This is a genomic window from Burkholderia sp. AU39826 (assembly GCF_020419965.1).
Lineage (GTDB): Bacteria > Pseudomonadota > Gammaproteobacteria > Burkholderiales > Burkholderiaceae > Burkholderia > Burkholderia semiarida.
Genome location: NZ_JAIZQG010000001.1, coordinates 909,654 through 1,107,376, shown reverse-complemented (window position 1 = coordinate 1,107,376; position 197,723 = coordinate 909,654). Strand labels below are relative to the sequence as shown.

Genomic DNA, 197,723 nt, shown 5'->3' with positions numbered 1-197,723 from the left:
ATCAGTTCCGGGTCCAGGTTCAAGCCCTTGCCCGGTTCTACGGTCGCTTCTTCCTTACGTTTGCGTGGCATAACGTGGCTCCTTGGCCATCAGTTTATGCCTCACACACAAAGGTTCGGATAGGCTCAAGCAGCAGGCAACCCCCGCGCTCCGGCTACGCGCTACGAAGGTAAATCAGACCATCCTTTGCCCCCCATTCGAACATTGTTCGCATGAAGGCAAACATTTCGTAGAAGTCGTGGTCTGCAAACGACTTCGCTCGCTCGTCCCACTCCGCGAATTCCACCGCCAGTTTCGCCGATGCTTTGGGGCCAACCGTTCCCTCTTGTTTCCACATGAAGAAATCTCTGAAGGCGACAGCACTGCCTGCCTTCAAAAGTTCGTCAGTGCAGCCGACCATGTCTGCCAACTTTATGACCCAGTCGCGGCAGGCGCGCCAGTGAGGAAAGGAGAAAAAAGTCAGTTCCGCGCACCGGTAGGTGGCACCAACCTCAACGCCGTCGGCGATTTGTGGGGCATCAGGGTTCTCGTCCACAGTTATGGTCTCTTCCGCCCAATCATCAAGTTCCTTCAGTTCAGCCTCATCTAGCTTCGTCAACCCCCTGCCTGCAAAAAAGATAACGCTCATAACATACTCCTTCGATGTGGTTGAAGGTCGTGCTATGCCTTGCGGCCGTTCGCACGTGCCCGACTCCTCTGCAATGTGCACAGGAGTGTTTCGTCTGATTCGTTGAATCAGTCGCACGTACGTATAGACGCATGCGAGGAGGATGAACGATGTTATTTGCAGGGAAGATCGTTCCGTTAGCAAAATTAATCAGTGATTTCAGTGTGTTTCTTGGGAAGATTTTTTTGAAGTTGTACTGCTTCAAAGTGCGAGCGAGGCATGACGGCTGAGGCACCGCGGGCCACGCCTTTCGGTGATGAGGTCAACTCGCTTCGCTCTTACCCTTAGCCTCCTGCAGCAGTCCAATAACGTCTCTTAAACTACCGAGGACTCCTTTAGGAATACGTCCGTTCAATTCACGGAGATGGGGCACTTTCCCACTCGCCACAATATATCGGCATGCCACCTCAATGGCTGCGCGTGCGGTTTCCCGGTGTTGCGCCATGCTTTGCTGCATGTGCTGCCTCCGTCGTTCAGCGAGGAGGCGGGCTTCGCCGTTAGCATTGCTGTAGAGCTGACGATTGGTGACGCCGAGGCGCCGCGCGGCCTCCATGACGCTGATGGGGACCGGCAATTCGCTGAGCGCAGTCAATTCCGCGCGAATGTTGTCCCATTCCAGGACTCTTGGCGATGCACGCTTCTTGTGGTTAGGAAACAGCGATGTCAACGGATGGATTTCGAGTGAGATTGACGGCCACTCAGTTAAGTCGCCTGTCAGCAATTTCGAAAGCGCCAATCCGGTTTGCGATGCGATACGCAGATGGGCGGATAGACTGGGAGTGCCATCCTGTTTTAGCCAGTAATGCACGGTGACCTTGCTAAGGCCGATGCGTCGAGCGAATATCGCGGCCTTCCCATTGTCCATGCGCGTGACCAATTCGCGAATGGTGTCATGTAGTACCTGGCGCACCGGCAATTTGTCCAACGTCGCTTGTACTGTCAGCATTGCACCGACTTGTGTCGCTATCCATGTCGCCTCCGGCGTGGCCGGTGCGGGATTTTCGACGTTGCCTAGGAATGCTCCGCAGCCTGAGTGGGCGCACCATCCGGGAATGACGTAGGCGGAATTGTGCCGCGCATCTGTGCGACCGCAATCTGGGCAGATGTGAACGAGCTTTGTCATATGTCGAGGGCAGGCGGTGACGTCATTAATGTCCCACGCCAGGCGGAAGTAGGGTATGCGGCCCGCGGCTCGGTCCTCAGCCAGGCACTGAGGGCACCAGCGAGGCGATGAGGCGGGCAGACTTTGCTGGGCGATGACATTGCGCCATGTCAGTAGGGTCAGTTTGTCCAGGCGCTCAACGCTCGTCAAAGCAGACAGGGCACTCGACCAGTTCGCCGCCACATCGGCGATTCCGCTGAGATTGACGCCGCTCCAGTCATATCTTCCTGCAATTTCCCAACCCATAGTGGTTGCAACTTTGCGCGACAGTTCGGCCGCAGATATGCTGTGAGACATTGCCAGGCGACAGAAGTAGCTGAACAGGCTTTCGATTTCGGGAGTGCCTATCCCGATCGGAGCGAGAGGGTTCAGCATCGACCGGGTGGCCGACAGTTGCATGCTCATTTGCTGCCGCTCCTCGGATTTGCCGCCGTACGCTGCGGCTGCGGCATGACGCGGGTGAGACTTGGACCGATGGCGGTTTCTCCGTCGAGGATTTCCTCCAATATCCGCTTGCGTTGTGCTTCATTGAGCAGCGCGCGCTTCAATGCCTCGACCGACCACGCACCGTCTGCGTCGGCCAACTTGACGGCGCGGACCAGAACGCTGCTCAATGTGCCCACGCACCCCAACGTATTGTCGAGGAGTGCCATGGTGTGTCGCGAGAGCTCGTTTCCCCAAAGGTCGGGCAACGTTTTCTCGAACGCCTGGATGCAGCGTTGGAAGGCTCGCACGTCTTCTGGCTTATCTTCTCGATAGCGCTCGAAATGAAGCACGTGTGTACGCCGCGCGAGTTGCCCGGACAACGTGACCAATTGGTAGAGGTCGTACGAGCCAATCAGGACCATTTGCGTACCGCATTGATTTGCCAGCGACTTCAGCGTGTCGAGCTGGATTTCCAGCCGATGTTGACCTCGTGTCTGGCGAATGATGTGAGCAGCCTCGTCGATGACGAGGAACTGCACCTGTCGCTCGCGCAGTCCGCGCTCCACCGCAGTACGCAAGGCGGCGAGGCTGTTTCCGTTGTTGCTGCCGCCGCGAGGGCGCAACATCCGCCCAGTCTGTGAATCGATTCCGTATGTCACTTTCGGTGAATCGAGGTCGTCACCGAGTTGCGCCAGAATGCGCCGGTAGAAGAGTCGCCAGGAAAAGTTGCTCTCGCCAGATGCGGGCGCTTCGACGTAGACGGCTGGAATCACGCCCCCGTTCGATTCCATCTGATGACGAGCATGCTCGAGTGCGGTGTCGACCATATGTCTGGCAAGCGTCGTTTTGCCGGCGCCGGTGGGGCCACACACCAGCAGAATGCTGTCCTGGCTCCCCGGGTAAATCAGCGTACCGAGTTCGGCCATGACTTCGGTGACGCGGGTATGCTTGATGCGCTTGGCCGAAAGCGCGTGGGCATAGTCATTTTGTGCCGGCTGGGTCGTATGGTTTTGATGCATGGGTTCACCTTAAAACTCTTCGAAATCGGGAAGATCGTCGTCCTCGGCAGCCGGTTGCTGGGATGTTGGCGAATGGGACGTCATCGGCACCTGCACTACTGGGACATTGGTTGTATCCGATGACTCATCGATGAGGAGGAATCGACGAGGGGCAGCGACCGGTTCGATATTTCCGAATCGGAGGCTGTTGTAGAGAGCCTTGTTTTCCGACTGGCGCTCGAACTCCATGGCTAACGCACCTTCCGGTGTGAACGTCGACACGAACTCTCGAAGTCGTTGCGCGGCCCGTTCGTCACCAGCAGACGTGCCGCTGCGGCGGTTGTATTCAGCAGTGATGGCTCGTTGCTCCACGTCGGTCAGTTGTCCTAGGCCATGCAGGTTTCGGCAAATGGCCCGAACCCATTCGTCCTTTACGCGCACATAGACCGACGAGGCATCCCAGGGGTCGTAACGGACCGGCAAGCTTTGGCCGCCGAGATGGGCGGATTTAAACGTGTCGTTCCAATAGAGTCGACCGCTTACCTTGACGCCGCGTTGGCGATCAACCTCGCGCACGCCAGAGCGGTCAACGGGCGGGCAGGTGGCAATCAGGAAGTCCCGGTTGAAGAGAATTTGTCGCTGCGGGCGTGTGCCGCTTTCGCGCAGGCCGCGTACAAACGCGTCTTTCGGTGATTCATCGAGCGCTGGATGAATATTTTCGTCGTAGTATTCGCATGCCCAGTGTCCAATCCCATAATAGAGTTGCTCGAGCGTCCACTCCGCTAGCTTTTGCGGCAGGTGGGAGCCAGTGACCATTCGCACGTTCTTCGTCGCTTTGGTATTGCCGGCCAGGTTGTGGACATATTCGGTGTGCAACCGACCGAACATACGCTCAAGGACGGCGCCGTGTCGAGGCTGGCCCGCCGGACGGAAACGCAGATGCGTGCCCATTACGCGGAGAAATGACTCGAACGCTTGGGACATGAAGTCGCGGCCGTTATCGACAACAATGAATTCAGGGAGACGTTTGAAGCGGCGCACTATGTCGCGGACGACCATCATGACCGAGTGATAAGACGGCGGGTCGAACGTTAGGTAGAACGCAACAATGCGCCGCGACCAGGCATCCACCGCCAGCGACAGCCAGGGACGGCCGAGCGGCTTACCAGTTCGACTGGAAATCAGTTCGATATCGAGCAGGGTATGGTCGATATGAACGTACTGGAACGGCCGACTACCATGCGCCGGCGTGTCGTAATACAGCACATCCACGAAGGTGTTCTGCTGATAGGCCATGCGTTTCCCGTGGCGCGTACGGACGTCCTCGTTCGTCTCCAGTGCCTTGATTCGCGCAATCAACGTTGGATATGACGGGGCCGTTACGCCGGCTTCGTCGCATGCCACTTTCAATAGCAGGTGGCATGCCTTGTAGTTGATGGCATTGCTGTCGCGCCACGAAGTATCGATAGCGCGGTCCATCAATGCGAGCTGGTCCACGCTCAAGCGGGGGGTGCGGTTGCCCTTGGCGCTGGTTCGCGGCACCAGTGCCACGACCTCATTGTCGCCATTGGCGAGAGCGGCCAGTCGGCGCGATTCCCAGCGCCGGAGTGTGCGAGAGGTGACGACCTTCTGGACCTCTCGGGATTCGAGAAGTGATTGCCGCTGAAGAGCAACTTCGAGGTCTTCCTTGGAGTAGCGGCTCAAATCCGCATGCGGTTTCTGCTCGCTTCGGACAACCTTGATTTGATGCTTCTCATGAGCGTCCTCGAGCCATGCCCGGGACAATTGGATGCTGGAGCCGTCTTGTCGATTGCAGACGACGTTTTCTTCGCCAACCATTACGATGGTCAGTTCTTGGCCTTCGAACTGGAATTTCGATCCTTCGGCGACATCGAAGGCGAACCGGTCGACGCCAGGCAATTGGCCGGCTTGGGTATCCGCATGCATGAAATCACGCAGCACCTCGTCACGATAGAGGCGAAACCGCCGCTTTTCGCTGAAAGACTCCCGGTCGATGTCGGTCGCCACGTGATTGCCGGCGATGGCTTGGTTCAGCGAGTCGGCGTCGAATTTGTATGGGGCAGCGAGTAGTTCCCAGAAGGACAGGGAGCCGTGCTCGCGAAGCACTTCATGGAGCCGTGCCACCACATCCGCCGGGCACGGCTCTGCGCCCGGATGAAGGTAATCGGCCAGATACAGAAGGTTTTCGACGCGGCGGCGAGGGATGGACTCGTCGCTGCAAACGCGATAACGAATACCGAGTCTGGCAAGCTGCTTTTCAATTTGCGGGGCGTACCATTGGCCGTCACTGCCCTTGGCATAGCGATAGGGATACCGCTCAGCCAATCGTGCGAGTTTGGCCTCGGATTTCCACTCCTCAAGCGTGAAGCCATCGTCGCGAATGGTGAGGAAGTCCGGGACGTGTGTGATGGACCGGAATTCACCAGTCGACTCATCAATCAGTGAGAGCTTCAGCTCACACGGCTGCGCATAGTATTCGAGCACATCGGCCGCATGCTCCTTGGTCACCGCGGCAGCAAATTCGATATGGCGGCTCTCCGTCCGGATGTCACGCCGCATCTTTTGGCTGGCCAGGATGGTGATGACATTGCCGACGTCGGACTTCACCTGACGAACCGGTGCCTGAATGCGGGCGTCGATAATAAGCTTTTGGCCGGCGGGCGGCGTGCCCAGTCGGTCGAAGAGGTCGGTCAGTTGAGCCTTGTCCAGCATCACGTCGTCCAGAAAAATGGTGGATATGGACGTGTAGGAACCCCGGCTACCCATGAATGCCAAATCGGTCGTATACGACCGATTTCAGTCTGAGAGAATGTTGCAGAGTTGGCCGTGGAGCGTCGGCACAAACTGGAGAAAAACGGATGGGAGCGATGTCGCCGGAGGATCGCCTGCAGAACGAGCCCCCGTACGCCCAATGGGAGGACCGGGCGAGGGATTTGGCCGTTTCGGCAATGGTGCAGCGGGACTTGAGCTACAAAGACCTGGCCAGGCTGCTGGAGCCGTATGGAATAGAGGAGTCCGCTGACCAGATAAACCGCAAGATCAACCGGAAGCGGTTTTCGGCGGCGTTCCTGTTGGCCTGCATGGTCGCGATGAAGATTGAGTTTGTCCCCATTTTCTAGCGAAAGCAAGGGTGCGGCGACAGCTTGCCTCATTGGAACCAGAGCGCCTTCCGTTCCTGCGTGTCGCATCGTGTCCCCCGCCATCGTACCCTTTCATAAAAAGGGGCCTGGCGGAATCCGGCGGTCCGCGGCGGAGGCTACTGTGCGACGTCGGTTGGCGTTGCGCCTTTAAACAAACTAGTAGATTTATGGGGCTCGTTCAAGGATGCAGCAGACATAATTTCGACGACGTCTTTTGCGTAAGTCCTTATCGAGTAATGGAGTTTTGAGCCGTGTACATTCGGAGGCCGAACTTTCCATCGAAATTGCGTTGACGCGACGCTTTTGGACGCTATACCCCTCTGTCACGCGTCGGCCGCGCACGAGCCGCCCGACGGTAGGGCCGCCCCTTCCAGTGAAGGGCTTCGGTGGTGACCGCCAGCGCGGACGGGCATGACCGGTGGCGCGCAGGGGAAATCCGGACGACCACGGGGGTAGGGTTGAGACAGTCCGGCGCGGTGGCGAAGACAGAGCCGCGACCCGAACGTCTGTCGGAACCATCCGGTTACGGAATGGCGGAAGGGCGGCGAGCGACAGCTGGCAGGGGCTTCGGCCATTCCGGTTCTGCTCACGTGAGGGTATCCTCACAAACAATTCTCAAGGGAACATATCCTCACTCGCGGATACGCTCGGCTTTCAGAAGGATATGTTTATGGAAGCATGACCTCTCCTTCGCATGTATCAGGTTTGGCGGCCGCTGCGCGGCTGCTGGCCAGAGGAGCGGTGTATCGCAGGCTCTGCGTCGCTCAGTTGGCTTCGCGCTGCCGCGTAGATGGCAGTAATCTCATCGGCGTGCTGCGTCGGCACGGTCAGAATGTTCGGAGGGGCGAGACTGAAGCCCGTGTCCGCGAAGGCCCAAATTGGACAATTGGTGGCGAACACACAGGAAGCCTGCCGGCTCCCGCATATATAGCGCCGGCAGCGCGTCGAACCGGCAACTGGCGCCTGGTTTACAAGAACTCATCATCGCCGAGCGTGACCTTCGCCTGCGAGAAAATCCGCCGGCGCACGCTACGAGTTAGTGCATCGGAAGCTTGCCGCGGCCTTTACATCGCCGCCGATATACCGTGGCCACAGTGGATAGCGGCACAACGGGCGCGTCCTCCCGAGCGTAGCGGCGTTGAGGTCGCTCATCGTCAGTGTTTCAGGCGCCTTGCCGCTTTCTACCCATTCGTCGAGCGCGGATAGCGAATCAATGGCGGGATGAAACGGTCCCGTGCCATGTCCGACCCCCGGCATCAGATAAAACCGCACGAAGCCGTCGACCGTTCCTTGTCCGAAACGCTGCACCAGACCGGTGTAATAGTCGGTGCTCGAGTCGGTGCTCACGATTTCGTCGGCAAGGCCGTGCGTCATGATGAGCTTGCCGCCTTTCGCGACATAGGCGCTCAGGTCGGTGCTCGTTGCATCGGTGAGTGCCGAGAGCGCTTGGACGCGCGACTCATACGTACCGGGATTGACCGGATCGAACATCAACGAATCGAATGTGGGTACGCGCGTGACGAAGTACTTGACCCATTGATCGCCTGTCACCCACTGGTTCGCATCTTTCTTTCCTGCAGGATTGGCGGGTACTTTCGATTCGCCGAGATCGCGCGTCGTGTACGGCCCCGCGAACACCGAACCCGCGAGGATGTTGTAGCCAGCGTATTGCGTCACGCCGTCCGCAAGTGGATACGGCAATTGTAACGGCGCGGCGATGGTCTGAACGGTCGCGATTTGCGCATCCGACAGACAGGTGTCGCCCGAATCCACGCCGTTCGGACAGCGCACGGACGCCAGCACCGTCGCCGATTGCGCCTTGCACGCCGCCACGTTGGACACGATGCCGTCGGCGACGCCGTCGAGCGCATCGCACGCGCTCATAACGGCATTTTGCAGCAGCACCGTCTTGGCGACATCGAGCCAGCCTGCGCCGTTGTTCAAGTAGAGTGCGCGGCCCAGCACGACGTTGCTCAAACGCAGCCCGGTATAGTTGAGCGCCGGTCGATTCACGACGATACCATCATAGTCCGCGGGCCAGCGTTGCGCTTCGCTCAACCCGTCCCGACCACCTGTCGAACTGCCGAAGAAGTAGGTTTTGCCGGGCGCGCTCGCGTAGCGCTTTCTGATGAGCGCCATCGCGACGTCGTGTGTCTTCTTCAGACTCAGGCCGCCGTAGTTCGCAAGCGATTCGTCATTCGCGGCGAACTTGCCGTCAGTGATGCTGGAACTCTGATGCCCGGAATCGTCACCGAACGTCGCGTAGCCGTTGGCAAGCGGCGTCGGCGTGCCCGTTGGCGCCATGTCGAGTGCGTCGACGCCGGTAATCAGCGTACCGTCGAAGCCGCCGCCGCCATAATGCAGCGCCTTGCGGTTCCAGTTGGTCGGCAGATTGACCTGAAACCGGATCGACGGCGCCACGGGATCGACGGGAGCGATGGCACCATTCACCTGGCAATATTCCCCGGCGGCTTCCACCAGCGTCGCGCTCGTGACCGTCGCACCGCCGGTCGGCTCTGCAATGGAAGAGGCCGGAATCGCCAGGCCGTTCAATGCCGCGCATTGCGTCGCGGCCGAGGGTGGTGGCGGTGGCGGCGAGCTTGCCGAAGCGCCGCCGCTCGATTCATTGCCGCCGCACGCGCTGATGCAAAGGCTAAGGGCGAGCGCCCACCACAACGGTCTGTTGTCCATCGTCGTCTCCAGATGAATGGATTGCTATTCGAGAGCCCCGCCTTCCTGCTCGACGCGAGATCCGGCGAGCCGAACGGAGGGGCCGAACAACGCGCACACGCCGGCCTGCGATACGAACATCGCGTCGCCGCTGTGCCCCGCGCGTTGAACTTCATGCAGCTCATGCCGCAATTCCGGATGCCGGGCGCGCAGATAGGCGAAGTACGCGCGGCCGCGAGCGAGGCGGTGCGGGCCTTGCATCATCGCCTCGCATGAGCGGTCGAGAGCCGGGTGCGCCGGATCGTCGTCGTGCGTACCGAGCAGATAGGTGACGTCGTGATCGACGTAACGACGTTCGAGCGATTGCGCGTCGAGTCCGTCCGCATAGCGGGGAAGTCGTGACGTGCCGTATTTCCATTCATTGAATCCGGCACATGCGGTTTGATCGATGCCTTCGCCATGCGGACGCCAAGCGTCGAAGTACACATAGGACGAAGGATTCGCAATGACGTACCGTACCGTCACACCGCGTGCGAGACAACATGCCGGCGCGTTGCTGAGTATCGCGTGCCGATGCGCGACCTGCGCCCCACCGGAATGCCCTGCGATCACGATCTCGCGCAGCCTCGGGTAGCGGCCGCCCTGCATGCCTCGAACGTAATGTTCGATGAGCGCATCCAGCACATCGAATGAGCTGAGCGGCGCTGGACCGATTGCGTCGAGTCCGCCCATCCACGAGGTCCACTCCCAATGCAGACAGTCGTCCGCCAACGGGTGATACTCGACGTCGGCCGTCGCGAGAAATTGCGGCACGGCGAGCATCACGCTGTTCGAAACGGCCGTGGACGAGTCGAGCGCGCGCTGCGTCGATCGAAGGTATGCGTCGGCGTCGCGCAATCGGCCGTGCAGCATGACGACGACCTGCGTCGCGGTGGCCGGCGCGGCGCTGCCGCCGGTGAACAGCGGCACTTTCGCTTCGCCGCGCGACGTCGAAACGGTCAACCGTTCACTGGCGACGACTTTGACGGGTACTTCGTTACGTGGGCGCACTTCATGGTTCCGGGGAAGGCACATCGCGACGCTCACGCCGTGTCACCCGGCCACAGGTCCGGCTCGCGGCGCAAGCGTCGCCCGGATGCCGTGAACCCGACCAGCAGCAACGAGACGATGCCGGCGAACATCAGATACCACGCCGGCACGATGCGCGAGCCGGTGACGTCGATCAAGGTCGAAACGGTGAGCGGCGCGAGTCCGCCAAACAGCGTGACGGCCACGTTGTACGACAGCGCCACGCCGGTCGAACGCATGGCCGTCGGAAACAACTGCGTCAGCATGCCGGGGTGCGCGCCCGACATGACGCTGAGCACGACCGTCGCGATGATCTGCGCGCTGAAGACGCGTTCGGGCGAAGGCCCTGCGAGCACCCATGCGAAAAGCGGATAGGCAGCACATACCCAGACGATCGTCACCGGAAAGAACAGCCGATATGCGCCGAGGCGGTCGGCGAGCATCCCTGCCAACGGATAGCCGACGATGCCGATCAATCCGGAGATCGCCGTGCCGAACAGTGCATTCTTGAGCGGCAGATGCAACTGGTGTTCGACATAGAGCGGCATATAGGAATGCCACAGATAATTGGTTGCCGCTCCAACGATGATGACGCCCATCGCGCAGAGCGCCGCATCGCCACGCTCGCGAATGAATGTCCGCAGCGACTGGCGTGGCGCATGTCCAAGCCGTTCTCGCAACTGCACGAATTCCGGCGACTCGCCGACCTTGTGCCGAATGTAGAAGCCCACTGGCCCGACCAGCGCGCCGAGCAGAAACGGCACGCGCCAACCCCACGTCACGAGCGACTGGTGCGACAGATGCGTGGTGAGCAAGAACGCACATAGCGACGACAGTAGCAGTGCGACGGCCTGTGACGTCATCTGAAAACTGCCGAAGAACATCTTGCGTCCTGGCGGTGCGTATTCCGTCAGCATCGCGGCCGCTGTTGCGAACTCGCCGCCCACGGAGAGACCTTGCAGAATACGGGCGAGGATCACGACGAGCGGCGCGGCCATGCCGATAGCCGCGTAGCTGGGTGTCAGGCCCATCATGAGCGTGCTGGCGGCCATCAGCAGAATCAGCAGCGACAACGTTTTGCGCCGCCCGTAGCGATCCGCGCATGCGCCTATCACGATGCCGCCCAGCGGCCTGACCACGAAGCCGACGGCAAACGTCGCAAGCGTCAGCGTGATGGACACCAATCCGTTGCTGATAGGAAAAAACACCTGCGCGATGATCTTCGCGAAGTAGCCGTAGATGAGAAAGTCGAACCACTCGAGGCCATTGCCGATGACCGATGCGAGCACCGCGCGGCGAGTTTGCGAACGGCTGAGCGCCGTTGCGGCGGAGGCGGGCACGTCCGCTTGCAAGGTGGATTGCATGTGTCTCCTTTGATCCTCTTCCAGCTTTTGAAGCAAGCGTACGTGTCGATGTCCTGAATGTAAAATACCTATGAGACACGGTTGCCATATCCAACGCATATATCAGACAAACGATGGAACTCAGACAGCTGCGCTATTTCCTCGCCGTCGCCGAAGAAGGGCAGTTCACGCGGGCCGCCGCGCGCCTTCATATCCAGCAGCCGCCGTTGTCGCAGCAGATTCAGGAGCTCGAACACGAACTAGGCTTCGAGCTTTTCGTGCGGCGGCCGCGCGGCGTCGTGTTGACGGCGCCCGGCGAGATCTTCGCCGCACGCGCACGTACGGTACTGCTCGAATTGAACAACGCGGTCGTCCATGCGCGCCGAGTGGCGCAAGGCCGGATCGGCACCGTGCGCGTCGCGCTCACCAGTTCGGCGGCATTTCACCCGCTTACGCCTACCGCTATTCGCAATTTTCGGGACATGTACCCCGAGATTTCGATAGAGATGAGCGAGGTGAATGCGGCGGGGATCATCGAAATGATGTTGAACGGTCGCGCGGATGCAGCCATTCTCCGCAAACCGGTCGAAACGCCCGCCGACTTACGCTTCGAACTGCTCGCCGAAGAACGCATGTTGCTGGTGCTGCCGGTGGGGCACAGGCTGATCGGCAGTCGTTCCGTGTCGCTCAAACAGCTGGCGAACGAGTCGTTCATCTTCGTGCGTCGGCCCGGTGCGCCCGGCATGTACGCGGACTTCATTCGGGCGTGTCAGGCCAAGGGCTTCGAGCCGCACGTCGTGGAAGAGGTGCCGCGCATGGTGACGGCAATCAATCTCGTGGCGGCGGGCGGCGGCGTATCGCTCGTGCCCGCGTCGATGCAACGTTACCATCAGGAAAGCGTGCACTACTGCCGCGTGGCCGGCGATCATGCGTTTCGCGCGCCGTTGCATCTCGTCACCCGGCACGATTTGCAAAATCCCGCGGCGTCGCACTTCCGTGACGCGTTGTTGATGTTTGTCCACCATCACCCACATCGCGAATAATTGTGAGAAGGGCAAGCACCTGACGGATTCGCAGTCTTCAGAGTCGCTTTGTGCGACGTCGAAAAATTCCCGGTCATTCCGGCCCGTTCTCGGACGCTCCGTCGCACTGCGTGATCGTGGAGAGCGATCCGTTATTACTGTCGGTCTGCAGTCCCACGAGGCAAAACGGGTGGCCTGCAGTCAAGCTGGAGGATGGTAGAAAGCACGGTCTGTGGAGCCGATGGCGGGTTTGTAGGCCAGCCCGTTCGAAAGACCGGTTGACGGCCGTCGACAGTCTTCGAGACGACCGGTCATCGCCGGGCTCACTATCAGCGACACGCTGATAGCCAGACGCGTCCCTTCATTCAATGAGATCGGCAACTTCTTCGATGCTATTCGTCACGGACATGCAACCGATTCGCGCCCATGACTCGCTCGTCAAGCTGCCCGTAATTGCACCGATGAAACGAGTGCCAGCAGCACGTGCTGCTTCGGCGTCGATGAGGTGATCGCCGACGTAGATCGCCTTGTTCGCAGCGGTATTCATATCCGCGAGAGCCTTGAGGATACCTTCCGGATCTGGCTTGTGACACAGAACGTCTTCGCCGCCGATAATCGTACGGACGCAATGCGCCAGGTCGGCCTTCAACAATATACGTTCGATGCGATGGCGAAATTTGGTCGATACGATTCCGACGGAAACCTTTCGATCGTATAGTTCTCTCAGCAGGCGCTCCGCGGGCGGATAGAAGTTGGTCATGTCTACCATCACTCGGTCGGCATGCCAAACATACCGAGTCGCGTAAGTGTCCGCGAGCGTCGGGTCGTCAATGTCTGTAAGAAAACGAAACGTGTCATGCAAGGTCAGTCCGATAGACTCGCGGACTTTGGCGGAGCTTGGAGCAACAAGTTTCATGTCGGCCATGGCCGATTGCGCACAGAACTGGATCGCCTCTGTCGAATCGACAAGAGTGAGGTCAAAATCGAACAAGACTGCGGTATCGGAATGCGTCATCTTGCGTTTATCAATTGAGTTCAGCTGCCTGTTCTTCTCGCCATTCGAACGAAGCCAGCCGGATCCTGTCGAGCGCCGCCGGCTTTTGACCGTTTCGCGGATCTTCTCGCTGGTTTTCTCTTTCTCGGCCGCCGAGATCTGTCGAATTGTCGACGCGCAAGGTTCCCTGTCGCACCGTAAATCGGACCACCTTTTATAGTTGCATCGTATGCCAGACCGGGTCTGGTATGTTTGTGACCAGGCCGTCTCCGGGTGTACCAGACGGCACTGGACGCGTCATGCAGGCTCCACCTCGCGTGCCCGGCGTGGAAAACGTCGCGGAATACTGGCCCGATTGGGGTAACGAGGTCCCGGCTCGAGCGACGGTCAGGTGACCCTCGTGAGTGTGTTGCCACCCCAGTTGTGCCTTTATCTGTACGCTCGCATAGGAATTGCGTCCGATAAAGCATGGACGGGCTTGCCCGCGGCTGTGAGGATTGACGTGCCGACAAAGATAACGGCGAGCATCGTCATCGTTCACGACAGGAGCAAGCATGCCGTCACAACAAGTCCCCCTTCATAGTGGCTTTGGTCGCACGAGCACGGCGTCGGATGTTATCAACGGGATCGACCTGCATGGCCAAGTGGCTATCGTGACTGGCGGCTACTCCGGTATCGGTCTTGAAACGACCCGCGTGTTGTCCCGCGCCGGCGCGACGATAACCGTTCCTGCTCGAAATGCCGGGAAAGCCCGCGAAGCAATCGCCGGGATTCCAAGGGTCGAGGTCGCTGAGCTCGACCTTGGCGACCCGGCCTCAATCGACAACTTCGCGATGGACTTTGTTGCCAGCGGTAGTCCACTGCATCTGCTCGTCAACAATGCCGGAATTATGGCCGTACCGCTCGGGCGCGATCGGCGCGGTCACGAACTCCACTTTGCGACCAACCATCTCGGGCCGTTCCAGTTGACGGTTCGACTATGGCCTGCGCTATTGCGCGCGGGTGCGGCACGTGTCGTGATTTTGTCGTCCGGTGCTCATCGGCGCGCGGCGTTCGATTTCGACGACCCCGATTTCGAACGTCGAGAATACGACAAATGGAAGGCCTACGCGGAGTCAAAGACGGCGAGCTCGCTGTTCGCGGTCGCGCTCGACAGCCGAGGGGAAACCAGAGGCATTCGCGCATTTGCCGTGCATCCGGGGCGGATTGAGACAGGGCTGCAACGTGCGATTTCGATGCCGGAACTGCAGGCGCTGGGGCTGCGCGATGGCAATGGACAAATCCCTGCCTCGCACCGCTCGTTGTACAAGACGGTGGAGCAGGGGGCAGCAACCACGCTGTGGTGCGCGACGAGCCCGGCGCTCGATGGCATGGGCGGCGTTTATTGTGAGGATGCGGATATAGCGCCGGCGGTTCCTGTCACGCACGAACCACTCGACGGGGTTCTTCCCTGGGCGATCGACCCAGCCGCGGCCGAGCGGCTATGGCAGCTCAGCGAAAGACTGACAGGCGTTAGTCTGCCCGCGTAATCGAGATGGCGCGGCCCTATCGGCGTGTGCCGAGCGATTCTCTTGCCTGCCCGGGGACAGCTTGTGTGAGCGCGGCGCGTCATACTCATGCGGACGCCGTGTTCTCTCTCTTTGCACTCCGATAGCGCCCAGGGCTCAACCCCGTGCTGCGCTTGAACGCTATGCTAAACGCGGTATCGGACAAATAGCCAACACGCTCCGCGATTCGAGCGAGCGATTCGTCCGAACCGGACAACGCCGTCATCGCCAGCGACATCCTCCAGGACTGAAGATACTCCAGCGGCGCGCAGCCGACGCGCGCACGGAACCGTTGCGCAAACGCAGTACGGGACATGCCCACTGCCGCTGCCAGTTCCTCGATGGTCCAGCGTTGCGCCGGCGACGCGTGCATCAGTGAAAGCGCAGTTCCTATCCGTCTGTCCGAAAGCGCGCCGAGCCAGCCCGCCGGTGCATCGTTGCCCGCAAGGTACGCGCGCAACGCCTGAACGAGGACGAGCGTGGCAAGGCTTCCCTTGACCACATCGGAACCTGGCATTTGCCCATCGGTTTCCGCTCGCAGCAGCGCAAGCACGTGAGACAACGCGTGAGCGGCGACGTCCGCGGCGCGAAGATGGATGAGTGGTGGCAGATTCGCCAGCAGCAAAGCCGAGAGGTCGCTGTCGAACTCGAAGCGCCCACTCGCAAGGCTCACCGGTTGCACAGTGCCGGGGCCGTCGAAACGTACCACCCCGTCCGCCGAGCGGATGGAGCGGTAGGTTTGTGGCCCGTCGAGCGGCAAACACGCAGGGTCGCTTGCAGAAAAGAACGGTCGCCCCGAGGTGAGCAGATAAAAGTCGCCTTCGTCCATTTCGTGCCGTTCCCCTTCGCCTTCCATCCATAGCCATAGGCGTCCACGCAGCACTGAGCCGAACTTCACGTGGCGGTAACTCGGAAAGCGGAAGGCCCAAGCACCGCGCCCCTCGAAGCGCGACGACAGTGCGCTCGATACTCGCAACATCGACAGAACGTCCGACAGTGCATCCATAAATGTACGATCTATTAGAAAAGGCGGCAGATTGATTATACAAACATCGTCCGTGATCGCCGATGATTCTCCGTACGCATCGTAGCGTCATCCTTTTCCGACAGACCGGAGGTCGATCGTGAATCCAACCATTACGGAGAATCAGGGCGGCCGGCGTATTCCCGGGCGATTTCGGCAATGGGTCGTCCGGCGGGCGCCGGTAGATGGCAGCCTGACGCCGGAGAATTTCGAGCAGCGAACTGTGGAGACGCCGACCCTTGCACCGGGCGAGGCGCTTGTACGTATCAAGCTGCTGAACATCCATTCGGCTACCCGGCTTCGCATGATCCGGGGCACGATTCGCGAGGGCGACACCGACCCGCACAACTATGCATGCGCGGAAGTCATCGACTCCAGGGATCCGGCGTTTGCCGTCGGGGACATCGTCGCATGCCAGGCCGGGTGGCAGGAGTACCAGGTTATTCGCAGCAGCGATCCGCCAGTTGGTTTCCCGGAGCCCAGCGAACTCGTGAAGGCGCTCAATGGAACATCCTCGCCGTGGACTTATGTGTTCCGTCCGGCGCTTGCGAGGCAATGGTCGCCATCGGTCTTGATGGAGATCTTCGGCACCTCCGGCATGACTGCGTGGTTTGGTCTACGCGAGTATGGCCCGCTCACGCCGCGCGACACGGTCGCCGTGGCCGCTACAACAGGCGCTGTCGGGTCGATCGTCGCTCAATTGGCGAAAGCTGCCGGGGCGCGGGTGATCGGTTTCGCCGGCGGGCCGGAGCGATGCCGTTGGGTCATGGACACGCTTCGCATCGACGGCTGCATCGATTACAGCGCGCCGAAGATCGAGGATGAACTCGCCGCTGCCTTTCCGGAAGGCATCGACGTCTTTTCCGATGGCGTGGGCGGCGAGTTGACAGGCCGCGTAGTTGCACGAATGAACCGGCATGGCCGATTGTTTTCCTATGGCTCGGCCGCGGCCTCGTATGCACCACAACCGGCAGGCACGCACACGGCGCGTCCAACAATGCGTGAGACCTTCGGTATTTCACCGGAGATCGAACGGATATTGGATGAGCGCCGTATCAAATCTGGAGCGTGGACAGTCGACACCTTTTATCACGAGCGTTTGCAGGCCGAAAACGATCTCGCCCGGCTTCTTTGGATGCAGCGGCTTCGGCCGAATGCGCGCGTGATACGCGGTTTCGAGGAACTGCCACGTGCAGTGGCCGACATGTACCGGGGTCCGCGAGCGGGCAAATTGCAGATATCACTTGAATAAGGAAAGCGAAATGAGAGCATGGCAGCTGGAAAAGCTGGGAGGCGCACTCAAGTTGGTCGACCGGCCGGTTCCCGAAGCGCGCCCGGGCAGTGTGGTGGTACGTATGCAGTCGTCTGCCCTGATGTCCTACATGCGCGATTATGTGGATGGCAAGTTGCCGGTCTATCACGTACCCTCGCGACCGTTTGTACCGGGCGGAAATGGCGTGGGCATTGTGGAGTCCGTGGGGCGTGACGTATGGCAACTGAAGCGTGGGCAGCGCGTGGTGATTTCCTCGCACTTCGTTGCACAGGAAAATGTTGCTAACCCGGGTCAGATGCTCATCGGCGTCACAGCCGGCGGCGAGGCGGGCTTCAGGATGCAGGACGACTGGTCCGACGGCACGCTGGCCGAATACGCTTTGCTGCCTGCGTCGACGGTCACGCCAGCGGATGACGTGGGCGACCTGGACGCCCGCACGCTTGTGACCACGATGCGTTACGTGGTTCCGTACGGCGGTCTGCTGCGCGGTCGGCTGGCGGCGGGCGAGACGGTTATCGTCTCGGGCGCGACAGGCGCCTATGGATCCGCTGCTGTCCGCTTGGCTGTCGCGATGGGTGCTGCGCGTGTTGTGGCCGTGGGGCGCAACACGGCGGCGCTCGCGTCATTGGCATCCAGCGTAGCCGCGCGCGTCGTGCCGGTTACTGCGACCGGCGACATCGCTGCAGATGCAGAAGCGGTGCGCGAGGCCGCCGGCGGTCCGACACAACTGGCTTTCGACATGGTCGGGAATGCTGGCGATCCCAACATGACACTGGCCGCTTTGCGGTCGCTGGCGTTCGGTGGTCGGCTCGTGCTGATGGGCAGCATGGCGGTACCGTTGCCGATTCCTTACACCGAAGTCATGCTGAACGGCTGGGAGATTCTCGGCCAGTTCATGTATCCGCGTTCGGCATACGCGCGGTTGCTGACATTGATCAAAAGTGGCCTCCTGGCGTCCGACGCGATTCAGACGCTCGAATTCCCGTTCTCCGACGTTCCCGACGCGATCGATGCCGCCGCGCGCGCTTCGAGCGCCGAGTGCGTCGTCATCAATCACGAGGTTTGAGATGCAGATTCTGAAATCGATGTTCCGTCACTACGTTACGCTTGCGCAGCTTGATGCCTCAATTGAGTTTTACGAGGGCTTACAGAAGGTGGAGTGCGAGCGTCGTCTTTCGTTTCCCGAAGTGGGTATCGAGGTCGCAGTGGTCGGAGCGTTCGTTTTGCTCGCGGGCGACGACGTAGCGCTCGCGCCGATCCGACACATTCAAGCGGCGTTCGTTGTCGACTCGGTAGATGCATTTCGCGAGTGGTTGAAAACGCAGGGCGCCGATGTGCCGGACGAAGTGCATGATAGTCCGGTCGGGCGCAACGTTACTGTGCGGCACACAGATGGTTTCGTTGCCGAATACTTCGAGCCCGCACCAGTCTGATAGGAGATGGACCCTGCCCCTCGTCACGTGGTAGGGCTTCGTGGCTCCGGAGGCAAGTCTTTCAATTTATCGATACCGAAGACTCTGGGCACGCCGTGCCTGACGGCGTCGTAGACTGTAAGTCGTTTGTCACATTGGCGGACGCCAGCGGTTATTCGATTCTCGCTCACCCCGAACCCATCTTCGGAGATCTTCGTGGGCGTTCTCCGCCATGAGCTTGGCAATATTTTGCGCATCCGGGTGATCGACCGTAAACTCGAGCGTCAGGCCATTCGGATCCTTTACGTACAGCGATTCACAGAAGCCGTGGTTCATTCGGAAACTATCCAGTCCAGCTTCGGAGAGCCGCGTCTCGATTTGTCGTTGCGTTTCCGGTTCAACGAGTAGGGAAAGGTGAACGAAGAGCGACTGCTCGCGCGCTTTCCACTGGGCCTGCTTTAGCGGGTCAGCGAAATGAAAGAACGCGAGCGCGCTGCCGTCTTCGAGCCCATAGAACGCGTGGCCGAGGTCGACATGCTCGCCGTCGATGACCTCGTGTTCGATCCACATCGCAACAAGCGGCAACCCGAGAATATCTTCATAGAACCTGCGATTTCTTTCGTGATCGTCGGTAGTGAAGGCGTGGTGATGAAGGCGCAGCGGAAGACGGTCAAGACGGCTCATAACACTCCTCGTAAACGGTCAGCATGTAACCGGAGAGCATGAATTGCGCTCTGGATGGAAACCAGCTTAAATGTCGGCGACGTCTGCGGCAACCTCCCTTGCCGCATGCCCCAGTGCGGAAATCAGGACAATGAAGACCACCGGAATTCTCGAACTCAATGCTGCCGTGGCGCTAGCAACACATCGGAACTTTCGGATGGCTGCACAAGAGCTTGGCCTGTCGCGCTCGACACTCAGTCATCTCATTGCATCTCTCGAAAAGCGCATTGGCGTGCGGCTGTTCAATCGAACAACTCGTAGTGTCGCGCTCACCGAAGCAGGCGAAGCGTTCCTCGAACGGGTGGGCCCGGCACTGAGCGAAATTGATTTGGCAATCGAGGCGGCAACAGGGTTTCGTGCTTCACCGAAAGGCACGCTTCGCATCAGCACCTGCGAGTCCGGCGCGCGTTCAGTGCTTGACGCTATCGTCGTACCGTTTGTCCAGATGTATCCGGATATGACCGTGGATTTAGTCGCCGATGGCCGGTTGATCGATATCGTCGCTGAAGGTTTCGACGCGGGTATCCAGGCGCCGGAAAATGTGCCGCTGGATATGATCGCGTTGCCTTGCGGGCAACCGAGGCGCCAAATTGTAGTCGCGTCACCGCGCTACCTACGAGGTCGAAGCACGCCTGCTCATCCGCGCGATTTGCACGAGCACAGATGTATTCGTAGGCGCGTGTCCGGGGCGCAAGTGCAGCGGTGGTTGTTCGAGCGGCTAGGGCAGCGCCTGGCGCTCGAAGTGGAAGGTCCGCTCATTCTCGATAACCGTAACGTGATCATCGAGGCCGCACTTTCCGGCGCCGGACTCGCGTATGTTAGCGAGGAACTGGCCGTTCCTTATCTTGCAACGGGGCGCCTCGTCGCGCTGCTTCCAGATTGGGTACCGGCGCTGGCGCCGTTGTCGTTTTTCTACTCAGGCAGACGGCATCTTCCCGCTGGACTCTCGGCTTTCATTGAGCTTGTTCGGGCGTTGGGAAACGGTAGCGAATCGGACCACTGCAATGCCGCAGCACTGCCGACGGATGAGCGACACGGCGCGATCACAGGCGCTGACGTATGAACCCTACTGCAAGATCAGTCTCCGACGGCGGCTTTCGCTTCTAACATTTTTACCAGCGTATAGAGCATTCGATTTGCAGGGGTCGGAATGCCATACTCGGTTCCTCGACGCAGGATGGTGCCATTGAGGTACTCGATCTCACTCGTCTTGCCGCGGCCAAGATCTTGGGCCGTTGAAGACAATTGTCCGGAGGGGATTGTGTGTTCGATGTGTTGAACGAAGTCCTCGACGTCATCTCCAACAATCACGTTTTCTGCTGCCGCCACTGCGAAGCATTCCGCGACCACATCGCGCATAGTGTCTCGAAGCGCGTCGCGTTCAGGCATGAGATCGAGCGACTGCATCGTGATTGCGGAGATTGCGTTGTATGCACAGTTGAGCGTGAGTTTCTGCCAAAGCGCCCGTTGCACGTCCAAGGAAAGCTCGACGGGAATATCAGCTTGGCGCAGCGTTGCGGCAAGTGATCGGGCGCCGGGACAATCTTCCAGGACGAGGTCGCCTCGACCGTGGTGCAGTACATGGCCGTCGTTGGCCATTTCCGCAGCGACATAGACCGCTGCCGCGATCACCGGTTGCGAGAGTTGCTGCCTTAAGCGCGAAGCGTTCTCTATTCCGTTCTGGAGGCTAACCACGCGAGCATCGCACGACAGTACCTGGCTCAGTGCTTTGGCGGCTTCTGCGGTACCGGTGGATTTGGTGCAGACGAACACTACGTCTGCCAACGCGGCGGCCGCTATATCAGTGGACGCCTGAGCGTGGACGATCTCGTCGAAAGTCGCTGCTTGAAAACGCAGGCCACGTCGCGAGATGGCCGCAGCGTGGCGAGAACGGCCAATCAATACGACGTCGTGACCCGCCCGTGCAAGCATCCCGCCAAAATAGCATCCAACAGCGCCTGCCCCATAAACTGCAAATCGCATGTCACATCTCTCCATAGACTGGGCTCGCGATTGGGTAGTTGGCCATTGCCGATACGCAAGCCGGTCCGCACACATTAGCAGTGTCTATTACCGTGACCTATGTCTATGCTTGGACGGCCTGATGCAGATTTCCGAACAATCTCGCACCATCGACACGGCAGCGCTTGCCCCGAGGCAAGCTGCTGAGGGCGCGGAGGGGCACAGACCGGTATGAAGTATCGGCCTGTGTCCGCAGGCGCAGAGGGCAGTGAGCATTCAGTGGCGCTCCGTGATGCCAGTGGGCGCCAAGATGCACGTTGATGGTATGGATCCGCTGTTGCCGCCGAGGGCGATGATCGAACAGGGCGTGGCGCAACAGCGAGCCGCAACAATAAATTGGGATAACGAGTGCCAGGACCATCAGATGGCTGACGCACCGGATTGCCACCGAAAATGAGGCGCTAGTGTGACCGCCGGCGCTGGGCCGACCGAACATTGGAGGTGCGAAACGCTTGTCACCGATCCCGGTTTTTGAGAGCGCCGTTTATACGAATTTCACGGTTTTTTCCACGACGACGGAATGGATGCCGGTTGGCGTACTTCCCATATATCTCCGCCGCATTTCTTGCGCCTGCTTATAGCTACCCGATTGCAAGGCGTCATGCATTTCCTCACGAGATTGGAAACTGATTCTCACTATGGCGTCTATTTGCTGATTTTCCAGGCCGAGAGTCCGATCGGAAACATAGTAATGGATATACTCTTGGATTTGAGGCAGTTCTGCGTAAATGGGTCCGTAGACGAGTTCCATAAATTCGCGAAAATCTTCTGTGGAAACATCCGGATTTTTTCGTACTGTTGTTATCAGTGTAAACATGGGATTTCTCCTTCGCTTCGCCGCAAAGTAGCAAACTTTGTTCGGCGCGCAACAGCACCTCGGTGGTTGCTCGGCGGGGTCAAACGTCCGGTGCGAGCAACAACCACACTATCCTGACCGCGAAGCCCGCATTATTCCCTTCCACATCGGCTTCGCCGAACTGGGCGGTGTCGGCGGCTGTCGCGCTTTCTACACTAGCCGTGTCTTGCACATCGAGTTACGTGGCCAAAAGGTTAGGCATGGCTTCAAATGCGGTCTCACCTGCTGGCGTATGAATCGCCGCGACGACGTTTCGTCCATGGCGTGCAAACTCGATCGCAGTGGCTTTTCCGAAACTGAGGAATACCCCGTAACGAGGGCCGTGTTCGTCATCAGCCATCCTCGACAGTGCGATCAAGCTCCAATGTAAGCCAGTTTCGTTGATGCTAGTATTGGCCTAATCTTGCATGGGGTGTTCAATTGAACCGTACAATCAGCGGCTTCAGTCTTGATGACCTGGCCGCCGTGAGCGCAGTAGCAGATCATCGAAGCTTCCGCGGCGCAGCTCGTGCACTCCATCTTCCGCCATCGTCCCTCAGCCATATTGTAAGCGGCGTCGAGCGTCGGCTCGGCATCCGTATATTCCATCGCACAACACGGAGCGTTTCGCCCACTGAGGCGGGTTTGGCGTTTATCGAACGTATGCGTCCCGCGCTCATGGATATGGCAGCTGCAATTGAAAGTGTGAACCGCTTTCGCGATTCGCCTGCCGGACAGATTCGTATCAACACATCTGATTGGGCTGCCCAGAGGGTCTTCCCCATCGTTTTGAGCTTCTTATCGGCCTATCCCGAGGTCAATGTCGACTTCGTTTCTGAAGGACGGTTGATCGACATCGTGGCTGAAGGGTTCGATGCGGGTCTCCGAATCGCGGAAGCTGTTCCACAAGACATGATCGCGCTGCCGCTCGGTATCGATGAAGCAATCATCATCGTCGCTTCACCGGGTTACCTCGCAAGTCGCGGAACGCCAAACAGTCCTGCGGAATTACTGGCCCATGAGTGTATCCGGCTGCGTTTGCCTAGCGGTGGGTTGATGAGATGGGAGGTGAGAATGGCGGGCGAGCAAAGTTGGGTCGATGTCCGCGGCAGATTGATTGTCGGCTCGTCGGAACTTGCCTTGAAAGCGGCAGTAGCGGATGTCGGAATCGCCTATGTCGGGGCCAGACAGGCGCGGCATTACATTGATAGCGGCACTTTAGTGCAGATCATGCCCGAATGGACGCCACCCTTTGAAGGCGTGTGCCTCTATTATCCCCGTCAGCGCTTGCCGTCTGCTGCATTTCGGGCGTTTATTGACCACTTCAAGGCTCATCAGGTGAAGACGGCGCTGGGGCCTCGGGCTAACGGCTAGCCAGGAATGCCGAACATGGGACTAGGTACCATCGACACCACGGCATGACTGCTTCGCACGTAGTGTATTTTCCTCATCGGACTGGCGGCGCAGGGGCAGGCTTACGTCTTTCGTTGGACGGCCCACGTCTGCAGTGCCTGCAAGACCGGCAGTAAGTCCCCGCCTCGGGGGGTGAGGCCGTACTCGACTCTCGGTGGCACTTCCGCATGTATTGTTCTGAAGACAACTCCTTCTTTCTCCAGTTCGCGAAGTTGCTGGGTGAGCATCTTTTGTGACACCCCGGGCAAGGCGCGCCGAAGTTCCGAGAAACGCATTATCCCGTTACTGAACAGGTGGAACAGGACCAATATTTTCCAACGACCTTCGAGGACGCTGAGAGCTTCCTCCAGGTCCGATGGTGAACAAGGTTGTTGTGACCGGGCGTCGTTGTCGACCATGGTTACCAAAAAGTACGTAGGGAGGGAAAAAGTGCGTTCTTGTGCCTTTATCACCGTTTGTATACCTTGGCTTTTTCGCACGATGGTCATCCACACGGAGATGAAGCATGTCAGATACTGTACGACTGCCGAACGCGTCGGTCGTTCGCGACGACGAGGTGAAGTGGCTGATGGATCGAATAGAGATTCAGGACGTGATTGCGCGGTATTCGTTGGGACAGGACAGTCACCAAGGGGAGGACTCGAGCATACTGCAGCAGTGGGACGAAACGTTCATCGACGACGGTATGGTGGACTATAGCGTCGCAGGTGGGCCTGTAGGCACATATCGAGAGCTTGCTCGATGGATGCGTGGCGACGGAACGACGCCCGGGAGCATGGGTGCCTTCTCGAACTGGCAACATATGCTCAGTCTGCCCAACGTCGTTATCGATGGCGATCGCGCGACCGCGCGCACCGACTTCTACGCGACACATCGCAGTAAATCCGGCCAAGCCGTCGCAACCCACTTCAATGCAGCAGGCGCGTTCGTGGACGATTTGGTCAGAACGGGCAGAGGATGGCGGATCAAGTTTCGACGCCTCGAACTCTATTTTGCGGATCCCCTGCAGGTCGTGTCCGCTGCGGCGTGAACGAGCGTATCGTCTGCGGAGCTCTTGCCAATACTTCGATGTTCAGGCGGCTCGGCCAGCTTTGGTGAGGTCGGTCGTTGTTGACAGATTGGTCAATAATGACTTACCTTGCCTGTATGGCCAGACCGACACAATTCGACCGCGATCTCGTACTTCAACGTGCCATCGAGATTTTTGCGCAGCATGGATACGAAGGTACATCGACAGAGGCTTTGCTGAAGGCAATGGGCGTGGGTCGCCAGAGCCTTTATAACGCCTTCGGGGACAAGTGGCAGCTGTATCTGGAAGCACTCCGCCGATATACGAGCGAGAGCGTGAGTGCTCAGCTTCGTGTGCTGAACAGCAGTTCCTCGCCCGTCGACGGAATTACGGCGTTGCTTATGCGAATGGTGGACGAGGCTGCTTCCGATCCAGCGCCTTCGTGTCTCGGTATCAGCGCCGTTTGCGAATTCGGACGGGCGAATGCCGAAGTGGCCTTGATGTCTGACGTTGCCTCGCAAACACTGGCGACTGCGATTTCCGCACGTGTGACCGAAGCAAAGCGCATGGGAATGGTCTCGACTTCCACTCGAACGAACGAATTGGCCAGCTTCATATTGGCTACTCTGTCCGGCATCAAGGTCTCGGCGCGGGCTGGAGCGCCCCGCGCGACACTCGAAGCGATCGCGCGGACAGCGCTTCGCTGTATCGCCTAGTTTTTTTGGCCAATTTTTGACTAAATAGTCAACAACGCGATTTTTTCCAAGAGGTATGCAATGAACGCAATCCAGCTATATCGACATGGTGCGCCTGAGCAGCTCGAATGGCGTACCGTACCCATGCGCGCGCCCGGCGCGGGAGAGGTACTGGTGCGGACGACGGCCATCGGTGTGAACTTCATGGACATAGGCGTGCGAACCGGGCAGCTTTGGCGAAATGAGCCGTTACCTCTTGTTCCCGGCGTGGAAGGTGTGGGCGAAGTGATTGCACTTGGCGAGGGCGTGAGTTCGCTGGCGTGTGGCGAACGGGTCGCGTGGGTCTATGCGCAGGGAAGTTACGCTGAACAGGTTATTGTCCCGGCTGATTCGCTTGTCCCAGTGCCCGCGACGATTCCTGACGATATCGCGGCTGGCTTGATGATGCAGGGAGTCACTGCCCATCACTTCGCGACCAGCTTCTATGCGGTGAAGCCAGGCGATGTTGCGCTCGTCCATGCAGCAGCCGGCGGCGTAGGCCTTCTTCTGACGCAGATGATCAAACTGCGCGGGGGGCATGTAATCGCTCGCGTCTCATCCGCGGATAAGGAGGGCGTGGTGCGATCTGCGGGTGCCGATGAAGTTATCGTGTCGTCAGATGGTCGCTTTGTCGAACAGGTGAAGCAGCTGACGATGGGCGAAGGCGTCCAGGTTGTCTACGACGGCTCTGGGGCAGCCACGTTTCACGATTCCATGGAATCGCTTCGTCGTCATGGCGTGCTTGCCTATTACGGGCCTGTCCTGGGGAGTCCGCCGCCGATTAACATCGCGACACTTCCACGCAGCATCCTGATTGGATTCCCCAAGTTCAACGACCACATCGCGACACGAGATATGTTGACGGCATGCGTTAGCGAGCTGTTTGACTGGGTGAGCAGCGGAAAGCTCAAAGTTGCGATCGGGAAACGCTATCCACTGAAGGAAGCGGCCCGGGCGCACACCGATCTCGAATCACGTCGCAGTACCGGAAAACTGCTGCTGATCCCATGAAACTGCATTGATATGGCCGACCCTCATGTCGGTGAATGTATCTCCCACTTTTTTGCCGTGACAGTCCTGCGTCTTGTTGGAAGAATTTCGCCACACGCTGCTCGTCGGGGTTGAAGGCGCAGGGTCGAATGTCCGGGAGCGTTGTGCTATCCAACGTCGTGATGGGGGACCCGATGTACCGCGAAGGATAGCTGTGTTAACGAATCGTTATTACAGAAGAGGCGGCCGAAAAGCATGGATTCTCCGGAAGCGGCAAAGCGGACTCACAAAGCTCCGGAGCGATCGAACTTATGCGACCTCTTGCTCAGGGAAGCCGTGCGCAATTGAATCGATAGGCGGCAATGCTAGCGGACGGCGATTGTCATCGGTCGCGACGTAGGTCAGCACCGCCTCGGTTACCTTTACTACTTCCGTAGCATAGCGCATGCGCTGTGCGTAGACCTCTACTGATACGGTTACCGAAGTATTCCCTGTTTTTACGATGTTGGCGTAGAAGGTGAGCAGATCGCCAACGAACACTGGCTGTTTGAATACAAATGAATTGACGGCGACGGTTACCACACGCCCGTTGGCGCGGCGGCATGCTGGCACCGAGCCCGCGATGTCCACCTGCGACATGATCCAGCCGCCGAAGACATCCCCGTAAAAGTTCGCGTCTGCTGGAAGCGGCACTACTCGCAGAACGCATGAGTCAGGGGAAAGATGGAGCGGTTCTTTCATCGTGCACCTTTCAGTAATTTGACAAGGAAGTGCAGAGCGGTGACGCGGCTCACCAGGTTGTCCGGAATTGGCAAGTTCCATCAGGATGGGAGCCGCCGCCAGTTGCACCGCTCAATATTGACGATCTGACCACGTTGCCGGACTCGCACCGTATGGTTCGAGCATCTCGGCTGCGGGGAGCCTTAGCGCGCTGAATTGCAAAGGAGGCTGAAGGCTGGAAACTGCCCCGTATGGCGTTTGAATGGTAACGAGCTTGGCAGGATAGTTGTCCTTGGAAGGGAGGCCCGCTTGAGCCGATACATCCAGCAGCCCCATTTCCTGCACCCACATGGCACTTCTCGCCAGCGATAGCTTGACGTGGTAAGAGCCGCCTTCGATGGACCGCCTCAGCAGTGCCGCCATCATGCCCGCCGCTGCCAGATACCCGGTAATGAGGTCAGCGAGATAGAAAACGGGAGAAAAACGTGGCTTTCCAGGTAGACCTTCGCGCACTGCGAATCCGGTGGCCACTTGGCCATTCTGGTCAAACCCCGGTCTTTCGGCCCACGGACCGGAGTGCCCATACGCATTGACCGTCAAACAGACAATGCCGCGGGAATTGTGCTCGACCAGTTGCTCGGGCAGCAGGCCGAAGCGAGCATTCACGCTGCGCCGATAGCTTGTCGTGAAGACGTCGGCATGTGCGCACAGCTGAAGCATCTCGGCGAGGTCTGCAGAGTTGCGCAAATCCAGATATGCGCATCGTTTACCGACGTCCACGCCCAAATGTTGGGCGTGGGTATCGGGATACGACGGCGAACTGATATGCAGCACATCTGCTCCATATTCAGCAAGCGTACGAGCGCTGCGGGGGCCAGCCAGTACGTGGGTGAAGTCCAGGACGCGGACGCCCTGTAGTGGTGAGTTCGCGCCTGTGAAAGGAGCAAACGGCACCGCGGGCCCATCTGCAATTTTTTCGATTTCTATGACAGGCGTCGCCTGGAGTTCGCGGCCTTGTGGATGGGCAAGCCATTCCTCTCGCGAAAACGCCCGGCAAGCGGGGAGTCCGGCTTCCGCCAGGGCGACTTCGAGTGCCTCCGAATCCCATTTGGCGACTTCACGTGCGATCGACTTCTTGTTGTTGCCGCAGTCGAAAAAATTGAGGTATCCATCGAGCAGCTTCGGATACGGCGGCCCCGCTTCCAGCATCACGTATCGGCCGTCTCGACATAAAAACACGTCGTTGACGGCGACATGCTCGGCACCGACGTTGATGGGACGTCCTTGTTGCGCTACGTAATGCGTTGGATGCAGGAAGTGCAGAGCATCGACGATATCGATAGACAGATCGGTGCTGACGCCGGTGCGCATGTTCCAGATTGCAGCACCGGCCATGCCGATGAGCAACTGCGCAATGCCGGACGCTTCCCCTAAACGATGCGGAGACTGGATGATCGGGTCGCTGCCGTACAGCGTGGCATCACCGTTGAAGTATTCGTTCAGCTCCAGCGACTCGGCCATCCTTGCAAGGATCGGCAGCTCGCCTTGCGAAAGCCGACGCGGGCTTGACTCGGGATGTGAATGTGTCATTTGTCGATTCTCCGAAGACTTAGCGACGCAAGTGATTTGCCGCCAAGTCGATGACTTCGTCAGCACGACCGTTGAGTACTGCTTTGAGCATGTACAAAGTGAAACCTTTGGCCATTGCGGACGTCACCTTGGGCGGCATGGCGAGTTCCATGCGGGTGACGGCCGCATCGATGACGACGGGGCCGGGGTATGCCAGTGCCTTACCGAGCACATCGTCCACCTCCGCAGGATCGTCCAGGCGGAAGCCCTTGATGCCGACGCTCTCGGCCATGGCTGCGAAGTCCGGATTGTCCAGGCGGGTGCCAGTGTCCAGAAAGCCGCTCGACTTTTGTTCCAGTTCGATGAAGCCGAGCGAGCCGTTGTTGAAAATAATCACCTTAACGGGGAGATTCAGTTGCTTCAGGCTGAGCAGGTCACCCATCAGCATGGTGAAGCCGCCATCGCCGCAGAGTGCGATGACTTGTCTGTCGGGTGCCGCCGCCTGTGCTCCGATGGCTTGGGCGAGTGCGTTGGCCATCGATCCGTGCCAGAAGGAGCCGAGCAGGCGTCGCCCGTCTCCCATGCGGAGATAGCGCGCAGCCCAAACGGTGGGCAGACCGACGTCGGCCGTGAATATCGCATCCTTGGTCGCTTGTTCGCTCGCTACGCGCACGACGTGCTGTGGATGAAGCGGTCCGCCGGGGCGTCCGTTAGCAAGTTCGTCCAGAGCTGCGCGTGCCGCGCGATAGTTTCCGAGGGCCTTCTCAAGGTGTTCCCGATTGCCTTTCCTGCGAAGACGGGGCAGCAAGGCTGTGAGCGTGGCGCGCACCTGGCCAAGCACCCCAAGCTCGACAGGCGCTCGCCGTCCGATAGCCTCGGCTCGGATATCGACCTGAATGATCCGTGCGCCGGCGGGATAGAATTGTCGATAGGGGAAGTCGGTGCCCAGCATTAACAGGACATCGCACTGCTCCATTGCGTGGTACCCGGATGCAAAGCCGATCAGGCCAGTCATGCCGACGTCGTAAGGGTTGTCGGCTTCGACGTACTCCTTGCCGCGCAGCGCATGCACGATGGGCGAGGCGAGCGTATCTGCCAGCGGTAACAACGCGTCCAGCGCGCCTGCACATCCGCCGCCGCATAGGAGCGTAATCCGCTCTCCGGAATTGAGAATGTCCGCCATGGCGTCAAGCACGTCGGGCTGCGGCACGATCTCGGGTTCGGCGAGACACAAGGCCTTCGTGCGTGGAGCGGGAGCCGAGGTTGCCGGCTGCAGCGCGACGTCCCCTGGTATGACGATCACGGACACGCAACGCTCGGCCGATGCTCGACGGAGGGCGGTCTCGAACGCGCGTGGCATTTGTTCTGGCGTAGCGACGAGTTCGCAGTAGTTGCTGCATTCGCGAAACAGCTGCTCGGGGTGTGTTTCCTGGAAATAGCCAGAGCCGATCTCCGCCGACGGGATATGTGCTGCAATGGCTACGACAGGCACGCGCGAGCGATGGCAGTCGAACAGGCCATTGATAAGGTGCAGGTTCCCGGGACCGCAACTGCCGGCACAAACGGCTACTTCTCCGGTAATTGCGGCGTCGGCCCCGGCCGCGAATGCTGCTACCTCTTCGTGCCGCGTATGCAGCCATTCGATACCGCCGTGGCGGCGTAGCGCATCGGTGAATCCGTTAAGACTGTCACCTACGATGCCGTATACGCGCTTAACGCCGGCGGTTGAAAGAGTGTCGACCATTTGGTCGGCGACGGTGCGTGCCATGGAAGCCTCCAATAAGATCGAACAGTCAGACCAGATGTAGATCGCGAGCCGCCTGAAGCAGCTCGTCGCGGAACCGCGGATCGGCAATGGCGATCAGGCTCAGCGCTCTCTCGGTAGACGATTTGCCCTTGAGGTCTGTCCAGCCGTACTCGGTGACCACGATGTGGGTATCGATGCGAGGTGTGGTGACCGGGCCGTCCAACCGGGGAACGATGCGCGAAATCTGACCTTTTGCAGCAGTGGCGCGGCACGCGATAATGGACTTGCCGCCCTTGGAGGCATAGGCGCCGCGCACGAAGTCCAACTGGCCACCCGAGGCGCTGTATTGGTGGCCGAGCACGTGCTCCGAGTTACATGCACCCGTCAGGTCAACCTGCAGCGTCGCATTGACCGAGATGACGCGGTCGTTTTGGGCGATGATGTGCGGATCATTCACGTAGTCCACCGGCTGACTGTAGATCGACGGATTTTCATCGATGAACTCGTACATCGCCTTCTGTCCCATCGCGAAGGTAAACACCGTCTTGCCGGTATCCAGTGCCTTGTGTCGGTTGTTAACCACGCCGCTTCGGATCAAATCAATCATTCCGGGGCACAGAGCCTCCGTATGAATGCCCAGGTCGTTGCGTGTGGCGAGCTGTGCGCAAACGAAGTTGGGCAATGCACCCACGCCCATCTGCAAGCATGCGCCGTCCGGAACCATTTCAGCGATCGTACGGCCGATGGCTTCGTCCTCGGGGGCCGCCTGGCGGACCGGCAACTCAAACAGAGGGGCTCTATGCTCGACGATGGCGCTGACCTGCGAAACGTGAATTTGCGCGCCGTTTCCCTGGACGCGAGGCATATTCTCATTGACTTCGACGATCACGCGGCGCGCGGTCTGTGCGAGCCGGCTCGAGTAATCGTTGCCAGTGCCGAGGCTGAAGTATCCGTGGCGATCCATCGGCGACACAATCATCAGTAAGGTGTCGATGCCGATATGCTCGCTGAGCAGCCGTGGTGCCTGATGGAACGTGCTCGGTACGTAGCTGACCACCTTGCGCCCGTCTTCCAGTCCGCGCTTGATGAGCGCACGCTCGGCCGAGGTGATGAACATGCTGAACGGGGCGATCCGCTCGTTGAGTTCGTAACGAAGGATCGTTTCATTGAGCAGCGGCGTCGACTCGTAGTAGTAGGCCCGAATGCCTTCGACCTTGCCGGCCGCTGCGCGGTCGGCCAGTGCGGCGAGCAACGCCGGTGGCTCGGCGGCCGCCATTCCGATCGAGATCCGGCTACCCGAGTCGATAAGCGAGACAGCGGCCTCCGGGGTCGTCAGTTTCGACTGGTAGAGAGTAGCGATATTCATGGTGATATTCCCGCGGGATAAAGTTCAGTAGTTCGATGCTTCTTCGGGAGAATGGCCCCGGCGGTAGACAAGCATCGTACGTTCGAAGCTCATGACTTCGTCGCCGTTCTGGTTGATGCCACGCGTCAGTACGGTGACGATGCCTTGTGTGGGGCGGCTCTTGGATTCGCGCTTGCGCAGCACGGTGCTCTCTGCATAAAGCGTGTCGCCTGCGAATACCGGATGACTCGCTTTGACCTTGTCCCAACCCAGATTGGCCACTACCTTTGCGCTCACCGTGCGCACGCTCATTCCGGTGAGCAGGGCCAAGGTGAACGTGGAATCGACCAGCAACTTCTTCCATTCGGTCTTGGCCGCATATGCCGCGTCGAAATGCACCTGCTGGATGTTGAGCGTCAACAATGTGAACCACACGTTGTCGGTGTCCAGAACGGTGCGTCCGGGACGATGTTCGAACGTGTCACCGGGATTGAAGTCCTCGTAGTACAACCCGGACGTTTCGCGATAGCGCTGATCGCCAACGCGCTTGTAGGCGGGCAGGATGTTATCCATGGTGTGCTCCTTCAGGGGAAGTGGAAAGATCAGCCGCGGCGAGCACGCGGCGTGCTTTGCGCGCCACGGCCTCGTCGATCATCGCGCCGTCTAGCAGGCCGACTCCGGCGGCGTTGACGGCGAGAACCGAGCGTGCGTATTCGATTTGCTTTGCCGTTGGCGTGAACGCCGAGTTGATGGCGGCAACCTGGCGCGGGTGGATCGCGGCTTTGCCGACGAAGCCCATCTCGACAGCCTGTTCCACATCACGTTGAAAACCGGCGTCATCGTGCAGATCGAACCACGGTGAATCGATGGCATCGATACCAGCTCGGGCGGCGGCCGAAATCAGCCGCGCGCGAGCGATGAGGAGGTTCGGCGCGTGGCCGTCACATCCATAGTCCGCAGCCAGATCGGCGGCACCCAGCATTGCGGCACGAAGCCGCGGTGTAGCGGATAGCGATTCATGGGCTGCATCGACACCACGGGCACTCTCAATCAGTGCAACCAGCGCGGTGGACGCGCCGGCTTCCGTCAGTAGCCGGTCAATGATCTGGAGTTGCACGGGTGATTCGACCTTCGGCAGCAAAAGCAGGTCGGGGGGGACTTCGCTTTCCAGGATGTCGGTCAGGTCTGCGAGTCCAGTGCGCGTTCCAAGCGCATTGACGCGGATCACGCGAGCTGGGCCGTCGCTCGCCGCGCTCAATGTCTGCAGTGCTATGGATCTTGCTCGGTCCTTATCGGCGAGAGCCACCGAGTCCTCAAGATCCATGATGAGCATGTCAGCAGCCACTGAAGCGGCTTTCGCAAATCGCTCGGGGCGGGTGGCCGGGGTAAACAGCCAGCTTCTGAGACGGGTGGGCATGACCATGACCTCCTTGATGATGTTGATCGTTCGGAAGTCATGCTAAAGAGACGTGGTGGAAATCGCGATACGGCACTGGTGGCGATTTCCATATATATAATGTATAGCCATGGACCTTCGACATATTCGCTACTTCCTGGCTGTTGCAGAGGAAAGGAACTTTTCCCGTGCAGCGGAGCGGGTAGGGATCGGCCAGCCGCCGCTGAGCATGCAGATCCGCGATCTGGAACGGGAAGTTGGCGCGCGCCTGTTCCATCGCGTTCCGAAGGGTGCGGAACTTACTGCTGCCGGGCAAGCGTTTTACCGTGTCGTGGAAAAGATGCCGGCGATGGTGGAGGAAGCGTGTCATGCGGCGCGGCGGGCAGAACGTGGAGAGCTCGGTATCTTGCGTGTTGGCTTTACCGCATCGTCTGGCTTCAATCCTGTGGTTGCAACTACGATCCGGTCTTTTCGACGAGGCTATCCAGGAGTGGATGTACAGCTCGAGGAGTCCAATACCGCGCGCCTGTTTGAAGCCCTCAGCGGAGACGAGCTCGACGCGGCGTTCATGCGGCCAGGTGAGCACCTGGCCAAGGGTCTCCAGGTACGGGTCCTTTCGGAAGAGCCATTGTTGGCGGTCTTGCCGTCCAAGCATGCATTCGCCAAGAAGCAGCGCTTGAAGCTCGCAGATCTGGCCGGCGACGAATTGATTACCTTTCCGCGGCAATACGGTTCTGTTATGTACGACGCCATCATGACCGCCTGCCGCGATGCGGGCTTCGAGCCGCAGTTAGGACAGGTTGCCCCGCAGATGGCTTCCATCATTCATTTCGTGGCCGCCGAACTCGGGTTCGCGTTGGTGCCTGCTTCGATGCGGGAGATACAGGCCAAAGGTGTGATATTTCGCGAATTGCACGACACCGCGGCGTCGGTTCAATTGTCTCTGGCATGGCGTCGGGGGGATCGTTCGCCGTTCTTGAAGAACTTCATCGATTGCGCTTTGCGCGCTTGATGTTCTTGTCCAGAACCGGAGGTGGCGAAAACCCCGGCGCAATTCGTTATCAAGCAGACGTGGTCGTTTTGCGCGTTTGAACGTTGCAGAGGATCTCGACCAGCTTGTCGCGGAAGATGTTTTTGTCGGTGGGATGCCGCGGAAAGCAGACGCGCAAATCGCGCTGCGACCAAGGTTCTTCCAGTTCGATAACTGAAAGTTTCCCCTGATCGGTCGCCTCGATGGCCGTCCGTGGCACTACTCCGACGCCGGCGCCGGATGCCACTAATCGAGCGATAGCGCGATACCCGGATACCTGCACGCGTACATCGAGGCGGCCGCCGAGTGCAGCGGCATGGTTCATCAGGAACGTATGCAGTGCGGCGCCGGACTGAAGGCTGATGAACGGGTGGCCGAGGCAGTGACGGAAACTGATCGACGACTGCGCGGCAAGCGGGTGTTGAGTGGGCGTGAGCAGCACCAACTGGTCCTTCCGATAGGGGAGGAATTCGAGGGCGGGATGCTCGGTTTCGAGTGCCACTACGCCGACTTCGGCACGGCCGGCAACGACCGCCGTCACGATTTCGTGACTCGTGCGCTCTTCCAGCGTAATGCGGACATTCGGATACTCGGTGAAGAACCGCGCCAAGTCCTCCGGAAGGTAAGTGCTGATCGCGTTGTTGTTCGCGAAGACGGTCACATGTCCCGTCATGCCTAGCGAATAGGGCCGCAGGTCAGCATGCATTTGTTCAAGTTGGGCGAGGCATCGCCCGGCATGTTCCCGAAATACTCGCCCGGCTGGCGTCAACGTAACGCCTCTTGCCTGGCGAGTCAGCAGCGTGACACCGAGTGTTTCTTCCAGGTTCTTCATCCTCAGGCTCGCGGACGATGCCGCCAGATGACATCGCTCGGCTCCTCGCGACACGTTTTCCTCTTCGGCGATCGCGAGAAATACTTTCATGTCGGTCAGGTCATACGTCATACCGTTCGAGACAGCCGAAAATTCAGATGCCGAAAGCATAGCACCCCATCGATATAGGGGCTCGCCTTGCGTGGCTCTGCCTGAGGTTTCGTGTAATTCGAACGGAGCGTTTGAAAAAGCTCGCTGTATCTGCTGCATCCATTCATCGATACTCGACCTTGCAAACACAAGGAGGAGGCACGAATGACCGGGATCAAGGAGTCGGCATCGGCGAGCCGGCCGCTCGAGGGGCTTGTCGTCATCTCGATTGAACAAGCCTTGGCGGCTCCGCTGTGTACGGGCCGGCTGGCGGAAATGGGCGCGCGCGTTATCAAGGTGGAGCGCGCGGAGGGCGATTTCGCGCGCGGCTACGACGATGCGGCCAACGGGCAGGCATCGTATTTCGTGTGGACCAATCGCGGCAAGGAATCCATTGTGCTGGATTTCAAGGATGCCGAAGACGCCGAGCTGCTTCATCGAATGCTCGCAGGTGCTGACGTGTTCGTGCAGAACCTTGCGCCGGGAGCACTCGCTCGAGCCGGCTTTGGTAGCGAGCTTCTTCGCGAACGATACCCGCGCCTTGTAACGTGCGATATCAGCGGCTACGGCACCGATAACGCCGCAAGCAACCTGAAAGCGTACGACCTGCTCGTGCAGTGCGAAAGTGGCCTTGCAGGCATCACGGGCGCGCCTGAGGCTTGCGGGCGAATCGGCGTGTCGATATGCGACATCGGCGCAGGTATGAACGCGACAATTGCGGTCCTTTCGGCGCTAGCGCTGCGCGAGCGGACCGGCCGCGGGTCGGGCGTGTCGGTGTCGCTGTTCGACGGTGCGGCAGACTGGATGTCCATTCCGTATGTCCACGAGGTGTATGGAGAGGGTGCGCCGAAGCGCCTGGGCCTCAAACATCCATCGATCGCACCGTACGGCGCGTTCACGACGCGCGATGCGAACGACATCGTGATTAGCATCCAGAACGAGCGCGAGTGGCAACAATTTTGCGCGCGCTTCATGCGGCAGCCGGAGCTTGGCAGGGATCCGCGCTTCGCATCCAACACGGAACGTGTGCGTAATCGCGAGGCGCTCGAGCGGATCATCGCGACCGCGTTTGCGGCGCTCGACATCGACGAGGCACTCGCGCGTCTGTCGGATTCCAACACCGCGTTTGGTCAGGTGCGTTCCGTCGGGCAGATGGCGCGGCATCCGGCACTGCGGACCTGGCCAATGACGGTCGACGGCAAGACATTGCAGATGATTGCTCCTGCGGTGCGAGCTCCCTGGGATGTAGGGCGTTTCGCGCCGGCGCCCGGACTCGGCGAGCATAGTGAGTCGCTTCGGGAGGAGTTTTCGGTATCGCGCTCGGGAGTGGCCGCATGACTACCGTCGATATCGCACATCTGCGCGAATGGGTTGGCAATTCCCATACCGATCACGACATCCTATCGTCTCGCCATGCCCGTCTAATGGCGGCAACGCTGGGGCGGCGGCAGTCCGATCTTGTTGAGGGTGCCCCTTTGCCTCCACTGTGGCATTGGTTGTATTTCCTCAGCGGCGAGCCGCCGGCCGCGCTTGGCCGCGATGGCCATCCCGCTCGTGGCGGTTTTCTACCGCCGGTGACGTTGCCCAACCGAATGTGGGCTGGCGGGCAGCTGGAGTTCCACGGCCCCGTGCCTCTCGATGCTCGAGTCGAGAAGCGATCTACCGTGGTTTCAGTGGACCACAAGCACGGACGTAGCGGTGAGCTGGTATTCGTCAAGGTGCTTCACGAGCTGCTGCATGAGGGTGACAAGGTCCTCACCGAATATCACGACATCGTCTATAAGGAGGCGACGGCAGGGGGCTCGGTTGTAGCCAGCGCCGAGATGCCGATCGCGCAGCACAGTCGCCCAATCAAACCGGATTCGACGATGCTATTCCGCTATTCGGCATTGACCTTCAACGGACACCGCATTCATTACGATGCCGACTATTGCCGCGAAGTCGAGGGCTACTCGAACCTCGTAATCCACGGACCACTGAACGCGACCTTGCTGGCCGCATTCGCGCAAGAGGTGGGCGGAAGGCCGCCGAGGACATTTCGCTATCGTGGCTTGAAACCTTCGATTCTCGGTAGCGAGCTGACCCTCAGTGCCGTGAGTGACGGCGATCAGACCGTGCTGTGGGTTGCGTTACCGGACGGCACCGTATCGATGCGCGCCGAAGCGACATTTTGAGTCGTACTTGAGTGCTGACGCGATTCGATTCAATTTAAAAATCAGGAGACAGACGATGCAACCTCATTCCATGCTATATGCGGAAAAGCCGGCCGACGTGGGAGCAGCGCGCCGTATTGAGCGCAGGGCGGCGCTGGCAAGCGTCATAGGAACCACGATCGAATGGTACGACTTCTTCATCTACGGTACTGCGGCAGCGCTCGTGTTCCCGAAACTGTTCTTCGCACATGGCAATGCGGACGGCTTGATGGCATCGTTTGCGACGATTTTCGTGGGATTCGTTTCGCGTCCGCTTGGCGGCGCATTGTTCGGTCACATGGGGGATAGAGTAGGGCGAAAGTCCACGCTCGTCGCCACTCTGAGCCTGATGGGCTTCGCGACACTCCTCGTCGGTTTGTTGCCGACCACCGATACACTCGGCCCGCTAGCGGCCTGGCTGCTCGTCGCGTTGCGCTTCCTGCAGGGCATCGGCGTAGGCGGAGAGTGGGGCGGAGCGGTTCTTCTTTCAATGGAGTCGCATACGGGCAAGCGCCGTGGCTTCATGGCGTCGCTACCCAATATTGGTGTGCCGCTCGGTCTCGTGGTGTCGGTGATCGTATGGAGCGCATGTAGTCGTTGGTCGGGCGACGCACTGCTCGACTATGGTTGGCGGATTCCCTTTCTCGCGAGCGGCGTGCTGCTGATCGTCGGCCTGCTCATCCGGTTCGGCGTGCCGGAAACGCCGGATTTCATCGCTGCGAGTAAGGTCGTGGATCGCTCGAAAGGGCCGATTGGTGAGGCAATCCGGACGCAGTGGCGCGCTATTCTGTTATCGGCGCTGATCCGGCCGAGTGAGCAGACCGCCTTCTACATGCTGACCACGTTCGCGGTGTTGTATGGCTCGAAGAACCTGGGGCTTGGGAAGGAGTTTATTCTGAATGCGGTGCTGATCGCCGCAGTCGTAGCTTGTTTTGCACTACCGTTCTTCGGACACATCGCAGACCGTTTCGGTCGGGCGAAAACCTACATGGCTGGTGCCATCTGCATGACGCTTTTTGCGTTTCCATACTTCGCGATGCTCAACACACGGCTCCCAACAATGGTGATCGCGGGTACAATCATCATCATGGTGATCCATGCATCAATGTACGGGTCGCAAGCGTCGTTCATTGCCGAATCGTTTCCCGCTCATATTCGCTACAGCGGAGCATCGTTGGGTTACCAAGGTGCGTCGATCATCGCAGGCGGTCCTGCACCGATGATTTCACTCTGGCTTTTCGAGACCTTCCACACTGTCTACGCCGTCGCAGGATATCTCGCCTTCATGTCGTTCGTGAGTGCGATAGCCGCGCTTTACCTCGGACGTAGTAAGACCCCCAGCGGATATGAAGGCTCGTCACCACTCTGATAATGGGATACGGGCGCACGTGCGTTCAGTCGAAGGCTTTTGCGCGCCCACTGTTCACAAGAGGGTGTGCGAAGCCGGCTTCTCCAGCGTGCTCCTGCGCCGCTCGAGATCGCGCAGCCAAATCCCGCGCTGCGCAGCGGGAGCACAAAAACCTTGTCATGACGAACGCCGTCAGCTAGCCAGTGGCTACACGCAATTACGAGCACGCGGCAAACGGTGTTCAGTGACTCTCAGTGCGGATGTGCGGAAAGTTAGTCGATCCTTGGAACGAGTAAAGAGTCCAAGGTCAACCGAGCTCGATAGGGACGCGCAACATATGGAGCCTTCACGCTTGCTTCTGCGGTAATCCGACCGTCGGCGCCCCCATTTCATTCACCTTCGTTTAGTCGCTTCAAAGTGATGTGTCGAGCTGAGCCGCGGCCGCGGCCGCCGATGCACCCTTGATGTTGGCATGAGCGTTTGCCTGATCGACTTGAGCCTGGATCTTCTCCTTCAAGGTCTCGCGGATTTTTTCCGCCACTTTTTCCTTCTCAGATCCCGACATATGCTCGTATTGTTCGCGCGTTAGGCCCATCGATGCGAGGATGGAGTCTTCCATCCGCTGCTCGGGTGTTTCATGCAGCCAGTCGTTCAGCTGATTGACGGTGGACCCGTATGACGCCGCTATGCTGCTGCCGTCATTCGATTGCGTAACTGATGAGACCGTGGAACTCGAGTACGTGACGCCACCCGTCGTGTTGTGGATTTGCACGATGTTTTTTCCTTTTGCGATAGCTCGGCTACGACCGCGCGCTTCTTTACCAAGGAAGCGGAGGGTATTGGTTTCTCGGTAGCAGGAGGGGCCAGGCGTTGATGTTCCTCCTGTACCAAGGCTGGGCAGGCGGACTGACTGTGCATGGTGCGCATAGCGCTAACCGATGCGGCAGGGACGCCCGCTATGGAAAAGCGTCGCACTACCGAAAAGCCTTGTCTGGTACGTTTGTGATCTCGCTATGCGCGGGCATACTGGACGGGTGAAGTGCCGAAAGTCTTGACGAAGTGCCTGCCCATATGGCTCTGGTCGGTAAAGCCGCATTCGAATGCGGCGAGCGCCGCAGGACACCCGTTTCGCAGGAGTGCTCTGGCGTGGTTAAGTCGAACGAGTAGAGAAAACTCCGCTGGCCCGACTCCGGTTTCTTTCGAGAACTTGCGGGTGAATCCTTCGCGACTGTATCCATATGTTGCGGCCAAGGCCGAGACATCGTAAAGCTGGCCGGCAGGATCGGATAGTGCGGCAAGCGCTCTGCGGACGAGATCGGACAAGTCACGGCTCTCGGCCTCGGCCGCCGGTCGGATCCGCAGCGCCTCGCACAACGATGCAACACGCGATTCGGGGACGTACAGATTCAGGCACTGCGTTGGTGTGTTACTGATCGGAATGGATCGGTGTAGTTTGCCCGCCGGTATAAGCAGGCACTGTCCAGCTTCGACGGCATACGACCTTGATTGAACGATGAATTCGCGGCGTCCGGAGATCACAAAAACCAGTTGCGTTTCGTCGTGAAAATGCAATTTTCCATCAGGCGCCGCAGGGGCATTCCAATACGCGGTGTCGACAGCGTATGGTGTTGTTGTTCGCTGGTAAGTCCAACCTGCCGCCGGGCTGGATTTCATGCTTGCATTGAACGCGGCCGGGCAAGTCAGCTCGAAGACGTAGGCTTCCGTCAAGTTCCACTCCTTCAAAATACCTGCAGAATGTTTACGTGCCTTTCAGACGTAGCGCGGGAGACCGCTGGTCGCAAACAATGGCGACACCACGACTGAATTGATTCGGGGCGTTTCGCGATTCTCCGAACGATCGACAGCATCATAGGGTGCGCCGGCAAAGTCAAATCTCTCAGCGCCCGGACTGGCGATAGCGCCAGTCGGCGGCGACCAGATTGGCGAGGTACTCCAGCGACGCTGGTCACGCACCCAGCACTTGTTGTATGCGGCGCGCGCGAATCCGTTGAGGCATCGGCACCTCAAGCTGACGGGCTAAGCGCTCAGACGTGCCATCACATCACAGAAGTCCCAGACCCGACGCAAGCTTCGCCTCAGAATCAGGCGTTTCACGAGAGGCAATGATGGGCTGGACAACGGTTTTCTTTCTTTTTCTCGCGGGTACAGCAGGTGGCCTCATTAACGCCATGGCGGGCGGCGCTACGCTCATAACTTTCCCGGCAATGCTCATGGCGGGCCTTCCTGCCGTTACAGCGAACGCGTCGAACGCGGTTGCTATCTCGCCCGGGCATCTCATCGCCGCATTCGCAGACCGCTCGAAACTTCCGACAGATTCGAGACGTTTTCGCGCCCTCTGCCTTGTGTCCATTGTTTGCGGGACTGTCGGCGCGTGCACGGTGCTTATCTTGCCGCCGCGGCTGTTTACGTTGCCAGTCCCTGCGATGATTGCGTTCGCGACGCTGTTGTTTGCGTACGCCCCGAGCATCCAGGCATGGGCACTGAGGCATAGGCTCATCGAAGATCGCGCGCCACTTTATGTGGAGGCGTCGGCGGTAGGCGCCGCCAGTCTGTATGGTGGATTCTTCGGCGCAGGGCTCGGGGTTATGCTGACCGCGGTGCTATCCGTTGTGGAAGTCGACGATATTCGCACTATCAAGTCGCTGAAAAACGTTCTTGCCAGTTGTGTTTCGATTGCGGCAGTGGTCACTTTCGTGGGGCAACATGCAGTCGCATGGCCGCCGACCATTGTCATGTTGGGCGGTGCATTAATCGGCGGCTACGTTGGCGGTCATTTGATTCGGGTCTTACCAGCCGCATGGGTCAAAAAGTTCGTGGTAGCGGCGGGGGCCATCATGACGGTGATCTACGCGCGGCAGTACTGGCTTTAGCAACTAGATCCAGATGGGCATCATCATCGGCGGTTCGCTAGCACGGATGTACCTGCTTGAATTCGTGGCCAACTGCGTTTACGAATGATATGGGACGGCGAGTACCGCAATGGTGTCATCCCGACGCACGAGCGCCTGACCGTTGAGGCAAAGTAGTACACCAGTGTGCGGCGAATGCACGGGGGAGGGTGGGCGGTTGCGATCGATGTAGTGATAGAACCCGATAACCTCATCCTCCTTCACCTGCTTTCCCAATTCAATCAATGGTTCGAACAGTGCGGTGTCTTCGGCCAGCACCACGTATTGCGAATTAGGCACATGAAGAACAGGCGATTCTGGAGCAGGAGCGACCTCGGTTCGTGGTATGCGGATGTGGCCGAGATGCCGCAACAGCCGGTGCAATCCGTCATAGGTCAGGCCGATCGTGTCTGGCGTTACCAGGGCGCTTCCGCCTAGTTCACTTGCGAGCATCAGCTTCCCGGCTTTTGCTACGACGTCGTCGATCATGACGTCGGCATGGTCCTCGCGCAGGACTACCGTGAAAGGAGCCGCGAAACTTTGGGCCGCGGCAATAACATCTGCCGTTTTGGACGGCTCGTGCTGCTCGTGAACGAACATGCAGGGGTGAAAGTGGAGGGAGCGCCCTCCCGAATGCAAGTCCACCACGTTGTCTACGCGTGGGATGAGGCTATGCGAAATGAAGTGTGCTAGACGTTGCGTCACGGATCCACGGGCGTTTCCGGGGAATTCGCGATTGAGGTTGCAGTTGTCGATCGGGGACAGGCGCGCGCCCGCTATCGCCGCGGGAAGGTTCAACGATGGAACGACAATTAGAGAACCTCTTATCTCCAACGAGTCGAGCGAGTGCGCAAGTTTCGAGAGTGCAATCTGTCCTTCGTACTCGTCCCCGTGGCATCCGCCCAGCAGCAAGGTCCGCGGTCCTGGTCCTCGTCGGAAATAGAAGACGGGGATGCGTACGGTCTGCCATGCACTCAGATTCGTAGAACTAGGTAACTCCAGGTAGCCGGTTTGCCTTCCATTGACATCCCAGTTGATCTCGAGCCGAGCCATCGTGCAACTCCTTAAGATGTGCTGATTCTGCGGGCCATGGGGCGGCGCTGACGCCAGGCGTCTTCGCCATACGGTGTTGCTACGTGCACTATTTATTCTTGTTGTTGTACTGTGGAGTCTAGTTTAGACTGGTCGGTATGGCGCTGGCAAGTGCGTCAAAAATCCGATCCGAGGCATCTGGACGGCCACGGCCTCTCGGAACTCAACCGGCAACAGGAGAGTGCAATGACGAAGTACGCAATGCGAGCAGTTTTGTTTGCGGCAACGTTACTCGCGACCGTGCCGTTCGGCGGGCGCGCGTGTGCAGCGGACCTCAAAGTCATTCGAATGGGCGTCGAAGCTGCCTACCCTCCATTTGAGTCGAAGAGTGTTTCGGGGTTGCTTCAGGGCTTCGACATCGATCTCGGCAATGCGCTCTGCGCTCAACTCAGGGCAAAGTGCCAGTGGGTAGAAAATGCCTTCGATGGACTCATTCCTGCGCTACAGGCCCGTAAGTTCGACGTCATCGACTCGGCGATGAACATCAATGCCAAGCGTGCGCAACAGGTTGATTTCACGCGCCCGATGTATCTCACGCCAGCGCAACTCGTCGCTCGTAAGGGCAGTAAGCTGCTTCCCACGGCGGATGCGCTGGCCGGCCATAGTGTCGGTGTCCTTCAAGGGTCGATTCAGGAGCAATACGCGAAGCAGATGTGGGCGGCGAAGAATGTGAACGTGGTGAGCTATCAGACGCAGGACGCAGTCTATGCTGATTTAACCGCCGGCCGCGTCGATGCGACGTTTGTCGACGCAACGGCAGCGAGTCTCGGATTTTTGAACCAACCGAACGGGAAGGGCTTTGCATTTGCGGGCGGCCCAGTCGTAGATGCGAAAATTATCGGCTCGGGTGTTGGACTTGCAGTACGAAAGGGCGATAACGAACTCCGCGAGGCGCTCAATAGCGCATTCGACGAACTGCAGCGGAACGGCACCTACCAGAAACTCCTTAATAAGTACTTTACCGTGGATCTGGCGGTGCATTGAGCGGTGTTATGCACGGAGACCGGTCCGCATAGAGTCAGACGACAAATGAGCAAAACACGCGTATCAACGGCTGATGTTACGGGCAAGGCGGCCACGCGGGTACCCGCGATATCACGACAACGGCAGCGTGGATCTGGGCCGAGCCAACTTGACCCACATCGGGCGGTCGCAGACGCCATTGCGCAACTTTTCCAGCCCTACACGGAAGTAGTGCTGCATGACTTGACGACACAAACCGTTGCCTATGTCGCAAACAACCTGTCCAGGCGGGAAATTGGAGACGACTCGGCTCTTGACGAAATTGGTTTCGATGAGCAGGAGAACGTTATTGGGCCCTACGAGAAGATTGGGTGGGACGGGCGCAAGATTCGCTCCATCACTGCCATTCTCCGGACCGAGGCCGGCCACCCTATGGGAGTCATGTGTATCAACTTCCATCTAGCGCCCCTGGATCAAGCAAAACAGGCGCTCGAGCTACTGCTTTCGAGTGCAATCGTTCAGCCACAGCCGAAGGCATTGTTCAGAGATGATTGGCAAGATCGCGTCAATGTATTTCTCAACCATTGGCTGCAGGAGAGAAAGCTGACCTTATCCATGCTCACGCGTGAGCATAAGCGCGAGTTGGTCGCTGCGCTGTATGCAGAAGGGGCATTCGCCGGGAAAAGCGCCGCGAACTACGTCGCGAAGCTGCTCGCTTTGGGGCGAGCGACAATTTTCAATTATTTGAAAGAGCTGAGGGGAGAAGGGTGACAAAGGATTTGTTCGAGCGAATTATCGAAGCGCATCGCGCGATTCGTCCGCAAGTTGCGGTGACGCCACTTTCGTTCAGCCCCATGCTGTCGGAAATGACCGGCTGCCAGGTGTATCTAAAGGGCGAGCATCTTCAACACACGGGTTCATTCAAGTTCCGCGGAGCTACGAACAAGATTCGCCTGCTCGATACGCAGACGCGCGGAAATGGCGTCCTCACTGTGTCGAGTGGGAACCACGGACAGGGTGTGGCCCTCGCGGGCAAGCTGGCTGGCGTGCCTGTAACCGTATATGCGAGCAGTAGCGCCTCGGCCATCAAACTCGATGCGATTCGCGCATGGGGGGCCGAAGTTGTCACCATTGACGACACGACGCTCGCAGTCGAGCTGGAGGCGGCCCGCCAGGCCAGGCTACGGGGCATGGCCTTCATTTCCCCCTACAACGACATCGATGTTATCGCCGGGCAGGGTACGGTGGGCGTGGAGATCTGCGAGCAAGGTCGCGCCGACGGTGTAGAGCTGGCTGCTGTTTTCGCCTCGGTGGGCGGTGGCGGCCTTATCTGCGGCGTTGGGACGGCCATGAAGCAGCTTAGTCCGGATACGAACATCGTTGCGTGCTGGCCGAAGAACTCGACGGCGCTGTACAACTCATTGCAAGCTGGTGAGATTGTCGAGAGCCCGGAATTTGACACGATTTCTGATGGTACGGCCGGCGGTATCGAGCCCGGTTCCATCACGTTCGATATTGCCCAGCGCATTATCGACAGGTCGGAGCTGGTTAGCGAAGAGGAAATCAAGGCGGCCATGAAGCTGCTTGCGCAAACGGACCGCTGGATGGTGGAAGGTGCGGCGGGCGTTGCCCTTGCTTCGATGCTGAAGCTCGCCCCCATGTATCAAGGACGAGCAGTAGCCGTTGTCCTGTGTGGACGCAACATCATGCTGGACAAATTCATTGAGGCGGTGAAATGAAAGTCTGGAGCAAGGAAGAAATTCTTGCGCGCTTCAACGTTGATCGCGCAGTTCGCATGATTGAAGAAGGCCTGATCGCCTATTCACAGAAGGCGGCGCTTGTGCCGCCTGTGCAGAACTTTTACTTTGCAGCCGCCAACGGCGACTGTTGCATCAAATCCGCCTACGTTGACGGTGCCGAAACCTTCGCCGTCAAGGTCTCTTCCGGCTTTTACAATAACCCGGCGGCCGGACTACCCAGCAATAGCGGGCTTGTGATGCTTTTGTCCGCGAAGACCGGCCACCCCGTTGCACTGTTGCAAGACGGTGGCTGGCTAACCGCTGTCCGCACCGCGATTGCAGGACAGCTAGCGGCCCGTCTTCTTGCGCCCCGCAACGTCCGCGGTATCGGCATCCTTGGCACAGGTCAGCAGGCGCGCTTGCAACTGGAGTATCTGAAGCCCATCACCGCCTGCCGTGAAGTTCACGTCTGGGGACGAGATGCGGAGCAGGGTGAGTGCTTCGCATCGGATATGTCTGCGCAGGGATTCAGCGTTCATGTGCATCGGACGCCCGAACCGGTCGCGCGAAATGCAAACCTGATTGTGACGGCGACGCCCTCGCGGGCGGCACTCGTAAAGTCCGAGTGGGTCGGTGCGGGTACGCACATCACGGCGGTCGGAGCTGACAGCGCCGGCAAACAGGAACTCGACCCGGAAATTATCGCCCGGGCGGGCATGATTGTCGTGGACTCGAGAGAACAGTGCAGTAGCTATGGCGAGATTTCACATGCCCTTTCCGCAGGTCTCATCAAATCGACCGCATTACATGAGCTTGGAACATTGCTCGCGACAAATGATAGGGCCCGCGATGACTCCGACGCAGCACAAATTACCATCGCGGACTTGACGGGTGTCGCGGTGCAGGATGCACAGGTCGCAAACAGCATTGTGGCTAGCGCGTGAGCCGCATCCTGGCAGCGAAACCATTCCAGAGGGCAGGCGGTCGGCAGCCACTCTGCGTTGCCGATTTTCGTGGAAGCGATTACGCGAAAGCGCCGTTTTCGGTATTGGGTGCCGCCTCTGCGTAGTATCGGCGAGGTGACGCCACCTCGGCGCAGATTAACCGCCTCGTAGCAATCGCAGCGTTGTGCTATCTGGTACGCATCCAAGCCGGTCAATACCGGTCGGGCATGGTGGCAGCGGTCCTATACTCTCCGGTGGTGGTTCGATTTTGGTGACCGGCTGAGCGACCGGTGGTCCCGAAGCAATTGGAATTGCGGGCGCTTTCGCTGCTGTGACCGAGCGTCGATCATGGTGGCGCGGCTGCGTTCCATGTTTAATGAAGCTCCGCGTGGTTTGAGCGCTCTGCGCGGTTGCGGGGCGATGTAGGCGTGACCAGCACCACGGGCCGATAACGCTCACCGCAAGCAGGGACGCAACTGTCAGGGTAAAGCGTCGGTGCGGTCGGCGCTCCGGTCGTGCCTGGATAATCAACGTGGCCGGTGCCGGCTGGATAGATGGCGTCAGCTCGACCACGACCGGTTGAACCTCGCGTAGGGGAGGCGAGTGCGGCAGCGGCCCGCCGACAGGAACCATGCCACGGTCCGTAGCCCAAGCCCGTAACAGCGCGAGGGGCCATCGGCGGGTGTCACCCCGCTCGATAAGTGGCCAAGCTAGCAAATCCTCAAGACCGGAATCGTCGGCGATCGCGATACGGTCCGTACCGCGCGGCACCTGTGAATCGTGCGGAATGCCGCCGTCGAACAGCACTGCGCAACGCGGGTAACCGGGATCCTGACCGGCATAGCGGCGCAACGCGTCTTTCAACGCATGCATCGTATGACGTACCTGAAGGCAAGGATTTTTCCAGCGCTCGCCGGTGCGTCGTGCAGTCCAGTGTGCGTCGGTCAGGCCGCCCGCCACGGGCTGCAAGTAGTGTTTCACTTCAATGACGAGCGTCGTAACCGGCGAGCTGACGAGAATGTCGCATTCGCGCTCCTCACATCGGGCGTTGAATAGCACGATGGCGGATTCTCCACGCCGCTGCAGAATGTCGACAATCTTGGCAAGTACGCGCTGCTCGGCCGCGTTGTACGGTGCCTCTGGGTCGCCGCAGTAAACCTCGATGGTCATGCGCGATGATTTATCAGATGAAACCGCAATTGGACCATGTTGGGCAAAATGCGACAAGGCCACGTTCTAAACGGGCCGCCAGCAGAACCAGTTCGTCGCTACACGCTTCGCTGGCGGCTTCTGATTGCGCTTCCGCCTTGATGCGCTGAGGCGCATCTCGGCTCCTCTTCGGGTAAGTCGAAACTTCCGGTTTTTCTACCGCGTTATGTGGTAGGATTTCCGGAAGTTCACGGCCCTTGGAGGCGCCCTTGTCGCAAGCTCTACCTGGCATTCCCGCTCTGCCCAGTAACGCCGACAGTTTGGTCATTTCCGAGCCTGATTTGGTCGCTAAGCGCCTTTCGGAATTGCAGCCGCGCCTCGACGAAGCGTTGTTGAGGGAAGCAAACGAGCACGGCTACCGTGAGCGCGTTGAAGCGACCGAACTTCATGCGCCGACGGCGGCCGGTACGTATCACTGGAACGGCACCGTTTACGCATTGCGGTCGGCCTTGGCCGACCGCGGCTGGGTGCCCGAAAATCTCCGGAATTGCCCGTTCATTGTGTCGCCTGACAGAACGGTCGCAATTGCTGTGATGACCGGGGACCCGGATACGGGGCTCACGAAGGGCAATCCAACCAATCAGGCGCAGAAGGGCGCCGTGATCAAGCAAGCGGTCACCAACAATCAGCAGCTTGAATTGTTTAACCCGCGGTTGGTAACGGAGGATCTCGCGAATTCGAAGGAAGCAACCCAGCTTTGGGTCCTGCTCTATCACGTCGCGCTGGGCATCGACGGGAAGACGGAGCTTCGGGCGGAGCTGTCTCTGCCGTCTCGCTTTGAGCGAAAGCAGATCATCGGCTGGAAGGAGCGAATTGTTCTTGCAGCTATACGTCCGGATAGTGAACCGGTTGTCGATCAAGACGCGCCGACCGGACCGATTGATGTCCCTGTGGAGCGTCGTACCGGCACTTCATGATTCGAGAGCATGATGTTTTTTAATCCGTCGAGACTGGAATTTGCCCGCACGCGTCGTGGCTGGACGAAAGCTCGCCTTGCGAAGGAGCTTGGCCTGCAGGTGCGGTCGATTCAGGGATATGAGTCCGGCGAGTACGCACCGGAACCGGAGAAGCTCGCAATGATTTGCGACATGCTTCGGTTCCCGGCTGAGTTCTTTTCTGGAGACGATCTGCCGTCTATTGCGCCGGAATCTGCTAGTTTTCGCTCGATGTCAAAGATGTCCGCTACCTTGAGGAACACGGCACTGGGAGCGGGGGTGACGGCGCTCGTTCTGAACGATTGGATTGAGGAGCGCTTTCGTCTTCCCGAGGCAGACATCCCGGACCTGAGTGACCTGTCGCCTGAAGACGCAGCGGCGACGCTGCGCAGGATGTGGGGACTTGGAGAGGCGCCTATTGGCAATCTCATTCACCTGCTGGAATCGAAGGGAATCCGCGTCTACTCCCTTGCGATTGAGGCTCGTGAGGTCGACGCGTTCAGTGTATGGCATCGTGAGCGCCCCTTCGTGTTCTTGAACACAATTAAGTCCGCGGAGCACAGCCGATTTGACGGCGCCCATGAACTGGCCCATCTCGTTCGAGACCGCCATAGCATGCTACACGGAGAGGTGCATAGCCCTACCATGGAGCGGGAGGCGAACGCATTCGCGTCAGCGTTTCTGATGCCGAAGGCGAGTGTTCTCGCACGCAAAGCCGGGGTGCTGACAATAGATAAGCTGATTCAGCTGAAGCAGATTTGGGGCGTATCCCTGGCAGCATTGGCTTTCCGCATGAACCAGCTCGGATTGTTTTCCGAATGGGCTTATCGCAATCTCTGCATTCAGATTGCGAAGAGCGGTTACCGAGTCTCGGAACCGAATCCTATGCGTCCAGAGGTTTCGCAGGTGCTGCGTAAAGTATTTGATGCTCTGCGAGGCGATGGCATAACCCGGAGCACACTGGCGCGCGAGCTTTGCATGGCGAAAGAGGACATCGACAATCTCACTTTTGGTTTGACGTTGTCGAGTGTTTCGTCCGCGTTGGGAGGGCAAGCGCGTCGAGACAATCGTTATGCATAGTGCTTGGGTCTGTCGCTGTTTGGGCCGTGGGGAGACAGTATCGCTTGCCTTCCCGGCTTATCTGAACCTCAAGCGGTGTACGACACAGGAGCTTACTGAAGCTGAATCAGGACAAGTCGTTGGGGACGCTCGAGGCCCAGCGTTCGTCGCGACAAGACCAACAAGCACCACACCGTTTTCGGAAGAACGCATGAAAGCTACGAACGAAGCCGTTTTTCGCATCAAGATCGACGCGCCGTGTATCTTTGAGGAAGCCGTCATATGACTGGCAGCCCGGCGGACATCACTTTCCATTACCCGCCAGAGCTGTTCAGCCTCCTGGTGGACGTCATACCGCTTCTCAATCGATCGAAGCCAGATGTGTTGACGTTTTTTCGCGGCGCGGGCGTGTCCAACGACATGACCTCAGATATTGCCGCTCGCTTGAAAGCTGCGCCGAAGGACATCAACAAATATGAGATGGCTCGCGCTGTGCTTGAGCGCCTCAACACCAAGGGCGAGGCAGTTCTCCGCGAGCGCCGTGAAGTGCTCCGGCGCGTAGTTGAATTCTCCAACTTCGACGCATGCTGGGCAGGCGACCAGCTCAAGGCCAAAGGTCTCGTTGCCAGTATCCGCGAGGTTGTGAATCAGAAAGATGCCGTCACGCGCATGAACAACGCGCGCGAGGAAGAGCGTCGCGCGCGTCTCGCCGAGGCGCAACGGACTGCTGCAGAAAAGCGTGCACGCACCGAAAAGATCGAGGCCGCGAAGCAGGAGCTGTACGCGCTCTTTGGCATGTTGACCACGGCACAGGATCGCGGCAGGAAGCTTGAGGCGGCGATGAACAACCTCTTCCAGGCTTACGGGGTTCTTGTCCGCAAGGCCTTCCGTTTGGTCGGCGACGCTTGGGGAAGGAATCGTAGAGCAGATCGATGGGATTATTGAACTCGGCGGCGTGCTGTACTTCGCCGAAATGAAGTGGTACCGCCATCCGGTCGGTAAGCCCGAGATTTCGGAGCACCTGGTCCGCCTCATGTCGCGTGCTGAGGTCCGAGGAATCTTCATTTCCGCCAGTGATTACACGGAACCCGCGATTCACACCGTGCGCGAGTTCCTGCAACACAAGGTCTTGGTCCTTTCGACGCTTCAGGAGATCGTGCGACTTCTCGAACGACAGGATGACCTCGAGGAGTTCTTGTCGAAGAAAGTTCAAGTCGCCCAGATACACAAGAATCCCTACTTCCAACCGTATGGCGGGTAGCCGCGAGGCACATCATCGCAACGAACCCGGGCATTACATCGATGAACCGAGGAGACCTGCAGGCCAGATAACTGCAGGTTTCGGCGGGGTTGCTGACCGCATCGGGCCTGTTCTGAGCTGCGGTGGACTAGACTAAACCTGACAGTGGTCGGGCTTTTCGCCTGGCCGCTCACTGCACGCGTGCTGCCTCATGACGGCGTCGCGATACACGAAGGTCACGACCTTGTTCCGTCCGGTTTCCTGCAGCGTCGAAGCCGAGACGATGATGTCTACCGTCAGTGGTTACTGTGCCAGGAGGCGTTCTCACGAACGCTTGCTATCACATTCTGGTTGCAGGATCGTGGGTGGAGAATTCTGGCGCAGGACCGCAACGTAAAGACGAGTGATTCCGACGATAACGCCGAGCATGGCGGCATTGTTCGCGTTACGCGATGGGAGCTGACTCCATTGATTAATATCGACGAGTGACGGGGAAGGCACGGTTTCTGGATGTGTATGCCATTCTCCGATATACCCAACTGTACCGTGACTGCTCTTCCATAATTCAACGGCCTTTTCCTGGTGGCCGTGGTTTTCGCGAACGAATGAAACACGAGTGCGATGATCCGTTAATACCGGCTCAGTAGCGTGCGTAATTTCGAAGTGGTTTCCGCGCCGGTGTCCGAGGAGAATCCCTCCGGCCTCTGGTTGATATCGGTCCTGGCGAAAAGCGAAGAGAGTGTCGGTCACGGTATCGGAGAATAGGACCAGGATTCGCTTATCAGGTGTCGCCCACGAACTCATGATTTGCATGCAGGACAAGATGACCTGCGTTCAGGATCTGTATCGTCGTGTCCTTTCTTATATTGACTGTCAAGGACGCATGTTCGCAGGCGAGAGGCCGGTGTGCCACGTACCCAATCGAGCATCATTTCAGTTCCAAGGCAGGCCGCGTGCATCGATGCCGTGGCGGGGAAAGGGACATAGAGGCTTTCGCACCCATGGCCGGCGAGGCGCAGTGGGACTTCGCCTTCAACAACCGGATACAGAGCAGTTCTATCATCGGCCTTGAGACATCGGACGCAGGCTGCGCTATCGGAGTCACGTAACAGCCCGCGAATGGCCGTGCCTGGTCCTTCGATCCACACAGTAAGTGATGGCCTGAAATGCTGGCCCGATAGCCGTTGAACGAGCAGGTGTCCCAGTGCTTCTTCGCCCGTTGCATCGATGACGAATTCCGCATTAAGCAGGTTGACTTGAAGTACGTCTGCGGGCAGCGGTCGGAAATTGGCACCAGGAGCGCCACGCTTCAATTCGTCAGCCAGAGCTGTCGCCTTGTTGTGAAGAACATGATTCATCCCGAGGCGGTGACGACCAATGTTTTGAGGGAAGAGAACGTCGTAGTCGACAAGTGCGAGTTCACCTCCTCCGGTACCGGCGCCGGCCTTGACCAGGCACTCCGCGAGATAACCACCAATGGTTCCGCAGCCGACCAGCATGATGCGCTTGCCGGCAAGCGTCTGTTGTTCTGGAATGTTGCGCTGGGCGATATATGCATCGTCCATTCGCAAGCAATATAGCGAGATGATCTTGCTCGCGTAAACAACTTCGAGCGAAGATGAGCGAGTCCGTTTGTCCCGCGCCTGGCGATCATACACCACGATGAAGGCGTACTTGAACTTCGGAGACTCAACTACGCATAAAACGCTGTTCGCGCGCGTCCTGGCTTCGGCATGAATCGCTTGCTCAAGCTTTTTGCGCGTCTTTGTGTGGAGCGCCGATTGCCAACGCAGCAATTCTGCGACTGTCCGCGGAGGCCACTGATCTTGGAGTGGGCGAGGGTGGGCGGGGGTGATGACGCGACGGACGGCTACAGTATGCTTGTCGTCGATAGATGCACCGATGGTCTTGAGCTTTTCGACTGTTGCGGTGGGATCGTCAGTCACAGCAACGAACGGACGGGTGCTGTCAGGGGAATTGAGCAGAATGGCGTGCAAAGGTCGAGTCGGATTGGCCCCGAAATCGAGCAGGCAGTGGCCTGCCACAGGCCAGTATGCAAAAAACTCTTCTTCAAGATCCGTTGTCGGCTCGCCGCGAAGGATCTGCCCGAGCACATGCTCGGCCCGTTCGATGCACGCCAGCACCTGACCATCTGGGTCAAAAACGTCAAGCGTAATCGAACCCGCTGCGGCATAGCAAAGGAACCCGCCGCCGATAATGTGCGGTGAGACAGGTTTCAGCCGTTGCGGAACCGGTGTCAGGTGAATCTGCGGTAACCGTTGACAGAGCGGGTCGACAGACAGTTTCACCGGATATGCGACGCCGTCTACATGTAGCGCCCCCTCGAACAGGTACCACCTGTCCGGCGTACGCCCTTTGTAGAGAAAGCCGCGTTGTGCGAGCGCGCGGGATATGCGCGCACCACTCGTGTCATCGGCGTTCATCCGGCCTGGCTCCTGCCCACAAGCGGCGACGCCACCGCGCTGACGGGTGTCGCAAGCACGGTTGCCGCGACAGAGGCAACCTTAACCCGCGACGGTGCGTTCGGGAATCTTGGGCCGAATTGTTGAGTCATCCAGGCGCATGCCTGGTTGGAACTGCTGGAACCCAGTGCACCGCGAAGGAACGTCTCGAAGAGTTCGATTTTACCGGCGGCTTCTTCGACTCCGTCGCGACCCAGGCGGTCCGTCAGCGACTCGCCCGCGTCGACAGGATTCGATACGCCGTCGCGCAGCACGGAAGGGAGCTTCTCGACCAGGTCCAGCAGCGCGAGATCATCCCGGCGATCGCGCGAGTCGAACACCGGGGCCGAAGCAGCCATCAATAGGATGGACGATGGTCCGCCGGATACCCACTGCCAGTCGCGGAACGCCTTGAGATACCGGACGGTTCGTCGGAACTGTTCGCCGTGTCGTTCCACTTCATCAAGAAACCAGTCCTTCACCGGGCGGGGGTCAGACTTCGCCCAGTTGTCTTCGCGGTGAGCCAGGATCACGTGATCACGAGGCAACGCGGTCCACGCGTCGCGCTCGGCTGCCGAAACGGCTGAGTCGAGGGCGATGTATCCATACTGGCTGAGCGCGGCCTTTTGAAGTTTATCGAACTCGTCGTCCGGAATCGCATACAGCGGGATGTCGACGTGTGCGAAAGCCGAGATTTCGATCCGGATGCAGGTTGGTTTGTCGGTGATGAGTTTCCAGCCACGTGCCCAAACGAGCGGGCGCAAGGCTTCTTCTGCTGCAGCGAAGAAGATCGCGCTGGCGACACTCGGCTTGTCCGTTTGCGAAACGAAACTGAGGGGTAGATACGCTCCGTCGTCAACGTCGGCTTGCTGCGGGTGCTGGGCGGGTGCGTTGAGCGTCTTGTATGCCCAAGAGCCCTGCGTGAAGAAGCGCGGCCGCACCGTCGGGCCGGCGTAGCCATGCTTGCGCAGTACCTGCATCAAATTTTCCCGCAGGCAAATCCGCACTGCGGACTTCGCTTCCGCGATGAAGGATCGCTCCTGAAGCGTCAGATCGATGTTCGACAGGAGCGTCGAATCCTCGACGGTCGAATGGAACAGTGAACTTAGATTCAACACGATACGGCTCCTGCGGTTTTGTTAGCCCCGTGGTAGAACATGGGTGGTGTTGCCAAGTGATTTCGGAACGCTTCGAGTGCCGGGTCGCCGAGTGCACGTTGGGCGGCATGCGCCCCTCGTTCCCGGAGAACATGAGTTGCCCCCGCTGTAACGACATCAAGTTTTTCGATGTCCCGGCTCTGGTCTGGCGTGGCGTTATCGTCTATCCGGAAGTAGTTGCTTCCGAGAACATGGGTCAACATGTCGTGGACTGCGATTTCCTGAGCCGAAATGACAAGATCGAAAATCCTGGCACCCCACAGGAATATCCCTCGATCGAGGCGCGCAGAACCGCGCACTGTGGCGCCGCGCGTCATCGTTCCGATGGAGAGAACCCTGACCGGAACGTTGTCGTCGACGCGAAGTAGCTGTCGCGCCTCGTGCAGTCCGACGAAGCCAGGCGAGTTGGCGACGAGGCCGCCATCCGCGAATACCCCAACGCCGTCGATTCGGTGCAGCGGAAAGTATGTCGGGGCCGCCGCGGTTGCCAGCCCGACGTCGACGAGGCTGCGTTGGTGATCGGCTTCGTACTTGGGTAGATGCGGTGTCTTGAAGAACTGACCGCCCCCCTTGCTGTAGTTGACCGCAGGGATCAACACCCGGTGTCGAAGGTCGCCGATCGTCTTCGTTCCAAGTTTTTCGGTGAGGACGTCTCGAAGTCCAGCCGGGGAGTGCCGGGCTATCACCCATTTTCCGATGCTGCGGCGCAGCAGACCTCGGGAATCGAAGATTCGTTTGCCGTCTCGCAGGAACATCGTCTCCAATTCTTCGGCCGGAATTTCTGCAGCCAAGCCTACCGCGAGCAATCCCCCGGCAGAAGTCCCGCAAATGAGGTCGAAGTGTCTGGCAAGCGGTAGTCCAAACGACTGTTCGAGTCGTCGCAGGATCGTAGCTGTATACAGGCCGCGGTAGCCCCCGCCTGACAGGGCTAGGATGTGGAACGGCGTCGGGTTCTGCTGATCGTCCATGCGCAGCCTACAATGGATATGTGCGTAGCTTTATTATACGCATAATTTTTAGATTCGTATAATTTCTATATTTGTGGCACACTCGGGACATGAACAGGAAACCGGAAACGAACGCCACGCCTGGCAGTGGTGAGCCAAAAACAGGGTCACGTTGGGGACAGGAGCGCAGGCTCGAGTTCATCGACTTTCGGCTGCAATGGGAAGGGCGTCTGAATCGCGGCGATCTCACCGACTTTTTTGGCATATCCATCCCTCAGGCATCACTGGACATTTCGAGGTATCAGTCGATATGTCCCCAAAATATGGAGTACGATCGCAGCACAAAGATGTATGTGGCGATGCCGGACTTCAAACCGGTCTTTCCGGTGAGCCACCCATCGCGTTATCTGAATGAACTGCTGGCGACTGCCACAGGGGTGCTGCCGAGGGATGCGACTTTTGTCGGATGGTGGCCGTCCGTAGCGGTCGTGCCAGTACCAACCCGGATTCTTGACGTCAATGTGCTGACTGCCGTGCTCAGGGCAATTCGGGAACGCCAGGGTCTGCGAATTCAATATCAGTCGATGTCGCGCCCCGACGCTATCAGTAGAGTCATTACGCCCCATGCGATTGCCTTCGACGGCTTCCGTTGGCACGTGAGGGCATATTGCCATATCCGGGAGTTATTCCTCGACTTTGTGATCGCTCGCATTTTGCGCGTTGAAACTACGGAGCAGCCTGGTCCTGGGCAGGAAGAGGACCACGAATGGAATACGGTCGTCACGTTGGAAATTATTGCTAACCCCGAGCTTGGCGAGCAGCGTCGGCGTGTTGTCGAACTGGACTATGGTATGGAAGACGGTCAAATCGATCTGCGTTGCAGGCAATCACTCCTTTTCTATACTCTGAGGCAGCTCGGATTGGATGACGCCAACGGAAGGCGCCCAGAAGTGCAGCAGATAACTCTCAAGAATCGTGCTGCGGTCGACGGGTTTCGGAAGCCACGAGCAAGCGAATAGGCGTAGCCGCCACCTTCCCGGCAACAGTTTGATGGATCTGTATGACGTCACCAATGGCGACAAAGATCCGTTTGCCAGCAGGCCGATGGAAGTTTGCGCCGCTCGCTGGAGGAGCGATGAACTGAGGCTGGCGGGGGCTTCGTTTCGACATACGTGGCGTGACAGGTCCGCCGCAGTCATCATCGCTGTTGACGGAGCAACGAATAAATGACGGGGAAATTCACCTATAGATGAAGGAGCTGTTCTGCGCGGCCCGGAACGATAGCCGGAGTATTGACCTGAGAAGGTTGAGCTGAAGACGAGAGCGACATGAAAACAGCACTAGCGCTGCATGAACTGAAGGCAATGCGAGAGAAACCGATGTGGATGCTGCTCGGCTCCCATCAGGCGCCTTTAACCATGGCGTTATTGCAATCGCTGTTTTCCGAAAGCTCGACGCAGTTGGGTTCGGCGAGTCTAATGGAGAAGCTCTCGATCGAGTTGGACGGATTGCGTGCACGCGGGGAGGATATTGATAAGACGCCGCAGATTCTGGTTGCCGAGTGGGTGCAGGCCAAATGGCTGGCTCGCAGTTTTCCAGAAGGGGCCAGCGAAGAGCTATACGAGCTGTCGGCTGACGTAGTGCCGGCACTGCAGCTGGTCAGGGGACAGCTTGAGCCGAGACAGACGGCCACGGAAAGCGGTCTGGCGGTCGTTATCGATTCTGTGCTTCGCCTGGCTTCCGACACCGACCCGGATCCGGCGTCTCGCCTGACGGCTCTCCATGAGGAGTCCAGACGTATTACCGAGGAAATCCGGCATGTCATGAAGCATGGTGTGTCGCCTCTGGATCCCGCTCGTGCCAGCGAACGCGGGCGTCATATCGTTGCGATGACTGAGGCGATTGCAGTCGATTTCAGGCGGGTGCGTGAAGCATTTGAGCGCCTCAATCGCGATTTGCGCCGTCAACTGGTGGAGCATGATGGATCGCGCGGGGAGGTATTGGAGAAGGTCTTCCTCGGGAGCGACGTGATTGCGGAAAGCGACGAAGGTAAATCTTTTCTCGCGTTTTGGCGTTTGCTGACCGACCCTTCGCAATTTGAAGGGCTAAAGGCAGCGCTGGAAGCGCTGGAGTCGCGACCATTTATCCGCTCACTGGGCCTCGATGAACGTCGGCGGCTTTTCCGCGTGACGGAGACGCTGCTGGTCGAAGGTGGGATGGTTCAGGACGTCATGGCGACGCTGAGCCGTAGTCTGAAAATCTTTGTGCAAAGTCGGGAGTTCCAGGAGCAGCGCAGGATTCAGCGTCTGATCCGCAGCGCGATTGCGGAGTCACTGGCACTGAAGGACCAACTGACCAATGGGCGGACTCTCGATTTCACCCTGACGTTATCGACCAGCAGCTTGCGTTCGGTAGCGCAACTGGTACTCGCCGACCCACAGGAGCGCCCCGGAGAAACTTCGGTTGGCGAGGCCGAGGCGCCGGAAATCGACCTCGAGGTCATGCGTGAGATGATCGACAACGCGGATATCGACATTCCGCTGCTCAAGCAGAACGTCCGGTCCGCACTAGGCGAGCGCAATCAGGTGAGCGTTGGAGAGTTGACCCGTATGTTCAAGGTCACCCAGGGACTTGCATCGATAGTTGGCTATATGTCGCTCGGTCAGAGATACGGTATCGTGCTCCAGAACAGCGAGCGCGAATTCCATCCATGGGAAAGGGTGTCGTGGGCAGGGCAAGATGACGTCGTGCGCCACGCGCGGATTGCACAAATACTGTTTACGAGGGACTGCCTGAATGACCTCGATTAGCAAACGCCATAGCCGTCAACCCGCCTTCCGGCGGATGGGCGGCGGGACCGAATTTCGGACAGATATCGCGGACGTGATAGACGACGCGCCGGAAGTGAGTGACCTCGACGGGCGCGAGGAGTTGCTTGATGAAAGGGACGACGAGCCCAATCGTCCAGTTGACGGCGGCCAGGAGAAGGCGCTCTTCGAAGGCGACTCGTCGACGTTACCGTATGACGTGCGCCGGGCGTACGCGCTGTTGCTTCGTGGCCCCTCAATAGACGAACGTCACAGCAGACTCTGGCCGGTCCTGATCGACCACGAGCTGCGATTGCGACAGTTGCTGCATGCGGCTTTCCTCGATCTCGTCATCGATCGGGAGCAAAAAATCGCATTTGCACGCCCGGTCTATGCGCCGGAACTCGACGTGCCGCAGCTTCTACGGGAAGTCCGGCTTACCTTCGTCGATTCCGCTCTGGTGCTTTTCCTGAGGATGGAGCTGACACTGGCTGAAGCCGAAGGCCGCCGTGCAACGATTTCCCGGTCCGAAATGGTCGATCACCTGAAAGCATACGAAGCTAGCGATAATGTTGACCGGGCCCGCTTTAGCCGGCAGGTCGAGGCAGCGATTGAAAAGGCCAAGAAGTACAACTTCCTTCGCCTGATTCGCAATAGTGGAGACCGCTTCGAGGTGTCGCCAGCGCTCAAGTTGGTGTTCTCACATGAGCAGATAAGTGAACTGTCGCTAACCTATCGACGTATCAGGGAACAGGCGGACGGGACACTTACAGTAGATGACGATGCGGGGAGCTTGTCGAGCGTCGATGAGCCGGATGAATTTGACGAAGACAGTGTGATGGACCGGGAGTGACCGAACGTGGAGACAGCCCAGCTATTCGAGGATTCGGAATTGTCGTCGGCAGCGGCAGACGGAGCAGTACGTAGGGAAGATGAGCCTCGCCCGACATGGAGCGATCGTGATCTCGAAGAAGCGGAGCAACAGCAGTTCAGGCTGCGGCAAATGCAGGTCATGAACTGGGGGACGTTCAGCAAGCTCCACGTATTCGATATCTCACCGCGCGGACACTTGCTCGTTGGGCCGTCTGGATCTGGCAAGTCGACCATTCTCGACGCGCATTCGGCGTTGATGGCGCCACCGAATTCGGAATTCAATGCTGCCGCTCGGGGGAACGATAAAGTCACCCGCGATCGGACCATGGTCACTTATGTGCGTGGGGCTTGGGCTACGCAGGAATCGGAGGAAGGGACCATCGCGGCGCAGTACCTGCGGCCCGATACCACCCTTAGCGCGGTCGCTGAAATGTATGCAAATGCGCAGGGACAGATGCTGACGCTGGTTGGCATGTGGTGGATCAAGGGTAAATCGACACTCGCAAAGGACGTGCGACACTGTTTCTTCGTGATTGAACGGGCTTTCAGTCTCAAGGAGCTGTCGTTCTTCATGCAGGCAGACTACAACCTGCGCTCGTTTGCCAAGCATCTTCCTGAAGTCAAACCTTTCGATACGCACGCGTCCTTCCGTGAACGTTTCAAGGCGCGCCTCGGTATCGATCACGACCTGGCGTTGCGACTGCTTCACAGGACGCAGTCGTCGAAGAATCTGGGCGATATCAATGCGTTTATGCGTGACAATATGCTGGACGAGCCTCAGACGTTCGGTCTCGCCAAAGCGCTCTGCGACGACTTCAACACGCTGGCAGCTGCCCACCAGGACGTCGTGGAGGCTCGTAAGCAGCGGGATCTGCTGAATCTCGCACGTTCGCATCATGAGCTGTATCGGGCGCACCACGCGGAGGTCGCCAGGGTCGACGAACTGCTGACGCAACTTGACCATCACCGAGAATATCTGCAATACACGTTGCGTGGCAGGCGCGTGGACGAGTTGAAGATCGTGCTCGAAGGGCTGCGTCAGAGCGTCGATGCATTGGCCCGGAAGGCGAATGACGAGCAGACCGAACTCCAGCGATTGATGACGCAGCGTGCCGGCATGAACGACGGAAATGTCGCAGGGCTACAGTCCCAACTGCTCACGAAGGAAACGCAACTGAAGCAGGTTCGCCGAGCGCGTGCACGGGTGTCAGTCTGGCTCCAGACGCTCGGGTGGCCTGAGCCGCAAGATGCAGGTCATCTTGGCGAATGTGTCGGCCGCGCTGGAGTGCTGCGGGATCGTGGTCCTCGCGAAGAAGCCGAGGTGAAGGCCGAGGAACTTCGCCAGAAGAGATTTGAGGCGGAACGACAGCTTAAGGAACTGCTTGCTGATGCGGCATCGCTTGAACAGAGAAAATCGAACTTGCCACGTGAACTGGTCAATGTCCGCGACCAGATTGCACTCGCCCTGAATCTGGATCCCGCCTCACTTCCGTTCGGCGGTGAACTGCTCGACATACCCGAGAAATTCAGGCAGTGGCAAGGTGCTCTGGAGCGTTTGCTGGCTCCGCTTACCCGCTCGTTTCTCGTGCCAGAGGAACACTATCCGGGAGTTGTGAACTGGCTCGAGTCGAATCACACGGGACAGCATGTGCTTTACCTGCGTATGCGCCCGCATCAGAAACGTTTCAATAATGGCCCGAAGGCCCCCGGCAGGATGCTGGATTCGTCTGCGGACGAATACGGCGGTTGGCTGCGCAACGAGATAGCAGCACATTACGGCGAGTTTGTGTGCGCAGAAGCGACTGAAGAGTTTCGTAATTCGCCACGCGCCATTAGCCTGCACGGCCAGATCAAGCGGGGCGGTGCGCGGCACGAAAAAAATGACCGTAACCGCCTTGATGAACGCCGGCACTGGGTTATCGGTTTCTCCAACGAGCAGAAAAAACTTGAGCTCCTCGATGAAATCCACGCACAGCAGAAGATTGAACGAGAAGCCAGTCGGGAGCTAGCCGAACTCCAGGCGACGCAGAACAAGGAACGGGAGAAGCTGAACGCAGCGGCGGAATTGACGCAGGTGGTCTGGGAGGACATCGACGACGTCTCCGTGGCCGACGAGGTGCAGCGTTTGCTGAACCAGATAGAGGAGGCGCAACGTTCACACCCTGAGATCCAGGAACTCGATGGGCGAATCAAGGTGCAGGGGACAAGGGCCTCCCAGGCGGGTGGCGCGCATGAAACCGAAAAGGAAAAATGCGCTGACACTGAACAGCAGATCAGCGGATTGATCCGAGATCTGGAGAACACACGCGACGATGTGCGTAGACCGCCCGTAGATGGGGATGAGCTCCAGTCATTGTTTGGGCACCTGGACGACCTGACGCTGGAAAATCTGGAGCCGCGACGCGTGTCTGCGCGCAGTGAACTGAAGGATAGAAGGAGCGACGCCGATAAGGCTCAAGCGAACGACCGGAGCCTGCTTGAGGAAGTTCTCCGTGCGTTTCAGCGTGAACACAGGATGGCGGCAGCGGATATGGGAGCTTCACTGGACGATTGGCCCGACTATGCCAGGCTGCTAGCCAGGATCGAGGAGGACGATCTGCCCCGCTTCGAGGAACGGTTTTTCAGGCTGCTCAACGAGCAGAGCGATCGCCATCTGGCCAGACTGCGGCAGCGCCTCATTACCGAGAAGGATGAGATACGTGGGCGCATGAATATTGTAAACGACGCCCTGTCACAGTCGGAGTTCAACGCTGGCACATATCTGGTTCTGGAGAACCGGCCTCGAACGCTGCCGGATGTGACCGCGTTTCTGGCCGAGCTCAAGAGCTGCCTCGAGCGCAATATCAGGCCGGAGGCGACCCGCGAAGAGCGCGAGGAGCAGTTTAAGGCGCTCAATACAATCGTCCAGCGGTTGCATAGCGACAAGCCGGAGGACGAACGCTGGAAAGCACTCGTGCTCGATGTACGGCAGCACGTCGAATTTGTGGCGAAAGAATTCGGTGCTGATGGCCGTGTGCGCGACATTTTTCAGTCCGGCGCCGGCAAGTCTGGTGGACAGCGACAAAAGCTGGCTGCGACATGCCTCGCGGCGGCATTGCGCTATCAGCTCGCGGGAACGCAGAGACCGCTGCCGCAGTTTTGCACGGTGTTGATGGACGAGGCGTTCGACAAAGCCGATAGCGAGTTCACGGCAATGACGCTGAATATCTTCAATACATTCGGATTCCAGATGCTGATGGCTACGCCGATGAAGGCAGTAAGAACTCTCGAGCCATTCATCGGTGGTGCGCACGTTTTTAGCAACAAGTTGCGCAACAGTTCTGGAGCGGTGGCGATCGAGTACGACATGGCGCATCGGAGACTGGTCGGTCTCGGCCACCAACGGCCCGAAGAAAAAGGTAACGTCGATGATGAAATACCTCAGAGCGACGACTAATGCCACTGAATGAACTCGGCGGCGCATTGCTGCCTGACGATCTCGCAGTTGCATGCCGGCGCCAGATGGAGCGTAATCAGGCCGACTGGCTGGCGCAGCCATCGGAGGGCTCGTGGCCGTTATCGGTTGCACTGCGAGGCCCGTCGGACAGGCACGCGGCCAACGCGCCAGGGGCCATGCGAGCTTGGCTTGGTGCTTGGAATGATTTCGACAGGATTTCCAGGGATAAGGGGCGAAGGGCTGCAGCAGTGTGGCGATCCGTGAACTGGCGGACCATGGGTAACGTCACCATACCGGAAAAGGTGTTGTTCGAAGATGCGCAGGCTGTGGCGGATTGTGCAGGACTGCGCCGGCATTGGGATACCCTTCATGCGCGATGGCAGAGGATAGGCGGGCGATATCCGGTCTTGGCCGGTCAGCGCGATTGCACGACTGCCATCATAAGAACCGCGGACTGGCCTGACGATGATTTCCGGCGACTGATGGAATTGCTGGCCTGGTGCAGGCAAAACCCGGCGAGCGGACTCTATCTGCGTCAATTGCCACTGGTAGACATAGATACAAAATGGGTTGAGGGACGGCGTGGCGTTGTGGAACCGCTGCTTCGAATCCTTATGGGCAAGGAAGGTGATATTCGTGAAGTCATGGGGCTGAGGCGTTCACCCAATACGGTACGGATGAGACTGCTCGATGCCGACCTCCGCGAGCAACTGCTGGGCATGGAAGATCTTCAGATCTCCGTAGGCCAGTGGAACTACGTGTTTCGGTACCCGCCAAGGCGACTACTGATTGTCGAGAACCTCGAGAGCGGGCTGGCGCTTCCGGATATCGACGGGGTGGCGGTTGTGATGGCGCTTGGGAACAACGTGACTGCTCTACGAGGAATAGAATGGGTGCCCGCTGCGGATATTCTCTACTGGGGCGACGTCGATACATGGGGATTGCATATTCTGTCCCGAGCTCGCGGCATCTTCCCACATCTGAGGTCGGTTCTCATGACGGAGGAGGTCGTCGAGTCGCATCGACATCTCCTGACCGACGAGCCGACTCAGGACAAGCGGCCTGCCGTGAATCTCACGGAGGATGAGGCGCAACTACTGTCCGATCTTCAAACCGGACGATGGGGCGAACGCCGTCGTCTGGAACAGGAGCGAATACACTGGCCAATGGTAACTGAGGAGATTCGCCGTCAATGGGCTTATTCTGGATGAACGCGCGCGAAGTCGGTCGTTTCGGCAGTGATTCCGCTGATGTGGGTACCCCTATCCGCATCTGGGAATCTCGCAGTCATCTGGCTGGAGACGATTTCGCTCCTCATATTTGTAGGCCATGCAGCTCAAGTACTGCGTGCGCGCCGCATATTTGTAAGCCACGAGTGGATCGGACTTGCCGTGCGATGGGACCCTTTTAGTCTGACCTCAAGCGCGGTGGGAGCGCACGAGGTTACTTACATCCATTGGTTCTGATGGGGCTGAGGCCGAGAACAGGCTTATTTGGCGGCTAGTTATTTTTATACCAAAAACGTCCTTAGTTTATCGCTTGTTTTTTCCATTCGAGGAAACTCCATCTATTTAGGGGGCGTTTTTTATCGCGTTATTCGCCTCAGTCAACACTATACGTCCTATGCCCGATTTGACAAATCGAGGCGATAACTCTGCGCGATCTCCCTTCGCAGCAGCGAGACTGGACTATGCGGATGAACAATTGGCGATTGAGCGGAATCCGCACATTAATGGAGTGCATCATGGGTGTTTTGTTTTGGGCTGGCAGAGGGCTGACGAAGCTTGATGAAGCCGCGTTAAAGGAGTTTAAGGGCCGTGATTACGTGTCGGAGGACCTGATGGTCGTGGAAGGCAATCCGGAAGTCCCGCAACTGGCTGAAGGCGTTGAGGTTGGTGCCACCTACCGGCTTGCTGAAGTCTTCTTCTTCTCATTTCCTCACTGGCGCGTTTGCCGTGACTGGGTCATAAAATTGGCAGCCATGGTCGGCTGCACTAACGAACTCCTGAATACAGGTGGTACCGTCGCTTTCAGAGATTTCTTCATGTGGATGCAAGAGGGAACGGTTGGCCCGAAGGCTTCGGCGAAGCTGGCGGCGGAGTTTGTGGAATGGGATGAGCGCGCGAAGACGTTCGCGGACCAGGAATTCTATGAAATCTTCACGGACATGGCGGCAATGTTCGCCTGGGGGGCGGAGGATGGTTTGATTTCCCTTCATAGCGCGTGACGATCGCGCGAACAGCATATCGCTTCGCAAGGGAAGAGCACGGGCCAGGTAGGCACCTTACGAGCGGCAACCCAGACAAACTCGCACGCCCTCAATAGCGAAGTTGAAAACTGTCGAGCGCGGCACGATGCCACGCTCGCTTTTTTCGATCTAGAGTTCAGAAGCGAACCAGACTCCCGGCAACGCCGCAGCCGAAACAGCGAGGTCAACGTCCAGCGGGTAGTGCCTGAGCAGGCGTTCCGCGACTGATTGAACGTTGCCGTGGCAATCTACATGGTTGGCGGAAGCAAGCATCTGCAGGAACTCGCGCGTGTCAGTGACCGCCTTCGTGCGTTCATATGGAGTTGTCATCCTCGGCCCCGGTAAGCAGTTGCCCGGTGACGTCAGCGTATACCGTCACAGAATTAAGCTCGCACCAGCGCTTCCATACGTAATCCGCGTTCGCTGACCGGCCGGGCGCCCCGATGAGCTGATAGATGCGGCCGGAGCGCGTCTCGCCACGTAAGCTTTGAGGGTCGAACGTAACGACCTCGGAGCTGACGCGTCCTGTGCGGTCTCGATTGTCGGCGCCGACAAAATGTCGAGTCCCGCCTGCTGTCTCCAAGATTCTCCAGCGCGATAGCGAGACCCCCGGCTCGTCAATTACGGGAGCGATTCTCCAAATAGGCATGAGCATCTCCTGTTCGCTGCTGAGGGCGTGCCGGGAAACCGTCGTCTCCAAAATTGGCGGCACGTCATTCATGGTATTCGAATTCGCGTCGCATTAAAGTTAAAAACTAGATTATTTTATCGGTAACTTTTTCGGACTGGATATGCTTTATATTTAACCGATTGGTCGATTTATGGTTTTTTGAGGAAAAGGTGATTGCAGGTGGTGACATAATGCGCGGACCGCTTATTCTTAATCTCGAGGACGAGTTATGCTTAACGGCACACGCGGTATGCCGAAAACCCGCGATCGCGTCATGCGCCGCGGGTTTTTCTTTGGGCGCACGCGCGGCAGCAACGCAGGCCTGCCGCGCCGATGGCAATCGAAGTATGCTGTGGCGCGGCCGGCCTCGGCGCGATACTCGCGCACGTCGGGACCGCCGATCGATGCCGCCTCCATCCGGCGGCCAGAACAAACGGATTTCACCCGGGAGCGGGGACGGCGATCATGATCAGGCTGCGTTGGTGGGGTGCGATTCTGTCGTTGCTGATGCTTGCCGCGTGCGCAAGCCTGCCGCCGCAGGCCGATCGCGCGCCGACGCATGCGTACACCGATACCGACGATACGCGGCTGGGCGCCGCGTTTCAGCAGCAGGCCCGCACGCACCCGGGGCAGGACGCGTTTCATTTGCTGACCGATCCGGTCGATGCGCTGGACGCACGCGTGCTGCTTGCCGACCGCGCCGACCGCTCGCTGGACCTTCAATACTACATCTGGCACGACGACCTGACCGGCCACGAACTGGCCGACGCGGTCATTCGTGCGGCGGACCGCGGCGTGCGCGTGCGCGCGCTGCTCGACGATCTCGGCACCAACGCGGACGACCGCAAGCTGCTCGAGATCAGCGCGCATCCGAACATCGAGATCCGGCTGTTCAATCCGGTGGCTACGCGCCGGTTCAAGAAGATCGGCACCGTGTTCGAGTTCTCGCGCGTCAACCGGCGCATGCACAACAAGGCGATGATCGCGGACAACCAGGCGGCGATCGTCGGCGGGCGCAATATCGGCGATGAATACTTCGGCGCATCGTCGATGCTGGAGTTCGGCGATCTCGACGTCGTCGTTCACGGCCCGGTCGTGAAGGACATCTCGACCGAATTCGATACGTTCTGGAATTCGCCGTATGCGTATCCGATCGATACGCTCGTCGGACACGATGCGGCGCCGGGCGGCCTCGACCGCGAGCGCGAACGGTTGCGCGACTACCTGCGGGCCATGGAGGACAATCCGTACGTGCTCGAGGCACGGCAGCGGCTAGACCGGATCGTTCACGGAGAGGGCACGGCGCTGTCGTGGGGGCATGCGACGGTGCTGTACGACGATCCGTCGAAGATCGCGCACCCGCCGAAGGACAGCGACGGGCACCTGATGCCGCAACTGCGTGCGCTCGCGTTGCAGCCCAGGCACGACCTGCTGATCGTGTCGCCGTATTTCGTGCCGGGCAAGGAGGGGGTCGAGCGGCTGCGCGCGCTCACGGCACGCGGCGTACGCGTGACGGTGCTGACCAATTCGCTCGCGTCGACCGACGTGGCGGCCGTGCATGCCGGCTACCGGCGCTATCGAAGCGATCTGGTGAACGCCGGCGTGCGGCTCTACGAGCGCCGGCCATCGGGCGACAAGAGCATTTCGAAGCAGGTCATCATCGGCTCGTCGCGCGCGTCGCTGCATGCGAAGACCTACGTGTTCGATCACACGAGCATCTTCATCGGGTCGATGAATCTCGATCCGCGTTCGCTGAACCTCAATACGGAGATCGGCGTTTACTGCGAGAGCCCCGCGATTGCGTCGCAGGTGGCCAACGATCTGGAAGCGCGGCTCGACCAGATCGCGTGGCGTGTCGAGGCGAGCACCGACGCGGCCGGCAACGGGCGGCTCAAGTGGATTCAGACCGATGCGGACGGGAAGGTCACCGAGATCGATCGCGAGCCGGAGGTATCTGCCGGGCGGCGGATGGAAGTCTGGTTCCTCGGGCTGTTTCCGATCGAATCGCAACTGTGAGCGACGCTCAGCGTCGCGCGCGGCGGTGCGGCTCGATGACGTTCGCGAACTGTGTCGCGGCTGTCTCGATCGTCGCGTCGTTCAGCCCCGAATAGCCGAGCACGAAGCCGTCGTAGCGGCGGCCGTCGCCGCGAGATCCGCGCAGAGAGGCATGCTGCCCGGGCTCTCCCGCACGCTCAGCGACGTACCGATCGGCAGAGGCGAGATGACGCGGCATGCAGACAACCCGCGCAGGCTTGGCAGCCTTCGCGGGTCGTCAGACGCGGTTGCGTACGATACGTCGCGCTTGCGCAACCGCAACGGTCAGCAGCGCGTCAACGCGCGAAATCCGACGTGCTCTGGATGAACGCGTTCAGCTTCGAGATGTTCACGCTGCCGAAGCCCGTCGTCGCATCCCAGCCGGCCTTTGCCTTGTAGCCGTAAGTGCCGCTGCCGTTGTTCCCGGACGTGACGTCGTGCAACAGCGCGGCGTTGGTCGGGAAGTACTTGTAGATGCTCGACGCGGGGAACCCGAGCGCATTGTTGTTGGCCGATTGCAGCCGCGCCCAGATGCCCGTGAAGATCGGCGCGGCGAGGCTCGTGCCGCCTTCGTTGTTCAGGTAGCCCGAACCCCACAGCGTGTCGGACGTCTGCCCGTTCACGACGAGAATCGCACCCGTGCGCAGGTCGGCGTCGAAGCCGACGTCGGGCAGCGCACGCTTGGTCGAGCCGGTGAGCGTCGACGACTGCCACGCCGGCGCGGCCTCGTACTTGCTGTACCCGCCGCCGGTCGACCACACGGTGCCCGACTGCCAGCTCGGATCGTTCCAGACGATTTCGCTGTTGTACGCATTGGTCGACGTATTCGTGAACAGCGTCGTGCCGCCGACCGCGATCACGTACGGCGACGTGGCCGGCTCGCTCACCGTGTAGGTCGAGCGCGACGGCTTGCCGCTCGCGCATTCGTACGCGCCGTGGTCGCCGGCGGAAACCGAGAAGGTTTGCCCTTGCGCGACCGCCTGCTTGAAGATGGTGTCGTCGGTCGCCTGCGAGCCCGTGCTGTACGCGGACGATTCGCACACGCCGAGCGACACGTTGATCACCTTCGCGACGTTGTCGGTCACGGCCTTGTTGTACGCGGCCGTGATCGCGGTGAGCGTCATCGACGGCGCGGTGTAGAACACGACCTGCTTCACGCTGCCGCCGGCCGTGCCGACGATCGACTGGCTGTCGAGGTTCCACTCGACGGTGCCGTCGGTGTCGGTGTACGAACTGCCGGCCGGGCCCGTCTTCACGATGCTGCTGCTGATCGTGCCGAGGCCGTTGTTCGCGGCGAACGTATTGAGGTCGCTCACCGTCTGCGATAGGTCGCCTTCGGAGATGATGCCGACGGTGGTCTGCGAGGCCGTCGGCGTGCCGTCGCCGCCGTAGATCGACGAGAATTCGGTCGGGTTGTGCGGGACCGCCGACGCGCCGGCCGGGATCGTCAGGTTGCTGGTGTTGCCTTGCGGCTTGCCGCCCGCACCCGTATGCATCAGCTCGACGTTCTGCAGGCCGAGTACCGCGCCGACGATGTTGCCGATCGCGTTCGGCACTTGCGCGGCGTCGGTGTTCGCATAGACGCTGCGGCCGTTGCGGGTGAAGCGCTTGAGCGTCGTGCGGAACGCGGACTGGACGGTTCCCGCGGTGCCGGATGCGGAGACGAGCAGCCGGTTGGGTGCGACCACGATGTTCACGAAGCCTGCCTTGCGCAGGTGGGCGACGACGGAGGCGACCTGCTGATCGGTCGGCGCATATTGCGCGGCGAATTGCGCAGGCGTGAGGAACTGCCGGTAGTGCGGCGAGCCGGGCGTATGCAGGTCGCGCAGGTACTGGTCGAGTTGAGCTTCGTTGCGCAGGTTCAGCCCGAGCACGATGTCCACCGATTCGCCGGGCGCCATGTCGATGGCAGAGGCGGCAGCGGCCGCCGTGCTCGCGGCGGGCGCGCCGGCCGTACCGGCTTCGTTCTGCTGCACGAGCGGCAGGAATCCCTTGGTGCGTGTTTCCGTCCAGCCGGCCGCGGGCGCGGCATGGGCGGTCGCCATGCCGAACGAAGCGGCTGCTGCGGCGGCGAACGCGAGTTTGACGATGCGAATGTGCTTGTGTTTCTTGTTTGCAACCTGATTCATTTGAATTACCCCTCCGGTTGAACATCGAACGGCACGAACAACGACGGTCGACAGCGGTGCGGGTCATGCACCGCCGCTTTCTGTCGCATGCGGGCGGATGGCACGGACGCGACAGGGCCTTTCACCCGATCCGGAAAGCGGTTTTTCTCCGGGGGCGAAATACGGAAAACGCGATGACGGGAAGGCTGCGCCGCGGGGCGGAGCAGTCGCGCCGGATTCGGCGCGGGTGGATTGCTAGAGCAACAGCTTCGTTGTCCTGCTCATTTGATTCGATCCTTCGGCCCGCTGCCGAATGGCAGCCGTCCAGTGAAATGCATCGGGATGCCGCGCGCGCCGGCGTGCGAACGAATCGTTCGGCGGCGCGTACTTCGGTGCAGCGGAAGCAGAAAAAAGTGGAGCGGAATCGATTGCGTGGCGGGCAAACCGTCGGATTGCTTGCATCGGACGGTATCAAGAACGAAAGCGCGGTGTCAAACTTTTTTTGATTATATGAAATAAAATTAAACTGAATTAACCGCAATGGTTTTGAAAAGATCGGCGGCATTTTGTAATGTTCGAAACCCGCAACGCAGGTAATGCCGATAGCGATTCGCCGATCATTTCCGATGCGTGTTGAAACGGCCCAGGGTTAGACGGCCAATCGTCATCGAGGAAATGCTCGAATCGTCGCGGCCTGTCGTTCGGCCGCCTGAAGGTCGTCGACGAACCGGAACAGCGCGTCGACATGCTGAAGCAGCGCGTCGCGCGAGGGCGCATTCGTATCGGCGGCAAGCGCCTTGATCGTGTCGAGCCGGGTTGCGAGTTCGGCGAGCTGGGTGCGCGTGACGTGACTGCTGGTGGTGACGGTGGCCGTCGCATCGGATGGATTTGCCGGTTTCATTGAATGAGTGATCGCGTTGAAGTGCTCGATGAAGCGGGACAGGTCGGCCGGGCAGCCGTCGACGGAAACCGCGCGCGCCGACGAATCGCCGGCCACGATCCGGCCAACGGTGTCCGCCATCGCGTCGAGCGTCGCGAGCATGCGGCGGATCAGCCTGATCAGGTCGAACGCGGCGGCCAGCAGGCAGACGGACAGCGCCGCCGCGAGCACCACGTAAGTACACGCATTGCGGAGCATCGCGTCGGCCGTCGCGTCGTGCGGCAACGCGGCCGGCGCGTGCAATGCATGGACGAAGAACGCGACGGTGCAGGCGAGCAGCACGACGACGATCGCGGCGACGCCGATCGCCCGCCCGATTTGCCGGCCGGGCCGTGCCGGCAGCGTCACTGCACGCCCCGCAGCCGGTAGCCGACGCCGCGCATCACTTCGGGCATGCCTGGCGCGCCGGCCCGTTCGAGTTTCTTGCGCAGCCGGCAGATGTGGCTGTCGACCGTGCGCTCCAGCGCGCTCACGTCGGCCATGCACGCATCGAGCAACTCGCCGCGCGTGAACACGCGGCTTGGCGATCTCGCCATGTGCGCGAGCAACCGGAACTCCGTCAGCGTCAGTGGGATCGGCACGTCGGCGCCCGCCGTGCGCACGCGGGCCAGATAGCTGTCGGTATCGATCTCCAGGTCGCCGACGCGCAGCATGCGCGTGGTGGCCGGCGTGGCCGACCGGCGCAGGATCGCGCGCAATCGCGCGACGACCTCGGCCGGGTTGAACGGCTTGACGATGTAGTCGTCGGCGCCGGCGTGCAGCGCCTGCAGCCGGTCGAGGTCGCGATCGAACGCGGTGACGACGACGACGGGCGTATTGTCGCGCCGTCGCAGCTCGGCGAGCACGTCCCAGCCGTTTTTCCGCGGCATCTTCACGTCGAGCAGGATCAGGTCGGGCTTCAGGCGCGGTTGCATGTCGAGCGCCGCTTGCCCGTCGGCGACGCGGTAGGTGCGAAAGCCGTCGTGCTTCAGGTACGCATCGAGGATGTCCGAGATGTCGGGCTCGTCTTCTGCAATGAGTATCAGGGAATTCGTCATGGAGTGTGCCGTGCGATGGCGAGCAGTCGGGGCGGCCCGTCGCCGGGCCGGGGCGCGCCGTTCCGCCACGCTGCCGCGCGGGCGGAACGGCGCCGTTCGTTCAGTTCTGCGCCACGCGCTTCGACGGTGCGACGTCCTGGTCCGTCAGGCCGCCGCCGAGCGCCTTGTACAGCGCAACGGCATTGCTCAGTTCGCTGCGGCGCAGGTCGAGCAGCGCTTGCCGTGCCGCATAGAGTTGCCGCTGCGAATCGAGCAACTCCAGCCGTCCCTCGACGCCCGCGCGATAGCGCAGGGTCGACAGGTCGGTGCGGCGTTCGGCCGAACCGACCACGCGGGTCTGCGCTTCGATCTGGCGGCCGAAGGTTTCGCGTCCGGCGATGCCGTCGGCCACTTCGCGGAACGCGGCCTGAATCGCGCGTTCGTACTCGGCGACCGCACCGGACTTGCGCACTTCGGCAAGACGCAGCTCGGCACGCAGCCGGCCGCCCTGGAAGATCGGCACCGTGACCTGCGGCGCGAAGCTCCACACGCGCTGGCCGCCGTCGAACAGGCTGTCCATCGCGGGGCTGAGGAAGCCGATCGACGACGTCAGCGACAGGCGCGGGAAAAACGCGGCGCGCGCGGCGCCGATGTCCGCATTCGCGGCGACGAGGTTTTGTTCGGCCTGCTGGATATCCGGGCGACGAAACAGCAGCTCCGACGGCAGGCCGGCCGGCAGTTGCGTCATCACCGGTTGCTGCTGAAGCGGCAGCGGTTCGGGCAGATCCTTCGGCAGCTCGGCGCCCACCAGCAGGCGCAGCGCATTGCGCGCCTGCTCGACGGCGCGCGTGCGCGCCTCGAGATCGGCCGTCGCGCTCGCGACCTGGCCTTCGGCCTGCGCGATGTCGACGCCGCTCGCCTGATGCGCATCCTTCAGGCGGCGCGCGAGATCGAGCGACTGCCGCCAGTCGGCGAGCGTGCGCTCGGACAACTGGCGTTGCTCGTGCGCGAGGCGTTCCGCGAAGTACGCGTCGGCCACGCCGCCGACGAGCGAGATCTGCACCGCACGGCGGCCGTGATCGGTCGCGACGTAGCGCGCGAACGCGGCATCCGACTGCGACTTCACGCGGCCGAACAGGTCGATCTCGAACGCGCTGATGCCGACGTTCACGCCGTACTGGTTCTGCGTCGTGCCGAACAGCGGCGGATTCGACTGCGTGTCGTCCGACGTACGCTGACGCGTGAAGTTCGCGCCCGCGCCGATCGACGGCAGGCGCGCGGCGCGCTGGATGCCGTACTGCGCTTCGGCGGCCTCGACGTTCAGCGCGGCCACGCGCAGGTCGCGGTTGTTGTCGAGCGCGAGCTCGATCAGGCGCTGCAGGCGGCGATCGCCGAACATCGTGCGCCAGCCCAGATCGGCGGCGTTCGCGTCGAGATCGGCGGCAGCGGCGGCGGTGTAGGCCGTCGGCACCGGCATCGCGGGTTTGACCAGCGTCGGCGCGAGCGAGCAGGCCGACAGCGCGAGGATGAGGGGAAGAACAAGCAATCGCATGGCATCAACCTTCCTGTTCGCGAGTCGGGGTAGCCGGCTGCTTGCGGGACGCCCGCCATGCGCCGATGCGCTCCTGGATGCTCATCACGAACACAAAGAAAACAGGGACGAAGAAAATGGCCAGCACCGTGGCGGTCACCATGCCGCCGAACACGCCGGTGCCGATCGCGTGCTGCGTTTCGGCGCTGGCGCCGGTCGCGATCATCAGCGGCACGACGCCGAGGCCGAACGCGAGCGAGGTCATCAGGATCGGGCGCAGGCGCAGCTTCGACGCCTGCACGGCCGCCTCGATCAAGCCCTTGCCTTCCTCGCGCAACTGCTTCGCGAACTCGACGATCAGGATCGCGTTCTTCGCGGACAAACCGATCACGGTGATCATCCCCACCTTGAAGAACACGTCGTTCGGCAAGCCGCGCAGCAGCACCGCGCCGATCGCGCCGATCAGGCCGAGCGGCACCACGAGCATCACCGACAGCGGAATCGACCAGCTTTCGTACAGCGCGGCGAGCACCAGGAACACGACGATCATCGACAGCACCATCAGCATCGGCGCTTGCGACGCCGACTGGCGTTCCTGCAGCGACTGGCCGGTCCACTCGACCGCGAAGCCCGGCGGCAGTTGAGCGGCAAGCCACTCCATCTCGGCCATCGCCGCGCCGCTCGATTGGCCCGGGGCGGCGTTGCCCGAAATCCGCGCGGACGGGTAGCCCTTGAAGCGCACCATCTGCAGCGGCGTGTCGGTCCACACCGGGCGCACCACTTCCGACAGCGGCACCATGCCGCCGGCCGCGTTGCGCACGTACAGCTTCATCACGTTGTCGATCTGCATGCGTGCCGGCGCGTCGGCCTGGATGATCACCTGCTGCATGCGGCCCGCGTTCGGGAAATCGTTCACGTAGGTCGAACCCATCGCGGTCGACAGCGTGTCGCTGAGCGTCGTGAACGACACGCCGAGCGCCTGCGCCTTCGCGCGGTCGATCTCGAGGCGGATGCTCGTGCCGGCCGGCAGGCTGTCCGGGTACACGCCGGTCACGACCTTGCTTTGCGCGGCGAGTTCGAGCAGCTTCGCTTCGGCCGCCTTGAGCGCCGCCGTGCCCTGGTTGGCGCGGTCTTCCAGGCGCATCGAGAAGCCCGAGCTGTTGCCGAGTTCGTCGATCGCGGGCGGCAGCAGGCTCATCACCGTGCCTTCGGTCACGCCGGCCATCGCCTGTTGCGCGAGCATGCCTTCCTCGAGGGTCGATGCGCCGCCGCGGTTTTTCCAGTCCTTCATCACGGACCAGTTGATCGCCGCGTTCGGCCCTTGTCCCGAGAAACCGTAGCCGATCACGGAAATGCTCGACTGGATTGCCGGACGCGAGCCAAGATGTTTTTCCAGCGTGTTGACCACGTCATGCGTGCGTTCGGCGGTAGCGTCCGCGGGCAGCAGGAAGCTGGTGATGAAGTAGCCCTGATCCTCGTCCGGCAGGAACGACGACGGCAGGCTGCGAAAGCCGAACACCAGCGCGCCCGCGATCGCGACGAACACCAGCATCACGCGGCCGGTGCGGCCGACCAGGCGGCCGACGCGCGTCTCGTACCATTTCGTCAGGCGATCGAAGCGACGGTTGAACCAGCCGAAGAAGCCGCGCTTCTCGTGATGGCCCGGTGCGAGCGGCTTGAGCATCGTCGCGCACAGGGCCGGCGTGAGCGTCAGCGCGAGCAGCGCGGAGAACAGGATCGACACGGCCATCGACAGCGTGAACTGCTTGTAGATCACGCCGACCGAGCCGCTCGCCATCGCCATCGGCAGGAACACCGCGGTCAGCACCAGCGTGATGCCGACGATCGCGCCGGTGATTTCCTTCATCGCCTTCGACGTCGCGTCCTTCGGCGACAGCCCTTCCTCGGCCATCAGGCGCTCGACGTTCTCGACGACGACGATCGCATCGTCGACGATGATGCCGATCGCGAGCACCATGCCGAACATCGTCAGCACGTTGATCGAGAAGCCGGTCAGCAGCATCACCGCAAAGGTGCCGAGCATCGCGACGGGCGCGACGATGGCCGGGATCAGCGTATAGCGCACGTTCTGCAGGAACAGGTACATCACGAGGAACACGAGCACCATCGCCTCGAACAGCGTGGCCAGCACTTTCTCGATCGAGATCTTCACGAACGGCGACGTGTCGAGCGGGATCGAGTAGCGCATGCCCGACGGCATCGACTTGCTCAGTTCGGCCATGCGCGTGCGGATCGCGTCAGCCGTCTTCACGGCATTGGCGCCCGGTGCGAGCTGCACGCCGGCGAGGGTGGCCGGCTTGTTGTTCTCGCGGCTCACGAACATGTAGTTCTGCGAGCCGAGTTCGACGCGCGCGACGTCGCCGAGCACGACCTTAGAGCCGTCCGCGTTCGCGCGCAGCACGACCTTCGCGAATTCGTCCGGCGTCGTGAGCTGACCCTGCGCGGTGAGCGGCACGGTCACGCGCTGGCCCGGCAGCGCGGGCAGCGCGCCGAGGCTGCCCGGCGCGATCTGCACGTTCTGCTGGCCGATCGCGGTCGTCAGGTCGTTCATCGACAGGCCGAAATTGATCAGCTTCTGCGGATCGACCCAGATGCGCATCGCGCGCTCGGAGCCGAACTGCAGCACGCGCCCGACGCCGTCGATGCGCCGCAGCTCCTCGGACACGCTGCGCGCCATGTAGTCGGCGAGCGCGCCTTCGTCGAAGCGGCCGTTGTCGGAGCGCAGGCCGATCAGCATCAGGAAGCCGGACGACGCGGATTCGACGATCAGCCCGTTCTGGCGCACGGCGGCAGGCAGGCGCGGCTCGATCGACTTGATCTTGTTCTGCACGTCGACCTGCGCCAGCGCCGGATCGGTGCCGGGCTTGAACGTCACGGTGATCTGCGCCGAGCCGGACGTATCGGCCGACGATTCGAAATACAGCAGGTTCTTGACGCCGGACAGTTCGCGCTCGATGAGGCTCAGTACGCCGTCGTTCATCGTCTGCGGCGTGGCGCCCGGGTAGTTCGCGGTGATCGTGACGGACGGCGGCGCGACCGACGGGTAGCGCGCGACCGGCAGTTGCGGGATCGCGATCACCCCCATCAGGATGACGAAGAGGGCGATCACCCACGCAAACACCGGGCGGCGGATGAAGAATTCAGCCATGGCTGGAGGCTCCTCGTGACTCAGTGCGCGGACGCGGCGGCGGCCGCGTCAGGCGACTTCCAGTCGGTCGCGGCGGCCGGCGCGCCATCGGTCAGGCGTTCCATGCCCTCGACGACGATCTTCTGGCCGGCCTGCAGGCCCGACTTGATGCGGTAGTGGCGGTTCGCGAGCTCGCCGATTTCGATGGCCTTCAGATGCGCGTGCCCTTTCGCGTCGAGCACCCACACCTGCGGCTTGCCGCCGGCGCGCACGACGGCCTGTTGCGGCACCATCACCGCGTTGGCGTAGTGCGCGCGCGGGATGCGGGCACGCACGTACATGCCCGGCAGCAGTTGGCGTTTCGGGTTGTCGACCAGCACGCGCAGCAGCACGTCGCCGGTGCCCGGATCGACGTTGACGCCCGAGAACAGCATGCGGCCCTTTACGTCGTAACGCGTGTCGTCGTCGCGCAGTACGTCGACCGGCAGGCCGTTGCCGTCCGACGCTTGCGGCTGCGACGCGAGCGCGCCGCGCAGCGCTTCGAGCGACGCGGCCGGCTGGCGCACGTCCACATAGACCTGGTCGATTTGCTGGATGCGCGCCATCGGCTGGCTGTCGCCGCTCGACACCAGCGCGCCTTCCGTCACGAGCGCCTGATCGATGCGGCCGGCGATCGGCGCTTCCACGGTCGCGAATTTCAGATCGAGCTGGCGGCGCGCGAGCGTCGCGCGGGCCTGCGCGACGTCGGCCGCGGCCTGGTCGCGTTGCGATACGGCGTCGTCGTACACCTGGCGGCTGATCGCATCGGCTTCGACGAGCGGCTTGAAGCGCGCGGTCTGGACCTTCGCGCGTTCGAGCGCGGCCTGCGCCCGCAGCAGCGAGGCGGCGGCCGTATCCATCTCGGCCTTGAACGGCGCCGGATTGATCTGGAACAGCGGCTGGCCCTGGCGTACTTCGGTGCCCTGCTCGAACAGCCGGCGTTGCACGATGCCGCTCACCTGCGGCCGGATCTCGGCCACCCGCACGGCCGCGACGCGGCCGGGCAGATCTTCGGTCACGTCGACGCGCGTGGCGGCCACCGTCATGGCCGCCACCGGGGTGGCCGGCGCGGCGGCCTGCTGTTCGGACGGCCCGCAACCGGCCAGCATCGCCGCCACCAGCGCATATACGGCGCCGTGGCAGCATCGGTTCTGATTGTTCATAACGACTCCGGGAAGCGCAGGCAGCCCACTGCCTGCTTTGACGGGGCGGAGTGTGCTTGGAGTAGTTGGCGGCTTTTATGCGGAAAGATGGAGATTCGATGGAGGCGCCGAAAAGCGCCGAAAAGCAGGGAGTGAGCCGAAGCGGAATGCTCGGACGAACGGGATGCCGCGCGGTGTCATGCGCGCGATGTTTCGACTCGATGCGGGCGTCGGCTCGCGCCGGTATTTAAAGATCGAGCCGGCAGGGCCGCCGGGCGAACCGCCCGACGACGCGGCGCGTGCGCGCTGGCGAGCGATGACGCGGCCGCTGGGCGCGCACGTGCGCGACGCGGCGCCGGCGTCGCGCGATGGCGAAGCGGGCGGGGGGCAGAGAATGGGGCGCGCCATTTGACGCGCCGTCGCGCTACGGTCTGGCGCCGGCTTCCCGCAGCGCGTCCGCGGCGTACGTGTTGTCGTGCGTCAGCGCGAGCTGAAGCAGCGACTGGCCGCGCCGGTCGACATGGTTCGGATTCGCGCCGCGCGCGACGAGCAGCGGAATCAGCTCGAAGCGGTTGAACAGCGTCGCGAAGCCCAACGCGGTTTCGCCGGCGCCGTTGGTCTGGTCGATCGGGCAGCGTGTGTCGATCAGGCGCCGTGCGATGTCGCGCTCGTTCCTGAAGAGCGCGCCCATCAGTGCGGTGTTGCCGTGACGATCGCCGACGCACGCGTCGGCGCCGGCCGACAACAGGTAGTCGAGCGCCGCGGGCTGGCCGTCGTACGACGCGAGGATCACGGCCGTATAGCCGTGGCTGTCGGTCGCGTCGACCGGATAGCCGGCCTCGTGCAACGCGCGCAGGATATCGACGCGGCCGACGCGCGCGGCGTCGAACCAGTCGTCGTCATAGCGACGCAGCGCGGCGGGATCGGCCTTGCCGTACGCCGGCTGGTCGGGCAGGTGCGCGCAGCCGGCGAGTGCGGCGAGCGCGAGCGCCGCCGCGGCCGCGCGGATCGCATGGGGGAAGCGTTCGGATCGCATGGGGAAGTCCTGATGAGGTGGCCGGGCCGACGTGCGCGGCGCAATCGCGCATGTCGGCAGCGACCGGCGTCGCGGGATCAGTTGTCGCTCAGCTTCGCCGCGAGCGACTGCACCTGCTGGACGTTCGCGTGAACGGCCTGGGCGAGGCGCGTACCGTAGTCGGCGTCGGCCTTGTAGAAGTACGAGAGCATCGCGTACTGGTTCTGCGCGTTCTTCACCTGGCCGAGGTCGCCGGACAGCGCGGTGACGAGGTCGTCCTTGTCCTGCTGCGACAGGCTGCGGTAGTACTCGCCGGCCTGACGGAACGGCAGCCTCTTGCGGATCGCTTCCTGCTGCGTCGTGCCGCTGAGCGCCATGCGGACCGACTTGTACTGCGGATCCTGCGCGAGCTCGTTCAGCGTCGACGGCTCGTAGTTCACCTCGCCCTTGCGGTCGCCGGCATTCATCTTGCCGTCCTGGTTGTTGTTGACCACCGGCACGACGGGGCGGTTGATCGGCAGATCCATGTAGTTCGCGCCGAGCCGGTACAGCTGCGTGTCGGCGTACGCGAACAGGCGATCCTGCAGCATCCGGTCCTCGGACGGCTCGATGCCCGGCACGAGCCGCGACGGCGCGAACGCGGATTCCTCGGTCGACTGGAAGTAGTTGTCGGGCACGCGGTTGAGCGTCATCGTGCCGATCTTGCGTTCAGGCACGCCGGTCCACACCTTCGTGTCGTCGAGCGCGTCGAAATCGAAGCGGTTCAGGTCCTTCGGCGTGAGCACCTGGACGTACAGGTCCCACTTCGGGAAATCGCCCTGTTTCAGCGCGCCGTACAGATCGTTCGTCATCATGTTCCAGTCGCGGCCGATCGACGCGGCGATTTCTTGCGGGCGCAGGCCGTGCACGCCTTGCTGGCTCTTCCAGTGGAACTTCACGTAGTGCACGTCGCCTTGCGCATTGACGAACTTGAACGCATGCACCGCGAAGCCGTCCATGCGGCGATACGAATCGGGCATGCCCTCGTCCGTGTACAGCCGCGTCAGCATGTGGGTCGCTTCGGGCGTGTGCGCGAAGAAGTCGAACGCGAGGTTCGGATCCTGCACGCCGGTCACGGCGCTCGGTTTGTTCGCGTGCACGAAGTCGGGGAACTTGATGCCGTCGCGAATGAAGAACACCGGCCAGTTGATGCCGACCATGTCCCAGTTGCCCTGCTGCGTATAGAACTTCACCGCGAAGCCGCGCGGGTCGCGCGCCTGCTCGGGCGAGCCGCGATAGCCCATCACGGTGGAGAAGCGCACGAACACCGGCGTGCGGGTGCCCGGCGTGAAGACTTTCGCTTTCGTCAGGTCGGAGATGTCGGCGCTCGGCACGAACTCGCCGAATGCGCCGGTGCCGCGCGCATGCACGACGCGTTCCGGAATGCGTTCGCGATCGAAGCGCTGCAGTTTCTCGATGAGCGCGGAGTCCTGCAGCAGCACCGGGCCGGCGGGGCCGGCCGTCTGCGAATTCTGGTTGTCGCCGACGGGTGCGCCGGTGTCGCGCGTGAGTTCGGCGGCGTATGGGGAAGCGGAGAGTGCCACGCAGATTGCGGCGACTGCGTGCCGCAGCACGCGATGGGAAGACGAGGACATGACGATGGAACTCCTTGATCCGATCGGTGGTGGGGAAGTCGACTGAATTAGAAGAGATCGTCAGACGATTGGCTAATTGATATTCGATATGTCATCGATAGCCGTGGGCACGATGCGGCGCGAACCGTTCGTTGCGCACGAAACGAAGCAGTATTGTTGCGCGCGCAATGAGTTGTTGCCGAATTGTTTCGACGAGCACGATGCATCGGTCGTGCATGATTTGCGGCGGCGCCGTCAACCGGCGCCTGTTTGCCATCCGAGCCCGAGGCTCTTCTGCACCGACACGTAGTCCTTGATCAGTTCGGCTTGCCCGGCGATCACGTTCTGCTGCGCGGCTAGCGCTTCGCGTTGCGTATCGAGCAGGTCGATCATCGACGCGACGCCCGCGCGATAGCGCTGGTCCATCAGCGCGCGCGAATGCACGGCCGACGTCTGCACCTTCGTCAACGCGACCACATGTTCGCGCTGATGCCCGTAACGCTGCAACGCGGTGTTGGCATCCTGTAATGCATCGAGCACGGCTTTCTGATAATTCGCTTCCGCTTCGTCGCGCGATGCTTCGGCCGCACGTACCGCGCCGCGCGTGCGTCCGAAGTCGAGAATGTTCCATTGCAGGTACGGCGCGCCGACCCACGTGAAATTCTGCTTGCGCAACAGGTGGCCGGGGTCGGTCGCGCTGAAGCCGAGATCGCCGAGCAGCGTTACCTTCGGGAAATAGTCGGCCACATGCTCGCCGATCTGCGCGTTGCTCGACGCGAGCCGGCGTTCGGCCGCGCGAATGTCGGGGCGCTGTTTCAGCAGCGTGGCCGGATCGCCGATCGCGACGCTGCCGGGCAGCGTCGGCAATGCCGCATCCGGCGTCGACAGCGCGGCGTCGAGCGCGCCCGGCGCGCGGCCCGTCAGGATCGCGAGCCGGTCGAGCGATTCGGTCACCTGGGCATCGAGCGGGATCAGCGAGGCGCGCGTGTTCTCGACCTGCGTCGTCAGGCGCTCGATGTCCGCATCGGCCGCGACGCCGCGCGCGCGGCGCTGCTGCGTGAGTTCGAGCATCTGCTGCTGCAATTGCGCGGTGCGCTGCGACAACGCAAGCCGTTGCTGCTGGTCGCGCAGGTCGACGTACGCATTCGCGACTTCCGCCGCGATCGACACCTGCGTGTCGGCAAGATCGGCGTCGACCGCTTCGGCCTGTGCGGATGCGGCTTCGATCGCGCGGCGCGTGCCGCCGAACAGATCGATTTCCCAGGTCGCGTCGAAGCCCGCCGAATAGAGTTGCAGCGGCCCCGAGCCGCCGAGCGACGGCGACGTGCCGGCCGACTGGCCCGAGTCGTTCGACGGCAGCAGCGCGCCGAGCGCGCCGACGTCCGGTTCGCGCATGCGGATGGCCGCGACGGTGGCCGACGATTTCGGCATCCGTGCGGCGCGCTGTTGCGAGAGCTGAGCGCGTGCCGCGCGCAAGCGCGCCTGCGCCGCATGCAGATCGGGGTTGTAGACGAGTGCGGCGACGATCAGCTCGTCGAGCTGGCGGTCGTTCAGCGCGTGCCACCACGCGCTCGGCGCGGGCGCGGCGGTGTCGACGCCGGTGGCTGGTGCGCGCACGAAGGTCGGCGCATCCGGTGCGGCGGGCGCGCCGTGGTAGTCGGGGCCGACCGTGCAGCCGGCGAGCAGGCACGCGGCCGCGCACAGGGTGAGCGCGGGGCGGCGGGGCAGGGTGAAGGGTTTCATCGCGTAAGACGGGTCAATGGCCGGACGACATCGGTTGCGGGCCGCGCGGCGTGCGCAGCAGCAGCGCGAGCGGCACGCAGGCGAGCAGCGCGAGGCCGAGCAGATAGAAGGTTTCGGAATAGGTCATCACGACGGCCTGGATCTGGATCTGTTGCGCCAGTTGGCCGAGCGCGCGCATGTTCGAATACGCGAGATCGCCGGTGTGCGCGAACCAGTTGGCCGCATAGGCAGACAGGCGATCCTGCCCGATCAGCGAGTTCGCGCTCACCGATTCGCGCAGCGCGGCCGTATGGAAGGTCGTGCGCCGGTCGATCACGGTGCCGATGATCGCGAGCCCGATCGAGCCGCCGAGGTTGCGCGCCATGTTGTAGAGCCCGGCCGCATCGCCTGAATCCTCGCGCGCGACGGCCGCCATCGACGCCTGGTTGAGCGGCATCATCGCGAGCATCTGCGCGAGGCCGCGGATCAGTTGCGACCACACGAAATCGTGGCCGACGCTCTGCGCGGTCAGGCTGATGTCGAGCATGCAGCTCAGGCAGAACAGCAGCAGCCCCGCGATCACGAGGATGCGGAAATCGACCTTGCCGAGCAGGCGCGGCAGGATCGGCATCACGAGAAAGGCCGGCAGCCCCGACAGCAGCATGATCGCGCCGGCCTGTTCCGCGTTGTAGCCGGCGACGATCGCGAGGAACTGCGGCAGCAGGTAGGACACGCCGTACAGCCCGGCGCCGACCGCGGACACGATCACGATCACGCTCGCGTAGCGCGGGTTGCGCATCAGCGACAGCCGCATGATCGGCCGCTTCGCGAAGCGTTGCGACAGCGCGATCAGGATCATCCCGACGAACGACACGACGCTCAGCGTGACGATCATCTGCGATTCGAACCAGCGCTCGCGCTGGCCTTCCTCGAGCACGACGGTCAGCGAGCTCAGGCCGATCGCGAGGCCGAAGATGCCCAGCCAGTCCGCGTTGAAGAATGCGCTCCATTGCGGGCGGTCCGACGGCAGCCCGAACACCAGCAGCGCCATCAGCAGCAGGCATACGGGCAGGTTCAGGAAGAAACACCAGCTCCAGTTCACGTTTTCCGCGAGCCAGCCGCCGAGCACCGGGCCGAACAGCGGCCCGAGCAGCACGATCAGGCCGAACAGCGTCATCCCGACCGGCAACTGCGACAGCGGCAATCGCGTGCGGATGATCGTCTGCGCGGTCGGGATCAGCGCGCCGCCGGTGAAGCCCTGGCCGATCCGGCCGGCGATCATCATCGGCAGCGAATGCGACCAGCCGCACATCATCGAGAACGCGATGAACAGCGCGGAGTTCGTCAGCAGGAAATTGCGCAGCCCGAACACGCGCGTGAGCCACGCGGCGAGCGGGATCATCACGATTTCCGACATCAGGTAGCCGGTCGAGATCCACGTGCCTTCGGTGCCGGTCGCGCCGATTTCGCCCTGGATCTGCGGCAGCGCGGAGTTCGTGATCGAGATGTCGAGCGTCGCCATCAGCGCGCCGAGCGCGCCGGCCGCAACCGCGATCCAGTCGGTCACGCTCGCGCGGCCCTCGTGCGGCGGCATGGGTATCGTGGCGGACGTATCAGCCATGATGCGTCTCGTCGCGGCCCGAGCGCGTATCGACGTCGACCGTCACCGACAGCCCGGGCAACAGCATGCGCTGCGCGCGGGCATCCGCGGCGAGACGGATGCGCACCGGCACGCGCTGGACGATCTTCGTGAAGTTGCCGGTCGCGTTCTCGGGCGGCAGCAGCGCGAACTGCGCGCCGGTGCCGGGCGCGAAGCTGTCGACGACGCCGGACAGCGGGCCGTCCGGCAGCGCGTCGACATGCAGCTCGACGGGCTGGCCGATGCGCATGTTGCCGATCTGCGTTTCCTTGAAGTTCGCGACGAGATAGATCGAGTCGACCGGCACGACGGTCAGCAGACGCGTGCCGGGCTGCACGTATTGACCGACGCGCACCGTGCGATCGCCGACGCGGCCCGCGAGCGTGCTGCGCACGATCGTGTTGTCGAGGTCGAGTTGCGCCTGTGCGGCGCTGGCCTGCGCGGCCTCGAGCTGCGCGCGCGCCTGCTGGAGCTGTGCGGTGAACGACGCGATCTGCGTGCGGGCGGCGGCGATCGACGCGTTGTTCGCGGCGAGCGTCGCCGCCGCCTGGTCGCGCGTGCTTTTCAGGTCGGCCACGCGTTCGTGCGTCTCGGCGCCCGTCGCCGCGAGCGGCGCGTAGCGCGTGTACTCGTCGCTTGCGTGCTGCGCGTTGATGCGCGATACCTTCGCCTGCGCTTCGGCCTGCTCGAGATTCGCGCGCTGCTGGCTGATGTCGGCTTCGGCGCGCGCGATATCGGCGCGGCGGGCGTCGACGGTAGCGAGCGCCTGCGCGAGCGCGACCTGATACTGGCGCACGTCGAGCCGCACGAGCGGATCGCCGGCCTTCACGGGCTGGTTGTCGCGTACATAGACGTCGGTCACGTAGCCGGCGACCTTCGGCGCGGCGGTCATGCTGTCCGCTTGCAGATACGCGTCGTTGGTGCTCTCGATGAAGCGGCCGACCGTCCACCAGCGGCCGAGCCAGACCGCGCCGCCGACGGCCGCCAGCACGGCGACCGCGAGCAGGATGCGCCGCCTTCTCCCGCCGTTTCCGTTGCGGGGCGTTGTTCCGTTTTCCTGACGATCTGCTTTCTGTGGCGGGTCTTGTGGCGTCGACATGCTGGGTCCAATTTATTCCAAGTGGAAGAATTATTCCAGTTGATAAAATTGTGTCAAGTAGAATGTCGATCGATCGAATGACGAGGAAGGCATGAACGAAGCGAAGAAGCTGCGCCGCACGTCGGCGGGCGGCTACGCGCGCGGCGACGAAACGCGCCAGCGGATCATCGAGGCGGCGCTCGAACTGTTCGGCGAACGCGGGTTCGCGGGCGCGTCGACGCGCGAGATCGCCGCGAGGGCGGGCGTGAACGCGCCGGCGCTCCAGTACTACTTCGAGAACAAGGAAGGCGTGTACCGCGCGTGCGTCGAGACGATCGCCGAGCACGGCTGGGCGGTGTTCGCGCCTGCGGTCGGCCATGCGCGGGAGATGCTTGACACGGACGCGAGCGTCGACGAGCTGATCGAAGCGTTCGTCGGGCTGCTGCGCGCGCTGTCGGACCGGATGTTCACCGCACCAAAGACGATGAACCAGCGGATGTTCTTCGCGCGCGAGCAGGGCGGCCAGGAGCCGGAGAGCGCGAGCGAAATCCTGATGAAGCGCTTGCGCAAGCCGCTCAACGACGTGAGCGCCGAGCTGATCGGCCGCATCTCCGGCCGGCCTGTCGACGATCCCGTCACGCGATTGCGCGCGCTCAGCCTGTTCGGGCAGATCACGGTGTTTCACATCGCGCAGCGTTCGGCGCTGCAGTTGCTCGAATGGGACGCATTCGAGGGCGAGCGTGCGGCGCTGGTAACCGACACGATTGCCGAGCAGACGCGCGTGCTGCTCGAGCAATGGCATGCGCAGCGCGATGCGGGTGCCGCTGCCCCGGCAACCGCTGCGAAGCGCGGGCAGCGTGCCGCGGCGAAACCACGTGCCGCGAAGCCGGGGGCGGTACCCCCCGCCGCGAAAAGCACGGCGCGCGTGAAGAAGCCTGCCGCGCGTTGAGCGCGGCCGGTCGCCGGCCCCGGGCGAGCGCGATCAGCCCGGCTTGCGCTCCGCTCCGTCGGGCGACGGCGGCCGGGCTGCCGGTTCGGCGGCATTCCGCGTATCGGGGCGCGCGTCGTTCTCATCGTTGCCGACAGGCCGCGATCCATCCGCATAGGCTACGACGCTGCGCTGCGGATTGGCGATCCGGATCCCGCGTTCGCGGAACGTTTCCGCGATCCGCCGGTTGAATTCGCGCTGCACGCTCCAGCGCGCCGAGTCCGTGCACTGGATCTGCCCGGCCAGCGCGAGCGCCGCGCCATCGACCTGATCGATACCCCAGTAGCTGAAATCCGACAGGATGCCGTCGTGGTATTTCGGATCGTCGCGCAACGCGGCGCCGATTTCCTTCAGCGTCGCGATCGCGCGGTCGATGTCCTCGCCGTACGCGATGCTGACCTTGACGGCCGCGTTGCCGAGCCCGCGATTCGTGTTGTTGACGGTCGTCACCGAGCTGAACGGGATCGTGTACAGCGACCCGTCGCCGGCGCGCAGCCGCACGGTGCGGATCGATAGGTATTCGACCGTGCCCGATACGCCGGCGAGCGTGACCCAGTCGCCGACCTGCATCGCGTTTTCCATCAGCAGGAAGATCCCGGTGATGAAATCCTGCACGAGCTTTTGCGAGCCGAACCCGAGCGCGACGCCGAAGATGCTGGCGCCGGCCAGCAGCGGGCCGACGTTTACGCCGAGTTCACTGAGGCCCGTCAGCACGACGACGAGCGCGATCATCACGAACAGCAGCGAGCGCAGCATCGGCAGCAGCGTGCGCAGCCGCGCCGCGCGCACCAGGTTGCCTTCGCGCGTCCAGCGTTGCAGGCGGCGCTCGATCGCGATGTTGGCCGCTTCCCACACGACGAGCGCGACGATCGCCGCGATCGCGATCGTCACCAGCGCGGACGCGAGGCGGTGTCCGATCGTGCCCGTCTCGAACGCGCGGAAGATCGGCACGCCCCAGATCTGCAGCAGCAGTACGACGGTCACGATGCCGATCGCGCCCGACACGATCTGGCGCAGCAGCGGGTAGTAGCGGTACGCGTGCAGATGAACGAGCGTGCGGTCGTCCTCGCGGCGCTGGAACAGCCGCGCGAGCGCGCCGAACACGACGATCGACACCATTCGCATCGCGATCATCACGGCGATCGAGCGGCCCCCGAGCGCGATCAGCACGCGGTAGCCGTTGTGGACGTCGAGCGCCCACACGAACCACAGCGCCATCACGATGAAGACCGAGACGGGCGCCCACGCGTCCGCGAGCGCGTTGCCGACGACGGTGAAGGTCGGCCGATCCGCGCCGGCGGCGCGGATGCGCGCCGCCACCGGCCGGCGGCACCGCAGGATCAGTACCGAGATCATCACGTGCCCGACGAGCGCGACGGCCTTCAGCAGCGCGACATGGCCGGCTTCGGTCAGGCCGAAGTTGGCGGCGATCTCGACGGCCGCCGTGCACGCGCCGACCACGATCACGATCCGCGCGATCGAGCGTTGCGCGAAATCGGCCCATGCGTCGCTGATATGCAGCAGCCGCAACTGCCGCGCATCGGGCTGGAAGAACAGCCGGCTGACGATGGTGACGAGCCGGCAGATCACGTAGATGTCGATCAATGCTTCGAGCGCGGATTCGATCGGCGTGTCCGCTTCATCGAGCAACGACATCGTCAGGCTCGCGACGCCGACGAACACGAGCAGCGGCACCGCGCGCAGCGCGAGACTCACGAGCGCGCGCGGCATCCGGTGCAGCAGCGTGGTGTGTCGGCGTGCGTGGCCTCGGCTTTGCGAGGATGGAGGGGCGGTGTCTGCCGTGCCTGCGGTTGCGGTGTCGGGCGCGGTGGACGTATCGGGCGGCGGCGTGTTGCCCTCGTCCGAGGCGGCGGAATCGGACGCCGCGCGGCGCGCGGCCAATGCAGCCAGCGCGCGTCGCAGCAGCCGCTTCGCGAGCCATTCGACGAAGAGCGCGGGCACGAGCACCGCGAGGAGGATCACGAGCGTGTGAGTGAGGTCCGCACGCTGGTCGGCGCGCACGAGCCTGTCGTGCCACCAGCTTCCCACCGACCCGATATCGAGCAGCGAGCGCAGCGATTCCTGCAGTGCATTGCCGATCTGGGCGGCCCAGCGCGATCCCTGGCGAACGAGCATCGATGCGAGCCCGTTCGACGTGAGCGCCGCCGGCGCCGCGGCAGCCGATGCGCCGCTGGCAGGTGCGGCGCTTGCCGGCACGGCGGGCGCGCTCAACGCGCCGACGGCCGCGATGGCGCGCAGCGTCGTTTCGACCTGTGCGCGCTCGCGCGGGTTCTCGAGCACATTCAATGCCTGCCGCGCCTGCTGCGGCGTCAGTGCGGGCTCGGCGCCGGAGGCGGCCGACGCGGCGGCCGGAGCGGGCGCGGCCGCGTGGGCGGCCGAGACGACGGCGGCGAGCAGCCAGCCGAGGAGAAGATGTCGCATGGAGTGGGAAGGCGGTGCGTATCGTCACGCGGCCCGCCGGGCTGAACGATGGACGGAAGTTAACATGATTGCGACCGGGAGCGAATAGTTCCGTCGCAGACGATTCGGATCGGGTATGAACGGGGCTGTGCGGGCGCTGGCCGTGCATGTCCGCCAGTCATGTATCTGATACCTGATGCAGGCTGCCGCCGTCCGGCATCGGCGGGAACGTCCCGCTTTCCCGATCGCAGGGGAGCCGCCTGTAACGCGTGTCTTTCGATGCCGACTCGCGATGCGTTGCCCGGCGAGCGTTCGTCCGGCCGCGACCCGCGCTCGCATCACGTCATCTGGATTTGGATTCCTGATGAATCACGCTTGCTCGTCGTGAAATACCGGCAGGACATGTTCGGCGATTTCTTCGATGACATCGCGCACGGGCCGGTCCGATCCTAGGTTCAGCGTGACATGGTGCGTACCTTCCGCACGCATGTCCCGCAGGATATCGACCAATGCGCGGCGCCCGGTTGCATAACCGAGCGGCAGCGCGGTGGCGGGCGTATCCGGACTGGCGGCGAGGTCGAGCCGCATCGCGACGCCGAACGCGCGAAATGCCGGCGAGGCGAGCCGGTCGACCGCTGCGCGCCACATCGAATAGCGGGCGCGCTGCGTATCCGGATCGCGGTGATACGTCATCCAGCCGATCGAATGCCGTGCGATCCAGTCCACGCTCTGCCCGCCCGAGCCGACCGCAAGCATCGGCACCGCGTCGGCGCCGCGCGGCAGCAGCGTGAATTCGGGCGCATCGGGCGGCGCTTCGTCCGGCCGCACGCGCGACGGTACGCCGAGTGCGGCCGCGACGACGTCCCAGTGCGCGCGATAGCGGTCGCGCCGCGTTTCCGCGTCGACGCCGAACGCCGCATATTCGGGCGGCCGGTCGCCGGAGCCGAGCCCGAGGATGAAGCGCCCGCCCGACAGCGTCGCGACCGACAGCGCGCCTTTGGCGATATGCAGCGGATGACGCAGCGGCAGCACGATCGCGCCGCTGGCGAGTGCGATCCGGCGGGTGCGCGCCGCGAGCGCGCCGAGCAGCACCCACGGGTCGAGGTGGCCGACCGGGTCGGGATAATCCGCGCTGTTCAGCGGCACGTCGCGAATCCACAGCGCGCGAAAGCCGAGCGAATCGGCCCGCGCCGCGAGTTCGAGCTGTTCGTTGAAGTCCGCGACGACGTGGCCGCTGCGCAGGAGCGGAAGCGTGAGGCCGATCGACAGCCGCCCGGCCGAAAACACGGGATGCGCGACGTCGGGGTGGGCGGCAGCGACTGAGGTCATGGCGGTTCCTTGGAGGCGAGGCGGCGGGAACGCGCGGCGTTCCCTATGTAAAGAGACTCTAGCGTGTTTGCGCGATGGACGAGCGGGACGGCCAAGCTCGCGCTATCCGGCCCGCGGGGACGTGCCGCGCGGCGCCAAACGTAGGGCGATCTCAAGGCGATCGTAAGGTGATCGACCGCCCGGCTCGGGGGCCGCACGACGACGCCCGGCGGGCCCGGCGATACGTTTCAGTTTCGAAACGTTCGCGCTTTCTGGCGGGGTGCGATGCTTGTTCGCGGTCTTGCAGGTGCCCGCGAGGCCTTGCGGCATGAAGCATGGTGCGCTCCTTGCATGGTTGTATGTGCCGTGAGCGCGATCGCGGGCGAAGTCGATCCCGGCAATCGCTTCAGTGGGTCGGATGTATCGGAGACGGGGACAAGAGAATGAAAAAAGACCGAAACGCAACGAATCGTGTTGCAAACATGAATCGCCGACCTGCCAGGGTAGTCGCTTCGCCGTTGATGACGGCGACGTGAACGAGCGGCTTTCCGTTCCATCCGGGCAATCGGGTTCGTTCTGAACGACGGCGTGTATGCGTGACGCACGAGGCCGACCAGTGCCGATCGGCCGTCGACGATGAACCGCGAACGCAGGCGGATGGTCGCGGCCTGGATCCCGGAATCGTCATGCCATGGCGCCACGCACGTCGTCGCGCGGCGAATCCATTTGCACGCCGTGCATCGTGTCGGCGTGACGAGCCAGCCGAACAGGATCGAATCGGGAAAGCCGGTGACGCGCCGATGTGCGCGGCAGCGCGGAACACGAAGTCCGGGGAACGTCCGTCGATCGCGGTACGACGGGCGTCGCAACATTGTGCTGTCAGTTGATCCACTACCCCGATGGATCAATTGTTGAAGCGCCCGTCGCCGAGCGGCGATGGGCGTCTTTTTGCGGGTTTTTCGTGCCCCGGCTTGCCGCGGCGGCGGCCCACCCGATCGCGCGGCGTTCTGTATCATGTGCTGGCATGCGTGGCCAGCCCGTGCGGGCGCACGGCCTGCCGGCACGACCGATCACGTTGCCAACATGAACGATAAAGCCTTGCCCGATTCCTCCCTCGCCGACGTCGATCCGGCCGCGCTCGATGCGCTGCACTCGTTCGTCGAGCGTCATCCGCGCCTGCTCGTGCTGACCGGCGCGGGCATCAGCACCGATTCCGGCATTCCCGGCTACCGCGACCGCAACGGCCAATGGATGCGCTCGCCGCCGATCCAACTCCAGGAATTCCTCGGCTCCGATGCCGCGCGGCGCCGCTACTGGGCGCGCAGCATGATCGGCTGGCCGGTCGTCGGGCGCGCGCGGCCGAACAGGTCGCATGTCGCGCTGGCGCGGCTCGGCGGCGCGGGCCGGATCGAGCGCCTCGTCACGCAGAACGTCGACGGCCTGCATCAGCGCGCAGGCAGCGACGACGTGATCGAGCTGCACGGCGGCATCAACGGCGTGACCTGCCTCGACTGCGGCGCGCATCACGCGCGCGCGACGATCCAGGCCGTGCTCGAAGCCGACAATCCGGATCTGCTGGGCGCGCAGGCCGAGCCGGCCGCGGACGGCGACGCGCATCTCGAATGGGCCGCGCTCGATACGTTCCACATCCCGGCGTGCCCCGCGTGCGGCGGGCTGCTGAAGCCGGCGGTGGTGTTCTTCGGCGAGAACGTGCCGCGCGAGCGCGTGGCGCTGGCGTCGCAGGCGCTCGACGCGGCCGACGCGCTGCTCGTCGTCGGCTCGTCGCTGATGGTGTATTCCGGCTACCGCTTCTGCGTGTGGGCGCAGGCGCAGCACAAGCCGGTTGCCGCCCTCAATCTCGGCCGTACGCGCGCCGACCCGATGCTGACGTTGAAGGTCGAGGCGCACTGCGCCCCCGCGCTCGACGCGCTCGTGGCGCGGCTGGGGCTCGGAAGCAACAGCCACACGACGGAGCATGCATCGTGACCGGCGCCGCTTCCTCGCCCGATCCGTCCGCGCGGCTGTCGGCGCCGGCGGCCGAACGCAATCGCGGGCCGATCCTCGACGTGCTGCGCCGCGTGCTGCCGGCGAGCGGCAGCGTGCTCGAAATCGCGAGCGGCACCGGGCAGCACGTCGTTCACTTCGCGCAGGCGTTGCCGGGCCTGCACTGGCAGCCGAGCGATCCCGACGCGCAGGCGCGGCGCTCGATCGCGGCGTGGATCGCGCACATGGGCCTCGCGAACGTCGCCGGCCCGCTGGCGTTCGACGTGCGCGACACGCCGTGGCCGGTCGCGGCGCTCGACGCGATCGTCTGCATCAACATGATCCACATCTCGCCGTGGGCCTGTACGGAAGCGCTGTTCGCGGGCGCGTCGCGCGTGCTGAGGCCGGACGGCGTGCTGTTCCTGTACGGCCCGTACCGTCGCGAAGGCCGCCATACGGCGCCGTCGAACGCGGCCTTCGACCAGCAGTTGCGCGACCGCGACCCGTCGTGGGGCGTGCGCGATCTCGAGACGGTGGTCGCGCTCGGGCTCGATCGCGGGCTCGACTGCCGCGAGGTCGTCGAGATGCCGGCGAACAACCTGAGCGTCGTGTTCCGGCGCCTGCCGCACGCGGAGCAATGACACGCAAGCGCGCAGCGCCGCCGGGTTTCCTCTATCCTTTCGCCTGTGCGCGCGGCCCGGCTCGGGTCGCGCCCCGTTTTTTCCGGAGAATTGACTAATGGGCAAACAAGCAATCGGTGTGATCGGGCTCGCGGTGATGGGCCGCAATCTCGCACTCAATATCGAGAGCCGCGGTTACGCGGTATCGGTGTACAACCGCAGCCGCGAGAAAACCGACGAACTGATCGCCGAATTCCCCGGCCGCAATCTGGTGCCGACCTATACGCTCGAAGAGTTCGTCGCGTCGCTCGAAACGCCGCGCCGGATCCTGATGATGGTGAAGGCCGGGGAAGCGACCGATGCGACGATCGCATCGCTCAAGCCGCTGCTCGAGAAGGGCGACGTGCTGATCGATGGCGGCAACACGCACTTCACCGACACGATCCGCCGCAACCAGGAACTCGCGCAGTCGGGCCTGCATTTCATCGGCACCGGCGTGTCGGGCGGCGAAGAGGGCGCGCTGCGCGGCCCGTCGATCATGCCCGGCGGCCAGCGCGACGCGTACGACCTCGTCGAGCCGATCCTCAAGCAGATCGCCGCGAAGGCGCCGTCGGACGGCGAGCCGTGCGTCGCGTACATGGGCCCGGACGGCGCGGGCCACTATGTGAAGATGGTGCACAACGGCATCGAATACGGCGACATGCAACTGATCGCCGAGAGCTACTCGGTGCTGAAGGACGTCGCGGGCCTGACCAACGACGAACTCGGCGCCGTGTACACCGAATGGAACCAGGGCGAGCTCGACAGCTACCTGATCGAGATCACGTCGAAGATCTTCGGGAAGAAGGACGAAGAGACCGGCAAGCATCTGGTCGACGTGATCCTCGATCGCGCCGCGCAGAAGGGCACGGGCAAGTGGACGAGCCAGAACGCGCTGGATCTCGGCGTGCCGCTGCCGCTCATCACCGAGTCGGTGTTCGCGCGCGTGCTGTCGTCGCTGAAGACCGAGCGCGTCGCGGCCAGCAAGATCCTGTCGGGCCCGGCCGCCGCGCCGTTCGACGGCGATCGTGCCGCGTTCGTCGAAGCGGTGCGCCGCGCGCTGTATCTGAGCAAGGTGATCTCGTACGCGCAGGGCTTCGCGCAGTTGCGCACGGCGTCGGAAGAATACGGCTGGAACCTCGACCTCGGGACGATCGCGAAGATCTTCCGCGCGGGCTGCATCATCCGCGCGCGCTTCCTGCAGAAGATCACCGACGCCTATGCGAAGGATCCGGCGCTCGCGAACCTGCTGCTCGACCCGTATTTCAAGGACATCGCCGCGAACTACCAGACGGCGCTGCGCGACGTCGTGGTGGCCGCGGTGAAGGCCGGCGTGCCGGTTCCCGCCTTCGCATCGGCGGTCGCGTATTTCGACAGCTATCGTTCCGAGCGGCTGCCGGCGAACCTCGTGCAGGCGCAGCGCGACTTCTTCGGCGCGCACACGTTCGAGCGCACCGACAAGCCGGGCAGCTTCCACGCGAACTGGTCGTAACCGGCTTGCGGCGACATTGTTGCGAAAATCTATTCTTTGAATAGGGTTTTTCTATCCCGGATGCTGACATTGTTGGCTCCGGGGAAACAGTGTTTTCGCTCTTTCATGGTTTTCCCTAGGTGCTGTCGGGACTAAACTCTGTTCCATCGCTGCAGACATGGTGTGTGCGGCGGAGCAAAAAAATCCCGGAGGTAATCATGAAATCGCTGATCGCAACGTTCGCTGCTGCTGCTGTCCTCGCCGTTCCCGCCGTCTCGTTCGCCCAACAAAACGCGCCCGTCACCCGTGCCCAGGTGAAGGCCGAGCTGGTCCAACTGCAACAGGCCGGCTACAAGCTGGGCAGCGACCGGACGAACTACCCGGAAGGCATCCAGGCTGCTGAAGCCCGCGTGAACCCGCAACAGAACGTCGCCGCGGCCGACACGACCGGCTACGGTGCGCAACCGGCCGCTGGCCAGGAATCGGGCGCGCCGGCTCCGGCCAAGACCGGCTGGCAAGTCAAGCGCGTCTCGGACGGCGCACCGGTCTACAAGGGTCGTTAATGGTTCGGCCGCGCTGGCGACCGCATCCGACCCTCTGTCGTACAAAAGCCCGTCGTACCGCATAGCGGTACGGCGGGCTTTTTCATTGGCGGCGCGCGATGCGCGGCCGTTCAGTGCAGCGGGCGCCTGCCGCGCCCGATATCGCGGAACAGCGCTTCGGCCGGCTCCAGTACCTGCAGCCACGTTTCGTCGTAACCGCTCAGCGTATCGAGCGCGTCGCGCAGCCGCTCGATCGCGAGGACCGGCAGCTCGACGCTGTGGCGCGTGGCGCCGGTCAAATGCGTGACGCTCGCCAACTGGACGAGCGCATCGGCCGCTTCGGCGACGTCGGTCGCGAACAACAGGTGCCGGTTGAGCAATTCGACCAGACCGCTGGAACCGGCGAAATCGTCGGCGTCGAGCTGCACGGAGAGAAACGTCGCGTTGTTCATTGTCATCCTCGTCGTTGTCGTTGGATTCGCGCTGCGCATCACCGAGTATAGGCGGGGATCGAAGCGGACAATATGACGGCGCCGAGACGGCGGGCAAGGGCGGCCGCGCCAGCGGAAAACCCCCAAACCGCCCGCCGGCACGGCCCGCAGGCGACCGGCGCCCTCCGTGCGACGCCGCAGGATTGTTTCCGGGTCGGGCAACTGCCGGGGCGTTGACCGCGACAAATGGTATCTTTGCCGATCGGGACGACGCGAAAAAGGGGCCGGTGAGCTCATTCGCGTCGACGTTCCGCTGTGGAAACTGACGGCCGCGCAAGCGGTCGGATACTGATTGATCCGGCCGTTCGGCCGGACATCGTGCGTCGCGCGCCGGAGGGCGGTGCGCGGCGCAACGACGCAAATCCGGGAGGACCCTTGAGAGAAACTATTCCCATCCACGACGCGCTCACGCGCTGGCTGCCGCAGGCGGCGCTCGTTGCCGCGGCCATCGCGCTGACGGGCTGCACGATGACGCCGTGGACCGACAACTGGCAGCCCGCCCGCCAGCCGGCGTCCACGTCGGCGGCGACGCCGGGCGTGATCGCCGGCTATTACCGCGTGAACCCGGGCGATACGCTGGCGGGCATCGCGAGCGCCTACGGGCAGCGCGTGCAGGACGTCGCCAGCTGGAACCACATGGCGCCCACCGATGCCGTGTCGCCCGGCCAGGTGCTGCGGGTCGCGCCGCCGCCGGCTGCGACCTCGTATGGGCAGCCGCCCGCGTCGGCCGCCCAGCCGGGCTCGCTCGCATGGCCGGCCACGGGTGTCGTCGCGACGCCGTTCTCGGCCGGCAAGACGCGCGGCGTCGTGATCGCCGCATCCGGGCCCGACCGTTCGGTGCGGGCCGCGGCGAACGGGCGCGTGGTGTACGCCGGCTCCGGCGTCCAGGCGTACGGTCCGCTCGTGATCCTGAAGCACGACAACGGGCTCATCACGGCCTACGGGCACAACGGCAAGCTGCTCGTCAACGAAGGCGACGCGGTGCGCCAGGGTCAGCCGGTCGCTGAAATGGGCACCGACGCGAGCGGTCGTTCGACGTTCGAGTTCGAAGTCCGCCAGAACGGCAAGGTCGTCGATCCGATGAACTTCCTGCCGCGCAACGGCCGCTGATCGCCCGCATCGCCACGTGTGCGCCGGGCGGCGCACACGTTCCCGCTTCTTTCCTCTTTTCCGTCTTCATCCTTCCTTAAGCGTCGCGCTGCCAGACTGTCTCGCATGATTCCCGAGCCAGCAAATGCCCAGCGCGAGCGCCGCCGCGCCGAGCGCGATCATCGAACACTGGATCGCGACCGGCAGGTAGCCGTGCGGCCGCGGATCGACGAACGGATACGGATACCAGTTCTCCACCGCGCCGCGCACGAGCGTATAGCCGAGATAGACGACCGGAAAGCCGAGCCACGCGAACGCACTGCGGCGCGGAATCGGCGAGCGCGGTTCGACATACAGCCAGTCGCACAGCACCACGAGCGGCACGATCCGGTGCAGCACCCAGTTGTTGAACGCCGGCGTGACGTGGCGCAGCGCATCGAGCCGCGCGAGCAGCAGCTCGTAGACGATCGCGGTGATCAGCACGTACAGTACCGCCGCGCCGCGCATCGATTCGTAGCGGGCGGAGCCGGGGCGCGCGATGCGCGACAGCCCCGCGGCCAGCATCGCGGCCGCGTAGAGGCTGCTCAGTTGCGTGAAGTAGCTGAGGTAGTTGCCGAGATGAAAGTCCGGCAGGCGCCAGTAGTCGGCGACGCTGTGCAGCGTGGTGGACACCGCGAGCAACGCGGCGATCAGCCGGTAGGCCGCAACGAAGAACGCCTTGCTCATGATGCCCGCGCGCCGTCGCACCAAAGCTTCATCGTGCCACAGCCGCCCGGGCGCGCGATGCGGATTTTCCATAGGGCGGCCATTGTGCGGCGCGCGTCGACGATGGATCGGATATTTGACCGCGTCGTGCAAAGCCGGACGCCCGTGCGGCTACAATCGTCACAGCTTTGCCGGGCGCAGGCCGGTGGCCCGCACCTCTCCCCGAATACGACACGAGACGAAGCATGAAAAACATCCTCGCGAAACAGACGCGCTACAGCTCGCCCGCGATCTTCTTCCACTGGGCCGTCTTCCTGCTGGTCGCGCTCGCCTATCTGGCCATCGAGATCCGCGGACCGAAGGGCAGCGACAGCCGCGCGTTCTGGATGAACGTGCATGTGACGGCCGGTACGTGCGTCCTCGTGCTGTCGGTGCTGCGCGTGCTGTGGCGCGTCGTCAGCCGCGTGCCGGAACCGGTTGCGCAGGCGGCGCTGCTGCGCTGGCTGTCGAAGCTCGCGCATTTCGCGCTTTATGCGTTCATCATCGCGCAGCCGCTGCTCGGCATCATGACGATCAACATGGGCGGCAAGCCGGTGTCGCTCGACTGGCTCGGCGTGTCGTTTACGCTGTTCGGCCCCGACAAGGCACTGCGGCCGACGATCAAGGAAGCGCACGAGCTGATCGGCAACGCGTTCTACTTCGTGATCGGTCTGCATGCGCTGGCCGCGCTCTATCATCACTTCATCCGGCGCGACGACGTGTTGCGGCGCATGGCGCCCTGATCATCCGCCGCCGGCGCGCATCGCATGCGGGGGGGCGCATGGTTGTGTTGACAACCATGCGCCCCCGGTTCGTTTACCGTCGTCCGCACTGGTCATCACGTTGAACATTCTGTAACATCTCGGCTGTTTTTACGTTCCGCTTACGCGTCGCCGTCCATGCTGTACCGACATCGTCACCTGACTGCCTGGCTTGGCCTGCTCGCGATCTGGATCGCGATCGCGGCGCCGCTGGTGTCGCAGTGGCGTATCGCGCAGGCGGCCACGCCCGAGGCGATCGTCTGCAGTACCGAGCATGGTGCGCATCATTCATCCGATGCGGGCGGCGTGCACGATCATGCGCTGCATCTCGACGCGTGCGGCTACTGCGCTTTCTTCGCGCATAGCCCGGCGATCGGCGCGCCTGCCGCCGCGTCGGTCGAATCCATTCCCGTCGTTTCCATTGCCGCCGCCGCGTCGCCTGCCGTAGCGGCGCGCAGCGACCGCTATCCGCGCGCCTATCCGCGCGCACCGCCCGAGCGCGCCTGACGCGTTTCTTTCCGTTCCTATCACCGCCGATATCCGTGCGGCCCGCCAAGGGCGCGTGGAGGGCGTCACTCGGGCTTTCGATCATGATCCATTCCCAGTTGCGTGCGCCGCGGGCGCCCCGCAATGCCTGTGCGCGGCCTCTGCCGCGCATGCTGAAACTCACCGTTCCGGCGCTGGCCGCCGGCGCGCTCGCCGCGAGCACCGCCGCGGCCGAAACCGTGCCTGCTGCCGGCGCGGCGACGGCCGACGCGGCCGCGCTGTTGCCGCCCGTCGAAGTCGTCGCGTCGCCGCTGTCGACGCCGCTCGTCGTCGTCACGGATCCGAAGGCGCCGCGCCAGCCGCTGCCCGCCAGCGACGGCGCCGATTACCTGAAGACGATCCCCGGCTTCACGTCGATCCGCAGCGGCGGCACGAACGGCGACCCCGTGCTGCGCGGGATGTTCGGGTCGCGGCTGAACATCCTGGCGAACGGGATGCCGACGCTCGGCGCGTGCCCGAACCGGATGGATGCGCCGACGTCGTACATCGCACCGGAAAGCTATGACAAGGTCACCGTCGTGAAGGGGCCGCAGACCGTGCTGTACGGTCCGGGCGCGTCGGCCGGCACCGTGCTGTTCGAACGTGTGACACCGCGTTTCGAGCGCCCCGGCATGCGCTTCGACGGCAGCCTCGTCGGCGGGTCGTTCGGCCGCAACGACCAGAACGTCGACCTGAGCGCCGGCACGCCGGACGTCTATGGCCGCGTGACCGCGAACCACGCGCATTCGCAGGACTACCACGACGGCAACGGCAACACCGTGCCGTCGCAGTGGGACAAGTGGAACGCCGATGCGGCGCTCGGCTGGACGCCCGACGACCATACGCGCGTCGAGCTGACCGCCGGCACCGGCGACGGCTATGCGCGCTACGCCGGCCGCGGGATGGACGGTGCGCATTTCCGCCGCGAGACGTTCGGCCTGTCGTTCGACAAGCGGCATCTCGGCGACGTGCTCGACCGGATCGAGGCGCGCGTGTACTACAACGAAGCCGATCACGTGATGGACAACTACACGTTGCGGCAGCCTGACCCGACGAGCAGCATGCCGATGCGGATGGCCGCGGACGTGCGGCGCCGCACGGTCGGCGCGCGCGCGGCCGCGACGTTCCGCTTCGGCGACGACGTCAAGCTCGTCACGGGCGTCGATGCGCAATCGAACCGGCTCGATTCGCGTTCGTCGATGGGGCGGCAGAACTACCGCGACCAGCCGTGGAATGCGCAGGCGACGATGTGGAACGCGGGCGTGTTCGGCGAGCTGACCTGGTATGCGAGCGACGTGTCGCGCGTGATCGGCGGCGCGCGCGCCGACTATGCGAGCGCACGCGACAAGCGCGCGACGACGAGCGGCATGATGAAGAGCAAGCCGAACCCGACTTTCGACGACGACCGGTCGAGGGTGCTGCCGAGCGGCTTCGTGCGCTACGAGCGCGATCTCGCGTCGCTGCCCGTCACGTGGTACGCCGGGATCGGCCACGCGGAGCGTTATCCGGACTACTGGGAACTGTTTTCCGCGACGCGCGGGCCGGCCGGCTCGGTCAACGCATTCTCGGCGGTGCAGCCGGAGAAGACCACGCAGCTCGATATCGGCGCGCAATACAAGAGCGACCGGTTCGATGCGTGGGTGTCCGCGTATGCGGGTTACGTACAGGACTTCATCCTGTTCAACTATGCAGCCGGCATGATGGGCGCGACCACGCAGGCCACTAACGTCAACGCGCAGATCATGGGCGGCGAAGCCGGCTTGTCGTGGCGGCCGGTCGCCCCGCTGCGCGTCGAGACGTCGCTCGCGTATGCGTGGGGGCGCAACGTGGCGAGCGGCGATCCGCTGCCGCAGATGCCGCCGCTCGAGGCGCGCATCGGGCTCGAATACACGCGCGGCGCATGGTCGGCGGGCGGCCTGTGGCGCATCGTTGCGCCGCAGCATCGCTATGCGCTGAACGCGGGCAACGTGGTCGGCAAGGACTTCGGTCCGAGCGCCGGATTCGCCGTGCTGTCGCTGCATACGCAGTACAACGTCAGCAAGACCGTGCAGATCTCGGTCGGCGTCGACAACGTGCTGAACAAGGCCTACACCGAGCATTTGAACCTCGCCGGCAACGCCGGCTTCGGCTATCCGGCGAATGCGCCGGTGATGGAGCCGGGGCGTACCGCGTGGGTGCGCGTGAGCGCGAAGCTGTAGCGAGCCACGCGTGTGTGCGTCGCAGCATGCGCGTGCCTGGGCGCCGCACCGCCCGAACGGGCGGCGCGCGTCAACCGATTAGAGAACCGTATCTAGTCGGGGCGCAAACGTTCGCGAGTCGTGCTTCACTCCCGCATTCGACACACGCGGCGCGCGCGATGCGGCGTGCGTGTCGATCCGGTGTCATTCGCACCGGCAGCACAATAACCAGGAGAACATGCATGGCCAAATCGATGCGTTCCAGGGTAATGGCAGGGGCAGTGGCATGCGCGATGAGCGTCGCGCCGTTCGCGGGGACGACCGCACTGACGACGCTCGCGACGACGCATACGGCGATGGCGGCAACCGCGCCCGCCGACGACTATGCGACGACGCGCTATCCGATCATTCTCGTGCACGGGCTGACCGGCACCGACAAGTATGCGGGCGTACTCGACTACTGGTACGGTATCCAGGAAGACCTGCAGCAGCATGGCGCGACCGTCTACGTCGCGAACGTGTCGGGCTTCCAGAGCGACGACGGCCCGAACGGGCGCGGCGAGCAGCTGCTGGCCTACGTGAAGACGGTGCTCGCCGCGACCGGCGCGACCAAGGTCAATCTCGTCGGTCACAGCCAGGGCGGGCTGACGTCGCGCTATGTCGCGGCCGTCGCGCCCGATCTCGTCGCGTCGGTGACGACGATCGGCACGCCGCATCGCGGCTCCGAGTTCGCCGACTTCGTGCAGGGCGTGCTCGCGTACGATCCGACCGGGTTGTCGTCGACGGTGATCGCCGCGTTCGTCAATGTGTTCGGGATCCTGACGAGCAGCAGCCACAACACGAACCAGGACGCCCTCGCCGCACTGAAGACGCTGACGACCGCGCAGGCGGCCACCTACAATCAGAACTATCCGAGCGCGGGCCTCGGCGCGCCCGGCAGTTGCCAGACCGGCGCGCCGACGGAAACCGTCGGCGGCAACACGCATCTGCTGTATTCGTGGGCCGGCACGGCGATCCAGCCGACGCTTTCCGTACTCGGCGTGACGGGGGCGACGGACACGAGCACCATTCCGGTCGTCGATCCGGCGAACGCGCTCGACGTGTCGACGCCCGCGCTGTACGGCACGGGCACGGTGATGATCAACCGCGGCTCGGGCCCGAACGACGGGCTCGTGTCGAAGTGCAGCGCGCTGTATGGCCAGGTGCTGAGCACGAGCTACAAGTGGAACCATGTCGACGAGATCAACCAGCTGCTCGGCGTGCGCGGCGCGTATGCGGAAGATCCGGTCGCGGTGATCCGCACGCATGCGAACCGATTGAAGCTCGCGGGCGTGTGATCGATGGCGGCACGTGAAGGGCGCGCGCCGCTCGCGCGGCGCGCTGCAATCTATGGTGTCGTGGGGCTGGCGGCGATTGCCGGCGTCGCGATGTGGAGCGGTGCGGGATCGCATCGAGGCACGGGCGCGACGAGTGATGCGCAGGATGCGGCCGCGGTCGGGGGCGTAGCCACCGCCGCACCGCAGGCCGCCGCGCCGGCGAGGGCGGGCCTGCCGCCGTCGCTCGCCGGCTCCAGCGCGCCGCGGTTGCCGCTCGATGCAGGCGGCCATCTCGCGAAATCGCGCGCGGTGCGCGATTTCTTCGACTATTGCCTGACCGCGCAGAGCGACCTGAGCGCGGCCGCGCTCGACGCGTTCGTCGTCCGCGAAATCGCCGCGCAGCTCGACGGCACGGTCGCGCAGGCCGAGGCGCTCGACGTGTGGCACCGGTATCGCGCGTATCTCGACGCGCTCGCCCAATTGCCCGATGCCGGCGCGGTCGACAAGTCCGACCCGGGTGCGTTGCAGCTCGCGCTCGACCAGCGCGCGTCGCTTGCGTACCGCACGCTCGGCGACTGGAGCCAGCCGTTTTTCGGCGCGGAGCAGTGGCGGCAGCGCTACGACCTCGCACGATTGAAGATCGTTCAGGATCGCTCACTGACGGACGCGCAGAAGGCCGAACGGCTCGCGGCGCTCGAACAGCAGATGCCGGCCGACGAACGCGCGGCGCGGCAGCGGGTGGAGCGGCAGCGCGCCGCGATCGACCAGATCGCGCAATTGCAGAAGAGCGGCGCGACGCCCGACGCGATGCGCGCGCAACTGACGCAGACCCTCGGCCCCGAGGCGGCCGCACGCGTCGCGCGGATGCAGCAGGACGACGCGTCGTGGCAGAGCCGTTACGCGGACTACGCGGCGCAGCGTGCGCAGATCGAGTCGGCCGGCCTGTCGCCGCAGGACCGCGACGCGCAGATCGCCGCGCTGCGGCAGCGCGTGTTTACGAAGCCCGGCGAAGCCGTGCGCGCGGCATCGCTCGATCGTGGAGCGGGAAGCGCGCATTGATCCGCGCGCCGCCGCGCGCGGCGGGCGTCATGCCGCGCGCGAGATGTTGCGTGGCAGATGTTGCTCGATGGCACGGGCGAGCGTGTCGAACGCGGGCCGGATGCCTTCGTGCGGGACGCATGCATAGCCGAGCAGCAAACCCTGCCGCGCGGTGTCGGCATTGCTGTAGTAGCTGGTGAGCGGGCGCACGATCACGCCGGCGTCGAATGCACTCTGCGTGACCGTGCGATCGTCGCACGCATCGGGCAGGCCGAGCACCAGGTGCAGGCCAGCCTCGTCGCCCATCACGGGCAGCGCGTCGCCGAAGCGCGCGCGGATCGCGTCGATCATCAGTTGCCGGCGCTCGCCGTACAGCGTGCGCATGCGTCTGACGTGCGACGTGAGGTGGCCGTCCATGATGAATTCGGCGAGCACGGCCTGCTGCATCAGCTGGCCTTCGCGGTACAACTCCGACAGCCCCGTGCGGAAGGTGTCGACCAGATGCTCGGGCACGACCATGTAGCCCATCCGCAGCCCCGGGAACAGCATCTTGCCGAGACTGCCGACGTAGATCACGCGGCCGCCGTCGTCGAGCCCCTGCAGCGACGCGAGCGGGCGGCTGCCGTAGCGGAATTCGCTGTCGTAGTCGTCCTCGATGATCCAGCAGCGGTGCTGGCGCGCATATTCGAGCAGCATGCGGCGCCGCGCGAGGCTCATCACCATCCCGAGCGGGTACTGGTGCGACGGCGTGACGAGCACGAGCCGCGGCGGATGCTGCATGTCGCTCGCGCGCGGGTCGAGCCCTTCCTGGTCGACCGGCACCGGCGCGAGCGTGAGGCCGGCCGCCTGCAGGACGCTGCGCACGCCCCAGTAGCACGGCTCCTCGACCCACGCGCGATCGCCGATGTCGGACAGCAGCCGCACCGCGAGATCGATCGACTGATGGATGCCCGTCGTGATGATCACCTGGTCCGGCGAGCATTTGACCGAGCGCGCGACGCGCAGGTAATCGGCGAGCGCGCGCCGCAGCGGGCGGTAGCCGCCGCCCGGCGCATAGGTCAGCAGCTCCGGATTGGCCTCCTTCCACAGCCGTGCCTGCAGGCGGCTCCACGTGCGGCTCGGGAATTCCGACACGTCCGGCACGCCCGGCATGAAGGCGCCCCACTGGCGCCGCGAGACGCCCGCATGCTCGACCAGTTGCCGCCCGCGCATCGACAGGCTGCCCTGCGCGTCGGGCGGCGGGAGTTCGCCGGCCGTTGACGGCGGCGCGGCGCCCGGTACGCGGATCGCGGCGGCGTCCGGCCGCGTGTCGGCCACGTAGGTGCCGCTGCCGGTGGTCGTCAGCACGTAGCCTTCGGCGGTCAGCTGGTCGTACACGTGCAGCACGGTATTGCGTGCGATCGACAGGTCGCCCGCGAGCGTGCGCGAACTCGGGAGCTTCGTCCCTGGCCCCAATTCCCCGGTCAGGATGGCCTGCTGCATCAGTTGCAGCAGTTGCCGGTACATCGGCTCGGACGAGTTGCGGTCCAGACGGGCGGACAGCCAGTCGGCGAGGATCACGGTATCCAAAGTGGTCCTACTAGGAATATTGAAATGGTTCCCTAGTATAGAACCGTGCGGGCCGTATAGTGGCTCGCATCTCAAAATCAATTGGCGCGGAACCAGGGGACAGCACGATGAAGTCCGATGATGTAATCGTCAGCTTTCGCGGCGTGCGGAAGACCTACGACGGCGAGACGCTGGTCGTCAAATCGCTCGACCTCGACATCCACCGAGGGGAATTCCTGACGCTGCTCGGGCCGTCCGGCTCGGGCAAGACCACCTGCCTGATGATGCTGGCGGGCTTCGAGTTCCCGACGGGCGGCGAGATCCGCCTCGACGGCGAGCTGCTGAACAACGTGCCGCCGCACAAGCGCAACATCGGCATGGTGTTCCAGAACTACGCGCTGTTTCCGCACCTGACGGTCGAGCAGAACGTCGCGTATCCGCTGACGGTGCGCAAGCTGCCGGCCGGCGAGCGTGCGGAGCGCGTCGCGCATGCGCTGAAGATGGTGCAGATGGAGCGCTTCGCGAAACGCTATCCGGCGCAACTGTCGGGCGGCCAGCAGCAGCGCATCGCGCTGGCGCGCGCGCTCGTGTTCGAGCCGAAGCTGGTGCTGATGGACGAGCCGCTCGGCGCGCTCGACAAGCAGTTGCGCGAACACATGCAGTACGAACTGAAGGCACTGCACGAAAAGCTCGGCGTGACCTTCGTGTACGTGACGCACGACCAGGGCGAGGCGCTGACGATGTCCGATCGCGTCGCCGTGTTCGACAAGGGCATCGTGCAGCAGCTCGACACCGTCGACCGCCTGTACGAATCGCCGTGCAACGAATTCGTCGCGAACTTCATCGGCGACAGCAACCGGCTGCGCGGCACCATCGCGCGCGTCGACGGCGAATTCTGCGAGTTCCGGCTCGACGACGGCACGAAGCTCGTCGGCCGCCATATCGGCGAAGCCGCCGAGGGCGCGGCGGCCGTCGCGTGCATCCGCCCCGAACGCATGAGCCTCGCCAACGGCCTCGCGAACGGTCACCAGAACGGCGCCGCCGCCAACCGCGTGACCGGCGAGGCGCGCAGCCTCATCTATTTCGGCGATCACGTGCGCATGCGCTGCGCGCTGCCGGGCCAGGACGAATGCTTCGTGAAGGTGCCGCTCGGCACCGGCGCGCTCGACGCGTTCTCGCCCGGCGCACCCGTCTCGCTTGCGTTCTCGCCCGAACACCTGCGCGTGTTCGCGTGAGCATGGCTCACCCGGTTTCCCGTAGCACGTCGTCAACAACAAAGCCCACTTCCACCACGAGAGGAGAGGAACCATCATGAAACGAGCAAGCTTTACCGCGCGCCGCACGGCGCTCGCGCTGGCGCTGGTCGCGTTCGGCGCATCGGCCGCCGCTGCCGAACTCACGGTCGTCAACTTCGGCGGCGCGAACGGCGACGCGCAGAAGGTCGCGTTCAATCAGCCGTTCGAGAAGGCGACCGGCAACAAGGTCACGGCCGTCGAATACAACGGCGAGCAGGCGAAGGTGAAGGCGATGGTCGAGGCCAAGCACGTCAACTGGGACGTGGTCGAAGTCGAATCGGGCGACCTGAACCGCGGCTGCGACGAAGGGTTGTACGAGAAGCTCGACTGGTCGAAGATCGCGAAGAAATCCGACCTGATTCCGGAAGCGCCGCAGGTGTGCGGCGTCGGCTTCTTCGTATGGTCGACCGCGCTGTCGTACAACGCGGACAAGCTGAAGTCCGCGCCGACCGGCTGGGCCGATTTCTGGAACGTGAAGAAATTCCCCGGCAAGCGCGGGATGCGCAAGGGCGCGCGCTACAACCTCGAATTCGCGCTGATGGCCGACGGCGTCGCGACGAAGGACGTCTACAAGGTGCTCGGCACGAAGGCCGGCCAGGATCGCGCGTTCAAGAAGCTCGACGAGCTGAAGCCGTACATCCAGTGGTGGGAAGCGGGCGCGCAGCCGCCGCAGTTCCTCGTCGCCGGCGACGTCGTGATGTCGACCGCGTACAACGGCCGCATCGACGCCGCGCAGAAGGAAGGCAAGAACCTGAAGGTCGTGTGGAACGGCAGCATCTACGACCTCGACTACTGGGCGATTCCGAAGGGTTCGCCGAACAAGGCGCTCGCCGAGCAGTACATCGCGTACACGCTGACGCCGAAGCCGCAGCAGGCGTATGCACAGCACATCGCGTACGGCCCGACGAACGTCGCGGCGATCAAGTCGCTCGACGCGAAGACGCTCGCGAACCTGCCGAACTCGCCGGCCAACGGCAAGAACGCGGTACTGGAGGACATCGGCTTCTGGACCGACCACAGCGACGAGCTCGAACAGCGCTTCGCCGCGTGGGCAACGAAGTAACCGGTCGGGCATCCTGAAGGATGCCGTGATGCAACCGGCCGCGCGACGCGTCGAACCCGTCGCGCGGCCTTCCGCCGGAACGTGCCCGGCCGGAGAGAACCGTTGAATACGATCACGATCGCGCCTTCCTCGCCGTCGACCGCCGCGCTCAAGCGCGAGCTGAAGGCCGCCGAGGCGCGCAAGCGCACGATGGCGCTGCTGCTGGTCGCGCCGCTCGCGATTTTCCTGCTGCTGATCTTCGTCGTGCCGATCGGCACGCTGCTCACGCGCGCGGTGCAGAACCCGGAAATCGCGACCGCGTTGCCGAACACGGTCGCCGCGTTGTCGGGCTGGGACCGCAAGACGCCGCCGGCGGACGCCGCGTATGTCGCGCTCGCGGCCGACATGACGAAGGTGGCCGACAGCGAGGCGATGGGCGCGCTCGCGCGGCGCCTGAACACCGAGATCCCCGGTTATCGCTCGCTCGTCGCGAAGACGGCACGCGCGATGCCGTTCAAGGGCGACGGTAACGCGGGCGACGCGGCGCTGACGCCCGCGCAGACGCGCGCGAAATTCATCGATCTCGACGCGCGCTGGGGCGAGCCCGCGTACTGGCAGGCGATCGCGAAGAACGGCAGCCAGGTGTCGCCGTTCTATCTGCTCGCCGCGCTCGACCACAAGCAGGACGGCTTCGGCCATATCGTGCAGGCCGATCCCGATCAGTCGATCTACCTCGCGATCTTCGGGCGCACGTTCGTGATCGGCATCGCCGTCACGCTGTTCGCGCTGCTGCTCGGCTATCCGCTCGCGTACTGGATCTCGACGCTGTCGGAACGGCGCGCGAACCTCGTGATGATCCTCGTGCTGATTCCGTTCTGGACGTCGGTGCTCGTGCGCGTCGCCGCATGGATCGTGCTGCTGCAGAGCGAAGGGCTCATCAACACGGCGCTGATCGGCAGCGGGCTGATCTCGCATCCGCTCACGCTGCTGTTCAACCGCGTCGGCGTGTACATCTCGATGACGCACATCCTGCTGCCGTTCATGATCCTGCCGCTCTACAGCGTGATGAAGTCGATTCCGCCGACCTACCAGCGTGCGGCCGTGTCGCTCGGCAGCCATCCGTTCGCCGCGTTCTGGCGCGTGTACGTGCCGCAGACGTATCCGGGCGTCGGCGCGGGCGCGCTGCTCGTGTTCATCCTCGCGATCGGCTACTACATCACGCCCGCGCTGCTCGGCGGGCCGAACGACCAGATGGTCAGCTACTACGTCGCGTACTTCACGAACGTGACGATCAACTGGGGCATGGCGTGTGCGCTCGGCGGGCTGCTGCTCGCGGCGACGCTCGTGCTGTATGCGGTGTACGGGCGCTTCACGCGCTCGAACGTGAGCCTCGGCTGAGCGCCGGGCACAGGAAAACGGGAAGGGGATGCCGACCATGAAACTCGCCAGGCCGCTGTTCGCGCCGCACATGTCGTTCGTCGAGCGCGCGTGGTACGCCGCGTTGCGCGTGCTCGTCGTGCTGACGCTGCTGTACCTGATCCTGCCGGTGCTCGCGATCGTGCCGCTGTCGTTCTCGTCGAGCACGTTTCTCGTGTATCCGATTCCAGGCTTTTCCACGCGCTGGTACGAGAACCTGATCGCGTCGGACGAGTGGCGGATGGCCGCGAAGAACAGCTTCATCGTCGCGCCGTCGGCGACCGTCGTCGCGACCGTGCTCGGCACGCTCGCGGCCATCGGCCTGACGAAGGCCGACTTCCGCGGCAAGGCGCTGCTGATGGCCGTGCTGCTGTCGCCGATGATCGTGCCTGTCGTCGTGGTCGGCGTCGGCATGTACCTGTTCTTCGCGCCGCTCGGGCTCGCGAATACCTACACGGGGCTGATCGCCGCGCACGCGGCGCTCGGCGTGCCGTTCGTCGTGACGACGGTGGCCGCGACGCTGCAGGGCTTCAACCAGAACCTCGTGCGCGCGAGCCTGTCGCTCGGCGCGAATCCGGTGTCGACCTTCTTCCGCGTGACGCTGCCGGTGATCGCGCCGGGCGTGATGTCGGGCGCGCTGTTCGCGTTCGCGACGTCGTTCGACGAAGTGGTCGTCACGCTGTTTCTCGCGGGCGCGGACCAGACGACGCTGCCGCGCCAGATGTTCACGGGCATTCGCGAGAACATCAGCCCGACGATCGCCGCGCTCGCGACGATCCTGATCATCTTCTCGACGAGTTTGCTGCTCGCGCTCGAATGGCTGCGCGGCCGCAATGCGCGGCGTGCGGTGTCGTAAATAGCGGCGACCGGCCGCGTGCCGTTCGGCGGGCCGCGAGTGCGCGGGTCGTTGCGTCTGCATCGATGCCGCGCGCCCGCCGCGGCGCGCCGAATCTTTCGTTTCGCTGACTGACGAAGCGGCCGCCTGCACGATCGATGCGGCTCTGCAACAATACGGCTCGCGGTGCCGCGCGTTCCCGTGCTGCTGCACGGAGCGTCCGGCGCCGCGCCGCTCAATCCGCGACGCCGCGCGTCGCTCGTCAGCCGAGCCCATCTTGTCCGAATTCGCTTCCCCCGCCGGCGCGCACGAGCCGGCCGTCAACTGGCGCGCGATGTCCGCCGTGCTGCTGGCCGTCGCGCTCGCGACGCTCGACACCGCGATCGCGAACACCGCGCTGCCCGCGATCGCCGCCGACCTGCACGCGTCGCCGGCCGCGTCCGTGTGGATCATCAACGCGTACCAGCTCGCGATGGTCGCGACGCTGCTGCCGTTCGCGTCGCTCGGCGACATCGTCGGCCACAAGCGCGTGTATGTCGCCGGGCTGGCGGTGTTCACGCTGGCGTCGCTCGGTTGTTCGCTCGCGGCGACGCTGCCGATGCTGACGGCCGCGCGCATCGTGCAAGGCTTCGGCGCGAGCGCGATCATGAGCGTGAACGTCGCGCTGATCCGCGGCCTGTTCCCCGCGCACCGGCTCGGGCGCGGCGTCGGCTTCAACGCGCTCGTCGTCGGCGTGTCGTTCGCGGTGGGGCCGACGATCGCGTCGCTGATTCTCTCGGTGGCCGCATGGCCGTGGCTGTTCGCGGTGAACGTGCCGCTCGGCGTGTTCGCGCTCGCCGTGGCGATTCCGTCGCTGCCGCGGACGGCGCGCGGCAAGCATGTATTCGATCCGGTCGCCGCGCTGTTCAACGTGATCACGTTCGCATCGCTGATCTTCGCGCTCGGCGAATTCGCGCAGCGCGGGCCGCGCTCCGTCGTGTTCGCGGCGGCCGCGGTGGCGTTCGCGTTCGGCTGGCTGCTGATCCGCCGCCAGGCCGGGCACCCGGCGCCGATGCTGCCGGTCGACCTGTTCCGCCGGCCCGTGTTCACGCTGTCCGCGCTGACCGCCGTGTGCGCGTTCGCCGCGCAGGGGCTCGCGTTCGTGTCGCTGCCGTTCTATTTCGAAACCGTCCTGCATCGCAGCGCGGTCGAAACGGGCTTCCTGATGACGCCGTGGTCGGCGGTCGTCGCGCTCGCCGCGCCGATCGCGGGGCGGCTGTCGGATCGTTATCCGCCCGGGCTGCTCGGCGCGATCGGCCTCGCGCTGCTGAGTGCGGGGATGGTGTCGCTCGCCGCGCTGCCGGTGTCGCCCGGCGTCGTCGACATCGGCTGGCGGATGATGCTGTGCGGCGCGGGCTTCGGCTTCTTTCAGTCGCCGAACCTGAAGGCGCTGATGTCGAGCGCGCCGCCCGAACGCAGCGGCGGCGCGAGCGGGATCATCGCGACCGCGCGGCTGATCGGGCAGGCGACGGGCGCGGCGCTGGTTGCATTGTCGTTCGGGATCGCGGGCCGCCACGGGCCGACGCTTGCGTTGATGCTCGGTGCGGGGTTCGCGGGCGCGGCGAGCGTCGCGAGCGGGCTGCGGCTGTTCGCGCCGTCGCATCGGGCCGGCGCGCCGGTCGTGTCGGAGCGCGTGAAGGAGCCGGCGGCGGAGTAGCGCGCGGCACGGCCACAACCGGCGCGCGGCAAGCCATCGCCGCGCGCCGGCTTTCATGCATCGCTCAGAACCCGCCCGACTTGATCAGCTGGTTGAGGTTCGCGATGTTCAGGCTGCCGAAGCCGGTCGTCAGATCCCAGCCGGTGCCGGCCTTGTAGCCATACCCCTGATAGCCGTTGTTGCCCGACACGACGTCATAGCGCACGAGCGACGGATGCGACGGAATGTCCGCATAGAAGTTGCCGGCCGGGAAGCCGAGGCCCGTGCCGTTCGCCGCGAGCAGCCGCGCCCAGAAGCCCGTGAAGATCGGTGCGGCGAGACTCGTGCCGCCGATCTGCTGCAACTGGCCGTAGTTGTAGATGTACGCGCCCGTGCTTTGCGCGGCATCGAACGCGACGTCCGGCAACCGGCGATTGCTGCCCGATTGCCACGACGGCGCGGGCAGGATCGAGCTGACGCCGCCGCCCGTTGCCCACAGCTTGCCGTTCGAATCGAGCCCTTCGTTCCACACGGTCTCGTTCGAGAACGCACCGGCCGACGTCGTGTACAGCGTCGTGCCGCCGATCGCGAGCACGTGCGGCGACGAAGCCGGCCACGACACCGTGTAGTTCGAGCCGTCCGGATAGCCGCGGTTGTTGCACTCGTACACGCCTTCGTCGCCCGACGATACCGAGAACGTCTGGCCTTGCGCGGCTGCCGTCGTGAAGATCTGTTCCTCGGCGTCGAGCGTGCCGTCCGCGTCCGCATCGGTTTCGCACCAGCCGAGCGAGACGTTGATCACCTTCGCGGTGTTGTCCGACACCGCGCGGTTGAACGCCTGCGTGAGGCCGGTGTTGCCGGCGGCGTTCAGATCGGCCATGTAGAACACCAGCTTGCCGACCTGGCCGCCGGCCGAGCCGACGATCGACTGGCTGTCGAGATCCCATTCGCCCTGGCCGTCCTGGTCGTCGGCGTAGCTGCCGCCCGTGCCGTTGGTCTTGACGGTCTGCGTGGAGACCGTGCCGTAGCCGTTGCTCGACGTGAACTGCTTCAGGTCCTGCAGCGTCTGCGACACGCCGCCGATCGTGATGATGCCGACGGTCACGCCGGCGGCGGTCGGCACGCCGGTCGCGTTGTAGAGGCCCGGGAATTCCTTCGGATAGTGGCCCGTCGCCGTGCCGGCCGCGAGCGCCTGCGGCTTCGCCACGTTGCCGATGCGCAGCATCGGCCGCGCACGCGCGACACTTTGCAGCCCGAGCACCGAGCCGACGACGTCGCCGAGTGCGCGCGGCACCTGCGCGGTCGACGTGTTCGCGAAACCCGAGCGGCCCGCGTACTGGAAGTGCACGAGCGACGTGTTGAAGGCCGTCTTCACCGTGCCGGCCGTGCCGCTGGCGGAGACCAGCAGGCGGTTCGGCGCGACCTCGACATTCGTGAAGCCGCTCTTGTGCAGATAGTCGACGACCGACTTCACCTGCGCATCGGTCGGCGCGTAGTTCGCGAGGAACTGCTCGTGCGTCAGGTACTGGCGGTAATGCGCGCTGCCAGGCCGGTTCACGTCGCGCGCCAGTTGCTTGAGCTGCGCGGCGTTGCGCAGCTTCAGGCTGACGACGACGTTGGTCGTCTCGCCGGCCGCGAGTTCGAGCGACGGCGCCGCACTGCGCGCCATCAACTGCGGGCCGGTCAGAAAGGCTTTCGTATGGGTATCGACCCAATCCGTCGCCGCATGCGCCGCAGCGGCGGCGAACACGAGCGGTGCCACGCACGCCAGGCGGCGGGGCGACGGAAGGGGAAGGGCAAACCAGGCGTTCCTTTTCATCGGGAGTCCTTTTTTTGGAGAGGCGACGTTACTGGAACCCCCGGCCCTTGTGGGGCCGCGAGCGGTGACGAGCGTAGGGCGTCGATGCCGTTCGGGTAGCTGCCAGTTTCCATAGCTGTCAGTTCTGACAACCGGGCGCATGGCGGGCACGCGCGGCGTCGTACGCGACGGCGATGGTGGGCCGGGTGAGCGAACCGGTTTGCGGTACGACGGCGCGGCAACGCGCGTCGCACGCACGCACGAGCCGTTCGTTGCAGCATCGGAATGTGCGCGGTCTCGGAAGGGCATGCCGCATGGATGCATGGCGTGTGCGTGTCAATGGCTGCGCGCCGTATCGCACTATGTGGTCATTGGAAGCGACTCGTCAGGAACGGATTCGCGCATGCACAACGACGGGGCCGGTGGAGCCCGGATGTTTCCCGAACTGTGGAACAGCGCGCCGGGCAGTCTTGCAGGCGGCTTTCGGATCGCGTGGCGCGACTGCGGATTAGAGGAGAGTCTCGAATTCGACGAAGGCCGCGCGCTGGCGCGACCGAGCGATGCGTGCGCCGAATCGAACGGCGCCGTTCGCGAAATCCCGCCTTGACTCGAGCCGATCAGCGGATATTCTTGAATCCATAACCACAGAGTTATGAATTGTGACCGATATGCAGAATGCACACGACACGCTTTTCCGGACACTCGCCGATCCGACGCGCCGCGCGCTTTTCGAGCGGCTGTGCGCGGAGGGCGAGCTGACGGTTGCCGCGCTCACGGCCGATGCGGGCGTGTCGCAGCCGGCCGTGTCGAAGCACCTTGGCGTACTGAAGCAGGCCGGGCTCGTGAACGACCGTCACGAAGGCCGGCAGACGCACTACAGCGCGCAGCCGCAGGCGCTGGCCCCGTTGATCGACTGGACGAGCCAGATGGCGGGCTTCTGGCGGAGCCGGTTCGATGCCCTTGAAGATCTGCTCAAAAGGATGGATCAGTAATGAACCAAGCCACTACCGAAACACGCTCCGTCGTCGTCGACCGGGAGCTGCCCCATCCGCCGGAGAAGATCTGGCGCGCGCTCACCCAACCGCACCTGATCGAGGCGTGGCTGATGAAGAGCGACTTCGAGCCCGTCGCGGGCCGGGCGTTCAGCTTCCGGGCGGACTGGGGCTCGGTCGACTGCACGGTCCTCACGATCGAGCCGCACCGCGCGCTGTCCTATACGTGGGCGGCCCACGGCCTCGAAAGCGTCGTGACGTGGACGCTCACGCCGACGCCGGCCGGCACGCGCCTGCGCATGGAGCAGGTCGGCTTCCGGCCCGATCAGGAGCAGGCGTATCGCGGCGCGCAGTACGGCTGGGTACGATTCCTCGACGCGCTCGAACAGGTGCTGGCGCGCCCCGACGCGCAAACGGAGGCCCGCGCATGAGTACGCGTGCCAACGAGCTGCAACCGTCCGAGCGCATCGACGCGCTGATCGCCGGCATCGCCGACTGGCGCGGCGAGACGCTCGCCGACCTGCGCCAGACGATCCTCGATGCGCAAGCGGGCATCGTCGAGGAATGGAAGTGGATGGGCAGCCCCGTGTGGTCGTGCGACGGGATGATCGCGGTCGCGAACGCGCACAAGGGCAAGGTGAAGCTCACGTTCATGCACGGCGCGCACCTGCCCGATCCCGACGGGCTGTTCAATGCGGGCCTCGAAGGGAACGCGCGTCGCGCGATCGATTTTGTCGAAGGCGACGAGATCGACAGGCGGGCCTTGAAGCACCTCGTGCGTGCGGCAATCGAATACAACCGCATGCATTTGAAGAAGAACGCGCGAGGGGCGGCCGCGAAGGCGCGCGGCGACAAGGCGGCGTAAGGCCGCATCGAGCACCGGCGAAAAAAAGCCCGACACGAGGTCGGGCATCCAAATCGGCCGCAACCGCCCGCGAGGCGGCTGCGGCACCTGCAACAGGCAGCGCTTACGCTGCGAGCAGCGAGCGCAGCACGAACGGCAGGATCCCGCCGTGCTTGTAGTAGTCGACTTCGATCGGCGTATCGATGCGCAGCAGCACCGGCACGCGCTGCGTTTCGCCGTTCTTGCGATGGATCACGAGCGTGACGTCCTGCTGCGGCTTGAAGTCGTCGCCGAGGCCTTCGATGTCGTACGTCTCTTCGCCGGTGATGCCGAGCGACTGGACGCTGTCCGCGCCCTTGAACTGCAGCGGCAGCACGCCCATGCCGACCAGGTTCGAGCGGTGGATGCGCTCGAAGCTGCGTGCGATCACGGCCTTCACGCCGAGCAACTGCGTGCCCTTCGCGGCCCAGTCGCGCGACGAGCCCGTGCCGTACTCCTCGCCCGCGAACACGACGGTGGGCGTGCCGGCGGCGACGTACTGCATCGCCGCGTCGTAGATCGACTGCTGTTCGCCGCTCGGCTGGTGGATCGTCAGGCCGCCTTCGACGCGCGTGCCGTCCGGCTTCGCCGGGATCATCAGGTTCTTGATCCGGACGTTCGCGAACGTGCCGCGCATCATCACGTCGTGGTTGCCGCGGCGCGAGCCGTAGCTGTTGAAGTCGGCCTTCTGCACGCCGTTTTCCTTCAGCCACTTGCCGGCCGGCGAATCTTCCTTGATCGAGCCTGCCGGGCTGATGTGGTCGGTCGTGACCGAATCGCCGAAGATGCCCAGCGCGCGCGCGCCCTTGACGGTCGGGATCGACGCGGCCGGCTCCATCGAGAAGTCGTTGCCGAAGAACGGCGGCTCGGCGATGTACGTCGATTTCGGCCAGTCGTAGACCTCGCCCGTTTCGCCCTCGATCTTGCTCCAGAGGTCGCCCTTCTTGGTCAGCTTCGAGTAGTTGTCCTCGAACTTCTTCGGATCGAGCGCGAACTTGAGCAGCGCGTGGATCTCGTCGCTCGTCGGCCAGATGTCGCCGAGGTAGATGTCGCGGCCGCCCTTGCCCTTGCCGACCGGCTCGGTCATCAGGTCGCGCGTGATGTTGCCGGCGATCGCGTACGCGACGACGAGCGGCGGCGACGCGAGGAAGTTCGCGCGGATGTTCGGGTGGATGCGTGCTTCGAAGTTACGGTTGCCCGACAGCACGGCCGCCGCGACGATGTCGTTCTTCGTGATCGCTTCGTTCAGCTCCGGCGTCAGGTCGCCCGCGTTGCCGATACAGGTCGTGCAGCCGTACGCCGCGACTTCGAAGCCGAGCTTCGACAGGTAGGGCAGCAGGCCCGTCTTCGTCAGGTATTCGGTGACGATGCGCGATCCCGGCGCGAGCGAGGTCTTGATCTTCGGATCGACCGTGAGGCCGGCCTCGACCGCCTTCTTCGCGAGCAGGCCGGCCGCCAGCAGCACGCTCGGGTTCGACGTGTTCGTGCACGACGTGATCGCGGCGATCAGCACGTCGCCGTTCTTCACGTCGACGCCGTTGCTCGTCGTGTACTGCGTGTTCAGGTCTTCCGCCTTCTTCGCGAAGCCGTTTTCCGCGACCGGCTTCGAGAACAGGTCGGTGAACGTCGACTTGACGTGGCCGATCTCGATGCGGTCCTGCGGGCGCTTCGGGCCCGCCAGCGACGGCGCGACCGTCGCGAGGTCGAGCGTCACCGTCTTCGTGTAGTCGATGTCGCCGGCCTTCGGAATGCCGAACAGATTCTGCGCCTTGAAGTAGTTTTCGAACGCGGCGATTTCGGCCTTCGTGCGGCCCGTGCCTTCGAAGTACTCGATCGTCTTTTCGTCGACCGGGAAGAAGCCCATCGTCGCGCCATATTCCGGCGCCATGTTGCCGATCGTCGCGCGGTCCGGCAGCGACAGCGAGCGCGTGCCTTCGCCGAAGAATTCGACGAACTTGCCGACGACCTTCTCCTTGCGCAGCATTTCCGTGATCGTCAGCACGAGGTCGGTGGCCGTCACGCCTTCGCGCAGCTTGCCCTTCAGCTCGACGCCGACGACGTCCGGCGTCAGGAAGTACACCGGCTGGCCGAGCATGCCGGCTTCCGCCTCGATGCCGCCCACGCCCCAGCCGACCACGCCGATGCCGTTGATCATCGTCGTGTGGCTGTCCGTGCCGACGAGGGTGTCCGGGTAGTACACGGTGTCGGCGCCGTCCGTCTTCTTGTGGACGCCGCGCGCGAGGTATTCGAGGTTCACCTGGTGGACGATGCCCACGCCCGGCGGCACGACCTTGAACGTGTCGAACGCCTGCATGCCCCACTTCATGAACTGGTAGCGCTCGTTGTTGCGCTGGAATTCCAGCTTCATGTTCAGGTCGAGCGCGTCCTTCTGGCGGAAGTAGTCGATCTGGACCGAGTGGTCGACGACGAGATCGACCGGGACCAGCGGCTCGATCTTCTTCGGGTTCTTGCCCGTGCGCTCGGCGACGCCGCGCATGGCCGCGATGTCGGCGAGCAGCGGCACGCCCGTGAAATCCTGCAGCACGACGCGCGACACGACGAACGGAATCTCGTCGACGCGCTTCGCGGTCGGCTTCCAGTTCGCGAGCTGCTCGATGTGCTCTTCGGTGATTTTCTTGCCGTCGTAGTTGCGCAGCACGGACTCGAGCACGATGCGGATCGACACCGGCAGGCGTTCGATCTTCGTCTTCAGTTCCTTGCCGAGCTGCGGCAGCGAGTAGAACTTGCCTTTGCCGGAACCGCTGTCGAATTCCTTGAGGGTCTTGTGGAGATTGTGGGCCATGGTGATTTTCCTGGGTTTGAGGCTAGGAAACAAAGAGTCCTGTATCTGACAAGGGGGCTGTTTGCGGATGAAACGGACATGCGTTGCCCCGAGAAAGGCCGCTCGCAAGGACTGCGACGCAGCGAATACTGGACGTATTCGCAAGGAGCGTGACGCAGCGAGCGGCCTTTCTCGGGGCAACCCCAAACTTGAATTTCATTTCACGGGAATGCCCCAAATCGGCCACATGACGGCGTCGTTCGTCTCTTGTTTGGCACGGCCAAACGGCGCTCCTCACTCCTTGTCCTGCGACCGATTTGGGGCATTCGCATGTCCGTTTCATCCGCAAACAGCCCCCTAGATCATATACAGATCGACGTACTCATCGACCGGCATCGCTTCGAGCTTTGCCTGGTCCAGCGACACGTCGAGAATCGCTTGTTGCTGCTTGGCCGGAAAGCGGCGGGCGAGGTTGGTCCTGAACTTCTCGACCAGCAGCGGGATGCCGTCCGCACGGCGCCGCCGATGGCCGAGCGGATACTCGACCGCCACTTCGGCAAGCTTCGATCCGTCCGTGAACTCGATCGTCAGCGCATTCGCGATCGATCGCTTGTCCGGATCGTGATAATCCTTCGTGAATTGCGGATCCTCGACGCACACGGTCTTCGCGCGCAGCGCGTCGATGCGCGGGTCCGCCGCGGCCGAGTCTTCGTAGTCGGCCGCCGTCAGCCGGCCGAACAGCAGCGGCACGGCGACCATGTACTGGATGCAGTGGTCGCGGTCGGCCGGATTGGCGAGCGGGCCCTGCTTGTCGATGATGCGGATCGCGGCCGCGTGTGTGCGGATCGTGATCCGGCCGATCTCGTCGGTCGTGCGGCCCGCCGCGGCGAGCCGCGCGTGCAGCAGCAGCGCGGCCTCGGCGGCCGTCTGCGCATGGAATTCGGCGGGGAACGCGATCTTGAACAGCACGTTTTCCATCACGTACGTGCCGTACGGCCGCTGGAAGCGGAACGGCTTGCCGTCGAACAGCACGTCGTAGAAGCCCCAGGTCTTCGCGGTGAGCGCCGACGGATAGCCCATTTCACCCGTTTTCGCGATCAGCGCGAGGCGCACCGCGCGGGACGTGGCGTCGCCGGCCGCCCAGGATTTGCGCGAACCGGTGTTCGGCGCATGGCGGTAGGTCCGCAGCGCGTGGCCGTCGACGAACGCGTTGGAGACCGCGTTGATCAGCTCGTCGCGCGTGAGCCCGATGAGGCGCCCGACGACGGCCGTCGACGCGACCTTCACGAGCAGCACATGGTCGAGCCCGACCGCGTTGAACGAATTCTCGAGGGCGAGGCAGCCCTGGATCTCGTGGGCCTGGATCATCGCGACCAGCACGTCACGCATCGCGAGCGGCTTGCGGCCGGCCGCGCGGGCCGTGCGGGAGAGCCAGTCGGCCGTTGCCAGGATCCCGCCGAGGTTGTCGGACGGATGACCCCATTCGGCGGCGAGCCAGGTGTCGTTGAAGTCCAGCCAGCGGATCATCGCGCCGATGCCGAACGCGGCCTGGACGGGATCGAGCTGGAAGGACGTGCCGGGCACCTTCGCGCCGTTCGGCACGATCGTGCCGGGCACGACGGGGCCGAGCAGCTTGGTGCAGGCAGGATAGGACAGCGCCTCGAGTCCGCATCCGAGCGTGTCGATCAGGCAATGACGCGCCGTCTCCAGCGCGAGCGCGCTGTCGATGCCGGTGTTCAGCACGTAGTCGACGATGTCGACGAGTACCGTATCCGGAGCAGGGCGGACGTTGGAGACCGGGGCGGACATCGAGGGGCCGAGAGCGGAAAAACGCGCGCGCTTAGTTCGTTGCCGGCTTCAGTTCGTTCGCCTGCGTCGGCGCTGCGCCGCCTTGCGCCATTTCCGGCGTCACGCACTCGTCCGCGAGGCGCTCGCCGCCGTTCGCGTCGGAGAACAGCATCGCCTTGGTCGGGATCACGACCAGCTTGAAGCCTGCTGCCGGATCGTAGAACGTGTCGGCGCCCGTCGTCGTGGTCTGGCGCGGCAGCTTGTAGTTCTTCTTCGCCCAGTGAACCGTGACGACCTGGTCGCGCTTCATGTCGCCGGCGAGGTCGAACGACAGACCTTCCTTGCAGGACCACTTGACCGCGCCGTCCGGTACCGGATCGACCTTGGCCGCTGCGCGCGCCTGCGCCTTCTTGCTGCGCGGGATGATGCGCTTGGCCGGCGCCGGGCGCTTGGCCGTGGCCTTCTTCGCGGTCGTGGTGGCCGTACCCTGGGCAAACGCGCTCGGAGCCGACACCAGCATCGTGGCGGACAAGGCGCCGATGGCGGTAGCGATCAGGAGTTTCTTCATGGAGTCAGAACCTTTCGATAATCAGTTGACAAGGGCCGGCAATCGACACTGCCGGCCGGTTTGAAACTGCACGCGCCCCGAAAGCGCGCAGCGGCCGCTATTTTCACCTATTTGGCCGCGCATATATCAGGTTTTCGGGCTCCGTTACGTTTTTTGTCGTTTCGCAAACGTCTGCCGGCTCGCGTGCCGGCGGATGCATGCAACGCGTGACTCGGCCGGCGGCGCGCACTCAATGCGCGACGCCCGCGGCGGCCGGGCCGAACAGCGGCGCGGCCTCGGACGGTACGGGCTGGCCGGTGGCCCGCGCACGGCGCAGCACCGACCAGTAATAACGATAACTCGCGCGATCGTGCAGCGTATCGCCGTGGCGCGTCGGGCCCCAGTCGGCGGCCTGCGCGGCCAGCAGGATCTCGGCGGCCAGCGCGACTTCGTCGGTGCGCGGGGCGAACGCGTCGACGATCGGGCGGATCTGCGCGGGGTGAATGCTCCACATCCGCGTGAAGGCGAATTCGTCGCGCGCGCGGCGCGCATCGCCGGCGACGACAGCCATGTCGCGCACCTCGGTCGTCACATTGTGTGACGATGTTTTGCCGTGTGCGTGACAGGCCGCGGCGATTTCCAGCTTCGCGCGGCGCACGAGCGGGTGATCGAACTGGCCGGGCGAGCGCATCGCGGAGTCGGGGATCGCGCCGTGATGCGCGGAGACGAAATCCATCAGCCCGAAGCTCAGCGTGCCGACCGTCGGCAGCGCGGCGAGGGCGGCTGCCTGCGCGAGCGCGCCGTGCGTCTCGACCAGCACGTCGACTGGGATCGGTTGCGCGATGCCGAGCTCGCGGCGCGTGCCTTCGATGAACGCGGTCATTTCGGCCGCGTCGGCGGCGTTCGCGATCTTCGGCAGCGTGATGTAGGCCGGTACGCGCGCTGCGCGCAGCACGATGCGCACGTCGTCGCGCCAGTGCGGGTGGGAAAAGTCGTGGATGCGCACGCCGACGCGGCCGAAGCGGTTCTCGGCGCTGCCGAGCAGGTCGGCCACGAGCGCCGCGTGCGCGGCTTCCTGACCGACGGCCGCGCCGTCCTCGCAGTCGAGCGTGAGGTCGAAGACGGGACCCAGCTCGGCCTGCAGCGCGAGCGACTTGCGCATCAGCTTCTCGCTGCCCGCGTAGTGATCGCAGCAGGGCAGGATCGCGGGCGGGGACGCCCCGTCGTAGAGCACTTGTGCAGGAGTGAGCGCGGCCATCTCTTCTACGTCAGGGAAGCGGGTCAACGTGGAGAAAATCGGATTCGGGCAGGTTCTGGGCCGGCGAGAGGTGGCGCGAGGCGGTAAAACGTGCGCGAATCGGATCGCTCGGCGCGGGCCGGCGGCATGCCGGCCCGCGCCGAAGCCGGGCGCCCGAAGGCCGCCCGCCCCGATGCGTGATGCTTAGTTCTTCAGCAGGTGGGCGACGCCGTCGCGCTCTTCGAGCAGCTCGGCCAGCGTGCCGTCCATCTTCTCGCGCGAGAACGCGTCGATTTCCAGGCCCTCGACGCGCTTGTATTCGCCGTTTTCGCAGGTGACCGGCACGCCGTAGATGATGTCTTCGGGGATGCCGTACGAGCCGTCCGACGGGATGCCCATCGTGACCCACTTGCCGTTCGTGCCGAGCACCCAGTCACGCACGTGGTCGATCGCCGCGTTCGCCGCCGACGCTGCCGACGACAGGCCGCGCGCTTCGATGATCGCCGCGCCGCGCTTGCCGACGGTCGGGATGAACGTGTCGCGGTTCCACACGTCGTCGTTGATCAGCTTCAGCAGCGATTCGCCTTCGGCGGTCGCGAAGCGGAAGTCCGGGTACATCGTCGGCGAGTGGTTGCCCCACACGGCGAGCTTCTCGATCGACGCGACCGGCTTGCCCGACTTGGCGGCGAGCTGCGACAGCGCGCGGTTGTGGTCGAGGCGCAGCATGGCCGTGAAGTTCTTCTTCGGCAGATCCGGCGCCGACTTCATCGCGATGTACGCGTTCGTGTTCGCCGGGTTGCCGACGACCAGCACCTTCACGTCGCGGCTCGCGACTTCGTTCAGCGCGGCGCCCTGGACCGTGAAGATTTCGGCGTTCGCCGACAGCAGGTCCTTGCGCTCCATGCCCTTCGAGCGCGGACGTGCGCCGACCAGCAGCGCGACGTCGGCATCCTTGAACGCGACCTTCGGATCGTCGGTGATCACGACGCCCGCGAGCAGCGGGAACGCGCAATCGTCGAGTTCCATCACGACGCCTTTGACGGCGGCTTGGGCTTGCGGGAGGTCGAGCAGTTGCAGGATGACCGGCTGGTCCTTGCCGAGCAGGTCGCCGTTCGCGATGCGGAACAGCAGGGAGTAAGCGATTTGACCTGCGGCGCCGGTGACGGCAACGCGCTTTGCGGGCTTAGCCATTGAAAATCTCCAGGACGGGTGAAGCGTTGGACGCGAGCGAAAACGCCATTCTATGCGCGTTGTGCGTAGCGTTGCATTGAAGCAGGGCGGAGGACTCGCGATGGCGGACGCGGTGAACCTGGAGACGGCCGTGGCACGTAGCCGGGGACGCGCTGTTGCACCCGCGAACCCTTGCTCGACCGGGAGTGTAGGAGCCGTCACGCGCAAAGTCAAACGGTATCATATGTCTTATATAAGACAGATGTTTTGCGGAAATTGAGTGGACGAAAAAGTGCGGTTTGTGATGAAATGCGCGCCATGACATCGAACCAGGCGAACACCGCGAATCAGACCGGCGCAGGCGGCCCAGGGCAGCCGGGCGCGGGCGATCCCGCGGCTTCGCCCGCGGCGGCCGCGTCGCCGACGTTCAGCCCGTTATACCAGCAGATCAAGTCGTTGATCACGCAAAGTCTCGAATCCGGCGAATGGAAGCCGGGCGAGATCATCCCAAGCGAAGTCGAGCTCGCGGCCCGTTACAAGGTCAGCCAGGGCACCGTTCGCAAGGCGATCGACGAGCTGGCCGCCGAAAACCTGGTGGTCAGGCGGCAGGGCAAGGGTACTTTTGTTGCAACGCACAACGAGGATCGCGCGCAATTCCGCTTTCTGCGTCTGCTGGCCGACGACGGCGCCGAGCACCCGCACGTGAGCCGTCTGCTCGAATGCCGGCGCCTGCGCGCGCCGGCCGAGATCGCGCGGCAGCTCGACCTGAAGCCCGCCGACCCCGTCGTGCAGGTGCGCCGCCTGCTGGAGTTCGACGGCGAAGTGACGGTACTCGACGAGATCTGGCTGCCGGGCGCGATGTTCCGCGGGCTGACGTTCGAGCGGTTGAGCGAATACAAGGGGCCGCTCTACGCGATGTTCGAGACGGAGTTCGGTACGCGGATGATCCGCGCGACGGAGAAGATCCGCGCGGTCGCGGCGGATCCGGCGGTGGCCGACCTGCTGCACGTGCCGGCCGGTTTCCCGCTGCTGTCGGTCGAGCGCGTGTCCTATACGTACGGGGACCGGCCGGTGGAAGTGCGCCGCGGCTGGTATGTCACAACCGGGTACTACTATCAGAATGACTTGAGCTGACGACGTTCGGTTCAGCCGCGTGCATTCGCGTTTCCCACGCTCGCGAAGCACGTTTCGGGCCGCCTTTGTTCGTGTTCGCGCAATTATCCAGAGCAGACTTTCGCTGCAGCGCGATATGAAAAGGCGCTAAAATCGCGGATTAGTGTGACAACATAGTAGGGGTCTAGCATGACTGACGCAGTAAGAAAGCCGAGGCCGGAATACCGGAACATCGGAATCGGCGACATCACGTTGAAGTATCGCATGCCGCTGGCGGCGATACTGTCGATTCTCCACCGAGTCAGCGGCGCGCTGCTGTTCCTGTTCCTGCCGTTCTTGCTGTTCCTCTTCGACCAGAGCCTCACCTCCGAGCTCAGCTTCGAGGTCTTCAAGCAGTTCCTCTCCAACATCGTCGTCAAGCTGATCGTCCTCGCGTTGTCGTGGGCCTTCTTCCACCATTTCTGCGCCGGCATTCGCCACCTGCTGATGGACGTCAACCACGACGCCGTCTCGAAGGAAGGCGGCAAGCGGACGGCCGTCGTCGTCTTTGTCGTCTCGATCGCGCTGACGATCGCCATGGCACTCAAACTGTTCGGAGCATTCTAAGAAAATGGCAGCCAACAACCGAATCGGCTCGAAGCGCCTCGTCGTCGGCGCACACTACGGCCTGCGCGACTGGCTCGCGCAGCGCGTCACCGCCACGATCATGGCGGTCTACACGGTCATTCTGCTCGTCCTGTTCTTCGGCGCGCACGATTTTTCGTACGAAGGCTGGGCATCGATCTTCGCCGCGCAATGGATGAAGCTCGCGACCTTCGTGATGCTGCTTTCCCTCTTCTACCACGCATGGGTCGGCGTGCGCGACATCTGGATGGACTACGTGAAGCCCGTCGGTGTGCGCCTGCTGCTGCAATCGCTGACCATCGTCTGGCTGCTCGCATGTGCGGGCTACGCCGCGCAGATTCTCTGGAGAGTGTAAAGAATGGCTGCAATCAAAACTTCCCTCCCGCGCCGCAAGTTTGACGTCGTGATCGTCGGCGCGGGCGGCTCCGGCTTGCGCGCGGCGCTGCAACTGTCGCGCGCGGGCCTGTCGGTCGGCGTGCTGTCGAAGGTGTTCCCGACCCGTTCGCACACGGTGGCCGCGCAAGGCGGGATCGGCGCGTCGCTCGGCAACATGAGCGAAGACAACTGGCACTACCACTTTTACGACACGATCAAGGGTTCCGACTGGCTCGGCGACCAGGACGCGATCGAGTTCATGTGCCGCGAAGCGCCGAACGTCGTGTACGAACTCGAGCACTTCGGCATGCCGTTCGACCGTAACGCGGACGGCACGATCTACCAGCGTCCGTTCGGCGGCCATACCGCGAACTACGGCGAGAAGCCGGTCCAGCGCGCTTGCGCGGCCGCCGACCGTACCGGTCACGCGCTGCTGCACACGCTGTACCAGCAGAACGTCGAGGCGAAGACGCAGTTCTTCGTCGAATGGATGGCGCTCGACCTGATCCGCGACGCGGACGGCGACGTACTCGGCGTGACGGCCCTCGAGATGGAGACGGGCGACGTCTACATCATGGAAGGCAAGACGACGCTGTTCGCGACGGGCGGCGCAGGCCGGATCTTCGCGGCATCGACGAACGCGTTCATCAACACCGGCGACGGCCTCGGCATGGCGGCCCGCTCGGGCATCGCGCTGCAGGACATGGAGTTCTGGCAGTTCCACCCGACCGGCGTGGCCGGCGCGGGCGTGCTGATCACCGAAGGCGTGCGCGGCGAAGGCGGCATCCTGCGCAACGCGAACGGCGAGCGCTTCATGGAACGCTACGCACCGACGCTGAAGGATCTGGCGCCGCGTGACTTCGTGTCGCGTTCGATGGACCAGGAAATCAAGGAAGGCCGCGGCGTCGGTCCGAACAAGGATCACGTGCTGCTCGACCTGTCGCACATCGGCGCCGAGACGATCATGAAGCGTCTGCCGTCGATCCGCGAAATCGCGCTGAAGTTCGCGAACGTCGACGCGATCAAGGAGCCGATCCCGGTCGTCCCGACGATCCACTACCAGATGGGCGGCATCCCGACCAACATCCACGGTCAGGTCGTCGGCACGTCGCGCGATCACAAGGAACCGGTCAACGGCTTCTACGCAGTGGGCGAATGCTCGTGCGTGTCGGTGCACGGCGCGAACCGTCTCGGCACGAACTCGCTGCTGGACCTCGTGGTGTTCGGCCGCGCGGCCGGCAACCACATCGTCCAGCACGTGAAGAACCAGAAGGAACACAAGCCGCTGCCGGCGGATGCGGGCGAATTCTCGCTCGCGCGCCTGAACAAGCTCGACAAGTCGAGCTCGGGCGAGTACACGCAGGACGTCGCGAACGACATCCGCGCGACGATGCAGAAGCACGCAGGCGTGTTCCGCACGTCGGCGCTGCTGAAGGAAGGCGTCGACCAGATGGCCGGCCTGAAGGCGCGCGTGGAAAACATCCACCTGAAGGACAAGTCGAAGGTGTTCAACACCGCGCGCGTCGAAGCGCTCGAGCTGGAGAACCTGATCGAAGTGGCCCGCGCAACGATGGTGTCGGCGGAAGCGCGCAAGGAAAGCCGCGGCGCGCACGCGCACAGCGACTACGAACACCGCGACGACGAGAACTGGCTGCGCCACACGCTGTGGTACAGCGAAGGCGATCGCCTCGACTACAAGCCGGTTCAAATGAAGCCGCTGACGGTCGATTCCGTGCCGCCGAAGCCGCGCACGTTCTAAGCCGAGTCAAAGGAATCCGAAATGGCAAAACGCATTTTTGAAGTCTACCGCTACGATCCGGACAAGGACGCAGCGCCGCGCATGCAGACGTACGAGCTCGAGATCCAGCATGAGCGCATGCTGCTCGACGCACTGGTCAAGCTGAAGGCACTGGACGAGACGCTGTCGTTCCGCCGTTCGTGCCGCGAAGGCGTGTGCGGTTCGGACGCGATGAACATCAACGGCAAGAACGGCCTCGCGTGCCTGACGAACCTGAACGACCTGCCGCAGAAGATCGTGCTGCGCCCGCTGCCGGGCCTGCCCGTCGTGCGCGACCTGATCGTCGACATGACGCACTTCTTCAACCAGTACCACTCGATCAAGCCGTACCTGATCAACGACGCGCCGCCGCCGGAGAAGGAACGCCTCCAGTCGCCGGAAGAGCGCGACGAGCTCGACGGCGTGTACGAGTGCATTCTGTGCGCGAGCTGCTCGACGTCGTGCCCGAGCTTCTGGTGGAACCCGGACAAGTTCGTCGGCCCGGCCGGCCTGCTGCAGGCTTACCGCTTCATCGCGGACAGCCGCGACACCGCCACCGGCGAGCGTCTCGACAACCTGGAAGACCCGTACCGTCTGTTCCGTTGCCATACGATCATGAACTGCGTCGACGTTTGCCCGAAGGGCTTGAACCCGACGAAGGCGATCGGCAAGATCAAGGAACTGATGGTTCGGCGCGCGGTATAAAGTTTGATGAGCGACGAATCGCATCAATCCGACCCGCACCGCCGCGCGCGCCTGCGCTGGCGCGCGCGGCGGGGTCTGCTGGAAAACGACATCGTATTCGAGCGTTTCTTCAGCCGATACGAGCATGACCTCACCGATGCAGACGTAGGCGCGTTGTCGCGCCTGCTCGATCTGAGCGACAACGACCTGATGGACTTGCTCCTCGCGCGCAAGGAACCAGAAGGCGACCTAGACAGCGCGGACATTCACCGGCTGTTGGAGATGCTGCGCAACGTGTGACGCCAAGGTGTAACGCGCTGCGCCCGTTATCGAATCCCGTTTCTTTATTTCGATTGAGGATGTGCCATGACTCCGTCTGATGTTAAAGCCACGCTATCGTTCAGCGACAACTCGCCGAGCGTCGAAATGCCGATCTACAAGGGCACGATGGGCCCGGACGTGATCGACATCCGCAAGCTGTACGGCCAGACCGGCAAGTTCACTTACGACCCGGGCTTCATGTCGACGGCTTCGTGTAATTCGGCGATCACGTACATCGACGGCGACAAGGGCGAGCTGCTGTACCGCGGCTACCCGATCGACAACCTCGCACAAAACGCCGACTTCCTGGAAAGCTGCTACCTGCTGCTGAAGGGCGAACTGCCGAACGCCGCGCAGAAGAAGGAATTCGTCGACACCGTCACGAAGCACACGATGGTGCACGAGCAGATGCACTTCTTCTTCCGTGGCTTCCGTCGCGACGCGCACCCGATGGCGATCCTGGTCGCCGCAGTCGGCGCGCTGTCCGCGTTCTACCACGACTCGCTCGACATCAACGACCCGCGTCACCGCGAAGTGTCGGCGATCCGCATGATCGCGAAGCTGCCGACGCTCGTCGCGATGGCGTACAAGTACAGCATCGGCCAGCCGTTCGTGTATCCGAAGAACTCGCTGTCGTACAGCGCGAACTTCATGCACATGATGTTCTCGAACCCGTGCGAAGAGTACAAGGTCAACGACGTGCTCGTCCGCGCGCTCGACCGCATCCTGATCCTGCACGCCGATCACGAGCAGAACGCATCGACGTCGACGGTCCGTCTGGCCGGCTCGTCGGGCGCGAACCCGTTCGCGTGTATCGCGGCCGGTATCGCGTGTCTGTGGGGCCCGGCGCACGGCGGTGCGAACGAAGCCGCGCTGAACATGCTCGAGCAGATCGGTTCGCCGGACAATATCCCCGAATTCATCAAGCAGGTGAAGGACAAGAATTCGGGCGTGAAGCTGATGGGCTTCGGCCACCGCGTGTACAAGAACTACGACCCGCGTGCGAAGCTGATGCGCGAGACGTGCTACGAAGTGCTGAACGAACTGGGCCTGCACGACGACCCGCTGTTCAAGCTCGCGATGCAGCTCGAGAAGATCGCGCTGGAAGACGAATACTTCGTGTCGCGCAAGCTGTACCCGAACGTCGACTTCTACTCGGGTATCGTCCAGCGCGCGCTGGGCATCCCGACGTCGATGTTCACGTGTATCTTCGCGATGGCACGTACGGTCGGCTGGATCGCACAGTGGAACGAAATGATCGCCGATCCGGAACAGAAGATCGGCCGTCCGCGCCAGCTGTTCATCGGCGATACGCCGCGCGAAGCGAAGCCGCTCAACGCACGTTAAACCGTGTGCGGCGCGAACGGCCGGCAGGCCGTTCGCGTCGGGCAACCGCAACGCCACGACACCCCGACGGGGCAGCCCGTCGGGGTGTTTTCATTTGCGCGGCCGGCGTTGGCCCGAGCCGGCGCGGCGCTCCAGCGACGGCGGCCGCGTGTCGAGCGCGGGCGCGTCGTCGTCCGGTGCATGGCCGTGCTGCTTGAAGAACTGCCGGTACGCGCCGGGCGTCGTGCCGCGCGCGGCGAGGAACTGGCGATTGAAGTTCGCGGCATTCGGAATGCCGCAGCGCGCGGCGACCGTCGCGATCGGCCAGTCGGTGCCGACGAGATGGCGGCATGCATGCGCGAGGCGCAGCCGCTGCACGTAACGGCCGACGCTTTCGCCGAGATGCCGGACGAACAACCGTTGCAGCGTGCGTTCGGACAGGTGCGCGGCGGCGGCGAGTGCGTCGATGCGCAGCGGTTCGTGGAAATGCCGGTCGATCGCGTCGAGCACGCGGTCGAGGCGTTCGGCTTCGGGCGCGCCCAACCCGCCGGGCGACGGCGCGCCGTCGGGCCGGTCGTACGCATGCGCGGTGGCGAGCGGTTCGCCGCCGGCTTCCGCGAGATCGGCAAGCGTGTCGAGCGTGGCTGCAAGCCGTACGCGCGGCGACGGATCGAGCAACCGCGGCAGCCGCGCGCGCATCGCGCGGGCCGTCTCCACGTCGAAGCGCAGGCCCGGCGCCGCGCGCCGCAGCAGCGAGCGCAGCGGCGCGTATTCGGGGCAGCAGTCGGCCAGCCGCCGCGCCCAGTCTCCGTCGAACCAGACGACGAGCGCGACTTCGGGCGCGTCGCGATCGATGCGCGCGTTCGACGACCACGTATGCGGCAGGTTCGGCGGCACGAGCACGAGATCGTCGTCCGCGTAGCGCGCGACGTGATCGCCGATGAAGCGCTGGCCGCGGCTGTTGAGCGTCAGCGTCAGTTCGTACTCGGGATGGCGATGCCATTCGAACGGAATGCGCGCGAGCTGGCGGTGATAGACGCGGATCGAACAGCCGGACGCGAACGTCACGTGCTCGTATTGCGGTTTCATCGCGGCCTCCGGTAGGGGCGGGCAGTGCGCCGTGGCATGATCGTGAGCGATTCTCACCAAGGAGCGATGCCATGTTTTCACATGTGTGCGTGGGCGTCGGTGATACGGCGCGCGCCTACGATTTCTATGCGCCGCTGTTCGCGGCACTCGGGCTGCGCCTGAAATTCCGCGAGCCGGACGGCTGGTCGGGCTGGATGCCGGCCGACGCCGAGCGGCCGCTGTTCTTCTTCGGCAAGCCGCTCGACGGCCGCCCACCGGAGCCGGGCAACGGCCACACGATCGCGTTCGATGCGCCGACCCGCGCGCACGTCGATCGCTGCCACGCACTCGCGCTGCGGCATGGCGGCACCTGCGAAGGGCCGCCGGGCCTGCGGCCGCACTATCACCGCGACTATTACGGCGCGTATTTCCGCGACCCGGACGGCAACAAGCTCTGCGTGGTCTGCCATCGTCCCGAATGACGCACGATTGTCACGATTGTATCGATCATTGGCCGGATAGTGGTGATGGCGGCCGTGTGCCGGCCGTACGCTGACAGCACATCACGACACGCTTTCAGCGAGGAGACGACGATGCAACTGACGATTGACGACCTGCCTGCCGCGATCCGTGCGGCGAAACGGGCGCTGCGCGCCGACTTGCCCGGTTATGCGGCCACGTTCCGCGAAGTGGAGGGCGACGTCGCCCGGCAGGTCGATGCGATCCGCCGCGCGCACGCGCACGGCCACGACGTGATTCCGGTCGTGCCGTTCACGGATATCGCGGGCGGCCGGGTCGATCCGCATGCGGTTGCGGCGATCCGCACGCATGGCGCGGTCGTGATCCGCGGCGTGTTCGATGCGCGGCAAGCGCGCGACTGGAACGACGAGATCGGCGCGTATCTGGATGCGAACCGTTTCGCCGACCGGCTGCACGCGCGCGCGGAAGACCGCTATTTCGGCAATCTGGCGTCGGGCAAGCCGCAGATCTACGGCGTCTACTGGTCGAAGCCGCAGGTGGCCGCGCGCCAGTCGCCGGCGCTCACGCAGGCACGGGTGTTCCTGAACCGCCTGTGGCGACATGCGGACGGCGCACGTGCGCATTTCGATCCCGATCGGGTGCCCGCGTATGCGGACCGGATCCGCCGCCGGCCGCCCGGTTCGACGTCGCTCGGGCTGTCGCCGCATGTCGACGGCGGCTCGGTCGAGCGCTGGCTCGGCGCGAATTTTCGGCAGGTCTATCGCCATGTGCTGGCCGGCCGCTGGCGCGAGTACGATCCGTTCGATGCGGCGTTCCGGCCCGACGTCGAAGAGATTCCGTCGCCGGCCGTGTGTTCGATGTTCCGCACGTTCCAGGGCTGGACCGCGCTGACACCGCAGGGGCCCGGCGACGGCACGCTGCAGCTGATCCCGGTTGCGAACGCGATGGCCTATGTCGTGCTGCGCGCGCTGCAGGACGACGTCGCCGACGACGACCTGTGCGGCGCGCGTCCCGGCCGCGCGCTGTCGATTCGCCCGGAATGGCACGCGCTGCTGCTCGATGCGCTGGTGCCGATCTCGCATATGGAACCGGGCGACGCGGTGTTCTGGCACGGCGACGTCGTGCATGCGGTCGAGGATGCGCATCGCGGCGGCGGCGACAGCAACGTGATGTACATCGCGGCCGCGCCCGGCTGCGCGAAGAACGACGCGTACCTGCAACGCCAGCGTTGCGCGTTCCTGCGCGGCGACAGCCCGCCCGATTTCCCGGCCGACCATTTCGAAGTCGATTTCGACGGGCGCGCGGGGGAGGCCGAACTCACGGCGCTCGGCCGCGCGCAGATGGGATTCGAGCCCGGCGCATGACGCGCGGGCGGCCCGTTCGCCGAATCGGCTGCGTGGTGCGCGCAATTCGACGCAATCGGCTGTCGGCGCCGCCGAATTCGACGCGAATTGCGCAATTTGGCTTCCGATAATGGTCCGGTCACGACGCCGCCGGCCCGTGCACGGCACGGGGGCGGCGCAGATCATGGAGGAGTCGATGCAATTCACGCAAGCGATCGTTCGCCGTCCCGCGCCGTCCTGCGGCGCGGGCCTGACCACCGCCGAACTCGGCGCACCCGACTACGACAATACGCTCGCGCAGTTCCACGCTTACTGCGACGCGCTGCGCATGCTCGCGGTCGAGCTGACCGAACTGCCGCCGCTCGATGCGTTTCCCGATTCGCACTTCGTCGAGGACGTCGCCGTCGTCACGCCGGAATTCGCGGTGATCACGCGCCCCGGCGCGCCCGCCCGGCGCGGCGAGACCGCGCACATCGAAGCGGCGCTGCGCGTGCATCGCGAGCTGCTGCCGATGCAACAGGGCCGCCTCGACGGCGGCGACGTGATGCTGGTCGGCAAGCGCTTCTTCATCGGGCTGACGAGCCGCACCGACGCGCAAGGCATCGCCGCGTTCGAGTCGCTGGTGTCGCGCCATGGCTATTCGGTCGTCGCGGTGCCGGTCGGCGCCGGCCTGCACCTGAAATCGGTCGTCAATGCGCTCGGCGACGACACGCTGCTCGTGACCGACGCACTGGCCGCGCATCCGGCGTTCGCCGACTATCGAAGGATCGCGATTTCCGCCGCCGACGAATATGCGGCCAACACGCTGCGCGTGAACGGCACGCTGATCACGCCGGCCGGCTATCCGCGCGTGCATGACGCGATCGCGTCGCTCGGCATGCCGCTGCACGTGATCGACACGAGCGAGTTCCGCAAGATGGACGGCGGCCTGACGTGCCTGTCGCTGCGGTTCTAGTCGATTGGCGCGCGGCGGCTTCGGCCGGATAATGGGGCCCGCGTGTGGAACGGCAGACGTTCCGCGCATGAGCCACGACCCGACCGGAGCGAACGCGGATGACCGACAAGAAGATGCAGTTGGACAAGATCGATCTCCGGATTCTCGACATCCTGCGCACCGACGGACGGATTTCCTACCGGAAGCTGTCGGAACGCGTGAATCTCACGCCGCGACCGTGCCAGGCGCGCGTGGAGCGGCTCGAGGCGCTCGGCGTGATCGAAGGGTACCGCGCGGTGATCAACGCGCCGCGCACGACCAAGCCGATCGTCGTGATCGCGCAGATCGTGCTGGCCGACCACGGGCGTTCGCAGGCGCCGTTCGAGGAGGAAATGCGCGCGAATCCGGCCGTGCTCGATTGCTGGCTGGTGAGCGGCACGTTCGATTTTCTCGTGCGGCTCGCGTGCGAGGATCTCGACGAGTACCGGCGGATCGCCAACGTGTGGCTGGAAAGCCCGCGATTCCGGATCGAGAAGATCGTGACGACGGCCGAACTGCAGACGATCAAGCGCAGCGTCGTGTGAGGCGACCGGCCAGCGAGGGCCGGTTTCGATGCGAATGACCGGCGCGATCGATTTGCATTCCAAATTGAATCGGCTGGCCCGGATCACGATCGGGGTGAACATTACGGATGCCGCGCAAGCGGCAGCGCGGACGGCCGCGCCGTCCGGAGCGACGCTGAAACGTCGTCTGCAGGGCCGTCGCATCGCGATGATCGCGATCCCGCTCGCCGCCGGCGCGATGAATCCGTTGATCCTGGCGGCCGTGCTGTCGGCCGGCAATTCGGGTGCCTACGCGGCGGCACGGACGTTGTACAACCTCGCATCGGAAGGGCACGCGCCGATGTTCGCGACGCTGTCGCCGCGCGCGCAAGAGCCGGCTCGTGCGCTACGAGGAAATGGACGTCGGGCCGTGGCTCACGCGCTCGGTCGAGGCCGTCGACGCGGCCGCCGCGCGGCACGGGCCACCGCGCTGATCGGCTGCTGCCGCGATGGGGTAACGGCAGCCGGCCGTTACTTGTCCAGTTCCGGATAGTGCCGGAAGATCCCCATGTCGTTGAACGGGATGCGGCGTTCCGACTCGAGGTAGTGCGCGACGGGCGGATGCCGTGCGACGCGATCGTGCAGCGCGACGAGCCCCGCGATCTTGCGTTCCGCGCGCTTCATCGCTTTCGGAAACGCATAGCGCAGGCCCTCGATCAACTGGAACATCGTCAGGTCCGCGTAGGTGAGCGTGTTGCCGGCGATATAACCGCTCTTGTGCGGATTCCGTTCGAGCACGCGATCGAAGTAGCCGAGGAATTTCGGCAGCCGGTTCTCGAGGAAATCGGCCGCGCGCTCGGCCGCTTCCGCCTTCTGGTCCTCGTAGTACAGGCCGCTACCGATCGGATGGTGCGTGTCGTGGATCTCGGTGATGAAATCGGCGGCGGTCAGCTGGAGCTGGTGCACCCACAGCCGGCCGGCTTCGTCGTCGGGCGTGAGTCCGAGCCGCGCGCCGAGAAACAGCAGGATGTTCGCGGTCTGTCCGACGACCACGTCGCCCGCCTTCAGGAACGGCGGTGCGAACGGCACGCATTCCGCTTTCGTGTCGTCCATCATGCGCATCATCGCCGCCACGCCCATTCCGCGTCCCGATTCGCGCGCGACGTCGACGTAGTCGGCCTCGGCTGCTTCCAGCGCGAGGCGCACGTACTCGCCGCGGCCCTGGATTTCAGGCCAGTAATAGAGTTCATATCGCATGCAGTGCTCCTGTCCGGTCGATGCGCCTGGATGCACGCACCGCGATGGCGGGGAGGGCGGCCGTGCGCCGCCCGTTGCGAATAGACAGTTTACGAGATCGAGTGCGAAATGCCAGCGGCGCCGCGTGTCATGCGCGGCGTTCGTCGCGCCCACACGCCTTCGTGGCTGCGTTCGACCAGTTCACCGCCGATCATGCCAGGGTGCGTGTCGCCGCTGGCGAAGCGGGTCAGCGCCAGCGCAAGCCCGTCACCTATGGGCGCGAACAGGCCTTGACCTTCCCCGTCGGTCGGAAGCTGCCCCGATGCGGAACCCGCGAGGACGAACCCTGCAAGAAACGGAAGGAAAGGCGCGTTTTCGGCCGGTCGTTTAATCGTATGCCTCGTTGCGCGGTTCCGGATCGCTTGATTTGGAAATGATCATTTCCTATAATGCCGCATGGCGACGAAAAATGCACCGAACGTTGGCAGGCCGCGAGAATTCGACATGGAGCAAGCGCTGGACGGCTTCATCCGCGTCTTTCGCGAGCGTGGCTATCATGCGACTTCCATCGGCGATCTGTCCCGGGAGACAGGGCTCACCACCGGCAGTCTTTACAAGGCTTTTGCGGACAAGAACGCCATATTCGTTGCCGCGTTGAACCGGTACGTCGATCGGCGCGCGAGCGAACTCAACACGATCCTTGCCGATGAAAGGAACGGACGGGACAAGGTGCGCGCGCTGTTGCGTTTTTATGCGGACGTCTCGCATGGAGACGAGGGCCGAAAGGGCTGTCTGGTCGTGGGCGGCGCTATTGTTCTCGGTACGTTGGATAGCGAGATCGCCGACATCGTTCACAAATCGATGCAGCGGGTCGAGCGTCTCCTTCGCGATTTGATCAGGCAGGGGCAGGCCGATGGGTCCGTCGATGCCGCGCTGAACGCACAAGCCACGTCGAGCTGTCTGTTCGCCATGGTGCAGGGGCTTCGAGTGGTGGGTAAGCTCGGCCAACGCCGCAGCGATATGTCGATGCTGGTCGACGAGGCCATGCGGCTGCTCAACTAGGGTAGAGCGTCATCCCTTGGGTAACTCGATGTGAAGTAACACGCGAAACCACGCGTGCGCGCGATCTGGTTCTGTCGAATTGGGAAACGACTATTTCCCAATGCCATTGCTCGCGCTGCGCGTGGTGAACCATCATCCAGGAAAGTCGATTCCATAGAGAGGACGAACTTATGCACCAGCATCAATCGACCGCGGATTCTTTGCCGCTTGCGACCACACCCTATTTTCGCGAAGACCCGCGGCTCAGCGGCTTTCGTCATCGGTTCGATACGGTGGACGGGGTGCGCCTTCATTATGTCGAAGGCGGCCGCACCGACGGCGAGACCATTGTGTTGCTCGCGGGGTTTCCGGAAAGCTGGTACGCGTGGCGCAGAATCATGTCCCTGCTCGCGGACGAATTCAGGATCGTGGCGCCGGATCTTCCCGGGCAAGGCGACTCGGACCGGCCGCTCACCGGGTATGACACGCAGACCGTCGCGACAACGCTTGCGCGCCTGCTGGAGCGGCAAAATATCTCGCGCTTTTACCTGGCCGCTCACGACGTCGGCGCATGGGTCGCCTATCCGTTTGCGGCGATGTATCCCGATTCAGTGAAGCGCGTGGCGTTGCTCGACGCCGGGATACCCGGCATCACGCTGCCCGACGCACTGCCGATCGAGCCTCGTAGCGCATGGCGCACGTGGCACTTTGCATTCCATGCGGTAGCCGACCTGCCGGAGACGTTGATCGCCGGCAGGGAGCGCGCGTATCTCGATTGGTTCTTGCGTCGCAAGGCGGCAAATCCCGAATCGTTCTCCGACGCGGATATCGACGAGTACGTCCGGGTGTTCACCAGGGACGGCGGGTTGCGAGCGGGCCTGGCATTTTATCGGGCCGTGTCGGAATCGTCGGCCCAGAACCGCAAGCTGCAGGCGCGAGGAAAGCTGAAGATGCCCGTGCTCGCTGTCAGTGCCGACCAGGGATCCATACCCGACATGGCAGGGCCGCTCGGACATGTCGCGGAAGACGTGACGGCTGCGACGATCGCATATAGCGGGCATTTCATCCCTGAGGAACAACCGCAGGCGCTGGCGCGCGCGTTGCGCAATTTCTTCCGGTAGCACGTCGCCGCGAGTCGATTGCAAGGGCTGGAGCGGCCCACGACGGCCGACATGGTGCGCGGAGGCAAGCCCCGTCGTGCGGCACGCGCCTGTGCCGCACGCGCTGCCGCGCTTGCCGGGTAATGCTTATCCGGGTATCGCGTGTACCACCCAACTCACTGTTTTTATTCGCTTTTTTCGTTATCGTGGTACTCCAATGGCCGATTTTGCGTGGCATAATCGATCGCATCCGCAAGGCTTGTAGTCACAACGACCCCGCATACCCATGGCACAGACTCTCTACGACAAACTGTGGAACACCCACGTGGTCCACACCGAGGAAGACGGCACGACCCTGCTCTACATCGACCGTCAACTGCTGCATGAAGTCACGAGCCCGCAGGCATTCGAAGGGCTGAAGATCGCGCAGCGCCCGGTGTGGCGCATCAGCGCGAACCTGGCCGTGTCGGACCACAACGTGCCGACGACGGACCGCAGCCACGGCATCGCCGATCCCGTCTCGAAGCTGCAGGTCGACACGCTCGACGCGAACTGCGATGCATTCGGCATCACGCAGTTCAAGATGAACGACGTGCGCCAGGGCATCGTCCACATCATCGGGCCGGAACAGGGCGCGACGCTGCCGGGCATGACGATCGTGTGCGGCGATTCGCATACGTCGACGCACGGCGCGTTCGGCGCGCTCGCGCACGGCATCGGCACGTCCGAAGTCGAGCACGTGCTCGCGACGCAGACCCTGCTGCAGAAGAAGAGCAAGAACATGCTCGTGAAGGTCGAGGGCGCGCTGCCGCGCGGCTGTACCGCGAAGGACATCGTGCTCGCGATCATCGGCAAGATCGGCACGGCAGGCGGCACGGGCTACGCGATCGAATTCGGCGGCTCGACCATTCGCGCGCTGACGATGGAAGGCCGCATGACCGTCTGCAACATGGCGATCGAGGCCGGCGCGCGCGCGGGCATGGTCGCGGTGGACGACACGACGATCGACTACCTGAAGGGCCGTCCGTTCGTGCCGACCGGCGCGGAATGGGATCAGGCCGTCGAGTACTGGCGCCAGTTCAAGTCGGACGACGGCGCGCAGTTCGACCGCGTGGTCGAGCTGAACGCGGCCGAGATCGTCCCGCAGGTCACGTGGGGCACGTCGCCGGAAATGGTCACGTCGATCGACGGTCGCGTGCCCGATCCCGAGCGCGAGAAGGATCCGGTCAAGCGCGACGCGATGGAGCGCGCGCTGGCGTACATGGCGCTCGAGCCGAACACGCCGATCGAATCGATCAAGGTCGACAAGATCTTCATCGGTTCGTGCACGAACGCCCGGATCGAGGACATCCGCGCGGCCGCGTACGTCGTGAAGAAGCTGAACCGCCGCATCGCGTCGAACGTGCGGCTCGCGATGGTCGTGCCGGGCTCGGGCCTCGTGAAGGCGCAGGCCGAGCGCGAAGGGCTCGACAAGGTGTTCACCGATGCGGGCTTCGAATGGCGCGAGCCGGGCTGCTCGATGTGCCTCGCGATGAACGCCGACCGGCTCGAGCCGGGCGAGCGCTGCGCGTCGACGTCGAACCGCAACTTCGAAGGCCGGCAAGGCGCGGGCGGTCGCACGCACCTCGTGAGCCCCGCGATGGCGGCGGCCGCGGCGATCGAAGGCCACTTCGTCGACATTCGCCAGCTGGGGTGACGCGTGACGGCATCGAAAGTCATCGCGCGGCTGGTTGCCGCGCTGGCGCTGGCGGGGCTGGGTTTCGGCCTGGCCGGCTGCAATACCGTCCGCGGCTTCGGTGAAGACGTCAACGCCGCCGGCAGCGCGCTGAAGCGCGCCGCGGAGTGACGGTTCCCGCCGAGAATTTGTCGATGTGCGCCGGCTGACTGCCGGCCCTTCAACCGGATAGACGGATCATGGAAAAATTCACTGTACATACCGGCGTCGTGGCGCCGCTCGATCGCGAGAACGTCGACACCGACGCGATCATCCCGAAGCAGTTCCTGAAGTCGATCAAGCGCACGGGCTTCGGTCCGAACGCGTTCGACGAATGGCGTTACCTCGATCACGGCGAGCCGGGCCAGGACAACTCGAAGCGTCCGCTGAACCCGGACTTCGTGCTGAACCAGCCGCGCTACCAGGGTGCATCGGTGCTGCTCGCCCGCAAGAACTTCGGTTGCGGGAGCTCGCGCGAACACGCGCCGTGGGCGCTGCAGCAGTACGGCTTCCGCGCGATCATCGCGCCGAGCTTCGCGGATATCTTCTTCAACAACTGCTACAAGAATGGCCTGCTGCCGATCGTGCTGACCGAGCAGCAGGTCGATCACCTGTTCAGCGACACGTACGCGTTCAACGGCTACCAGCTGACGATCGACCTCGACGCGCAGGTCGTGCGCGCGGGCGACGGCCGCGAGTATCCGTTCGAGATCGCCGCGTTCCGCAAGTACTGCCTGCTGAACGGCTTCGACGACATCGGCCTCACGCTGCGCCACGCGGACAAGATCCGCCAGTTCGAAGCGGAGCGGCTCGTGAAGCAGCCGTGGCTCAGCACCAAGCTGGTCGGCTGAGCGCGCGTTGCAGGCGGGCGCGCCGTGCGTGCGCTCGCCGGCCTGCCTCCATAACACCCTACCCAGTCAGGAATTTCGCATGAAGATTGCAGTGCTGCCCGGCGACGGCATCGGTCCGGAAATCGTCAATGAAGCGGTGAAGGTGCTGAACGCACTCGACGAGAAGTTCGAACTCGAACAGGCGCCGGTCGGCGGCGCGGGCTACGAGGCGAGCGGCCATCCGCTGCCCGACGCGACGCTGGCGCTCGCGAAGCAGGCCGACGCGATCCTGTTCGGCGCGGTCGGCGACTGGAAGTACGACTCGCTCGAGCGCGCGCTGCGCCCCGAGCAGGCGATCCTCGGGCTGCGCAAGCACCTCGAGCTGTTCGCGAATTTCCGCCCGGCGATCTGCTATCCGCAGCTCGTCGATGCGTCGCCGCTGAAGCCGGAGCTCGTCGCGGGCCTCGACATCCTGATCGTGCGCGAACTGAACGGCGACATCTACTTCGGCCAGCCGCGCGGCGTGCGGGCGGCGCCGGACGGCCCGTTCGCCGGCGAGCGCGAAGGCTTCGACACGATGCGCTATTCGGAACCGGAAGTGCGCCGTATCGCGCACGTCGCGTTCCAGGCCGCGCAAAAGCGCGCGAAGAAGCTGCTGTCGGTCGACAAGTCGAACGTGCTGGAGACGTCGCAGTTCTGGCGCGACATCATGATCGACGTGTCGAAGGAGTACGCGGACGTCGAGCTGTCGCACATGTACGTCGACAACGCGGCGATGCAGCTCGCGAAGGCGCCGAAGCAGTTCGACGTGATCGTCACCGGCAACATGTTCGGCGACATCCTGTCGGATGAGGCGTCGATGCTGACGGGCTCGATCGGCATGCTGCCGTCCGCGTCGCTCGACAAGCACAACAAGGGGCTGTACGAGCCGTCGCACGGTTCGGCGCCGGACATCGCGGGCAAGGGCATCGCGAACCCGCTCGCGACGATCCTGTCGGCCGCGATGCTGCTGCGCTATTCGCTGAATCGCGCGGAGCAGGCCGATCGTATCGAGCGCGCGGTGAAAACGGTGCTCGAACAAGGCTACCGCACGGGCGACATCGCGACGCCGGGCTGCAAGCAGGTCGGCACGGCGGCGATGGGCGATGCGGTGGTCGCCGCGCTGTAAGCGTGGGAAATGAAGTGCGGTAACTAATGTGGAAAAGGGCGCGAACGGGCCGTGAAAATCGGCCGGTTCGCGCGCGGTTGGCCGTTGTGCGGGCCACCGGCTTTGTGTAGACTCGAACGATGGCGCTGATTTCCCTGATCTCCCCGGTCCTGAAACTCCACGGCAACACTGCCCGTGCGGGTGCGCGCGCCATCGTCATCACGAAAACCATTACCACGAAAACGATCATTAAACGCTGATCGCCGTCGTGCCCGCCTGTTTCCCCGCGCGGTCACGCGGGGACGGAAATGGCGGGGAAGCTCCATTCAAAGCAAAGGGTTAGTCATGAACGTAGGTCTCGTAGGTTGGCGCGGCATGGTCGGCAGCGTCCTGATGCAGCGCATGCAGGAAGAGGGCGATTTCGACCTGATCGAACCGGTGTTTTTCAGCACCAGCAACACGGGCGGCAAGGCGCCGTCGTTCGCGAAAAACGAGACCACGCTCAAGGACGCGACCAGCGTCGACGAGCTGAAGAAGTGCGACGTGATCATCACGTGCCAGGGCGGCGACTACACGAACGACGTGTTCCCGAAGCTGCGCGCGGCCGGCTGGAACGGCTACTGGATCGATGCGGCATCGTCGCTGCGGATGAACGACGACGCGGTCATCATCCTCGATCCGGTCAACCTCGACGTGATCAAGGACGCGCTCGTCAAGGGCACGAAGAACTTCATCGGCGGCAACTGCACGGTCAGCCTGATGCTGATGGCGCTCGGCGGCCTGTTCCGCGAGAATCTCGTCGACTGGATGACGGCGATGACCTACCAGGCCGCATCGGGCGCGGGCGCGCAGAACATGCGTGAGCTGCTGTCGCAGATGGGCACGCTGAACGGCGCGGTACAGGAACAGCTCGCCGATCCGGCCTCCGCGATCCTCGACATCGACCGCCGCGTGCTGGCGGCGATGAACAGCGACGCGATGCCGACGAGCCAGTTCGGCGTGCCGCTCGCCGGTTCGCTGATCCCGTGGATCGACAAGGATCTCGGCAACGGGATGTCGAAGGAAGAGTGGAAGGGCGGCGCGGAAACCAACAAGATCCTCGGCAAGCCGGCGATGGGCGAACCGGGCTCGATCCCGGTCGACGGGCTGTGCGTGCGGATCGGTGCGATGCGCTGCCACTCGCAGGCGCTGACGATCAAGCTGAAGAAGGACGTGCCGCTCGACGAGATCAACGGCATCCTCGCATCGGCGAACGACTGGGTGAAGGTCGTGCCGAACGAGCGTGAAGCGTCGATGCGCGACCTGTCGCCGGCGAAGATCACCGGCACGCTGTCGGTGCCGGTCGGCCGCCTGCGCAAGCTCGCGATGGGCGGCGAATACCTGTCGGCGTTCACGGTCGGCGATCAGCTGCTGTGGGGCGCGGCCGAGCCGCTGCGCCGCATGCTGCGCATCCTGCTCGACAAGTAAGCACGCTGGCTGCCCGGCTAGCGGGCCGGGCTGCACGATACGACGCGCCGCGTCGGCCTCGAGATTCGGGGCCGGCGCGGCGCGTTTTTCATGGGCGGTTCAGCGCAGGTTCAGCAACGTCTGGTCGACGGCCTGCTGGGTCTTGATCGTCTGCGCATTCGCCTGGTAATTGCGTTGCGCGGTGATCAGGTTCACGAGCTCGGTGGTCAGGTTGACGTTCGCGTTTTCGAGCGCGCTGCCCTGCAGCGTGCCGTGGTTCGTGCTGCCCGGCGCGGAGATCTGCGGCACGCCCGACGCAGCCGTTTCCGCATACTGGTTGCCGCCGATGTTCACGAGCCCGTTCGGGTTGTTGAAGTTCGCGAGCGCGATCAGGCCGAGCACCGTGCTCTGTCCGTTCGAATAGTTGCCGGTCAGCTTGCCGTCGCTGCCGATCGAGAACGTCGTCAGCGTGCCGCTCGCGAAGCCGTCCTGCGCGAGATTGTTCACGCCGTCCTTGCCGCCGTATTGCGTCGTGCCGCCCAGGTCGAGCGTCAGGTTCTGCGGATTGGCGCCGCCCGTCGTGTTCGGGATCGAGAACGCGAACTGGCCGAGGCTCGGCGTCGGCTGCCCGGTCGCTGCCGACGTCGTCGAGCTGATCCGACCCGATGCGTCGAACGTGACGGTGCCGAGATGCGTCGGCGTCTGCCCCTGCACGCCCGCGTAGGCCTGCCACGTGCCGGCCGCGCTCTTTGCGAAGTACATCGTGATCTGCTGCGAGCCGCCGAGCGTGTCGTAGACCTGGATCGACGAGTTGTAGTTGAACGTCGTGTTGTCGGTCGCGTTGAACGGCGTCTTGGCCGGCACCTTGTCCTGCGCGTTCAGGTTGAACTGGCCGGTGATCTTGTTCGTCGCGCGCGGCGCGATGTTGCTGGTCGGCGCCTGCAGCGGCACGGTCTGCGCGGTGTTGATCGCGCCGCCGGCGCTTGCCGCATAGCCCATCAGGTTGCGGCCTTGCGCGTCGACGATCGCGCCGTTCTTGTCGCGGTGGAACGTGCCGTCGCGCGAGTACGTGGTCACGCCGTTGCTCGACATCTGGAAGAAGCCGTTGCCGTTGATCGCGACGTCGAGCGACGACTTCGTCGTATTGATGGTGCCCTGGCCGAAATTCTGTTGCACCGACGCGAGCCGCGTACCGATGCCGATCTGCGTGTTGACCGACGTCGCGACCGAATTCGCGTACATGTCCGCGAAGTTCGCGCGCCCCTGCTTGAAGCCGACCGTGTTTGCGTTCGCGATGTTGTTGCCGATCACGTCGAGGTTGCTCGACGCGCCGGCCAACCCGCTCAAACCCTGCTGATAGCCCATGTTCGTCCCCGTAACGAGCTGGTAGTGAATGCAGTCGTGCGACTGCGCGATGGCCCTCTGGTCCTTCACGGCATCGGTCCGACCGCGAAGTCGAAATATGCCGATTCCCGGTTGAAGGCGATCGTATCGACGGCAACGGTTGGGTCTGTGTAATTTTGTGTAATGAAATTGAATTAATGCGGAAAAGATCGCTTTTGTATGACAAGCGGGTGGGCGCAAGGCGATGAAAGCCTTATGGGGCGAGGCTTTGGTGATGTGGATTTTCATTTCGCCGATAAGGGGGATGAACTGCCTTCTTATCGACGAATTGAAATTTGTTGGTTCCGGATTGATTGCCGGCTGGGATTATTTGGATTTCCTGCGGCTAATTCTTTAACGGCTGGCGGGGCGGGTCATTGAGGGAGTGCTTGCGATGCTGTCGCCGTGATCCTGCGGTGGACGCGCAGTGAGCACCGAAAGGCCGCGTCATTCGAGCAGGGGGCGATGCTGTTGCGAGACGGTTTTCGACAGCGCGCGTGGGGGTGTTCTGGTCGATCGAATGCACGGGTTGCGGCAGGCGGACCCGCCCGACGCGCGCGCCGGCTGGCGACGAATTCGGCCGGAACTCGAGCGCGTGAAGTAAACTACGCGGTTACGACGCACAGACCCGCCGAAAGCGTCGCGTTTCGCGCGGCGCTTTTGCATTTCTGCAGCAACTTTATTGACGCTTCCAACCGCGAATCCGAGCCGCGCCCGCGCGCGGCGATAGAGCCAACGATGTCCCGAATTTCCTTGTTTCCGCGTCAGTCCCGTCTGTCGCGCGCCGTGCGTGGGGCGCTGACGATCCTGGCGCTCGGCGCAGCCGCATCGGCGTGGGCAGTCGGCACCGGCGAACTGCCGGCGTCCGCCGCCGGCGCCGCCGCACCGCTTACCGTGACGGTCCAGCCGGGCCAGTCGCTGAACGACATCGCGAAAGCGGCCACGCAATCGCACGACCCGGCCGTGCTCGCGCGCGCCGCCCGTGCGCTGTTCGACGCCAATCCGCAGGCGTTCATGAAGCGCGACGCGAGCCGGCTGAAAGTCGGCGCGACGCTGACCGTGCCCGCGCTCGACGCCACCGGCGCGGCGCTCGTGCCGGCCGGCGCGTCCGCTGCCTCCGGTGCGACGGCCGCTTCCGCGCCCGCCGCCGCATCGGGTGGGGCGGCGATCGCGCAGCACGGCGCATCCGCGCCGCATCCTGGCTCGGCGGTGCAATCCGCGCCGGTGGCGTCGGCCGTGCATGCGGCTCCGGTGAGCGGTGCGAGTGCGCCGGCGGCGGGGGCGGCGGTTTCGATCGGTGCTTCGGCTTCGACCGGTGCTTCGGCTTCGACCGGGGCGGCGGCCGCACAGGGCGCGTCGGGTATCGACAGCACGCAGCCGGCGGCGCCCACGGGCGGTGCCAGCGGCCCGCATGTATGGAGCGGGGCGATCCAGTCGGCGCCGCCGTCCGCGAGCGAGGCGGCGGGGCAGGCGGTGCCGGGCAGCCCGGTTTCCGGCGTGCGCGAACCGGCCGGCGCGGCGCCTGCCGTGGGAGCGTCGCAGCCCCGGCCGTCGAGCTTGCAGCAATTGCTGGCGTTGAAGAATCGCGTGCTGATGGAGTTGCAGAAGCACGGCATCGGCAAACCGGCGACGACGACCGGCGTCGCGCCTGCGCCGGCTCCGGCGCCCGCCGCGCCGCGTCCGGCCGCGAATGACGCGAGTGCGTCGGCCGCTGCATCGACGGCGGACGAAGCCGCGTCGGGTGTGGCAGCCAGTGCGCCGCGCCCGGCATCGGCTTCCGTGCAACCGATCGCGCCCGTCGCGACACCGGCACGTCGTACGGAACAGATGGACTGGCGCCCGGCCGCCGCGGCCGGTGCAGCCGTGATCGTGCTCGCGGCCGGCTTCGTATGGCGCAAGCGCCGGAAGGGTCGCCGCGCGGACGACGCGGGTGCCGATACGACTGCTGCCGCAGCAGGCGGCGCCGCGGCTGCGGAAGCGGAAGCCGCGCCGTCCGTCGAACGTGAACTGCCGATCACGCCCGAAATGCCGATCGCACGCGATGCGGCGTCCGACATGAATCTTGCCGCGGCGACTGCCGCGGCGGCCGAGACGGTCGAGTCGCCCGTAGCGGACACATCGACTGCGCCTGAAGTGGCGGCACCGCGCGACGAGTCGCCCGAATTGCCGGCTGCCGACGCTGCCGTGTCGCCCGCGAACGACGCGACTCCGGTTCCGGATGAGGCTCCGCCCGACGCAGAACCGGCGGAAAAAAACACTGGCGCCGACAAGAAGGCCGAGCCGACCGAGCCGACCGCCGCATCCGTCGCCCCTTCGACGACCGAAGCACAGCACGCGACGCTGATGCAGAACGCGATCAGTGCGCTCAACAGTCTCGACATGCCGTTGCCGCCGCGGGCGGCGGACGAGCCGTCGTTGACGCCGGAGGCGCTCTCCGCGCGGGCAGCACAGCCCGACACCGACAAAATCGCAACTAACGGTCAATCCGCCCAGCACCCGCCGATGGGTTCGGATGAAACGACACCGGAACATCCGGTCGACCACGACGACGAGTTCGACTGGGATCCGGACGCGGCGACGCCCGCCGGCCAAGCGGGCGGCCCGCCTGCGGCGACATCGCTGCCGCCGCTCGGCGGCGCGCAGTTCGGCGCGCTGAAGCTCGATTTCGATCTCGACCTGCCGTCCACCCCGGGCGCCGCACTGCCCGCGCTCACCGCGGACGAGCTCGCGCGCATCGCGCGCAACAAGCTCGACCTCGCGGCCGAATACGTCGAGCTGGGCGATCTGGCCGGCGCGCGGACGCTGCTGCAGGAAGTGGTCGACGCGAACGACGCCGCGACGCGCGACGATGCACGCGCGCTGCTCGCGAAACTGGCGGACGAGGCGTGATGCGGATCGCGCTGGGCATCCAGTACGACGGCGCGGCGTTCTGCGGCTGGCAGGCGCAGCCGCACGGCAAGACCGTGCAGGACCGGCTCGAGCATGCGCTCGCCGAGTTCGCGCGGGTGCCGCTGCACACGACGGTGGCCGGGCGCACCGATACCGGCGTGCACGGGCTCGGGCAGGTCGTGCATTTCGACACGGATCTCGAGCGCGAGGTGTTCTCGTGGGTGCGCGGCACCAACGCGTTCCTGCCGCCGACCGTGTCGGTGCAATGGGCGAAGCCGATGCCGGACACGTTCCATGCGCGCTTCTCGGCGTTCGAGCGCACCTATTACTACGCGCTGTACGTGCATCCCGTGCGTTCGCCGATGCTGGCCGGGCGCGCGGGCTGGATCCACACGCCGCTCGACGACGACGCGATGCGCGCCGCCGCCGCGCACCTGATCGGCGAGCATGATTTTTCGTCGTTCCGGTCGTCGGAATGCCAATCGAAGACGCCGGTCAAACACCTGTATCAGATCGACGTGCGGCGCGCCGGGCATTTCATCCATTTCCGCTTTCGCGCGAACGCGTTCCTGCATCACATGGTGCGCAACCTGATGGGCTGCCTCGTCGCGGTCGGGCGCGGCCGCTATCCGGCCGACTGGCTCGCCGACGTGCTGGCCGGGCGCGACCGCAACCTCGCCGCACCCACGTTCATGGCCGACGGGCTGTACCTCGCCCACGTCGGCTACCCGGCGGAATTCGCCGTCCCGCCCGCGCAGCTCGGCAGCGTGCCGTGGAGCAGCGTCTGGGCCGATCTGGACCCACAATCATGACGGATCACGTCGTGTCCCCTTCGAGTTCCGCCGTGGCGGCGAGCGTGCCGCCGCGCACGCGCATCAAGCTGTGCGGGCTGTCGCGGCCCGAGGACGTGCTGCACGCGGCAGCCCTCGGCGCCGATGCGATCGGCCTCGTGTTCTATCCGAAGAGCCCGCGCGCGGTGACGATCGCGCAGGCGGCCGAGCTGGCGAGTCTGGCGCCGCCGTTCGTCTCGGTGGTCGGACTGTTCGTGAATGCGACCGAGGCCGAGATCGAAGCCGTCGTGCGCGACGTGCCGCTCACGATGCTGCAGCTCCACGGCGACGAGACGCCGGCGCAGTGCGACGCGCTCGGCCGCGCGGCGCGCCTGCCGTGGTTGCGCGCGGTGCGCGTCGGCCCCTCGACGCAGCGTGCCGATTTGGTAGAATCGGCTCTTCATTATTCGAAAGCGCGCGGCCTCCTGTTCGACACCCTGGTGCCGGATTACGGCGGTAGCGGCAAGGTCTTCGATTGGTCTCTTATTCCCGCAGAGCTCGCGCGTCGGGCCGTTTTGAGTGGTGGCTTGAACGCGCAAAACGTCGGTGATGCGATCCGCCAGCTGCGTCCGTTTGCTGTCGATGTCTCCAGTGGCATCGAAGTGGAGGGCGCGAAGGGCGTGAAGGATCACGCCCGGATGGCGGCGTTCGTACGCGCGGTGCGCGAAGCGGACGCCGGGTGATGCAAGCCGGTGCGGCCCCGCAGGCGGGGCGCACCGACCGATCGAGAGAGACACCATGTACAACCTTCCTGATGATCGTGGCCATTTCGGCCCGTATGGCGGCGTGTTCGTCGCCGAGACGCTGATTCACGCGCTGGACGAACTGCGCGCGGCGTATGAAAAGTTCCAGAACGATCCCGATTTCGTCGCCGAATTCGAGCGCGAGCTGAAGCATTTCGTCGGCCGTCCGTCGCCGATCTACCACGCGCAGCGCTGGAGCGAGACGCTCGGCGGCGCGCAGATCTACCTGAAGCGTGAAGACCTGAACCACACGGGCGCGCACAAGATCAACAACGTGATCGGCCAGGCGCTGCTCGCGAAGCGCATGGGCAAGAAGCGCGTGATTGCGGAAACGGGCGCCGGTCAGCACGGCGTCGCGACCGCGACCATCTGCGCGCGCTTCGGGATGGAGTGCGTCGTCTACATGGGCGCCGAGGACGTGCGTCGGCAGGCCGCGAACGTGTACCGGATGAAGCTGCTGGGCGCGACGGTCGTGCCGGTCGAATCGGGTTCGCGCACGCTGAAGGACGCGCTGAACGAAGCGATGCGCGACTGGGTCACGAACATCGAAAGCACGTTCTACATCATCGGCACGGTCGCGGGCCCGCACCCGTACCCGATGATGGTGCGCGACTTCCAGCGCGTGATCGGCGACGAGTGCAAGGTGCAGATGCCCGAGCTCGCGGGCCGGCAGCCCGACGCGGTGATCGCCTGCGTCGGCGGCGGGTCGAACGCGATGGGCATTTTCTATCCGTACATCGACGATACGTCGGTGCAGCTGATCGGCGTCGAAGCGGCCGGCGACGGCCTCGACACGGGCCATCACGCGGCGTCGCTGATCGCCGGCAGCCCGGGCGTGCTGCACGGCAATCGCACGTACCTGCTGCAGGACGACAACGGCCAGATCATCGAGACGCATTCGGTGTCGGCGGGCCTCGACTATCCGGGCGTCGGCCCCGAGCACGCATGGCTGAAGGACAGCGGCCGCGCGCAGTACGTGCCGATCACCGACGCGGAAGCGTTGAAGGCGTTCCACGACTGCTGCCGGATCGAGGGGATCATTCCCGCGCTCGAGTCGAGCCACGCGATCGCGTATGGCGTGAAGCTCGCGCCGACGTTGCCGAAGGACAAGATCCTGCTCGTCAACCTGTCGGGCCGCGGCGACAAGGACATGCACACGGTCGCCGAGCGATCGGGCATCGCGCTCTGACCCCGACCGATGCGTGACCTGATCGAAGAGCCGGGCGGCGGCGCCGCGAGCGAGGCGGAGGCGGTTCAGCCGGCCGCCGCCGTGCCGCGCGCGCTGCCGCCCGGTATCGAACTGCACAACCGCGATTTCCTGACCGATGCCGCGCACTTGCCGGATGCGTCGATCGACCTGATCGTCGCCGATCCGCCGTACGGGCTCGGCAAGGACTACGGCAACGATTCGGACAAGCGTTCGGGCGACGATTTCCTCGCGTGGACGCGCGAGTGGCTCGAACTCGCGATTCCGAAGCTGAAGCCGAGCGGGTCGATGTACATCTTCTGCACGTGGCAGTACGCGCCGGAAATCTTCAGTTTCCTGAAGACGCAACTCACGATGGTCAACGAGATCATCTGGGACCGGCGCGTGCCGAGCATGGGCGGCACGACGCGCCGTTTCACGTCGGTGCACGACAACATCGGCTTTTTCGCGGTTTCCAAAGCGTATTACTTCGATCTCGATCCGGTCCGCATCCCGTACGACGCCGACACGAAGAAGGCCCGCTCGCGCAAGCTGTTCGAAGGCAGCAAGTGGCTGGAGATGGGCTACAACCCGAAGGACGTCTGGTCGGTCTCGCGCCTGCACCGGCAGCACGCGGAGCGCGTCGATCATCCGACCCAGAAGCCGCTGGAAATCATCGAGCGGATGGTGCTCGCAAGCTGCCCGCCGGGCGGCCGCGTGCTCGATCCGTTCATGGGCAGCGGCACGACCGCGGTGGCCTGCGCACGGCAGGGGCGCGACTTCGTCGGCTACGAGATCAACGAAAGCTATTGTGCGATCGCGCACGAGCGCGTGAGCGCGCTCGCCGCGCCGGCGTGCGCGTGAATCGCGCCGCCGCCGAATGCACTGAGGAAAATTGCCATGTCCCGTATTCAGCAGACCTTCGCCGCACTCGCGGAACAAGGCCGTAAGGGCCTGATCCCGTTCATCACGGCCGGCGACCCGGACCCCGCGAAAACCGTCGAATTCATGCACGCGCTCGCCGCCGGCGGCGCGGACGTGATCGAACTCGGCGTGCCGTTCTCGGACCCGATGGCCGACGGCCCGGTGATCCAGCGCTCGTCGGAGCGCGCGCTCGCGCGCGGCGTCACGTTGAAGAGCGTGCTCGCCGACGTGAAGCGTTTTCGCGAAACCGACCCCAAAACCCCCGTCGTGCTGATGGGCTATGCGAACCCGATCGAACGGATGGGTGTCGACGCGTTCGCGGCCGAAGCGCACGCGGCCGGCGTCGACGGCGTGCTGGTGGTCGACTATCCGCCGGAAGAGGCGGGCGTGTTCGCCGAAAAGATGCGGGCCGCGCAGATCGATCCGATCTTCCTGCTCGCGCCGACGTCGACCGACGAGCGCATCGCCGACGTCGGCAAGATCGCGAGCGGCTACGTGTATTACGTGTCGCTCAAGGGCGTGACCGGCGCGGGAAATCTGGATGTTTCGAGCATTGCAGGTAAAATCCCGGCCATCAAGTCGCGCGTGCCGGTTCCGGTGGGTGTCGGCTTCGGTATCCGCGACGCCGAAACGGCGCGTGCGGTGGCCGAAGTGTCGGACGCCGTCGTGATCGGCAGCCGCCTCGTGCAACTGCTCGAGAGCGCCGCGCCGGAAGGTGCCGCCGCCGCGCTGAAGACGTTCATCGCCGAGCTGCGCGTCGCCCTGGACGGTGCCGGCAACACGGCGCGATAAACACAACACAGGAAGCGGGAACGGGCCGCGTCGGCCCGCCCCGCCACGGAACAGGAAACCATACGATGAGCTGGCTCGACAAACTGTTGCCGCCGAAGATCAAGCAGACCGACCCGAAAAGCCGCAAGGGCATTCCGGAAGGCCTGTGGGTCAAGTGCCCGTCCTGCGAGGCCGTTCTCTATCGCAACGACGTGGACGCGAACCTGCACGTGTGCCCGAAGTGCGATCACCACATGCGCATCGGCGCGCGCGAGCGCCTCGACGGGCTGCTCGATCCGGAAGGCCGCTACGAGATCGGCCAGGAAGTCGTGCCGGTCGACTCGCTGAAGTTCAAGGACAGCCGCAAGTACCCCGATCGTCTGAAGGAAGCGATGGACGAAACCGGCGAGACCGACGCGATGGTCGTGATGGGCGGCGCGATCCATACGCTGCCGGTCGTGGCAGCGTGCTTCGAATTCTCGTTCATGGGCGGCTCGATGGGTTCGGTCGTCGGCGAGCGCTTCGCGCGCGGTGCGCAGAACGCGCTGGAGCAGCACGTGCCGTTCATCTGCTTCACGGCATCGGGCGGCGCACGGATGCAGGAGAGCCTGCTGTCGCTGATGCAGATGGCCAAGACCACCGCGATGCTGACCAAGCTGGCCGAAGCGAAGCTGCCGTTCATTTCGGTGCTGACCGACCCGACGATGGGCGGCGTGTCGGCGAGCTTCGCGTTCCTCGGCGACGTCGTGATCGCGGAGCCGAAGGCGCTGATCGGCTTCGCCGGCCCGCGCGTGATCGAGCAGACGGTCCGCGAGAAGCTGCCCGAAGGCTTCCAGCGCGCCGAATTCCTGCTGAAGACGGGCGCGATCGACATGATCGTCGACCGTCGCAAGATGCGCGACGAGATCGCGCAGTTGCTCGCGCTGCTGCAGCGACAGCCGGCCGACGCGCTGGCCTGACCGGCGCAACGTCGTGACTCCGCGCGTCGCCTGGCTTCTCAGGCGGCGCGCTTTGCTTTTTGGCGTAGTGGCGGTACCGATCCAGATTTGATCCGATGAGCACATTTCCCACTCTCGACGCGTGGCTTTCGCATCTCGAACGCGCGCACCCGGTCGGCATCGACATGGGCCTGACCCGCATCGGGCAGGTCAAGGCGGCGCTGCAGCTCGAATTCGCGTGCCCGGTGATCACCGTCGGCGGCACGAACGGCAAGGGCTCGACCTGCGCGTTCCTCGAGACGATTCTCGTGCGCGCGGGTTACAAGGTCGGCTGCCACACGTCGCCGCACCTGCTCGCATTCAACGAGCGCGCGCGCGTGAACGGGCAGAACGTGACCGACGACGAACTGCTGCCGCACTTCGAGGCCGTCGAAGCCGCGCGCACGTCGCTGGCCGAGCCCGTGTCGCTCACGTATTTCGAATTCACGACGCTCGCGATCCTGCATCTGTTCGCCTCGCGCGGGCTCGACGCGGTGATCCTCGAAGTCGGCCTCGGCGGCCGGCTCGATGCGGTGAACATCATCGACACCGATTGCGCGATCGTCACGAGCATCGACATCGATCACACCGAATACCTCGGCGACACGCGCGAGAAGATCGCGTTCGAGAAGGCGGGGATCTTCCGCGCGGGCAAGCCGGCGATCTGCGGCGATCCGGCCGCGCCGCAGACGCTCGTCGACCACGCCGAAGCGATCGGCGCCGACCTGTGGCTCGTCGGCCGCGATTTCCGCTACGAGGCGCAGGCAGGGGCCGAGCGCCAGCAATGGAGCTACCTCGGCCGCGACAAGCGCTATCCGGCGCTCGCGTATCCGGCGCTGCGCGGCGCGAACCAGCTGATCAACGCGTCGGCCGCGCTCGCCGCGCTCGAGGCGCTGCGCCCGGTGCTGCCGGTGTCCGCGCAGGACATCCGGCTCGGGCTCGCGAACGTCGAGCTGCCGGGGCGCTTCCAGGTGCTGCCCGGCAAGCCGGCGATCGTGCTCGACGTCGCGCACAACCCGCATGCGTCGGCCGTGCTCGAGCAGAACCTCGGCAACATGGGTTTCTTCCCGTACACGTACGCGGTGTTCGGCGCGATGCACGACAAGGACATCGACGGCGTGCTGCAGCACCTGAAGGGCGAGATCGACCACTGGTGCGTGACCGACCTGCCGCTGCCGCGCGCGGCCTCCGCGGAGCAGCTCGAAGCCGCGCTGCGCAAGGCCGGCGTGGAGGAGGGGCCCGATTCGAGCGTGACGCGTTACGCGTCGCCCGCGGAAGCGTTTCGCGATGCACTAAAAAGAGCATCCGAGAATGATAGAATCGTGGTTTTCGGCAGTTTCCATACGGTTGCCGGCGTGCTGGCCTACCGTAAATCGCAGCAACACTGACTGACGGGCAGTTTCGGACTCAGCCATTCATGGGAATTTTCTCGTTCGGCAAGAAAGACGACGACGCGCCCCCGCGGCGCGGCGGTCGCACCGGGGCCTCCCGGAACGTGCGCACGGAGCGCACTGAACGCGTCGAGCGCCGCACGCGCCGCACCGAGCGTCCGGAATCGGACGCACTGCTCCTCGATCCGACCCTTCCTGAAAAGCAACGCGCGCGCCGTCGCCTCGTCGGCGCGATCGCGCTCGTCGTGGCCGCCGTGATCGTGCTCCCGATGGTGCTCGACTCGCACCCGAAGCCGGTCACCGACGACATCGCGATCGACATCCCGAACCGGCCCGCGCACCAGGCGGTCGCGCCGCGCGACGACGACGTGTCCGACGTGCAGGCGGGCGTCGCGCACGACGAACCGCCCGCATCCGACGCGGCCGTGGCGGCCGCACCGGCGCCCGCGCCGAAGGACGCCGCCAAGCCGGCCGCGAAACCCGATACGACCACCACCGCGAGCGTGACGCCGCCGAAGCCCGCGCCGAAGCCGGCCGCTCCGGCGGCGAAACCGGCCGCGCCGAAGCCTGCGCCCGCAACCGTCGCGAATGCCGGCGCCGCGAGCCCGGACGGCGGCGACGCATCGTCGCCGGCGTCGCCGGCCGGTGCGCGCTTCGCGGTGCAGCTCGGTTCGTTCAAGGACGCCGCGACCGCCCGTTCGTGGGCCACCAAGTTGAAATCGGCGGGCGTGCCCGCATATGTCGAGCACAGCAAGCAGGCCGACGGCAGCACGGCTACACTGCTGCGTGCCGGCCCGTTCGCGGATCGTGCGGCGGCATCCGCCGCGATCGCGAAGGTGCGCGAAGCCGGACTGACGCAGTAACGTGCGATGCTGACGGCTTTCGACTACGCTGTATTGGCGGTGATCGCGTTGTCGGCGCTGCGCGGCGCGTGGCGCGGCTTCGTGTCCGAGATTTTCGGGCTGATCGGCTGGATCGCGGCGGTCGTGATCGCGGGCCGCTACGTCGGGCTGGTCGTGCCGTACATTCCGGCGAACTGGCCGGGCGGCGCGCTGACGCAGTGGGTGATCGCCTTCGCGTTGCTCGTGATCGGCGTCGTGCTGGTCGCCGGCGTGGCGAACGCGCTGCTGTCGCGGATCGCGCAGGCGAGCGGCCTGGGCGGCGTCGACCGCTCGCTGGGCATGATGTTCGGGCTCGTCCGCGGCTGTGTGCTGGTGGTGCTGCTGGTCGCGGCGGCCGGGCTGACCGAACTGCCCAAACAGGATTTCTGGCGCAATGCGCTATTGCGTCCTTTTGCCGAACAGGGCGTGCACGAGCTGAAGCAGCTCCTGCCCGACGGCATGGCCCAGTACGTACGCGTGTGACGGCGCGGCCGGGCAGGACGGAACCGATTTTGTCATCTTGAAGGACATGCCATGTGCGGCATCGTAGGCGTTATCTCCCAATCCCCTGTCAATCAGCTGATCTATGACAGCCTGCTGCTCCTGCAGCATCGCGGTCAGGACGCGGCGGGCATCGCGACGGCGGACGGCAGCAATTTCCACATGTACAAGGCGAACGGCATGGTGCGCGACGTGTTCCGCACGCGCAACATGCGCAGCCTGCCCGGCACCTACGGCATCGGCCAGGTACGCTACCCGACGGCCGGCTCGGCGTCGAGCGAGGCCGAGGCGCAGCCGTTCTACGTGAACGCGCCGTTCGGGATCATCCTCGCGCACAACGGCAACCTGACGAACTGGATGCAGCTGAAGGACGAGATGTTCCGGATCGACCGCCGGCACATCAACACCAACTCCGACAGCGAAGTGCTGCTCAACGTGTTCGCGCACGAGCTGCAACTGTCGACCACGGGCCTCGAGCTCGACCCGGCGTCGGTGTTCAAGGCGGTCTCGGGCGTGCATCGCCGCCTGCAGGGTTCGTACGCGATCGTGTCGCTGATCGCCGGCTACGGCCTGCTCGCGTTCCGCGACCCGTTCGGCATCCGCCCGCTGTGCATCGGCAAGCTCGAAACCGAGCATGGCACCGAATGGATGGTCGCGTCGGAGTCGGTGGCGGTCGAAGGCATCGGTTTCGAATTCGTGCGTGACCTGGAGCCGGGCGAAGCGGTCTTCATCGACAAGGCCGGCAACTTCCACAGCCAGCAGTGCGCGGAGAACCCGACGCTGAATCCGTGCATGTTCGAATACGTGTATCTGGCCCGTCCGGATTCGTGCCTCGACGGCGTGCCGGTGTACAACGTGCGCCTGCGCATGGGCGACTATCTCGCCGAGAAGATCAAGCGCGAACTGCCGAACGTGCCGATCGACGTCGTGATGCCGATTCCCGATTCGTCGCGCCCGGCCGCGATGCAGGTCGCCGCGAAGCTCGGCGTCGAGTACCGCGAAGGCTTCTTCAAGAACCGCTACGTCGGCCGCACGTTCATCATGCCGGGGCAGGCCGTGCGCAAGAAGTCGGTGCGCCAGAAGCTCAACGCGATGAGCATCGAGTTCAAGGACAAGCACGTGCTGATCGTCGACGATTCGATCGTGCGGGGCACGACCTCGCACGAAATCGTGCAGATGGCGCGTGATGCGGGTGCGAAGTCGGTGATCTTCGCGTCGGCTGCGCCGCCCGTGAAATTCCCGAACGTGTACGGCATCGACATGCCGACGCGTGGCGAGCTCGTCGCGCACGGCCGCACCGACGAAGAAGTCGCGAAGATCATCGGCGCCGATCACCTGATCTATCAGGACGTCGACGATCTGCGCCGCGCGGTGCGCGACATCAACCCGAAGCTCGAGCGCTTCGAGGCGTCGTGCTTCGACGGCAACTACATCACCGGCGCCGTGACGCCCGAGTACCTCGATGCGATCGAGCGCGCGCGCCTCACGCCGGCGTCGCAGGCCGATCGCGATACGGCCAGCGATACCGAGCGCTCGCAGATGAACCTGCAACTGTCGGTCGAGTAACTCACGCCGGCGCGCGCTTGGATCGAGGCGTGATAGGATGTGGCCTTGCGTCGATTTGATATCAGCTTGCGGACGCGGGGCAACTTCCCAAAACAGCTAAAGCGAAGGCCGGCGGCAGCCGGCCCGAGTCGATCGCTGTCGTACCGCACCGAAGCCCGCTGATGCCGACGCATAGCGGGCTTTTTGTTTTTTGGCCTCGGTTTTGACCGGGCCCGCGCCGCGTGCATGACCGTCGGCGCGGCCCTCGAATACGGAAAACGGAACATGGACGACTCCCTCAACTTCGACACGCTTGCCGTGCGCGCTGGCACGCTGCGCAGCGACTTCAACGAGCATTCGGAAGCGCTGTTCCTCACGTCGAGCTTCTGCTTCTCGAGCGCGGCCGACGCGGCCGAGCGCTTCGCGAATTCGGAAGACTATTTCACCTATTCGCGCTTCACGAACCCGACCGTCACCATGTTCCAGGAGCGTCTCGCGGCGCTCGAGGGCGGCGAGGCGTGCATCGCGACGGCGTCGGGCATGGCCGCGATCATGTCGGTCGTGATGTCCGCGCTGCAGGCGGGCGACCACCTCGTCAGTTCGCGCAGCCTGTTCGGCTCGACGCTCGGGATGTTCTCGCAGATCTTCAGCAAGTTCGGGATCACGACGACCTTCGTCGACCCGACCGACCTGAACGCATGGCAGGAAGCGGTGCGGCCGGAAACGAAGATGTTCTTCCTCGAGACGCCGTCGAACCCGCTGACCGAACTCGCCGACATCGAGGCGATCGCCAAGATCGCGAAGGCCGCGAACGCGCTGTTCGTCGTCGACAACTGTTTCTGCAGCCCGGTGCTGCAGCAGCCGCTGAAGCTCGGCGCGGACGTCGTGATGCACTCGGCGACGAAATTCCTCGACGGGCAGGGCCGCGTGCTCGGCGGCGCGCTGGTCGGCTCGAAGGAATTCATCATGGGCAAGGTGTTCCCGTTCGTGCGCAGCGCGGGCCCGACGCTGTCGGCGTTCAACGCGTGGGTGCTGCTGAAGGGGATGGAGACGCTGTCGCTGCGCGTCGAGAAGCAATCGGCGAACGCGCTGGAGATCGCGCGCTGGCTCGACGCGCATCCGGCAGTCGCGCGCGTGTTCTACCCGGGCCTCGAATCGCATCCGCAGCATGAACTCGCGAAGCGCCAGCAGAAGGCCGGCGGTGCAATCGTGTCGTTCGAGCTGAAGGGCGACACGCCGGAGCAGCAGCGCGCGAACGCGTGGCGTGTGATCGACAACACGAAGCTGGTGTCGATTACCGGCAACCTCGGCGATACGCGCACGACGATCACGCATCCGGCCACCACGACGCACGGCCGCATCACGCCGGAAGCGCGTGCGGCGGCGGGGATCACCGAAGGGCTGATTCGCCTCGCGGTCGGGCTCGAGCACGCGGGCGACATTCGTGACGATCTCGCGCGCGGCCTGGACGGCTGAGCGATACGGCCGGTTTTTGCCCGGATCGACGATGAAACGGGCCGCTCGAGAGAGCGGCCCGTTGTCGTTTCGGCGCATGCCGTCGTGCGTGTTTTGCCGACGTTCAGCCCGCGGCGTGCGCGGGCGGCGCGGCGCGCATCGCGTCCACCATCCAGCGCAGCGTTTCGTCGAGCGGCGTGATCGGTAGTTCGCCCACCGCGCGCCGCAGCTTGTCGCGCGACCCGCTCAGGCGCTTCACTTCGTTGTGCCGCACGAAGCGCGGATCGATCGTCACGTCGATCACGTAGCCGGCGATGCGCGACAGCATCGCCAGCACTTCCTTCAGCGAATACGCACGCTCCGAGCAGACGTTGAACGTCTCGCCGGCCGGCGCGGCTTCGATCAGCTTCAGATAGGCGGCCGTCACGTCGCGCACGTCGGAGAAATCGCGGCTCACGTCGAGGTTGCCGAGCGAGATCCGCGGCGCGTTGCCCGCAAAGTGCGCGACGAGCTTCGGCAGCAGATACGCATCGCTCTGGCCGACACCCGTGTAGTTGAACGGCCGCGCGATCACGATCGGCAGCCGGTCGGCCCACAGCTTCGCCGCATATTCCATTGCGAGCTTGCTGACCGCGTAGTCGTTCGCCGGGGCCGGCGCGACGGTTTCGTCGAGCACGCCGGCCGTCGAGTTGCCGTAGACGTTCGCGCTGCTTGCGAGCAGCACCGCCGACGGGCGGCGGTCGAGGCCGTCGAGCGCGGCCAGCAGGTTGCGCGTGCCGACGATGTTGACCGCGTAGGTGTGCGACGGCTCGTCCTGCGCGACATGCGCGCGCGCGGCCAGATGCACGACGGCGTCGGGCCGCGCGTCGGCCGCGGCCGCGCGCATGGCCTGCGCGTCGAGCAGGTCGACGGGCAGCAGCGTGCAGTGCGCGAACGCCGGATCGGCGGGGCCGGGCGTGCCGGGCGCGACCGTGCCCCAGACGTCGTAGCCGGCCGCCTGCAGGCGTTCGACCATGTAGCGGCCGGTGAAGCCCGTCAGGCCCGTGACGAACGCACGGCGCGACGGACGGCCGGCCTCAGAACGTGTCATGGTGTTGATTCCGCGTCAAATCCGCTTCGACCATCATCTGGCAAAGTTGTTCGAGCGTCGTCTTGGGTTCCCAGCCGAGTTTGCTTTTCGCCTTGTCCGCGCAGCCGATCAGCAAGTCGACTTCCGCGGGGCGGTAGAACTTCGGGTTCACTTCGACGAGCACGTTGCCGGTCGATGCGTCGAGGCCGCGCTCCTGCTCGCCCTTGCCGGTCCATTCGAGCTGGTAGCCGGCCGCCGCGAACGCCATCCGCACGAAGTCGCGCACGGTTTCGGTGCGGTTGGTCGCCAGCACGTAGGTGTCGGGCTCGTCGGCCTGCAGCATCCGCCACATGCCTTCGACGTATTCGAGCGCGAAGCCCCAGTCGCGTTTCGCGTCGAGATTGCCGAGCTCGAGCCGGGTCGCCTTGCCGAGCCGGATCTTCGCGACCGTGTCGGTGATCTTGCGCGTGACGAATTCGCGGCCGCGCAGCGGCGATTCATGATTGAACAGGATCCCGCTGCTGCCGAACAGGCCGTACGACTCGCGGTAGTTCACGGTCATCCAGTGCGCGTACAGCTTCGCGACGCCGTAGGGGCTGCGCGGGTAGAACGCGGTGGTTTCCGTTTGCGGGATCGCCTGCACCTTGCCGAACATCTCGGACGTCGACGCCTGGTAATAGCGGGTCTTCGGGCTCACGACCCGAATCGCCTCGAGCAGGTTCAGCGGGCCGATGCCGGTCACTTCGGCGGTGGTCGCCGGCTGGTCGAACGACACGCCGACGAAGCTTTGCGCGGCTAGGTTGTAGAGCTCGTCCGGCTGCGTGCGTTCGAGCAGGCGCAGGCTCGAGCCCGCGTCGGTCAGGTCGTGTTCGACGAGCGTCAGGTTCGGGTGCGTGTCGACGCCGAGCTCGGCGATGCGCCAGAAATTCACCGAGCTGGTGCGGCGATAGGTGCCGGTGACTTCGTAGCCCTTGTCGAGCAGCAGTTTGGTCAGGTACGCACCGTCTTGCCCCGAAATTCCGGTGATGATGGCCTTTTTACGCGTTTGGCTCATGGCGTTGTCCTGGTAGAAGCGATGGATGATGAGATTCAGGCGGTCGTGCCGGCGGCGGCCGGCAGCGCGCGGCGCGCGGGCCCGCGCGTCAGGCGCCGTTCGAAGCCGTACCAGCTCAGGGTCGCGTACGCGAGCGTGATCGCAAGCGCCAGCGCGGCCGTGACGAAACGGTTCAGGTGCAGCGGCCACAGCGCGTACAGCACGCTCAGGTGGATCAGGTAGACGGTGTAGCTGACGGTGCCGACGTAGACGAGCATCGGGTTCGTCAGCACGCGTTGCACGAGGCCGCGCCCGCGCAGCGCGATCACGACGATCGACGTGCACAGCAGCAGCGAGATGCTGTAGAGCGCCGCGTTCGACAGCGGCGTGTTCGCGGCGCGAAAGCGCGGGAACGACAGGTGCAGCCAGCCGAGGATCGCGAGCGACACGAGCGCGCCGACGATCGCGAGCGGATAGAACGGCTCCAGCGCGCGCCGGTCGCGGCGCAGCACGATCGCGAGCAACGCGCCGGCCGCGAGCAGGTCCATCCGGAACGGCGTCAGGTAGTAGATCGGCCAGAACGAATCGAACCACGGCGTCGCGATCGCGCGCAGCACCGGCGCCGCGACGATCAGCGCGGCGGCGACCCACAGCAGCGCGCGCTCCGAGCACCACAGCACGACGAACGGCCAGAAGATGTAGAACTGCTCCTCGACCGCGAGCGACCACAGCACGTTCAGGCTGTCATGGCCGATGCTGCCGAGCGACAGGCCGATATTGGTCGAGAAGAACGCGAACCACGGCCAGTGCGGCAGCCAGCTCGCGCCGAACAGCAGCGTCGACACCGCCAGCAGCAGCACGTACGGCGGCAGGATGCGGCGCACGCGGCGTGCGTAGAAGTGGCTGAAGTACGACTGCCCGCGCGCCTTGCGATCGAGCAGGATGCCGGTGATCAGCAACCCGCTCAGCACGAAGAACAGATCGACGCCCATCCACAGCGGCGCCTTCAGCGCGTGCTGCAGGAACACGGCGCCCACGGCGATCGCGCGCAGCCCGTCGAGCTGCACGATGCGGCCGTGTTGCGGCGGGGCGAGGTCGGCGGGGCGCGACAGGGCCGTCATCGCGCGGCTCCTTCACGACCCGCATCCGATGCGTGTACGTATTGCATGCCTTTAAATGAAATAGGGAATCGAAAACGATTCTAGGGAAAAGAAATCGGTAAAAAAACGCGCGTCATTTATCTGACGGCAAATATCCGAATGCCGATTATTACGGTCGCGAGACGAAAGATTTGCACCCGGGCGGCCGCCAGACGCGGCGCGGGGAGGAATTTTCTACGTGGCGGCGCGGGAAAGGCGGTCGTTATTGCCGTTTCCGGGCCGGATTGACTGCCTGTTCCGGTTCGATATTTCTGGCGGAAACATCCCCAAATATTTCCAAATTTCTTGTGATTATTTTTGCTTGTAACCTGCATCGCGACGTTTGAAACCCATTTAGCGACAGGGCGCAGCCGCCGGCCATCCGAGGCTGCGCCGGTCGTTGTTGCATCGAGTCTGGAGAAGCGCATTGCGACGTCTGATTCTGGTTGGCGTGACGGTATGCGCGGCGCTGCTGACGAGCGCCGTGCCGGCCGAAACGGTGTTGCCCGCGACGACCTCGTGGATCGGCAACACGTTCGGCTATGGCGACGGCAGCTGGACGCAGATCGACATCCGCGCGATCGCGGTGACGCCCGACGGCAAGGTGTATACGAATGCGCCGTGGGACGAGAGCGGCGCCGAGGCGAGCGTCTACCAGGACGGGAAGATGCTCGGCTTCGCCGGTGGCACCCACGGCTGGGGCAACCTCGGCGGCAACGCGATCGCGGTGAACGGCAAGTATGCGTATGTCGCGATCGGCGTCGGCAACGAGCGCGGCCACCTGCAGTCGCCCGGCATCTGGCCGGACAAGGGCAAGCAATGGTTCGGCATCTCGCGGCGCACGATCGGCGACATGAAGCAGCCCGCGCCGTTTCGCGCGGCGCCGCCGGTCGCGCCGGGCGGCCGCGCCGATGCCGGCCGCGCGCGAATGGCCGCCAGCTTCATGATGATGAACGAGGTGCCGGCGCCCGCACGCTCGGAAGTGGGCGACGCGAAGGCGGAAGTGGGCGGCCTCGCGGCCGACGACAAGACGCTGTTCGCGACCAATCCGTCGCGCGACGCGGTGGACGTGTACGACGCGGAGACGATGCAGCGGAAGGGCACGTGGAGCGCGCACGAGCCGGGCCGCATCGCGCTCGCGGGCGACGGCACGCTGTGGCTGCTGACCGATACGCTGGGCGGGCCCGCGCATCTCGTGCACGTGCGGGCCGACGGCCGCAAGCTCGACGACGCGCCGGCGCTGCCGGCAGGCACCGACGCGGTGGACGTGGCGGTCGATGCGAAAGGGCGCGTGCTGGTCGCGGACAACGGGCCGCGCCAGCAGATCCTGATCTTCTCGAAAGGCGCGAACGGCTATGCGCAGTCGGGCTCGCTCGGCGAGCGCGGCGGCATCTTCGCGGGGCCGGTGCCGGGGCGCCCGGGGCCGCAGCGCTTCAACGGGCTGACGGGTGTCGGCGTCGACCGCGCGGGCAACGTCTACGTATCGATGAACGGGATCGGGCCGCGCCACGACACGATCGGCGCGGGGCTCGGCGCGGTGCTGGAAAGCTACACGCCGGACGGCAAGCTGCGCTGGCAGGTGCAGGGGCTGCTGTTCGTCGACGGCGCGTGGCTCGACCCCGCGCGGCCGAACAGCGTGTACACGGGCAACAAGCGCTTCGAGCTCGACCTGTCGAAGCCGCCGGGCCAGGACTGGAAATACGTCGGCTTCCTGTCGAACCGCTTCAAGTATCCGGACGACCCCGTGTTCCACACCGACCAGTATCCGGGCATGCCGATCGCGCGGCGCGTCGACGGCCGCACGTTTCTGTACCTGACCGACATGTACGCCGATCATCTGAAGATCTACCGCTTCGACGCGAAGCGCGACGGCGAGGTCGCGATTCCGTCCGGCCTGATCGCGGGCCGCGCGCGGCCGGTCGACAAGGTGCCGAACAAGCCGCCGGGCGGCGACTGGCTGTGGCGCGACGCGAACGGCAACGGCCGGATCGATGCCGACGAGTCCGAGCTCAACACGACGGGCAAGGCGAAGGCGGGCGGCTGGGGCTGGTGGGTCGACACGAAAGGCGACATCTGGCGCACGAGCGACGTGCGCGGCATCCACCGCTTCCAGTACGGCGGCGTCGACAAGGCCGGCAACCCGATCTATTCGTACGACAAGGTCACGACCTACCCGATGCCGCAGCCGTTCACGCAACTGCGCCGGTCGATCTACGACGCGCAGACGGACACGCTGTACGTGACCGGCTACACGGCCGACGCGCCGCCGCAGCCGGGCATCAACAAGGAAGTCGGCCGCGTGCTGGTGCGCTTCGACAAGTGGTCGAGCGGCTCGCCGGTGGTGCGCTACCAGGTCGCGCTGCCATGGCAGCTCGATGCGAAGCCGATCCTCGACCTGATCGGGATCACGGTCGAAGGCCGCTACATCTTCACGGTGGAGCCGGTCGGGAAGATCCACGTGTACGACAAGGAAACCGGCAAGGAAGTGGGCGTGATGAGCCCGGGCGCCGAGGTCGGCAAGGCCTCCGGCTGGGTCGACGTGCCGTTCGGCATCAGCGCGTTCCGGCGCGAGAACGGCGAATACCTCGTGTTCGTCGAGGAAGACGCGCGCGGCAAGGTGCTGATGTATCGCTGGAAACCGTGACGGGCGGCGCGCCGTCGTCGACGTCACTCAAGGCTTAAGCATGGACAAAGGCATACTCAAGAACGTTTCGATCAACTTCATCGGGCTGATCCTGCCGACCTTCGTGTCGCTGGTGACCGTGCCCGCGTACATCCACGCGCTCGGCGTCGAACGCTACGGCGTCGTCAGCCTCGTGTGGACGCTGATCGGCTATTTCGGGATCCTCGATCTCGGGATGAGCATGGCCGCGCAGAACCACATCTCGAAGGCGCTCGCGAGCGGCGACGCCGACGAAAGCGCGCGCGTGTTCTGGAGCGCGTTCTGGCTGAATCTCGGCACCGGCATCGCGGGCGGGTTGCTGATCTATTTCGGTGCGTTCGTCTACACCGCGTATTTCACGAAGGTGTCGGCCGCGATGCAGCACGAGGTGTATCTCGCGCTGCCGTGGCTTGCGCTCGCGATTCCGCTCGCGAACGTGTCGTGGGTGTTCGCCGGCGCGATCAACGGCGCCGAACGGTTCGGCGTGTTCAACACGAACCAGACGATCGGCACGTTCCTGTTCCAGCTGCTGCCGCTCGCCGCCGCGTGGTGGATCGCGCCGAACCTGCAGACGGTGCTCGCCGCGGCCGTCGTTGCGCGGCTGATCGCGGCGGTGATGCTCGGCCAGGCCAGCATCAAGGTGCTCGGCATCCGCCGCATCGATCCGCCGCAGTGGGGTACCGCGAAGGGGCTGTTCAACTTCGGCGGCTGGATGCTGATCGCGAGCACGACCAGCATGATCGCCGACACGCTCGACCGCGTGATGCTCGGCGCCGGCATGGGCGCGAAGTTCGTCACCTACTACACGGTGCCGCAGAACCTCGTCACGCGCCTGAACATGCTGCCGAACGCACTGGTGCGCACGCTGTTTCCGCGCCTGTCGGCGGTCGGCCGCGATCACGCGGATACCCTCGCGCGCCAGTCGCTCGAATTCCTGAACGGCGTGTTCACGCCGGTCGGCATCGTCGCGATCTTCGCGCTCGCGCCGTTCCTCACGCTGTGGGTCGGCGCCGATCTCGCCGCGCATTCGGCGCCGGTCGGCCGCGTGCTCGTGATCAGCGTATGGCTCGTCGGGCAGGCGAGCGTCACACGCATCCTGATCCAGTCGCAGGTCAACCCGGCCCGCGCGGCATTCGCCGGGCTCGTCGAGATGCCGTTCTTCGTCGGCGGCCTGTGGCTCGGCATTCATCACTTCGGGCTGATCGGCGCGGCGGTGGTCGTCGCGGCGCGCGCGCTCGTCGACTACGGCGTGCTGCTGTATCTGTCGGCGATCCGGATGCGCGCGATCGTGCTCGACATGCTCGCCCATCTCGCCTTCCTGCTCGCTAGCCTGTTTCTGGCGCAAGCGTGGCCGGGGCTGGTCCAGTCGATCGGCCTGTGCGCGATCGTGCTGGTGCTGAACGTTGCGTGGTCGCTCACGATGACGCCGGGATTGCGTGCACTCGTGCGCGACCTGTTCGTCCGTCTCAATGCGAGGAGAACTGCATGAATCGCGATCTGGCGGAACACGCCGTCCTGAATCTCGCCACGGCCGACGCCGCCGTGGCTCACGCGGGCGACGCCGCCGCGCTGCACCGCGCGGTGCCGGCCGAACGGGCCGGCGCGCGGCAGCCGGCGCGTGCGCTGCGCGTGGCGATCGTCCACGACTGGCTCGTCACCTACGCGGGCGCCGAGCGCGTGCTCGAACAGATCGTCGCGTGCTTTCCCGACGCGGACCTGTTCAGCCTCGTCGATTTCCTCGACGACCGCGCGTTCGTGCGCGGCAAGCCGGTGACGACGTCGTTCATCCAGAAGCTGCCGTTCGCGCGCACCAAGTACCGCAGCTACCTGCCGCTGATGCCGCTCGCGATCGAGCAGCTCGACGTGTCCGAGTACGACCTCGTGATCTCGAGCAGCCACGCGGTCGCGAAGGGCGTGCTGACCGGGCCGGACCAGGTGCACATCAGCTACGTGCATTCGCCGATCCGCTATGCGTGGGACCTGCAGCACCAGTATCTGGAACAGTCGAATCTCACGCACGGGCCGAAATCGCTGCTCGCGCGGATGATTCTCCATTACATCCGCAACTGGGATACGCGCACCGCGAACGCGGTGGACGGCTTCGTCGCGAATTCCGCGTTCATCGCGCGGCGCATCAAGAAGGTCTACCACCGCGACGCCGCGGTGATCTTCCCGCCGGTCGACGTCGACGCGTTCTCGCTGAACGCGGCGAAGGAGGACTTCTACCTCACCGCGTCGCGGATGGTGCCGTACAAGAAGATCGATCTGATCGTCGAAGCGTTTTCGCGCACGCCCGAGCGCAAGCTCGTCGTGATCGGCGACGGCCCCGAGATGCAGAAAATCCGCGCGAAGGCCGGCCCGAACGTCGAGATCATGGGCTATCAGCCGTTCGCGGTGCTGCACGACCGGATGCGGCGCGCGAAGGCGTTCGTGTTCGCGGCCGAGGAGGATTTCGGGATCTCGGTCGTCGAGGCGCAGGCGTGCGGCACGCCGGTCATCGCGTACGGCAAGGGCGGTGCGCTCGAAACCGTGCTCGACCCGCAGTCGAGCCTGAACCCGACGGGCCTGTTCTTCGACGAACAGACGCCGCATGCGATCGTCGCGGCCGTCGACGATTTCGAGCGCGCGCCGCAGCGCTTCACGCCCAACGCGTGCCGCGCGAACGCGGAGCGGTTTTCCGCCGATACGTTCCGGCAGCGCTTCCTCGACTACGTGGAGCAAGCGCTGCCCGGCTCGACCGCGCGGCGCGGCACGGCCGCGCCGATGCCGGCCGCGCGCGGCCCGGCGACGCTCGTGCTCGATCAGAGCGGCGTGCTCGGCGGCGCCGAGCTGTCGCTGCTCGAGATCATGAAGCACATGCGCGCGAACGCCGACGTGCTGCTGTTCGACGACGGCCCGTTCCGCGCGGCGCTCGACGAGATCGGCGCGCGCGTCGACGTGGTCGACCAAGGCGCGCTCGCGGGCGTGCGCAAGCAGGGCGGCGTGTCGTTCGGCGCGGTGAAGCAGCTCGTGCGGCTCGTGCGCGACGTGGCCCGGCGCGCGCGCCGCGCGGAGGTGATCTACGCGAACACGCAACGCGCGATGGTGGTCGCCGCGCTTGCCGGGCGGCTCGCGCGCAAGCCGGTGGTCTGGCATTTGCGCGACATCGTCAGCGCCGACCATTTCGGCGGCAAGCAGTTGCAGGCGATCAAGTACTGCGCGCGGCTCGGCGTCACGCGCGTGATCGCGAACTCCGATGCATCCGCGCAGGCGTTCCGCGCGCTGACGGGCTTCACGCCGCAGCACGTCGACGTCGTGTTCAACGGCATCTCGGCCGAACCGTTCGATGCGCTGGAAGGCGTGAGCCAGGCGGCGCTGCGCGCGCGCCTCGGGTTGCCGACGGACGCATGGCTGGTCGGTTCGTTCAGCCGGCTCGCGCGCTGGAAGGGGCAGCACGTGCTGCTGGAGGCCGCCGCGCGGCATCCCGACATGCACGTGGTGCTGGTCGGCGCGCCGCTGTTCGGCGAGGACGACTATGCGGCGCAACTGCACGAATACGTCGCGCAGCACGGGATGGACGAGCGCGTGCATTTCCTCGGATTCCAGCGCGACGTGGCCGCGTGCATGACGGCCGTCGACGTCGTCGCGCATACGTCGATCACGCCCGAACCGTTCGGGCGGGTGATCGTCGAGGGGATGCTCGCGCGCCGACCCGTCGTCGCGGCGCGTGCGGGCGGCGTCGTCGAGATCATCGAGGACGGCGACAACGGGCTGCTCTGCGAGCCGGGCAACGCGGCCGCGCTGGCCGACGCGCTGACGACGCTCAAGCGCGACGGCGCACTGCGCGAGCGGCTCGTCGCGAGCGGGCGCGCGACCGCGGTGCGGCGGTTCGGGACCGAAACCTACGTGGAGCGGGTCGAGAAGATTCTCTCCGATACGGCGAAGGCCGCCCGGGCCGCGAAAGCGAAGAAATAGCAGCCGGCGCGCGCCGGCGGGAAACGAGCCTCCGTGCGGCGTCGTGCCGTGCGGGGGCTTCGTCGTTCAGCGGGCGACGCGCCTGGTTGGGGCGGGTTGGCGGGCTCGAGTCCGAGTCCGAGTCGGCGCGAGCTTGGCCGATCGTCATCCGGAACGGGAGCGGGTCGTCGGCAACGTGACGCGAGCAGGACACCGTCGCAGTCGTACCGAGGAAACCGCGCACCGGCGGCTTGCGCGGGCCGTGGCGCGGTCGGCGCGCGGCAGGCTGCCGGTCCCTTGTCGAGCCGGCCTGCAACCGCGTGCCAGCCGTGAAAAAGCCCCCGAGCGGCGGGACGCCGCGAGGGCTCCGGAGCCGGACGGGCCGGCCGCCCGGCGTCAGACCGCCTGTTCGGGCGTCGACGCGACGACGCGGGCGGCGCGGGTCGGCTTGAAGCTGGCCGACCACATCATCGCCGGCCGTTCGAACATCCGGTAGAACAGGTACGCCACCGGAATCGCGACGGCCATGAACGCGAACGACGGCCAGATCGACAGTTGCAGCTCGGAGTGGAACAGCACCGAGCCGAGGCAGACGAACAGCGGCAGGTGGACGAGATACAGCGAGTAGCTGAAGTCGCCGAACCAGCTCAGCACGCGCAGCGGCGGCGTGGCGCGCGGCGGGCGGGCGAGCGCGCGGTACAGGAAGCACGCGAAGCCGGCCGACCACAGCTGGAACGCGCCGTACTGGCCGAAATGGAACGCGCCGCAGCCGGCGGCGAGCAGCACCGCGGCCGCGACGTACCATGCGCGCGACGGCACGACGGCCGTGCCGCGCGACTGCTGCGCGCGCACGTCGGCGATCCACGCGCCGATCGTCCAGGACAGCCAGTAGGACGTGAAGAACTGCAGGTCGTGCCGTTCGAGCAGCCACGCCGACGCGACGTTGACGAGGGCGACCGCGGCCACGACGGCCGGCATGCCGATGCGCCGGCGCAGCGCGAACAGCAGCGGGTAGATCGCGTAGAACTGCACTTCGAGCGATAGCGTCCACAGCGCGCCGTTCGACCCGTACGTATAGCCGGCGACGCCCTGCAGCGAGAACAGGTTCACGAGGAACGCGACGACGCCGACGTCGCGGATCTTGTGGCTGACGGGCTCGATCTGCAGGCTGACCGCGTCGAGCGCGAGCGTGAACAGCAGCGCGGCGAGCAGCACCGGGTAGATGCGCGCGAAGCGGCGCACCCAGAAGTTCGGCGCGTCGAGCCGGTACGCGGGGTTCGCCGCCAGCTTGAGCGCCGCGTTGCGGTGGATGCAGTAGCCGCTGATCACGAAGAAGATCGGTACGCCGGCGGAGCCCCACGCGAACGGAAAGGTCAGGTAGCCGGCGATCGCGCCCGGGCTCAGCGCGTGGCCGTAAGCATGATGGAAGCTTTGCATGCCGACCCAGACGACCTGGCGGCAGTGGAAATAGGCGACGAGCAGCGCCGCGAAGCCGCGCATCGCGTCGATCACGTGTTCCTTGTGGTCGGCGACGGGCGGCGCGGCCAGAGACGATCCGCTGAAAGCTTGCATGCGATTCGATTCCTTGCGACGGATGGACGGGAAGTTTCATCCAATCGTAATGCGCAAGAATTCCGTCAATGAATAAAAAAATCTCGTCCGGAAATATCGGTATTCCGCATCATGGGTTTATCGAGACCTGAAAGCGGTTCCGAGAGTCGCCTGAATTATTTGCCGATTTTTTTCTGATAGTTTGAAGCTCCAGTTGATTGATGCAAGGAGCGGCAAGATGGACATGCATTGGATCGCGAGCGCTGCAGTACTACTGGTCATGGCCGTGCTGTCGGCGTACCGCGAGGCGCTGAAGAACGAACCGATCCGCCCGGGCCTCGAACGGGGCGGCGTGCCCTATATCGAGGAATTCGAATCGTAAGAATTTGTATCCGGAGAATCGGTAATTTGTTTCTGCTCCGGCAATCGGTTCGGCAATATCGACCGGCTTGAAACGATTATATTTTTTTCCGGAATAATTGGGCAATCAGTTCATATCGAAAATGAGCGGAGCGGAATTGGCAGTGCCGTCGATTCTCGATATGCCGTTCGGAACACAATCGCGCCGGGTCGCGGGTCGACGCGGCGCAGACAACGCTATCAGGATGCGAACATGTTGAAAGTCACCAAGGCCGTGTTCCCCGTTGCCGGTCTCGGCACGCGGTTCCTCCCGGCAACGAAGGCGAGCCCGAAGGAAATGTTGCCCGTCGTCGACAAGCCGCTGATCCAGTACGCGGTCGAGGAAGCGATCAACGCCGGTATCACCGAGATGATCTTCGTCACCGGGCGCAGCAAGCGCGCGATCGAGGATCATTTCGACAAGTCGTACGAGATCGAGGCCGAACTCGAGGCGCGCGGCAAGGAAAAGCTGCTCGAACTCGTGCGCGGCATCAAGCCGAGCCACGTGAACTGCTTCTACGTGCGGCAGCCGGAAGCGCTCGGCCTCGGCCATGCGGTGCTGTGCGCGGAGAAGCTCGTGCACGGCGAGCCGTTCGCGGTGATCCTCGCCGACGACCTGCTGCACGGCGAACAGCCGGTGCTCAAGCAGCTCGTCGACGTGTTCGACCACTATCACAGCTCGGTGATCGGGGTCGAGACGATCCCGCGCGAGGACAGCCGCTCGTACGGCGTCGTCGAAGGCCGGGAATGGGAAGAGGACATCATCAAGCTGTCGGGCATCATCGAGAAGCCGGCGCCCGAGGATGCGCCGTCGAACCTCGGCGTGGTCGGCCGCTACGTGTTCATGCCGACGATCTTCGATCATCTGCGTAAGCTCAAGCCCGGCGCGGGCGGCGAACTGCAGCTCACCGACGCCGTCCAGTCGCTGCTCGCGAACGAACAGGTGCTCGCGTATCGCTACTACGGTACGCGTTTCGACTGCGGCAGCAAGCTCGGGTATCTGAAGGCAACCGTCGAGCTCGCCCTCCAGCATCCGGAAGTGAGCCGCGAATTCGAGGCGTACCTGCGTACCTGCCTCCCCGCGCTGGCTGCCGTCGCTTAAGCGGCCGCGCGCTCCGTCGTTTCAGGTGGTGGTTGTTCCGTTGGCCCCGGCCGCTCGCGCGCCGGGGCTTTTTTGTATTTGCGGCGCACGAGCATGGTGTGCGACGTTTGCGTGCGGCGCCGGGAATGGGTGCGGGGGGGGGGCGCGCGACGCGCGAAGTCTGTCGACGCGGCAGGACGTCGTGCTTGAAACGGGTGCCGCGGCATTCGCCACGTGACCGGATCGGTGGATGGATTGCGCGGTATGCGCGACGCTGGCGCGTCGCGCGGATGTCGCGCGATGACGCATCGCCTGCCATCCCGCCGGACGTCGTCACCGGTATCGACGCGTTCCGATCCGGTTCCGGCCGCGCGCCGCGTCGGCGCGCCGCTCAGCGCGGCGACGCGCTCGGCTGCGCGGCGAAGTGCCGGGCCAGCATCGCGGCGATCGGCTTCTTGAAGTCGAGCAGCCGCTTTTCGAGATAGCGCCACGACAGGTGCGCGAGCAGTACGGCGAGCGCGAATTGCAGCATTTCCGGCAGCGCGTCGCGGACGAGGTCCGGCATCGGCACGTGCGCGAAGGACGCGGGCAGCGCGCCGAAACGCGCCGGGATCAGGTTGTGGAACAGGTAGAAGCCGTAGCTGATCGTGCCGAGATAGGCGAGCGGCGCGCAGTCGAGCAGCGCGACGACGGGATGCTCGGGCTCGCTGACGATCCACAGCATCAGCGCGCCGAGCGACGCGGACAGGCCGAGATCGGCGAGCCCCGCAGCCGCATCGGGCAACGCCGTGCAGGCGGGCAGCGCGAGGAAGAAGGCGACGCCTGCCGCGCCGAGCCAGCCCGGCGGTACGCGGCGCGCGGCGGCCGCGCCGCGATCGGCGAGCGCCATCGCGCCGACGCCGCCGAGCGCGATCAGCGCGAAATTCCACGGGGAAAACGCATAGATCAGCACCGGCGATGCGTCCGCCAGGTAGAGCGCGAGATGCGCGACCGCGCACAGCGCGACGGCCGCCACGCCGAGCGCGACGTGGCGCGCGGCGGGCACCGCGAGCAGCGCGAGCGGCGCGATCAGATAGAACTGCTGTTCAACGGCGAGGCTCCAGAAGTGCGACGTGGAGCCCGGCCAGCCATCCTTGACGACGCCGATCCAGTAATTCGACAGGAACGCCGCATGCCACGCGAGCCCGAGGTTGACGCCGCGCTGGTAGAACAGCGCATGCGCGATCGCGAGCGCCGCGAGCAGCAGGTAGTACACGGGAAAGATCCGCAGCGCGCGCTTCGCGAGGAACAGCGCGAGCGCGTGGCGGCGCGTCATGGCGCCGCGCTCGACCGCCTGGCGGTTGCGATGCAGTTCGCCGACGATCAGGAATCCGCTGATGAGGAAAAACGTCCACACGCCAAGCTTGCCGACGTCGATGGCAAGGACGTGGCCCTTGTGGGACAGGAAAACGAGGATGACGGCGAGGGCTCGCAGGCCGTCGAGTCCTTTGACGTATCTGACTTCGCGCATGGAGGCATCCGGGCATTGAGCGGGCCCAGTATAGGTGCGCAAATATCGAACGTAATTCGCATTCGCCCCGTTTGAGCGCCTACGTGAAGGCGTTTTTTCACGCTCGAGCGTCGATGAAGTCGGTCGCGCGCAACAAAACCTGCGGGAAACCCCGCGAAAACGCATAAAAGTACTGCACGAAGCGACAAGGCGCTTGTAGAATCCGGCGTTGAAGCGCGCGCGTTGCACGCTTCGTGTATCCAACGACCACACCTGGTAGGAGAAACATGGCGACTTCCGCAAAAAAGGTGGCCAAGAAGGCTGCCGCACCGGCGACCAAGAAAGTGGCTGCCAAAAAGGCTGCGCCCGCGAAGAAAGTAGTGGCCAAGAAGGCTGTCGCAAAGGCAGCACCGGCTGCTCCGACGCCGCTGAAGGACAAGTTCACGAAGGCATCGCTCGCAACGCACATCGCTGAGCGCGCAGCTGTCGAAGTGAAGGCGGTCAAGGCAGTGCTCGCCGCACTCGAGAACGTCGTGCTGGGCTCGGTTCACAAGAAGGGCGCAGGCGAGTTCACGCTGCCGGGTCTGCTGAAGATCACGGCGCAAGTCGTGCCGGCGAAGAAGAAGCGCTTCGGCAAGGATCCGTTCACGGGTCAAGAGCGCTGGTTCCCGGCGAAGCCGGCCAGCGTGCGCGTGAAGGCACGTGCGCTGAAGAAGCTGAAGGACGCGGCAGCGTAATGCCGCAGCAACGCTGCCGAACGCATGTCGGCAGCCGTTGCGATGTCCCGCGGTCCCCGTACGCGAAAGCGTGCGGGGATTTTTATTGCGCCGCGCAAGCCGCGCGGCAGCGAAAACGCGCAGCGCCGGCGATGTGCGATTCGAGCCATGTGGCCGATGGCGTGCCGCGCCGCGCGTGCGCAACGCCGGACGGCCATCGTCATCCGCACGTGCCGTCGTACCGCCGCAGCCCGTCGCTCTCGTTACCTCGTCGCTCCCGCCGCGCCTGTTGCGTGCGCATCGCGAGGCCCGCGCATCGTGACTGCATTCGTTCCGTCTGAAATCGCCGGGCAGGTCGCTGCCGCGCGCGCCGCGATCGAGCGGCATCTCGGTGCGACGATGGAAGCGATCCATCTGTTCGGCTCGGCGCTCGACGGCGGCTTGAAACCGCGCAGTGACATCGATCTGCTGGTGACGGTGGCCGTGCGGCCCGACGAAACGGCGCGGCGTGCGCTGATGTACGACCTGCTCGCTGCGTCGGCGCCTCCCGGCCACGCAGGCGGCATGCGCGCGCTCGAGGTTACCGTCGTCGCGCACGGCGACGTGGTGCCGTGGCGTCATCCGGCGCGCCGCGAACTGCAATTCGGCGAATGGCTGCGTCGCGACCTGGAAGCCGGCATCGTCGAAGCGCCGCTCGTCGATCACGATCTGGCGATCCTGTTGACGAAGGTGCGGCAACACGGTGTCGTGCTGGTCGGGCCGCCCGCGGCCGTGCTGTTCGAGCCGGTGCCCCCGCGCGATTTCGGCGCCGCGCTGCTCGCCACCGTTGCGCAGTGGAATGCCGAACCGGACTGGCGCGGCGACGAGTGCAACGTGGTGCTCGCGCTCGCGCGCATCTGGTACAGCGCCGCGACCGGCAGGGTCGCGCCGAAGGACGTCGCCGCGGCGTGGGTGCTGGCGCGCTTGCCGGACGCGCACCGGCCGGTCGTGGCGGCCGCGCGTGCCGCCTATCTCGATGGCGAAGCGGGCGCGGCGATCCTGTCGGGCGAACCGCTAGCCGAATTCATCGGCTTCGCGCGGCGGACGGTCGAGTCGATGCTGTCGGCGTCGCAGTCGGCGCCAACGATGCACGCTACCGGCTGGCCGGCCAGCGACGGATAGCGAACGCGTGCGAGCCGGCTGCATGCGCAAACGGTCGAGCCGGGTGCGTGCAGGCGAGCCGGCGCGGCGTCACGCCAGCGCGGCCCGACGCGTTTCGTCAGCCCGCGGTGCCCGCAAAGGCGGCCTTCAGCGCGGCGTCGTCGAACTTGGTCATCTGCATCATCGCGGCGGCCACGCGTCCCGCCTTGACCGCGTCGCGGTCGGCCATCATCGGGATGAGCGCCTCCGGAACGATCTGCCACGACACCCCATAACGATCCCTCAGCCAGCCGCAGCCGTCGGCCGTGCCGCCGTTGTCGAGCAGGGCGCTCCAGTAGCGGTCGAGTTCCGCCTGGTCCGCGCAACTGACGAGCAGCGAGATCGCGTGGTTGAACGTCTCCGTGCGCGGGTGGCTCATCGCGAAGAACGGTTGCCCGAACAGCTCGAATTCGACCATCCGCGTGCCGTCGGTGCCGGGCACCGCCGTGACGCGCACGACGCGCGAATCCGGAAAGATGCCGGCATAGAAGGCCGCTGCTTCTTCGGCTTGCGTCGAATACCAGAGGAACGGCGTGATCTTCTGAATCGTCATGACGAGTCTCCTGTCTGTATGGGGCCGCGGCAAACCGGATGCCGCCATCGATACGACGGACGACGCCTGCCGAAATCGACACGTGCGGCCAACAAGTCGCGCATCGGATGAAGCGGGCGGTGCCGGCTGTGCGGATGGTAGCCGCTCAACAGAAAAGCGGCGACCTCTCCGGTCATCGGAAACGGTGTTGCGGGCGCATTGCAGCCGCCAGGCGCTGCTGCCGGCCGCTCAACCGATGTCGGGTCCCGGCTTTGGCGCGGAGGCCGTGTGGGCGCTGTCGGCCCGCCACCGGAGGCGGACGAAAAAAAGCCAGCCGCGGCCGAAACCGGGGCTGGCTTTCCAGGTCGGCGACAGGGCGTCGGAGACGCCGTGCACACCGGATACTTCGTTTTTAGAACTTGTGACGCAGGCCGAGTGCGACCATTTCCTGCGACTTCGTGCCGGCGTAGCCGTACGAGCCGATCGATGCTTGTGCATCTTGCGTCGTCGTTGCGTTGACGCGCTGCGTGCCGCTTGCGTGCTGGTACGCGCCGACCAGGTAGACGTCCGTGCGCTTCGACAGCGAGTAGTCCGCGCCCAGCGAAACCTGGTGGTACTTCGCGTCCGTGTCGCCGCTCGCCTTCGTGTACGAGTAGCCGAGGCCCAGCAGCAGCGGCGGCGTGACCTGGTACGTCACGAAGCCGCGGCCCGTGTTGTACTTCTCGGTCGAACCGAAGCCCGACGATGCGTCCGGCTTGTACTGTGCGTTGCTGTAGCCGAGGCCGACCGTCACCGGGCCGATGGCGTACTGGCCTGCGACTTGTGCGATGCCGATCGACTTCGCCGTCACGTAACCCGAGTTGATCGGGCCGTCGATGATGTTGTCGGCCGTCGTCGAGGTCCAGCCGGTGCGCGGGCCTGCTGCCGGCGTCGGGTTGTTCGCGTAGAAATAGCCGGCGGCGACGCCGATCGGGCCGTTGTTGTAAGCGGCCCCGACCGACCACGTCTGACCCGAGCCCGGCTTGCCGGCCACGCCGCTCAGACCGTACATGCCTTCGAACTGGAAGCCGCCCCAAACCGGCGATGCGTACTTGATCGCGTTGCTGACGCGCAGGCTGTTGTCGTTGTTGTCGACGTCACCCGGGGTCGCGAAGAAGCTGCCGAAGTAGTTGTCAGCCGTGACAGCCTGGACCAGGTCGACCAGCGGGTCGTACTGGCGGCCGAGCGTCAGCGTGCCGTACTGGTTGCTTTCCAGGCCGACATAAGCCTGGCGGTTGAAGATGGTGTTGGCTGCGCTCAGCTTACCCGTGCCCGGATTGAAGCCGTTTTCGATCTGGAAGATTGCCTTCAGGCCACCGCCCAGATCTTCCGCACCCTTCAGGCCCCAGCGGCTGCCTTGCAGGTTGCCCGACAGCATTTGCCACATGTTGTTGGCTTGGCCGTCATTGCCGTGGACATACGCAATCGACGTGTCGATCACGCCATACAGCGTCACGCTCGATTGCGCCTGAGCAGCACCAGCAGCGCCCAGCAGCGCGAGCGAGAGGGTCGAGAGAGCAAGTTTCTTCATCGTTGAGTTTCTCCACGCAAGTGATTCATCGTTATTTGTTGCGGATTGGAGAATAGCTCAGTGCCATACACGCAAGAAAGCTCAAAAAATAAAGTGTCTCGAAAAGGTAACAGCGCGGAAAAGTCCATATATATCAAGCACATCAGCAACTGTTCCTGTTTATGAAACAGTTGACAATTGCTGCGCCGCGATTGTTTCAATCGGTGACGCGCATGCTGGTGAACCGCCTGTTTCGGCCCGTTGCAGCAACAAAACGAGGGCATGCAAACGTTTGCCGTTGCAGGTGTCTGCATGTCGGCGAGCAACGCATGCGCCGACGCCCCGCGAATGCGCTGCGGGGCGACGGGGTTGCAAAGGGGCGACGCGTGTGCCGGGCGCGCGCGCGATCGAAGCGCGGCCGCTTGCAAGGGCGGGTGAATCAGTCGTCGCGCGGGCGATGATCGGCGTGGCCAGGTTGAGCAACTTGAGCCGACCCGGCCGGCGCCGAATCCTCGGCCGGCCGATGCGCATCGCCGCGTGCCGCCGCGAACTCCGCGCCGAGCAGCAGCACGATCGCGGAGAAGTACAGCCACATCAGCAGGACCGCGAACGATCCGGCCGCGCCGAACGCACTGGCGGTGCCCGCATGCGCGAGATACAGCGCGAACAGCTTCTTGCCGCCGGAGAACAGGATCGCGGACACGATGCCGCCGATCGCGGCGTCGCGCCACGCGACGCGCGCGTCGGGCAGGAACTTCATCAGCGACGCGAACGCGGCCGCGAGCACCGCGATGCCGACGAAGAACTGGATGAAGTTGGTGACGACCACGTACGGCGAATCGCCGAGCAGCCAGGTGCCGATGAAGGTGATCGCCGTGTCGAGCACGAGCGACACGATCAGCAGGAACGCGACGCCGAGCACCAGCCCGAACGAGATCAGCCGCACGCGCACGAGGCCGAGCATGCTCGACCAGCGGCTTTCGGTTGCCGGCCAGATCACGCTGAGCGCCGCGCTGAGCGACGCGAACGTGGCCGACGCGCCGATCGCGAGCGCGGCGAACGAGATCAGCGTGGCGAGGCCGCCGCGTTCGCCCGCGCGGTGCGCGTTCTGCACGATCGTCTGGATGGAGGCCGCCGCGTCGTCGCCGATCAACTGGTGCGCCTGTTCGAACACCTGGCCGCGCGCGGCGTCGTCGCCGTAGAACCAGCCGGCCACGGCGATCACCATCACGAGGGTCGGCGCGAGCGAGAACGCGGAGAAAAACGCGATGCCCGCGGCCATCGCGGAGCAGCGGTCGGACGAGAAGCGCTTGAACGCGGTGAGGGCCCAGTTGGCCTGCTGCTGGGCGAGACGGGTGGCTTCGGAAGTGATCTGTCGTTTCATGACGGTTCGGTTGCGCGCGGAACGCGGATCATCTCAGATAAATCGGACCAATCGGTATTGATCCGAGGATTCGATCATAGTTGCCTGAACTGTCTATAATCCTTTCAGTTGCACCCCACCCCACAATAACGCCGAGACCATCATGCTACAAATGTCCCGGCGCCAGTTCCTGAAGGTGACGGCCACGTCGCTTGCCGGATCGAGTCTTGCCCTGATGGGCTTTTCTCCGTCCGAAGCGCTGGCCGAAGTCCGGCAGTACAAACTGGCGCGCACCGTCGAAACGCGCAACACCTGTCCTTACTGTTCAGTAGGTTGCGGCATCCTGATGTACGGCCTCGGCGACGGCGCGAAGAACGCGCAGCCGAGCATCATTCATATCGAAGGCGATCCCGACCACCCCGTCAATCGCGGCACGCTGTGCCCGAAGGGCGCGAGCCTGATCGACTTCATCCACAGCCCGAACCGCCTGACGCACCCCGAGTATCGCGCGCCCGGCTCGGACAAGTGGGAACCCATCTCGTGGAACGACGCGCTCGACCGCATCGCGAAGCTGATGAAGGCCGACCGCGACGCAAACTTCGTCGAGACGGCCGAAGACGGCGCGAAGGTCAACCGCTGGCTCACGACCGGCATGCTGGCCGCGTCGGCGGGCAGCAACGAGGTCGGCTACCTGACGCACAAGACCATCCGCAGTCTCGGGATGCTCGCATTCGACAATCAGGCGCGTGTCTGACATGGCCCGACGGTGGCAGGTCTTGCCCCGACGTTTGGCCGTGGAGCGATGACGAACCATTGGGTCGACATCAAGAACGCGGACGTGATTCTCGTGATGGGCGGCAATGCAGCCGAGGCCCATCCGTGCGGTTTCAAGTGGGTAACGGAGGCGAAGGCGCACCGCAAGGCGCGGCTGATCGTCGTCGACCCGCGCTTCACGCGTACGGCCTCGGTGGCCGATTACTACGCGCCGATCCGCACCGGCACCGACATCGTCTTCCTGGGCGGCGTCATCAACTATCTGCTGACGAACGACAAGATCCAGCATGAGTACGTGAAGAACTACACGGACTTCTCGTTCATCGTGCGCGAGGATTTCGCGTTCAACGACGGCATCTATTCCGGCTACGACGCCGAGAAACACGCATACCCGGACAAATCGAGCTGGGACTACGAGCGCGGCGACGACGGCTTCGCCAAGGTCGATCCGACGCTGCAGCATCCGCGCTGTGTATACAACCTGCTGAAGCAGCACTACGCGCGCTATACGGCGGACATGGTCCAGCAGGTCTGCGGCACGCCCAAGGACAAGTTCCTGAAGGTATGCGAGATGCTCGCGACCACGGCCGTGCCCGGTCGCGCCGGCACGGTGCTGTACGCGCTCGGCTGGACCCACCACTCGATCGGCGCGCAGATCATCCGCACCGGCGCGATGGTGCAGCTGCTGCTCGGCAACATCGGCATCGCTGGCGGCGGGATGAACGCGCTGCGCGGCCACTCGAACATCCAGGGGCTGACCGACCTCGGGCTGATGTCGAACCTGCTGCCCGGCTACATGACGCTGCCGATGCAGGCCGAGCAGGATTTCGACGCGTACATCAAGAAGCGCGTGCAGCAGCCGCTGCGGCCCAACCAGTTGAGCTACTGGAAGAACTACAAGGCGTTCCACGTCAGCTTCATGAAGTCGTGGTGGGGCGACGCGGCCACCGCCGAGAACAACTGGGCGTACGACTACCTGCCGAAGCTGGACAAGCAGTACGACCTGCTGCAGGCGATCGAGCTGATGAATGCCGGCAAGATGAACGGCTACATCTGCCAGGGCTTCAACCCGCTCGCGGCGGCGCCGTCGAAGGTGAAGACGGCGGCCGGCCTCGCGAAGCTGAAGTGGCTCGTGATCATGGATCCGCTCGCGACCGAGACGTCCGAGTTCTGGAAGCATCACGGCGACTACAACGACGTCGATGCGTCGAAGATCCAGACCGAGGTGTTCCGCCTGCCGACCACCTGCTTCGCCGAGGAAAACGGCTCGCTCGTCAGTTCGAGCCGCGTGCTGCAGTGGCACTGGAAGGGCGCGGAGCCGCCCGGCGAGGCAAGGAGCGACCTCGAGATCATGTCGGGGCTGTTCCTGCGCATGCGCAAGATGTACCAGAAGGACGGCGGCAAGTACCCGGACCCGATCGTGAACCTGACCTGGCCGTACGCGAACCCGGAAAGCCCGACGCCCGAAGAGCTGGCGATGGAGTTCAACGGGAAAGCGCTCGCCGATCTGCCCGATCCGAAGGATCCGGCGAAGACGCTCGTGAAGAAGGGCGAGCAGCTCGCCGCGTTCGCGCAACTGAAGGACGACGGTACGACCGCGAGCGGCTGCTGGATCTTCTGCGGTGCGTGGACGCAGGCCGGCAACCAGATGGCGCGGCGCGACAACGCCGACCCGACCGGCATCGGCCAGACGTTGAACTGGGCGTGGGCGTGGCCGGCGAACCGGCGGATCCTGTACAACCGCGCATCGTGCGACGTCGCCGGCAAGCCGTTCGACCCGACCCGCAAGCTGATCGGCTGGAACGGCAGCGCGTGGAAGGGCGCCGACATTCCGGACTTCAAGGCGGACGAACCGCCCGAGAACGGGATGGGGCCGTTCATCATGAACCCGGAGGGCGTCGCGCGCTTCTTTGCCCGCGCGGGGATGAACGAAGGTCCGTTCCCCGAGCACTACGAGCCGTTCGAGACGCCGCTCGGCGCGAACCCGCTGCACCCGAACAACCCGCTGGCGCTGAACAACCCGGCCGCCCGCGTGTTCCCAGACGACCGTGCGTCGTTCGGCAAGGTGGCGGACTTCCCGCACGTGGCGACGACCTACCGGCTGACCGAGCATTTCCACTACTGGACCAAGCATGCGCGGCTGAATTCGATCATCCAGCCCGAGCAATTCGTCGAGATCGGCGAAGACCTCGCGAAGGAGGTCGGCGTCGCGCATGGCGAACGCGTGAAGGTGTCGTCCAAGCGCGGCTACATCGTCGCGGTCGCCCTCGTCACGAAGCGGATCAAGCCGCTGACGGTCGACGGCAAGAAGGTCCAGACGGTCGGCGTCCCGTTGCACTGGGGCTTCAAGGGTCTGACGAAGCCCGGCTATCTCGCCAATACCCTGACTCCGTCCGTGGGCGACGGCAACTCCTATACACCGGAATTCAAGTCGTTCCTGGTGAAGGTCGAAAAGGCGTAAGGGGAAAGAGATGGCATTGCAATCGCTGGATATCAAGCGCGTCTCGGCCACCACGACGCCGCCGCCCACGGTGCGCGAACCGGTGACCGGGAGCGTCGCGAAGCTGATCGACGTATCGAAGTGCATCGGCTGCAAGGCATGCCAGACGGCATGCATGGAGTGGAACGACCTGCGCGACGAAGTCGGTACCAACGTCGGCGTGTACGACAACCCGGCCGACCTGAGCGAGCATTCGTGGACGGTCATGCGGTTCTCCGAATACGAGAACCCGGCGGGCGACCTCGAGTGGCTGATCCGCAAGGACGGCTGCATGCACTGCGAGGATCCGGGCTGCCTGAAGGCGTGTCCGTCGCCGGGCGCGATCGTGCAGTACAACAACGGGATCGTCGATTTCCACGAGGAGAACTGCATCGGTTGCGGCTACTGCGTGACCGGCTGCCCGTTCAACGTGCCGCGGATCTCGAAGAAGGATCATCGCGCATACAAGTGCACGCTCTGTTCCGACCGCGTCGCGGTCGGCCAGGAACCGGCCTGCGTGAAGACCTGCCCGACGGGCGCGATCGTGTTCGGCACCAAGGAGGACATGAAGCAGCACGCGGCCGAGCGGATCGAGGACCTGAAGGAGCGCGGCTTCGAGCATGCGGGGCTGTACGACCCGCAGGGCGTCGGCGGCACGCACGTGATGTACGTGCTGCATCACGCCGATAAACCGTCGCTGTACCACGGGCTGCCCGACAATCCGTCGATCAGCCCGATGGTGAAGCTGTGGAAGGGCATCGCGAAACCGCTCGCGGTCGCGGGCCTCGCGCTGACCGCGCTGGCCGGGTTCTTCCACTACACGCGGGTCGGTCCGAACGAGGTCACCGACGAGGAAGAAGCCGCCGCCCGGGACGAGGCGCGACGCATCAAGGAGGACGCGAAATGAGCCACGACGACCCCAACCTGATCGTCCGCTACACGCCGAACGAGCGCACGAACCACTGGATCACCGCGATCACGTTCGTGCTGCTCGCGCTGTCCGGGCTCGCGCTGTTCCATCCGTCGATGTTCTGGCTGACCGCGCTGTTCGGCGGCGGCCAGTGGACGCGGATCCTGCATCCGTTCGTCGGCCTCGTGATGTTCGTGTCGTTCGCGATTCTCGTGGTGCGCTTCTGGCACCACAATGCGCTCGACGCGGACGACCGGCAGTGGCTGAAGCAGATCGGCGACGTGCTGACCAACCAGGAAGACAAGCTGCCGCCGGTCGGGCGCTATAACGCCGGGCAGAAGCTGCTATTCTTCACGCTGGTGGCGTGCCTGCTGCTGCTCCTGCTGTCGGGAATCGTGATCTGGCGGCGCTATTTCTCGTTCTACTTCCCGATCGGGGTGATCCGCGCGGCCGCTGTCGTGCATGCCGTGGCGGCCTTCGTGCTGATCGCGAGCATCATCGTGCACATTTACGCGGCGTTGTGGGTGAAGGGTTCGATCGGCGCGATGGTGCGCGGCACCGTCACGCTGGGCTGGGCCCGCAAGCATCACCCGAAGTGGTTCCGTGAAAGCGTGAAGTAGCGCAGCGGAGCGGGGCGGCACGCCGATTGCGGCGGGCCGCCCCGTCAGCCGTCGGAACCGCCCGAAGCGCCGACCTGTCGGCGCTTGTTTTTTTGGAAGATATTGTCGTGACACAACGCATTCTCGAACCGACCGAGATCTCGGCGCTCGATCATTCGGCCATTCCGCGCTTTCGCCTGCCGGAGCGCGCGACCGCGTTCGCGGCGCGCGCCGCGCGGCTGCGCAAGCTTGCCGACCTGAACCCGATCAGCGGCTACCTGCGGCTGATGGCCACCGTCGCCGACGCGCAGCACGCGACGCTGCAGACGCTGGCGCTGCCGCTGCCGTCGAAGGAAGCGATCGCGCGCGCGCAGGAACATTCGATGCCGCTCGTGCCGGCGCTCGACGGCGAGCGCGATGCGCGCTGGCGCGCCGTGCTGTATGAACTGCTCGATCGCGTCGAAGGCGCCGGGCTCGTCAATCCGCCGCTCGCGAAGCTGCTCGACCGGCTGCGCCTGATGGCGCCTGCCGAGCTCGACGCGCAGGCCGATGCGATCCTCGCGCTGCGCTTCGCCGAGGTCGACCCGGCCACCGCGCCGTTCCTGATGGCCGCGCTGCAGGTCGCGTGGACGGACCTCGCGAGCCGCGTGACGCCGGCCGACGTGCCGTATCTCGACCAGCCGGGGCTGTGCCCGGTGTGCGGCACCCATCCGGTCGCGAGCGTCGTGCGGGTGGGCGGGCAGTATCAGGGCTACCGCTTCCTGCAGTGCGGGCTGTGCACGACCGAGTGGCACATGGTGCGCACCAAATGCTCGCACTGCGATTCGACGAAGGGCATCGCGTATCACGGGATCGAAGGCGGCAGCGAAGCCATCAAGGCCGAATCGTGCGACGAATGCAAGACCTATCGCAAGATCGGCTATCAGGAGAAGGACTACGAGTTCGAGCCGCTGGCGGACGATCTCGCGAGTCTCACGCTCGACCTGTTGATGAACGAAGCCGGCTACCAGCGCAGTTCGCCGAACCCGCTGCTGTGGCCCGACGTGTCGCGGGAAGCGGATTGACGGCACGGGGCCGGGGCGGTGCGCGAGCGTCGGCCCCGGCCGACTGCGAAGCATGAGACTGGAGCGACAACGACGTGACCGAACCGGGTGTGAATGAATTGAATGCCGTGCTGGCACGTGTGCCGTCGGTCGAGCGCGTGCTGTCGTCGGCGCCGCTGCAGCCGCTCGTCGCCGACTATGGCCGCACGCGCGTGCTGAATGCCGTGCGCGCCGAACTGGAACGCTGGCGCACGGCCGCCCAGCACGATCCCGCGGCGGCCGAGCCGCTCGACGAGCCGCGCATCGCCGCTGCCGTCGCGCGCACGTTGGCCGCGCAGAATGCGGGCGCCGTGCGCACCGTGTTCAACCTGACCGGCACCGTGCTGCACACGAACCTCGGGCGCGCGCTGCTGCCCGATGACGCGGTACGTGCGGTGGTCGACGCGCTCACGCGGCCCGTCAACCTCGAATTCGATCTCGCCACCGGCCGCCGCGGCGATCGTGACGACCTGATCGACACTTTGCTGTGCGAACTGACGGGCGCGGAAGCCGCGACCGTCGTCAACAACAATGCGGCGGCCGTGCTGCTGACGCTGTCGGCGCTCGCGACGAAGCGGGAAGTGGTCGTGTCGCGCGGCGAGCTGGTCGAGATCGGCGGGGCGTTCCGCATTCCCGACATCATGAGCCGTGCCGGCGCGAAGCTGCGCGAGGTCGGCACGACCAACCGCACGCATCTGCGCGACTACGCGGACGCGATCGGCCCGCGTACCGCGCTGCTGATGAAGGTGCACTGCAGCAACTACGCGATCAGCGGCTTCACGAAGGAGGCGACGCTCGCCGAACTCGCACCGCTCGCGCGCGAGCGCGGCGTGCCGGTCGCCGTCGATCTCGGCAGCGGCACGCTGGCCGATCTGACGCAATGGGGGCTGCCGCACGAGACGACCGTGCAGGAAACCGTCGCCGCCGGTGCAAACGTTGTCACGTTCAGCGGCGACAAGCTGCTCGGCGGGCCGCAGGCGGGCCTGATCGTCGGCGATCGCGCGCTCATCGCGAAGATCAAGAAGCATCCGCTCAAACGCGCGCTACGCGTGGGCAAGCTGACGCTCGCGGCGCTCGAACCGGTGCTGCGCCTGTACCAGTCGCCCGAATTCCTGCGCGATCGGCTCACGACGCTGCGCCTGCTGACGCGCCCGCAGCGCGAGATCGCCGAGGCGGCCGAGCGCGTGCGGCCGGCGCTGCAGGCTGCGTTCGGCAGCGGTTTCGACGTGACGGTCGAACCGATGTTCAGCCAGATCGGCAGCGGCGCGCTGCCGGTCGACCAGTTGCCGAGCGCCGGCCTCGTGGTGCGCTCGTCGGACGGCAAGCGCAGCGGTCGCGCGCTCGCGCAGCTCGAGAAACGGCTGCGCGAATGGCCGCGCCCGGTGATCGGCCGCATCGCCGACAACGCGCTACGGCTCGACCTGCGCTGCCTCGAAGCGGCCGACGAAGCGGCGTTCGTCGCGCAGTGCGCGCCGCTCGCGGGGCCCGCTGCATGATCGTCGGGACCGCGGGGCACATCGACCACGGCAAGACCACGCTCGTGCGTGCGCTGACGGGCGTCGACACCGATCGGCTGAAGGAAGAGAAGGCGCGCGGCATCTCGATCGAACTCGGTTACGCGTATACGCCGCTCGACAACGGCGACGTGCTCGGCCTGATCGACGTGCCGGGCCACGAGAAGCTGATTCATACGATGGCGGCCGGCGCGTGCGGGATCGACTTCGCGCTCATCGTGATTGCCGCCGACGACGGTGTGATGCCGCAGACGCGCGAGCATCTCGCGATCCTGCAACTGCTCGGCGTCACGCATGGCGCCGTCGCGCTGACGAAATGCGATCGCGTCGATGCCGCGCGCGTCGTCGAGGTGCGCGACGAGATCGCCGCGTGGCTGCACGATTCGACATTGGCCGGCGTGCCGATTTTCGAAACGCGTGCGACCGTTGCCGACGATCCGGGCGTCGCCGCGTTGAAGCAGCACCTGGCCGACGCGGCGATTGCGTGGCGCGCGCGTCGCGACGACGGCCTGTTCCGGCTCGCGGTCGATCGCGTATTTACGCTCGCCGGGCAGGGTACCGTCGTGACGGGTACCGCGTTCGCGGGCCGCGTCGCGACGGGTGACACGCTCGCGATCGTGCGCACGGGCGGCGCGGCCCGCGTGCGCAGCATCCATGCGCAGAACCGGCCGGTCGAGGCCGGCCGCGCGGGCGAGCGTTGCGCGCTGAACCTGGCCGGCGTCGACAAGTCCGACGTCGAGCGAGGCGACACCGTCGCCGATGCGCGGCTCATTGCGACGTCGCCGCGTCTGGACGTCGAGTTGACGCTGCTCGCGGACGTCGGGCTGACGCTGACCCACTGGGCGCCGCTGCACGTGCATCTCGGCACGCTGCATCGCGTGGCCCATGTCGCGCTGCTCGACGGCGACACGCTCGCGGCCGGCCAGCGGATGCGCGTGCAACTGGTATTCGACGAGCCGGTGTTCGCGCTGCCGGGCGACCGCTTCATCGTTCGCAATCCGCAGGCGACGCGCACCGTCGGCGGCGGCCGGGTGCTCGATCCGTTCGGGCCGGCACGCAAGCGCCGTACGCCCGCGCGCCGCGCGTGGCTCGATGCGCTCGCGGCGTGGCTCGACGAAGGGCGCCTCGATGCGCTGCTCGCGCAGGCGCCGCTCGGCATTGCGCGTGCGACGCTCACGCATCTGACGGGGTTCGCACCGGATGTGCTGGCGTTGCCTGGCGATGCGTTGGCGATCGGCCAACGCGATGCCGCGTCGAACGAAGGCGCGGTGATTTCCCATGCGCACTGGCGTGCGTTGCAGACGCGGGCGGTCGATACGCTGCGCGTGTATCACGAGCGCATGCCCGACGAACAGGGGCTCGACGCCGCACGGCTGCGGCGGATGGCTGCGCCGCTCGCCGGCGATGTGCTGTGGCGCGCGCTCGTCGATGCGCTGGTGGCGGGTGGCGAAGTCGCGCGCAGCGGGCCGTGGCTCCATCTGCCGTCGCATTCGGTAAGCCTCGAGCCGCGCGAGGAAGCGCTCGCGCGGCGACTGCTGCCGCTGATTCACGCGGGACGCTTCGATCCGCCGTGGGTGCGCGACCTGGCCCGCGATACTGGCGCGGCCGAGGACGCGGTGCGCACGCTGCTGCGCAAGCTCGCGCGGCGCGGCGACGTGCATCAGGTCGTGCGGGACCTGTTCTATCACGCGGACGTCGCGCGCGAGCTGGCGGCGCTGGTCGCGCATCTCGCACCGTCGCGCGGCGGCGGGCTCGATGCGGCGACGTTTCGCGACGCGACGGGGCTCGGTCGCAAGCGCGCGATCCAGATTCTCGAGTTCTTCGACCGGGTTGGGTATACTCGCTTCCACCGCGATCTTCACTACCTGCGGCCTGACAGCGGTTGGGTGGGTATTCAGGCGTAGGCGCTCGTTGTTCTTCGGTTTCTTTTTCCCGCGGAAGGCATTCGTATCCGGTGGTACGGCTGGACTTCAAATCCAGTTGGGGGTGTCAGACACTCCCGGGTCGGTTCGACTCCGGCTGCCTTCCGCCATGCCGGGCTTCCGCGGCGTTCCTTGAACTTCGTCCGAAAGTCCGCACGCCAATGATTTTGCGCGGTTTTCTGGGTAACGGCATGCTTGCGGCGTCCGGCCGCATCGCCCACAATTTCCTCACGAAACATGGGTCGCGACATGGGTTTTGTGGGTAGGAAAGGAGGGCGGCATGGCAGGACGACAATTGCATCGGCTTAGAGACGGTTTCATAAAGACTGTTGAGTTCGCTGAAGCGGGAGTCTCGATTCCGCGATTCGCTCAAGCCGTCTCGTAATGTGCCGTTAACATTCCTAAAAGATTCACCCAACCCAGAGACAGCCATGCACTTTCCGCGCGTTCCAGACGCCTTGACTACGAGCATCGCGAACTCCGCCGTCCTCGCCGCGCTGTGTGTCGTGGTTGCCGGGTGCGGCGGCGCGGTCGATCAGCAACCTCCCATCAACGGCAACGTGTATCTCGGTGCCGTCTCCGGCGCGCAAGTCGCTGCGTATGCCGTGGACGCCGATGGACACGTCGCGGCCACGCCGCTCGCCACTACGGTCACCGATGCCGACGGTCACTTCGTGCTGCCGGGCACGCTGCGTTGGCCGCTGCTCGTAAAATCGACCGGCGGCAGCTACACAGAGGAAGCCACCGGCGCCACTGGCGCGCCCGGCGAAACCTCGCTGTCGGCGGTGTATGTCGGCGCACCGTCGACGATGGTCCTTTCGCCCTACTCGAGCGCAATCGTCGCCGACGCGCTGGCGGCGGGCGGCCTGACCGCGTCGAACGTCGCGGCCGCGTCTACGCGCGTATCGGCGTTTCTTGGCGGAGTCGACCCTCAGCAGACGGTGCCCGCCTTCGTCGCCGCCGGCGCGACCCTGAATACCGTTGGTGATGGCAACCGCATGGCGTTCGCGCTGGGTGCCGAATCGCAGAGCCGCACCGACAACGGCGCGAGCGTGGCAACGAGCGTGCAGAACATCGTCGCGCAATCGGCGAAAGGCGATACGCTAGCCGCGTGTCACTCGGGCGCTGGCGACGTGACAGCCGACGGCACGGTCTCGGCGCCCACCGACGACACGTGCGATGTGAGCGTCGGCGCGCTCGGTTTCTCGACGAATCCGCTGAATCGCTCGGGCGTCACCGCGCTCGCTATGCTCGGCACGACACAGGCGGCCGGTCCCCAGACGGCCAGCGCGGACGCCAAGGCATGTGGAGACCGCGTTGCGCTGCTCGAGCAGAACCGGTGGCTTTTCGAGGGACGCAAGAACAGTGTGCAAGCGTCGCTCGTACCAGGCATGACGGCCGCCAACTGGTCGACCTATCCGACCACCAGCACGTGGGGACCGCACGCGGCGATCTATGGCACGATCTCCGCGCCATCGACGTGCCACGATCAAGACACGTTCCGGCGCGAACTGGTGATGGCAATCGAGAACTACTGGGTCGACCAGAACCTGAACTACTGCCACCATCACATTCCCGGCTGGACGCCGCCGGAGAACGCCGGGAAAACCCACTACCGCGAATCGCCGCCCGCCCCGACGGACGGCGGCCCAGTCGATCCTGACGCCCCGAAACTGACCTGCACCGCGCAGCGCGGCGCCGACGGCGCGCAAAGCGTGCAGACGGATTCGAAGCAAACACCGCCCGTCATCACCTCGGCGCTGATGTGGAACGGCGCGGACTGCTCGAATTTCACATCCTGGGTCTACAACTTCGCGGGGCTCGCGACCAATCAACTGTCGGGCGCCATCGGCGTGCAGGCGTGCAGCACGACGTCATCGGGCACGGATCCGCTGACCGGCGTCCTGCTCGACATCAACCACGGCAATCTTTCGTCGACGGAGCAATATCTGTTGCCGGGCGACCTGCTGTACATCACGCAGAAAAAAATCGTAGGCACGGGTACTTTCGCTGCGGACTTCAAGCTCGCGCATGTGATCACTTGGACCGGCAAGCGCTTCAGCGACCTTCAGGCAGGTCCGGATCGCGCGAAGTACGACCTGAGCCGCATCGGCCAGCCGGACTCGCGCCTCGGCGGCGACTTTCTCGCGCTGCTCGGCCCGGACGACAGCGCGGCCAATCTCGGCCAGCCGGGTCACGATCCGTGGATGATCATTGACAGCCACTATGCCGGTCCCGCTTATCGGCCGTTCCTCGGCTGGTATGCCGAGCACCTGTCGCATGTGCGGCGCATCATCGGCGCGGACGCCGTACTGACCGATCCGGATCTCGCCGATTATGTGATCCGGCCGCTGTCGCCGGCCCGCAAAGGCTTGCTCACGTTGGCCTCGAAGCACGCGAACGCATCGGCAACGAGCGGTTACCGGCTCATCTATCAGACGAGCGGCTCGCAATCGTGTTACCAGGCAGGCACGCCATGACGGCCTGACTGCGGCCTCCCATAAAGGACAGCACGCCGCGATGGCCGAGCTGTCCGGCGGCATGAACCAAGCCGCCGGGCGATGCCGCGGCCAATCCTCCTTTGAGCATTCGATACGGCCGGCAGCGGACACGTAGAGCGAAGCAATTCCATGGTCCGCTCGAGATTTCCAACCACTTGTGCGCGTGCGTGAGGCCAGGTTCGCTCGCTCACACTATCTGGGGTCGTCGGTTAGAGTGATCTGCCCCCTTCAAACGGGGCCAGCCGGAGCCTGGTAAGTCCGTGTTCGGATAAAAAGACGAACATCAAGAAGCGCTTTACGGTAATCCCCCCGTTTTTCCACGGGTTCAGAAGTGGACACTCCACCGATATTGGATGGTAGCTGGGCCCGATGTGGGTAGGATCGTGGGCAGGAAGCGATCTGCGATCGAGGGAGTCTTACCTTGCGGGCGGTGGTTGGCGTCTGCTGCCTTCCGCCAGTCAACGCTTCCCGCGCATTCCGTAACCGGCCCGCAGACCGCTGATTGTGAAGCGATTGGGGGGCGGTGTGTTCGCGGCTTCCCCGGCGCGATTCGACGGCTCAGCTCGGCCGACGGGCGGCGGCGCATCAACCGATGGCGGGCCTTCTTCTACGCCGGGCATAAAGCAAATCCCCTTCCGATACACGGCGAGCCCTCCGGGCTGTCGCACCGGTCGCTTCCATCGCCGCGGTCGGCTTTCTTCTCCGTTCTCTCTTCGCATCCCGATCGTTCCGTTCGCATCGCGTCGGCGAAAGCCGGCCCGATACAAGAGACTAACCGCCAGGGGACGTCCACCGCACGAGCCGGCAGCTAGCGCGGCACGGCGGGGCGCGGCGCCGCCGTGCGCTTTTTGATTGCAGCACTCCAGCAGACGAGGACATCGTGACTTACACAGGATGCAGGGACGAGATTGCCGGCGGCCTAACCAAGGTGCTGTGGACGGCTTCGCAGCTCGACGACGAAGCCGACTTCGAGGATCTCCTCGAGGCGATCCGCGTGCTTCGGCCCAAGTGGCCCGGGACGGGGACGGTCGCCGCGTGGCGCTACGTCCGGCGCCAGGCATGGGGCGACGCGCGCCGCGTGCTCGAAGACGACGACACTGAAGCGAAGCGCTCGGGGCTTCATACCGCGCTGATGGCGGTGTGTCTGTTCGGCCTCGAAGACCCGCTGTGGCACAGCTATGCGCTCAGCGCGGCCGAGCAGCACGAAAGCATCGAGGGCGCGAAGATCGGTGCGCGTCTGCTCGAGCGTGCCGCCAAGCTCGACGCCAGCGTTCAAGCGCCTGCGTCCACCGACGCACCGGCGAGCACGCACGGCGGGCCGGCCGACAACGGCGGATTCTCCGCGTCGATGACGTGGGTCCGCGCATGAGCATCCGTTTTGATGTTTTCCGCGCGCCGGGCGATTCGCATTTCAATCGCGGCCTTCGCATCGGTGCGCTTGTAGCAGCGACAGCAACCTAGACTGACTTTGCTTCGTAGTACCCACGGTCACGCAACACTTACCCGACAGGAAGGAAACATCATGAATCTGAACGTTCCGAGTATGACCACTTACCCCACCGATCCGGCGAGCTACCTGCAACGGCTGACCAACGGTGCCTCGACGAGCTCGACGCAGGACGTGCTCAAGGATCTCATCGGCCTCATCAGCCAGTTGCTCAAGCAGATGCAGACCGGGCAGAACGGGCAGCCCGGCGGCATGCCGGGCGGCGCCGGCGGTGCTGGCGGCATGCCCGGTGGCATGCCCGGTGGCGGCGCGGGCGCGATGCCCGGCGGTGTGGGCGCGACGCCCGGCGGCATGGGGGGCGCGGGCGCCATGCCGGGCGGCACCGGCGGGATGACGGTGCAAAACGCGGCGGGCGTACTGGCCTCGTACATGGGGCAGCATGGCATCAACGCGTCGGATCCGAACACGATGTACAAACTCGCGACGAACGCCGACGGCGGCACGCCACCCACGGTGCAGCAAGCGGCGCAGACCATGCTCGCGAACCCGGCTGCCTACCAGCAGATCGACACGCACGACGTGGCGGGCACCGACGGCAAGTCCGCGGTCGGCAATTTCCAATGGGCGGCTCAAGGCGGACTCGGCGCGGCGGGCAACGCAACGGGTGGCGCGGGCGGCGCGGCGGGGCCGTCGGGGACGACGGGCGGCTTGCCCGGCACGGGCGGTTTCCCGGCGAACACCGGTACGCTGCCGACGACGGGTGGCTTGCCGACGACGGGCGCGACGGCAGGCTTCACACCCGGTACGGGCGACCTCTTGAAGGACGGCAAGCCGCTGCAGATGGCCGACGAGGGCAAGGCGCTGGCCAACTTCAACGCGCAGGACGGCGCCGACTTCCAGGCCATGGAAAGCGCGTTGTCGCACGGCGACGGCAATGCCGCGGCGAAGACGCTCGCCAACGCGGTGAAGTCGGGCAAGCTGAGCCAGTCGGATGCGGCGGCGATCGGCGCACAGCTGCAGCAGACGGCGAACGCGCATGGCGGCGGCAAGATCAGCCACGACGCGAGCAAGGCGCTTTCGGATGCGCTGGGCGGCGCGAACGTGCTGACGCCGGGCAAGACGCGCGCCGCGATTGCCTTCGAGAACATCACCGGCATTCACACGGGTACGATCGCCGGCGTCAGCACGAAGTAACGTCGCCGGCCGTTCCGGCGATCATCCCGATCGGCGACCCGAGCGGCCCCCGATCGGGGGGCTGCAGGAAACGACGATCGGGGACAAGCGGCCACAATCGGCGGCCGCGCTGCGAAATACCGCAGCGCGGCCGCTTCGTCGTTTACCGGCGCAACCGGTGTTCCGATTCAGCTTTCCATCTGCCGACGAAGGGACGCGTTCAGCGGGCTCCATTCGAGCAAGGCGACGAAGCCGTCCTGCGCGGCGACCACGACCCAGCGCCGGTACTGATGCACGATCTGCCCGGGCTCGTACGTGTGTGCTTCCTGCCACGCGGTGGCGCGCCGCACGTGGACGGTCGTGCCGAAGAGCGGCGCGATCGATTCGACGTTCCCGCAGGCCCGCACGACGCGCATCACCTCGGCCACGGGCCGCGCGAAATCGATCGTGCGCTCGGCATCGGCAACGCGCGGCCAGTAGCTGCCCGCACCTTGCGGACGCCGTTCGTTCCAAAGCCGATCGAAGTCGCGGGCCACGCGCGTGGCCAGCCGATGGGCGGCCATCTGCAGCTTCAGCTGCAGCGTCTCGTGCCATTCGTCGGCGTCGAGCGGAAAGCATTCGGCATCGACGATCTCCCCGGTATCGAAATCGGCATCGATGCGATGGCAACTGACGCCCCACTCGCGCCGCCCCTCGAGGATGGCGCGCATGGCCGGGTACGGGCCGCGCCCGTCGGGCAGCGGTGACGGATGGAAGTTGGCCGCATGGCGCAGATAGGGCTGCCACGCCGGAATCTTCCAGTTGTAGCCGGCCACGATCAGTGCGTCGCATTGCCGTTCGGCGAGCCGGCGCAGATCGTCTTCGTTCATGCGTGACAGCTGCACCGGAATGCGCAGCTTGTCCGCGCGCTCGACGAGTTCGCTATTGAAGTCGAGCCGGTTGTCGACCGGAATCGAGTAGAGCGCCACGGGCTCCCAGCCGGCGGCGACGAACGCGTCGAAGACGACACGCCAGTGATCGAAGCCGGCGAACGCGAATCGCATGATCGGATCTCCCTTTCGCATTGAAGGTCAGGGCGGCATGGACGGCTATGACGGCCGACGGCCACCCCGCTTCACGGTAAGCGCGCACGGTGGCGGATAGCCCGCGTATTCCGAAGTTTCGTCGAGTGCCGCGAACCGGCAAATCAATCGCCGGCTGCGCGCCGCGGCGAGGGCGTCGCGATTGCGCGCGACGCCGCGCCGCGCGTCAAGACCTCAGCGCGAGGTTTTTCTTGATGAGGTCCTCCGCCGTCTTGGCGGCGGTTGCCGTGAGGCCGGGCTGCCCGATGATGTTGGCGATCTGTTTGAGCCGCTCGCTGTCGGTCAGCGGTGCGGCGCTCCGGCTGGAAGCCGATGGATCGCGCGGCGCCGGCGCCTCTTGCGGTTTTTCGCGCCGCGCGCGTGCAAGCTGCGAAAGCAGCAGTGCCGCTTCGCCCTTCGGAATGCCGCTGTCCGTCAGCAGCGTGTGCGCGGCGATCAGATCCTGGTTGCGGCTCGCGCGCGGATGGTTGCCCACGATCGCGAGCGCCTGCCTGGCGCGCTGCGACGCTGATGCATCGACTGCCATGTCGGCACCCGCGAGCGCCGCGAGCGTGGCCGGATCGAGGCGCCCGATGCTTCTGGTGACCATCGACAGAATGTGCTTGACCACGATGTCGCGCTCGGCATCCTTGTGTACCTTCGCCTTGTCTTCGGCGTGCATGCCCGCGATCAAGCGCTTGCCGAACGACGTCGTGCTGTTGGCGTAGCGGCGTGCATCGTCATAGAGCGACGCATAGATACCGGCCTGCGCCTGCGGGCTGCGCACGTCCGCGGGCAGGCCTTCGTCCGCCGGCCGCGCCTCCATGGCGCGCAGATCGTCGAGCTTCGCACGGCTCGTTTGCAGCGCCGCGCGCAGGCGCTCGTCCTGCGTCTGGCCCGTGTAGTCGTGCGGGGCCAATACCGTGTCGACGTAGCGTTGAATCGTGGCGGCCTTCGCATTGCGCAGGTTTTGCCGTCCTTCGACAAACGGCTTCTTCAAATCGAGCGCTTCCTTGACCGCGTTGGTCAGGTGCCCGGATGCCGCGAGCGGCGCCAGCGCGCCGTGCGAGCCGCCCACGAGCAGCCCGCTTGCCGTCAGACCGAGGGCGGACGTGACCGACTGGTAGAGCGCGCCGTTACGTTGCTTGCCCTTGTTCTCGGCGATGCTCATGGCGGTCAATACGTCGCGGGCATGCTGCGTGAGCGGATGCGCGTCGTCTCGCGCGATGCGCGAGAGCTTGCCGGTGTCGTATTGCCATTGTCCGTTGCCGTTTTTCGTCAGCAGCAGGTTGTCGACCTGGTTCGGCATCGGCGCGCCCGGAGGGCGTTTTTCGGGGTGCTCGAAGCGTTCGACGTCGGCGGCGAGCATCGCCTTGACCTTGTTTTCGTAACGGCGATGGATCGAATGCGCGGCGGCGGCGTTCGAGCCCGAGGCCAGCGCGTTCACGAGGTCGGTGGCGGGCGCCGCGTCGTAGCCGAACTGCCCGTGCGCCGCCGTCGATACGCCGTTCAGGCCGTCTTTCGCGGGCCGCTTGGCGGCGAAGGCCGTCAACGTCATGCCTTTGCGGTTGACGCCCATCGCGTGCGCGAAATCGGCGAAGCGCCGGCCTTTGCCGCCGGCACCCGGCACGAATGCGCCGATGTCGTCCACACCGGGCTTCTGCGGTGCGATAGCCGCGGCGGGCTTGGGCGCAGCGGGCGGACCTTCCGCGCGCGGGCGCTTGCCGAGGCTGCCGAGCGCGTCGATGAGCGCGCCGGCACTCGCGCGCCGCGTCGGCACCGGCGCGGGCTTCGCTCCCGTGGACGGGCCGGGGTCGCTCGGCGTGCGGGTGAGGGCGGCGGATTCGATCGCATGCGACCGGAACTCGATCTTCGGTGGAGGAGCCATGATGTTCTCGGACCAGGAGACAGGATGGACTGGACTGTGCAAGCCGGTCATGACACTCCCGTGAACCGCGCGAAGCATCGTCCGGATTGGCGAAGCAGGTTCGCGGCGGCCTGCCGCCGAGCCGTCTCGCGGGTGTCGCTCATTCGGTTTTCGCGGTGCGGCTTCGCGCGCGCGAACGCGTTCGCATCCGCATTCATTAGATTGGAACGAGGGCCGGCTTCGCGCGGTTCGGTTTCGCGCGTTCCATCGAACGCGCGTTTCTTTCACGATCAAGGAGAAAACGAATGAGCTTCATCGGCAATATTGTGAAAAGCGTGGTCGGGGACGTCACCAAGGCTGCCGGGGATGTCCTCCATGGTGTCGGCAACGCGCTGCACGGCGCGGCGACGTTCGGCAAGGGGCTGCTGAGCGGCAACCCGAAGGAAGCCCTTGCGGGGGCGGGGGCCATTGCGACGGGTGGGCTCGAGGCGCTCGAGGGCGGCACGGCGCTCGCGGAAAACCTGACGCCGGAGGGCGCCGCTACCGCACTCGCATTGGCGGGTGGCAAGGAAGCGGTGCGAACGCTGACTGCGGGCACGGGCGCAGCCTGATGTACGGACGGTGACGAGCATGATGGAGCTTCTTACCGAACTGCCGGCCGATGCGCCGGCCATGGCGCAGGCGATCATCGAGCATATCGAGGCCAACGAGCTGGACGAGGCCGAGGCGCTGCTGGCGCGCATGCACGATGTCTACCCCGAAACGAGCGAGGTGCACGTGTTTGCCGTGACGATCGCATTGGTGCGCGGGCGTCCGCACGATGCGTGGCAGATCGTGAACGGATTGCCCGACGATCGCGCGCCCGAACTGAAGGCAATCTGCCTGAAAGTCCTCGACGATCCGTCGTGGCATGGCTATGCGACGGCACACGAGGACAGTGCCGATCCCTACGTGCGCCTTGCCATGCGACGCCTGCTCGAACGAGACTGATGCCCGATTGCACCGCGCCGGATCGAATCGTCGTGCAAGCCGATTCGGCGCAATCGGGCTCTCGACCTGCCACCCGATAACGGTGTACGCGCCTGGACCGCACCAGCCGCGCCTGACGCATCAACGATCGAGCTCGACAAGGCCGACGTCGTGTCCGAGCAAGCGCAACGCTTGCGACATCCTCCCGCTGCCGTCGCTTCGACGAGCCTGCTCATGAATACGGCGCACCGCCGCCAGCGCCATCGCGTCGCAGATTTGATCTGCGTGGGCGCGACCGGGTAGTTCGTAAATTGCCGGCGAGCGGTGTTCTCGCGCGGCAAAAAAATCCCGCCCGGACATCGGGCGGGATCGTGCGAACTTCAAACGCCCCGGGGGGCGGACGCGTTCGCGTTCAGAAACCTTGCGCGAGGAATTGCTCGGCGTACTTGTTGCGGTTTTCCATTTGCGGATCGGTGGCCTGTTCGTAGTCCTTGTCCCAGACCAGGGCCGCTTGTTCCGCCGTCGTCGTCTGCTTGATGTCCGTGATCGTCTTGCTGTACGTGGTGTCGAGTTCCTGATTCATGAAGCCGATGTTGGCTTCGAGGCTGCCCGGGTCGAGCCCGTGCTCCTTCGCATAGTTGATTTCGCCTTGTTTGCGTGTGCCGCCCCATTGCGCAAGACCCCAGCCGTTGGCGTTGTCGTCCGCGAAGTTGCCGGAGGGCGCGCCCTTCGCGCCGCCTTGATTGACGTTGCCTTGCAGCCCGCTTTCCTGCTGCAGGTTGCCGAGCACGCCGGCTACCTGCGCGTCGGTGAGGCCGTAGCGCGATTTGAGATCCTGTGCGATGGCGTGCGCGGCGTCGCCGCCCGATACAGTGGGCAGCGTGTTGCCGTGGCTGCCGCCGCCACCGCTTCCACCGCCGCCTATGCCCGGCGACGCGCCGCCACCGCCCTGGCCGCCACCGCCGCCACTCACGCCAGCGGGTGCGGTGCCGCCGCCGCCGGCATAGGCGGGCGGCGCGGAGTACGAAGGCGTACCGCCGCCGATGCCGCCCACGCCACCCGCATCGCCTGAATTCTGGCTGGAGGGATCGAGAATCTGCTTGATTTCTTCGATGAGCAACTCGAGCAGTTGTGCGAGCTGCGATTCGTTCGTGCCGCCGATGCCGCCGACATCATCGATGCCGTTCAGATAGCCGGCGTTATAGCCTTGTACTGCTGTAGTGGACATGATTTTCTCCGCGTGAGAATGACGGTATTCATCAGCTGCTGATGGAGGGCCGATAGCGGCCGCCCGCGCAACCTAATTTATTGCCCGGCGCTTACAGTGCGTTGACGGATGCGAAGTCGCCGTCGGATAGCCGAACCGCCGAACCGGGTGGCGACCGCGATGCCGAGGCAAGCGGCTCGCGGCAGGCGAGCCGCCGCGCTACCGATGCGGCCACCTGCGCGAACCTGCGTCGTTTCGCTTGCTCGGCGCACCGCGGTTGCTCAGGCGGTCGTGCGATGCATCACGCCCAGTTCCATCGCGCTGTCGGCGCCGATCGTTCGCCCCTCGTTCGACCGGTTCGACGGTCCCGACGTGCTCGCGGCAAACGGCAGGCATCCCGCGATGATGAGCAGTGCGCCGAACGCGTTCTCCGCGAGGCTCTTGCCGCCGGCGGACCAATCGCCTTTACCCTCCACGGCGTGATTGACCACGGCGGTGGCGGCATAAAGGGAGAGGAACAGGCTGAGACGCGCGATTCCCGCGCCGGCCGCCTTGTCCCCGAGCTGCCTGGCCGTGCTGGTTGCGGAGGTGTCGATCTTGCCCCAGCTCAGGCGCAGCGTCTTCAGTTCATCGAGCGCCTTGCCCGTGAAGCCGTGCGTCGAGATTTCCGAGGCCACGCGTCCCCCGATCGCATCCAGCCCCTCGCCGGCGGCATTCGCTGCCGAATAGCCGAACAGGCCTTTGATCGCCGCATGGCTCTTCGTTTGGTGAATGAGGCTGTCGACGTAGGACGGGGCCGACCATTGCGAGCTGCCCTGCGCGGTGTTCACGGCGAACTGGTTGACGCCGTACGGAGCGCCGTTGAGCAGCTGACCTCTGACGGGGTGCTCGTAGCCTGCGTCGTGATTGCCTTCGAGCGGGCGGAACACGTTGATCACGTCGCGCGCCAGGTATGCGTACGATTTGATCGCGCTAGGCAGTATGCTGGAGAGCTGCCCAAGGTGCCCGTTGCCCTCGTCGTTCTTGCCGGTATAGGCTGCAGCGGCCATCGTCGCTATCAGCGCGATGAGCTGCACACCGTGGCCCGCGTAGGTCTTGTTGTCCGCGGCGCCGGTGTGATACTTGTGCAACATCGCAACCAGGTTGCCCATCGCCGCCGCCGTGAACAGCGAGGCCGTAATGACGCCGCGTGTTTCGGGCCCGGCACCGGTCTTGTCGAGGACTGCTTCGGCAGCCATCGAGCACAACTCCCGGAAGAGCGTGGCGCCGCCGGTTGCGACGAATTCATGACTGAACGCGTTGACGAGGTTGGCCGTCCACCCTTTGAGCGGTTGCGCGGCGCCGTAGGGATTCCGGGTCAGCATGTCGCCGACGTTCGAGATGAACGACTGGATCTGTCCCGGCCGGGACAGCGCGGCCGACAGGTTGTTGGTGATCGAGGCGGCCGATGCCGGACGTGTGCCCTCGGTCTCCGCGACCGAGATCTCCGCGGGCACCGATGTCGCGGCGGCGGCCAGCGTGCGGGTTTCCGGTGCTACCCGGGACGACGCGCTCGGAACGGTTGCTTCGGGCGGGCTTTCGGGATCCTGAATATCGATGTCGTGCGCGACGACGTGAGGCGCCGAGAAGCTGGCCGGCTTCGGGGAGGGGGCGCTCCGGGACTCAGTGTCGTGCGCCTTGGGCAACGAAGGTGTGTCGGGCAGGCGCGACGATGACGCCTCCGCGTGAGAAGGCATCGTGAAAGTGGTTTTTGTCGGCACCGGTTCGTCTTGCGGTGGCGCGGCGCTCGTCCTTGCCTCCTCCACGAGCGTGGGCGTCTCTTTCGGGAGCGGCACCGGGCTGGCCGCGCGCGACGTGTCGGGTGTCGATTTGGCCTCGCTCGTCGTCGCGGCTGTCAGCCCCGTGGCCGCCTTCTCGTGCGGCAACGGGCTGCCTGAACGCGACGTGGCCGGTTGCGTGTCGGCAGTTTCCGTTTCCACGGTCTCCTGATGTCGAACGGACGCCGCACTGTCGTGCTGCGATGCAGGCGTGTGTGGCTGCGGTTCCTCGTGTACGGGCACTTCTTCGCTCGACTCCCCGCCGCCCGACAAGTTGAGCACCGGTATCGTCCCGTCTTCCAAGGCTGCACGTTGAGCGCCCAGCTCGCCCGAACCGGGCAGCGACCGTGAGCCGCCTTGGCGGCCGATCGCGGAGCCTGACGACGATGCGCGCGTAGGCAGCGAGCTGCGCCTGACCGGCATAGGCGCCGGCAGCGGCGGCGATGGGAGCTGCTGCGCCGTCCCGGCCGGTTGCGATGTTGTCGAAAGCGGGCTCGCCTGCGCCGGTGCATGGTTGCCGGTGTGCGCCGGAAGGGCGGGTGCATTGCCCAGAGCGCCGAGCAATGCGCCGCCGGAGGGGCGCGGGCCGGTCATCGATGCGCTTCGTTGGCGTGGGGCCGGCGCGGGCTGCGTGTTGTCGCGCGGGAGGTCGAGCGATGATGACCGTACTTGCGTGCTGTTGCTGATCGGCATGACGTTTCCTTTCGGTTGATTTCGATCGTTCGACGTCGCCTCGCGACAAAGGCCCTGATGGACTTTCGCGCTGCCTCGTCGCGTCCAGGCGGTCGACGTGCCTTCGCCCGCCGATTCCGCCTTCGTGCTTTGCGAACGTGGGTTCTCGTGTTGGAAAGGTAAAACGACATAACGGTGGCAGCCTGCCGATTCCGAAGTGGCGTGCAAAAAAGCGCACGTCGATGCCGGCGCGGTGCTGCGCGTGCGGATCCATTTGCGCGTTTCATCGCATTTGCCGCATGCGCGCTTCGCAATTTCGCTCGCCGCGTCGCGTCGCTTGCGTGGCGCAATGCCGTGGAGCATAAGCTTGGGCTTGCATTCCTCGATATCGCTCCGCGTGAGTGGGATGCGGGGACCGTG

General features: G+C 64.3%; 166 protein-coding genes, 1 tRNA gene and 3 pseudogenes. 101 read left to right on the top strand and 69 right to left on the bottom strand.

The window, feature by feature from the left end; all coding sequences use genetic code 11:
- Positions 1-154 precede the first annotated feature (154 nt).
- The 4 genes from LGM42_RS04895 to LGM42_RS04880 all read right to left on the bottom strand — a co-directional run bounded on the left by LGM42_RS04895 (position 155) and on the right by LGM42_RS04880 (position 5,986).
- Entirely contained in the window at positions 155-628 is a 474-nt protein-coding gene (locus LGM42_RS04895) for a hypothetical protein (protein WP_226231701.1), read from the bottom strand.
- Between the two features lie 301 nt (positions 629-929).
- Positions 930-2,234, bottom strand: a complete 1,305-nt coding sequence (locus LGM42_RS04890) for a TniQ family protein (RefSeq protein WP_226231700.1) — start codon at positions 2,232-2,234, stop codon at positions 930-932.
- Entirely contained in the window at positions 2,231-3,274 is a 1,044-nt protein-coding gene (locus LGM42_RS04885; RefSeq protein WP_226231699.1) for an ATP-binding protein, read from the bottom strand. Before LGM42_RS04885 ends, LGM42_RS04890 begins: the two co-directional genes overlap by 4 nt.
- 9 nt (positions 3,275-3,283) lie before the next feature.
- Positions 3,284-5,986 (bottom strand): Mu transposase C-terminal domain-containing protein, encoded by a 2,703-nt coding sequence (locus LGM42_RS04880; protein WP_226231698.1) that lies wholly within the window; start codon positions 5,984-5,986, stop codon positions 3,284-3,286.
- 146 nt (positions 5,987-6,132) lie between these two features.
- On the opposite strand from LGM42_RS04880, the gene LGM42_RS04875 reads away from it, so the two are divergent.
- Positions 6,133-6,393 carry a DUF6471 domain-containing protein gene (locus LGM42_RS04875; protein ID WP_226231697.1) on the top strand — a complete coding sequence of 87 codons (261 nt, stop codon included), beginning with the start codon at positions 6,133-6,135 and terminating at the stop codon, positions 6,391-6,393.
- 1,050 nt (positions 6,394-7,443) lie between these two features.
- Here the strand turns inward: LGM42_RS04875 and LGM42_RS04870 are convergent.
- Genes LGM42_RS04870 through LGM42_RS04860 form a run of 3 tightly spaced genes read right to left on the bottom strand, consistent with a single transcriptional unit; the run spans position 7,444 to position 11,516 of the window.
- Complete coding sequence (locus LGM42_RS04870) at positions 7,444-9,105, bottom strand: tannase/feruloyl esterase family alpha/beta hydrolase (protein ID WP_226231696.1); 1,662 nt, start codon at positions 9,103-9,105, stop codon at positions 7,444-7,446.
- Between the two features lie 24 nt (positions 9,106-9,129).
- Entirely contained in the window at positions 9,130-10,170 is a 1,041-nt protein-coding gene (locus tag LGM42_RS04865; protein WP_226231695.1) for a hypothetical protein, read from the bottom strand.
- Positions 10,167-11,516: an MFS transporter gene (locus tag LGM42_RS04860; protein ID WP_226231694.1), complete on the bottom strand. Its 1,350-nt coding sequence runs from the start codon at positions 11,514-11,516 to the stop codon at positions 10,167-10,169. The genes LGM42_RS04865 and LGM42_RS04860 overlap by 4 nt, the downstream gene beginning before the upstream one ends.
- A 113-nt stretch (positions 11,517-11,629) precedes the next feature.
- On the opposite strand from LGM42_RS04860, the gene LGM42_RS04855 reads away from it, so the two are divergent.
- Positions 11,630-12,538 (top strand): LysR family transcriptional regulator, encoded by a 909-nt coding sequence (locus LGM42_RS04855; protein WP_226231693.1) that lies wholly within the window; start codon positions 11,630-11,632, stop codon positions 12,536-12,538.
- A 340-nt stretch (positions 12,539-12,878) separates the two neighbouring features.
- On the opposite strand, the gene LGM42_RS04850 is transcribed toward LGM42_RS04855, so the two are convergent.
- Entirely contained in the window at positions 12,879-13,532 is a 654-nt protein-coding gene (locus LGM42_RS04850) for an HAD family hydrolase (RefSeq protein ID WP_081083357.1), read from the bottom strand.
- Positions 13,533-14,065: 533 nt separating this feature from the next.
- On the opposite strand from LGM42_RS04850, the gene LGM42_RS04845 reads away from it, so the two are divergent.
- Positions 14,066-15,040, top strand: a complete 975-nt coding sequence (locus LGM42_RS04845; RefSeq protein WP_060317172.1) for an oxidoreductase — start codon at positions 14,066-14,068, stop codon at positions 15,038-15,040.
- Positions 15,041-15,125: 85 nt separating this feature from the next.
- Here the strand turns inward: LGM42_RS04845 and LGM42_RS04840 are convergent, their stop codons facing one another.
- Positions 15,126-16,064 carry an AraC family transcriptional regulator gene (locus LGM42_RS04840; RefSeq protein ID WP_226231692.1) on the bottom strand — a complete coding sequence of 313 codons (939 nt, stop codon included), beginning with the start codon at positions 16,062-16,064 and terminating at the stop codon, positions 15,126-15,128.
- Positions 16,065-16,182: 118 nt separating this feature from the next.
- On the opposite strand from LGM42_RS04840, the gene LGM42_RS33170 reads away from it, so the two are divergent.
- The 3 genes from LGM42_RS33170 to LGM42_RS04825 are packed head-to-tail and all read left to right on the top strand — an operon-like array spanning position 16,183 to position 18,788.
- Positions 16,183-17,334: a zinc-binding dehydrogenase gene (locus LGM42_RS33170; RefSeq protein WP_081083356.1), complete on the top strand. Its 1,152-nt coding sequence runs from the start codon at positions 16,183-16,185 to the stop codon at positions 17,332-17,334.
- A 10-nt stretch (positions 17,335-17,344) separates the two neighbouring features.
- Entirely contained in the window at positions 17,345-18,421 is a 1,077-nt protein-coding gene (locus LGM42_RS04830) for a quinone oxidoreductase family protein (RefSeq protein WP_060317162.1), read from the top strand.
- Position 18,422: 1 nt separating this feature from the next.
- Positions 18,423-18,788, top strand: a complete 366-nt coding sequence (locus tag LGM42_RS04825; RefSeq protein ID WP_060317159.1) for a VOC family protein — start codon at positions 18,423-18,425, stop codon at positions 18,786-18,788.
- 129 nt (positions 18,789-18,917) lie between these two features.
- Here the strand turns inward: LGM42_RS04825 and LGM42_RS04820 are convergent, their stop codons facing one another.
- On the bottom strand, positions 18,918-19,451 hold the full coding sequence (locus LGM42_RS04820; protein ID WP_060317156.1) for a VOC family protein: 534 nt from the start codon (positions 19,449-19,451) through the stop codon (positions 18,918-18,920).
- 130 nt (positions 19,452-19,581) lie between these two features.
- Between LGM42_RS04820 and LGM42_RS04815 the strand changes: the two genes are divergently transcribed.
- Positions 19,582-20,553: a LysR family transcriptional regulator gene (locus tag LGM42_RS04815; protein ID WP_226231691.1), complete on the top strand. Its 972-nt coding sequence runs from the start codon at positions 19,582-19,584 to the stop codon at positions 20,551-20,553.
- Between the two features lie 14 nt (positions 20,554-20,567).
- Here LGM42_RS04815 and LGM42_RS04810 read toward each other — a convergent pair whose 3' ends face one another.
- Both LGM42_RS04810 and LGM42_RS04805 read right to left on the bottom strand, forming a co-directional pair.
- Entirely contained in the window at positions 20,568-21,473 is a 906-nt protein-coding gene (locus tag LGM42_RS04810; RefSeq protein WP_226231690.1) for a ketopantoate reductase family protein, read from the bottom strand.
- A 523-nt stretch (positions 21,474-21,996) separates the two neighbouring features.
- On the bottom strand, positions 21,997-22,329 hold the full coding sequence (locus LGM42_RS04805; protein WP_060309919.1) for an EthD domain-containing protein: 333 nt from the start codon (positions 22,327-22,329) through the stop codon (positions 21,997-21,999).
- Between the two features lie 459 nt (positions 22,330-22,788).
- On the opposite strand from LGM42_RS04805, the gene LGM42_RS04800 reads away from it, so the two are divergent.
- Positions 22,789-23,721 (top strand): LysR family transcriptional regulator, encoded by a 933-nt coding sequence (locus LGM42_RS04800; RefSeq protein WP_196493535.1) that lies wholly within the window; start codon positions 22,789-22,791, stop codon positions 23,719-23,721.
- A 101-nt stretch (positions 23,722-23,822) separates the two neighbouring features.
- On the opposite strand, the gene LGM42_RS04795 is transcribed toward LGM42_RS04800, so the two are convergent.
- The gene (locus LGM42_RS04795) at positions 23,823-24,158 is read right to left on the bottom strand and encodes a winged helix-turn-helix transcriptional regulator (RefSeq protein WP_059641060.1); all 336 of its coding nucleotides are present in this window, start codon (positions 24,156-24,158) and stop codon (positions 23,823-23,825) included.
- A 107-nt stretch (positions 24,159-24,265) separates the two neighbouring features.
- Between LGM42_RS04795 and LGM42_RS04790 the strand changes: the two genes are divergently transcribed.
- The 3 genes from LGM42_RS04790 to LGM42_RS04780 all read left to right on the top strand — a co-directional run bounded on the left by LGM42_RS04790 (position 24,266) and on the right by LGM42_RS04780 (position 26,514).
- Positions 24,266-24,790 (top strand): nuclear transport factor 2 family protein, encoded by a 525-nt coding sequence (locus LGM42_RS04790; protein WP_059641059.1) that lies wholly within the window; start codon positions 24,266-24,268, stop codon positions 24,788-24,790.
- A 98-nt stretch (positions 24,791-24,888) separates the two neighbouring features.
- A complete protein-coding gene (locus LGM42_RS04785; RefSeq protein WP_226231689.1) occupies positions 24,889-25,485 on the top strand; it encodes a TetR/AcrR family transcriptional regulator in 597 nt (198 codons plus the stop codon).
- Positions 25,486-25,545: 60 nt separating this feature from the next.
- Positions 25,546-26,514, top strand: coding sequence for a quinone oxidoreductase family protein (locus LGM42_RS04780; RefSeq protein ID WP_060309918.1), 969 nt, complete (start codon positions 25,546-25,548; stop codon positions 26,512-26,514).
- Positions 26,515-26,802: 288 nt separating this feature from the next.
- Here LGM42_RS04780 and LGM42_RS04775 read toward each other — a convergent pair whose 3' ends face one another.
- The 6 genes from LGM42_RS04775 to LGM42_RS04750 all read right to left on the bottom strand — a co-directional run bounded on the left by LGM42_RS04775 (position 26,803) and on the right by LGM42_RS04750 (position 33,291).
- Entirely contained in the window at positions 26,803-27,234 is a 432-nt protein-coding gene (locus LGM42_RS04775) for an acyl-CoA thioesterase (protein WP_060309917.1), read from the bottom strand.
- Between the two features lie 111 nt (positions 27,235-27,345).
- Positions 27,346-28,803 (bottom strand): CoA transferase, encoded by a 1,458-nt coding sequence (locus LGM42_RS04770; RefSeq protein ID WP_081083098.1) that lies wholly within the window; start codon positions 28,801-28,803, stop codon positions 27,346-27,348.
- 19 nt (positions 28,804-28,822) lie between these two features.
- A complete protein-coding gene (gene poxB / locus LGM42_RS04765) occupies positions 28,823-30,550 on the bottom strand; it encodes a ubiquinone-dependent pyruvate dehydrogenase (protein ID WP_060309925.1) in 1,728 nt (575 codons plus the stop codon).
- A gap of 25 nt (positions 30,551-30,575) precedes the next feature.
- Positions 30,576-31,895: an acetyl-CoA hydrolase/transferase family protein gene (locus LGM42_RS04760; RefSeq protein WP_226231688.1), complete on the bottom strand. Its 1,320-nt coding sequence runs from the start codon at positions 31,893-31,895 to the stop codon at positions 30,576-30,578.
- Between the two features lie 24 nt (positions 31,896-31,919).
- On the bottom strand, positions 31,920-32,447 hold the full coding sequence (ripB, locus tag LGM42_RS04755; protein WP_059641049.1) for a (R)-specific enoyl-CoA hydratase RipB/Ich: 528 nt from the start codon (positions 32,445-32,447) through the stop codon (positions 31,920-31,922).
- A complete protein-coding gene (locus LGM42_RS04750) occupies positions 32,440-33,291 on the bottom strand; it encodes an aldolase/citrate lyase family protein (RefSeq protein WP_060309924.1) in 852 nt (283 codons plus the stop codon). The genes ripB and LGM42_RS04750 overlap by 8 nt, the downstream gene beginning before the upstream one ends.
- A gap of 109 nt (positions 33,292-33,400) precedes the next feature.
- Between LGM42_RS04750 and LGM42_RS04745 the strand changes: the two genes are divergently transcribed.
- The gene (locus LGM42_RS04745) at positions 33,401-34,282 is read left to right on the top strand and encodes a LysR family transcriptional regulator (protein ID WP_059641047.1); all 882 of its coding nucleotides are present in this window, start codon (positions 33,401-33,403) and stop codon (positions 34,280-34,282) included.
- Between the two features lie 49 nt (positions 34,283-34,331).
- Here LGM42_RS04745 and LGM42_RS04740 read toward each other — a convergent pair whose 3' ends face one another.
- Positions 34,332-35,243 (bottom strand): LysR family transcriptional regulator, encoded by a 912-nt coding sequence (locus tag LGM42_RS04740; RefSeq protein WP_059641045.1) that lies wholly within the window; start codon positions 35,241-35,243, stop codon positions 34,332-34,334.
- 183 nt (positions 35,244-35,426) lie between these two features.
- On the opposite strand from LGM42_RS04740, the gene LGM42_RS04735 reads away from it, so the two are divergent.
- Genes LGM42_RS04735 through LGM42_RS04725 form a run of 3 tightly spaced genes read left to right on the top strand, consistent with a single transcriptional unit; the run spans position 35,427 to position 38,822 of the window.
- The gene (locus LGM42_RS04735; RefSeq protein ID WP_226231687.1) at positions 35,427-36,599 is read left to right on the top strand and encodes a CaiB/BaiF CoA transferase family protein; all 1,173 of its coding nucleotides are present in this window, start codon (positions 35,427-35,429) and stop codon (positions 36,597-36,599) included.
- Positions 36,596-37,435 (top strand): MaoC family dehydratase N-terminal domain-containing protein, encoded by an 840-nt coding sequence (locus LGM42_RS04730; protein WP_226231686.1) that lies wholly within the window; start codon positions 36,596-36,598, stop codon positions 37,433-37,435. Before LGM42_RS04735 ends, LGM42_RS04730 begins: the two co-directional genes overlap by 4 nt.
- 55 nt (positions 37,436-37,490) lie before the next feature.
- Entirely contained in the window at positions 37,491-38,822 is a 1,332-nt protein-coding gene (locus LGM42_RS04725; RefSeq protein ID WP_226231685.1) for an MFS transporter, read from the top strand.
- Between the two features lie 391 nt (positions 38,823-39,213).
- Here the strand turns inward: LGM42_RS04725 and LGM42_RS04720 are convergent, their stop codons facing one another.
- Positions 39,214-39,573 carry a hypothetical protein gene (locus LGM42_RS04720; RefSeq protein WP_060309911.1) on the bottom strand — a complete coding sequence of 120 codons (360 nt, stop codon included), beginning with the start codon at positions 39,571-39,573 and terminating at the stop codon, positions 39,214-39,216.
- 239 nt (positions 39,574-39,812) lie between these two features.
- Positions 39,813-40,529, bottom strand: a complete 717-nt coding sequence (locus tag LGM42_RS04715) for a helix-turn-helix domain-containing protein (RefSeq protein ID WP_226231684.1) — start codon at positions 40,527-40,529, stop codon at positions 39,813-39,815.
- 395 nt (positions 40,530-40,924) lie between these two features.
- Here LGM42_RS04715 and LGM42_RS04710 point away from each other — a divergent pair, with 395 nt between their 5' ends.
- Positions 40,925-41,692: a sulfite exporter TauE/SafE family protein gene (locus tag LGM42_RS04710; protein ID WP_226231683.1), complete on the top strand. Its 768-nt coding sequence runs from the start codon at positions 40,925-40,927 to the stop codon at positions 41,690-41,692.
- A gap of 78 nt (positions 41,693-41,770) precedes the next feature.
- Here the strand turns inward: LGM42_RS04710 and LGM42_RS04705 are convergent, their stop codons facing one another.
- Complete coding sequence (locus LGM42_RS04705) at positions 41,771-42,763, bottom strand: succinylglutamate desuccinylase/aspartoacylase family protein (RefSeq protein WP_226231682.1); 993 nt, start codon at positions 42,761-42,763, stop codon at positions 41,771-41,773.
- A 225-nt stretch (positions 42,764-42,988) separates the two neighbouring features.
- Here LGM42_RS04705 and LGM42_RS04700 point away from each other — a divergent pair, with 225 nt between their 5' ends.
- The 4 genes from LGM42_RS04700 to LGM42_RS04685 are packed head-to-tail and all read left to right on the top strand — an operon-like array spanning position 42,989 to position 46,448.
- On the top strand, positions 42,989-43,786 hold the full coding sequence (locus LGM42_RS04700; protein WP_060309909.1) for an ABC transporter substrate-binding protein: 798 nt from the start codon (positions 42,989-42,991) through the stop codon (positions 43,784-43,786).
- A gap of 45 nt (positions 43,787-43,831) precedes the next feature.
- Entirely contained in the window at positions 43,832-44,536 is a 705-nt protein-coding gene (locus LGM42_RS04695) for a transcriptional regulator (protein WP_099317982.1), read from the top strand.
- Entirely contained in the window at positions 44,533-45,504 is a 972-nt protein-coding gene (locus LGM42_RS04690; RefSeq protein ID WP_226231681.1) for a threonine/serine dehydratase, read from the top strand. Before LGM42_RS04695 ends, LGM42_RS04690 begins: the two co-directional genes overlap by 4 nt.
- Positions 45,501-46,448, top strand: a complete 948-nt coding sequence (locus LGM42_RS04685) for an ornithine cyclodeaminase family protein (RefSeq protein ID WP_060309907.1) — start codon at positions 45,501-45,503, stop codon at positions 46,446-46,448. The genes LGM42_RS04690 and LGM42_RS04685 overlap by 4 nt, the downstream gene beginning before the upstream one ends.
- A 156-nt stretch (positions 46,449-46,604) precedes the next feature.
- On the opposite strand, the gene LGM42_RS04680 is transcribed toward LGM42_RS04685, so the two are convergent.
- Positions 46,605-47,618, bottom strand: a complete 1,014-nt coding sequence (locus LGM42_RS04680; protein ID WP_226231680.1) for a nuclease-related domain-containing protein — start codon at positions 47,616-47,618, stop codon at positions 46,605-46,607.
- A gap of 248 nt (positions 47,619-47,866) precedes the next feature.
- On the opposite strand from LGM42_RS04680, the gene LGM42_RS04675 reads away from it, so the two are divergent.
- The 4 genes from LGM42_RS04675 to LGM42_RS04660 all read left to right on the top strand — a co-directional run bounded on the left by LGM42_RS04675 (position 47,867) and on the right by LGM42_RS04660 (position 50,912).
- Positions 47,867-48,574, top strand: a complete 708-nt coding sequence (locus LGM42_RS04675; RefSeq protein ID WP_226231679.1) for a hypothetical protein — start codon at positions 47,867-47,869, stop codon at positions 48,572-48,574.
- Positions 48,575-48,583: 9 nt separating this feature from the next.
- Positions 48,584-49,672, top strand: coding sequence for an XRE family transcriptional regulator (locus LGM42_RS04670; RefSeq protein WP_226231678.1), 1,089 nt, complete (start codon positions 48,584-48,586; stop codon positions 49,670-49,672).
- 261 nt (positions 49,673-49,933) lie between these two features.
- A complete protein-coding gene (locus tag LGM42_RS04665; RefSeq protein ID WP_226231677.1) occupies positions 49,934-50,596 on the top strand; it encodes a hypothetical protein in 663 nt (220 codons plus the stop codon).
- A gap of 10 nt (positions 50,597-50,606) precedes the next feature.
- On the top strand, positions 50,607-50,912 hold the full coding sequence (locus LGM42_RS04660) for a restriction endonuclease (RefSeq protein WP_319001433.1): 306 nt from the start codon (positions 50,607-50,609) through the stop codon (positions 50,910-50,912).
- 303 nt (positions 50,913-51,215) lie between these two features.
- On the opposite strand, the gene LGM42_RS04655 is transcribed toward LGM42_RS04660, so the two are convergent.
- From LGM42_RS04655 to LGM42_RS04640, 4 genes are read right to left on the bottom strand one after another with little or no spacing between them, the layout of a single operon-like run.
- Positions 51,216-51,641 (bottom strand): Mov34/MPN/PAD-1 family protein, encoded by a 426-nt coding sequence (locus LGM42_RS04655; protein WP_226231675.1) that lies wholly within the window; start codon positions 51,639-51,641, stop codon positions 51,216-51,218.
- A gap of 50 nt (positions 51,642-51,691) precedes the next feature.
- Positions 51,692-53,335, bottom strand: coding sequence for a ThiF family adenylyltransferase (locus LGM42_RS04650; protein ID WP_226231674.1), 1,644 nt, complete (start codon positions 53,333-53,335; stop codon positions 51,692-51,694).
- The gene (locus LGM42_RS04645; protein ID WP_226231673.1) at positions 53,332-54,471 is read right to left on the bottom strand and encodes a CBASS cGAMP synthase; all 1,140 of its coding nucleotides are present in this window, start codon (positions 54,469-54,471) and stop codon (positions 53,332-53,334) included. The genes LGM42_RS04650 and LGM42_RS04645 overlap by 4 nt, the downstream gene beginning before the upstream one ends.
- Complete coding sequence (locus LGM42_RS04640; protein ID WP_226231672.1) at positions 54,465-55,478, bottom strand: CBASS cGAMP-activated phospholipase; 1,014 nt, start codon at positions 55,476-55,478, stop codon at positions 54,465-54,467. Before LGM42_RS04640 ends, LGM42_RS04645 begins: the two co-directional genes overlap by 7 nt.
- A gap of 89 nt (positions 55,479-55,567) precedes the next feature.
- On the opposite strand from LGM42_RS04640, the gene LGM42_RS04635 reads away from it, so the two are divergent.
- From LGM42_RS04635 to LGM42_RS04610, 6 genes are all read left to right on the top strand, one after another.
- The gene (locus tag LGM42_RS04635; RefSeq protein ID WP_226231671.1) at positions 55,568-56,476 is read left to right on the top strand and encodes a helix-turn-helix transcriptional regulator; all 909 of its coding nucleotides are present in this window, start codon (positions 55,568-55,570) and stop codon (positions 56,474-56,476) included.
- A gap of 309 nt (positions 56,477-56,785) precedes the next feature.
- A complete protein-coding gene (locus tag LGM42_RS04630) occupies positions 56,786-58,267 on the top strand; it encodes a DUF3375 domain-containing protein (protein ID WP_226231670.1) in 1,482 nt (493 codons plus the stop codon).
- Positions 58,254-59,117, top strand: coding sequence for a DUF4194 domain-containing protein (locus LGM42_RS04625; protein ID WP_226231669.1), 864 nt, complete (start codon positions 58,254-58,256; stop codon positions 59,115-59,117). The genes LGM42_RS04630 and LGM42_RS04625 overlap by 14 nt, the downstream gene beginning before the upstream one ends.
- 6 nt (positions 59,118-59,123) lie before the next feature.
- Positions 59,124-62,573, top strand: coding sequence for an ATP-binding protein (locus LGM42_RS04620; protein ID WP_226231668.1), 3,450 nt, complete (start codon positions 59,124-59,126; stop codon positions 62,571-62,573).
- The gene (locus LGM42_RS04615) at positions 62,573-63,784 is read left to right on the top strand and encodes a Wadjet anti-phage system protein JetD domain-containing protein (RefSeq protein WP_226231667.1); all 1,212 of its coding nucleotides are present in this window, start codon (positions 62,573-62,575) and stop codon (positions 63,782-63,784) included. Before LGM42_RS04620 ends, LGM42_RS04615 begins: the two co-directional genes overlap by 1 nt.
- A 533-nt stretch (positions 63,785-64,317) precedes the next feature.
- A complete protein-coding gene (locus LGM42_RS04610; protein WP_226231666.1) occupies positions 64,318-64,800 on the top strand; it encodes a hypothetical protein in 483 nt (160 codons plus the stop codon).
- Positions 64,801-64,950: 150 nt separating this feature from the next.
- Here LGM42_RS04610 and LGM42_RS33165 read toward each other — a convergent pair whose 3' ends face one another.
- The gene (locus LGM42_RS33165; RefSeq protein ID WP_319001436.1) at positions 64,951-65,094 is read right to left on the bottom strand and encodes a hypothetical protein; all 144 of its coding nucleotides are present in this window, start codon (positions 65,092-65,094) and stop codon (positions 64,951-64,953) included.
- An 862-nt stretch (positions 65,095-65,956) separates the two neighbouring features.
- Here LGM42_RS33165 and LGM42_RS04600 point away from each other — a divergent pair.
- Positions 65,957-67,507 (top strand): phospholipase D family protein, encoded by a 1,551-nt coding sequence (locus tag LGM42_RS04600; RefSeq protein ID WP_060311263.1) that lies wholly within the window; start codon positions 65,957-65,959, stop codon positions 67,505-67,507.
- Positions 67,508-67,514: 7 nt separating this feature from the next.
- Here the strand turns inward: LGM42_RS04600 and LGM42_RS04595 are convergent.
- From LGM42_RS04595 to LGM42_RS04535, 13 genes and pseudogenes are all read right to left on the bottom strand, one after another.
- Positions 67,515-67,699 (bottom strand): annotated as a pseudogene (locus tag LGM42_RS04595) (PLP-dependent aminotransferase family protein); the annotation flags it as partial.
- Between the two features lie 122 nt (positions 67,700-67,821).
- Entirely contained in the window at positions 67,822-69,654 is a 1,833-nt protein-coding gene (locus LGM42_RS04590; RefSeq protein ID WP_059582906.1) for a protease pro-enzyme activation domain-containing protein, read from the bottom strand.
- Positions 69,655-69,775: 121 nt separating this feature from the next.
- Positions 69,776-70,198, bottom strand: coding sequence for a hypothetical protein (locus LGM42_RS04585; RefSeq protein WP_155644501.1), 423 nt, complete (start codon positions 70,196-70,198; stop codon positions 69,776-69,778).
- A gap of 99 nt (positions 70,199-70,297) precedes the next feature.
- On the bottom strand, positions 70,298-70,921 hold the full coding sequence (locus tag LGM42_RS04580; RefSeq protein WP_226231664.1) for a histidine kinase: 624 nt from the start codon (positions 70,919-70,921) through the stop codon (positions 70,298-70,300).
- Positions 70,918-71,610, bottom strand: coding sequence for a response regulator (locus LGM42_RS04575; protein ID WP_226231663.1), 693 nt, complete (start codon positions 71,608-71,610; stop codon positions 70,918-70,920). The genes LGM42_RS04580 and LGM42_RS04575 overlap by 4 nt, the downstream gene beginning before the upstream one ends.
- Positions 71,611-71,710: 100 nt before the next feature.
- On the bottom strand, positions 71,711-73,141 hold the full coding sequence (locus tag LGM42_RS04570; protein ID WP_226231662.1) for an efflux transporter outer membrane subunit: 1,431 nt from the start codon (positions 73,139-73,141) through the stop codon (positions 71,711-71,713).
- A gap of 4 nt (positions 73,142-73,145) precedes the next feature.
- Positions 73,146-76,289: a multidrug efflux RND transporter permease subunit gene (locus LGM42_RS04565; protein ID WP_226231661.1), complete on the bottom strand. Its 3,144-nt coding sequence runs from the start codon at positions 76,287-76,289 to the stop codon at positions 73,146-73,148.
- 20 nt (positions 76,290-76,309) lie between these two features.
- A complete protein-coding gene (locus LGM42_RS04560) occupies positions 76,310-77,470 on the bottom strand; it encodes an efflux RND transporter periplasmic adaptor subunit (protein ID WP_226231660.1) in 1,161 nt (386 codons plus the stop codon).
- 403 nt (positions 77,471-77,873) lie between these two features.
- Entirely contained in the window at positions 77,874-78,485 is a 612-nt protein-coding gene (locus tag LGM42_RS04555) for an ankyrin repeat domain-containing protein (protein ID WP_059582892.1), read from the bottom strand.
- Between the two features lie 77 nt (positions 78,486-78,562).
- A complete protein-coding gene (locus LGM42_RS04550; protein WP_226231659.1) occupies positions 78,563-80,098 on the bottom strand; it encodes a catalase in 1,536 nt (511 codons plus the stop codon).
- A gap of 234 nt (positions 80,099-80,332) precedes the next feature.
- On the bottom strand, positions 80,333-81,820 hold the full coding sequence (locus tag LGM42_RS04545) for an efflux transporter outer membrane subunit (RefSeq protein ID WP_060311255.1): 1,488 nt from the start codon (positions 81,818-81,820) through the stop codon (positions 80,333-80,335).
- Positions 81,821-81,833: 13 nt separating this feature from the next.
- Positions 81,834-83,420: an MDR family MFS transporter gene (locus tag LGM42_RS04540; RefSeq protein ID WP_059582883.1), complete on the bottom strand. Its 1,587-nt coding sequence runs from the start codon at positions 83,418-83,420 to the stop codon at positions 81,834-81,836.
- Positions 83,413-84,537 carry an HlyD family secretion protein gene (locus LGM42_RS04535; protein WP_060311254.1) on the bottom strand — a complete coding sequence of 375 codons (1,125 nt, stop codon included), beginning with the start codon at positions 84,535-84,537 and terminating at the stop codon, positions 83,413-83,415. The genes LGM42_RS04540 and LGM42_RS04535 overlap by 8 nt, the downstream gene beginning before the upstream one ends.
- A 91-nt stretch (positions 84,538-84,628) precedes the next feature.
- Between LGM42_RS04535 and LGM42_RS04530 the strand changes: the two genes are divergently transcribed.
- On the top strand, positions 84,629-85,465 hold the full coding sequence (locus tag LGM42_RS04530) for a CerR family C-terminal domain-containing protein (protein ID WP_226231658.1): 837 nt from the start codon (positions 84,629-84,631) through the stop codon (positions 85,463-85,465).
- Between the two features lie 33 nt (positions 85,466-85,498).
- Here the strand turns inward: LGM42_RS04530 and LGM42_RS04525 are convergent, their stop codons facing one another.
- Both LGM42_RS04525 and LGM42_RS04520 read right to left on the bottom strand, forming a co-directional pair.
- Positions 85,499-87,946 carry a mechanosensitive ion channel family protein gene (locus LGM42_RS04525; RefSeq protein ID WP_226231657.1) on the bottom strand — a complete coding sequence of 816 codons (2,448 nt, stop codon included), beginning with the start codon at positions 87,944-87,946 and terminating at the stop codon, positions 85,499-85,501.
- 348 nt (positions 87,947-88,294) lie between these two features.
- A complete protein-coding gene (locus tag LGM42_RS04520) occupies positions 88,295-89,254 on the bottom strand; it encodes an LLM class oxidoreductase (RefSeq protein ID WP_226231656.1) in 960 nt (319 codons plus the stop codon).
- Positions 89,255-90,331: 1,077 nt separating this feature from the next.
- Here LGM42_RS04520 and LGM42_RS04515 point away from each other — a divergent pair.
- The 4 genes from LGM42_RS04515 to LGM42_RS04500 all read left to right on the top strand — a co-directional run bounded on the left by LGM42_RS04515 (position 90,332) and on the right by LGM42_RS04500 (position 93,909).
- Positions 90,332-91,219 carry an NAD-dependent protein deacetylase gene (locus LGM42_RS04515; protein ID WP_226231655.1) on the top strand — a complete coding sequence of 296 codons (888 nt, stop codon included), beginning with the start codon at positions 90,332-90,334 and terminating at the stop codon, positions 91,217-91,219.
- Positions 91,216-91,857, top strand: a complete 642-nt coding sequence (locus LGM42_RS04510; RefSeq protein ID WP_226231654.1) for a DUF938 domain-containing protein — start codon at positions 91,216-91,218, stop codon at positions 91,855-91,857. Before LGM42_RS04515 ends, LGM42_RS04510 begins: the two co-directional genes overlap by 4 nt.
- A 97-nt stretch (positions 91,858-91,954) precedes the next feature.
- Entirely contained in the window at positions 91,955-93,367 is a 1,413-nt protein-coding gene (gene gndA, locus LGM42_RS04505) for an NADP-dependent phosphogluconate dehydrogenase (RefSeq protein WP_027791098.1), read from the top strand.
- A gap of 197 nt (positions 93,368-93,564) precedes the next feature.
- A complete protein-coding gene (locus LGM42_RS04500) occupies positions 93,565-93,909 on the top strand; it encodes a DUF4148 domain-containing protein (protein ID WP_059582861.1) in 345 nt (114 codons plus the stop codon).
- A 110-nt stretch (positions 93,910-94,019) separates the two neighbouring features.
- Here the strand turns inward: LGM42_RS04500 and LGM42_RS04495 are convergent, their stop codons facing one another.
- On the bottom strand, positions 94,020-94,340 hold the full coding sequence (locus tag LGM42_RS04495; protein ID WP_011694691.1) for a hypothetical protein: 321 nt from the start codon (positions 94,338-94,340) through the stop codon (positions 94,020-94,022).
- 414 nt (positions 94,341-94,754) lie between these two features.
- On the opposite strand from LGM42_RS04495, the gene LGM42_RS04490 reads away from it, so the two are divergent.
- A complete protein-coding gene (locus LGM42_RS04490) occupies positions 94,755-95,489 on the top strand; it encodes a peptidoglycan DD-metalloendopeptidase family protein (protein WP_226223748.1) in 735 nt (244 codons plus the stop codon).
- 66 nt (positions 95,490-95,555) lie between these two features.
- On the opposite strand, the gene LGM42_RS04485 is transcribed toward LGM42_RS04490, so the two are convergent.
- Positions 95,556-96,194 carry a Pr6Pr family membrane protein gene (locus tag LGM42_RS04485; RefSeq protein ID WP_124657198.1) on the bottom strand — a complete coding sequence of 213 codons (639 nt, stop codon included), beginning with the start codon at positions 96,192-96,194 and terminating at the stop codon, positions 95,556-95,558.
- A 224-nt stretch (positions 96,195-96,418) separates the two neighbouring features.
- Between LGM42_RS04485 and LGM42_RS04480 the strand changes: the two genes are divergently transcribed.
- The 5 genes from LGM42_RS04480 (at position 96,419) to LGM42_RS04460 (ending at position 102,050) form a co-directional block, all read left to right on the top strand.
- Entirely contained in the window at positions 96,419-96,955 is a 537-nt protein-coding gene (locus LGM42_RS04480) for a cytochrome b (RefSeq protein WP_059582855.1), read from the top strand.
- A 156-nt stretch (positions 96,956-97,111) separates the two neighbouring features.
- Positions 97,112-97,480 carry a DUF2946 domain-containing protein gene (locus LGM42_RS04475; RefSeq protein WP_226231653.1) on the top strand — a complete coding sequence of 123 codons (369 nt, stop codon included), beginning with the start codon at positions 97,112-97,114 and terminating at the stop codon, positions 97,478-97,480.
- 83 nt (positions 97,481-97,563) lie between these two features.
- On the top strand, positions 97,564-99,696 hold the full coding sequence (locus LGM42_RS04470; RefSeq protein WP_413227405.1) for a TonB-dependent copper receptor: 2,133 nt from the start codon (positions 97,564-97,566) through the stop codon (positions 99,694-99,696).
- A 221-nt stretch (positions 99,697-99,917) separates the two neighbouring features.
- Positions 99,918-101,012 (top strand): esterase/lipase family protein, encoded by a 1,095-nt coding sequence (locus LGM42_RS04465; protein WP_060311245.1) that lies wholly within the window; start codon positions 99,918-99,920, stop codon positions 101,010-101,012.
- A 3-nt stretch (positions 101,013-101,015) separates the two neighbouring features.
- A complete protein-coding gene (locus LGM42_RS04460) occupies positions 101,016-102,050 on the top strand; it encodes a lipase secretion chaperone (RefSeq protein ID WP_226231651.1) in 1,035 nt (344 codons plus the stop codon).
- A 27-nt stretch (positions 102,051-102,077) separates the two neighbouring features.
- Here LGM42_RS04460 and LGM42_RS04455 read toward each other — a convergent pair whose 3' ends face one another.
- Positions 102,078-103,598, bottom strand: a complete 1,521-nt coding sequence (locus LGM42_RS04455; protein ID WP_226231650.1) for a PLP-dependent aminotransferase family protein — start codon at positions 103,596-103,598, stop codon at positions 102,078-102,080.
- 107 nt (positions 103,599-103,705) lie between these two features.
- Here LGM42_RS04455 and LGM42_RS04450 point away from each other — a divergent pair, with 107 nt between their 5' ends.
- The 5 genes from LGM42_RS04450 to LGM42_RS04430 all read left to right on the top strand — a co-directional run bounded on the left by LGM42_RS04450 (position 103,706) and on the right by LGM42_RS04430 (position 109,861).
- A complete protein-coding gene (locus tag LGM42_RS04450; protein ID WP_059582835.1) occupies positions 103,706-104,812 on the top strand; it encodes an ABC transporter ATP-binding protein in 1,107 nt (368 codons plus the stop codon).
- A 76-nt stretch (positions 104,813-104,888) separates the two neighbouring features.
- On the top strand, positions 104,889-105,935 hold the full coding sequence (locus LGM42_RS04445) for an ABC transporter substrate-binding protein (RefSeq protein WP_226231649.1): 1,047 nt from the start codon (positions 104,889-104,891) through the stop codon (positions 105,933-105,935).
- Positions 105,936-106,037: 102 nt separating this feature from the next.
- Positions 106,038-107,312 (top strand): ABC transporter permease, encoded by a 1,275-nt coding sequence (locus LGM42_RS04440; RefSeq protein ID WP_060311243.1) that lies wholly within the window; start codon positions 106,038-106,040, stop codon positions 107,310-107,312.
- Between the two features lie 37 nt (positions 107,313-107,349).
- On the top strand, positions 107,350-108,186 hold the full coding sequence (locus tag LGM42_RS04435; protein WP_226231648.1) for an ABC transporter permease: 837 nt from the start codon (positions 107,350-107,352) through the stop codon (positions 108,184-108,186).
- A gap of 256 nt (positions 108,187-108,442) precedes the next feature.
- On the top strand, positions 108,443-109,861 hold the full coding sequence (locus LGM42_RS04430) for an MFS transporter (RefSeq protein WP_226231647.1): 1,419 nt from the start codon (positions 108,443-108,445) through the stop codon (positions 109,859-109,861).
- Between the two features lie 64 nt (positions 109,862-109,925).
- On the opposite strand, the gene LGM42_RS04425 is transcribed toward LGM42_RS04430, so the two are convergent.
- Positions 109,926-111,659 carry a protease pro-enzyme activation domain-containing protein gene (locus tag LGM42_RS04425; RefSeq protein ID WP_060967743.1) on the bottom strand — a complete coding sequence of 578 codons (1,734 nt, stop codon included), beginning with the start codon at positions 111,657-111,659 and terminating at the stop codon, positions 109,926-109,928.
- Between the two features lie 647 nt (positions 111,660-112,306).
- Here LGM42_RS04425 and LGM42_RS04420 point away from each other — a divergent pair.
- The 3 genes from LGM42_RS04420 to LGM42_RS04410 are packed head-to-tail and all read left to right on the top strand — an operon-like array spanning position 112,307 to position 113,495.
- The gene (locus tag LGM42_RS04420; RefSeq protein WP_059582824.1) at positions 112,307-112,630 is read left to right on the top strand and encodes an ArsR/SmtB family transcription factor; all 324 of its coding nucleotides are present in this window, start codon (positions 112,307-112,309) and stop codon (positions 112,628-112,630) included.
- Positions 112,630-113,061 carry an SRPBCC family protein gene (locus LGM42_RS04415; RefSeq protein ID WP_059582822.1) on the top strand — a complete coding sequence of 144 codons (432 nt, stop codon included), beginning with the start codon at positions 112,630-112,632 and terminating at the stop codon, positions 113,059-113,061. The genes LGM42_RS04420 and LGM42_RS04415 overlap by 1 nt, the downstream gene beginning before the upstream one ends.
- Entirely contained in the window at positions 113,058-113,495 is a 438-nt protein-coding gene (locus LGM42_RS04410) for a DUF1801 domain-containing protein (RefSeq protein WP_226231646.1), read from the top strand. The genes LGM42_RS04415 and LGM42_RS04410 overlap by 4 nt, the downstream gene beginning before the upstream one ends.
- Positions 113,496-113,598: 103 nt before the next feature.
- On the opposite strand, the gene acnA is transcribed toward LGM42_RS04410, so the two are convergent.
- From acnA to LGM42_RS04385, 5 genes are all read right to left on the bottom strand, one after another.
- Positions 113,599-116,316, bottom strand: coding sequence for an aconitate hydratase AcnA (acnA, locus tag LGM42_RS04405; RefSeq protein ID WP_226231645.1), 2,718 nt, complete (start codon positions 116,314-116,316; stop codon positions 113,599-113,601).
- A 336-nt stretch (positions 116,317-116,652) separates the two neighbouring features.
- Complete coding sequence (locus LGM42_RS04400) at positions 116,653-118,104, bottom strand: bifunctional 2-methylcitrate dehydratase/aconitate hydratase (RefSeq protein ID WP_226231644.1); 1,452 nt, start codon at positions 118,102-118,104, stop codon at positions 116,653-116,655.
- Between the two features lie 31 nt (positions 118,105-118,135).
- A complete protein-coding gene (locus LGM42_RS04395) occupies positions 118,136-118,651 on the bottom strand; it encodes a hypothetical protein (protein WP_060311239.1) in 516 nt (171 codons plus the stop codon).
- Positions 118,652-118,880: 229 nt separating this feature from the next.
- Positions 118,881-119,888, bottom strand: coding sequence for an HpcH/HpaI aldolase/citrate lyase family protein (locus LGM42_RS04390; protein WP_060311238.1), 1,008 nt, complete (start codon positions 119,886-119,888; stop codon positions 118,881-118,883).
- 183 nt (positions 119,889-120,071) lie between these two features.
- Positions 120,072-121,058 carry a malate dehydrogenase gene (locus LGM42_RS04385; protein ID WP_006487742.1) on the bottom strand — a complete coding sequence of 329 codons (987 nt, stop codon included), beginning with the start codon at positions 121,056-121,058 and terminating at the stop codon, positions 120,072-120,074.
- A 297-nt stretch (positions 121,059-121,355) separates the two neighbouring features.
- Between LGM42_RS04385 and LGM42_RS04380 the strand changes: the two genes are divergently transcribed.
- The 7 genes from LGM42_RS04380 to gltA all read left to right on the top strand — a co-directional run bounded on the left by LGM42_RS04380 (position 121,356) and on the right by gltA (position 127,278).
- Positions 121,356-122,171 (top strand): GntR family transcriptional regulator, encoded by an 816-nt coding sequence (locus tag LGM42_RS04380; RefSeq protein WP_059583137.1) that lies wholly within the window; start codon positions 121,356-121,358, stop codon positions 122,169-122,171.
- Positions 122,172-122,339: 168 nt separating this feature from the next.
- The gene (sdhC, locus tag LGM42_RS04375; protein ID WP_040139410.1) at positions 122,340-122,756 is read left to right on the top strand and encodes a succinate dehydrogenase, cytochrome b556 subunit; all 417 of its coding nucleotides are present in this window, start codon (positions 122,340-122,342) and stop codon (positions 122,754-122,756) included.
- Between the two features lie 4 nt (positions 122,757-122,760).
- Entirely contained in the window at positions 122,761-123,129 is a 369-nt protein-coding gene (gene sdhD / locus LGM42_RS04370) for a succinate dehydrogenase, hydrophobic membrane anchor protein (protein ID WP_006487767.1), read from the top strand.
- A 3-nt stretch (positions 123,130-123,132) separates the two neighbouring features.
- Positions 123,133-124,908 carry a succinate dehydrogenase flavoprotein subunit gene (gene sdhA / locus LGM42_RS04365; protein ID WP_059582803.1) on the top strand — a complete coding sequence of 592 codons (1,776 nt, stop codon included), beginning with the start codon at positions 123,133-123,135 and terminating at the stop codon, positions 124,906-124,908.
- A 21-nt stretch (positions 124,909-124,929) separates the two neighbouring features.
- Complete coding sequence (locus tag LGM42_RS04360; protein WP_006479352.1) at positions 124,930-125,631, top strand: succinate dehydrogenase iron-sulfur subunit; 702 nt, start codon at positions 124,930-124,932, stop codon at positions 125,629-125,631.
- Between the two features lie 6 nt (positions 125,632-125,637).
- Complete coding sequence (locus LGM42_RS04355) at positions 125,638-125,910, top strand: succinate dehydrogenase assembly factor 2 (protein WP_226231643.1); 273 nt, start codon at positions 125,638-125,640, stop codon at positions 125,908-125,910.
- Positions 125,911-125,976: 66 nt separating this feature from the next.
- On the top strand, positions 125,977-127,278 hold the full coding sequence (gene gltA, locus LGM42_RS04350; protein WP_011881720.1) for a citrate synthase: 1,302 nt from the start codon (positions 125,977-125,979) through the stop codon (positions 127,276-127,278).
- 90 nt (positions 127,279-127,368) lie between these two features.
- On the opposite strand, the gene LGM42_RS04345 is transcribed toward gltA, so the two are convergent.
- Entirely contained in the window at positions 127,369-128,346 is a 978-nt protein-coding gene (locus tag LGM42_RS04345) for a helix-turn-helix domain-containing protein (RefSeq protein ID WP_226231642.1), read from the bottom strand.
- Positions 128,347-128,417: 71 nt separating this feature from the next.
- Here LGM42_RS04345 and LGM42_RS04340 point away from each other — a divergent pair, with 71 nt between their 5' ends.
- The 5 genes and pseudogenes from LGM42_RS04340 to LGM42_RS33160 form a co-directional block, all read left to right on the top strand.
- Positions 128,418-128,807: a VOC family protein gene (locus LGM42_RS04340; RefSeq protein WP_059582792.1), complete on the top strand. Its 390-nt coding sequence runs from the start codon at positions 128,418-128,420 to the stop codon at positions 128,805-128,807.
- 111 nt (positions 128,808-128,918) lie between these two features.
- Positions 128,919-130,169 carry a DUF1479 domain-containing protein gene (locus tag LGM42_RS04335; RefSeq protein ID WP_226231641.1) on the top strand — a complete coding sequence of 417 codons (1,251 nt, stop codon included), beginning with the start codon at positions 128,919-128,921 and terminating at the stop codon, positions 130,167-130,169.
- A 175-nt stretch (positions 130,170-130,344) separates the two neighbouring features.
- Entirely contained in the window at positions 130,345-131,103 is a 759-nt protein-coding gene (locus LGM42_RS04330; protein WP_226231640.1) for a dimethylarginine dimethylaminohydrolase family protein, read from the top strand.
- Between the two features lie 98 nt (positions 131,104-131,201).
- Positions 131,202-131,666 (top strand): Lrp/AsnC family transcriptional regulator, encoded by a 465-nt coding sequence (locus LGM42_RS04325; protein WP_226231639.1) that lies wholly within the window; start codon positions 131,202-131,204, stop codon positions 131,664-131,666.
- Between the two features lie 199 nt (positions 131,667-131,865).
- Positions 131,866-132,118, top strand: a pseudogene (locus LGM42_RS33160) (hypothetical protein); the annotation flags it as partial.
- A 37-nt stretch (positions 132,119-132,155) separates the two neighbouring features.
- Here LGM42_RS33160 and LGM42_RS04315 read toward each other — a convergent pair.
- The gene (locus LGM42_RS04315) at positions 132,156-132,881 is read right to left on the bottom strand and encodes a glutathione S-transferase (RefSeq protein WP_226231638.1); all 726 of its coding nucleotides are present in this window, start codon (positions 132,879-132,881) and stop codon (positions 132,156-132,158) included.
- A gap of 435 nt (positions 132,882-133,316) precedes the next feature.
- Between LGM42_RS04315 and LGM42_RS04310 the strand changes: the two genes are divergently transcribed.
- From LGM42_RS04310 to asd, 8 genes are all read left to right on the top strand, one after another.
- Entirely contained in the window at positions 133,317-133,922 is a 606-nt protein-coding gene (locus tag LGM42_RS04310; RefSeq protein WP_226231637.1) for a TetR/AcrR family transcriptional regulator, read from the top strand.
- Between the two features lie 170 nt (positions 133,923-134,092).
- Positions 134,093-135,022: an alpha/beta fold hydrolase gene (locus LGM42_RS04305; RefSeq protein WP_060311230.1), complete on the top strand. Its 930-nt coding sequence runs from the start codon at positions 134,093-134,095 to the stop codon at positions 135,020-135,022.
- Positions 135,023-135,287: 265 nt separating this feature from the next.
- Positions 135,288-136,697, top strand: coding sequence for a 3-isopropylmalate dehydratase large subunit (gene leuC / locus LGM42_RS04300; RefSeq protein WP_059582772.1), 1,410 nt, complete (start codon positions 135,288-135,290; stop codon positions 136,695-136,697).
- A 3-nt stretch (positions 136,698-136,700) separates the two neighbouring features.
- The gene (locus tag LGM42_RS04295) at positions 136,701-136,847 is read left to right on the top strand and encodes an entericidin A/B family lipoprotein (protein ID WP_011548098.1); all 147 of its coding nucleotides are present in this window, start codon (positions 136,701-136,703) and stop codon (positions 136,845-136,847) included.
- Positions 136,848-136,915: 68 nt separating this feature from the next.
- Entirely contained in the window at positions 136,916-137,566 is a 651-nt protein-coding gene (gene leuD, locus LGM42_RS04290) for a 3-isopropylmalate dehydratase small subunit (protein WP_059582769.1), read from the top strand.
- Positions 137,567-137,645: 79 nt separating this feature from the next.
- Positions 137,646-138,713 carry a 3-isopropylmalate dehydrogenase gene (leuB, locus tag LGM42_RS04285; protein WP_011548096.1) on the top strand — a complete coding sequence of 356 codons (1,068 nt, stop codon included), beginning with the start codon at positions 137,646-137,648 and terminating at the stop codon, positions 138,711-138,713.
- Between the two features lie 119 nt (positions 138,714-138,832).
- Positions 138,833-138,952 carry a hypothetical protein gene (locus LGM42_RS04280; RefSeq protein ID WP_006756675.1) on the top strand — a complete coding sequence of 40 codons (120 nt, stop codon included), beginning with the start codon at positions 138,833-138,835 and terminating at the stop codon, positions 138,950-138,952.
- Between the two features lie 85 nt (positions 138,953-139,037).
- On the top strand, positions 139,038-140,159 hold the full coding sequence (asd, locus tag LGM42_RS04275; protein WP_226231636.1) for an aspartate-semialdehyde dehydrogenase: 1,122 nt from the start codon (positions 139,038-139,040) through the stop codon (positions 140,157-140,159).
- Between the two features lie 99 nt (positions 140,160-140,258).
- On the opposite strand, the gene flgE is transcribed toward asd, so the two are convergent.
- On the bottom strand, positions 140,259-141,503 hold the full coding sequence (flgE, locus tag LGM42_RS04270) for a flagellar hook protein FlgE (RefSeq protein ID WP_226231710.1): 1,245 nt from the start codon (positions 141,501-141,503) through the stop codon (positions 140,259-140,261).
- Positions 141,504-142,259: 756 nt separating this feature from the next.
- On the opposite strand from flgE, the gene LGM42_RS04265 reads away from it, so the two are divergent.
- The 12 genes from LGM42_RS04265 to LGM42_RS04210 all read left to right on the top strand — a co-directional run bounded on the left by LGM42_RS04265 (position 142,260) and on the right by LGM42_RS04210 (position 155,635).
- The gene (locus tag LGM42_RS04265) at positions 142,260-144,410 is read left to right on the top strand and encodes a FimV/HubP family polar landmark protein (protein ID WP_226231635.1); all 2,151 of its coding nucleotides are present in this window, start codon (positions 142,260-142,262) and stop codon (positions 144,408-144,410) included.
- Positions 144,410-145,222 (top strand): tRNA pseudouridine(38-40) synthase TruA, encoded by an 813-nt coding sequence (gene truA / locus LGM42_RS04260; RefSeq protein WP_059582759.1) that lies wholly within the window; start codon positions 144,410-144,412, stop codon positions 145,220-145,222. Before LGM42_RS04265 ends, truA begins: the two co-directional genes overlap by 1 nt.
- The gene (locus tag LGM42_RS04255; RefSeq protein ID WP_226231634.1) at positions 145,219-145,923 is read left to right on the top strand and encodes a phosphoribosylanthranilate isomerase; all 705 of its coding nucleotides are present in this window, start codon (positions 145,219-145,221) and stop codon (positions 145,921-145,923) included. Before truA ends, LGM42_RS04255 begins: the two co-directional genes overlap by 4 nt.
- Positions 145,924-145,978: 55 nt before the next feature.
- Positions 145,979-147,172 carry a tryptophan synthase subunit beta gene (trpB, locus tag LGM42_RS04250; protein WP_059582753.1) on the top strand — a complete coding sequence of 398 codons (1,194 nt, stop codon included), beginning with the start codon at positions 145,979-145,981 and terminating at the stop codon, positions 147,170-147,172.
- Positions 147,173-147,181: 9 nt separating this feature from the next.
- A complete protein-coding gene (locus LGM42_RS04245) occupies positions 147,182-148,033 on the top strand; it encodes a DNA-methyltransferase (RefSeq protein ID WP_060311227.1) in 852 nt (283 codons plus the stop codon).
- 36 nt (positions 148,034-148,069) lie between these two features.
- On the top strand, positions 148,070-148,885 hold the full coding sequence (trpA, locus tag LGM42_RS04240) for a tryptophan synthase subunit alpha (RefSeq protein ID WP_226231633.1): 816 nt from the start codon (positions 148,070-148,072) through the stop codon (positions 148,883-148,885).
- Between the two features lie 65 nt (positions 148,886-148,950).
- Positions 148,951-149,823 carry an acetyl-CoA carboxylase, carboxyltransferase subunit beta gene (accD, locus tag LGM42_RS04235; RefSeq protein ID WP_040139428.1) on the top strand — a complete coding sequence of 291 codons (873 nt, stop codon included), beginning with the start codon at positions 148,951-148,953 and terminating at the stop codon, positions 149,821-149,823.
- Between the two features lie 95 nt (positions 149,824-149,918).
- Positions 149,919-151,229, top strand: a complete 1,311-nt coding sequence (folC, locus tag LGM42_RS04230) for a bifunctional tetrahydrofolate synthase/dihydrofolate synthase (RefSeq protein ID WP_060311225.1) — start codon at positions 149,919-149,921, stop codon at positions 151,227-151,229.
- 29 nt (positions 151,230-151,258) lie between these two features.
- Positions 151,259-152,095, top strand: coding sequence for an SPOR domain-containing protein (locus LGM42_RS04225; RefSeq protein WP_060311224.1), 837 nt, complete (start codon positions 151,259-151,261; stop codon positions 152,093-152,095).
- Positions 152,096-152,101: 6 nt separating this feature from the next.
- Positions 152,102-152,596: a CvpA family protein gene (locus tag LGM42_RS04220; protein ID WP_059582742.1), complete on the top strand. Its 495-nt coding sequence runs from the start codon at positions 152,102-152,104 to the stop codon at positions 152,594-152,596.
- Between the two features lie 51 nt (positions 152,597-152,647).
- Complete coding sequence (gene purF, locus LGM42_RS04215; RefSeq protein ID WP_059582739.1) at positions 152,648-154,180, top strand: amidophosphoribosyltransferase; 1,533 nt, start codon at positions 152,648-152,650, stop codon at positions 154,178-154,180.
- A gap of 264 nt (positions 154,181-154,444) precedes the next feature.
- A complete protein-coding gene (locus LGM42_RS04210; RefSeq protein WP_060311764.1) occupies positions 154,445-155,635 on the top strand; it encodes an O-succinylhomoserine sulfhydrylase in 1,191 nt (396 codons plus the stop codon).
- A 103-nt stretch (positions 155,636-155,738) separates the two neighbouring features.
- On the opposite strand, the gene LGM42_RS04205 is transcribed toward LGM42_RS04210, so the two are convergent.
- From LGM42_RS04205 to LGM42_RS04195, 3 genes are read right to left on the bottom strand one after another with little or no spacing between them, the layout of a single operon-like run.
- Complete coding sequence (locus LGM42_RS04205; protein ID WP_060311223.1) at positions 155,739-156,704, bottom strand: NAD-dependent epimerase/dehydratase family protein; 966 nt, start codon at positions 156,702-156,704, stop codon at positions 155,739-155,741.
- A complete protein-coding gene (gene gmd / locus LGM42_RS04200; RefSeq protein WP_059639179.1) occupies positions 156,691-157,737 on the bottom strand; it encodes a GDP-mannose 4,6-dehydratase in 1,047 nt (348 codons plus the stop codon). The genes LGM42_RS04205 and gmd overlap by 14 nt, the downstream gene beginning before the upstream one ends.
- Before the next feature lie 35 nt (positions 157,738-157,772).
- Positions 157,773-158,837, bottom strand: a complete 1,065-nt coding sequence (locus LGM42_RS04195; protein WP_060311222.1) for an acyltransferase family protein — start codon at positions 158,835-158,837, stop codon at positions 157,773-157,775.
- A 445-nt stretch (positions 158,838-159,282) separates the two neighbouring features.
- Between LGM42_RS04195 and LGM42_RS04190 the strand changes: the two genes are divergently transcribed.
- Genes LGM42_RS04190 through LGM42_RS04180 form a run of 3 tightly spaced genes read left to right on the top strand, consistent with a single transcriptional unit; the run spans position 159,283 to position 165,471 of the window.
- Positions 159,283-161,499: a hypothetical protein gene (locus tag LGM42_RS04190; protein WP_089465488.1), complete on the top strand. Its 2,217-nt coding sequence runs from the start codon at positions 159,283-159,285 to the stop codon at positions 161,497-161,499.
- Between the two features lie 40 nt (positions 161,500-161,539).
- A complete protein-coding gene (locus LGM42_RS04185; protein WP_059582726.1) occupies positions 161,540-163,006 on the top strand; it encodes a flippase in 1,467 nt (488 codons plus the stop codon).
- Positions 163,003-165,471, top strand: coding sequence for a glycosyltransferase family 4 protein (locus LGM42_RS04180; RefSeq protein ID WP_180278232.1), 2,469 nt, complete (start codon positions 163,003-163,005; stop codon positions 165,469-165,471). Before LGM42_RS04185 ends, LGM42_RS04180 begins: the two co-directional genes overlap by 4 nt.
- 375 nt (positions 165,472-165,846) lie before the next feature.
- Here LGM42_RS04180 and LGM42_RS04175 read toward each other — a convergent pair whose 3' ends face one another.
- Positions 165,847-167,022 (bottom strand): acyltransferase family protein, encoded by a 1,176-nt coding sequence (locus LGM42_RS04175; protein WP_059582720.1) that lies wholly within the window; start codon positions 167,020-167,022, stop codon positions 165,847-165,849.
- 217 nt (positions 167,023-167,239) lie between these two features.
- Here LGM42_RS04175 and LGM42_RS04170 point away from each other — a divergent pair, with 217 nt between their 5' ends.
- Both LGM42_RS04170 and galU read left to right on the top strand, forming a co-directional pair.
- The gene (locus LGM42_RS04170; RefSeq protein WP_006479318.1) at positions 167,240-167,383 is read left to right on the top strand and encodes a hypothetical protein; all 144 of its coding nucleotides are present in this window, start codon (positions 167,240-167,242) and stop codon (positions 167,381-167,383) included.
- 231 nt (positions 167,384-167,614) lie between these two features.
- Entirely contained in the window at positions 167,615-168,502 is an 888-nt protein-coding gene (galU, locus tag LGM42_RS04165) for a UTP--glucose-1-phosphate uridylyltransferase GalU (RefSeq protein ID WP_006482949.1), read from the top strand.
- A gap of 370 nt (positions 168,503-168,872) precedes the next feature.
- Here galU and LGM42_RS04160 read toward each other — a convergent pair whose 3' ends face one another.
- Positions 168,873-169,991 carry an acyltransferase family protein gene (locus LGM42_RS04160; protein WP_226231632.1) on the bottom strand — a complete coding sequence of 373 codons (1,119 nt, stop codon included), beginning with the start codon at positions 169,989-169,991 and terminating at the stop codon, positions 168,873-168,875.
- Positions 169,992-170,257: 266 nt separating this feature from the next.
- Here LGM42_RS04160 and LGM42_RS04155 point away from each other — a divergent pair, with 266 nt between their 5' ends.
- Together LGM42_RS04155 and LGM42_RS04150 are read left to right on the top strand one after the other, a co-directional pair.
- Positions 170,258-170,707, top strand: a complete 450-nt coding sequence (locus LGM42_RS04155; protein ID WP_059582715.1) for an HU family DNA-binding protein — start codon at positions 170,258-170,260, stop codon at positions 170,705-170,707.
- A gap of 297 nt (positions 170,708-171,004) precedes the next feature.
- On the top strand, positions 171,005-171,847 hold the full coding sequence (locus LGM42_RS04150) for an AadA family aminoglycoside 3''-O-nucleotidyltransferase (protein ID WP_226231631.1): 843 nt from the start codon (positions 171,005-171,007) through the stop codon (positions 171,845-171,847).
- Between the two features lie 97 nt (positions 171,848-171,944).
- On the opposite strand, the gene LGM42_RS04145 is transcribed toward LGM42_RS04150, so the two are convergent.
- From LGM42_RS04145 to LGM42_RS04135, 3 genes are all read right to left on the bottom strand, one after another.
- Positions 171,945-172,418: a VOC family protein gene (locus tag LGM42_RS04145; protein WP_059582714.1), complete on the bottom strand. Its 474-nt coding sequence runs from the start codon at positions 172,416-172,418 to the stop codon at positions 171,945-171,947.
- A gap of 391 nt (positions 172,419-172,809) precedes the next feature.
- Positions 172,810-173,967 carry a porin gene (locus LGM42_RS04140; RefSeq protein ID WP_226231630.1) on the bottom strand — a complete coding sequence of 386 codons (1,158 nt, stop codon included), beginning with the start codon at positions 173,965-173,967 and terminating at the stop codon, positions 172,810-172,812.
- A 418-nt stretch (positions 173,968-174,385) separates the two neighbouring features.
- Positions 174,386-175,330 (bottom strand): YihY/virulence factor BrkB family protein, encoded by a 945-nt coding sequence (locus LGM42_RS04135; protein ID WP_060311216.1) that lies wholly within the window; start codon positions 175,328-175,330, stop codon positions 174,386-174,388.
- Positions 175,331-175,472: 142 nt separating this feature from the next.
- Here LGM42_RS04135 and fdnG point away from each other — a divergent pair, with 142 nt between their 5' ends.
- The 10 genes from fdnG to LGM42_RS04085 all read left to right on the top strand — a co-directional run bounded on the left by fdnG (position 175,473) and on the right by LGM42_RS04085 (position 189,731).
- The gene (gene fdnG / locus LGM42_RS04130) at positions 175,473-178,544 is read left to right on the top strand and encodes a formate dehydrogenase-N subunit alpha (RefSeq protein WP_081083175.1); all 3,072 of its coding nucleotides are present in this window, start codon (positions 175,473-175,475) and stop codon (positions 178,542-178,544) included.
- A gap of 10 nt (positions 178,545-178,554) precedes the next feature.
- Positions 178,555-179,469: a formate dehydrogenase subunit beta gene (gene fdxH / locus LGM42_RS04125; RefSeq protein ID WP_006479309.1), complete on the top strand. Its 915-nt coding sequence runs from the start codon at positions 178,555-178,557 to the stop codon at positions 179,467-179,469.
- The gene (locus LGM42_RS04120) at positions 179,466-180,092 is read left to right on the top strand and encodes a formate dehydrogenase subunit gamma (protein ID WP_006488816.1); all 627 of its coding nucleotides are present in this window, start codon (positions 179,466-179,468) and stop codon (positions 180,090-180,092) included. The genes fdxH and LGM42_RS04120 overlap by 4 nt, the downstream gene beginning before the upstream one ends.
- 107 nt (positions 180,093-180,199) lie before the next feature.
- Positions 180,200-181,135, top strand: a complete 936-nt coding sequence (gene fdhE, locus LGM42_RS04115; protein ID WP_179231769.1) for a formate dehydrogenase accessory protein FdhE — start codon at positions 180,200-180,202, stop codon at positions 181,133-181,135.
- Between the two features lie 74 nt (positions 181,136-181,209).
- Complete coding sequence (gene selA, locus LGM42_RS04110) at positions 181,210-182,649, top strand: L-seryl-tRNA(Sec) selenium transferase (protein ID WP_060311214.1); 1,440 nt, start codon at positions 181,210-181,212, stop codon at positions 182,647-182,649.
- Positions 182,646-184,571: a selenocysteine-specific translation elongation factor gene (gene selB / locus LGM42_RS04105; RefSeq protein ID WP_226231629.1), complete on the top strand. Its 1,926-nt coding sequence runs from the start codon at positions 182,646-182,648 to the stop codon at positions 184,569-184,571. The genes selA and selB overlap by 4 nt, the downstream gene beginning before the upstream one ends.
- A gap of 32 nt (positions 184,572-184,603) precedes the next feature.
- Positions 184,604-184,699: transfer RNA gene (locus tag LGM42_RS04100), tRNA-Sec, on the top strand.
- A gap of 321 nt (positions 184,700-185,020) precedes the next feature.
- The gene (locus LGM42_RS04095) at positions 185,021-187,069 is read left to right on the top strand and encodes a hypothetical protein (protein ID WP_226231628.1); all 2,049 of its coding nucleotides are present in this window, start codon (positions 185,021-185,023) and stop codon (positions 187,067-187,069) included.
- 901 nt (positions 187,070-187,970) lie between these two features.
- Positions 187,971-188,459 carry an HrpB1 family type III secretion system apparatus protein gene (locus LGM42_RS04090; RefSeq protein WP_226231627.1) on the top strand — a complete coding sequence of 163 codons (489 nt, stop codon included), beginning with the start codon at positions 187,971-187,973 and terminating at the stop codon, positions 188,457-188,459.
- 174 nt (positions 188,460-188,633) lie between these two features.
- Positions 188,634-189,731, top strand: coding sequence for a hypothetical protein (locus LGM42_RS04085; protein WP_226231714.1), 1,098 nt, complete (start codon positions 188,634-188,636; stop codon positions 189,729-189,731).
- 167 nt (positions 189,732-189,898) lie between these two features.
- On the opposite strand, the gene LGM42_RS04080 is transcribed toward LGM42_RS04085, so the two are convergent.
- Positions 189,899-190,753, bottom strand: coding sequence for a methionyl-tRNA formyltransferase (locus LGM42_RS04080; protein ID WP_226231626.1), 855 nt, complete (start codon positions 190,751-190,753; stop codon positions 189,899-189,901).
- Between the two features lie 205 nt (positions 190,754-190,958).
- Complete coding sequence (locus LGM42_RS04075) at positions 190,959-192,710, bottom strand: hypothetical protein (protein WP_060311208.1); 1,752 nt, start codon at positions 192,708-192,710, stop codon at positions 190,959-190,961.
- A gap of 233 nt (positions 192,711-192,943) precedes the next feature.
- On the opposite strand from LGM42_RS04075, the gene LGM42_RS04070 reads away from it, so the two are divergent.
- Positions 192,944-193,249, top strand: coding sequence for a hypothetical protein (locus LGM42_RS04070; protein ID WP_059639194.1), 306 nt, complete (start codon positions 192,944-192,946; stop codon positions 193,247-193,249).
- Between the two features lie 19 nt (positions 193,250-193,268).
- Entirely contained in the window at positions 193,269-193,628 is a 360-nt protein-coding gene (locus tag LGM42_RS04065; RefSeq protein WP_060311207.1) for an HrpB1 family type III secretion system apparatus protein, read from the top strand.
- A gap of 11 nt (positions 193,629-193,639) precedes the next feature.
- Here the strand turns inward: LGM42_RS04065 and LGM42_RS04060 are convergent.
- The 3 genes and pseudogenes from LGM42_RS04060 to LGM42_RS04050 all read right to left on the bottom strand — a co-directional run.
- Positions 193,640-193,905, bottom strand: a pseudogene (locus tag LGM42_RS04060) (IS3 family transposase); the annotation flags it as partial.
- A 114-nt stretch (positions 193,906-194,019) separates the two neighbouring features.
- Positions 194,020-194,835: a phage tail tip lysozyme gene (locus tag LGM42_RS04055; RefSeq protein ID WP_060311205.1), complete on the bottom strand. Its 816-nt coding sequence runs from the start codon at positions 194,833-194,835 to the stop codon at positions 194,020-194,022.
- 260 nt (positions 194,836-195,095) lie between these two features.
- On the bottom strand, positions 195,096-197,225 hold the full coding sequence (locus tag LGM42_RS04050; protein WP_413227408.1) for a hypothetical protein: 2,130 nt from the start codon (positions 197,223-197,225) through the stop codon (positions 195,096-195,098).
- Positions 197,226-197,723: the final 498 nt, after the last annotated feature.

Coding starts and splice junctions, on each gene's coding strand:
- LGM42_RS04170 (WP_006479318.1), top strand. CDS start 167,240: ATGGACATGCATTGGATCGCGAGCGCTGCAGTACTACTGGTCATGGCC.
- purF (WP_059582739.1), top strand. CDS start 152,648: ATGTGCGGCATCGTAGGCGTTATCTCCCAATCCCCTGTCAATCAGCTG.
- LGM42_RS04360 (WP_006479352.1), top strand. CDS start 124,930: ATGGCAAAACGCATTTTTGAAGTCTACCGCTACGATCCGGACAAGGAC.
- trpB (WP_059582753.1), top strand. CDS start 145,979: ATGTACAACCTTCCTGATGATCGTGGCCATTTCGGCCCGTATGGCGGC.
- LGM42_RS04630 (WP_226231670.1), top strand. CDS start 56,786: ATGAAAACAGCACTAGCGCTGCATGAACTGAAGGCAATGCGAGAGAAA.
- leuC (WP_059582772.1), top strand. CDS start 135,288: ATGGCACAGACTCTCTACGACAAACTGTGGAACACCCACGTGGTCCAC.
- LGM42_RS04790 (WP_059641059.1), top strand. CDS start 24,266: ATGTCAGATACTGTACGACTGCCGAACGCGTCGGTCGTTCGCGACGAC.
- LGM42_RS04775 (WP_060309917.1), bottom strand. CDS start 27,234: ATGAAAGAACCGCTCCATCTTTCCCCTGACTCATGCGTTCTGCGAGTA.
- LGM42_RS04265 (WP_226231635.1), top strand. CDS start 142,260: ATGTCCCGAATTTCCTTGTTTCCGCGTCAGTCCCGTCTGTCGCGCGCC.
- LGM42_RS04670 (WP_226231678.1), top strand. CDS start 48,584: ATGATGTTTTTTAATCCGTCGAGACTGGAATTTGCCCGCACGCGTCGT.
- LGM42_RS04695 (WP_099317982.1), top strand. CDS start 43,832: ATGAGCAAAACACGCGTATCAACGGCTGATGTTACGGGCAAGGCGGCC.
- gltA (WP_011881720.1), top strand. CDS start 125,977: ATGACTCCGTCTGATGTTAAAGCCACGCTATCGTTCAGCGACAACTCG.
- LGM42_RS04380 (WP_059583137.1), top strand. CDS start 121,356: ATGACATCGAACCAGGCGAACACCGCGAATCAGACCGGCGCAGGCGGC.
- LGM42_RS04760 (WP_226231688.1), bottom strand. CDS start 31,895: ATGAATATCGCTACTCTCTACCAGTCGAAACTGACGACCCCGGAGGCC.
- LGM42_RS04530 (WP_226231658.1), top strand. CDS start 84,629: ATGAACGAAGCGAAGAAGCTGCGCCGCACGTCGGCGGGCGGCTACGCG.
- LGM42_RS04810 (WP_226231690.1), bottom strand. CDS start 21,473: ATGCGATTTGCAGTTTATGGGGCAGGCGCTGTTGGATGCTATTTTGGC.
- gndA (WP_027791098.1), top strand. CDS start 91,955: ATGGGCAAACAAGCAATCGGTGTGATCGGGCTCGCGGTGATGGGCCGC.
- LGM42_RS04095 (WP_226231628.1), top strand. CDS start 185,021: ATGCACTTTCCGCGCGTTCCAGACGCCTTGACTACGAGCATCGCGAAC.
- LGM42_RS04585 (WP_155644501.1), bottom strand. CDS start 70,198: ATGCCGCCGATCTTTTCAAAACCATTGCGGTTAATTCAGTTTAATTTT.
- LGM42_RS04340 (WP_059582792.1), top strand. CDS start 128,418: ATGTTTTCACATGTGTGCGTGGGCGTCGGTGATACGGCGCGCGCCTAC.
- poxB (WP_060309925.1), bottom strand. CDS start 30,550: ATGGCACGCACCGTCGCCGACCAAATGGTCGACACTCTTTCAACCGCC.
- LGM42_RS04625 (WP_226231669.1), top strand. CDS start 58,254: ATGACCTCGATTAGCAAACGCCATAGCCGTCAACCCGCCTTCCGGCGG.
- LGM42_RS04730 (WP_226231686.1), top strand. CDS start 36,596: ATGACTACCGTCGATATCGCACATCTGCGCGAATGGGTTGGCAATTCC.
- LGM42_RS04635 (WP_226231671.1), top strand. CDS start 55,568: ATGAACAGGAAACCGGAAACGAACGCCACGCCTGGCAGTGGTGAGCCA.
- LGM42_RS04335 (WP_226231641.1), top strand. CDS start 128,919: ATGCAACTGACGATTGACGACCTGCCTGCCGCGATCCGTGCGGCGAAA.
- LGM42_RS04710 (WP_226231683.1), top strand. CDS start 40,925: ATGATGGGCTGGACAACGGTTTTCTTTCTTTTTCTCGCGGGTACAGCA.
- LGM42_RS04615 (WP_226231667.1), top strand. CDS start 62,573: ATGCCACTGAATGAACTCGGCGGCGCATTGCTGCCTGACGATCTCGCA.
- sdhA (WP_059582803.1), top strand. CDS start 123,133: ATGGCTGCAATCAAAACTTCCCTCCCGCGCCGCAAGTTTGACGTCGTG.
- LGM42_RS04700 (WP_060309909.1), top strand. CDS start 42,989: ATGACGAAGTACGCAATGCGAGCAGTTTTGTTTGCGGCAACGTTACTC.
- LGM42_RS04315 (WP_226231638.1), bottom strand. CDS start 132,881: ATGCGATATGAACTCTATTACTGGCCTGAAATCCAGGGCCGCGGCGAG.
- LGM42_RS04065 (WP_060311207.1), top strand. CDS start 193,269: ATGATGGAGCTTCTTACCGAACTGCCGGCCGATGCGCCGGCCATGGCG.
- LGM42_RS04770 (WP_081083098.1), bottom strand. CDS start 28,803: ATGACACATTCACATCCCGAGTCAAGCCCGCGTCGGCTTTCGCAAGGC.
- fdxH (WP_006479309.1), top strand. CDS start 178,555: ATGGCATTGCAATCGCTGGATATCAAGCGCGTCTCGGCCACCACGACG.
- LGM42_RS04610 (WP_226231666.1), top strand. CDS start 64,318: ATGGGTGTTTTGTTTTGGGCTGGCAGAGGGCTGACGAAGCTTGATGAA.
- LGM42_RS04310 (WP_226231637.1), top strand. CDS start 133,317: ATGGCGACGAAAAATGCACCGAACGTTGGCAGGCCGCGAGAATTCGAC.
- LGM42_RS04830 (WP_060317162.1), top strand. CDS start 17,345: ATGAGAGCATGGCAGCTGGAAAAGCTGGGAGGCGCACTCAAGTTGGTC.
- LGM42_RS04640 (WP_226231672.1), bottom strand. CDS start 55,478: ATGGACGATCAGCAGAACCCGACGCCGTTCCACATCCTAGCCCTGTCA.
- LGM42_RS04485 (WP_124657198.1), bottom strand. CDS start 96,194: ATGAGCAAGGCGTTCTTCGTTGCGGCCTACCGGCTGATCGCCGCGTTG.
- ripB (WP_059641049.1), bottom strand. CDS start 32,447: ATGGATAACATCCTGCCCGCCTACAAGCGCGTTGGCGATCAGCGCTAT.
- LGM42_RS04525 (WP_226231657.1), bottom strand. CDS start 87,946: ATGCGACATCTTCTCCTCGGCTGGCTGCTCGCCGCCGTCGTCTCGGCC.
- LGM42_RS04845 (WP_060317172.1), top strand. CDS start 14,066: ATGCCGTCACAACAAGTCCCCCTTCATAGTGGCTTTGGTCGCACGAGC.
- LGM42_RS04395 (WP_060311239.1), bottom strand. CDS start 118,651: ATGAAGAAACTCCTGATCGCTACCGCCATCGGCGCCTTGTCCGCCACG.
- LGM42_RS04445 (WP_226231649.1), top strand. CDS start 104,889: ATGAAACGAGCAAGCTTTACCGCGCGCCGCACGGCGCTCGCGCTGGCG.
- leuB (WP_011548096.1), top strand. CDS start 137,646: ATGAAGATTGCAGTGCTGCCCGGCGACGGCATCGGTCCGGAAATCGTC.
- LGM42_RS04705 (WP_226231682.1), bottom strand. CDS start 42,763: ATGGCTCGGCTCGAGATCAACTGGGATGTCAATGGAAGGCAAACCGGC.
- LGM42_RS04435 (WP_226231648.1), top strand. CDS start 107,350: ATGAAACTCGCCAGGCCGCTGTTCGCGCCGCACATGTCGTTCGTCGAG.
- LGM42_RS04895 (WP_226231701.1), bottom strand. CDS start 628: ATGAGCGTTATCTTTTTTGCAGGCAGGGGGTTGACGAAGCTAGATGAG.
- LGM42_RS04870 (WP_226231696.1), bottom strand. CDS start 9,105: ATGGACAACAGACCGTTGTGGTGGGCGCTCGCCCTTAGCCTTTGCATC.
- LGM42_RS04565 (WP_226231661.1), bottom strand. CDS start 76,289: ATGGCTGAATTCTTCATCCGCCGCCCGGTGTTTGCGTGGGTGATCGCC.
- LGM42_RS04465 (WP_060311245.1), top strand. CDS start 99,918: ATGGCCAAATCGATGCGTTCCAGGGTAATGGCAGGGGCAGTGGCATGC.
- LGM42_RS04540 (WP_059582883.1), bottom strand. CDS start 83,420: ATGGCTGATACGTCCGCCACGATACCCATGCCGCCGCACGAGGGCCGC.
- LGM42_RS04140 (WP_226231630.1), bottom strand. CDS start 173,967: ATGAAGAAACTTGCTCTCTCGACCCTCTCGCTCGCGCTGCTGGGCGCT.
- LGM42_RS04520 (WP_226231656.1), bottom strand. CDS start 89,254: ATGACCTCAGTCGCTGCCGCCCACCCCGACGTCGCGCATCCCGTGTTT.
- LGM42_RS04450 (WP_059582835.1), top strand. CDS start 103,706: ATGAAGTCCGATGATGTAATCGTCAGCTTTCGCGGCGTGCGGAAGACC.
- LGM42_RS04225 (WP_060311224.1), top strand. CDS start 151,259: ATGGGAATTTTCTCGTTCGGCAAGAAAGACGACGACGCGCCCCCGCGG.
- LGM42_RS04555 (WP_059582892.1), bottom strand. CDS start 78,485: ATGCGATCCGAACGCTTCCCCCATGCGATCCGCGCGGCCGCGGCGGCG.
- LGM42_RS04600 (WP_060311263.1), top strand. CDS start 65,957: ATGATCAGGCTGCGTTGGTGGGGTGCGATTCTGTCGTTGCTGATGCTT.
- trpA (WP_226231633.1), top strand. CDS start 148,070: ATGTCCCGTATTCAGCAGACCTTCGCCGCACTCGCGGAACAAGGCCGT.
- LGM42_RS33165 (WP_319001436.1), bottom strand. CDS start 65,094: ATGCTTGCTTCCGCCAACCATGTAGATTGCCACGGCAACGTTCAATCA.
- LGM42_RS04805 (WP_060309919.1), bottom strand. CDS start 22,329: ATGTTTACACTGATAACAACAGTACGAAAAAATCCGGATGTTTCCACA.
- LGM42_RS04410 (WP_226231646.1), top strand. CDS start 113,058: ATGAGTACGCGTGCCAACGAGCTGCAACCGTCCGAGCGCATCGACGCG.
- LGM42_RS04390 (WP_060311238.1), bottom strand. CDS start 119,888: ATGGCCGCGCTCACTCCTGCACAAGTGCTCTACGACGGGGCGTCCCCG.
- truA (WP_059582759.1), top strand. CDS start 144,410: ATGCGGATCGCGCTGGGCATCCAGTACGACGGCGCGGCGTTCTGCGGC.
- LGM42_RS04815 (WP_226231691.1), top strand. CDS start 19,582: ATGAAGACCACCGGAATTCTCGAACTCAATGCTGCCGTGGCGCTAGCA.
- LGM42_RS04590 (WP_059582906.1), bottom strand. CDS start 69,654: ATGAATCAGGTTGCAAACAAGAAACACAAGCACATTCGCATCGTCAAA.
- LGM42_RS04880 (WP_226231698.1), bottom strand. CDS start 5,986: ATGCTGGACAAGGCTCAACTGACCGACCTCTTCGACCGACTGGGCACG.
- LGM42_RS04750 (WP_060309924.1), bottom strand. CDS start 33,291: ATGCCCACCCGTCTCAGAAGCTGGCTGTTTACCCCGGCCACCCGCCCC.
- LGM42_RS04415 (WP_059582822.1), top strand. CDS start 112,630: ATGAACCAAGCCACTACCGAAACACGCTCCGTCGTCGTCGACCGGGAG.
- LGM42_RS04535 (WP_060311254.1), bottom strand. CDS start 84,537: ATGTCGACGCCACAAGACCCGCCACAGAAAGCAGATCGTCAGGAAAAC.
- LGM42_RS04480 (WP_059582855.1), top strand. CDS start 96,419: ATGAAAAACATCCTCGCGAAACAGACGCGCTACAGCTCGCCCGCGATC.
- LGM42_RS04570 (WP_226231662.1), bottom strand. CDS start 73,141: ATGCGATTGCTTGTTCTTCCCCTCATCCTCGCGCTGTCGGCCTGCTCG.
- LGM42_RS04820 (WP_060317156.1), bottom strand. CDS start 19,451: ATGAGCCGTCTTGACCGTCTTCCGCTGCGCCTTCATCACCACGCCTTC.
- LGM42_RS04460 (WP_226231651.1), top strand. CDS start 101,016: ATGGCGGCACGTGAAGGGCGCGCGCCGCTCGCGCGGCGCGCTGCAATC.
- LGM42_RS04860 (WP_226231694.1), bottom strand. CDS start 11,516: ATGCAATCCACCTTGCAAGCGGACGTGCCCGCCTCCGCCGCAACGGCG.
- LGM42_RS04665 (WP_226231677.1), top strand. CDS start 49,934: ATGACTGGCAGCCCGGCGGACATCACTTTCCATTACCCGCCAGAGCTG.
- LGM42_RS04075 (WP_060311208.1), bottom strand. CDS start 192,710: ATGACCGGCTTGCACAGTCCAGTCCATCCTGTCTCCTGGTCCGAGAAC.
- LGM42_RS04425 (WP_060967743.1), bottom strand. CDS start 111,659: ATGAAAAGGAACGCCTGGTTTGCCCTTCCCCTTCCGTCGCCCCGCCGC.
- LGM42_RS04840 (WP_226231692.1), bottom strand. CDS start 16,064: ATGGATGCACTGTCGGACGTTCTGTCGATGTTGCGAGTATCGAGCGCA.
- LGM42_RS04185 (WP_059582726.1), top strand. CDS start 161,540: ATGGACAAAGGCATACTCAAGAACGTTTCGATCAACTTCATCGGGCTG.
- LGM42_RS04825 (WP_060317159.1), top strand. CDS start 18,423: ATGCAGATTCTGAAATCGATGTTCCGTCACTACGTTACGCTTGCGCAG.
- LGM42_RS04735 (WP_226231687.1), top strand. CDS start 35,427: ATGACCGGGATCAAGGAGTCGGCATCGGCGAGCCGGCCGCTCGAGGGG.
- LGM42_RS04345 (WP_226231642.1), bottom strand. CDS start 128,346: ATGAAACCGCAATACGAGCACGTGACGTTCGCGTCCGGCTGTTCGATC.
- LGM42_RS04785 (WP_226231689.1), top strand. CDS start 24,889: ATGACTTACCTTGCCTGTATGGCCAGACCGACACAATTCGACCGCGAT.
- LGM42_RS04330 (WP_226231640.1), top strand. CDS start 130,345: ATGCAATTCACGCAAGCGATCGTTCGCCGTCCCGCGCCGTCCTGCGGC.
- LGM42_RS04050 (WP_413227408.1), bottom strand. CDS start 197,225: ATGACCGGCCCGCGCCCCTCCGGCGGCGCATTGCTCGGCGCTCTGGGC.
- LGM42_RS04155 (WP_059582715.1), top strand. CDS start 170,258: ATGGCGACTTCCGCAAAAAAGGTGGCCAAGAAGGCTGCCGCACCGGCG.
- LGM42_RS04085 (WP_226231714.1), top strand. CDS start 188,634: ATGACCACTTACCCCACCGATCCGGCGAGCTACCTGCAACGGCTGACC.
- sdhD (WP_006487767.1), top strand. CDS start 122,761: ATGGCAGCCAACAACCGAATCGGCTCGAAGCGCCTCGTCGTCGGCGCA.
- flgE (WP_226231710.1), bottom strand. CDS start 141,503: ATGGGCTATCAGCAGGGTTTGAGCGGGTTGGCCGGCGCGTCGAGCAAC.
- folC (WP_060311225.1), top strand. CDS start 149,919: ATGAGCACATTTCCCACTCTCGACGCGTGGCTTTCGCATCTCGAACGC.
- sdhC (WP_040139410.1), top strand. CDS start 122,340: ATGACTGACGCAGTAAGAAAGCCGAGGCCGGAATACCGGAACATCGGA.
- asd (WP_226231636.1), top strand. CDS start 139,038: ATGAACGTAGGTCTCGTAGGTTGGCGCGGCATGGTCGGCAGCGTCCTG.
- LGM42_RS04560 (WP_226231660.1), bottom strand. CDS start 77,470: ATGAACAATCAGAACCGATGCTGCCACGGCGCCGTATATGCGCTGGTG.
- LGM42_RS04855 (WP_226231693.1), top strand. CDS start 11,630: ATGGAACTCAGACAGCTGCGCTATTTCCTCGCCGTCGCCGAAGAAGGG.
- LGM42_RS04545 (WP_060311255.1), bottom strand. CDS start 81,820: ATGAAACCCTTCACCCTGCCCCGCCGCCCCGCGCTCACCCTGTGCGCG.
- LGM42_RS04355 (WP_226231643.1), top strand. CDS start 125,638: ATGAGCGACGAATCGCATCAATCCGACCCGCACCGCCGCGCGCGCCTG.
- LGM42_RS04685 (WP_060309907.1), top strand. CDS start 45,501: ATGAAAGTCTGGAGCAAGGAAGAAATTCTTGCGCGCTTCAACGTTGAT.
- LGM42_RS04220 (WP_059582742.1), top strand. CDS start 152,102: ATGCTGACGGCTTTCGACTACGCTGTATTGGCGGTGATCGCGTTGTCG.
- selB (WP_226231629.1), top strand. CDS start 182,646: ATGATCGTCGGGACCGCGGGGCACATCGACCACGGCAAGACCACGCTC.
- LGM42_RS04245 (WP_060311227.1), top strand. CDS start 147,182: ATGCGTGACCTGATCGAAGAGCCGGGCGGCGGCGCCGCGAGCGAGGCG.
- LGM42_RS04120 (WP_006488816.1), top strand. CDS start 179,466: ATGAGCCACGACGACCCCAACCTGATCGTCCGCTACACGCCGAACGAG.
- LGM42_RS04885 (WP_226231699.1), bottom strand. CDS start 3,274: ATGCATCAAAACCATACGACCCAGCCGGCACAAAATGACTATGCCCAC.
- LGM42_RS04850 (WP_081083357.1), bottom strand. CDS start 13,532: ATGACGCATTCCGATACCGCAGTCTTGTTCGATTTTGACCTCACTCTT.
- LGM42_RS04255 (WP_226231634.1), top strand. CDS start 145,219: ATGACGGATCACGTCGTGTCCCCTTCGAGTTCCGCCGTGGCGGCGAGC.
- LGM42_RS04680 (WP_226231680.1), bottom strand. CDS start 47,618: ATGACCATCGAGGTTTACTGCGGCGACCCAGAGGCACCGTACAACGCG.
- gmd (WP_059639179.1), bottom strand. CDS start 157,737: ATGAGCCAAACGCGTAAAAAGGCCATCATCACCGGAATTTCGGGGCAA.
- LGM42_RS04325 (WP_226231639.1), top strand. CDS start 131,202: ATGACCGACAAGAAGATGCAGTTGGACAAGATCGATCTCCGGATTCTC.
- LGM42_RS04305 (WP_060311230.1), top strand. CDS start 134,093: ATGCACCAGCATCAATCGACCGCGGATTCTTTGCCGCTTGCGACCACA.
- LGM42_RS04070 (WP_059639194.1), top strand. CDS start 192,944: ATGAGCTTCATCGGCAATATTGTGAAAAGCGTGGTCGGGGACGTCACC.
- accD (WP_040139428.1), top strand. CDS start 148,951: ATGAGCTGGCTCGACAAACTGTTGCCGCCGAAGATCAAGCAGACCGAC.
- LGM42_RS04055 (WP_060311205.1), bottom strand. CDS start 194,835: ATGTCCACTACAGCAGTACAAGGCTATAACGCCGGCTATCTGAACGGC.
- LGM42_RS04210 (WP_060311764.1), top strand. CDS start 154,445: ATGGACGACTCCCTCAACTTCGACACGCTTGCCGTGCGCGCTGGCACG.
- LGM42_RS04280 (WP_006756675.1), top strand. CDS start 138,833: ATGGCGCTGATTTCCCTGATCTCCCCGGTCCTGAAACTCCACGGCAAC.
- LGM42_RS04650 (WP_226231674.1), bottom strand. CDS start 53,335: ATGAACGCCGATGACACGAGTGGTGCGCGCATATCCCGCGCGCTCGCA.
- LGM42_RS04135 (WP_060311216.1), bottom strand. CDS start 175,330: ATGAAACGACAGATCACTTCCGAAGCCACCCGTCTCGCCCAGCAGCAG.
- LGM42_RS04550 (WP_226231659.1), bottom strand. CDS start 80,098: ATGTCCTCGTCTTCCCATCGCGTGCTGCGGCACGCAGTCGCCGCAATC.
- LGM42_RS04745 (WP_059641047.1), top strand. CDS start 33,401: ATGGACCTTCGACATATTCGCTACTTCCTGGCTGTTGCAGAGGAAAGG.
- LGM42_RS04875 (WP_226231697.1), top strand. CDS start 6,133: ATGGGAGCGATGTCGCCGGAGGATCGCCTGCAGAACGAGCCCCCGTAC.
- LGM42_RS04175 (WP_059582720.1), bottom strand. CDS start 167,022: ATGCAAGCTTTCAGCGGATCGTCTCTGGCCGCGCCGCCCGTCGCCGAC.
- LGM42_RS04420 (WP_059582824.1), top strand. CDS start 112,307: ATGCAGAATGCACACGACACGCTTTTCCGGACACTCGCCGATCCGACG.
- LGM42_RS04740 (WP_059641045.1), bottom strand. CDS start 35,243: ATGACGTATGACCTGACCGACATGAAAGTATTTCTCGCGATCGCCGAA.
- LGM42_RS04080 (WP_226231626.1), bottom strand. CDS start 190,753: ATGCGATTCGCGTTCGCCGGCTTCGATCACTGGCGTGTCGTCTTCGAC.
- LGM42_RS04180 (WP_180278232.1), top strand. CDS start 163,003: ATGAATCGCGATCTGGCGGAACACGCCGTCCTGAATCTCGCCACGGCC.
- leuD (WP_059582769.1), top strand. CDS start 136,916: ATGGAAAAATTCACTGTACATACCGGCGTCGTGGCGCCGCTCGATCGC.
- LGM42_RS04160 (WP_226231632.1), bottom strand. CDS start 169,991: ATGCGCGAAGTCAGATACGTCAAAGGACTCGACGGCCTGCGAGCCCTC.
- LGM42_RS04795 (WP_059641060.1), bottom strand. CDS start 24,158: ATGGTCGACAACGACGCCCGGTCACAACAACCTTGTTCACCATCGGAC.
- LGM42_RS04400 (WP_226231644.1), bottom strand. CDS start 118,104: ATGTCCGCCCCGGTCTCCAACGTCCGCCCTGCTCCGGATACGGTACTC.
- LGM42_RS04725 (WP_226231685.1), top strand. CDS start 37,491: ATGCAACCTCATTCCATGCTATATGCGGAAAAGCCGGCCGACGTGGGA.
- galU (WP_006482949.1), top strand. CDS start 167,615: ATGTTGAAAGTCACCAAGGCCGTGTTCCCCGTTGCCGGTCTCGGCACG.
- LGM42_RS04385 (WP_006487742.1), bottom strand. CDS start 121,058: ATGGCTAAGCCCGCAAAGCGCGTTGCCGTCACCGGCGCCGCAGGTCAA.
- acnA (WP_226231645.1), bottom strand. CDS start 116,316: ATGGCCCACAATCTCCACAAGACCCTCAAGGAATTCGACAGCGGTTCC.
- LGM42_RS04500 (WP_059582861.1), top strand. CDS start 93,565: ATGAAATCGCTGATCGCAACGTTCGCTGCTGCTGCTGTCCTCGCCGTT.
- LGM42_RS04195 (WP_060311222.1), bottom strand. CDS start 158,837: ATGACGGCCCTGTCGCGCCCCGCCGACCTCGCCCCGCCGCAACACGGC.
- LGM42_RS04495 (WP_011694691.1), bottom strand. CDS start 94,340: ATGAACAACGCGACGTTTCTCTCCGTGCAGCTCGACGCCGACGATTTC.
- LGM42_RS04575 (WP_226231663.1), bottom strand. CDS start 71,610: ATGACGAATTCCCTGATACTCATTGCAGAAGACGAGCCCGACATCTCG.
- LGM42_RS04145 (WP_059582714.1), bottom strand. CDS start 172,418: ATGACGATTCAGAAGATCACGCCGTTCCTCTGGTATTCGACGCAAGCC.
- LGM42_RS04470 (WP_413227405.1), top strand. CDS start 97,564: ATGATCCATTCCCAGTTGCGTGCGCCGCGGGCGCCCCGCAATGCCTGT.
- LGM42_RS04205 (WP_060311223.1), bottom strand. CDS start 156,704: ATGACACGTTCTGAGGCCGGCCGTCCGTCGCGCCGTGCGTTCGTCACG.
- LGM42_RS04890 (WP_226231700.1), bottom strand. CDS start 2,234: ATGAGCATGCAACTGTCGGCCACCCGGTCGATGCTGAACCCTCTCGCT.
- LGM42_RS04475 (WP_226231653.1), top strand. CDS start 97,112: ATGCTGTACCGACATCGTCACCTGACTGCCTGGCTTGGCCTGCTCGCG.
- LGM42_RS04780 (WP_060309918.1), top strand. CDS start 25,546: ATGAACGCAATCCAGCTATATCGACATGGTGCGCCTGAGCAGCTCGAA.